This window comes from Streptomyces sp. NPDC048644, assembly GCF_043199105.1.
GTDB lineage: Bacteria > Actinomycetota > Actinomycetes > Streptomycetales > Streptomycetaceae > Streptomyces.
Window position 1 is genome coordinate 281,613 of sequence record NZ_JBICVO010000001.1, and the last position, 188,521, is coordinate 470,133.

The following is a 188,521-nucleotide window of genomic DNA, read 5'->3' on the forward strand; positions in this document are numbered from 1 at the left end:
GGCCGCCTCGGCGTTCGCCTTCTACCGCGGGGCGGCGTGCCTGTTCTACAAGGACCTGGAGGCGGTGCCGGACGGCGGCCCGTACCTGGACGACCGCACCGGCCGGGTGTGGATCCACGGCGATCTGCACGCCGAGAACTTCGGCACGTACATGGACTCCACGGGCCGGCTGATCTTCAACGTCAACGACTTCGACGAGGCGTACGTCGGCCCGTTCACCTGGGACCTCAAGCGGTTCGCCGCGTCCGTGGCGCTGATCGGCTACGCCAAGGCGCTCTCGGACGGGCAGATCACGGAGCTGGTGCGCACCTACGCCGCGGCCTACCGCGAGCGGATCCACGCGCTGGCGTCCGCGCCCGGGGGCTCCGCCGGCGAGGAGCTGCCGCCCTTCACTCTGGACACCGCCCAGGGCCCGCTGCTGGGCGCGCTGCGCGACGCGCGCTCGCTGACCCGGTTCGGGCTGCTGGACTCGATGACCGAGATCCGCGACTTCGAGCGGCGCTTCGCCGCGGGCGACGGGTCCGTGGAGCTGGACGCGGCGACCCGCTACAAGGTCCTGGCGGCCTTCGACGGCTATCTGGAGACGCTGCCGGAGTCCAGCCTGGCCCGCCCCGACTCCTACCGCGTCAAGGACGTGGTGGGCCGGCGCGGCATCGGCATCGGCTCGGCGGGGCTGCCGTCGTACAACATCCTCCTGGAGGGCAACAGCGACGCCCTGGAGAACGACGTGGTGATCTACCTGAAGCAGGCGCAGACCCCCGCGGTCTCCCGGCACGTCACCGACGCCGGGGCCCGCGCGTACTTCCTGCACGAGGGGCACCGCACGGTCATCTCGCAGCGCGCCCTCCAGGCGCACGCCGACCCGTGGCTCGGCTGGACGGAGCTGGACGGCGCGGGCCAGCTGGTCGCCGAGATCTCGCCGTACGCGGTGGACCTGGACTGGTCGGATCTGGACGACCCGGAGGAGATCGCCGCGGTGGTGGCCGACCTGGGCCGGGCCACGGCGACGATGCACGCGGCGGCGGACGACGAGAGCGGCCACTCGCTGGTGCCGTTCTCGACCGAGCGGGCCATCGACGCGGCCATCGCCGCCGACGAGGAGGGTTTCGGACCGCTGCTGGTGGATTTCGCGCACACCTACGGCGCCCGCGCCCGCGCCGACCACCAGATCTTCGTGGACCTCTTCCGCAACGGCCGGATCCCGGGGCTGTGACCCGCGGCGGCCGGGCAGTCCGGGGCGGTCCTGGCGGCGGGAGCCGGCTCCACGGGCCGCCCGCCTCCCGCGCGGTTTCCGCCGCACCCCCCTTCACCACCCCTTTCGTGGCTCCCGCCCCGGCCCATGGCACACTCGCTGCCATGGACATCTCGGCGGCGCACCTGCGGGCGGTGCGCGCGGCGCTCTTCACGGCGCTGTGCGTGACGCTGTCCGCGGCGTCCCACGTCCTGCTGTCCCGGATGCCGCTGCCGCTGACCACCGTCGCCGTGCTGTCAGCCGCCGTGTTCGCGCTTGCCTACGCGCTGGCAGGACGGGAGCGGAGCTACGGCCGGATCGCGGCCCTGCTGGTGCCCCTGGAACTGGCCGCCGACGCGTCCTTCAGCATCGGCCAGCACACCTGTTACGGCAGCGGCCCGGTGACCGGTCCGCTGCGCACCCTCGGCGTGAACCTGCTGTGCGGCGGCGGCGACGTCGGCACGCCGCTGGCGCAGCTGCCCGAGCACGGCCCGCGCGACGCGTCCGCCGCGGCCTGGCTGCTGCTGCTCGGCGCGCATCTGCTCATCGGCCTGCTGGCCGCCGCCTGGCTGCGCCGCGGCGAGGCGGCACTGGCCCAACTGCTCGGCGCCGTCGCAGGCTTCGCCTTCCGGCCGCTGCTGATCGCCGCGGCGATGGTCGCCCGGGTGTCCGCCACGGACCGCCCGGCCGCCCCGCGGGCCGCCGACGGGCCGCCCGCCCGCGCCGTCCCGCTGCTCGTGCACTGCGTCGTACGCCGTGGACCGCCCTGTGTGCTCGCTGCCTGAGGCCACGGCCCGGCACCACGCGCAGCGCCCGTAGCGGTCGCCGCGCCGGTACGTCAGTACGCACATCCCTTCCACGGAGCAGGATCAGTCATGAGCAATCGCAACAACCAGGCCAACAAGCAGGCGGCGCGCGAGCGGCTGCGCGCCGAGCGCGAGCGGCAGGCGAAGAAGGACAAGGTCCGCAGGCAGCTGACGGTCGGCGGCGCGATCGTCGCGGTTCTGGCCGTGGCCGGCGGCATCGGTGTCATGGTCGCCAACTCCGGCGGCGATGACGGCGGGGGCGCCACCGCGGCGGCGGGCAACAGCAAGGTGTGGGCGAAGGCCGCCAAGGCCAAGCTGGTCAAGCCGGCCAACACCTCGGGCGGCAAGGGCACCACCCTCGTCGTCGGCAAGCCGGACGCCAAGAACACCCTCGAACTCTTCGAGGACCCGCGCTGCCCCGGCTGCGCCAACTTCGAGCAGAACGTGGGCGAGACGGTCCGCAAGGACATCAAGGCCGGCAAGTACAAGGCGCACTTCCACCTCGCCACCTTCCTGGACGCCAACCTCAAGGGCACCGGCTCCAAGAACGCCCTCAGCGCGCTGGGCGCCTCGCTGAACGTCAGCACCGACGCCTTCCTTTCGTACAAGGAGGCGCTGTACTCGAAGGAGTTCCACCCGGACGAGATGGGCCCGGACAAGTTCGCCGACGACAGCTACCTGATCAAGGTCGCGGACACCGTCCCCGCGCTGAAGGGCAACGCGGCCTTCCAGAAGGCGGTCAAGAAGGGCACCTACGACCGGTGGGCGCTGGAGATGTCCGACGAGTTCAACTCGCACAAGGACGTCCAGAACACCCCGACGGTCAAGGTCAACGGCACGGTCATCGGCGCCGACGGCTCGACGGGCAGCAAGGTCGCGCCGACCACCCCCGAGCAGTTCACCAGCATGGTCGACGAGGCCGAGAAGTCCTGATCCCGGCCGGATCCGGCCACCGGATCCGGTTCTCGGGGGCACCGCCGCCCGCCGCCCCCCGTCCGCGGGCCGATGCCAAATCTTGACCCGGGAGTCTGCCGTGCTCATGGCAGACTCCCGGCATGCAGGGGACCGGAGTTGACCACCGGGCCCGTTCGGGGGCCGGGCCGAGAGCGGTGCGCGCCGCGGTGTTCACCGCGCTGTGCGTCACCCTGTCCGCCGCCTCGCACGTCCTGCTCTCCCGCGCCCCGCTGCCGTACGCGATCCTCGCGGCCCTGTGCGCCGCCGTGTTCGCCGCGGCGTACGCGCTGACCGGCAGGGAGCGCGGGTACGCCGCGATCGCCGCGCTGCTGGTGCCGCTGGAGTTGGCCGCCGACACGGTCCTCACCACGGGCCAGTACGCCTGCTACGGCCCGGCCGGCGGGCCCGTCACCGGGCCGCTGCACTCCGTCGGCGTCGATCTGCTGTGCCGGGGCGGCGCGTGGGGCACCCCGCTGGCCGGGGTGGCCGCCCACCCCGGCGGCCCGCTGCCGGGTGCGCCCGGTGCCGTGCCCTGGCTGCTGCTCGCCGGCCATCTGGCGGCCGGGCTGCTCGCCGCCGCCTGGCTGCGCCGCGGCGACGCCGCGCTCGACCGGCTGCTGCGGGCCGCCGCCACCGAGGCGTTCCGGCCGCTGCGCACCCTGCGCGCGACGGCCGCCGCGCCACCGCCGCCCCGCCATCGCACCGGCCCGCCCGACCCACGGCCGCGGGTGTGCGGCCTCCTCTTCCTGGTCCGCTGTCTGCCGCGCCGCGGCCCGCCGGCCGCCGTCGCTCCCTGAGCACGCCGTACACGCGCCCTTCAGTCACGACGAGGATCGGACACCCCCCATGAGCAATCGCAACAGCCAGGCAGGCAAGTCGGCGGCCCGCGAACGGATCCGCGCCGAGCGGGAGAGGCAGAAGAAGAAGGAGAGGACGCGCCGCCAACTCACGGTGGCGGGCGCCGTGGTGGGCGTCCTGGTCGTCGCGGGCGCCATCGGTTTCGCGGTGGTCAAGGCGACCGAGCCCACCGGCTGGGAAGCCGCCAAGGAGGCGAAGCTGGTCAAGCCCGCGCACACCCAGGGCAAGAACGGCACCGAGATCCTGATAGGCGACAAGAACGCCAAGGAGACCCTGGAGGTCTTCGAGGACCTGCGCTGCCCCATGTGCGCTTCCTTCGAGCAGAGTTCGGGCAAGTCCCTGCTCAAGGACATCAAGGACGGTCGCTACAAGGCCCGTTTCACCCTCTACACCTTCCTGGACGGCAACCAGGGCGAGGGCTCGAAGAACGCGCTGAGCGCGCTCGGCGCCGCGCTCAACGTCAGCCCGGACGCCTTCCTGGCGTACAAGTCCGCGCTGTACTCGGCGAAGAACCACCCCGACGAGCGGGACGACGCGTACGCCAAGGACGCCAGGCTGATCGAGGTCGCGGCCGAGGTGCCGGCGCTCCAGCACAACAAGGCGTTCGAGACGGCGGTCAAGAAGGGCACCTACGACCGCTGGGCGATGGACATGACGGCGCTGTTCGGCCGCAAGGGCATCAAGGCCACGCCGTCCTTCATGCACGGCGACAAGAAGCTGGTGCTGCCCGAGGTGCCGCGGCAGCGGATGACGCAGGAGGAGTACAACGAGTACGCCGACGCCAACTTCCGGAAGATGATCGACAAGGAGTTCGGCCCGGCGAAGGGCACCGGCAAGGACGGCGGCAAGGAAGGCGGCGGAAAGGGCATCGCCGCGGGCGAGAAGGACCCGACGGCCGGGCACTGAGCCCCGCCGGCCGCGCCGCCGCGGCGCAACTGCCGTACGGGCGACGGGTGGATGAATTCCAGGAGCGCGCTCTCCCCGTCGCCCGTACCGGCCAGTAAGGTGATCCGCCGTGACCGATCACGACCAGATCTCCCGCCGCACCGCCGTCACGGCCGTAGCCGCCACCGCCGCCCTGCTGCCGCTCGCCGGCGCCCCCGCAGCACTCGCCGCGACCGCCCACGAGGCGCCGGACCCGGGGCAGTTGTTCCGGCACGGCGTCGCGTCGGGCGACCCGCTGCCGGACGGCATCCTGCTGTGGACCCGCGTCACCCCGGCGCCATCGGCGGTGCCGGGGTCGGGCCGCGGCCCGGCCACCGAGGTCGGCTGGGAGGTGGCCGCCGACCGGGACTTCACCGAGGTCGTCGCCCGCGGCCACGCGACCGCGAGCGCGAGCGCCGACCACACCGTCAAGGCCGACGTGCGCGGACTGCGGCCCGCCACCCGCTACTTCTACCGCTTCACCGCGCACGGCACGCACTCCCCCGTCGGCCGCACCCGCACCGCGCCCGCGCACGACGCGGCGGCCGGCAATGTCCGCTTCGGCGTGGTCTCCTGCGCCAACTGGGAGTCCGGCTACTTCTCGCCCTACCGCCATCTCGCGGCCCGCGCCGACCTGGACGCGGTGCTGCACCTCGGCGACTACCTCTACGAGTACAAGTCCGGCGAGTACCCGGACTTCGCGCACGTCGTACGCCCGCACGCGCCCGCCCACGAACTCCTCACGCTCGCCGACTACCGCACCCGGCACGGCGTCCACAAGACCGACCCGGACGCGCTGGCGCTGCACGCCGCGCACCCGGTCATCGCGATGTGGGACGACCACGAGTTCGCCGACAACGCCTGGTCGGGCGGCGCGGTGAACCACACCCCGGACACCGAGGGTTCCTGGAGCGCCCGGATGGCGGCGGCGAAGCAGGCGTACTTCGAGTGGATGCCCGTCCGCCCGTCCACCGCCGGAACCACCTATCGCAGGCTGCGCTTCGGCACCCTCGCCGATCTGCACCTGCTGGACCTGCGGTCGTTCCGCGACGAGCAGGCGAAGCCGGGCAGCGGCGCGGTCGACGACCCGGGCCGCACGCTCACCGGACGGGCCCAACTGGACTGGCTCAAGGCCGGACTCGAACGCTCGGACACCGCATGGCGGCTGGTCGGCACGTCGGTGATGGTCTCTCAGGTGGCCTTCGGCGCCGTCCCCGCGCACCTGCTCGGGCCGCTCGCCGAAGTACTCGGCCTCCCCAAGGAGGGCATCGCCGTCAACACCGACCAGTGGGACGGCTACACCGACGACCGCCGCGAACTGCTCGGCCACCTCAGCGACCGCTCCATCGGCAACACCGTCTTCCTGACCGGCGACATCCACATGTCCTGGGCCAACGACGTGCCGATGCGGGCGGCGACCTACCCGGCGACCGCTCCGGTGGCGACCGAGTTCGTGGTCACGTCCGTCACCTCGGACAACGTCGACGACATCCTGCGCGTCGCCCCGCAGACCGTCTCGCTCGCCGGGGTCGCCGCGATACGGGCCGCCAACCGGCATGTGAAGTGGCTGGACATGGACTCGCACGGCTACGGCGTCCTGAACGTCACCGCCGAGCGGACGCAGATGGACTACTTCGCGGTGTCCGACAAGACCGACCCGCAGGCCACCAGCCGCCTGCTGCGCTCGTACCTGACGCGCTCGGGCACCCAGCGGGTGGAGCGGAGCCAGGTACCGGTGCGCTGAGACGGCGCGGGCGGCGCGGAACCCGGCACCACCGGGAGACGCGCCGCCCGCCCCCGGTCCGCTACAGACCGGCCAGGAATCCCAGCGCCACCTTCCAGGCGCTCTCCGCCGCCTCCGCGTCGTAGTCCGGGAGGTCGGGGTCGGTGAAAAGGTGGCCGGCGCCCGCGTAGCGGAAGACCTCGACGTCCGCGCCCGCCCGGCGCATCTGGAGGTACCACGCGGTCAGCCAGTCGTGCGGCTCGTACGGGTCCGGGTCGGCGACGTGCAGCTGCACGGGCAGCTCGTCGGCCTCGGTGTCCTCCGCGATGTCCGACGTGCCGTGCAGCAGCAGGAGGCCGCGGGCCTTCTCGTCGGCCAGCGCGAGGTTCTGGGCCACCGAACCGCCGAAGGAGAAACCGGCGTAGACCAGACCGCGGTCCGAGTACGGTGCCGCCGCCGTCACCGCGCGCCGCAGCAGCTCGTCCTTGCCGATCTCGTCCTTGATCACGATGCCGTCGGCGACCGAATCGGCGGTCCTGCCGTCGAACAGATCGGGCACGATCACCTCGTGCCCCGCGGCCCGCAGCCGGTCGGCTCCCGCGCGGACCGCAGGACGCAGCCCGCACACCGAATGAAACAGCACAATCGTCGGAGAACCGCTGGTCACGGGCTCGGTGGAGGCCGGCACTGAGATCACACCCTTGTTGTTGAATCGCTCTGCGCCCATCCTGCCAGTTACCGTCGGTGGAACCGCCACGCGCGCCTCGCGCCGGGCGCCGCACACCCTCGCACAGGGAACTGACCGCTCCGGCACGGCCGGGAAACCGCACTGTCAAGGAGGATTCCGACGTGTCCATGGAGGACGTGCTGCGTCCACTGACCGTCATCGGCGGCTCGCTCGTCATCACGCTCGTCCTGGGCTGGCTCGCCGACCGGGCCCTGCGCCGCATCGACGCCGCCCACCCGGAGACCCCCCTGTGGGGGCTGCTCCGCCGCTGCCGGATACCGCTGCGGCTCCTGTTGTGCGCGGCCCTGTTGCGCGGTTCGTACGACGCGACCGGCCTCGGTCTCGTCGACGACCACACGGTGGGGATCGGCCGGACGCTGACCCTGGTACTGATCGCGGCGTCCGCCTGGCTCGCGGTGCGTGCGTCGGCGGCGATCGTCGAGGCGTCGTACTCGCGCTACGCGGCGAACGCGCACGACCGGGCGCGGGTGCGGCGGGTACGCACCCAGATCACGCTGATCCAGCGGGTGGTGACCGCGGTGGTGATCATCGTCGCCGCGTCGGCGATGCTGCTGACGTTCCCCGCGATGCGCACGGTCGGCACCTCCGTGCTGGCCTCGGCAGGACTGCTGGGCATCGTCGCCGGTGTCGCCGCCCAGTCCACCCTCGGCAACCTCTTCGCCGGGCTGCAGATCGCCTTCGGCGACATGGTGCGGATCGGCGACACGGTCGTGGTGGACGGCGAGTGGGGCACGATCGAGGAGATCACCCTGACGTTCCTGACCGTGCGGACCTGGGACGAGCGGCGGATCACCATGCCGGTGTCGTACTTCACCGGCAAGCCCTTCGAGAACTGGTCGCGCGGCGGCGCCCAGATGACCGGCACGGTCTTCTTCCACCTCGACCACTCCGCGCCGCTGGAGAAGATGCGGCAGCGGCTGCACGAGATCCTCCAGGAGTGCCCGGAGTGGGACGGCCGCGCCTGGAGCCTGGTGGTGACCGACACCACGCCGTCCACGATGGTGGTCCGCGCACTGGTCACCGCCCGGGACGCGGACACCATCTTCACGGTGCGCTGCCAGGTCCGCGAGCGGATGATCGAGTGGCTGCGCACCGACCATCCCTACGCGCTGCCGCGGATCAGCACCGCGCCGGCCCCTGGCCACACCCCGGCCGCCCTCATCGAGCAGCGGGCCGCCCCGCCGCTGTCCAAGGACGGCCGCTGAGCGGCCGGTCCGCTCCCCCGGCCGCGCCGTCCGCTACGGCGTACCGCGCAGGCTGCGCATGTCGAGCTGGCGCAGCACCCGGTCGACGATCTCCGGGTCGACACCGGGCTCGCTGCGGGCGGCGAGCACCTCGTGGCGGGCCGCCGACAGCATCTCGCCCTGGATGCGCTGCACCTTCTTCATCCGCGTGATGCGCTTTTCGAAGTGCTCGCGCCGGTCGTCGTCCACGATGTCGGGCGCGATCCTGGCCCCGATGTCGTAGGCACGGCGGGCCAGCTGGTCGTTGATCTCCTCGGGCAGCTCCTCGACCTCCAGGATCTCCCGCAGCCGGTGCTTGCACGCCTTGATGACGCGCAGCGCCAGCGCCCGCTCCAGCTCGTCCTCGGCCTCCGTGTCGGCCCGCACCCGCAGCTTGCGCACCAGCCAGGGCAGCGTCAGGCCCTGCACGACCAGGGTGGTGAGCACCACGGCGAAGGCGATGAAAAGGATCTCCTCGCGGGCGGGGAAGTCGCCGCCGCCGTCCACCGTGTACGGGATGGCCAGCGCCAGCGCGACGGACGCCACCCCGCGCATCCCCGACCACCACATGATGAGTGTCTCCCGCCAGCTCATCGGGATGTCCTCGTCGAAGTCACGCCGCTTGTGCATCCGCTTGGCGAGCCAGGCGGCGGGCAGCAGCCACAGCAGGCGTACCGCGACGACCACGCCGACGACGGCCGCTCCGGCGCCGAGCATCTCGCCCCAACGGCCCGACGCGGCGCCGAAGATGTTGTGCAGCTCCAGGCCGATCAGGCCGAAGGCGACGCCGGTGACGAGGGTGTCGACGACTTCCCAGAAGGTGTATCCGGCGAGCCTGCCCATCACGTCGTCGGCGTCGACCGCGTACTCGGCGAGGAAGAGCGCGGTGGTCAGCACCGCCAGCACGCCGGAGCCGTGGAACTCCTCGGCGATGACGTAGGCGATGAACGGCACCAGCAGGGTCAGGCCGATCTGCAGCGTCGGGTCGCCGAGCAGTCCCATCAGCTTGTTGGCGACCCAGCCGAGTACCAGCCCGACCGCTATGGCGACGACGGCGGAGAGCACCAGCGAGCCGACCGCGGCGGGCGCGGAGAAGGTGCCGCTGACCGCCGCTGCCAGGGCCACGTGGTAGAGCACGATCGCGGTGACGTCGTTGAACAGCCCCTCGCCCTCCAGGATGGAGACCATCCGCCGGGGCAGTCCGAGCTTGCCCGCCACCGCGGTGGCCGCGACCGGGTCGGGCGGCGCGACCATCGCGCCGAGCACCACGGCCCCGGCGAGCGGCATGCCGGGCACCACGGCCTGCGCGACCGCGGCGACGGCCGCGGTGGTCGCGAAGACCAGCGCGACGGCGAGCAGGAAGATCGGCCGGATGTTCGCGGTGAACTGCCGCCAGGAGGTGCGCTGCACCGCCGCGTAGAGCAGCGGCGGCAGGACCAGCGGAAGGATGTACTCCGGCGGAATGTCGACGTTCGGGACGAACGGCAGCAGCGCGAGCACGGCGCCGGCCAGGGTCATCAGCACCGGTGAAGGCAGCCCCAGCCGGTCACCGACAGGGACCGTGACCACAGCCCCGAGAAGAAGCAAGAACAGCAGGGCGAGCTGGTCCACGGGGTTACACTCCGGGGTCGATTTCGATCACATTCCGCCCCAAGCCTGCCATGTCCGCACAGCAACCGGTCTCGGCCGGTCCGCCCGATGTGCGGACGCCGCCCTGTTACGGCGTCAGGAACTCTCGTCCCGCACGGTGTCCAGCGCCCGCTGGAGGTCCTCGGGATAGGCGCTCTCGAACTCGACCCAGCGGCCGTCCGACGGGTGCTCGAAGCCCAGCCGCATGGCGTGCAGCCACTGCCGGGTCAGCCCGAGCCGCTTGGCGAGCGTCGGGTCGGCGCCGTACGTGAGGTCGCCGACGCACGGGTGGCGGTGCGCGGACATGTGCACCCGGATCTGGTGGGTGCGGCCGGTCTCCAGCTTGATGTCGAGCAGGCTGGCCGCGCGGTACGCCTCGATCAGGTCGTAGTGCGTGACCGACGGCTTGCCCTCGGCGGTGACCGCCCACTTGTAGTCGTGCTGCGGGTGCCGCCCGATGGGAGCGTCGATGGTGCCGCTCATCGGGTCCGGGTGGCCCTGGACCAGCGCGTGGTAGCGCTTGTCGACCGTGCGCTCGCGGAACTGCTGCTTGAGCAGCGTGTAGGCGCGCTCGGACTTGGCGACGACCATCAGCCCCGAGGTGCCGACGTCGAGACGGTGCACGATGCCCTGCCGCTCGGCGGCACCGGAGGTGGAGATGCGGTAGCCGGCCGCGGCGAGGCCGCCGATGACGGTGGTGCCGCTCCAGCCGGGGCTGGGGTGCGCGGCGACACCGACGGGCTTGACGATCACCACGATGTCCTCGTCGTCGTGCACGATCTCCATGCCGTCGACCGGCTCGGCGATGATCTCGACCGGCGCCGCGGCCTGCGGCATCTCGACCTCAAGCCAGGCACCGCCGTGCACCCGCTCGGACTTCATCACCTCGGCGCCGTCGACCCGGACCTTGCCGCCCGCCGCCAGCTCGGCGGCCTTCGTACGGGAAAAGCCGAACATGCGGGCCAGCGCGGCGTCGACGCGCTCGCCCTCCAGGCCGTCCGGTACGGGCAGGGTGCGGATCTCGGGAAGGGTGCTCACCCCACGAGTATGGCAGTCCGGCGGGGGTGACCTGCCCGGCGGTGGATCCGCGGCCCGTGACCCCTGCGGGCGGTCAGTCCTTGTGGACCGTGCCGTCGGGATCCAGGCCACGGAAGGACAGGATCACGACCAGGACGCCACCGCAGACGATCGCCGAGTCGGCGAGATTGAACACCGCGAAGTTCGCCGGGGCGATGAAGTCGACCACCGCGCCCTCGAAGACACCGGGCGACCGGAAGATGCGGTCGGTCAGATTGCCGAAGGCGCCGCCCAGCAGCAGCCCCAGAGCGATAGCCCAGGGAAGGCTGTAGAGCTTGCGGGCGATCCTGGCGATCACCACAATCACCGCGGCGGCGATCAGCGAGAGGAAGACCGTCAGCGCCTCGCCGATGCTGAACGCCGCGCCGGGGTTACGGATCACGTCGAACTGCAGCAGCGTCCCGATCACCTCGACGGGCGCGTGGTGCTCCAGCTTCGCGACCACCAGGAGCTTGCTGCCCAGGTCCAGCAGGTACACGACGAGTGCGACGAGGAGCAGCGCGAGGATCCGCCGCTTGCCGCGGCCCGCGCCCTGTCCCGGCTCCGCCGGCCGTCCGCCGTCGGACCCGGCAACGGGTTCCCCGCCGGAACCCGTACCGGGGTCCGGCGTACCGGTGGTGCGTCCCGCCTCTGCCACGTGTGCGTCCCTCAGCCCGTCGGTCCGTGACCAGGCCACGCCTGGCACAGCACGAGGGTACGGCACCGGCATACGGGCGCGACCGGGCCGGGAGACGCCAGGACCTGCCCTCAGCCGCGCCGCTCCTGCTTCTGTTTGCACTCCACGCAGAGCGTCGCGCGCGGGAACGCCTGCATCCGCGCCTTGCCGATCGGTTTGCCGCAGTTCTCGCACAGCCCGTACGTGCCCGCGTCCAGCCTGACCAGCGCCCGCTCGGTCTGCAGCAGCATCTCGCGGGCGTTGGACGCCAGGGACAGCTCGTGCTCGCGGGTGATGTTCTTGGTGCCGGTGTCCGCCTCGTCGTCGCCCGCGCCGTCCCCGGAGTCGCGCATCAGCCCGGCGATGGCGTCCTCGGAGGCGGCGATCTCCGCACGCAGCCGCTCCGCCTCGCTCATCAGGCCGGCCCGCGCGTCGGCGACCTCGTCCGGCGTCCAGGGCTCCTCACCCGGCCGCACGGCCAGCTCGTCAGGGGCCGCCGCCGCGCGGGCCTTGGGCACCGCCGATTCCTCACCGTGTGCCGCCCGTGCCGCCGCGGTCTTCTTCGCCACCACCGTCTTGGCTCCCGTCTTCTTCGCGGGCACCGCGGCCTTCCCGGCCACGGCCTTCTTCGCCGGCGTCTTCTTCGCCGGGCTCTTCGCGGTCTTCTTGGCCGCCGCCTTCTTGGCCGGGGACTTCGCGGCTTTCTTGGCCGGGGTCTTCTTCGCCGCGGCCTTCTTCGGGGCCGGCGTCCCGGCGTCCGGCGCGTCGGCGTGCGCTCCCTCCGGAGCCGGCCGCGTCGCGTCGGCCTCTTCGGCAGGCGTCGTGCTCTTCTTCGCGGCGGTCTTCTTCGCCACCATGGCCGCGACCCCTTCACATATGTGATCTTGTTCGTGAATCGTGACGGGAACGATAAATCGCCGCACCGACCGCGGCAACGGGACGCACCGCCCATACCCCCGCTCTGCCCTCCGTTGTGCCCCGCCCCCGCCCCGGTAATCCGCCGCGCCCCCGGGACGCACCGCAGGCCCGCCCCGCTCCGGGCACCCCGCGGCCGGCCCCGCGCATTCGGGTCACGCCGGTGCCGGGACGCCCCGGGGCGCGGCGCCGGAAAACCGGTCGGCCGCTGTCGCCGCGGGCCCGTACACTGGGCCCAGCGAAAGGCATCGACGGGACGAGTAGCGTCGTACGCAGCCAGCAGCGATCCGGGGACGGTGCGAGCCCGGAGGCGTGCGCGACGTGAAGATCACCCCGGAGCCGCCGGAAGAAAGCCCGCGGGATCGCCCCCGGGGTGAGTAGAACCGGCAGCGCGACCCCAATGAGGGGGCGGTGGAGCGTCACCGCCAAGGAGGGTGGTACCGCGGGAGCACGGCTCTCGTCCCTCCGGACGGAAAACACAGCAGGTGTCCGCCGGAGGAAGCCCCCGATGAGTCCGCAGCCCCAGTACCGCCAGGTACCCGCCCAGGTAGACCTCCCCGCCCTTGAGCACGCCGTGCTCGATTTCTGGCAGGAGCAGAAGGTCTTCGCCCGTACCCTCCAGCAGTCCGATGGCCGGCCCGAGTGGGTCTTCTACGAAGGCCCCCCGACCGCCAACGGCATGCCCGGCGCCCACCACATCGAGGCGCGCGTCTTCAAGGACGTCTTCCCCCGGTTCCGCACGATGCAGGGCTACCACGTCGACCGCAAGGCCGGCTGGGACTGCCACGGCCTCCCGGTCGAGCTGGCCGTGGAGAAGGAGCTGGGCTTCACCGGCAAGAAGGACATCGAGGCGTACGGCATCGCCGAGTTCAACGCCAAGTGCCGCGAGTCGGTGACCCGCCACACCGACGCCTTCGCCGAGCTGACCACCCGCATGGGGTACTGGACCGACCTCGACGACCCGTACCGCACCATGGACCCCGACTACATCCAGTCGGTGTGGTGGTCCCTCAAGGAGATCTTCGCCAAGGGCCTGCTCGTCCAGGACCACCGCGTCGCCCCCTGGTGCCCCCGCTGCGGCACCGGCCTCTCGGACCACGAGCTGGCGCAGGGCTACGAAACGGTCGTCGACCCGTCCGTCTTCGTCCGCCTCCCACTGACCTCGGGCCCGCTGGCCGGCGAGGCCGCCCTGCTGATCTGGACGACCACCCCCTGGACCCTGGTCTCCAACACCGCCGTCGCCGCGCACCCGGACGTCACCTACGTCGAGGCCACCGACGGCACGGAGAAGCTGGTCGTCGCCGAGCCGCTGCTGGAGAAGGCGCTCGGCGATGACTGGCAGCCCACCGGCCGGTCCTTCACCGGCCGCGAGATGGAGCGCTGGTCCTACGAGCGCCCCTTCGGCCTCGTCGATCTTGAGGGCGCCAACTTCGTCGTCAACGCCGAGTACGTCACCACCGAGGACGGCACCGGACTCGTCCACCAGGCCCCGGCCTTCGGTGAGGACGACCTCAAGACCTGCAAGGCGTACGGCCTGCCGGTGGTCAACCCGGTCCGCCCGGACGGCACCTTCGGCGAGGAACTCCCGCTCATCGGCGGCCAGTTCTTCAAGAAGGCCGACGAGGCGCTGGTCGCCGACCTGGACACCCGCGGCCTGCTCTTCCGTCACGTCCCGTACGAGCACAGCTACCCGCACTGCTGGCGCTGCCACACCGCGCTGCTCTACTACGCCCAGCCGTCCTGGTACATCCGCACCACCGCGGTCAAGGACGCCCTGCTCCGCGAGAACGAGAACACCAACTGGTTCCCGGATTCGGTCAAGCACGGCCGCTTCGGCGACTGGCTCCAGAACAACATCGACTGGGCGCTGTCCCGCAACCGCTACTGGGGCACCCCGCTGCCCATCTGGCGCTGCGATGACGACCACCTCACCTGCGTCGGCTCGCTCGCCGAGCTGACCGAGCTGACCGGCACCGACCAGTCCTCGCTCGACCCGCACCGCCCGTTCATCGACGCGGTCACCTTCCCCTGCCCGACCTGCGAGGCCACCGCCACCCGCGTCCCCGAGGTCATCGACGCCTGGTACGACTCGGGTTCGATGCCGTTCGCGCAGTGGGGCTACCCGTACCGCAACAAGGAACTGTTCGAGAAGCGCTACCCGGCGCAGTTCATCTCGGAGGCCATCGACCAGACCCGCGGCTGGTTCTACACGCTGATGGCCGTCGGCACCCTGGTCTTCGACAAGTCGAGCTACGAGAACGTCGTCTGCCTGGGCCACATCCTGGCCGAGGACGGCCGCAAGATGTCCAAGCACCTGGGCAACACCCTGGAGCCGATCCCGCTGATGGACCAGCACGGCGCCGACGCGGTCCGCTGGTTCATGGCGGCCGGCGGCTCCCCGTGGGCGGCCCGCCGCGTCGGTCACGGCACCATCCAGGAGGTCGTCCGCAAGACCCTCCTCACCTACTGGAACACCGTCGCCTTCCAGGCCCTGTACGCCCGCACCTCCCAGTGGGCGCCGTCCGCCGCCGACCCGGCGCCCGCCGACCGTCCGCTGCTCGACCGCTGGCTGCTCGGCGAGCTGAACACGCTGGTCGAAGGGGCCACGGAGGCCCTGGACGCGTTCGACACCCAGCGTGCGGGCAAGCTGCTCTCTTCCTTCGTCGACGACCTCTCCAACTGGTACGTCCGCCGCTCCCGCCGCCGCTTCTGGCAGGGCGACCCGGCCGCGCTGCGCACCCTGCACGAGGTCATCGAGACCGTCACCCGCCTGATGGCGCCGCTCACCCCGTTCATCACCGAACGGGTCTGGCAGGACCTGGTCGTCCCGGTCACCCCGGACGCACCGGACTCCGTGCACCTGTCCTCCTGGCCGGTCGCCGACCGGGCCAGGATCGACCCGACGCTGTCCGCCCAGATGCTGCTGGTGCGCCGGCTGGTCGAACTGGGCCGGGCGACCCGCGCCGAGTCCGGCGTGAAGACCCGTCAGCCGCTGTCCCGTGCCCTGGTCGCGGCGCACGGCTTCGCGGACCTCTCCGACGACCTGCGCGCACAGATCGCCGAGGAGCTGAACGTCTCGTCCCTGGCATCGCTCTCCGAGGTGGGCGGCTCCCTCGTCGACACCACCGCCAAGGCCAACTTCCGTGCCCTGGGCAAGCGGTTCGGCAAGGGCGTCCAGGCGGTCGCCAAGGCCATCGCCGGCGCCGACGCCGCGGCCCTCTCCCTCGCCCTGCGGAGCGGCGAGGCCGCGGTCGAGGTCGACGGTGAACGCGTCACGCTGGCTCCCGACGAGGTCATCATCACCGAAACCCCGCGCGAGGGCTGGTCGGTGGCGTCCGACTCCGGCGCGACCGTCGCCCTGGACCTGGAGATCACCCCGGAACTGCGCCGCGCAGGGCTGGCCCGTGACGCCATCCGCCTCATCCAGGAGGCCCGCAAGAACAGCGGCCTCGACGTCGCCGACCGGATCGCGCTGCGCTGGGAGTCATCCGACGAGGAGGTCCGCCGGGCACTCGCCGACCACGCCGGCCTGATCGCCGACGAGGTGCTGGCCACCGGCTTCGCCGCGGAAGGGGACGCCACCGACGCCGCGGACGGCTACGGCGAGCAGTTCTCCGACGAGGCCCTGGCCCTGGCCTTCCGGCTGCGCAAGGCGTAACCCCCGGGCGGCTCCGGCCGCCATACGCCACCGGGCCCCCGGCGCACACCGCGCCGGGGGCCCCTCTTGTGCTCCCACACGCCGTCACCGTGCGGACTCTGCGCCCCCGAGACGCACACCGCGGACGGTAAGCCGGGGCACATTCGGCCACACAAAAGGCCGGGCCCCGAGGGAAGTTTCCCTCGGGGCCCGGCCCTGATTGCCGACCGTGTCCGACGCCTGGGCGTCAGTACGTCAGTTGTCGTCCTCGTCGATGAGGAAGCCGCGCATCGGCGACGGCGCCTGCCCCATCGGCTGCGGGCTCTGCGGCCTGACCGGAGCCATCGGCTGCGTCATCGCGGGCGACATCTGCTGCTGACCGCCGTACGAAGGGCCGCCGCTGGAACCGCCGTTGTGGCTGCCCATCGACTGACCGCCACCCATGGTGTGGCTGCCGCCCATGCTGCCCGCACCGGCCGACGCCATCGAAGGCGACGGCGGCAGCGAAGCGGTCGCCGGGGTCCGCGGCGGGGCCAGCGAGTCGTCCGCCTGGTTCTCCAGCTGACGCAACTGGCTCTCCAGGTACGACTTCAGACGCGTGCGGTACTCGCGCTCGAAGCCGCGCAGGTCCTCGACCTTGCGCTCCAGCGTGGCGCGTGCGGACTCCAGCGAGCCCATCGCCACGCGGTGCTTCTCCTGCGCGTCCCGCTCCAGCGCGTCGGCCTTGGCGCGGGCGTCCCGCTCCAGGCCCTCGGCGCGGCTGCGCGCCTCGCCGACGATCTTGTTGGCCTCGGAACGGGCCTCCGCGATCGCCTGGTCGGCGGTCTGCTGAGCCAGCGACAGCACACGAGCCGCGCTGTCACCACCGGGGCCACCCTGCTGCTGCGCCTGCGGCAGCTGCTGCGGTCCGCCGGGGCCGCCCAGGGGGCCGCCACCCATCGGACCGCCGGGGCCCATCGGGCCGGGACCGTGCGGTCCGCCCTGCGGGCCGTGCCCACCAGGGCCTGCCGGCAGCTGGGGTGCTCCACCGGGCAGTTGGGGAGGTCCACCCATCCCCTGCTGCTGCGGCGGCACCGGCTGCGGACCGGATATGGCGGCGGGCACCGGTGCACCCGGTCGCTGCTGCTGCTCCTGCTGCTGGTCCTGCTGTTTCCGCAGGCCCTGTTGCTGCTGGTTCTGCGCGGCGGCACGCGTGGCGGCGGCCAGCTTCGCGCGCAGATCCTCGTTCTCCCGCAGCAGGCGGGTCAGTTCGGCTTCGACCTCATCGAGGAAGGCATCGACCTCGTCCTCGTCATAGCCTTCTCGGAGGCGGACGGTCGTGAACTGCTTGTTCCGCACGTCCTCGGGGGTCAACGGCATCTCTACTTCACCTCAACGTAGTCGTCGGCAATCGGCAAGACCGTATCGTTCACACCAACAACACCGACCTCACGACGGTGATCAGGATGTACACGATGATCATCAATACGAAGAAGGACAGGTCGAGCGCCACGCCCCCGAGACGCAGCGGCGGGATGACCCGCCGCAGAAGCTTGAGTGGCGGATCAGTGACAGTGTAAGTGGCCTCAAGAATGACGACCATTGCCTTGCCGGGTTGCCATGAACGGGCGAACTGGAAGACATAGTCCATCACCAGCCGGAAGATCAACACGATCAGGAAGCAATACAGCGCGATGTAGATCACCTGCCCAAAGACACTCATCTCGCGCGTCCCTCCCCTTGATCCCTGTGTTGGCCTCGCGGCCTTGGTGTGCCCGGTGTTGCGTCTCAGCTCTGGTTGAAGAACCCGCCCTCAGCGATACGGGCCTTGTCCTCCGCCGTGACATCGACGTTAGCAGGCGACAACAGGAACACCTTCTGCGTCACCCGCTCGATGCTGCCGTGCAGACCGAAGACAAGACCGGCCGCAAAGTCGACAAGTCGCTTCGCATCCGTGTCGTCCATCTCCGTGAGATTCATGATCACCGGAGTGCCCTCACGGAAGTGTTCCCCGATGGTACGGGCTTCGTTGTAGGTCCGGGGGTGAAGTGTGGTGATGCGGTAGGGCTCCCGCTCGGACACAACTTTGGGCATGATCACCGGTGCGTTCTTCTCCAGATTCGGACGGTCGGGTGTGATGGATGCCACGGGGGCGATTCGGGCGGGTCGTCCGCTTTCAACGGGGAGCGAAACGGGCTCGCGCTGCGCGGGAGGCTGCACGGATCTGACCGGTTCCTCCCGTTCCGGGCGTGTCTCGGGCTGCACTTGGTGCTGTTGCCGCCGTCCTCGATCCGGTTCCGGGTCAAGCTCGGGCTCGAACTCGTCGTCGGGGTCGAAGCCCCGGCCGTCGTACCCATCGTCCTCCACGAGGCCGAGGTAGACCGCCATCTTGCGCATCGCGCCGGCCATTCTCTGCGTCCTCCGCTCTGTGGTGGATCGGCTCCGTCACCGGGCGCCTTGGATCCACTCGGCCTGTCCCGCTTCTTGCGGTAATGACCATATTTTGTGCTGTGGTCCGACTCTTGGCGACGTTACCCGAGGCGTGGTCGGACTCCGAGTACCGCAGTGCCGACGCGTACATGTGTCGCTCCGGCCGCTACGGCGTCTTCCAGGTCCGTACTCATGCCTGCTGACACCATGTTGGCAGCAGGATAAGCGGCGCGCAGGTCGGATGAGATTTCCATCAGCCGCTCGAAAGCGGCGCGTTGGCGACCGGCGTAGGTGCCGGACAGCGGTGCGACCGTCATCACACCGTCCAGGCGCAGCCCTTGGGCCCCGGCGACCTCCTCTGCGAGCGCCGGAACTCCGTCCGGTGCCACCCCGCCACGGCTGCCCCGCTCCCCCGACCCGGCGTCCAGCGCGACCTGGATCAGACACCCGATCTCCCGCTCCGCGCGCACCGCTTCCCTGGAGAGCGCGGTGACGAGCCTGGCGCGGTCCACCGACTGCACGAACCCGGCGTAACCGGCCACCGAGCGCACCTTGTTGGTCTGCAATTGACCAACAAAATGCCAAGTAAGGGGGAGATCGGCACATTCGGCAGCTTTGGGTGCCGCATCCTGATCGCGGTTCTCCGCAACCTGCCGCACCCCCAGCTCGGCGAGCAGCCGGACATCGCTCGCGGGATAGGTCTTGGTGACCACGATCAGGGTCACCTCGTCGCGCCTGCGGCCCGCGGCGGCGCACGCGGTGGCGATACGTTCCTCCACCCGCGCCAGATTGCCGGCCAGTTCAGTCCTGCGGTCCGTCACAGCGTCAGCCGTCCAGCCATACGTAGCTCGCGAGCCGCCCGGTCGTGCGGTCGCGCCGATAAGAGAAGTGGTCAGCCGATTCCAGGGTGCAGATGTGGGAATGCTCACGGATCTGCACACCGGCTGCGGCGAGTTGGGCCGTCAGACCCGCGGCGATGTCCACGGCGGGAGTGCCCCAACCGGTCGTCGACCACGCCTGTGGCACCACCGCGGTGACGTCGTCCCGCAGTTCCGCGGGGACTTCGTAGCACCGTCCGCACACGGCGGGCCCGGTGTACGCGACGATCCGGTCGGCTCGCGCGCCGAGCCCGACCATCGCCTCGACGGCCGCCGGTGCCACGCCGGCCACCAGACCGGGGCGCCCGGCGTGCGCGGCGCCCGCGATCCCGGCGACCGGGTCGGCGAGCAGAACGGGGGTGCAGTCGGCGGTCAGTACCGCGAGCGCGAGTCCACGGCGCGCGGTCACCACCGCGTCCACGGAAGGGATGTCGTCCGTGCGCCACGGTCCCTCGACCACCGCGACGTCTTTGCCGTGCACCTGGTTCATCCAGACGACGGCGCCCGGGTCGAGGCCGAGCCCGCGCGCGGCGAGCGCGCGGTTGTCCCGTACGGACCGCGGGTCGTCTCCGACCGCACCGCCGAGATTGAGCTGATCGTACGGAGCGGCGCTCACCCCGCCCCACCTGTCGGTGAAGGCGAAGTGCGCGCCGCTCTCGTGGTGCTGTTGCCCTATCACGTGGGTTCTTCGGCTACTTCAGGAAGTCGGGGACGTCCAGCTCCTCGGCCGCCGTGTCCGAGTACGGACGGGCCGGGGGAACCTGCGGGGTGATGGTCGGCTGTGCCGGCACCTCACCCAGCGAGGGAGTCTCGGCCGAGACCGGCTCCTCGTCCCGTACGGGCACCGCGCCGAGTCCACCGAAGGACGAGGACCGCGGTTCGGCAGGGGCCGCCGGACGGCTCGGCGCGGGCGCCGGCTCGTCGCGCTTGGCGGAGGACGAACCGATCACCGTGTCCCGACGGGCCGGCGGCTGACCGCCGTCGAAGCCCGCGGCGATGACGGTCACCCGGACCTCGTCGCCCAGCGCGTCGTCGATGACCGCGCCGAAGATGATGTTCGCCTCGGGGTGCGCCGCCTCGCTGACCAGTTGCGCGGCCTCGTTGATCTCGAAGAGACCGAGGTCCGAACCACCGGAGATGGAGAGCAGCACGCCGCGCGCGCCGTCGATGGAGGCTTCCAGGAGCGGCGAGGAGATCGCCATCTCCGCCGCTGCCACCGCGCGGTCGTCGCCGCGCGCCGAGCCGATGCCCATCAGCGCCGAACCGGCCTCCGACATCACGGACTTGACGTCGGCGAAGTCGAGGTTGATCAGGCCGGGCGTGGTGATCAGATCGGTGATGCCCTGGACACCCGACAGCAGCACCTGGTCCGCCGACTTGAACGCGTCGAGCACGCTCACCTGGCGGTCCGAGATGGACAGCAGCCGGTCGTTGGGGATGACGATGAGGGTGTCGACCTCTTCACGGAGGCTCGCGATGCCGTCCTCGGCCTGGTTGGCGCGACGGCGGCCCTCGAAGGTGAACGGGCGGGTGACCACACCGATCGTCAGGGCGCCCAGCGAGCGGGCGATGTTGGCGACGACCGGGGCGCCGCCGGTGCCGGTGCCGCCGCCCTCGCCCGCGGTCACGAAGACCATGTCGGCCCCCTTGAGGACCTCCTCGATCTCCTCGCGGTGGTCCTCGGCCGCCTTGCGGCCCACGTCCGGGTTGGCGCCGGCGCCGAGTCCGCGGGTCATTTCGCGGCCGACGTCGAGCTTGACGTCGGCGTCGCTCATCAGCAACGCCTGCGCATCGGTGTTGATCGCGATGAACTCGACGCCCTTGAGCCCGACCTCGATCATCCGGTTGATGGCGTTCACGCCACCGCCGCCGATGCCGACGACCTTGATGACTGCGAGGTAGTTCTGCGGTGCTGCCACGTCGAAGGCCTCTCGCCTCGAGTTACGTGTCGTCGCCTCACATTCCGTGTGGACGCCGACTGATGCCGATGGGACGGTCCGTAATGCCGACCCGAACCCTAACGTTGAAGTTTAGGGTTACCTGTGCCTGTGTTCCTTGGAAGCAAAGTCCCTTTGGAACGAGACACTAAGTCGACAAGTGGCGCACGTTCAACGAACACGCCGAACCTCCCGTTTTTCTTTTCACCCTATGTGATCACCCATAGTGGTAGCCATCCAGGGTGCTGGCCTGCGACGACGTACGTCAACTCCCCGATACCGCAGGGGCACTGGGAACCGAGACATCGAAGTGGCGTGCGTCACGCGCGGCTTTCAGCAAGGAGGTGAGCACCTTGGCCTTCTCCGGGCCGCGTTCACCACTTCCCCACACCACGGTGCGGTTCCCGGCCAGTTCCAGAGTGATCGAGTCATAGGACCGAACGCGAACGATGCGGACCTGTTTGTGTACGTCTTCAGGCAGATCGGCTGCGGCTTCGACCGCGGCACGACGCAACCGGTCGTTTCCGAAACGGTGCAGACTCGGAGCGTCCTGCGCCGCCATTTCCAGTTGCGGAACGCCCTTCGGCGCGGTGTCGACGGTGGCGAAACGGACGCCCTCGACGTCCACTTCGATGAACTTCCGGTCCGATCGCATGATCAGTTCGGGTGTCCTTTCGGTCACCTTCAGACCGATGCGGTGCGGCCAGGAACGCACCACGTCCACGGTCCTGATGCGCGGCAGCCGCTTGCGCAGCCTGTGGGCCACGGCATCGGTATCGACCGATGCCAATGGCGCGTTCATCGGCACATCGGCCGCGTCAACGACCTCACGCGGGGTCAACACCTCGGTGCCGCTCGCCTTGACGCTCTCCACCCGCAGCCATGTCGAGCCGTAGAGCGCCCAGATGGCGAAGGCGGCGAGGAGAACGGCGAGGATCAGAATGATGATCGGACCACGGCGGCGCGGCCCGGGGAGCGGCAGCCGCAGCCGGCGGAACCACCGGGTGCGGGACGGTTCGGCGGCGGGCGGGCCGGACGACTTCTTCGCTCCACCGCTCCGGGCGGTCGTCGGTCCGGCCACGCTCCCCCTGCCTTTCGTCGCTAGTTGTGCTGCTGGGCGATCGCCTCGTACACCATGCCGACCAGCAGTTCATCCGCGTCCCTGCGGCCGAACTCGGAGGCCGCGCGGGACATCTCGTACAGCCGGTGCGGGTCTGCGAGGACCGGGAGCACGGTGTTCTGCACCCATTCCGGGGTCAGTTGTGCGTCGTCGACCAGCAGGCCACCGCCGGCGTTGACCACCGGCTGGGCGTTCAGCCGCTGTTCGCCGTTGCCGATCGGCAACGGGACGTAGGCGGCGGGCAGCCCGACGGCGGACAGTTCGGCGACGGTCATCGCGCCCGCGCGGCAGAGCATCATGTCGGCCGCGGCGTAGGCGAGATCCATCCGGTCCACGTACGGTACCGGCACATACGGCGGCATTCCTGGCATGTTGTCCACATGCGGCATTTCATTCTTCGGGCCGACCGCGTGCAGCACCTGGATGCCCGAGCGCTGGAGCGCGGGGACGGCTGCCTGGATGACTTCGTTGAGCCGGCGGGCGCCCTGGGAACCGCCGGACACCAGCAGCGTCGGGAGGTTGGGGTCGAGCCCGAAGGCCGCCCGCGCCTCGGGGCGGACCGCCGCGCGGTCGAGGGTGGCGATGGTGCGACGCAGCGGAATGCCGACGTAACGGGCCCCGCGCAGCTTGCTCTCGGGGGTGCTGACGGCGACGAACTTGGCGTACCGCGAACCGATCTTGTTGGCCAGGCCGGGGCGCGCGTTCGCCTCGTGGACGACGATCGGCACACCGAGCCGCTTGGCTGCGAGGTAGCCGGGCAGCGCCACATAGCCGCCGAAGCCGACGACGCAGTCCGCCTTGGTGCGCTCCAGGATCTGCTCGGCGGCCTTGATGGTGCCGCGCAGCCGCCCGGGGACGGTGATCAGTTCGGGGGTGGGCTTACGGGGCAGCGGGACGGCCGGAATCAGACCCAGTTCGTAGCCGCGCTCCGGGACGAGCCGGGTCTCCAGGCCCCGTTCCGTGCCGAGTGCCGTGATCCCCACGGTCGGGTCCTGCCTCCGCAGTGCGTCCGCGAGGGCGAGCGCGGGCTCGATGTGGCCGGCGGTCCCCCCACCGGCGAGTACGACATGCACCGAAATTCACCGCTCTCCGGACGGTCGCTTCTTGACGCGCCGTCTCATCGTCTTCCATCTCACCCCAGCCGGTTTCCTTGCGAAAACCGGCTTCCGCGTCGCCAGTGCGGCCAATGCCGCCCGAGCCGCGGGCTCGTCACGCGCGAAGGCGATCAGCAGCCCGATGGCGAACATCGTCGGCAGCAGGGCGGAACCCCCGTAGGAGAACAGCGGGAGCGGGACGCCGGCGATCGGCAACAGGCCGAGCACCGCACCGATGTTGATCACGGCCTGGGCCGTGATCCAGGTGGTCACGCCTCCCGCGGCATACCTCACGAAGGGGTCCTCCGTGCGTCCGGCCACGCGGATACCCGCATAGCCTAGAGCCGCGAAGAGGGCGAGCACCGACAGCGTCCCCGCCAGACCCAGTTCCTCGCCGGTGATGGCGAAGATGAAGTCGGTGTGCGGTTCCGGGAGTTCACCCCATTTTTCCATACTCGCACCGAGCCCGGAACCGAAAAATCCGCCTGAAGCCAGTGCGTAGATGCCGTGGACGGCCTGCCAGCACTGGTCGCCGGGGCCGGGATCGGTGGCCCCGATGCAGGCCAGGCGGGACATGCGGTTGGCGCTTGTCTTGATCAGCAGGGCCCCGATGGCCGCCGCGGCGCCCAGGACGCCGACGAACAGCCGCGTGGGGGCGCCCGCCAGCCACAGCAGGCCGAAGAGGATCGCCGTGAGAATGATCGCGGTTCCCATGTCCCCGCCGAGCATGATCAGCCCGAGCAGCAGGAAGGCGACCGGGATCAGCGGCACCAGCAGGTGCTTCCACTGCGCCAGCAGCTTCTTGTCGTGCTTGCGGGCCAGCAGATCGGCGCCCCACAGGACGAGCGCGAGTTTACCGAACTCGCTGGGTTGCATCTGGAAAGGGCCGCCGAGGTTGATCCAGTTCTGGTTGCCGTTGACCGCGACCCCTATCCCCGGCACCTGCACCAGGCACATCAGGAAGACCGAGACGGCCAGCAGCGGGTAGGCCAGGGCGCGGTGCAGCCGTACCGGCAGCCGCGCGGCACACAGCAGCAGAACGCCGCCGATGACCGCGGCCAGCAACTGCTTGCGGAAGAAGAAGCTCGGCGCGAGCCCGGACTGGAGCGCCTTGATCTGCGAGGCCGAGTAGACCATCACCAGGCCGAGCACGGTGATCAGCAGGCTGCCGCCGAGGATCAGGTAGTACGCCGTCAGCGGCCGGTCCCAGGCCCGCTTCGCCCGCGTGTACAGGCGCCGGAGGCCGCCCGGCTGACGGCTGCCGCGAGGCGGGCGGGGTGCGGTGACGAGCCGCCGCCGCGGACGCGGCGGAGCCGCCTTCGCCGATCGGGCCGTCATCCTCGTCCCCTCCACAGGTGCTCGCCGCAGGTCGTCGACGCGAGCGGGACGAGCGGACTACTGGGCTCGCGCGCGCAGCTCGCGCACCGCTTGGGCGAAGGCGTCGCCCCGCTTGTTGTAATTCACGAACATGTCCATCGAGGCGCAGGCCGGGGCCAGCAGGACCGTGTCACCGGGCTGGGCGAGACCGGTCGCTTCGCGTACCGCCTCGGGCATCGCCCCAGTGTCGGTCCGGTCGAGGTCGACCACCGGGACATCCGGGGCGTGTCGCGCCAGGGCTTCGCGGATCAGCGCGCGGTCGGCGCCGATCAGCACCACCCCGCGCAGCCGCTGCGCCGACTTCGCCACCAGCTCGTCGAAGGTGGCGCCCTTGGCGAGCCCGCCGGCGATCCACACGATGTGCTCGTACGCGGCCAACGACGCCTCGGCGGCATGGGTGTTGGTCGCCTTGGAGTCGTCGATGTACGTGACGTCCGCGATGTCTGCGATGTGCTGGATGCGGTGTGCGTCCGGGTGGAAGGCCCGCAGCCCCTCGCGTACGGAAGCGGGGCGCACGCCGAAGGCACGGGCCAGCGCCGCCGCCGCAAGGGCGTTGGCGATGTTGTGCGGGGCGGGGCTGCCGGAGCCGGGCGCGATGTCGGTGATCTCGGCGAGTTCCTGGGCCTGTTGCTGCCGGTTCTCGACGAAGGCGCGGTCGACGAGGAGCCCCTCGACCACACCGAGCTGGGAGGGTCCTGGGGTGCCGAGGGTGAAGCCGACGGCGCGGCAGCCCTCTTCGACGTCGGCCCCGCGCACCAGGTCCTCGGTCGCCTTGTCGGCGACGTTGTAGACGCAGGCGACGGTGTTGCCCTCGTAGATCCGGCCCTTGTCGGCGGCGTACGCCTCCATGGAGCCGTGCCAGTCGAGGTGGTCGGGGGCGAGGTTGAGTACGGCCGCGGAGTGCGCCCGCAGCGAGGGCGCCCAGTGCAGCTGGTAGCTGGAGAGCTCCACCGCGAGGACGTCGTAGGGCCGTTCGCCGTGCTGCCCCTGACCGAGGACGAGGTCGATGATCGGGGTGCCGATGTTGCCGACGGCCGCGGTGTGCAGGCCCTCGGCCTCCAGGATGGCGGCCAGCATCCGGACGGTGGTGGTCTTGCCGTTGGTGCCGGTGACCGCGAGCCAGGCCGCGGCGTCCTGGCCGCGGAGCCGCCAGGCGATCTCGACGTCGCCGACGACGTCCACGCCGGCCTCGGCCGCCGCCGCGAACAGCGGGCTGTCCGGCTTCCAGCCGGGCGAGGTGACGACGAGGTCGGTGCCACCGGGCAGGGTCTCGCCGTCGCCGAGGCGCACCGTGATGCCGGGCGCCGTCAACTCGTCGGCGGCGGCGCGCTGCTTGTCGCCCTCGCCGCCGTCCACGACCGTGACGCGGGCGCCGAGGCCGGCCAGTGCGCGGGCGGCGCTGATGCCGCTCACGCCCAGGCCGGCAACGGTGATGTGCTGCCCTGCGAAGTCCTGCGTGGTCACTTGGCCGCCTGCCAACCGCCGTAGAAGACACCGAGTCCGACGATCACGCACATGCCCTGGATGATCCAGAATCTGACCACCACAAGGACTTCCGACCACCCCTTCAATTCGAAGTGATGTTGAAGTGGCGCCATGCGGAAGACCCGCTTGCCGGTCAGGCGGAACGATCCGACCTGGATCACCACGGACATGGTGATGAGGACGAACAGGCCGCCGAGTACCGCCATCAGCAGCTCGGTGCGGGAGCAGATCGCCAGGCCGGCCAGCGCGCCGCCCAGGGCCAGCGAACCGGTGTCCCCCATGAAGATCTTGGCGGGTGAGGTGTTCCACCACAGGAAGCCGAAGCACGCGCCCATCAGGGCGGAGGCGACGACCGCGAGGTCGAGTGGATCACGTACCTCGTAACAACCGGGGCCCGCGGTGATCTGGTTGGCGCACGACTCCTGGTGCTGCCAGATGCCGATGAAGGTGTACGCGCCGAAGACCATCACCGAGGCGCCGGTGGCCAGGCCGTCGAGACCGTCGGTGAGATTCACGCCGTTGGACATCGCCAGGATCATGAACAGCGCCCAGATCACGAAGATCACCGGGCCGATCTGCCAGCCGAAGTCCTGGGTGAAGGACAGCCGGTCGGATGCCGGTGTCTGTCCGCGCAGGTCGGCGAATTGCAGCGAGAGCACCGCGAAGGCGATGCCGACAATCAGCTGCCCGGCCATCTTCGCCTTGGCCCGCAGGCCCAGCGAACGCTGCTTGACGATCTTGATGTAGTCGTCGAGGAAGCCGACCAGGCCCATCCCCGCCATCAGGAACAGCACCAGCACACCGGAGAAGGTGGGGTCGCTGCTCGTGATGACCTTGGTCAGCGCGTACGCGATGATCGTGGCCAGGATGAAGGCGATGCCACCCATGGTGGGCGTGCCGCGCTTGCTGTGGTGGTCCCGCGGTCCGTCGTCGCGGATGAACTGCCCGTAGCCCTTCCGGGCCAGCAGTTTGATCAGCACCGGAGTACCGATCAGGGTCAGGAAGAGCCCGATCATTCCGGAGAAGAGGATCTGCTTCATCGAGTTCATCGGGCCGCGGACCCGCTCTCGGCGCCCTGCACGCCCTCGCCGTCCAGCAATGCCGCTGCGACCCGCTCAAGGCCCACCGACCTGGAGGCCTTCATCAGTACGACGTCCCCCGGCCGCAGCTCGCTGCGCAACAGGTCGACCGCCGCCCGCGTGTCGGACACGTGCACCGACTCCTCACCCCACGAACCCTCGTTATAGGCGCCCATTTGCAGCCAGGCCGCTTCCCTGCCGCCGACTGCCACGAGCTTGCTGACGTTGAGCCGGACGACCAGGCGTCCGACCGCGTCGTGTTCGGCAAGTGCGTCCTCGCCCAGCTCGGCCATCTCACCGAGCACCGCCCACGTGCGCCCGCCCGTCGCCTTGGCGGCTGCGCCCATCGCGACCAGCGCTCGCAGCGCCGCTCGCATGGACTCGGGGTTCGCGTTGTAGGCGTCGTTGACGACCGTCACGCCGTCCGCGCGCTCGGTGACCTCCATCCGCCACCGGGAGAGCGTGCCGGCTTCGGAGAGCGCGGTGGCGATCTCGTCCACGGACATGCCCGACTCATGGGCGACGGCGGCCGCGGCGAGCGCGTTCGACACGTGGTGCTCACCGTACAGCCGCATGGTCACATCGCTGCACCCGGAGGGTGTGTGAAGCGTGAAGGCGGGCTGACCGAGGCCGGTGAGCCGGACATTCTCGGCACGTACGTCGGCTTCCGGTGCCTCGCCGAACAGGACCGTGCGGGCCTTCGTGCGGGCCGCCATGGCACGGACGTACGGGTCGTCGGCGTTGAGCACGGCGATGCCGCCGTCGGCCGCAGCGGGGAGCGCCTCGACGAGTTCGCCCTTTGCCAGGGCAATCTGCTCACGACCGCCGAACTCGCCGATGTGCGCGGTGCCGACGTTCAGCACCACACCGATCTTCGGCGGGGTGAGCGCCGCGAGGTAGCGGATGTGGCCGACGCCGCGGGCACCCATCTCCAGGACGAGGTGCCGGGTGCCGTCGTCGGCGCGCAGCGCGGTGAGCGGCAGGCCGATCTCGTTGTTGAGGTTGCCGTCCGGCCAGACGGTCGGCCCGTGCCGCTGCAGGAGCTGGGCGATCAGGTCCTTGGTGCTGGTCTTGCCGGCCGAGCCGGTGAGGGCGACGACGTTGGTGCCGAGGCGTTCGACGACGGCGCGGGCCAGCGCGCCGAGCGCGGCGATCACGTCGTCGACGACGATCGCGGGGACGCCGACCGGACGGGAGGCCAGCACGGCTGCCGCTCCGTCGCCGACGGCGCGCTGCGCGAAGTCGTGGCCGTCGGCCCGTTCGCCGGCGAAGGCCACGAACAGGCTGCCGGGGCGGATCTCGCGGGAGTCCTTCACGACCGGCCCGGTGACCTGGAGTTCAGGATCCGGTATGTCGTGCTGCTGCCCGCCGACGATGCTCGCGATCTCGGCGAGGGACAGGGAGATCACAGGTCACCCCCGGTGAGCGGCGGAAAATGCCAACAGAAGGGTTGTGCGCGCATGGCGGTGTGTCATCCCTGGTGGTTCGGCTGCTGCACGGTCAACGAGGCTTCGATGGCCTCGCGCAACACCTGGCGGTCGTCGAAGGGGCGGACCACTCCGGCGATGTCCTGGCCCTGCTCGTGGCCCTTGCCCGCGACGATCACGGTGTCGCCCGGCTCGGCACGGGCGACGGCCGCGGCGATGGCCGCCGCACGCTCCTCCTCGACGAGGACGGTGCCGCGCTCGTGGATCGGCACCTCGGCGGCGCCGGAGAGCATGGTGGCGAGGATCGCCAGCGGGTCTTCGGAGCGCGGGTTGTCGGAGGTCAGCACGGCCGTGTCGGCGAGGCGCGCGACGGCGGCGCCCATCGGGACACGCTTGTGCGGGTCACGGTCGCCACCGCAGCCCAGTACGGCGTGCAGCTTGCCGTCGGTCACCTTGCGCAGCGCCCGCAGAACCGATTCGACGGCGTCCGTCTTGTGCGCGTAGTCGACGACGGCGAGGTAGGGCTGGCCCGCGTCGACGCGCTCCAGGCGGCCGGGGACGCCGGGGACCGCGGCGACGCCGTCGGCCGCGGTCTGCGGGTCGACACCGGCGACGACCAGCGAGGTGATGGCGGCGAGCGCGTTGGCGACGTTGAACGGTCCGGCGATCGGCGAGGCGGCCTTCAGGTGCTCGCCGTTGGGGCCGATGACGGTGAACGTCGAGCCGAGGGTGCCGACCTCGACGTCCGCGGCCCGCCAGTCAGCGTCGGGGTGGCCCTCGGCGGAGAAGGTGGTGACCGGGACCTCGGACTCGCCGTCGGCCAGCCGCTTGCCGTACGCGTCGTCGAGGTTGACGACGCCGGCGCGGCTGCGGGCCTTGGTGAACAGCCGGGCCTTGGCCTGGAAGTAGTCCTCCATGCCGGAGTGGAACTCCATGTGCTCCGGGCTGAGGTTGTTGAAGATCGCGACGTCGAAGACGCAGCCGTCGACCCGGCCGAGCACCAGGGCGTGGCTGGAGACCTCCATGGCGACCGCGCGGACGTCGCGCTCGCGCATGACGGCGAACAGCGCCTGCAGTTCGGTGGCCTCGGGAGTGGTGCGCTCGGACTTGATCCGCTCGTCGCCGATACGGGTCTCGACGGTGCCGATCAGGCCGGTCAGCCCGCCGTCGCCCTTGGCCGCGGTCGGCAGGCCGCCGCCGTCCGCACGGGACAGCGCCGCGCGCAGGCCCCCCTCGATGAGGTAGGCGGTGGTGGTCTTCCCCGAGGTGCCGGTGATGCCGATCTGGAGGAGGTCATCGCCCGGCGCTCCGTAGATGGAGACGGCCAGGGCGCCCATCCGGGAGCGCGGGTCGTCGACGACGAGCACCGGGAGGCCGGTCGCCGCGGCGCGTTCCTCGCCCGACGGGTCGGTCAGGACCGCGGCGGCTCCGAGATCGGCGGCCTGCGCGACGAAGTCGGCACCGTGCAGACGGGCACCGGGCAGTGCGGCATAGACGTCACCGGGGCGGACCGCACGGGAGTCATGGGTGATGCCGGTGACCACAACGGGCCGCGCGGCGTCAGCCGCTCCGGTGGAGCCGGTGCCTGCACCGGGATGCGCGCCGGAGGCCGGAGCCGGGGTGCCCAGCTGCTCGGCGAGTACCGCCAGGGGGGTGGGGCGGACCTGCTCGGGGCGGGGCGCTCCCGGGTATTTACCGGGTGCGTCCTTCTGGGCGTTGGGGGACTGATCAGCATGTGACACGGCGGTGAGCGTACCGGGCTCGGCGGCTTTGAGGCGAAGTGAGGGGTGCGCGCAGGGGCGGTTGCCGGGGTGCGGAGACCCGTGGGGGGTGATGGTCGTCACGGCGATGTTGCCTCGATTTCATTCGCCTGGCGTGAAGGTGACGGGCAGCCGCGGCGCCTTCGCGCCGCTCGGCGGTACCTGCAGGGTTTTCAGCGCGAACTGCATGACCTGCTGGTAGATCGGGCCGCAGACCGAGCCGCCGAAATAGCTCCCCTTGGTGGGGTTCTGCACGGCGCAGTAGACGGTGATACGGGGCTTGTCGGCGGGCGCGAAACCGGCGAAGGACGCGGTGTAGCCGTGGTATCTGCCGGTCTTCGGATCCACCCGGTTGGACGTGCCGGTCTTACCGCCGACGCGGTACCCGTCGATCTTCGCCTTGGCTCCGGTGCCCGCCTCGTCGTCGACCACCGATTCGAGCATGGTGGCGAGCTGCGCCGCGGTCTTCGGGCTCACCACGCGGTTCTTCTGCGGCGTGGGCGCAGGTACGTACTGCCCGTCGGGGCCCGTGGTGCCGCTGACCAGGGTGGGGGCGATGCGCTCGCCGCCGTTCGCGATCGTGGAGTAGACGGACGCGGCCTGGACGGCGTTGAGCGACAGGCCCTGGCCGAACGGGATCGTGTACTGCTGCGAGGTGTTCCAGTCCTGGGGCTTGGCCAGGATGCCGTCGGTCTCCCCGGGGAAGCCGAGTCCGGTGGGCCGGCCGATGCCGAACTTGTGGAGGTAGGAGTAGAGCACCCGGTTGGCCTCGGGCTGGGTCTTGCCGAGCTGTCCCGTGGCGAGGATGGTCCCGATGTTGCTGGACTTGGCGAGCACGCCGTTGAGCGTGAGGTGCCAGGTGGGGTGGTCGATGTCGTCGGCGAAGAGCCGGTCGCCGCGGTGCAGCCGGTTGGGCACGGTGACCCGGGTCGCCGGGGTCGCGGCGCCCTCCTCCAGGACGGCGGCCATCGACATCAGCTTGCTGGTGGATCCCGGTTCGAAGGCGTCGGTGAGCGCCGCGTTGCCCAGCGCCGCCGGGTCGGCCCCTGCGATGCGGTTGGGGTCGAATCCGGGCGCGTTGGCGAGCGCGAGGATCTTGCCCGTCCTGGTGTCCTGGACGACGACGTAGCCGCGGTCGGCCCTGGACTTCGTGACCTGTTCGGAGATGGCCTTCTGGGCGGCCCACTGGATGTCGCGGTCGAGGGTGAGCTGGACGTCGGTGCCGGGGACGGCGGGGTGTTCCTGGGCGTCGGCCGTCGGCACCCGGCGGCCCCCGGACTGGGCGTAGACGAGCTTGCCGTCCTTGCCTGCGAGCTTCGTGTCGAGCCGGGCCTCCAGACCGCCCGCGCCCTTGCCCTCGCTGTTGACGAAGCCGAGGACGCCGGCCGCCAGTTCGTTGTTCGGGTAGATCCGCTTGCTGTGCCGGTCGGCGAAGATGCCGACCAGGACGTTCGGGCGCGGCGCGGACCTGGGCGCGGCGGCGGCCTTCGCGTTGAGGCCCGCCCGCAGGTCCTTGATCCGCTTCCACACCTGCGGGGTCTGCTGGCGCGCGAGCAGGACGTACCGGGACGAGGACTTGCCGAGCTTCTCGGCGAGGGCGGCCCGGTCCTCGCCGAGGATCGGCGCGAGCAGCGCGGCGGCCTGCTGCGGCGCGTCGTCGATCTTGGTCTTGTCGGGCGCCAGCAGGCTCGGGTCCGCGGTGATGTCGTACGCGTCGACGGTGGTGGCGAGGTCCACGCCGCTCCGGTCGGTGATGGCGCCGCGCTCGGCGGCCAGCTTGACCGGGACGTAGCGGTTCACGTTGGCCCTGGCCGCGTACGCGGCGGCGTCGACGGCCTGTACCTGGAACAGCCGCACCGCGAAGACCAGCATGACCAGCGTCAGCGCGACGGCGACCAGCCGGAGCCGGGGCCTGGGGCTGCCGAGCCGGATCGGGCCGGCGGGCCGGGGGCGGGCGGGGCGCGGCGCCGACGTGGGGCGGCGGGCCGCCGGTGGCTTGCCCGACGCGCCGGACCTGCCGCCCTTCGGCGCCGCTTTCCCGGCCGCGGGCCTGCCGGACGGGCGGGCGGCGGGCCGCCGCTGCCCTTCGCTCCGGCCGCGCTGCGCGGGCCGCGGCACCCGGCGGCGTGGTTCCTTCGGCCCCGTCATGCCGCCCCTTCCGGACGCGGTGCGGACGCGGTCGCGGGGGCCTGCGGGGCGCCGGGCGGCCGGGGGACGCCTGCGTCGTAGGGCGCAGCGGCCTCGTACGTCACGGGTTTCACCTGCCGGAGGTCGTCGGGGAAGGAACGGTCGCGGGGACGGCGGGGGCGCCCGGGGATGTGGTGCCGGACGGGACGGGCGGGGCCGCCGGGCGGGGCGCGCCCGGGGAGGCGGACGGGACGGGTACGGACGGTGCGGCCGATGGGGACGGCGTGGCCGACGGCGAGCCGGAGACGGCCGCCGACACGGGGACACCTGACGCGGCCTGCGTCCCCGGGAGCGACGGCGTGGCGGGTGCGCTCATCGGCTCCGGCTCGGCCGTCGCCTCGCTCGGCTTGCCCCGGACCGTACCGTCCGGGTTGAGGAACGCCGGGTTGCCGCCCGGCACCATGCCCAGCTCCCGGGCGCGCCTCTCCAGCGCGCCCGGCGCGGATTTGGCGTCCACTTCCTGCTGGAGCGCCTGCTGGTCGTCCGTCAGCCCGTCGGTCTTCTTCTCCAGCCTGCTCAGTTCGAACGACCCTTGGTTGAGCGCCGAATTGAGCATCAGCAGGGTGATCAGGCCGGAGCCGAGCAGGACGACGACCAGGAGGACGAAGGGCGTGCGCGCGGCGGCGGAGCCGCCCGAGGGGAACAGCGCCGAGAGGCGTGAGCGCCCCCCGCGCGAACGCCCCCGGGCGGTCACGCGATGTCCTCGCGGATGCGTTCGGCGCCGCGCAGCCGGGCCGGCGCCGCCCGGCGGTTCTCGGCGACCTCTTCCTCCGTGGGCAGTTCGGCGCCCCGGGTCAGGAGCTTCAGGCGCGGCTGGTACTGCTCGGGCACGACCGGCAGGCCGGGCGGAGCGGTGTTGGCCGCGCCGGCCGCGAAGACCTGCTTGACGATCCGGTCCTCCAGCGACTGGTAGGAGAGGACGGCGATCCGCCCGCCGACCGCCAGTGCCTTCACCGCGGCGGGCACCGCCCGCTCCACGCTGGCCAGTTCGCCGTTGACCTCGATGCGCAGGGCCTGGAACGTGCGCTTGGCGGGGTTGCCGCCGTGCCGCTTGGCGGCCTGCGGCAGCGCGTCACGGATCAGTTCGACCAGCCGCGCGCTGTTGTGGAACGGCTCCTTGGCGCGCTCGCGTACGACCGCCTCGACGATCCGCTTGGCCTGCTTCTCCTCTCCGTAGGAGCGCAGGATCCGGACCAGTTCACCGGGTGCGTAGGTGTTGAGGACGTCGGCGGCGCTGATGCCGGTCGTCTGGTCCATCCGCATGTCCAGCGGTGCGTCCTGGGCGTAGGCGAAGCCGCGGTCGGCCTCGTCGAGCTGCATGGAGGAGACGCCGAGATCGAAGAGGACACCCTGGACGCGCGGCAGCCCGAGGCGTTCCAGGACGTCGGGAAGTTCGTCGTAGACCGCGTGCACCAAGGTGGCGCGCTCGCCGTAGGGGGCCAGCCGCTCCCCCGCGAGCCGCAGCGCCGACGTGTCGCGGTCGAGCGCGACGAGCCGGGCCGACGGAAAGGTCGACAGCAGTGCCTCGCTGTGTCCTCCGAGGCCGAGCGTGCAGTCGACGACGACCGCTCCGGGTTCGGCGAGCGCGGGGGCGAGCATGTCCAGGCAGCGCCTGAGCATGACGGGCACGTGGCGAGTGTTGCTGCTCATGCGCCGACCTCGCTTCGCTCGGTGGCCCCGCTTCCGCAGAGGGCGCACCTCATTCTGATTCGCTCGCTGCGCTCGCTCATATGCCTTCCGATGGGTGAGCGGCAGGAGGGGTTCCCCGGCCGCTGGCGGGGGATGTGCCACACGTACCGCTTGGTCCCCGCCCGCTCTGAAGGGGAAGTGGCTCTCCGGCGACGGGGAAGTGGCGTCGGAAGGCCGGTGGAGCGGGAGGAGGCCGAGCCGTACGTGTGAGGTGCACGCGAGGGATTCGGGATCCAAGGAGAGCGTCACGCCTCCCACTTCGCGCCACTTTAGTCCACCGCCTGCCCCGGTCAATCAACCGGTTCCGCGCGTCCCGCGGCGGCTTTTCCGCCCGCCTCTCACCCGGACGGCGGCACGGCAACGGTTCCTGTCGATTACGTCACAAGGACCAATGACGTCCCCTATGCCCGCCCTTACATGCAGCCGGATCGGGCGCCGCCTATTACGGTGACTTCATGTCCATATCTGCGTCGCAGCCGCTGCCGCCGTCCGCCGACGGCTCCTCCGTTCCTGACGGTGGCACCGTCACCGACCGTCTCGTCGAAGCAAACGCCCACTACGCCGCTGCCTTCACCGATCCCGGCATGGACGCCCGGCCGGTACTCAAGGTCGCCGTGGTGGCCTGCATGGATGCCCGGCTCGACCTCCACGACGCGCTGGGGCTCGAACTCGGCGACTGCCACACCATCCGCAACGCGGGCGGCGTGGTCACCGACGACATCATCCGGTCCCTGACCATCAGCCAGCGCGCCCTGGGCACCCGTTCGGTGGTGCTCATCCACCACACCGGCTGCGGCCTGCTGGGCCTCACCGAGGACTTCCGCCACGAGCTGGCGGCCGAGGTCGGGCAGCGGCCCACCTGGGCCGTCGAGGCGTTCAAGGACCTCGACGAGGACGTGCGGCAGTCCATGGAACGGGTGCGCACCTCGCCGTTCCTGCTGCACAAGGACGACGTCCGCGGCTTTGTCTTCGACGTCACCACCGGTCTGCTGCGGGAGATCGACCCGCAGCGCTGACCTCCGCAGGAGTGCCGGGTGCGGGGCGGTGCCCCGCACCCGGCTGCGTCCTGTCCCGGGCCGTGCCGGTGTGCCGCCGTTCCGGACGACTCGCACGGCGCGGGTGGCCGGAACGGCGGGGAGAGCCGGGAGGGTCGGGACATATCGCCGTCAGTTATCCACAGCCCATGACGTGAGGCGCGATCGGCGGCGAGAATGCCTGAGTGACGTCGTCGCGGCCGTGGCCGGCACGACGCCTCATACGGGGTGGGGCCGGGTCCGTACGGAGGGCGCCGGCCCTGACAGGGGTATCCCCCGCTTCACCGGAGCGCGGGGAAGGGCCGAGGAGGGCCGGTGACGACGTATGACGAGCGAGCGAGCCTCGTTGATCTGACCACCACAGCTGAGCGGGTCCACCGTTCGGTCGAGGAAGTCATCGAGGGCAAGCCTGAGGTCGTACGGCTCGCGCTGACCGTGCTGCTCGCCGAGGGGCATCTGCTCATCGAGGACGTGCCGGGTGTGGGCAAGACGATGCTGGCCAAGGCACTGGCCCGGTCCATCGACTGCTCGGTGCGGCGGATCCAGTTCACCCCGGACCTGCTGCCGTCGGACATCACCGGCGTCAGCATCTTCGACCAGCAGCGCCGCGACTTCGAGTTCAAGCCCGGCGCGATCTTCGCCCAGATCGTGATCGGCGACGAGATCAACCGCGCCTCGCCCAAGACCCAGTCCGCGCTGCTGGAGTCGATGGAGGAACGGCAGGTCACGATGGACGGGCAGACCTACGAACTGCCCAGTCCCTTCATGGTGGTGGCCACCCAGAACCCGATGGAAATGGAGGGCACTTACCCCCTCCCGGAGGCGCAGCGGGACCGCTTCATGGCGCGGGTGTCCATCGGCTATCCGAGCCCGGCCGCCGAACTGCAGATGCTGGACGTGCACGGCGGCGCCTCCCCGCTGGACACGCTCCGGCCGGTGGCGGACGCCCAGGACGTCGTGGACCTGATCGACGCGGTGCGGACGGTACATGTCGCCGAGGCCGTGCGGAGATACGCCGTTGACCTGGTGGCGGCCACCCGCGGCCACACGGAGCTGCGGCTCGGCGCCTCACCACGGGCGACGCTGCATCTGCTGCGCGCGGCGAAGGCGGCGGCGGCGCTGGCCGGGCGGGAGTACGCACTGCCTGACGACGTGCAGTCGCTGGCCGTGCCGGTCCTCGCGCACCGCCTGCTGCCCAGCTCCCAGGCGCAGCTGAACCGCAGGACGGCCGAACAGATCGTGCTGGAGATCCTGCACCGCACGCCGGTCCCCACCCCGTCGGCCACGCCACGGCCACACGGCGGCGACCGGCAGCCGCCCGGCGTCCGGGGGCTGTGATGTCCGGCGGGGGCGGCGTGGGGACACCGGAGCCCGGCGGTCTGCGGGCCGCCTTCGGGGGCCTGACGACCCGTGGCCGGTCGTTCCTGGCCGCCGGTATCGCCGCCGCGGTGTGCTCCTACCTCCTGGGGCAGGCGGACCTGCTGCGCGTGGGACTGCTGCTGGCGGCGCTGCCGCTGGTGTGCGTCGTGGTCCTGCACCGCACCCGCTACCGCGTCGCGGACAGCCGTACGCTCGCCCCCGCCCGGGTGCCCACCGCCGTCGCCACCCGCGTGGGGCTGCGCGTCGAGAACATCTCGCGGCTGCCCACCGGCGTGCTGATGCTCCAGGACCGGGTGCCCTACGTCCTGGGGCCGCGGCCCCGGTTCGTGCTGGACCGGGTGGAGGCCGGCGGCCGGCGCGAGGTGTCCTACCGCGTCCGCTCCGACCTGCGCGGCCATTACCCCCTGGGCCCGTTGCAGCTGCGTCTTTCCGACCCGTTCGGGATGTGCGAGCTGACCAGTTCCTTCAGCACGTCGGACACCCTGACCGTGGTGCCGCGCGTCGAGCCGCTGCCACCGATCCGGCCGGCGGGCGAGACTCCCGGGTACGGCGACGGCAGGCAGCGCTCGCCTGCCCTGGCCGGCGACGACGACGTCATCCCGCGCGGCTACCGTCACGGCGACGACCTGCGCCGGGTCCACTGGCGTTCCACCGCGCGCCACGGCGAGCTGATGGTGCGCCGTGAGGAGCAGCCGCAGAAGGCCCGCTGCACGATCCTGCTCGACACCCGGCGGACGGCCCATCAGGGAAGCGGCCCCGATTCGGCGTTCGAATGGGCGGTCTCCGGCGTCGCCTCCACCGCTGTGCATCTGATGGAGCGCGGCTTCTCCGTCCGGCTGCTGACCGATACGGGCCCCGCGGTGCCGCGCACCGAGGGAACCGGCGGTTTCGCGGGCGGCGCGGAATCCGCCGGCACCGGTCCGCTCCTGGACACCCTCGCCATGGTGGAGCACTCCGACGGGGAGGACCTGTCCCCTGCGTACGAGGCGCTGCGCGCCGGCCAGGAGGGGCTGCTCATCGGGTTCTTCGGCGATCTGGACGCACAGGGGGTGGCGGTGGCCGGCCGGATGCGGCGGCGCAGCGGCGCGGCGGTCGCCTTCGTGCTGGACGGCGACGCGTGGACGCGAGGACCGGCCGGGTCCGGGCACGCCGGCGTCCAGGCGCCGTTGGCCGACCGCCTGCGGCTGCTCCGCGAGGCGGGCTGGACGGCACTTCCGGTGACCCCCGGCGCCGCCCTGCCCGACCTGTGGCGCTCCGCCGACCGCACGGGCGGCATACCTCCGGACGACCCGGCAGCGGCGGCCCCGGCAGGCCCCGCCGACCACAGCACGGCAGGCACGGCAACGGGGGCGGGGAGCGGAGCATGAACAGGCGGCGAAGCAGCGGGCGCGCGGGCCTCAGGTACGGCCGACGGGCGTACGGCAGGGGGATCGGCTCCGCGTACGGCGGGCGGAGCCGTGCCCCGCGGCGGAGCGGAGCCAGGTCATGAGCGGCCGGGCGCGGCTTGCGGTGTGCGCGGCGGTGGCGACGCTCTGCGCGTCCTGTGCGCTGCTGCCGCTGGTCGATCCGTTCACGTGGATGATCCAGGCGGCGGCCTTGCTGGCGCTCGTGACGGGCGTGGGGGCGGCGGCCCGCCGGGTGCCACTGGCCCGCCCGCTGACCATCGTGGTGCAGGCCGCGGTGGGCGTGCTGCTGCTGACCCTGCTGTTCGCCCGCGACCAGGCGATCGCCTGGGTACTGCCGGGCCCCGACGCGGTGGCGGAGGTCGTACGGCTGGTGGAGTCCGGCGTCAGGGATGTGGGCCGGTACGCCATCCCGGCCCCGGTGACGCCGGGCATCCGGCTGCTCCTGGTCGGCGGCGTCCTGCTCATCGGCCTGGTGGTGGACGCGCTGGCGGTCACCTACCGCAGTGCGGCGCCCGCCGGGCTGCCGCTGCTGGCGCTGTATTCGGTGGCGGCCGGGCTGGCCCAGGACGGCGCCGGCTGGCTGTGGTTCCTCATCGCGGCGGGCGGCTATCTGTTGCTCCTCCTCGCCGAGGGCCGCGACCGGCTGTCCCAGTGGGGCCGGGTGTTCGGCGGCCCCGACCCGGCCCGTTCCCCCCTCGGTGTGCCCGGATTCGGCGCCGGGGGCCCCGCCCTGGCGCCGGTCCGTACCGGCCGCCGGATCGGGGCCCTGGTACTCGGCATCGCCCTGGTCGTGCCGGCCGCACTGCCCTCGCTCGGCGGCGGGCTGCTCGGCCCGTCCGGCGGCGACGGCTCCGGCGACAAGGGGGGCACGATCTCCGCGGTGAACCCGCTCGTCTCCCTGCAGAACAGCCTGAACCAGCCCGAGGACAAAGAAGTCCTCAACTACCGCACCACCGCGAGCGACACCCGCGACATGTATTTGCGGATCGTGGCCCTCGACCAGTTCGACGGCACGGCCTGGAAACCGTCCGAGCGCAAGGTCATGGACGTACCGGACGAGCTGCCCCGCCCCCCGGGACTGGCCGACGACGTGGACGCCACCCGCGTGAACACCTCGATATCGACCGCCGAGTGGTACGGCCAGAACTGGCTGCCGCTCCCCTACCCCGCCTCCCGCGTCGACATCTCCGGGCAGTGGCGCTTCGAGCCGGAGGGCCGCACCCTGGTCGGCGACCGCGGCCAGACCACCCGCGGCGTCCAGTACCAGGTGGAGAGCCTGCGGGTGCGGCCGACGGCACAGCAGCTGGCCACCGCCCCGCCGCCGCCCGCGAAGCTGCGGCAGGAGTTCACAAAGGTCCCGGCTTCGCTGCCCGACGTGGTACGGACGACGGCCCGGCAGGTGACCCGGGACGCGGTCTCCCCGTACGACAAGGCCGTCAAGCTGCAGGACTGGTTCGCGCTGGACGGCGGGTTCAGCTACAACACCGAGGTCCGGGCGGGCAGCGGCTCCGAAGCCATCGCCCGCTTCCTGAAGCAGAAGGAGGGGTTCTGCGTCCACTTCGCGTTCTCGATGGCCGCGATGGCGCGCACCCTGGGCATACCGTCCCGGGTGGCGGTCGGCTTCACCCCGGGCACCCGGCAGCCGGACGGCACGACGTCGGTCGGCCTCAAGGACGCGCACGCCTGGCCCGAGCTGTATTTCGAGGGCGCCGGGTGGACCCGTTTCGAGCCGACGCCGAGCCGTGGCAGCGTCCCCGACTACGCCCTTCCCGACAACCCGCGCGATAACGACCCGGCCGCCCCCGCCCCGGAGACGTCGCGTCCCGCCGCCCCGTCGGACCGTCCGTCGGCGGATCCGACCTGCGCCCCCGGCACCCAGCAGGGGGCCACCGACTGTGCGGCGCTGCCCGCGGAGTCGGGCGGCGGCCCGTCGGACGACGGCACCTCCCCCTGGACCGTCGCGATCCTCACGGTTGCCGGCCTGCTGGTCCTGCTGCTCCTCGCGACCCCGCTGCTGTGGCGGACCCGGATGCGTGCGCGGCGGCTGGGCGGGGGCACCGGGAACGACGTCCTCGCGGCCTGGAGCGAGCTGATCGACACCGGCTGGGACTTCGGGATCCCGCCGGACAGCGCCCTCACGCCCCGTGGCACGGCCGCCCGGCTGGCCCGCGTCGGCGCGCTGGAGCCGGAGGCCGCGGACGCCGCCCACCGGATGGCCGCCGCGGTCGAGGAGTCCCTGTACGCCCCGCGCCCTCGCCCCGTACCGGCACCGGCCGCGGACGTGCAGCTGGTCCGCGCCGGCCTGCACGCCCGCGCCTCCCGCGCCCAGCGGCTACGCGCCCGTTTCGTCCCCCGCTCAGCCGCCCGGCTGCTGTGGTCCCTCACCGCCCGCTGGACGGCCTTCCGCCTCCGCTGCACCACCAGCCGCCCGGCGACCGCCTCCCGACGCGCGGCGGCAGCGCTGCGGCCGGGGGGACGGGGGGCCTAGTCGGTGGTTCCGTTCGGATCGGCCGGCCGTTGGCCCGTGCCTGCCGGCCGATCCCGCGGCGGAGACCGACGGCACTGAGGCAGCCGCAGTGGCAGGCCGACCGCGCTCTGCTCGGCGCCGGCCGGTGTGTGCGGTCCGGCGGGCGGGGCGCTCACATCGACGCCTTCAAATGGCCTGAACGGAACCGCCCTCCGCGGACGGAACGACAAGTCCGTCCGCGGAGGGCGGTCCCGCGAACCGATCCGGTTCGTGCGGGCGCGAAAGTTCGGCGCGAAAGATCTGCGCAGCGAGGCGCAACGTAGAAGCGGCGTTACAGAAAGGACTCGGCGAGAGGGAAACGCAAGGTCAGATGAGGCGGGGGCCTCAGTGGCCCTGCTCGTCCCGTCGGCGCTGCCAGCGGTCCTCGATGCGGTTCATCATCGAGCGCCGTGCCCTGGCCTGCCGACGCGCGGCGGCCCCGCCCGCTTTGCCCGGAGCCGCGCCGGACTTCTGCTCACCCGGCTTCGGTGCCTTGCGCCATCCCGTGACGGCCAGCACCGCGCATCCGAGCATCACGAGGAAGCCCACCACGCTGATCCAGATCTGCTGCGCGACCATGCCGGCCATGAGCAGGCCGATACCCACCAGGAAGCCCACGACCGCTTGGTAGACCCGTCGCCGGGTGTACGTACGCAGCCCGCTTCCTTCAAGCGCTGTCGCGAACTTGGGATCTTCGGCGTACAGCGCTCGCTCCATTTGCTCGAGCATGCGCTGCTCGTGCTCCGAGAGCGGCACGGAGTCCTCCTACTCGTCGGTCGCGGGGGGCGACCGGGTGCGACCCTTTCAGGATAGGCAGGGAATCGCCCCCGTGAAACCCGCCCCTCTGCGCCAGTCCACTGTCCGGGCCGCCAGGGCGGCCGGTGGTGATGCTGCCTGCATTCCCCACCCGCCTATCCGTCATGCCGGAACGTCGTACCTCGATCATACGGGGCGAAGGGGCTGATCGGGTGGCCGGTGGCCGACTGCGCCCGGCAGTCGGCCAGACCGTGAAGAATCAGCCGCGCTCGGCGAGGACGTGCAGCTGGGTGGCGACGGAGTGGAACGCGGGCTGCTCCGCGGCGGCGGCTTCGAGCTTCAGCAGCGCCTCCATGGCGCCCGGCTCGGTGTCGACGAGTACGCCGGGAACCAGGTCGGCGAAGACCCGTACGCCGTGCACCGCGCCGACATGCAGGCCCGCGTCGGTGACCAGGCCGGAAAGCTGCTCCGCGGTGAACCTGCGGGGCACCGGGTCGCCTTCGCCCCAACGCCCCGAGGGGTCGGCAAGCGCCTGGCGGGCCTCGTTGAAGTGACCGGCCAGGGCACGCGCCAGGACGGCGCCGCCGAGGCCGGCGGCGAGCAGGCTGAGGGTACCGGCCGGGCGCAGCGCGGCGACGACGTTCTGCAGCCCCTCCGCCGGGTCGTCGACGTACTCCAGCACGCCGTGGCACAGCACGGCGTCGTAGCCGCCGCGGTCGACGACGTCGAAGAGGCCGCCCGCGTCGCCCTGGACCGCGCGCACCCGGTCGGCGACGTCGGCCTCCGCGGCCCGGCGTTCCAGGGCGAACAGGGCGTTGGGGCTCGGGTCGACGACGGTGACGCGGTGGCCGAGGCGGGCCACCGGCACGGCGAAGTTGCCGGTGCCGCCTCCGGTGTCGAGGACGTCCAGGTCCTCGCGCCCGGCGGCCACGGCCCGGCGCTCCAGGGCGTCCTTGAGAACCTCCCAGACCACGGCGGTACGAAGGGATGCGCGCGGGCGCAGCGGGTCAGACACGGCGGGTGGCTCCTCGGCGGGGGCATGAACATCTAGGCGCCCACCACCCTATTGCGTCCCACGCCCCGCGCAGCCTGCGGCGTCTCCCGACGTCACCCCGGGTTGCCGCCACCTCCGGACGGGCTGTGATCGCCCGGAGTAGGCAGCGGCCACTGAGGGATTCCCGAAGCCGCCGTCACCCCGCCCGCTGGGGTGGCAGGGACGGCTGGAGCAGCAGCATCCGTTCCACCAGGCGCAGGAACATTCCGGCGTCGCGGATGAGGTCGTCGGCGTCGCGGCGGCTGGCCGCGCCGGTTATGCCTGCCTCGGCCTTGGCGCGGCGGTCGGCGCCCGCGGCGAACAGGGCGCCCCACTCGGTGAGTTCGGGCGCGACCTCCGGAAGCACCTCCCACGCGCTGCGGATGCGCCGGCGGCGGCGGAGCGTGGCCTCCGGCCTGCCGCGGACGGCCAGCACGGCCGCCGCGGTGCGCAGTGCGGCGAGGTGCGCGGCGGCGAAGCACTCATTGGGGGTTTCCAGGGTTTCTGCCTCCGCGAGGCCCTGCTGGGCCTGGGTGAGCAGGTTCAGGGCGGCGGGTGGAGCTGCCGCGCGCCGCAGGACGGGGTGGACATCGCTCGGGGGACCGTACGCAGCGGAGCTGCCCGTGAGGGGACGAGCTGCCATGACGAACCTCCTGTCGTCGCAAACCGGTTCGGAACCGTCTGACCCCATCGTGATGGACACCACTGACAAACGGCCCTGACCTGCCTCTTTCCTCGACAGGGCAGGCAAAAAGGGGGCGGCCGGGCATTCTCCGGACGGCTGGGCGGACGGACCCCGGGTTCTTCGGCGTCATCCGCCCGTATCCGCCGATGAGTTGCCTCGTGGAAGGGCTGCGCGGGCCCCGGTGTCGGTGCGGCGGTGCGGCGGCGCTCACGCCCCTGCGTCCGGAGCTGAGCCTGTGCGCGCGGCACGTGCCAGGACCGGCACAATCACCCTCATGGACAGCTCCCACACGCGCCGCGACGCCACTCGGCGCAAGCTCTTCGAAGCCGCGGTCACGCTCATCGCCGAACAGGGCTTCTCCTCCACCACGGTGGACGAGATCGCCGAGCGTGCCGGGGTCGCGAAGGGCACGGTCTACTACAACTTCGCGAGCAAGAACGTGCTCTTCGAGGAACTGCTGCGGCACGGCATCGAGCTGCTGGCGACCTCGTTGCAGGCGGCGGCCGACGAGGTGGCGGACCGGGGCGGTACCAGGATCGACGCCCTGGACGCGATGATCAGGGCCGGCCTGGACTTCATCTCCCGCTATCCGGCGCTCACCCAGCTCTATGTGGCCGAACTGTGGCGCACCAACCGTGCCTGGCAGTCGACCTTGATGGTGGTGCGGGAGCGGGCCGTCGCGGTGGTGGAGGGTGTGCTGCGGGAGGCGGTCGGCAGTGGGGAGCTGAGCGAGGAGATCGACGTACCGCTCACCGCGTCGGCGCTGTTCGGCATGGTGCTGGTGGCGGCGCTCGACTGGCAGTCGTACCAGCCGGACCGGTCGATCGACGAGGTGCACGCCGCGCTGTCACGGCTGCTCCAGGGGCGGGTCAGCGGGCGCCCGGCCTGAATCCTGCCGCCTCGTGACGGCCCGGCAGTCCCGCCGGGCCTGGAGGGGCCGACAAAAAAGCGCGCTGCCCTGGCGCGGATCGTTCCCCCATCGATCCGACCAGGACAGCGCTTCCCCCGTGCTCCCCCGTGCTTCCCCCGTACTTTCCCCCGTGCTTCCCCCGTCACGTCCGGGATGCCGCGCCGTACCGCCGCCCCGTGCCGGCGGTGCGGCGCCGCGTCCCTTCGGTGATCTCTACTTTGTCGTCCGGGCAGGTCGCGGCCCATCCGCGTAGCTACTCATCTCGGCGTCTGAGTACGTGTACTCACACGTGAGCACCTGGCCCCAGCACTGTCCTACGATCGTCGGCGTGTCCGTACTTCCGTTGGTATTCACCAGTGGCTGGGCCAGCGGGATCAACGCCTACGCCGTCGTTCTGCTCTTCGGCCTGCTCGGCGCGACCGGAGTCACCGATGAGGTGCCCGCGGCGCTGCAGCGGCCCGATGTGCTGATCGTCGCCGGGGTGCTGTTCCTCTGCGAGGCCGTCGCCGACAAGATCCCCTACGTGGACTCCGTCTGGGACGGGGTCCACACCGTCATCCGGCCGATCGCGGGCGCCGTCGTGGCGGCGCTGCTGGCCGGGCACGACGGCTCGCTGCCCGAGCTGGCAGCGGGCGCCGTGGGCGGCTCCACGGCGCTGCTGAGCCACCTGGTCAAGGCGGGGGCGCGGATCGCCGTCAACACCTCGCCCGAGCCCGCGAGCAACATCGTGCTGAGCCTCGTCGAGGACCTGGGGGTCGCCGGGCTCATCACGTTCGCCGTCTTCCATCCGGTGGCCGCGGCGGTCATCGCCGGTGTGCTGCTGGCCGGCGGTATCGCGTTGGTGGTGCTCCTCTGGTCGCGGATCCGCCGGTACCTGCGTCGCAGGCGCCTGCGGCGCGAGGAGAAACGGTCGGCGGCCACGGGCGGGGCGGCAGCCGCACCACGCTGAGGCGGCCGTGGGCGGCTGCGGTTCGGGCGTTGTCAGTGGGCCCGGATAAAGTCGCAGGCATGGCACGGATTGCGGTGATCGGCGCCGGGATGGGCGCGATGGCAGCCGCTGCCCGGCTGGCCGTCGCGGGCCACCGGGTGGCGGTGTTCGAGCGCGACGCGACGTACGGCGGCGCGGTGCGGCGTATCGAGCGGGACGGCTTCGGGTTCGACACCGGCCCCCACCTGCTGCATCTGCCCGCGGTCTACCGCGACCTGTTCGTCAAGACCGGGCGGCAGCCGCTGGAGAGCTGCGTCGGGCTGACGCAGGTCGATCCGGCGAGCCGCCATGTCTTCGCCGACGGCACGGCGGTGTCGCTGCCGAACGCCTCACGGGCCGGGGTGGTCGCGGCACTTGACGGCGCGCTGGGCGCCGGTGCGGGAGAGCGCTGGAGTGCGCTGGTCAACCGCGCCAGGGAAGCCTGGGACGCCACCCGCAGGCCGCTCCTGGAGGAGCCGCTGCGGGCGGATCGGCAGGCGCTCGGGCGCGACCCGTATCCGGCGGTGCGGCGGCGCGGGTGGTTCGGGCGGGGCAAGGGCCCGACGACCGCCACCCTGGCCGAGGCCGCCCGCAGGGAGCTGGCCGATCCGCGGCTGATCGCGCTCCTGGAGAGCCATGCCACGGCGTACGGCTACGACCCGCGCAGCGCACCGGCGAGCGCCACCGTGCTGCCCTACATGGAGCAGACGTTCGGGAGCTGGTATCCGTCCGGCGGGATGCGGGCGCTCGCGGACGCCCTGTACGCGCGCTGCGTGGAGCGCACGGTGGAGTTCGCCTTCGGCGCCGAGGTCACCCGGATCGTCGAGGAGGGCGGCCGGGCCGCGGGGGTCGAACTGGCCGAAGGCCGGGTGGCCGAAGCGGACTTCGTGGTCGCGGGGATCGCGCCCGCGCTGCTGGGGCCGATGCTGCGGGACGGGCTGCCGTGGGGCGCCGACGACGCCGCTACCGGATCGGGGGCCGGGCGCGCCCCGGCCCGGATGGCGGTGGCACTCGCGCTGCGCGGGCCCAGGACCGGGGACGCCGTGCACCGGACGGTGGTGCACACCGATGACCGGGCGGCGGAGCTGGCGGCGGTGTTCGACGGCGGGGCGGCGGGTGCCGCGCGGCCGACGGTGACGGTCCTGCGCCCCGATGATCCCGCGTCCCGGCCCGATGACGGCCATGAGGCGGTGACGCTGACCGCCGTGGTCGCCCCGCCGGGCCCGGACGGGGCGACGGCCGGTGCGGAGGCGGTGGCCGACCGGATGACGGAGCTGGCCGAGGCCGCCGTGCCGGGCCTGCGGGAGCGGGTGCTGTGGCGGGAGGTGCTGCCGCCGTCCGGGGACGCCCTGGTGCCGGGTCCGGCGCTGGCGGGCGCCGGAGGGCGCTTTCTGCGGCCCGCCAACCGGACGCGGATACCGGGCCTTTACGCGGTCGGCGGCTGGTCGCATCCGGGCGGCGGGCTCGCGCACGCCGGGATGTCGGGCGCCATCGTCGCCGGCCTGATCGTCAACGGCGACGACTGGCAGGGCTCGACGTGAGGCGCCCGGCGGTGAAGTGACCGGGCGCGGCCGTCAGTAGCGGTACTGCCCGTCGTAGCCCTGCTGTTGGTAGGGCGGGTACGGCGGCTGCTCGGCCGGGGGCTGGCCGTCGCGCTGCTGCGGCACCCACACGCCGCCGGGCGGGGTGTCGCCGTACGCCTGCGCCGAGGCGTCGTACGGCGGGGCGCCGTACGCCTGCGCGCCGTAGGGGTCGAGCTGCTCGTAGGGCTCGTACGACGCCGGGTACTGCTGGGCTCCGGTGTACGGGTCGGCGTAGGGCGCCTGCCCCTGGTGGTCGCCGTAGGGGGCGTAGGGATCGGCGTAGCCGTCCGGAGTGCCGTAACCGCCGCCGTGGCCATAGGAGTTGGGGTCCGCGGCTCCCTGGCCTTCGGCCGCGGCGTAGGCGCCGTAGCCGGGCGGTGCGGTGCGCGCGTCGGGGCTGTAGACGCCGTACTGGCCGGTCTCGTCGGGCAGCGGCTGCGGGGCGTAGACGGCGGTCGCGTCCTGGGCGAAGGTGCCCTGCCCGGCGAACGTCTGCTCCGGGTAGCCGCCTTGGGACGGGTAGCCCTGTCCGGCGTCGTAGCCGCCTTGCCCGTCGTAGCCGCCGTAGCCGCTCTGCGGGGCGTACGCGTCCTGGTGACCGTCGTGGTTGTCGTAGGTGTTCTGAGTGCCGTACGGAGCCTGGGAGTCGCCGTACGGGCCCTGCGGGTAGGGCTGGTGGGATGCGGGGTCGCCCGGGTCGCCGTCGTCGGGAGCGTCGGGCAGGGGGACCGCTTCGAGGCCGGAGACCTCCAGGGTCGGCTCGGCGGCCGGTGGCGTGGTGCCGCCCGGCCTGGCCTTGCGCCGGCGGTTCTCCCGCGGCTTGCGCAGCGACCAGCCGGTGGTGAAGCCGCGGCGGAAGGAGAGCGTCACATACGTCTGCCCGACGGCGAAGGCGATGGCGCCCAGCGCGATCACGATCACCGCCGGGATGATGACGCCGATCGCCACGCCGAGGAAGCCGGTGAAGGCGAGCAGCCGCCAGCGCAGCCGGGCTTTGTGCTGGAACAGCACCTCTCCGAGCAACCACAGGGCAACGAAGCCGAATGCGATGTAGAGGACCGCCCAGCCCATGTACGCCCCTCTTCCGCCGCGCCGCGGCCACCATGATCAAGGCCGCTGGTGCAGCCCCAGATTTTCGTAGATTTCCAGGGTCGCCGTGGAGTGGTTGAGGGTGATGAAGTGCAACCCGGGCACGTCCTCGGCACTCAAGCGCGCGCACAGTTCCGTGGCGTACTCGATGCCAATGGAGCGTACAGCCGCCGGGTCGTCCTTGACCGCCATGATGCGGTTCGCGAGCTCGGGCGGGAAGGCGGCGTTGCTGAGCTGCGCGAATCGCTCGATCTGGCGCACGTTCGTGACCGGCATGATCTCCGGAATGATCGGCGTCGAGCAGCCGGCCGCGGCGACCCGGTCGCGCAGCCGCAGGTAGTCCTCCGGGTAGAAGAACATCTGGGTGATGGCGAAGTCCGCGCCCGCCCGGCACTTGTCGACGAAGTGCGCGACGTCCTGGTCCCAGTCCGCGGACCGCGGGTGCATCTCGGGGAAGGCGGCGACGCCGACGCAGAAGTCGCCGGATTCCTTGATCAGGCGGACCAGTTCGGCGGCGTAGGTGACGCCCTCGGGGTGGCGCACCCACTCGCCCATCGGGTCGCCCGGCGGGTCGCCGCGCAGCGCGAGCATGTTGCGGATGCCGGCGTCGGCGTACTGGCCGATGATGTTGCGCAGATCGGCCAGGGAGTGGTTGACCGCGGTCAGGTGGGCGACCGGGGTGAGAGTGGTGTCGGTGGCGATCCGTTCGGTGGCGCGGACCGTGCCTTCACGGGAGGTGCCGCCCGCGCCGTACGTCACGGAGACGAAGGTCGGGGCGACGGCCTCGATGCGGCGAATGGCGTTCCACAGGGTCCGCTCGCCCTTCTCCGTCTTCGGGGCGGCGAACTCGAAGGAATACGACCGCTTGCCGGAAGCCAGCAGGTCGCGGACGGTCCGTGCACGATCAGTCCTGGTGGAAGCTGTACCTAGGGCCATACGGGCAGGTTAACCACCGGGGGGTCGCGCACCAACCGATGCGGACGTTATGCCTGATTAGAGCCCTTCCTGTCCACAGGTTGGACAGGAAGCCGCTGCCGCGTCCGCTCAGGCGTCCCAGGTGCGGACGCGCTTGGCGAGGGATGCGGCGGCTGCGCCGGGATCCTCCGCCTCGGTGATCGCGCGGACGACCACGACCCGGCGGGCGCCCGCCGTCAGGACCTCGTCCAGATTGCCGGCGTCGATCCCGCCGATCGCGAACCAGGGGCGCCCGGGTGCCTGCGCCGCCGCGTAACGGACCAGGTCGAGGCCCGGTGCGTGGCGGCCCGGCTTGGTGGGGGTCGGCCAGCACGGGCCGGTGCAGAAGTAGTCGACGCCGGGCTCGGCGACGGCGGCGTCCACCTCGGCCTCGGCATGCGTGGAGCGGCCGATCAGGACGTCCGTGCCGAGGATCGCGCGGGCGGCGGGGACGGGCAGGTCGCCCTGTCCGAGGTGCAGCACGTCGGAGCCCGCGGCGTGGGCGACGTCGGCCCGGTCGTTGACCGCGAGCAGCTTGCCGTGCCGGCGGCAGGCGTCGGCGAAGACCTCCAGGTGGCGCAGCTCGTCGGCCGCCTCCATGCCCTTGTCGCGGAGCTGGACGATGTCCACGCCGGAGGCGAGCACCGCGTCCAGGAACTGCGGGAGGTCGCCCTGGCGGGTGCGGGCGTCCGTGCAGAGGTAGAGCCTGGCGTCGGACAGGGCCGCGCGGGCGGTGGTCGTCGCGGTGGTCATCGGGCGGTTCCCCCCGGGGCGGTGGCGTACGGGCCGGGCTCTCCGGCTCGTACGCCACCTCGGTTGCGGTTACGGATTCGGCTGCGGTTGCTCAGGCGCGGGCGGGCCTGCCGTCGGCCCCGCCCGCCGCGTCACACGGCGAGCGCCTGCGCCCGGCGCTTCACCTCCGTGCCGCGGTTCTCGCGCAGCGCCTGCGCCGGCGTACCGGGCAGGGTCTCATCCGGGGTGAAGAGCCATTCCAGCATCTCCTCGTCGGCGAAGCCGTCGTCCCGCAGGAGGGTCAGGGTGCCGGCCAGGCCCTTGACGACCTTGCCGTCCTTGATGAAATCGGCCGGCACGTGCAGTGCCCTGTTCTCACCGCGGCGCACCGCGATCAGCTGGCCCTCCTTGACCAGCTGCCGGACACGTGTCACCTCGACGCCGAACGCTTCGGCGATGTCGGGGAGGGTGAGCCAGGCGGGGACGAGTCCATCGATGTTTGCGTCAATCTCGGTCACAGGACAAGCCTGCCACCTCGCACTGACAGCCGGTAGCCGGGCATCGCCAACGGGACGAGACCCACACCGGCGGGTGACGCCGGGCCCGGCACGCGGACCGCGCCCGTCCGCTTCCACTGCGCCCCGTCGGGCACGCCTCAGAGAGCCGCCGCCTTCAGGGGCACGGACGCGTCGGCCGCCCGCCCCCGGTCCAGGACGGCGCCGCGCTCGATGAGCTTGCGGCCCTGCGCCAGGTCGCGCGGGCGGCCGACCGCGAGCAGCGCGACCAGCCTGCCCCGGTCCGGCCGCCCCTCCGCCGGGCCCGTCTCCTTCCGCAGCCAGACCACCGACCAGGCGGCGCTCTCCGGATCGCCGCGCCAGACGAGTTCGTCGGCCCGGTCGTGGTGGCCCGCGTACTGCACGAACCGGCCGAACTGCTCCGACCAGAAGTACGGCACCGGGTCGTAGACCACGCCTTCGGCCGGGCCGCCGGTGATGTTCCCCGCGACCGTGCGGGGGCCCTGGAGCGCGTTGTCCCAGTGGTGGATCAGGAGCCTGCGGCCGTAACGGGCCGACGGGAAGGAGGCGCAGTCGCCGACCGCGTGGACGTCCGGGGCCGAGGTCCGCAGCCGGTCGTCGGCGAGCACCGAACCGTCATCGGGTGAGAGCGCGACGCCGGAGCCGGCCAGCCAGCCGGTCGCGGGGCGGGCGCCGATGCCGACGACCACGGCGTCGGCGGGCAGCGCGGTGCCGTCGGCGAGGAGCACGGTGCCCGCTTCGACGGCGGCGACCCGCGCGCCGGTGCGCAGCCGGGCGCCGGATCCGGCGTACCAGCCCGCCATGTGGGCGGCGACCTCGGCGGGCAGCGCGCCGGCCAGCGGCCGGTCGGCGGCCTCGACGACGGTGACCGCGCAGCCCGCCTCGCGCGCCGCGGTCGCGAACTCGGCGCCGATCCAGCCCGCGCCGACGACCACGATCTCGTGCCGGGCGGCGAGGACGGGCCGCAGCCGCTCGGCGTCGTCGAGGGTGCGCAGCAGGTGGACGTGGGGCAGCCCCGCGCTGCCGGGCAGTGCGAGGGGCTCGGCGCCGGTGGCGAGGACGGCGTGGTCGTAGCGGACCTGGCCTTCGGCGGTCTCGACGAGATGCTCTTCGGGCCGCAGCGCGGTGACCGGACGGCCGAGGTGCAGCTCGATGCCCAGGGAGGCGAAGTCCACGTCGAACGCGGCGCCTTCGGCCTTGCCGAGCAGGACCGCCTTGGACAGCGGCGGGCGGTCGTAGGGCTGGTGCGGTTCGTCGCCGAACAGCGTGATCGCGCCGCGCCAGCCTTGTTCGCGCAGCGCGACAGCGGTCTGCACACCCGCGATACCCGCGCCGACGATCACGACGCGCGGCGTGTGGTCAGGGTCCTGGGAGGACTTGCTCTGCTCGCTCACCCGATCACTCTAGGACGGCGCGCGACGGCGCCCGCAGCAGCGCGCAAGGAGATCTCTGACACAGCGTCACGCCCGGTGGGGCCCGGGAAGCGCCGCCCGCCGTGCCGGGGCGCTCCCTTACGGGGCGTCGGCGGCTGGTATTAGGGTGAGGGTCCTACGCACTCGCGGGAGCCCGGACGCACCGGGCTGAGAGGGAGGCTGGCGGCCTCCGACCGTACGAACCTGATCCGGGTCATGCCGGCGAAGGGAGGGGCTGGACGCCCATGCATGCATCTTCCGCACCGTCCGCCGCACCACACGGACCGCCGCCGCACGCCGGGCGGCACCCCGATGTGCTCGTCATCGGCGGCGGCATCATCGGCCTGGTCACCGCCTGGCGGGCCGCCGCTCGGGGGCTGCGCACGGCCGTCGTCGACCCGGAGCCGGGCGGCGGCGCCGCCCGGGTCGCGGCCGGCATGCTGGCCGCCGTCACCGAGCTGCACTACGGGGAGCAGACCCTGCTGGGCCTCAACCTCGCGTCCGCCCGGCGCTATCCGGGGTTCGTCGCGGAGCTGGAGGAGGCGAGCGGACAGGCCGTCGGCTACCGCGCCTGCGGCACCCTCGTGGTGGCGCTGGACGCCGACGACCGGGCCCATCTGCGGGAGTTGCACGCGCTCCAGCGCCGTTCGGGTCTGGAGTCGGAGTGGCTGTCCGGGCGCGAGTGCCGCCGTCTGGAGCCGATGCTGGCGCCCGGCGTGCGCGGGGGCCTGCGGGTGGACGGCGATCATCAGGTCGATCCGCGCCGCCTGGCGGGCGCGCTGCTGACGGCCTGCGCGCGGGCCGGGGTGGTCTTCCACCGCACCTGGGCCGAGCGGCTGACGGTCAGCGCGGGCCGGGCCGTCGGCGCGGAGCTGGCGGACGGCGGCCGGCCGGCCGCGGACCGGGTCGTGCTGGCCGGTGGCAGCCACAGCGGCCGGCTGGCCGGGGTGCCGGGTGAGGTGCTGCCGCCGGTGCGCCCGGTCAAGGGGCAGGTGCTGCGGCTCCGGATGCCGGACGTCCCCCGGGGGAGCCCCGCCTTCCTCTCCCGCACGGTGCGGGCCGTCGTCCGCGGCGGCCCCCTCTACCTGGTGCCGCGGGAGAACGGCGAGCTGGTCGTCGGCGCCACCAGCGAGGAGCTGGGCTGGGACACCACCGTCACCGCGGGCGGCGTGTACGAACTGCTGCGGGACGCGCACGAGTTGGTGCCGGGCATCACCGAACTGCCGCTGGCCGAGACCTGCGCGGGGCTGCGTCCCACCTCCCCTGACAACGCGCCGCTGCTCGGCCCGACCCCGCTGCCAGGACTCCTCCTGGCCACCGGGCACTTCCGCAACGGCGTCCTGCTGACCCCCGTCACCGGGGACGCCATGGCCGAGGTGCTGGCCACCGGGCAACTGCCCGATGAGGCCCGCCCGTTCTCCCCTCTGCGGTTCACCGACGCCGCCCCCGTAGCGGCCCCCGCGGCCCGCGTCCCCCAGGAGCAGCCCGTATGAACGCCTCCCCCGTTTCCGTCACCGTCAACGGAGAAGTCCGCGAGATCCCTGGCGGGCTGACGCTCGACCTGCTGGTGGCGACGCTGTCCCGGGCGCCGGGCGGCTTGGCCGCCGCCGTCAACGAGACCGTGGTGCCGCGCGCCCGGTGGGCCCGCACCCCGCTCGGCGAAGGCGACCGCGTCGAGGTCCTCACCGCAGTCCAGGGAGGCTGAACCGACCATGGCCGACGATCTCCTCACCATCGCAGGCACCACCTTCACCTCCCGCCTGATCATGGGCACCGGCGGCGCGCCCAGTCTGGACGCCCTGGAGCGGGCGCTGCTCGCCTCCGGGACGGAGCTGACGACGGTCGCCATGCGGCGGCTCGATCCGACCGTGCAGGGCTCGGTGCTGTCCGTGCTGGAACGGCACGCGATCCGGGTGCTGCCGAACACCGCGGGCTGTTTCACCGCGGGCGAGGCGGTGCTCACCGCGCGGCTCGCCCGTGAGGCGCTCGGCACGGACTGGGTCAAGCTCGAAGTCGTCGCCGACGAGCGCACCCTGCTGCCCGACCCGATCGAGCTGCTGGACGCCGCCGAGACGCTGGTGGACGACGGGTTCACGGTGCTGCCCTACACGAACGACGACCCGGTGCTGGCCCGGAAGCTGGAGGACGTCGGCTGCGCCGCGATCATGCCGCTGGGCTCGCCGATCGGCTCCGGGCTCGGCATCCGCAACCCGCACAACTTCCAGCTGATCACCGAGCGGGCCGGGGTGCCCGTGGTGCTGGACGCGGGCGCGGGCACCGCGTCCGACGCGGCCCTCGCCATGGAGCTGGGCTGCGCCGCGGTGATGCTGGCGTCCGCGGTGACCCGGGCCCAGGAGCCGGAGCTGATGGCCGGGGCCATGCGGTACGCGGTCGACGCCGGGCGGCTCGCGTACCGGGCGGGCCGTATCCCGCGCCGGCACTTCGCGCTGGCGTCGTCGCCCGCGGACGGGGTGGCGGAGCTGGATCCGGAGCGGCCGGCGTTCCGGTAGCGCCGGGCGGGGCGCGGGCGCCGCCGCCCGCGTTCCTGTCACCGTTCGGCCTCAGTACGCCGGGGAAGGCCGCCGCACGTGTGACGTGTCGGTGGGTCCTCGTAGACTCGTCTGCCGTGGATACGACCCTTCAGGACCCCCTGGTCGGGCAGTTGCTCGACGGCCGCTACCGCGTCGACGCGCGTATCGCCGCCGGCGGTATGGCCACGGTCTACCGGGCCATGGACACCCGGCTCGACCGCGTGCTCGCCCTGAAGGTGATGCACCCGTCGCTCGCGGTGGACGACGCGTTCGTCGACCGGTTCATCCGCGAGGCCAAGTCGGTCGCCCGGCTCTCGCACCCGAACGTGGTGGGCGTCTTCGACCAGGGGACGGACGGCACGTACGTCTATCTGGCCATGGAGTACGTCGCCGGGTGCACGCTGCGCGACGTGCTGCGCGAGCGGGGCGCGCTCCAGCCGCGGGCCGCGCTGGACATCCTGGAGCCGATCCTCGCCGCCCTGGGCGCCGCGCACCGCGCCGCTCTCGTGCACCGCGACATGAAGCCGGAGAACGTCCTGATCGGCGACGACGGCCGGGTGAAGGTCGCCGACTTCGGCCTGGTGCGGACGGTCGATACGAACACCACCGACGCCACGGGCGCGGTCCTCGGCACCGTCTCCTACCTCGCCCCCGAGCAGATCGAGCACGGTACGTCCGACGCGTGCGTGGACGTCTACGCCTGCGGCGTGGTGCTCTACGAAATGCTCACCGGCGGCAAGCCGCACACCGGAGGCACCGCGGCGCAGGTCCTCTACCAGCATCTGCACGAGGACGTCCGCCCGCCGTCCGAGGCCGTCCCGGGGCTCGCCGCGCAGTTGGACGCCCTGGTGGCGCAGGCCACCGCCCGCGATCCGCGGCTGCGGCCACAGGACGCGGTGGCGCTGCTCTCCTCGGCCCGCACGGCGCGCGGCGAGCTGTCCGACGCGCAGCTGGACGTGGTGCCGCCGCAGGCCAGGGAGGCACCGGCCGGTGACGGCGCCGAGCGGACGAGCGTGCTGCCGCGGGCTGGGGGCCGGCCGCCGCTGCCCGGTACCGCCGATGACGCGGAGCTGAACCGCACCAGCGTCCTGGAGGTGCCGCCGTCCGACGCCGCCGCGCCGGACGGGCGGACCACCCGGCTGCGTCCCGCGCCGCCGGTGCGCCGCGGGCCCTTCGCCGACCCGCGGCGCAGGATCGCCGCCCTCGTCGCGGCCGTCCTGATCGTGCTCGGGGTCGGCGCGGGCGTCTGGTACATCAATTCCGGCCAGTTCACGACTGTGCCCGCGGTGCTGGACATGCCGCAGGCCAAGGCCGCCGGGACGCTGCGGGACGAGGGCCTGGGGGTGAAGGTGCGGCGTGACTACAGCTCCACGGTGCGGCGCGGCCACATCATCGCCACCGAGCCCGGCATCGGAGCGCGCATCCGCGGGACGGGCACGGTCACCCTCACCGTCTCGCGCGGCCCTGACATCGTCGCCGTCCCCGATCTGGCGGGCACGCCGGTCGCGGACGCCCGGCGCAAGCTGCGGGACCGGGGCCTGGTGCCTGGCACCGAACGCAAGGAGTTCAGCGACGAGGTCGCCAAGGGCTCGGTGATCCGCACGGACCCGGAGTCGGGCGGCAAGCGGCGGCCCGACACGGCGGTGGCGCTGATCGTCAGCCGCGGCACGGCACTCGACGTCCCCGACGTGACCGGTGACGAGCGGCAGGCGGCCGTCACGGAGCTGCGCAAGGCGGGCTTCGATGTGAAGGTCGCGGACACCCCGGTGCACTCCCCCGAGGACAAGGGCACCATCGCGCGGCAGTCGCCAGGACCCGGCAGCGCCAAGCTGGGCAAGGGCGAGACGATCACGCTGACCCTGTCGCAGGGCCCGGAGATGATCACGGTTCCGGACGTCACGGGTCAGAACGTCGACGACGCGAAGCAGCAGCTGACGGATCTCGGCTTCGCCGTCGAGGTCAAGAAGCCGTTCCTGTTCCCGCAGGACACCGTCGACACGCAGTCGGTCGACGGCGGGAAGAAGGCACCGAAGGGCAGCACGGTCACCATCCGTCTGAAGGGCGCGCTGTAGCCGGGCGGTGGTGACCCCGGGGCAGCGGGCGGCCGGCGCCTGGCACTCTTGTGGGGTGAGTACTTCCCCGTCCCCGCAGGGCGCCGCGTCGCCCGCCCGTACCCGTAATCCGGTCGGCGGCCATGTGCCGGTGGCCGGCGGCCTGGCCAAGGTCGGCCTGCCGTACGCCCGTGCGCTGGGCGGCGAGAGCGTGCAGGTCTTCGTGGCCAATCCGCGCGGCTGGGCGACGCCGCCCGGCAACCCGGGGCAGGACGAGGAGTTCCGGGCCGGCTGCGCGCGGGACGGCATCCCGGCGTATGTGCACGCGCCCTATCTGATCAACTTCGGCTCGCACACCGAGGCGACCGTCGACAAGTCCGTGGAATCGCTGCGGCATTCCCTGCGGCGCGGCCGGGAGATCGGCGCGCTCGGCGTGGTGGTGCACACCGGATCGGCGACCGGCGGGCGTCCGCGCAGCACGGCGCTCGCGCAGGTCAGGGAGCGGATGCGGCCCCTGCTCGACGAGCTGACGCACGACGACGACCCGTGGCTGCTGCTGGAGCCGACGGCGGGCCAAGGCGCGTCGCTGTGCGCGCGGGCGGAGGATCTCGGCCCGTACTTCGACGCGCTGGACCGGCATCCGAAGCTCGGTGTGTGCCTGGACACCTGCCATGCGTTCGCCGCCGGGCACGACATGGCGGCGCCCGGCGGGATGAAGGCGCTGCTGGACGAGTTGACGGAGGTCACCGGCGAGGGGCGGCTGCGGCTGATCCACGCCAACGACTCCAAGGACGTGGTCGGCGCGCACAAGGACCGGCACGCGAACATCGGTGCCGGGCACATCGGCGCCGAGCCGTTCGCCGAGCTGTTCCGGCATCCGGCGACGGACGGGGTGCCGCTGGTGATCGAGACGCCCGGCGGCAAGGAGGGGCATGCGGCGGATGTGGCGCGGCTGAAGGAGCTGCGCGGCTGAGGGCCGTGGGTCCGCGCCGTGCCGGGGCGGACCCTGATCAGAGTTCGGGGCCGTCGCCCGGTTCCTCCTGGTAGGAGTAGCGCATCTCCCGCCAGGGGTCGCCGAGGTTGTGATAGCCGCGCTCCTCCCAGAATCCGCGGCGGTCCGCCGTCATGTACTCGATGCCGCGGACCCACTTGGGGCCCTTCCAGGCGTACAGATGCGGGACCATCAGCCGGACCGGGAATCCGTGTTCCGCGGTGAGGAGTTCGCCCGAGCGGTGGGTGGCGAAGAGGCAATTCTCCGCGGCGAAGTCTTCCAGGCGCAGGTTCGAACTGAATCCGTATTCGGCCCACACCATGACGTGAGTGGCCTCCGGCGCGGGCGGCGCGAGATCAAGGATCGTCTGTGTCCGTACACCGCCCCATTCGGCGCCGAGCATGCTGAATTTGGTGACGCAATGCATATCGGAGACGACCGTCGTATAGGGCAGCGCGGCGAATTCCTCATGCGTCCAGCAGTGTTTGTCACCGTCCGCCGTGGCACCGAAGGCGCGGAACTCCCAGCGCTCGGGGCGGAACTTCGGCACCGGGCCGTAGTGCGTCACCGGCCAGCCCCGCTGCAGTCGCTGCCCCGGGGGCAGCTGAGGATGCTCCGCTTCGCGGCTTTCCGGCTGACCCATGCCTCCATGGTGTCAGACGGGGAGGGGTGCCGATGACCAGGGAGGCGGTTGAATCGGGCATAGCGGAGTAAGTGTGTACTTACTGGACGTTACGCTCCGAGCGGTGCAAAGATGCGCGGCACTTGCCCAGTTCTCGCGCGGAAGGAGCCCGCTGCCATGCAGGGCGACCCCGAGGTCATCGAATTCCTCAACGAGCAGCTGACTGCCGAGCTGACCGCGATCAACCAGTACTTCCTGCACGCGAAGATGCAGGAGAACTTCGGCTGGCCGAAGCTCGCGAAGTACACCAGGTCCGAGTCGTTCGACGAGATGAAGCATGCCGAGATCCTGACGGACCGCATTCTCTTCCTGGAAGGACTGCCGAACTATCAGCGGCTGTTCCATGTACGCGTCGGCCAGACCGTCACCGAGATGTTCCAGGCGGACCGGCAGGTCGAGGTGGAAGCCATCGACCGCCTCAAGCGCGGAATCGAGATGATGCGCACCAAGGGCGACATCACATCGGCCAATATCTTCGAGGACATCCTCGCGGACGAGGAGCATCACATCGACTATCTGGACACCCAGCTGGAGCTGGTCGAGAAACTCGGCGAGGCGCTGTACATCGCGCAGTTGGTGGAGCAGCCGAGCTGAGACGCGAGGGCCGGAGCCTAGGCCGCCTCGGGGAGGGCCGGGGGCGCGAGCGGCACCGGCCCCGGTTCGGCGACCAGCGGTTCGGCCGCGCCGTTGTCGATCAGCTCACGGCGGGGGCAGGCACCGCGACCCAGCAGGGCCTGGATGCGGCGCACGCAGCCGCCGCAGTCGGTGCCGGCCTTGCAGGCGGAGGCGATCTGGCGGGGCGTGCAGGCACCGGTGTCCGCGTGCTCACGGACCTGCTGCTCGGTGATGCCGAAGCAGGAGCATACGTACACGCGGTTCACCTCCGTGGCGCCGTACTCGTCGATCCCGTTGATCTTGAGTGAGGTTACCCTTACCTTACCTGCCGCCGCGGGTGCTGCACAACGACGTGGGGCGCGGATCGTGTGATCCGCGCCCCACCTGCGTTTTTCGCCGTCAGCGACGGCCGGTCTCACTGATCGCGGTACATCTCCGCCACCAGGAAGGCCAGGTCCAGCGACTGGCTGCGGTTGAGCCGCGGGTCGCAGGCGGTCTCGTAGCGCTGGTGCAGATCGTCGACGAAGATCTCGTCGCCGCCGCCCACGCACTCCGTGACGTCGTCACCGGTCAGCTCGACGTGGATGCCGCCCGGGTGCGTGCCGAGGGACTTGTGGACCTCGAAGAAGCCCTTGACCTCGTCCAGCACGTCGTCGAAGCGGCGGGTCTTGTGGCCCGATGCCGCCTCGAAGGTGTTGCCGTGCATCGGGTCGCAGATCCAGGCGACCTTGGCGCCGGACGCGGTGACCTTCTCGACCAGCTCGGGGAGCTTGTCGCGGACCTTGTCCGCTCCCATGCGGGCGATGAAGGTCAGCCGGCCGGGCTCGCGGTCCGGGTCGAGGCGCTCGATGAGCGTGAGCGCGTCGTCCACCGTGGTCGTCGGGCCGAGCTTGACGCCGAGCGGGTTGCGGATGCGCGAGGCGAACTCCAGGTGCGCGCCGTCGAGTTGACGGGTGCGCTCGCCGATCCAGACCATGTGGCCCGAGACGTCGTAGAGGTCGCCGGTGCGCGAGTCGACGCGGGTCAGCGCCGACTCGTAGTCGAGGACGAGCGCCTCGTGGGAGGCGTAGAACTCGACGGTGCGGAACTCCTCCGGGTCCACCCCGCAGGCGTTCATGAAGTTCATCGCGCGGTCGATCTCGCGGGCCAGCGCCTCGTAACGCTGCCCGGATGGCGAGGACTTCACGAAGTCCTGGTTCCAGGCGTGCACCTGGCGCAGGTCGGCGTAGCCGCCGGTGGTGAAGGCGCGCACGAGGTTCAGCGTCGCGGCGGACGCGTGGTACATCCGCTTGAGGCGCTCGGGGTCCGGGATGCGGGCCGCCTCGGTGAACTCGAAGCCGTTGACGGAGTCGCCGCGGTAGGTCGGCAGCGTCACGCCGTCGCGGGTCTCGGTCGGCTTGGAGCGCGGCTTGCTGTACTGGCCCGCGATCCGGCCGACCTTGACCACCGGGACGGACCCGGCGTAGGTCAGCACGGCGCCCATCTGGAGCAGCGTCTTGAGCTTGTTGCGGATGTGCTCGGCGGATACGGCGTCGAAAGCCTCCGCGCAGTCGCCGCCCTGGAGCAGGAACGCCTCACCACGGGCGACCGCGCCGAGGCGTTCACGCAGCTGGTCGCACTCGCCCGCGAAGACGAGCGGCGGATAGGACTCCAGCTCCGCGATCACATCGCGCAGAGCCTTTTGGTCCGGCCAGTCAGGCTGCTGCGCCGCGGGCAGGTCTCGCCAGGTGTTGCCACCGGCATCGGTTTCAGCGTTCACGGTCACAGTGCCCACATTACGGGGTTCCGGGAGGGGCTCCGGGCGCCGCCCGGACTGTGAGACACAGCCCACTCGGTATACGGGCACCGTCCGGGGGTGTTCAGGTCACTCCGGCAGGGTGTCGTCCGGCGCGCCCCGGGCGATCGATGCGAGGGCGGGCAGCGCGTGGGAGAGCTGGTCGAAGGTGGCGCCCGCCAGGGCGATCCGTACCGCGTTCGGCGCGGGTCCTGCGCCCTGCGTGCCCTCGGCCGCGACCGCGAAGGCGGCGGCCGGGGTGAGGGCGATGGACCGCCGGGCCGCGGCTGCCAGGAACGTCTCGGCCCGCCACCGGGACGGCAGCTGCCACCACAGGAAGTAGGCGCGCGGATCGGCCCGCACGTCCTGGCCGTCCAGCAGCTCGGCGGCCAGGGCCTGGCGGGCCGCCGCGTCACGGCGCTTGGCCGCGACGATGCGCTCCAGGCTGCCGTCCGTCATCCAGCGGGTGACGGCCTCCAGGGCGAAGCCGGTGGCGGTCCAGCCGCCGGAGCGCAGCGCGGCGGCGAGCCGGTCGGTGTGGGACGGGGGCGCCAGCGCGAGGCCGACGGTCAGGCCGGGGGCGAGCCGCTTGGAGAGGCTGTCGACCAGGATGGTGCGGTCGGGCGCGTGGGCGGCGAGCGGCCGGAGCGCGGCGCTCCCGGGTGCGGCCCGGCCTGCGCCCGGTGGCCCGCCGTGCAGGAAGGCCCACACCGCGTCCTCGACGGCCCAGATGTCCAGGTCCTCCAGGGTGCCGGCCAGCTCCGCCCGGCGGGCGGGCGGCATCGTCGTGCCGAGCGGGTTGTGCAGGGTCGGCTGGACGTAGAGGGCCTTCAGCGGGGCGGTGCGGTGGGCGGCCCGTACGGCGTCGGGGCACAGGCCCTGCCCGTCGGTGGCGAGCGGGACGAGGGTGATGCCGAGCCGGGCCGCGATGCCCTTGATCATCGGGTAGGTGAACGCTTCGACGCCGAGGCGGGCGCCGGGCGGCACCAGGGTGGCGAGCGCGCCGGCCAGCGCCTGCCTGCCGTTGCCGGGGAACAGCAGGTGGTCGGGGTCGGGGCGCAGGCCGAGCCCGGTGAGCAGGCCGGCCGCCGCGGTGCGGGCCGCCGCGGTGCCCGAAGGGGCCGAGGGGCGCAGCGCGGCGGCGAGGGTGTCGGGGCGCAGCAGCGGGGCGAGCCCGTCGGCCAGCAGTGCGGACTGCTCGGGGACCGCGGGGTAGTTGAGTTCGAGGTTGACGTGGCCGGCGCCGGCGGCCTGCGGTTCGGCGAGCGCGGGGCCCGGCGGGTGCTGGGCGGCGCGTACGTAGGTGCCGCGGCCGACCTCGCCGACGGTCAGGCCGCGGCGGGCCAGTTCGCGGTAGACGCGGGTGGCGGTGGAGGGGGCGATGCGGTGGGTGCGGGCGAAGGCGCGCTGGGTGGGCAGCCGCTCGCCGGGGCGCAGCCGGCCGGCGGCGATGGCGCCCGCGACGGTGTCGGCGATGCGCTGGTATTCATCGGCGGTCATGGCGGCACGCTCCTCGGCCCGTGATCCTCGCGAAGCAATCCACCACTTTGCACTGAGTGCAATGCAGCTATTGCACCGAGAGTGTGGCTTTCCTAGCATCGTGATGTCAACGGGAACGGCACCAACCAGCAGAAAAACGAGGCGAGTTGTGTGGAGCGCACCGGGCACGGCCATCGTCGGCGACATCGGCATGGGATACGCGGAAGCGGGCAGCGGCGCCCCGCTGGTGCTGGTGCACGGCCACCCCTTCGACCGCACCATGTGGGCGCCGCAGCTCGCGTCGCTCGGCGCGCCGGACAGCGGCAGGTGGGTGATCGCGCCCGACCTGCGCGGCTACGGCACCTCGCACGCGGCGCCCGGCGGGGAGCACGACGGCGCCCCCGAGGCGCGCCGCACCACGCTGGAGACCTTCGCCCGTGACATCGCCGCGCTGCTCGACGCGCTGGGTCTCGGCCGGGAGCGGATCGTGCTCGGCGGCCTGTCGATGGGCGGCCAGATCGCCATGGAGTTCGCCCGGCTGTTCCCCGGCCGGCTGCGCGGGCTCGTGCTGGCCGCCACCTCCCCGTACGCCGAGACGGCGGCCGGCAAACGCGGCCGTCACGCGCTCGCCGACCGGCTGCTGCGGGAGGGCATGGCCGGCTACGCGGACGAGGTGCTGGATGCGATGGTCGCGCCGTACAACGTCACCGCGCTGCCCGAGGTGGCGGGGCACGTCCTGCGGATGATGCGCGGCGCGCCGCCCGAGGGTGCGGCAGCCGCGCTCCGCGGCCGGGCCGAACGCCGGGACCACACCGCGTCGTTGGCGCAGCTCGGCGTCCCCGCCCTGGTCGTGGCCGGCCGCGACGACCCCTTCACACCGGTCGACGCGACGCGGGGCTGGTACCGGCACATCCCGGACGCCACGCTCACCGTCATCGAGGGGGCGGCGCACCTGCCGAACCTGGAGCGCCCTGAGGAGTTCAACGCGGCGCTCGCGGGGTTCGTCGACCGGCTGCCGTAGGGCCGCTCGTCCGGAGCGTGGGACGCCGTCCCGCGCCCGTCCCGGCGTCGGGTAGGGTGCCCGGCATGTACGCGCCCCGCACGACGACCAGGAACTGGTGGTGGACCGCTCATCCGGCGGCCCGCTAGACGCGCGTACATCTCCCGATTTCCGCGAAGGCCGCCCGAGGGGCGGCCTTCGGTGTTTCCACCGGCCGTTCCTCCCACCCGGAAGGAACCCCGACATGCACCGTGACACGCCCCGCGAGGAACGCGGCGACCGCACCGAGAGCGGCGCCCCTGACGACGCCGCGGCCCTCGTCAGGCGGCTGCTGGCGCCCGGCTGCCCGCCGTTCGCCCTGCTGCGCCGCCGGGCACCTGGGCGGTCGGGGACCACGGTCGAGGTGCTGGTCGGCGAGGTGGTCGAGGTCGAGCGGCTGGCCGACATCCCGCTCGGCGCGGACGGCGCGGCCCCGGCGGCGGGCGCACCGGTCACCGACGCGCTGGCGATGATCCCGTTCCGGCAGATCCGCGAGCGCGGCTTCCAGGTGCACGACGACGGCACCCCGCTGGCGGTGCTGCGCCCCGGCGAGAGCCACGAGATCGGCCTGGACGACCTGCTGGCCGCGCTGCCCGCGCACGACGTGCGGGTCGAAGGCGGCGGCTTCGACGTGGACGACGCGGCGTACGCGGAGATCGTCAGGCGGGTGATCAGGGACGAGATCGGCAACGGCGAGGGCGCCAACTTCGTCATCCGCAGGACGTTCGACGGCGAGATCGCGGGCTTCTCGGCCGCCGACGCGCTGGCCCTGTTCCGGCGGCTGCTGGCGGGCGAGCGGGGCGCGTACTGGACGTATGTCGTGCACAGGCCCGGGGTGCGCACGCTGGTCGGGGCCAGCCCCGAGGTGCACGTCAGGATGACCGGCGAGCGGGGCGAGCGCGCGGCGGACGGGGCGCGGGTGGGCGGCACCGTCGTGATGAATCCGATCAGCGGGACGTACCGCTACCCGGCCGGTGGCCCCACGGCCGACGGCGTCCTGGACTTCCTCGGCGACCGCAAGGAGGCGGAGGAGCTGTCGATGGTCGTCGACGAGGAGCTGAAGATGATGTGCACCGTCGGCGACAAGGGCGGCGTGGTGGTCGGCCCGCGGCTCAAGGAGATGGCGCACCTCGCGCACACCGAGTACGAACTGCGCGGTCGCACCACCCTGGACGTGCGCGAGGTGCTCAGGGAGACGATGTTCGCTGCCACCGTCACCGGGTCGCCGGTGCAGAACGCCTGCCGGGTCATCGCACGCCACGAACCGGTCGCCCCCGACGGCCGGGGCCGCGGCTACTACGCGGGCGCCCTGGCGCTGATCGGGCGGGACGCCACCGGCGCGCAGACGCTGGACTCGCCGATCCTGATCAGGACCGCGGACATCGCGGCCGACGGGCGGCTGCGGGTGCCGGTCGGGGCGACGCTGGTGCGCGCGTCCGATCCGTACGGCGAGGTCGCCGAGACGCACGCCAAGGCCGCCGGGGTGCTCACCGCGCTCGGCGTCCGGCAGGCACCGGACCGGCCCGCCGCGGGGCGGGCGCCGCAGCTGGCCGACGACCCGCGGGTGCAGGCCGCGCTGGAGCGCCGCAGGGCCGGCCTCGCGCCGTTCTGGCTGCGGATGCAGACCACCGCGCCGACCGCGGCACTGCACGGCCACGCGCTGGTCATCGACGCCGAGGACACCTTCACCTCGATGCTGGCGCACCTGCTGCGCACCTCGGGCCTCACGGTGACGGTGCGCCGCTTCGACGAGCCGGGGCTGCGCGCTGCTGCCCTGGCGCACCGGGGCCCGGTCGTGCTGGGCCCCGGGCCCGGCGACCCGTCCGACGCCGCCGACCCGAAGATGCGCTTCCTGCGGAAGCTGACCGCGGACCTGGTGTCCGGGCACCGGGGCGCTCCGGACCGCCCCGTACTCGGCGTCTGCCTCGGCCACGAGCTGCTGGCGGCGGAGCTGGGCCTGGAGATCGTGCGCAAGGACGTGCCGTTCCAGGGCGCCCAGGAGCGCATCGACTTCTTCGGGCGCCCGGAGACGGTCGGCTTCTACAACACCTTCTCGGCCCGCTGCGACGAGGCCGCGGCGGCCGAACTGGCCATGCACCGCATCGAGGTGAGCCGGGACGCGGCGAACGGCGAGGTGCACGCGCTGCGGGGGCCCGGGTTCGCCGGGGTGCAGTTCCACCCCGAGTCGGTGCTCACGCTGGACGGGGCCTCGCTCACCGCGCAGTTGCTGGCCGCTGTCCTGGTGTGACCAGCAGGTTCTCGCCGGTGCGGCCGGCCAGGTAGTCCTCGACGTTGGCGACGGTGGCGTCGACGATCTGGCCGACCGCGTCCGCGGTGAAGTACGCCTGGTGCGAGGTGACCAGGACGTTGCCGAAGGTCATCAGGCGGGCCAGGGTGTCGTCGCGGACCACTTCGAGCGACCGGTCGAAGAAGAACAGCCCGGCCTCCTCCTCGTAGACGTCCAGGCCGACGCCGGAGAGCCGGCCGTCCTTGAGGGTCTCCACCAGCGCGGCGGTGTCGACCAAGCCGCCGCGGCTGGAGTTGATCAGGACCGCGTCGTCCTTCATCGCGGCCAGGGCGTCCGCGTCGACGAGGTGGCGGGTGTCCGCCACGAGCGGGACGTGCAGCGAGATCAGGTCGGCCTCGGCGAACAGGCGCCGCCGGTCGACGTAGCGCATGCCAAGGTCGCGGCAGGCCGGGTTCTCCACGAGGTCCCAGCCCAGCAGGTTCATGCCGAAGCCGTGGGCGATGCGGGTGAACGCCTCGCCGATCCGGCCGGTGCCGATCACGCCGGCGGTACGGCCGTGCAGGTCGCGGCCCATCAGGCCGTCCAGCCTGAAGTCGAAGGTGCGGGTGCGGCCCACGGCGCGGACGATCCCGCGGTCGACGGCCAGCGCGAGCGCCCAGGCGAATTCGGCGACCGCGTAGGGCGAGTAGGAGGAGACCCGGCCGATCGTCAGGCCGAGGTCGGCCGCGGCCTCCAGGTCGATGTTGTTGTGGCCGGTGGAGCGCTGGCTGATCATCTTCGTGCCGCCGGCCGCGAGGGTCTGCAGCACATCGGCGTTCAGCGCGGCGTTCACACTGGACGTGACGATCTCGTAGCCGCGGGCGATGGGGGCGGTGTCACGGTTGAGGAAGACGTCCAGGCTGCGGAGCTGGTGCCGGCCGGCGAACGCCCGCTCCAGCAGGGGCCGCTCGTCGGCCTGCACCCCGAATGCGAGGATCTCCACGTCCGCCTCCCACCGGTTTCGCCGCATGCGCCCGTTCCGTGCGCAGAAGTTCCGGAACATCCCGGTTACGCCGAATATACGGCCGTGGGCGTGCCGGTGCCGTCCGGGCGGCGGACGGCACCGGGCGCCCGCGGGTCAGCCGAAGAAGACCCCGGCCTCGGCGTAGAGCGCCGGATCGACGGTCTTGAGCCGCGCCGTCGCCTCCGCGATCGGCACCCGCACGATGTCCGTGCCGCGCAGCGCGACCATCTTCCCGAAGTCACGCTCGCGCACCGCGTCGATGGCGTGCAGCCCGAAGCGGGTCGCCAGCCAGCGGTCGAAGGCGCTGGGCGTGCCGCCGCGCTGGGTGTGCCCGAGCACGGTGGTGCGCGCCTCCTTGCCGGTCCGCCGTTCGATCTCCTTGGCCAGCCACTCCCCCACACCCGACAGCCGGACGTGCCCGAACGAGTCGGTGCTCCCGTCCTTGAGCACCATCTGGCCGTCCTGGGGCATCGCCCCTTCGGCGACGACGACGATCGGGGCGTAGCGGACCGTGAAGCGGGACTCGATCCAGCCGCAGACCTGCTCGATGTCGAAGCGCTGCTCGGGGATGAGGATGACGTTGGCGCCGCCGGCCAGCCCGGAGTGCAGCGCGATCCAGCCGGCGTGCCGGCCCATCACCTCGACGACCAGCACCCGCATGTGGGACTCGGCGGTGGTGTGCAGCCGGTCGATGGCCTCGGTGGCGACCCCCACGGCGGTGTCGAAGCCGAAGGTGTAGTCGGTGGCCGAGAGGTCGTTGTCGATCGTCTTGGGGACGCCGACGCACGGGATGCCGTGCTCGTCCGAGAGCCGGGCGGCGACGCCGAGGGTGTCCTCGCCGCCGATCGTGATCAGCGCGTCCACCTCCTCCTTGGCGAGCGTCTCCTTGATCCGGCGGATGCCGTCGTCCCGCTGGAAGGGGTTGGTCCGCGAGGAGCCCAGGATCGTGCCGCCGCGCGGGAGGATGCCGCGGACCGCGGGGATGTCCAGCGGCACGGTGTCGCCCTCCAGCGGTCCGCGCCAGCCGTCCCGGAAGCCGACGAAGTCATATCCGTACTCCTGGGTGCCCTTGCGGACGGCACCCCTGATCACCGCGTTCAGACCGGGGCAGTCGCCACCGCCGGTCAGTACTCCGACCCGCATCGCTGCTTCACCTACATCCCGTCAGTGGCCGCGCACGGCCGTGAATGAGCCGACCCGGTCACGCTAATGGTGATCTGGGTCACTCCGGGATGGGGTGGATGCCGATTCCGTTGTGCCGTCGGGGAGTTGACGCGGAGCGTTCACCCGTACGAGCGGAACGGGCCGCCCGGTGGACGCGAAGGCCGTCCGCGCCCCGGGACGGTCACGCCTCGTCGAGACCGCGCTCTATCGCGTATCTGACCAGCTCGACACGGTTGTGCAACTGGAGCTTGCCCAGGGTGTTCTGGACGTGGTTCTGCACCGTGCGGTGCGAGATGACGAGCCGTTCGGCGATCTGCTTGTACGAGAGGCCCTTGGCGACCAGCCGCAGCACCTCGGTCTCCCGCTCCGTCAGCCGCGGTGCGCCCGGCTCGTCATCCGTCGCGGGCGCCGGCTCCGTCGCCAGCCTGCGGTACTCGCCGAGGACCAGGCCCGCGAGTCCCGGCGTGAAGACCGGCTCGCCCGCGGCCGTGCGCCGTACCGCGTCCAACAGCTCTTCCGTGCTGGCCGACTTGAGGAGGTAGCCGGTCGCGCCGGACTTCACCGCCTCCAGCACATCGGCGTGCTCGCCGCTCGCGGAGAGCACCAGCACCCGCAGCGCGGGATTGCCGCCGACCAGTTGCCGGCACACCTGCACGCCGGGCAGACCCGGCAGATTGAGGTCCAGGACCAGCACGTCGGGCGCCGCCGCCTGCGCCCTGCGGACCGCCTGGGGCCCGTCCCCCGCCGTGGCCACCACGTCGAGCCCGGCCGCCGCCAGGTCACGCGCCACCGCGTCCCGCCACATCGGGTGGTCGTCGACCACCATCACCTTCAGGCCGGTCTGTTCACTCACGTGTCCGCCTTCCCCCGTCGTCGCCCTCGGACGCAGCGCCCTTGGGAACCGTCAACTCCACTTCCGTGCCCTGGCCGGGGACCGAGACCCAGGCGGCGCTGCCGCCCAGCTCCGCGAGCCGCCCGCGGATCGAGAGGGCGACCCCGAGCCTGCCCTCGCGTTCGGCGTCCGCGAGCCGGCCTTCGGGGATGCCGGGGCCGTCGTCGCGCACCGTCACGATCACCGCGTCCGGCTCGTCCTCCACCAGGATCCACGCCTGGGCCCCGTCCCCCGCGTGCACCTTGACGTTGTCCAACGCGGCACCGACAGCAGCCGCGAGACCGGCGGCGGCACCGGCCGGCAGCTCCACCGGGGCGCCCGGTTCGGAGAAGGTGACGCCACGGCCCGCGTACGGCGCGAGCAGCGCGCGGACGTCGCACGGCGCCCCCGACCGCGCATCCGCGCCGTCCTGCGCCGGCACCACCACGGGAGCGCCCGCCGCTTCCGTACGGGGCGCGGGCACCAGGCCGCTGGAGACCAACGTCCGCAGCGCGACCTCCTGTTCGCCCGCCATCCGGCCCAGCTCCGCGGCCTCACCGCCGATCGCGGCGCCGCGCCGCTGCACCATCGCCAGGACCTGGAGGACGCTGTCGTGGATGTCGCGGGCCAGCCGCTCCCGCTCGCGGGTCGCCGCCTCGATCTGGAGGGCGCGGGCGAGGGTGCGCTCACTGGCGCGGGCCACCTCGACGACATAGCCGATCGCCACGCTGGCCACCCAGACCAGGACGACGTTGTGGATGGTGTTGCCCGCAAATTCCTCGCGTTCGACGAGGTTGGCGACGGCCACCGCGCTGGACGCCGCCATCGCCCAGCGCCAGCCGCCCTTGATCGCGAAGCCCAGGACGGCGCCCGCGGTCCAGATGGACGGCAGCGTCGCCGCGCCGCCCATGATGCGCTCGTGCGACTCGACCAGCATGGTGAGCAGGATGCCGCCCACCGCGAAGGTCAGGTCGGCGAGGAGGAAGGACCGCGTGCAGCGCTCGGCCGAGGTCGTCCGGTGCCAGGTCAGCGCCATCCAGACGGTGAGCGCCCCCATGTAGCCTGCCGCGCCGAGCGGGTGCTCGTACTCGCGGTACTGGGAGGCGACCAGGCACAGGGTGTAGATCAGCGTCAGGACGCGGTAGCCGGTCAGCGCCCGCCACAGCGGGAGTTCGACCGACATCCGCAGCTTCTGCGGCGGCTTGCCGCGGCTCCGGCCCGGCGCGCCGCCGCGCCCCGCCGTCCGCATGTCGGTGTCGGTCATGCCCCCACCCCTTCGCCGGGCACGGCTACGCCCCGGCCCCGGCCTTGCCTTCGCCGTCCGTTCCGTCGCGCCCGGCCCTGCCCGGCTCGGCCTCGGCCTTCTTCTTCGCCTCGGCCGCCTTGGCCGCCTCGGCCATCTGCCGCTTGGCCGCCGTCGCGTAGATGTCGACGTACTCCTGGCCGGACAACTTCATGATCTCGTACATCACTTCGTCGGTGACCGACCGCAGGATGAAGCGGTCGCCCTCCATGCCCTGGTAGCGCGTGAAGTCCAGCGGCTTGCCGATCCGGATGCCAGGACGGATCATCTTCGGCACGACCTTGCCCGGAGGCTGCACCTTCTCGGTGTCGATCATCGCGACGGGGATGACCGGCGCACCGGTCGCCAGCGCGACCCGCGCCAGGCCGCCCGGTTTGCCGCGGTAGAGCCGGCCGTCGGGCGAGCGGGTGCCCTCCGGGTAGATGCCGAACAGCTCACCGCGCTCCAGCACGTCGATCCCGCTCTTGATGGCGGCCTCGCCCGCGCCCCGGCCGCCCGAACGGTCCACCGGCAGCTGCCCCACACCCTTGAAGAACGCGGCCGTCAGCTTGCCCTTCACACCCGGGGACGTGAAGTACTCGGCCTTGGCGATGAAGGTGACCTTGCGGTCGAGCACCGCGGGCAGGAAGAAGGAGTCCGAGAAGGACAGGTGGTTGCTCGCGAGGATCGCCGGACCCTCGGCGGGAATGTTCTCGATGCCTTCCACCCAGGGCCGGAACGCGAGCTTGAGCGAGCCGCCGATGGAAAACTTCATTGCGCCGTAGATCAACCGACTGCCTCCTGTGTGTGACGCAAAGACCTTAACCTGCCCCCGGCGACCGGCTCGCCGCAACGGGGCTGCCGCCGCCCCGCCACGGACGGCCCCGGCCCCCCGCGGTGCCCGTCGACGCCCTCCGGCCTACCCGCACGGCGTCACTCCGCGTACGCTGCAAGTGACCTGCCAGGCCCCTTTACCGATCGGAGTCCCCCGGTGCCGCTCCTTCCCGGAGCCGAGCCGTTCCGCCGTGACGGCGGAGAGGTCGGCGTCCTCGTGTGCCACGGCTTCACCGGCTCCCCTCAGTCCGTCCGTCCCTGGGCCGGGTATCTGGCCGACCGGGGGCTGACCGTCGCGCTGCCGCTGCTGCCAGGTCACGGCACCCACTGGCAGGACATGCAGGTCACGACGTGGCAGGACTGGTACGCGGAGGTGGACCGCGAGCTACGGGCGCTGCGGGAGCGCTGCGCGAAGGTCTTCGTCTGCGGCCTGTCGATGGGCGGCGCGCTGGCGCTGCGGCTCGCCGCCCGGCACGGCGACGCGATCAGCGGGGTGGTCGTGGTGAACCCGGCCAACAAGATGCACGACGCGGCGGCGCCGCTGCTGCCGGTGCTGCGGCACCTCGTCCGCACCACCAAGGGCCTGGCGAGCGACATCGCAAGGCCCGGCGGCGCCGAGGTCGGCTACGACCGGGTGCCGCTGCACGCCGCGCATTCGCTGCGCCGGTTCTTCCAGGTGGTGGACGCCGAACTCCCGCAGGTCACCCAGCCGTTGCTGGTGATGACCAGCCCGCAGGACCACGTCGTGCCGCCCGTCGACTCGGAACGCATCCTGGGCCGGGTCTCCTCCACCGACGTGCGCCAGACGCTGCTGGAGCGCAGCTACCACGTCGCCACGCTCGACCACGACGCCGAGCAGATCTTCCGCGACACCGCGGCCTTCATCTCCCGGCTGGCCCCGGAGGCGCTGACGGACGCGGCGGACGAGAGGACGGCGGGCCGTGGCGGAGCCTAGCCCTCGCGATCCGCGGGATCCGCTGGACGAAGAGGCCGCCTGGGCCGAGATCGTGGCGGGGTACGGCGAGGAGCCGCGTATCCCGGGGTGGGAGGACCTGCCGCGCGATCCGGACCACGAAGGGCGTGCGGGCGAGGACGGCGGCGCCCCGGCCGGCCGGACCGGAGCGCCGGACCTGACCAAGCCCGACCTGACCAAGCCCGACCCGGCGAAGCCCGCAGCGGACGGTGAACGGCCCGCCGCGGACACCCGTCCCGACGGCATCGGCGAGATCCAGGAGCGTCCGCGCAGCGGCCCTGGTGCGCCCGGCGGCGGCTCGCCCGGCAGCTTCGTCGTCTACGCGCCGGGGGTCGGCCCCCGCGACTGGGAAGCCGGGCAGCCGTCCGACGACGACTTCGACGACAGCGACGAAGGCCACTTCACGCCGCCCGAGCCGCCGCCGCTGCCGCAGGCCGACGTGACCGCGAAGTTCGCCTGGCTCGCGGTGCTCGGCGGTCCGCTGCTGCTGCTCGTGATGGTGCTCTTCCAGCAGCCCATGACGTGGTGGATCACGGTGCTGGGCGTCGGCGGTTTCCTCGGCGGCTTCGGCACCCTCGTGGCCCGGATGAAGAGCGACGACGAGGACGACGACGGCCCGGCGCCGGGCAGCGGCGCGGTGGTCTGACGCGGCTCAGGGCGCGTCGGCCGGCACCCGCAGCGCCGCGAGTACCGGCAGGTGGTCGGTGGCGGCCGTGAGGTCGGCGGCGCGCACACCGGGCAGGCCGTGCGGCACCCCGCAGCCCAGCACCTCGATGCCGTCGGTGGTGAAGACCGCGTCGATCCGCTGGTGCGGGTCGCGGGGCGTGGACGTGAACTCCCCGCCCCACGGCTGCGCCGCCCACGCGTCGGTGAGCGCGCCCGCAAGACGCCGGAAACTCCGGCCCTGTGGCCGGTCGTTGAGGTCGCCGGCCACCACCGCGTACGGCACGTCGAGCCGCTTCAGCCGCTCCAGCAGCAGCCCCGCCTGCGTGTGGCGTTCCCCGGCCGCCAGGCTGAGATGGCAGCTGAGCACGCCGAGCCTGGCCCCGCCGATCCGTACCACCGCGGTCGCCAGACCCCGCTGGTGCAGGCCGGGGGTGCGGGGCAGCAGGACGTCGTCGGTGCGCTCCACCCGGGCGCGCAGCGAGGAGAGGATCATCGGCCCCGCGGTGGTGGCGCCGCCGGTGACGTACACCAGGCCGCTCGCCCTGGCCAGCCGCTCGGCGGCCTTGCGCCAGCGGAAGAACCGCGGCGCCTCCTGGACCAGCACCAGGTCGGGGGCGCAGGCGCGGATGACCCGGGCCAGTGCCGCCCGGTCGTCGCGCAGCGAGCGGATGTTGTAGCTGAGTACCCGGACGACGGCCGAACCGTCGGGCTCGGTACGGGAATCGGGCAGCGCGATCACGGATTCGGGTCCTCTCACCGGCGGCGTCACCGCCACGATAGGACAGCGCCCGCCGCATCCCCACAGGGCGCGGCGGGCGGCACAGCTCAGCCCTGGCGCGCCAGGTCGGCGGCGCCCACCAGACCTGCCTTGCCGCCGAGTTGGGCGGCGAGCACCTGGGCGTGCGGACGCCACTGGTTGCCGACCAGCCAGCGGCGGAACGACTTGCGGATCGGGTCGAGCACCAGCTCGCCCTCGTCCGATACGCCGCCGCCGACGATGAAGGCCGACGGGTCGAAGAGCGAGGCGAGGTCGGCCAGGCCCGCGCCGGCCCAGCGGGCCAGCTCGCGGAACGAGTCGATGGCGACCGGGTCGCCCTGCCGGGCCGCCTCGCTGATGTGCCGGCCCTCGATGCCGGCGGACGTGCCGTCGCCCAGCGCGAGCAGCACCTCGGCGTTCTCGGGGGTGGCGAAGGCGCGCTGGCGTGCGTAGCGCAGCAGGGCGCGGCCCGATGCGTACTGCTCCCAGCAGCCCTGGCTGCCGCAGCCGCACAGCAGGCCGTCCGGTACGACCCGGATGTGGCCGAACTCCGCGGCGACGCCGAAGCGTCCGCGGCGCAGCTTGTTGCCGATGATGATGCCGCCGCCGAGGCCGGTGCCGAGCGTGATGCAGATGACGTCGCTGTGGCCCTGGCCCGCGCCGAAGCGGTACTCGCCCCAGGCCGCGGCGTTGGCGTCGTTCTCCACGACGACGGGGAGGCCGACGCGCTGTTCGACCTTGTCCTTGAGCGGTTCGTGGCGCCAGTCGATGTTCGGCGCGAAGAGGACCGTGGCCCGCTTCTCGTCGACGTAGCCCGCCGCGCCGATGCCGACCGCCTCGATCCGGTGGGCGGCGCCGACCGTGCGTACCGCGTCGGCGATGGCCTCGGTCAGCTCGTCGGTGGCCTGCGGAGTCGGTACCGTGCACGTCTCCAGGATCGAGCCCTCTTCGTCGACCACGCCGGCCGCGATCTTCGTGCCGCCGATGTCGACGCCGATGGTGAGTCCCATGTGTCCCTCAGTTTTTCGCTCGAACCCCGCCGGGTCCAACCGTACCGGAGCACCTGGGGCCCGGATGTCAGTCGAGATCGATCCGCTCGGTGCCCGACGGGCCGTCGTCGTCCCGGGGGTCGCCGGTGCGTCCGGTGCCTTCGCTGCCGGGCGGGCGGCCGGTGCCAGCGGGGCGGTCGGCGGTGTCCTCGCGGGTCCACCGGGTCTCGCTGCCCTCGACGGCCGAGCGGTAGGCGGCGAGGAGCTCGGAGCCGGCCGCCGCGAGGTGGTCGAAGACGTCGGGATGGCGCTCGACGACCGGTTCGACCGCGGCCTTCGCCTGCTTGAACAGCTGGTTGACCGCGCCCTGTGCGGCCATCCCGCCCAGGGCGCCGGGCAGCTGGATCCCGGCGAGCTTGTCGGTCACGGCCTCGGCGAGCTTGCGCAGCTCATCGGCCGCGCTGCCGGGCTGCGGGCCGTGCTCGGCGCGGTGCCTGGCCTGCTCGGCGGCGAGGTCCTCGGCGCAGGCCGTCTCCCAGGCATCGGCTTCGGGGCCGGCCGTACGGTCGGCCGGTCGCTCGGTGGCATCACTCATGGTGAACTCCGTGGACTCCTGCGGCGGGCGGCTGCGGCGGCGCGGGGCGCAGCGGCAGCCGGGACTCACATCCGACGGTACCCGAACGGGGGTACCCGGTTCAGTCGCTCACGGGCCAGAGCGCGGGATCGGGGGTGAAGCGGATCTCCAGGGCACCCTCCCGCAGTCCGGCGCCTGAGACGGTGCAGCGGCGCAGCGCGGACGGCAGGGTACGGATGCGGCGGTGGCGGCCGACGGTGACGACGATCTCGTCGCCACGGCGCACCAGGCCGAGCCCTTCGCGCGCCGCACCGGGCAGCGGCACCCGCCAGACCAGCAGTCCTTCGGTGGCCAGCCGGTCGTCGACGACCCACGGGTCGGCTGCGCCCCCGGCGTCCTGCGGTGCCGCCCCGGCTATCTGCCAGGTCTCGTCGCCGCACCCGTCGGCCAGCGCGTCCAGGGCGTCGATGCCCTGCGGGTCGCGCCCCAGGTGCCCGACCTCGTGCACGGGGACGTCGGGGAACTCCTCGCGGAGCACCTTGAGCGCGTCCTGCTGGCTGCCGGAGAGTCCGGCGAGGAACGGGTCGGCCGAGCCGGTGGGCAGCAGCCGGTTGACGAGGACGGCGTCGGTGCGGCGGCCGTGCAGGGCGAGTCCCGCGCGCACCGCGCGCAGGGTGCCTGCGGCGACCGGTCCGGCGTCGGTGACCAGCCGCACGGTCGTGCCGGGTGCGTCGATCACCCGCTGGACGGCGGCGAGTTCGGCCTCCCAGCGTTCGGCGGCCTCGTAGAGCTTCTGGGCCGGCATGGGGACGCCGGCGAGCTGGGCGAGCACCGGGCGCAGGGCGCGGGCCGCCTGGCGTTCGGCGGGCAGCAGGCGGCGCAGGTAGCGGCGTACCTGGGCGGGCAGCGCGAGCAGCCGGATCGTTTCGTCGGCGGGCGGCATGTCGACGACGACGGCGTCCCAGGCGTCCGACGCGGCCTCGGTGCGCAGCGCGTGCAGCAGCGCGAAGGCTTCGGAGCCGGGGAGTTCGGTGAGTTCGTCCTCGTCGAGCGGGGCGGCGCCCAGCAGGTCGAGGGCGGCGCCCGCGCGGTCCTGGAAGGAGAGGAACTCCTGCCGGAAGCGGTCGCCCGGGTCGATGCGGCGGGCCGTGAGGCCGGGGGCGATCCCGGTGGGTGCGTCGGCGGCGATCCGCGCGCCGAGCACCGTCTGCGGGGCGCTGCTCTCGGTGGTGAGCAGCAGGGTCCGCGCTCCCCGCCGGGCGGCGGCCAGGGCGGTGGCTGCCGCGAGGGTGCTGCGACCGCTGCCGCCCGGGCCCGTGACGAGGAGGGTGCGCACGGTCAGCGCTTCTCGGCCTCGTCGGCGGGCGCGGGGCCGTCGGGGCCGCTCTCGACGCGCTTCTTCAGTCCGGCCAGCGCGCGGTCGATGATGACCTTCTCCGCCTTGCGCTTGATCATGCCGAGCATCGGGATCTTGACGTCGACGGTGAGCTGGTACGTCACTTCGGTGCCCGCGCCGCCGTCCACCGCGGCGAGGCGGTAGGAGCCGTCGAGCGCCCGCAGCATCTGCGACTTGACCAGGGACCAGCTGACCTCGTGGTCGCCGGTCCAGGTGTAGGCGAGGGTGTGGTCGTCCTTGATGGCACCGGCGTCGAGCAGCAGCCGCACCTGCGCGGCGCGGCCGTGGTCGTCCTTGGCCAGCACTTCCGCTTCCTTGACCTCACCCGTCCACTGCGGGTAACGGTCGAAGTCGGCGATCACTCCCATCACCTCGGCGGGTGCCGCCGCGATCGTGATGCTAGAGCTGGTGTGTTCGGCCATCGCCGTGACTCCTCCATGCCGATCCCTGCCGGTCCCGCCGGCCCGCCGACCCGCGTCGAACCCGGTGTCTGTGCTGCTGAAGGCTACCGCGCGGCGGAAGGCCGCCGGACACCAGCGGGCCTACGGGCACCGGGCCGCGGGACGGTGCCCTGCGCGCTCACCACTCCAGCACGTACGGCGTGCCGGTCGCGTTGAAGTGCCCGACGTTGACGCATTCCGTGCCGCCGATCCTGACCCGGCGGGCCAGCGGCTGGTGGACGTGGCCGAAGAGGGCGTAGCGCGGCCGGGTGGCGCGGATGGCGTGCAGCAGGGCGGAGCTGCCGCGTTCGAAGCGGCGGGCGACGGTGTCGTAGCAGAGTTCCGGGACGTCAGGCGGGATGTGGGTGCACAGCACGTCCACCTCGCCGACCGCTTCGATCTTCGCCGCGTACTCCTCGTCGGAGATCTCGTAGGGGGTGCGCATGGGGGTGCTCAGGCCGCCGCCGACGAAGCCGAAGACCCGGCCGCCGATCTCGATCCGCCGGCCGTCCAGGACGGTGGTGCCCTCGCGGGCGAACTCGGGCCACAGCCGCGGGATGTCGACGTTCCCGTAGGTGGCGTAGGTGGGGGTGGGGAAGGCGCCGAAGAGTTCGGCGTACTGCTTGCGGACCGCGCTTTCGATGACCGTCTCGCGGTCGTGTCCGGCGGCGTCCAGTTCGCCCCACAGGCGGCGCCCCAACGCGTGGGCCTCGTCGAAGCGGCGGGCGGTGCGCAGGGCGACCAGCCGGCCGGCGTTCTCGGCGCCGAAGAGGTCGGGGAAGATCCCGCGGCCGTGGTCGGCGTAGTCGAGGAAGAGGACGAGGTCCCCGAGACAGATCAGCGCGTCGGCGCCGTCGCCCGCCCTGGCGAGGTCCTGGCTGTTCCCGTGTACGTCACTGACCACATGCAGTCGCATGGGCGCAGCCTAAGTCGTCGTCACGGGCTCCGGGCAGGGCCCCGTGGACCTGCGGTTACTTTCGGGTCACCGGAGCGCTGGTCTAGTCTGCGCGCAGCAGTCCCATGGCGTGTCGCAGGCATGTGACGCATCGAACATCTGGCCGTAACCCTCTATGCCAACAGCAATACCGGTGGGTAACGTCCGGGCAGTCCAGGCCCCCTGCCTGATCATGGACCGCAACCGGTGCAGCACACAGCGTCGTGGCACCGGCGCCAATGAGGAGCAGCAGTCTTGCGCGAGTTCAGCCTTCCGGCCCTGTACGAGGTCCCAGCAGACGGCAATCTGACGGATCTCATCCGCCGAAATGCCGCGCAGCACCCGGATGTTGCGGTCATGGGGCGCAAGGTGAACGGCGGGTGGCAGGACGTCACGGCCACCGTCTTCCTCGACGAGGTCAGGGCCGCGGCCAAGGGGCTGATGGCGTCCGGCATCCGGCCAGGCGACCGGATCGGCCTGATGTCGCGCACCCGCTACGAGTGGACGCTGCTGGACTTCGCCATCTGGAGCGCCGGAGCGATCACCGTCCCGGTGTACGAGACCAGTTCCGCCGAGCAGATCCAGTGGATACTCGGCGACTCCGGCGCGGTGGCCTGCCTGGTGGAGACGCCGGCGCACGAGGCCGCCGTCGAGTCGGTGCGCGACCGGCTGCCGGGACTGGAGAACATCTGGCAGATCGAGCGGGACGCCATCGCCAGGCTGCACGCCGCGGGGGACGGCATCTCCGACGAAGAGGTCGACGAACGCAGCGCGCTCGCCGACGCGGACACCCCCGCCACCATCGTCTACACGTCCGGCACCACCGGCCGTCCCAAGGGCTGTGTGCTCAGCCACCGCAGCTTCTTCGCCGAGTGCGGCAACGTCGTCGAGCGGCTGCGCCCGCTCTTCTCCACCGGCGAATCCTCGGTGCTGCTCTTCCTGCCCGTCGCGCACGTCTTCGGGCGGCTGGTGCAGGTGGCGTCCGTGATGGCCCCCATCAAGCTGGGCCACGCCCCCGACATCAAGCACCTCACCGACGATCTGGCGTCCTTCCGGCCGACGCTGATCCTGGGCGTCCCCCGGGTCTTCGAGAAGGTCTACAACGGGGCGCGCGCCAAGGCGCAGGCCGACGGCAAGGGCAAGATCTTCGACAAGGCCGCGGACACCGCCATCGCCTACAGCCAGGCCCTGGACACCGCGGCGGGCCCGAAGTTCGGCCTGAAGCTGAAGTACAAGCTCTTCGACCGCCTCGTCTACGGCAAGCTGCGCGCGGTGCTCGGCGGCCGGGCCACCCACGCCATCTCCGGCGGCGCCCCGCTCGGCGAGCGCCTGGGCCACTTCTACCGCGGCATCGGCTTCACCGCCCTGGAGGGCTACGGCCTGACGGAGTCCTGTGCGGCCACCGCGTTCAACCCGTGGGACCGCCAGAAGATCGGCACCGTCGGCCAGCCGCTGCCCGGCTCCGTGGTGCGGATCGCCGACGACGGCGAGGTGCTGCTGCACGGCGAGCACCTGTTCACGGAGTACTGGAACAACGAGACGGCGACCGCCGACGCGCTGTCCGACGGCTGGTTCCACACCGGCGACATCGGCACCCTCGACGAGGACGGCTACCTCGCCATCACCGGGCGCAAGAAGGAAATACTGGTCACCGCTGGCGGCAAGAACGTCGCCCCTGCGGTGATCGAGGACCGCATCAGGTCGCACGCGCTGATCGCCGAATGCATGGTCGTCGGCGACGGCCGCCCGTTCATCGGCGCGCTGATCACCCTCGACGAGGAGTTCCTGCCCCGCTGGGCCGAGGAGCACGGCAGGCAGGGCACCACCGCCGCCGCGCTCGCCGGCGACCCCGAGCTGCTCGCCGCCGTGCAGCGCGCGGTGGACGACGGCAACGCCGCGGTCTCGAAGGCCGAATCGGTGCGCAAGTTCCGTATCCTGCCGACCCAGTTCACCGAGGAGTCGGGACACGTCACGCCGTCGCTGAAGCTCAAGCGCAACGTCGTGGCGAAGGAGTTCGCCGAGGAGATCGAGGCCATCTACCGCGGCTGACAAGGCTGTTGGGCACGGGCGGGACGCCGCGGGCGCCCCGCCCGCGGCCTACAGCAGTTCCTTGAGGCGCTCGGCAAGCAGGTCCCAGCGCCACTTCTCCTCCACCCAGGCGCGGCCCCGCTCGCCCATCCTGCGGCGCAGCGCCGGATCTTCGAGCAGCGCCACGATCCGTTCGGCGGCGGCAGCCGGGGAACCGCCTGGCACCACCCAGCCGGTCTCGCCGTCCCGCACCGCGTCCGGCGCACCGCCCGAGTCGCCCGCGACGACGGGCAGGCCGGTGGCGGACGCCTCCAGGTAGACGATGCCCAGGCCCTCCACGTCGAGGCCGCCGCGCCGGGTGCGGCAGGGCATCGCGAAGACGTCACCGGCGCCGTAGTGGGCCGGCAGCTCGTCCCAGGGCACCGCGCCGGTGCAGCGCACCGCGTCCGCCACCCCCTTGGCCGCCGCCAGCGCCCGCAGCTCCTTCTCGTACGGGCCGCCGCCGACGATCAGCAGCACCGCGTCCGGCACCGCCGCCAGGATCGCGGGCATCGCCTCGATGAGGGTGTCCTGCCCCTTGCGCGGGACGAGCCGTGAGACGCACACCACGACCGGCCGGTCCGTGAGCCCGAGCCTGGCCCGTACCTCGTGGCCGCCGGAGCCGGGGTGGAAGGTCTTCTCGTCGACGCCGGGCGGGAGTTGGGCCATCCGCCCGGCCGCTTCGGGGGTGAGCGCGGCGGCGATCCGCGACCGGGTGTAATCGCCGAGGTAGGTGAGGGTGTCGCAGCCCTCGCCGATCCGGCGCAGCAACTGCCGGGCGGCCGGCAGCTGCGCCCAGCCCGCCTCGTGGCCGTGCGTGGTCGCGACGATCCGGCGGGCGCCCGCCGACCGCAGCGCCGGCGCCATCAGACCGAGCGGCGCGGCGGCACCGAACCACACCGACCCGCAGCCGTGCTCCCGCAGCAGGCCCGCGGCCCGCCGGGTGACCCGGGGCGTCGGCAGCAGCATCGTCGTACGGTCGCGGATCACCGGGAACGGCTGCTCGGCGTCGAACGCCGCGGTGGCCTCGACGCCTTCCCTGCTGCGCTTCCAGGTCGAGGCGTAGACGACGACCTGGGTGGGGTCGAGCCGCAGCGCCATGCTGTGCAGGAACGCCTGGATGCCGCCGGGGCGGGGCGGGAAGTCGTTGGTGACGATGAGGGTCTTGTGCACGCTGGTCTCTCGGCGTCGGTCTCGGCGGCGGGCCCGCCAGGTCGTGAGGGCCCGCCGCCGACAGTACCGGCTCGGCTCGCGCGGCGGCCCGGTGGCGGCCCGCGCCCGGACCCGTCCGGCATCATGCAGGGACGCCCCGTGGCGGCGGGCGGCAAGGGCAGGACCGGCCGGCAAGGACGCGTTGACGATGACATCCCGCGGCACCCGCGGCACCCCGCGGGCGGTGCTGCTCCCCGTGACAGCGTGGGCGGCGACCCGCGCCGTGCTGCTGCTGTGCGTCCTGAAGGTGCTGGTGGTGCCGGGGCCCGACGTGACCGGTGATGTGTCGGTGATCTACCAGGGCTGGTCCGACGTCCTGCGGACCGGCACCTTCCCGGTGGACGACGTCACCTGGCAGTACCCGCCGGGCGCCGCCCTCGCCGTCCTCTCCCCCACCCTGCTGCCGTTCCTCGGCTACGCGCACGCCTTCTTCGTCCTGCTGCTCGCCGTCGACGCCGCCGTCCTCGCGCTGTTCCTGCGGGCGGCCCGGCGTCCCGGCAACCGGCAGGCCGGCGCCTGGGCCTGGGTCGCCGGGGTCGCGCTGCTGGGCCCGACCGCGTACGCCCGCTACGACCTGATGGTCACCGCCGTCGCGGTCGCCGCCCTGTTCGCCGCCGCGCGCAGGCCGCGGGTGGCCGGTGCCCTCATCGCGTGCGGCACGCTGCTGAAGGTGTGGCCAGCGCTGCTGCTGTGCGGGGCCGCGGTGCGCGGCGGGCGGGCGCGGGCGCTGTGGCGCACCGCGGCACTCTGCACGGCGGCGCCGACCGTGTGCTGTGTGGCCGCCGCGCCGGGCGCCCTGTCCTTCATCGGCGCCCAGCGTGGCCGCGGCACCGAGGTCGAGTCGCTCGGCGCCCTGGTCCTCCATGTCGCCCGGCACTTCGGCTGGAGCGGCCGGGTGCTGCTGAACTACGGCTCGATGGAGTTCGTCGGCCCGCTGGTCCCGCAGGTCAGCGCGGTGGCTCTCGCGCTGTCCTGCGCCGCGTTCGGCTGGCTGCTGCTGTGGCGGATGCGGGCGCGGGCGCTGACCGCCACCCTGTGCGCCGACGCCGCGTTCACCGCCGTGCTGCTGTTCACCACCACCAGCCGTGTGATCAGCCCGCAGTACCTGCTCTGGCTGGTGGGGCTCGCCGCGGTGTGCCTGACGGCGCGGGCGGGGCGGCAGGGCCTGCCCGCCGTCCTCGTCCTGCTCGCCACCGGTGTCACGTTCCTGGAGTTCCCGCTCGGCTTCGCCCACGTCGTGGCGAGCGACGGCACGGGCCTGACGGTGCTGCTGCTCCGCAACGGCCTGCTGGTCGCGGCCTGCCTGCTCGCCTGCCGCCGGCTGTGGCGGGCGACGGCGGCGCCCCCTGCCGCCCACCGCGCGGACGGCGGGCCCGCCGGGGAGGTCACCGCCGACCGCGCCCAGGTCAGCTCAGCTCGCCCTTGACGTAGGCCCGCCATCGCCGGGTGAACTCCGTGATGCCGATGCCGAGTTGGGCGCGCATCGTTTCGTCGATGCGCGTGCTGCGGCCGGCCGGCTGCCGGTGGTCGTCGGTGCCGTCCCGGGCGGACGGCGGGGCGGCCGTGCGCGCCACCGGGCGGGCCGCCGGGCCGTTGCCGCCCGGGGTGGCCGCGCTGTGTCCGGCCGCCCGGTAGAACGCCCGCAGCTTCGCCTCGCCCCACTTGTCGGCGATCATCCGGCAGGCCAGCCAGCCGCCCTCGTACGCGGTGGCCAGCCGGTCGGCGCCACCGGTGAAGCCGAAGTCCGCGTCGGTGGGGAGCTGCTGCGGCGGACGGCCCGTCGCCACCGCGCGGGAGAGTTCCGGCGCCGCGATGCCGGCCCTGCGGTCCTTGCCGCGGTAGGCGACCCAGTCGGCGAACCCTTCGGAGAGCCACAGCGGCGTCGATCCTGTGGTGTCCGTGCGCGTGGCGACATGGGTGATCTCGTGGGTGAGCACCACCGCGCGCCCCAGGTCGTTCAACTCCTCGTAGGCGTCCGGGTTGACGATCACCCGGTCCGCGGGCGCCTTGGCCGCCGCGCCCGCCTCGCCGGTGGTCACCGCCGCGATGCCGGTGTAACCGGACGCGTCGCCGCTGCCCAGCAGCTGCGCCATCTGCGCCACGGAATCCGGGGCCTCCACCACGACCTGCCCCGCCCAGGCCCCCTTCCAGGCCGAAGAGACGGCCGGCACCGCGGCGTCCGCCCGCTTCGCCAGATCGCGCAGCCGGCCCGGGTCCGCCGCGCCGCCCAGCACCAGGCTGTGCCGGCCGCGGACCACCCGCACCGGGCCCTGGTCCCACAGCTGACGGGTGCCGGTGTGCCCGGCGGCCGTCGCGTCGGTGTCCGACGAGATCCGCCAGCCGCCGCCGCGCCGGGTCAGCGTGAGGTACTGCACGGAGGTGACCGGCTCCGCGTCGTAGCCCTTGAGGCGGTAGCTGAGCTTGACCTTCGCCGCCAGCCGCTCGCCGTCGCCGGGCGGCAGCGGGAAGGCGTCGGTGGCGACCAGGTCGTAGCGCCAGCCGGTCAGCGGCAGCCCCGCGAGGTTGCCGAACATCCGGCGCTGGCGGTCACGGTAGCCACTGGGCCGCGGGTCGACGGAGGCGAGGAAGGCGGCCTCGTCGTGCTGCGCGACGGCCCGCGCGCGGGCCGCGAGCATCCGCTGGACGTCCGGGTGGCGGGACTGCGGCGGCGCGCCGCCCGCACAGCCGGCCAGGGAGGCGAGCAGCGCGATGACCAGCACGGCGCAGCCCGCCGTCCGGGCCCGTGACGGGTGTCGCGCACCTCGCTGACCTGCCATGCGGCCGATCGTATGCGCGGGCGCTCGGGGGCAAAACCGCTGGGGCTCCGGTCAGGGCCGCACCACGGACGTGACCGGCATCATGCCCACCGACTCGTAGCGCACCGGCGCACCGGGGTGCGGGGCGTGCACGACCTGCCCGCCCCCGACGTACAGCGCGACGTGGCTCGCGTCCGACCGGTAGATGACGAGGTCTCCGGGGCGCGCCTGACTGAGCGGCACCCGCCGTCCGGCGCCCCGCTGGGCCTGCGAGGTGCGCGGGATGGAGACACCCGCCCGGCCGTAGGCCCATTGGGTGAGGCCGGAGCAGTCGAACGAGGAAGGCCCGGTGCCGCCCCAGACGTACGGGGCGCCGAGTGCGCCGACCGCCGCCCGGACGGCCGCCGCGGCCCGCCCCGACGGCGCCACGGCCCCGCCGGTGTCGGGAACCACCCCGGCCCGCCCGTCGTCCCGCGACGACCGGTAGGCGGTCCTGGCGTCCGTGGGCATGTCCTGCAACATCCGGCGGGCGGCGGCCAGTTTGCGCTGGACCTCCCGCTTGTGGCGGGCCATCGCCTCGCGGCCCGCGGCCAGCTCGGCGAGGGTGTGCGCGGTCTCGCTGCGGTGCTGGTCCAGCACCCGGCGGGCGGCCAGCAGGGCGCGCAGTTCGCCGGCCCTGCTGCGGTGCAGCCGGTCGAGGGTGGCGGCCTTCTCCAGGTAGGCGCCGGGGCGTTCGGAGAGCAGCAGCCGGAGGGTGGGGTCGATGCCGCCGGCCCGGTAGTCGGCGGCGGCCAGCGCGCCGACCTTGCCGCGCAGCCGGTTGACCCGCTCCTGCGCGCGGGCGGTGCGGTCCTGGAGGTTCGCCGCCCGCACCCGCAGCTCATCGGTCCGCTCGTCGGCGCCGTTGTACTTCTCGGTGGCCCGCTCCGCCTGGGCGTAGAGCGCGTCGACGCGGGCGGCTGCGGCACGGTGATCAGCGGTCGGGTCGGCGGTGGCGGGGGCCGCGGAGAGGGTGGCCGCCGCGGTCGCCAGTACGGCCGACAGCGCGGCGGCCCGTGCGCGGGTGAGCGGTCCTGGCTGCGAGGTACGGCGATGGGACACGCGGGCCGCACTCCCTTCCGTGCAGCCCCTGCCGTCCGGGAGGACGGTCGTGACCGGCGGCTGCGAGGGCAGACAGTAACCGGGCCACTACGCGGCGGCCAATAACCCCTGCCGGTACGCAAAATGCCGCCCCGCCGGTGACTGTGCAGGTCACCGGCGGGGCGGGAAGTCAGCGGAGCGAGCCGCAATTCGCCCGTTCGGGCGGCAGGTTGGGCCGTGTCAGGGCCGCACGCCGTACTGGAACGGCATGTTGTTGATCGATTCGTAGCGCACCGATGCGCCCGGCTTGGGGGCGTGCAGCACCGTGCCGTTGCCCGCGTACAGGCCGATGTGGTGCAGGTCGCCGTAGAAGAGCACCAGGTCGCCCGGCTTGAGCGCGCTCTGCGATGCGATCCGGGTGCCCGCGCCGGCCTGCGCCTGCGAGGTGCGCGGCAGCGACTGGCCGGCCTGCTGGTAGGCCCAGGAGGTCAGGCCCGAGCAGTCGAAGGACGACGGTCCGGTGTCGCCCCAGACGTACGGCGCGCCTATCTTCGACTGGGCGGCGGCCAGGGCGGCTGCGCCGCGCTGCGAAGCGGGCACGTCGTCACCGAGGTTGACCCGGTCGTTGCTGCGGTCGGCCCGGTTCTCCTTGGCCTGGAGGGCGGCCTTCTCCTTGGCCGTCAGGGTGTTCAGCAGCTCCTGGGCCTTGCCGAGCTTGCCCTTGATCTCGTCCTTCTTCTCGCCGAGCGCCTTACGGGTGTCGGCGAGGTCCTGGATCTTGCTCGCGGCCTCCGCGCGCTCCTGCGCGAGGCGGCGCTGCTTGTCCGCGATGACCTTGAGCTGGTCGGCCTGCTTGCCGCTCAACTGGTCGAGCGTGGACGCCTTCTCCAGGTAGGTGTCCGGGTCTCCGGAGAGGAAGAGCTGGACCGAGGGGTCGATGCTGCCGCTGCGGTACTGGCCGGATGCGACCGCTCCCAGGCCCTTGCGCAGCTGGTTCAGCTCGTCCTGGCCGCGGGCGACCTTGTCCTGGAGGTCCGCGACCTCCTTCTGGAGCTTCTCCTGGTCTTCCTTGGCCCCGTTGTACTTCTCGGTGGCCTGCTCGGCCTGCTCGTAGAGCTTGTCGACCTCGGACTTCACGTCCTTCTTCGACTGCTCGGGGGCGGCCTGGGCGGCCTGGGACGAGAGGGCAACGGCAGCGGCGGCGGTCGCGGTGAGCACGGTCACACGAATACGGCTCGGCTGCTTGGGTCGACGGTGGGACGCCACGAAGGCGAGCTCCTTCTTCCTCCAGCCGCCTACCGGGAAGTGGGGGGGTGAGACCCCGGCTCCGCGTGAACGCCGCGGACTCGGCGGTTCCTTCACTGTTCATCCCGGTTGGATGATCAACTGCATGAAGGTTCGAGGCCCGACCTTAGTGACCGAGTTGTGATCGCTTCAAATCCTCACGGGAAAAAAACGGTCCGTCAGCCCGAGGTTTTACCAACATCACACAGGCAGTAGCGGGGATTTGACAGCCAGAGACGAAGCAACGGACATATCGCCGCCGCGTCAGGTCCTGGCAAGTCGCTTGAGGAGCAGGGCCGATGCGACCGGACGCGCGCCGGCTTTCGCGACCCCGTCGGCCACTTCCCGGTCCGTGGAGACCACGACGACCGGACGGCCCGGCGGTTCGGCCCTCACCAGCTGACGGATCAACTCGTCGGCCGTCACACCCGGTTTGCTGAACAGCACCCGCACCCCGCGCGGCGGCGCCAGCAGCACCGGCGCCGCCAGCTCCGCACCGTCGAAGACGCAGGTCATCTCCGCGCCGGTCTGGGCGGCGAGCACCGCGAGGCCGCCCAGCAGCCGCAGCCGCTGCTTCTCCAGCGGCATGGTCGGATAGCCGGTCTTGGTGACGTTGTAGCCGTCGACCACCAAGTGGGCCTGCGGCAGCGCCAGAAGCTGGTCGAGCAGCGCCGGATCGGTCTCCGACAGCGCGCGGGTGGCGATGTCCTTGGGCGTCATCCGGCCGGGGGCGACCGCGTCGACGGTGTCCGCCGGATGCACGTCGGCGGGCGGCAGCGCCAGCTCCCTGCGCAGCCCCTGGGCGGCGTCCAGGACGGTGTCGAGCAGCAGCCGCACCCGCATGTCCTCGGTGCTGCGCCCCTCGCGGGCGGCCCGCCTGCTGGTCTCCAGCGCCGTCTCGGCCTCGGCGATGCGCGCCTTGAGCCGGCGCACCTCACTGTCCGCCGCGGTCTTCTCCGCAGCCGCCCTGGAGCGTTCGGCCTCCAGCGCCGACTCGGCCTTGCGCACCGTCGCGGCGCCGCGCTTGACGTCGCTCTGGGCGCTGCGCAGCTTGCGCTGGAGCGATTCGTTCTCCTTGCGGAGCCCGTCCAGGTCGGCCCGCACCCGTTCGGCGTCGGCGCGGGCATCCGTACGGGCCTGCGCCAGCTCGTCGCGCAGCCTGACCAGTTCCCTGTCGGCCTCTTCGCCGGCCCGCTCGGCGCGCGCCCGCTGGGCCTCCTCGCCGGCCGCAGCGACGAGCTTGACCCAGCCGTCGGGGCGGAGCACGTACGCCGCAGCGGCGACGTCCAGCGGGTCGGCGGCGGCGGGCGGGGTGCCGTTCTCCAGGGCGCCGGCCAGCTCCGGCTGGGCCGCGCGGACCTTGCCGGCGATCCGCTGCCGGAACACCGCGTCGCTCTCCAGCGCGGCAGCCATCGCGTTACCGGCGAACTTGGCCCGGCGGGTGGGGGTGAAACGGGCGTACTGCCGCAGCGGCGGCGGGAGTTCGGCCACCGTCAGGGCGCCGAACGCGTCCGCGGCGAGCGCCACGACACGGCGCCGTACGCCCTCGGGCAGCGGGCTGTCGAGGGCCTCTTCGGCCACCCGGCCAGGCGCGTCGTCGTGCTCCGCCCCCGGCTCCCCTGCTGGACGCTCCACCACGGCTGTCTCGCTCCGATCTCAGGTGCTCGCGCCCGGCCGGTCCACCAGCTCGATCTGGTCGACCGCGTTGCACCAGCGGCAGCGCACGGACTCGATGCTCTCACTGAGCACCTCGCGCTCCTCCACCTTCGGCTCCCCGGCGAGGTCGAGGTGGAGGTACTCCACGACCTTCGACCGGCGGGTCACATCGAATCGCGTGAGGTTGCCGCACAGGGTGCAGCGCCACCGGGTTCCGTCCGTCGGCACGGGAACAGCCATCGTGATCGTCCTCTTTCCTGTTCGAGCGTGGTGACCGAAGCTGCGGGCTCACGCGGTGCGCCGTCGGACTGCGGAAGAACGCAAAGTACTGCCCGTAACCCTACGGCCTGACGAAGGGCCGGTGCGGGCACCGTCCAGGAGGTGCCGTGCGGCGAGGCAGTCTGTCCCGATTGCCCGCATTACGTCATGATCGCTTCATGATGGCGCCGCCTCTGCCTCCCCCGCCACCCCACTCCCCCCGGTCCCCGAGGCCCCGGTCGGACCCGCCCGCGACCGCCGGCGCGCTCCGCTCCGCACGCTCCCTGACCGCGGTGTTCTCCCGCATGACGAACGTCCTGATCGGCCTGTGCTGCGCGCTCTTCGCCCTCAGCCCCGCCTCGGGCCTCAACCACCTCTACGGCACCGGCGACACCCTGCTCCAGGCACAGACCGCCTACTTCGCGCACTGGGGCGTGATCCCCCGCGACCTGTGGAGCGGCTCACCGCACGCCCTGCTCACCCCGCTCACCGCCCTGTTCGTGCACGGCAGCTGGCTGCACCTGCTCGGCAACGTCCTGTTCCTCTACGTCTTCGGCGGGATGGCCGAGTCCCGGATGGGGCGGCTGCCGTTCACCGTCTTCTACCTCGGCACCGGCTACCTGGCCCTGCTCGGCTACGCAGCCGCGCACGCCACGTCGGGACAGACCCTGGTCGGCGCGTCCGGCTCGATCTCCGGCGTGCTGGGCGCCTTCCTCTACCTCTTCCCCAAGGCCCGGGTGACCAGCATCTTCCCGTTCCTCTTCTTCCTGCCGCTGCGCTTCCCCGCCTGGATCGTGCTGCTGTTCTGGTTCGTGCTCCAGTGGCTGGCGGCCCAGCGCGACCCCAGCGGCCCCGGCGTCGCCTACCTCGCCCATGTGGTGGGCTTCGCCCTCGGCTTCCTCTACGCGTGGGGCCGCTACCGGGGCGCTAGTGTGGTGGCCACCAGGGGGAACACACCGGCGACCGAGGGAGAGAGCCAGCAGTGATCACGTCGATCGTGCTCATCAAGACCAGCGTGGACCAGATCCCGGAGATCGCCGAGAAGATCGCCGCACTGGAAGGCGTCAGCGAGGTCTACTCCGTCACGGGCGCCCACGACCTCATCGCCATGGTCCGCGTCGCCGCCCACGACGATCTCGCCGACGTCATTCCCGGCCGGATCAGCAAGGTGCCGGGTGTCGCCTCCACGGAGACCCACATCGCCTTCCGCACGTACTCCCAGCACGACCTGGAGGCGGCGTTCGCGATCGGGCTCGACGCGTAGGCGCTGCGCTGGGCCGTTTCCCACGTTGCCGGCTTTCCCGCCGTGGGGGTTTTCCGCCGTTGTGCCTGCGGCGGGCCGTTGTCGCTGCGCGGGGCTGTTCGGGTGAGGGGCCGGACCTCCGGACTTCGTCCTGCGGTCCGGCCCCTCCCGTGTGTGTGGGGGGAAGAGGGTGGGGTGCGCGTCGTCGGTCGGGCGCGCCTCTGTCTCCTCAGCGGGTTGCGTCGGGGACGCAACGGCCTTCCTCTGTGCGGTAGTTCCAGCGGGCGCCGTCCGTCACCAGTTCCTTCACGGCCCGTACGAAGCGGTCGATGTGCTCGTCGGGGGTGCCGGCGCCGAAGCTGACCCGGATGGCGTTGAGCGAGCGCTCGCCGGGGGCCGCCTCGGGGGCGCCGCACTCGCCGGGCTCGTCCGGTTCGCCGCCCAGCAGGGTGCGCACCAGCGGGTGCGCGCAGAACAGGCCGTCGCGCACGCCGATGCCGTACTCGGCCGACAGCGCAGCCGCGAAGTGCGAGCTGTTCCAGCCATCGACGACGAACGAGAGGACGCCGACCCGCGGGGCGTCGTCGCCGAACAGCGACAGCACCCTGACCTCGGGCACCTCGGCCAGGCCCGCCGTGACCCGGGCGATCAGCTCCCGCTCGCGGGCGACCAGGGTGTCGAATCCGGCCTCGGTCAGCGCCTGGCAGGCAGAGGCGATCGCGTAGGCACCGATGACGTTCGGCGAACCGGCCTCGTGCCGGGCCGCGCTGGTGTGCCACTCGACGTCCACGCCGCCGTCCGTACGCCGCGCGACCTTGCGGCTGGCGCCGCCGCCCGCCAGGTACGGCTGGGCCTCCCGCAGCCAGTCGGCGCGGCCGGCCAGCACACCCGAGCCGAACGGCGCGTAGAGCTTGTGTCCGGAGAAGGCGATCCAGTCCACGTCGAGTTCGGCGATGTCGACGGGGTGGTGCGGGGCCAACTGCGCGGCGTCCAGGACGATCCGGGCGCCGTGCGCGTGCGCGGCGGCGGCCAACTCGCGCACCGGCCACAGCTCACCGGTCACGTTCGAGGCACCGGTCACGCAGACCAGGGCGGGTCCGTAGGGCTCGCGCGCGGCGAGGGCCGTCTCCAGCGCGTCGACGGCCTGCTGCGGGGTGCGCGGCGCGTTGAGGTACGTCACCTCGACGCCGGGGCACTGCTCCCAGGGCAGCAGCGACGCGTGGTGCTCGGTCTCGAAGACGAACACCCGGGTGTGCGGGGGCAGTACGGCGGCCAGCAGGTTCAGTGAGTCGGTGGTGGACCGGGTGAAGACCACCTGGTCGTCGGGGCGGCATCCCAGGAAGTCCGCGATCGTGGTGCGGGCGTTCTCGAACAGGTCGGTGGAGAGCTGCGAGAGGTACCCGGCGCCGCGGTGCACGCTGCCGTAGTACGGCGCGTAGCCCGCCACGTCGTCCCAGACCCGCTGGAGCGCCGGGGCGCTCGCCGCGTAGTCCAGCGCGGCGTAGTCGACCTCGCCGCCGGTGACCAGCGGCACCAGGACATCTCGCCCCAGAACGGCCAGCGGGGCACAAACGGAACTGTCGGCGGCAACGGCGGAAACAGGCATGGCGAACTCCCGTGAGAGAAAGGCGAATTCACTGCGTGCGGGCGTACGGCAGCGCGGCGACGCAGTGTGAAAGGAAAAAGCAGAAAGCGGAAAAGGGGCCTTCGGGCCCTATCGCATTCGCTGGTTCACGGAAGATCTCCCTCGAAGACCAGGATCCCTGGCGAGGGATCCGCGCTTGCCGCAGACCTCGCTGACTGCGGCCTGGTCATCACCCGGGGCACCCCGCCACGGACGGAGGGTTGCCGGACAGCGGGCCGGGGCCATATCGCTGTCACTCGTGACCTGGGCAGAATCATGCCACACGCTCCGTACGGCGCAAGCCCGGTCCAGTTTTTGAGATCAAACCGGGCCGGGCTCACGTCCGCACGCCGCAACTGCGGCGCCACACTCAGGCGTTGCTGGCCGCCACCCAGCGCTCCAGGGCCCGCTTGGCCGCACCGGAGTCGATCGACTCGGCGGCCCTGCCGATCGCCGCCCCGATCTGCTCGGTCAGCGGCGCGTCGGTCAGCTCCAGCGCCACCAGCGCGGCGGCGGCGTTGAGCAGCACCGCCTCCCGCACCGGACCGCGCTCCCCGTCCAGCAGCCGCCGCGCCACGTCGGCGTTGTACGAGGCGTCGGCGCCGCGCAGCGCCGCCACGGGCACCAGCGGGATACCGACGTCCCGCGGGTCGAAGGCCACCTCCCGCACCGCGCCGTCGCGGACGATCCACACCCGGGACGTCGCCGTCGTCGTCAGCTCGTCGAGCCCGTCGTCGCCGCGGAACACCAGGGCGGACGAGCCGCGCTCGGCCAGTACACCGGCCAGGATCGGCGCCATCCGGGCGTCCGCGACACCGGTCGCCTGCGCCCGCACCTTGGCGGGGTTGGTCAGCGGGCCCAGCACGTTGAACGTGGTCCTGATGCCCAACTCCCGCCGGGCGGGTGCCACATGCCGCAGCGACGGGTGGAACTTCACCGCGAAGCAGAACGTGATGCCCGCTTCGTTCGCCACCTCGGCGACCCGCCGCGGCGACAGGTCGAGCGCGACACCCAGCTTCTCCAGCACGTCGGACGCGCCGCTCGCCGACGACGCCGCACGGTTGCCGTGCTTGACGACCTTCACGCCGGTGCCTGCCACCACGATCGACGACATCGTGGAGATGTTGACGGTCTTGGCGCCGTCACCGCCGGTGCCGACGATGTCCACGCTCGGCCCCGGCACCTCGATCAGCCGCGCGTGGTCGTACATCGCGCGCACCAGCCCGGAGATCTCCGCGACGGTCTCCCCCTTGGCCCGCAGCGCCACCGCGAAACCGGCGATCTGCGCGTCACTGGCCTCGCCGCGCATGATCCGGTCCATCGCCCAGGCCGTGTCGTCGGCGGCGAGGTCACGGCCCTCCAGCAGGGCGTTCAGTACGTCCGGCCAGGTGCGGGCCGCCACGCTGTCGCCGCCGACCGGGGTCACAACGTTCATGGTCCACACTCCTGGTTCGTGTCCTGCTTGTGGTCAAACCCTACCGAGCCGCCGGAATGCCGGAGGGCCCCGTCCGATCTCAGGACGGGGCCCTCTGGGTGGCGTCACTTACCGCCGTGCGTCACACGGCGTGGTGGTGATCAGTGGTGGCCGTGGCCACTGGTGATCTCCTTGTACTCCTCTGCCGTCGGCTTCGGGATGACGTTGTCCTCGCTGTAGTAGGACTTCGAGAGCTTGGCGCGCAGCTTCTTCGACCGCGACACCTTGCGCTCGACGCCGTTCTCGTCGACCTCCGGGCCCAGCTCCAGCGGCGTCGGCTGCTCGTGCTGGGTGAGCACGTGCAGCTGCTCCTGGTCCAGCGGCTCGTGGATCTCGACGAACTCACCGTGCGGCAGGCGCTTGATGATGCCCGACTCGCGGCCGTGCAGCACCTTGTCCCGGTCACGCCGCTGCAGACCCATGCAGATCCGCTTGGTGGCGATGAAGCCGAGCACCGGACCGGCGAAGAACGCGATCCGGACGAACCAGGTGATCGAGTTGATCGACAGGTGGAAGTGGGTGGCCCACAGGTCGTTGCCACCGCCGATGAGCATCACGAAGTACGCGATCAGCCAGGCGACACCGAAGCCGGTACGGGTCGGGACGTTGCGCGGGCGGTCCAGGATGTGGTGCTCACGCTTGTCACCCCGCACCCAGGACTCGACGAACGGGTAGACCGCGATGGCGACCAGGACCAGCGGGAAGATCAGGATCGGGATCAGCACACCGAAGTTGATGGTGTGGCCCCAGAAGTTCCACTCCCAGCCCGGCATGACACGCACCAGACCCTCGGCGAAGCCCATGTACCAGTCGGGCTGGGCGCCGGTGGACACCTGGTCCGGACGGTACGGACCGATCGCCCACACCGGGTTGATGCTCGCGATGGCGGCGATCACCGAGATGACACCGAAGACCAGGAAGAAGAAGCCTCCGGCCTTGGCCATGTAGACCGGCAGCAGCGGCATGCCGACGACGTTCTTGTTGGTCTTCCCCGCACCCGGGAACTGCGTGTGCTTGTGGTAGAAGACCAGGATCAGGTGCGCCACCAGCAGACCGAGCATGATGCCCGGCAGCAGCAGCACGTGCACCGTGAAGAACCTCGGGATGATGTCGTGCCCCGGGAACTCCCCGCCGAAGATGAACATCTGCAGGTACGAGCCGATCAGCGGCATCGCCAGGATGACACCCTCGATGAACCGCACACCGGTACCGGAGAGCAGGTCGTCGGGGAGCGAGTAGCCGGTGAAGCCGGTGAACATGCCCAGCACCAGCAGCAGGAAGCCGAACAGCCAGTTGACCTCGCGCGGCTTGCGGAAGGCGCCGGTGAAGAACACCCGCATCATGTGGACCATCATGCCGGCCAGGAAGATCAGGGCCGCCCAGTGGTGGATCTGCCGGATCAGCAGACCACCGCGGACATCGAAGCTGATGTCCAGGGTCGACTCGAACGCCTGGGTCATCCGGATCCCGTGCATCGGCACGTAGGAACCGTGGTAGGTGACCTCGGCCATGCTCGGGTGGAAGAACAGCGTCAGGTAGACGCCGGTCAGGATGATGATGATGAAGCTGTAGAGGCAGATCTCACCGAGCATGAAGGACCAGTGGTCCGGGAAGATCTTGCGCATGTTGGACTTGGCGAGGCTGTAGATACCCAGCCGGCCGTCGGCCCAGTCGGCGATCCGCTCGCCCCGCGGCGCCTGGCCGCGACGCGCGGTGGTCGCGCTCGTCTCGTTACTCATCCGCGCTCCCAGAAGCTCGGGCCGACGGGCTCCGCGAAGTCGCGCGCGGCCTCGAGGAAGCCGTCCTTCACCGTGATGTGCAGCTGCGGCAGGGCGTGACCGGCAGGACCGAAGATCACGCGACCACCGTCAGAGAGGTCGAAGGTGGACTGGTGGCACGGGCACAGCACGTGGTGCGTCTGCTGCTCGTACAGGCTGATCGGGCAACCCACGTGGGTGCAGATCTTCGAGTACGCCACGATGCCTTCGTGCGACCAGGCGAGTTCCTGCTTGTCCTTGATGTTCTGCGGCTGGATCCGCACGAGCATCAGGGCGTCCTTGGCAATGTTCTCGTTGAAGTCCTCGCTGTCCTCCTCCAAGCCCTCGGGCTTGGCGAAGGTGAGCGAACCGACCGCGATGTCCTCAGGACGCAGCGGGAGGTTGGTCGACTGGTTGACGAGGCGGATGCCCTTCTTCCAGCCGGTGGTCCGCAGCTTCTTCTCGGGCAGCGGACCGAGGTCGCGCAGCAGCACGACGCCGGAGAGCGGCACCAGGGCCAGCGCACCGAACATGGTGTTGCGGATCAGCTTGCGGCGGCCGAAGCCCGACTCCTTCGCACCCTGTGCGAAGTCCGCCAGGACCTTGGCCTTGACCTCGGGCTCGGCCTCGATCGGGTGCCGGTCGTCGGCGATCTCCTCGTCCGACATCAGCGTGCGGGCCCAGTGGACCGCGCCGGCGCCGATGCAGAACAGCGCCACGCCCAGGGTCAGACCGAGAGAGAAGTTCAGGGCGCTGATGTGACCGATCGGCCAGATGTAGACGATCTTGTCGATCGGGAAGATCACGTACGACGCGATGAACGCGACCGTCGCGAGCATGGACAGCAGGAAGAGATAGGCGACCACGCGCTCGGAGCGCCGGGCGGCCTTCTCGTCGATGTCCTGGACGCGGTGCTCGTGGGCCGGCAGCCCCGGGTCGGCGAAGGGGTTCTCCCCCTTGGCCACCGCGTCGCCGTGAGCGTCGTGGCGCTCACTCGGAAGGGTTTCTTCTGGCACGTCTGCGTGTCGTCCAGTCTCACTCATGACTTCTTGGCCTTCGTAGTCCGGGCTGCGACCCAGATGGCGACCGCTACCAGCGCGCCCAGGCCGAAGATGTAACCGAAGAGGCCCTCGCTGACCGGCCCCAGACCGCCGAGGTCCAGGCCGCCGGGGCTCTCGGAGCTGTCGCTGTTGACGGCGCCGAGGTACGCGACGATGTTCTTCTTGTTCTCCTGCGACAGCGAGCCGTCGCCGAATGAAGGCATGTTCTGCGGGCCGGTTTCCATGGCCTCGTAGATGTGCTTCGGGTCCACACCCTCGAGCGTCGGGGCGAACTTACCGTTGGTCAGGGCGCCGCCCTTACCGGTGAAGTTGTGGCACTGCGCGCAGTTCGTGCGGAACAGCTCACCGCCCTTGCCGACGTCGGCACCGTCCGGGCTGTACTGGTCCTTGCTCGGCACGGTGGGACCGGCGCCCAGCGACGCGACGTAGGCCGCGAGCTGGTCGATCTCGGCGTTGTTGTAGATGTTCTTCTTCCGCGGCACCTGAGCGCCGGGCTGCTGGGCCGGCATACGGCCGGTGCCCACCTGGAAGTCGACGGCTGCGGCGCCCACGCCGACCAGGCTCGGGCCGTCGGAGGTGCCCTGACCGCCGGTGCCGTGGCAGCTTGCACAGCCCACGGCGAAGAGCTTCTTGCCCTCCTTGATGGCAAGAGACTGGGCGGTGTCATCGGCCTGAGCCTTGTCCGCCGGCGCGAACGCGGCGTACAGCCCCCCAGTGACCGCCAGCGCGAAGAGTAGGACGACGAGCGCCGCCAGCGGATGGCGCCGTCGTGCGGAGAGCTTTTTCACGGATTACCCCGGTGTCAGGATCTTCTGCGTCGATGCTTGGCTATGTCTGTCTGAACTGCGGTTCCGGTCGGGACCGGTTACCGGATCAGGTAGATCGTGGCGAAGAGGCCGATCCAGACGACATCGACGAAGTGCCAGTAGTAGGACACGACGATGGCCGCGGTGGCCTGTTCGTGGGTGAACCTCTTGGCCGCGTACGTCCTGCCCAGGACCAGCAGGAAGGCGATCAGACCGCCCGTCACGTGCAGTCCGTGGAAGCCGGTGGTCAGGTAGAACACCGAGCCGTACGGGCCGGAGGAGAGCGAGAGGCCCTCTTCCTTGACCAGTTCGGTGTACTCGAAGACCTGACCGCCGATGAAGATCGCACCCATGATGAAGGTGATCACGAACCACGTACGGAGCTTCTTGACATCGCCGCGCTCGGCCGCGAATACGCCGAGCTGGCAGGTCAGCGAGCTGAGCACCAGGATCGTCGTGTTCGTCGCTGAGAACGGAAGGTTCAGCGCATCGGAGGTTTCCTTCCAATACTCGGCACCGGTCACCGATCGAAGGGTGAAGTACATCGCGAAGAGGGCCGCGAAGAACATCAGCTCGGAACTCAGCCAGATGATGGTTCCGACGCTGGTGAGATTCGGTCGATTGACCGACGGGTGCGCGTGCCCGGTTTCTACTGTCGTTGCTGTCGCCACGACCGACATTATGTCGGTCGCTTATCCCGCCCTCACTCCGGGGGGTGCCGTTCGGTGTGTCAAGGGCGTATGCCCTGCTCGTACGGACCGTCCCCGCGGTCGCCCGAAGGAGGGAAGCGCGGGCCCTTCCGGCATCCCCGGGACGCGCCGCGACCAGTCCTGACGGGGCGTCGGGCAGATCTTGGTCCGGTTCGGACCCTCCTGCGGACGCCCCTTCCGGGAGTAGCATCCGAGCCCTACCTACGGTGGGGACGCCCCATGCACAGGTGCCGCCCCGATCCGTGCCGCTTCGAAGCGTGGAGGAACGATGCAGGCGACTGCCACGGTGCTGGTCTACAGCGACAACGCCACCACCCGCGAGCAGGTCAGGCTGGCCACAGGCCGGCGGCCCGCAGCCGATGTTCCGCAGGTCGAGATCCTGGAGTGCGCCACCCAGCCGGCCGTTCTCGCGGCCCTGGACGCGGGCGGCATCGACGTGTGCGTGCTGGACGGCGAGACCGCGCCCGCCGGCGGCATGGGCGTCTGCCGGCAGATCAAGGACGAGATCTTCCGCTGCCCCCCGGTGCTGCTGCTCATCGGGCGCCCGCAGGACGCCTGGCTGGCCACCTGGAGCCGCGCGGATGCCGCCGTGACCCATCCGGTGGACCCGGTGGCGTTCGCCGACTCCCTGGCCGCGCTGCTGCGTGAGAGGCTCCTCACGCGGGCCTGAGCGGCCTTCTGAGGCGCCCTCAGACCTGTGGGCGCAGCCGGGCCGCATCGGCGGATTCCGGCTGTTGCTCGGCGGCTCCTGTGGTGCCGGTGGCCTTGTTCTTCAGCGCGCTGCCGTCCCGCCATTCCTGCCAGGGCATGTTCCAGTCGCCGAAGCCGTTGCCGAAGGGCGCCATGTCCTCGCCGCCGCTGTTGACGACCTTGACGATGTCGCCGACGCGTACGGCGTTGAAGAACCATTCGGCGTCGCCCGTGGACATGCCCGTGCAGCCGTGGCTGACGTTGGCCGCGCCCTGTGATCCGACGGACCAGGGCGCGGCGTGCACGTACTCGCCGCTGTTGGTGACCCGGGTCGCCCAGTAGACCGGCAGGTCGTACGACTCCGAACTCCCGTCCGGGATACCGATGCTGCCGCTCGTCATCCGGACGAAGCTCTCCTTGCCGAGCACCACCTTGATGCCGTTGCGGGTGTCGAACCCGGGCTTTCCGGTGGTGACCGGAATCGTGTTGATCTCCTTGTCGTTGCGCGCCACCGTCAGTTGGTGCGTCGCCACGTCGGTGACCGCCACGATCTTGTCCCCGGTGGTGAGCTTCACGGGCTTGGCGGGCCCTCCGTAGAGGCCCTTGGAGATCTTCAGGCCCTCCAGGTTGCTGTGCACGGCGATGCTCGCGTGCGCGGGCCAGTACTCCTGGGGGCGGAAGTGGAGGGTCTTGCCGTCCACCCAGTGCCAGGAGCCCTGCACGCGGGGGGTGGAGTCGACCTTCAGGGCGCTCTCGACGACCGCGCGCGCCTTGGGGTCCTTGACCTCTTTGCTCAACTCGGCGGTGACCGGCTGGCCGACGCCGTACTCGCCGCTGTTCGGGCCGAAGGTGACCTGGAGCCGGTTGCCGCCGCCCTTGGTCTCGACATCGAGGGTCTTCAGACCGGGGTTGCCGTCCTCGTCCTCGGTGCTGACCCGCACCGAGTATCGGGTGCCGGCCGCCAGCGGCACCGTGGTGCGCCAGTGCTTGCCGTCCGCGGTGAGTTCGCCGCGGATGGAGCGGCCGGAGGCGTCGGTGGCGGTCACGTCCGTGATGCGCGCCTCGTCGCCCTTGACGGACACCTCAAGCGGCTTGTTGGGATCCGCTTTCTGCGTACCGTCCGGGGTGTTGGACGAGATCTGGTCGGCCGCGTCGTAGGGCTTGGTGGAGAGCGGTTCCGACGACGAGCCCCCGCACGCGGTGGTGCTCACCGCGAGGGGCACGAGCAGGAGGCCGCAGCTCAGCACCGTCCGGGTTCGAGGTCTGTGACTCATGCACCAAAAATATGAAGAATCCCCTGGTGCAGCGCGCTGGAGTACTGCAAACGGGGCGGGCCCGGACACCAGTTGAGGTGTCCGGGCCCGCCCCGTACGGCGCGTGGACCGCGGTTACTGCGTGCGGTTCTCGCCGCGGTAGTACTCGAAGACCCAGCCGAAGAGGCCGATGAAGATCACCGGGGCCGAGAAGTAGAGCAGCCACCAGCCGAAGACGACTCCCATGAAGGCGAGCGCACCGCCGACGGCCAGCGAGAGCGGCTGCCAGCTGTGCGGGCTGAAGAAGCCCAGTTCGCCCGCGTCGTCGGAGACCTCGGCGTTCTCGTTGTCCTGCGCTCCGGCGTCCACCCGTCGGGCCGTGAAGGCCAGGTAGTAGCCGATCATGATGCACAGGCCGAACGCGAGGAACAGCGCGGTGGTGCCCGCCGGCTCCTTCGACCAGACGCCGTAGACGATCGCCATGGCCAGGACGAAGACGGAGAGCCAGATGAACATCTTGCCCTGGATCTTCACTTGCCAGCCTCCTTGCCGCCGGCGAGAGCCTTGTCATCCGCCGAGCCGTGGCCGTTCTGGAGAGCGTCGAGCGCGGCGATCTCCGGGTGGTGCAGGTCGAACGCCGGGGATTCGGACCGGATGCGCGGCAGCGTGAGGAAGTTGTGCCGCGGGGGCGGGCAGGACGTCGCCCACTCCAGCGAACGGCCGTAGCCCCAGGGGTCGTCGACCTCGATCTTCTTGCCGTACTTCGCCGTCTTCCAGACGTTGTACATGAACGGCAGCATCGACAGGCCCAGCAGGAACGAGCTGATCGTCGAGATGGTGTTCAGCGTCGTGAAGCCGTCCGCCGCGAGGTAGTCCGCGTAACGCCGCGGCATGCCCTCGACACCCAGCCAGTGCTGGACGAGGAAGGTGCCGTGGAAGCCCACGAACAGCGTCCAGAACGTGATCTTGCCGAGCCGCTCGTCCAGCATCTTGCCGGTGAACTTCGGCCACCAGAAGTGGAATCCGGAGAACATCGCGAAGACGACGGTGCCGAAGATGACGTAGTGGAAGTGCGCCACGACGAAGTACGAGTCCGAGACGTGGAAGTCCATCGGGGGCGACGCGAGGATGACGCCGGTCAGACCGCCGAAGGTGAAGGTGATCAGGAAGCCGATCGCCCACAGCATCGGTGTCTCGAAGGACAGCGAGCCCTTCCACATCGTGCCGATCCAGTTGAAGAACTTCACACCGGTCGGTACCGCGATGAGGAATGTCATGAAGGAGAAGAACGGTAGGAGTACACCGCCCGTCACATACATGTGGTGCGCCCAGACCGTGACCGAAAGGCCGGCAATCGAAATCGTCGCCGCGATCAGACCGATGTAACCGAACATCGGCTTCCGGGAGAAGACCGGAATGACCTCGGAAATGATGCCGAAGAACGGCAGCGCGATGATGTACACCTCTGGATGGCCGAAGAACCAGAAGAGGTGCTGCCAGAGCAATGCGCCGCCGTTCGACGCATCGAATACATGCGCCCCGAATTTACGATCCGCCTCCAGGGCGAACAGCGCAGCCGCGAGCACCGGGAAGGCCAGCAGGACCAGCACGGCGGTCAGCAGCACATTCCAGCAGAAGATCGGCATGCGGAACATCGTCATGCCGGGTGCGCGCATGCAGATGATCGTGGTGATGAAGTTGACCGAGCCGAGGATCGTGCCGAAGCCGGAGAAGGCCAGACCCATGATCCACATGTCGGCACCGACACCGGGCGAACGCACCGCGTCCGAGAGCGGCGAGTAAGCGAACCAGCCGAAGTCCGCCGCACCCTGCGGGGTGAGGAAGCCGGCCACCGCGATCAGCGAGCCGAAGAGGTAGAGCCAGTACGCGAACATGTTCAGCCGCGGGAACGCCACGTCGGGCGCGCCGATCTGCAGCGGCATGATCCAGTTCGTGAATCCGGCGAACAGCGGCGTCGCGAACATCAGCAGCATGATCGTGCCGTGCATCGTGAACGCCTGGTTGAACTGCTCGTTCGACATGATCTGCGTGCCGGGACGGGCCAGCTCGGCGCGCATGAGGAGCGCCATCAGGCCGCCGATGCAGAAGAACGCGAACGACGTGACCAGGTAGAGCGTCCCGATCGTCTTGTGGTCGGTGGTGGTGAGCCACTTGACCGCGGCGATGCCGGGCTGCTTCTGGCGTACGGGCGGTGCTGCCGGGGCCGTATCGGCGGCGGCACCCTGGGGTTCGTTGAGGATGCTCACTGGTTCTTGGTCTCCGCGTTCCTGGCGTGATCCGTCTGCTTGATGCCCGACGGCAGGTAACCGGTCTGGCCCTTCTTCGCCAGGTCCTTCAAGTGCTCCCGGTACTTCTCGGGGGAGACGACCTTGACGTTGAAGAGCATCCGGGAGTGGTCGACGCCGCAGAGTTCGGCGCACTTGCCCATGAAGGTGCCCTCCTTGTTCGGAGTCACCTCGAAGACATTGGTGTGGCCCGGAATAACGTCCTGCTTCATCAAGAACGGCACCACCCAGAAGGAGTGGATGACGTCACGCGAGGTCAGGATGAACTGGACCGTCTCGCCCTTGGGCAGCCACAGGGTCGGACCCGGGTTGCCGGTCTGCGGGTTCCGCTCGCCCGGAGTACCGGTGTCGTAGACACCATCGGCACCGGCCGGGACGCTCTTCTTCCACTTGTCCGGGATCCCGGAGACTGCCTTGGAGTCGAGGTTCGAGGTCGACTTGTCGCCGTCCACGTCCTCCATGTAGTTGAACGCCCAGCTCCACTGGAAGCCCACGACGTTGACGACGTGGTCCGGCTTCTTGGAGGTCTTGAGGATTGCGCTCTCATCACGTGCGGTGAAGTAGAACAGCACCGCGATGATGATGAACGGAACGATCGTGTACAACGCCTCGATCGGCATGTTGTACCGCGTCTGTGCGGGGACCTCCACCTTGGTCCTGCTGCGGCGGTGGAAGATCACGCTCCAAATGATGAGGCCCCACACCAGCACGCCCGTTGCGAGGGCGGCGGCCCAGGAGCCCTGCCAAAGAGAGAGGATCCGCGGTGCCTCGTCCGTGACGGGCGTTGGCATGCCGAGGCGGGGGAAGTCCTTTGATGTGCAACCAGTTGCGGTCGCCAGGACCAGGCCCGCAGCAAGCACCTGCGGCAGCTTCCGCCGCATCGGGCGCCGCGACGAGCGGTCGGAGCCGTTGGGACTCACGTAGCGCCTTCCCGAGAGTCTCGCCCGCGAGACCGGCTGCGGCCGTCTCGCTGGTCGGTCGCCGGCCCTGGCACGGGCAGGGGTTTGGATGTTTATGCGGACCAAACCCTACTGGACGCTATTTGGGGCCGCGCGGGGAGGGTGCCCAACGCGGCGCGTCACTCCCCGAAGGGGTGGCCGCAGGCCCTTCGAGGAGCCCGCCGAGCCGCCGAATGCCCGTTGCCACCCGGCATCTGACGCCGTGCCCGGCACCTGCAGGACGGCCGGGGTTCCGGCGCGCGGCGCGGCGCGACGGCCCGTCCTCTACCGTCTCGTACGTGCCCTACTTCGACGCCGCGTCCTCCGCCCCGCTGCACCCCGTCGCCCGTGAGGCGCTGCTCGCCTCACTGGACGAGGGCTGGGCCGACCCCGTCCGGCTCTACCGCGAGGGGCGCCGGGCGCGGCTGCTCCTGGACGCGGCGCGGGAGGCCGCTGCGGAGGCGGTGGGCTGCCGGCCCGACGAACTGGTTTTCACCCCTTCGGGGACGCAAGCGGTGCATTCGGGCATCTCCGGCGCGTTGGCGGGCCGCCGGCGGGCCGGCCGGCGGCTGCTGCACTCCGCCGTCGAGCATTCCTCCGTGCTGCACGCGGCCGAGGCCCACGAGGCGGCGGGCGGCAGCCGCTCCGAGATCGCCGTGGACCGTACCGGGCGGGTGGCCGCCGCGGACGTCGCCGCCGCGCTGGGTCCTGACGCGGCGCTGGTCTGCCTCCAGTCGGCCAACCACGAGGTCGGTACGGAGCAGCCGGTCGATGAGGTGGCACAGCGGTGCCGGGAGTCCGGGGTGCCGCTTCTGGTGGACGCGGCGCAGTCGCTGCCCTGGGGTCCGGTGGCCGGCGCGTGGTCGGTGCTGACGGCGAGCGCCCACAAGTGGGGCGGCCCGCCCGGGGTCGGCCTGCTGGTGGTCCGCAAGGGCACCCGTTTCTCGCCTCAGGGCCCTCTGGACGAGCGGGAGTCGGGCCGGGCGCCCGGCTTCGGGAACATCCCCGCGCAGGTCGCCGCCGCAGCCTCCCTGCGGGCGTTGCGGGCCGCGGGGGAAGCCGGTGAGGCGGCGCGGCTGCGCGGTCTGGTGGACCGGATCCGCGGGCGGGTGCCCGCGCTGGTCCCTGACACCGAGGTGGTCGGCGATCCGGTCCGCCGGCTGCCGCACCTCGTCACGTTCTCCTGCCTCTACGCCGACGGGGAGGCCCTGCTGCACGAGCTGGACCGTGCGGGCTTCTCGGTGTCGTCCGGGTCGTCCTGCACGTCCAGCACGCTGACGCCGAGCCATGTGCTGCGGGCGATGGGGGTGCTGTCGGAGGGCAATGTGCGCGTCTCGCTGCCGCGCGGCACGCGGGACGCGGACGTGGACCGGTTCCTGGAAGTGCTGCCGCGGGCGGTGCGGGCGGTGCGCGAGCGGCTGGGGGTGCCGGCGGGCGCGGGGGCCGCGGGGGCGAAGGAGGCGGCCGGGGCGGGTGAGGCGGCCGATGCGGGCGGCCGGACCCTCGACGCGCTGGGCAAGCGCTGCCCGCTGCCGGTCATCGAGCTGGCGAAGGTGATCGGCGAGGTGCCGGTCGGCGCGACGGTCACCGTGCTGTCCGACGACGAGGCGGCGCGGCTCGACATCCCCGCGTGGTGCGCGATGCGCGAGCAGGAGTTCGTGGGCGAGCGGGAAGCGGAACGCGGCGCCGCGTATGTGGTGCGGCGCCGCGTCTGACCTCGCGCTCCCGGGGCGGGTGCGGCCCGTCAGGCCAGGTGGGCCTGGATCTCGCCCGCGGCCTCGTGGCCGTACGCCTTGGTGAAGCGGTCCATGAAGTTGCTGCGGTGCAGCTCGTACTCCTGGGTGCCGACGGTCTCGATGACCAGGGTCGCCAGCATGCAGCCGACCTGCGCGGCGCGCTCGGGGCCGACGCCCCAGGCGAGGCCGGACAGGAAGCCGGCGCGGAAGGCGTCGCCGACGCCGGTCGGGTCGGCCTTGGCGTGCTCCTCGGGCGTGCCGATCTCGATGACGGGCTCGCCGGCCCGCTCGATGCGGACGCCGTTGGCGCCGAGGGTGGTGACGCGGGTGCCGACCTTGGCGAGGATCTCCTCGTCGCTCCAGCCGGTCTTGGACTCGATCAGGCCCTTCTCGTACTCGTTCGAGAAGAGGTAGGCGGCGCCCTCCATGAGGGTGCGGATGGCGGGGCCGTCCATGCGCGCGATCTGCTGGGAGAAGTCGGCGCCGAAGGGGATGCCGCGGCTGCGGCACTCCTCGGTGTGCCGGATCATCGCCTCGGGGTCGTCCGCGCCGATGACGACGAGGTCGAGGCCGCCGACCCGCTCGGCCACGGTCTGCAGCTCGATGAGCCTGGCCTCGCTCATCGCGCCGGTGTAGAAGGAGCCGATCTGGTTGTGGTCGGCGTCGGTGGTGCACACGAAGCGGGCGGTGTGCAGCACCTCGGAGATGCGGACCGAGCGGGTGTCGACGCCGTGGCGGTCGAGCCAGGCGCGGTACTCGTCGAAGTCGTTGCCCGCGGCGCCGACCAGGATCGGCTCGGCGCCGAGCTGGCCCATGCCGAAGCAGATGTTGGCGGCGACGCCGCCGCGGCGGACGTCGAGCTGGTCGACGAGGAAGGAGAGGGAAACCGTGTGCAGCTGATCGGCGACCAGCTGGTCGGCGAAGCGGCCGGGGAAGGTCATCAGGTGGTCGGTGGCGATGGAGCCGGTGACTGCGATACGCACGACGGGTCTGCTCCTGCGGATGCGGGATGGACGTGACGGACGTGAAGCAACGCTACCCGGTCGGCACGCCCCGCTCCCACCTGCCGAAACTACCCAATAGTAGGGCTTTCTTCGCAGGCCGCGTGATGCGTACCGTTCCCCCATGACCAAGACTGTGAAAGCCGTCACATCCCCTGTGCGCCCGTCCGTCGCCGACCCCGAGTCGCTGGACCAGCTGCGCGGCGACTGCGCGCGGATGGCGCCGCACTGGAAGGCCGTGCACCGTACCCCGCCGGCCGCAGGCCGTGCGTCGGATCTGCGCGGGATCACGGTGTCCGCCGCCTCCGCCGCGCTGGTCGACGGCATGTCCGAGTACGGCGACTGACCCGGCCCGCCGGCCCCGGGTGCGGCCCGCCGGGCGGCACCCGGGGGAACCGCCCGCACCCCCGCTCCGTCCCATCGGTGCCCCCTTCACGGAGGATGGCACGTCAGATGTCCAGCGGAGCCGAAGGAGCGATGCGGTGAACACCGAGGACACCCCCGATCCGGCACACCCCAAGGAGCGCAGGCGGCGCACCCCGTTGGTGGCCGCCTCGATGGCCGCCGCGGTGCTGCTGGCCGGCGGCGGGGCGGCGTACTGGGCGTCGTCCGCTTCCGGCGACGGTTCCGGCGCGCCTGCCGGGGCCCCGGGCGAGCCCCCGCCGCTCGCCCTCGACGGCTACACCGGCGGCGGGATCGCCGCAGGTGAGCCCAACCCGCAGGGCGCGAACTACCGCGCCGTGCACCAGCTGCCCGACGGGCCGGATTCGGCGCCGGTCTACCGCCCGAAGGGGCAGATCGGGCAGGACGCGGTGAAGCGGCTGGCGAAGGCCCTGGATGTGGCCGGAAAGGTCCGTTCGGAAGGCACCTCCTGGAAGGTCGGCGGGCTGACCCGGGACGCGCGCAGCCCGGTCCTCCAGGTGAACAAGACCGGCGCGGGGTCGTGGACGTACTCGCAGTACGGCACCCCGGGCGGTACGAACTGTGCGCTGCCCGCCTCCCCCGAAGGGACGTCCGGTCAGGACGGCGGCTCGGGTACGCCGTCGAGCCGGCCCGGCTGTCCGTCGTACCGGGGCGGCCCGGACGCGACGACGGAGGACGACGGCAGCGGCAAGGGCGCGGTGTCGCAGGAGAAGGCGAAGCAGGCGGTGCGGCCGGTGCTGAAGGCGCTGGGCCAGGAGAACGCCGCGCTCGACGCGCACGGGCTGTCCGGGGCGGTGCGGATGGTCACCGCCGACCCGGTGCTCGCCAAGCTGCCGACGTACGGGTGGCAGAGCGATCTGCAGGTCGGCTCGGACGGTCAAGTGGTGGGCGGCAGCGGGCAGTTGGCGCATCCGGTCAAGGGCGCGGACTATCCGGTGCTGAGTGCGGACAAGACGCTGGAGCGGCTCAACTCCCGTGACGGGCGCGGCAGGCCGGGCGGCTGTGTGACGCCGCAGACGGAGAAGGGCACGCCGGGCGACGGGATCGCGCCGTGCGAGCCGGCGCCGACGAAGGCGCAGAAGCCGTCCGAGGTGACCGGCGCGGTCTTCGGGCTCGCCGTGCAGTACGTGGACGGCGGGCAGGCGCTGGTGCCGTCGTGGCTGTTCAGGGTCGAGCAGCCGGGCGCGAGCCGGGGCCCCGACGCGTCGACGACGGTCGCGCACCCCGCGGTGCAGCCGCGCTACCTCGCACAGCGGGACGGCGGCCCTTCGGCGTCTCCCCAGCAGCCGCACCGGCCCTCGGGGAAGCCCGGCGCGATGGCGCTGGAGGCGTACGGCGTCTCGGACGGCGGCCGGAAGCTGACGCTGCATTTCTGGGGCGGGGTGTGCAGCGATTACTCGGTGTCGGCCGAGGAGTCGGCGACGGCGGTGAAGACCAAGGTGGTCGGCGAGGACAAGAAGCCGGGACAGGTCTGCGTCAAGATCGCCAAGGAGTTCACGAAGACGGTGACGCTGGAGAAGCCGCTGGGCGGACGCAAGGTGATCGACGTGTCGACCGGCACGTCCGTGCCCAGCCAGTAGCCCCGGGGCCACGGCGACCCGGCATGACGAAGGCGGCGCTCCCTCTCTCCGAGGGGCGCCGCCTTCGTACGTCCGGCAGCCTCAGCTGAAGGAGTCGCCGCAGGCGCAGGAGCCGCTGGCGTTGGGGTTGTCGATCGTGAAGCCCTGCTTCTCGATGGTGTCGACGAAGTCGATGGAGGCACCGCCGAGGTAGGGGGCGCTCATCCGGTCGGTGACGACCTTGACGCCGTCGAAGTCCTTGACGACGTCGCCGTCGAGCGAGCGCTCGTCGAAGAAGAGCTGGTATCGCAGGCCGGAGCAGCCGCCGGGCTGAACGGCCACGCGCAGCGCGAGGTCGTCACGGCCCTCCTGCTCCAGCAGGCCCTTCACCTTCGACGCGGCCGCGTCGGACAGGATGATGCCGTCACTGACGGCGGCCTTCTCGTCCTGAACGCTCATCTACATCTCTCCCGGGTTGTACGGACCGCTTGTCAACGGATGCAACCAACTGCAACCGGCGACGTCCCGGATTAATTCCGGCTGGGCGCGTGGTGTCGAGGGACCTCCCGGGCACAGCCGGCAGGGCTCTCATGACATTGCCTCTTCATGCTCGCACACCTGCGCGCGGAGCCCGGCCGGCGTCCGGAATTCGGCCCGGCACGGATGCGTCACATCGACACGATGCCCATCGTCAAAGTGACGTGAAGCGGCTATGATAGATAGCGTCAAATAGACGAAAAGGTTCCCGGTGCGAGGCACCGGCTCCCCTGGTGCGGCCACCTCGCCGTGCTCACCGAAGAAAAGAGAGGGTGCGTGTCGTGACCACCGCCCAGCCCCTGGACGTCCAGCCGACCCCGCTGGCCCTGCTGCTCCTCGGCCGCGAGGCCGACCCCAAGAGCGAGCGCGGCGTGGAGTGCCCCGGCGACCTGCCGGCCCCGTCCGACCCCGGCCTCGTCGAGCGTGCCCGCGCCGCCAAGGCGAAGCTCGGGGACAAGGTCTTCATCCTCGGTCACCACTACCAGCGCGACGAGGTCATCGAGTTCGCCGACGTGACCGGCGACTCCTTCAAGCTCGCACGGGACGCCGCCGCACGGCCGGACGCCGAGTACATCGTCTTCTGCGGCGTGCACTTCATGGCCGAGTCCGCCGACATCCTCACCGGCGACGGCCAGCAGGTGATCCTCCCCGACCTGGCCGCCGGCTGCTCGATGGCCGACATGGCGAGCGCCGAGCAGGTCGCCGAGTGCTGGGACGTGCTGACCGAGGCAGGCATAGCCGAGCGGGTCGTGCCCGTCTCGTACATGAACTCGTCGGCCGACATCAAGGCGTTCACCGGCAGGCACGGCGGCACGATCTGCACCTCGTCCAACGCGAAGCGGGCCCTGGACTGGGCCTTCGAGCAGGGGGAACGCCGGGACAACAAGGTGCTGTTCCTGCCCGACCAGCACCTCGGCCGCAACACCGCCGTCCGTGACCTCGGGATGTCCCTGGAGGACTGCGTCGTCTACAACCCGCACAAGCCGAACGGCGGGCTCACCGCCGAGCAGCTGCGGGACGCCCGGATGATCCTGTGGCGCGGCCACTGCTCGGTGCACGGCCGGTTCTCCCTGGAATCGGTCGAGGACGTAAGGGCCCGCATCCCCGGGGTCAACGTCCTCGTCCACCCCGAGTGCAAGCACGAGGTCGTGGCGGCGGCCGACCACGTCGGGTCGACCGAGCACATCATCCAGGCCCTGGAGGCCGCTCCGGCCGGTTCGAAGTGGGCCATCGGCACCGAGCTGAACCTCGTCCGCCGCCTGGCGAACCGGTTCGCCGCCGACGACAAGGAGATCGTCTTCCTCGACAAGACGGTCTGCTTCTGCTCGACGATGAACCGCATCGACCTGCCGCACCTGGTGTGGGCCCTGGAGTCGCTGGCGGACGGCAAGGTCGTCAACCGCATCGAGGTCGACAAGGAGACCGAGCACTTCGCGAAGCTGGCGCTGGAGCGGATGCTGGCGCTGCCGTAGGCGCCCGGCGGGCCGCCGATGCCCCCGCGAGAGACGGCTCGCGGGGGCATCGTTTTCGGCTGTGCTTCCTTCCGGCGGGACGCAGGTCAGACGCCGGCGGGCTCCGGTGTCCTGTCGCCGTCCTCAGCGGCGGCCGGTGTGCCGGTCTTCCCGGTGTGCCTGGCCGCCTTCTTCGCCGCCCGGCGTTCCTTGCGCAGTTCGATGACCGCGTAGAGCGTCGGGACGAGGAGGAGGGTGAGCAGGGTGGAGGTGATCAGGCCGCCGATCACGACCACCGCGAGCGGCTGGGAGATGAAGCCTCCGTCGCCGGTGATGGACAGGGCCATCGGCAGCAGCGCCATGATCGTGGCGAGCGCCGTCATCAGGATCGGCCGGAGCCGGTGCCTGCCGCCCTCGACGACCGCTTCGACGACGCCGTATCCCTGGGCCCGGTACTGGTTGATCAGGTCGATCAGCACGATGGCGTTGGTGACGACGATGCCGATCAGCATCAGCATGCCGATCATCGCCGGGACACCCAGCGGGGTGCCGGTGACCACCAGCAGGCCGATCGCGCCGGTCGCCGCGAAGGGGATCGAGACGAGCAGGATCAGCGGCTGGACGAGGGACCTGAAGGTGCCCACCAGCAGCATGAAGACGATGGCGATGGCGGCCAGCATGGCCAGGCCCAGCGAGGAGAACGCGTCGGACTGGTCCTGCGAGAGGCCGCCGATCTCCGCGGTCGCGCCCTGTGGCAGCTTCAGGTCGCCGATCGTCTTCTGCAGGTCGGCGGTGACCGCTCCGGTGTTGTCGCCGACCGGCTTGGCGGTGATCGTCGCCGCGCGGGCGCCGTCGATCCGGGTCATCTTGACAGGACCGGGGACCGTCTTGACGGTGGCGATGTCGCCCAGCTCGACGGGGCCGCCCGGCGTCGGGATGTCCAGCGCCTTCAGCTCGGCGAGTGTGGTGGCCGGACGGGCCGCCTTGATGACGACGTCCCGCTCGGTGTTGTCCAGGATCGCCTTGCCGCTGGTGGTGCCCTGCACGGCCTGGGCGACGGCGGCGCCGAGCGTGGTCTGGCTGTAACCGGCCGCCGCCGCCTTGGCGTTGGCGGTGACGGAGATCCGGGGCACGCTCTGCGAGAGGTCGCTCTGGACCTCGGTGACGTCGTCGATGCCCGCCACCGCGGTCCTGACCTGGTCGGCGGCCTTCTTGAGTACGTCCGCGTCACCGGCCTTGACGATCACGCTCAGGTCCTGGCTGCCGAAGCCGCCGCCCGCGGTGACGGTGGTCTCGCCGATGCCCTTGCCGAGCTTGTCCAGACCCATGCGCAGCTCGTCGGTGACCTGGTCGGAGTCCGCGTCGTCGGCCAGCTTCACCTGGTACGTCGCCTGGTTGCTGCCGCTGCCGCCGCCGAACGCCGCCATGATGCCGGCGGAGCCGACGGTGACCTGGTAGTCCTCGACCGCGTCCGTGCCTGCCAGCAGCTTCTCGACCTTCTTGGCCTGCGCGTCGGACGCGTCCAGGCTGGTGCCCGGCTTCAGCTCCTGCTTGATGCTGAGGGTGTCCTGGCTGCCCTGGTCGAGGAAGTTGGTCTTCAGCAGCGGGCCCATGCCGAGGGTGCCGAGCAGGATGACGACGGCGATGACCACGCTGGTGGCGCGGCGGCGGGTCGCGAAGCGCAGCACCGGCACGTACAGGCGCTGCAGCGCGCTGCGGGCCTCCTTCTCCTCGGCCTCGCGGCGGAGTTGCTCCGGGTCGCTGCCCTCGGGGATCTCCGGGGTGCGCAGGAACCAGTACGACAGGACCGGCACGACCGTCAGGGAGACCAGCAGCGAGGACAGCAGGGCGACCGCGACGGTCAGCGAGAAGGAGCCGAACAGGGCGCCCACCATGCCGCCGACCACACCGATCGGGAGGAACACCGCGACGGTGGTGAGGGTGGACGAGGTGATCGCGCCGGACACCTCGCGGACCGCGCCGAGGATGGCCTCGCGGCGCTCCTCGCCGTAGCCCAGGTGCCGTTTGATGTTCTCCAGGACGACGATGGAGTCGTCCACGACACGGCCGATCGCGATGGTCAGCGCGCCGAGGGTGAGCATGTTGAGGGAGAGGTCGCCGGTCCACAGCACGATCAGTGTGATGACGACCGAGAGCGGGATGGAGACCGCGGTCACCAGCGTCGAGCGCAGGCTGAGCAGGAAGAGCAGGATGACGACGACGGCCATGATCAGGCCGAGCAGGCCCTCGGTGGTCAGCGACTCGATCGACTTGGAGACCGCGGGGCCCTGATCGGAGACGATCGTGACCTGCGCCTTGCCGAGGTCCTGGCGGATCTTGGGGAGCTTGTCCTTGACCGCGTCGGAGATGTCGACGGCGCTGCCGTCCTGGTCCATCGTCACCGAAACGGCCAGGCTGCGCTCGCCGTTGGTGCGGGTCAGCGAGGTCGGGGTGGCCGACTCCTGCTTGACGGTGGCCACGTCGCCGAGCCGGACGGCGTGACCCGCGCCCGCGCCGCCGGCCGCGGGGACCGGGGCGACGCTCAGGTCCTTGATCTGCTGGACGGAGGTGAAGCCCGCGCCGACCTGGACCGTCTTGTTCCTGCCGTCCTCGGCGAACGAACCGGCGGGCACCGACGTGCCGCCCGCCTCCAGCGCCTGCCCGAGCGCGGACGCGGACAGTCCGGCCGCGGCGAGCTTCTTGTCGTCGGGGGTGACGGCGACGACGCGGTCCTGGACGCCGCTGACCGACACCTGGCCGACGCCTTCGATGTTCTTCAGGTCGGGCACGACGCTGCGGTCCAGCTTGTCGGCGAGCGTCTGCTGGTCCTGGTCGGCGGATGACACGGCGAGGACGACGCTGGGGAGGTCGTCCGACGAACCGGCCACGACCTGCGGGTCGACGTCCTTGGGCAGCTTGGCGCGAGCCCGGTTGACGGCCTGCTGGACGTCGGCGACCAGCGTCTTGGAGTCGTTGCCGTAGTCGAACTGCGCCATCACGACACCCGAGCCCTCGCTCGCCGTCGAGGTGACGCCCTTGATGCCGTCGACCGCCTGGATACCGTCCTCCAGCGGCTCGATCACCTGCTTCTCGACGACGTCGGGCGAGGCCCCCTGGTACGGCGCCATCACGGACACCATGGGGAGATCGATGGAGGGCAGGAGCTGCTGCTTGAGCTGCGGGATCGCGATGGCGCCGAAGGCGACCGCGACGACCGCCATCAGGGCTATCAGGCCCCGTTGTACGAGGCTGAGTCGGGACAGCCAGGCCATGGGTGGGGTCTCTCTTCTGTTCTGAAAAGGGCGGCGGGAGGGCACTGCGATGCCCACCTACACCTTCGGCCATGGCCCGGCCGGTTTTCCTCGCTCGCAGGTCGGTTTCCGCTCACCGGGTCGTACAGCGTTCGGAGTACGGGGTCTGCACCCTCACTGCACCCGTGGGCGTACGAGTCCGGTTTCGTACGCGATGACCACCAACTGGGCCCGGTCGCGGGCGCCGAGCTTGGCCATCGCGCGGTTCACATGGGTCTTCACCGTCAGCGGGCTGACCGCCAGCTGCTCGGCGATCTCGTCGTTGGACAGGCCACCCGCGACCAGCGCCAGCACCTCACGCTCCCGGCCGGTCAGGCTCGCCAGCCGCTCCGCGCCCGCGCCCGGCGGCCCGTCGTCGGCCGAACTCCCGCCCTGCGCGAGGAACTTGGCGATCAGCCCCTTGGTCGCCGCCGGTGACAGCAGCGCCTCGCCGGCCGCCGCGATCCGGATCGCGGCGATCAGCTCGTCGGGCTCGGCGCCCTTGCCGAGGAAGCCGCTGGCACCCGCCCGCAGCGACTGCACGACGTAGTCGTCCACCTCGAACGTCGTCAGGATCACCACCCGTACGCCGGTGAGCTGCGGGTCCTCGCTGATCATGCGGGTGGCGGCGAAACCGTCGACCCCGGGCATCCGGATGTCCATCAGGACCACGTCGGGCGCGCTCGCGCGGGCCATCTCGTACGCCTGGGCGCCGTCGGACGCCTCGCCCACCACCTCCATGTCAGGTTCGGAGTCGACCAGCACCTTGAACGCGCTGCGCAGCAGCGTCTGGTCGTCGGCGAGCAGCACCTTGATCGTCATGTCGTGGACTCTCCCGTACGGGCGGTGTGCAGGGGAAGCGTCGCCCGCACCTGGAAACCTCCGGTGGCCCGCGGCCCGGTCACGACCGTGCCGCGCAGCGCGTGGACCCGCTCGCGCATCCCGATCAGACCGTGGCCGCCGCCGCTCTCCTGCGGCGCGCCGTCGCCTTCCCTGGTACCGGGCTCCTGGCGCCGGTGGGGCACGGCGGGGCGCCCCGCGCCGTCGTCGAGCACGGTCACCGTCAGCGTGGACTCGGTGCGGATGATGCGGACTCTCGCCCGCGCGCCGTCGCCCGCGTGCTTGCGGACGTTGGTCAGCGCCTCCTGGACGATGCGGTAGGCGGTGAGATCGACGGACGCGGGCAGCCCCTGGGAGGTCTGCGGCGCCTCCAGTTCGACGGGGAGTCCTGCGCGGGTGAATCCGTCGATGAGCTGGTCCAGGACGCCGAGCCCAGGCGCGGGTTCGGTCGGGGCCGTGGGGTCGTCGGACTGGCGCAGCAGGCCGACGGTGGCGCGCAGTTCGTCGAGCGCCGACCTGGATGCCTCGCGGACGTGAGCCAGCGCCTGTTTGGCCTGGTCGGGGCGGCTGTCCATGACGTGGGACGCGACGCCTGCCTGGACGTTGACCAGCGCGATGTGGTGCGCGACGACATCGTGCAGTTCGCGGGCGATCCGCATCCGCTCCTCGGCGACCCGGCGCCCTGCCTCCTCCTCGCGGGTCCGCTCGGCGCGTTCGGCGCGCTCACGGATGGCGTCGATGTAGGCGCGGCGGCTGCGCACCGCGTCCCCCGCGGCTGCCGCCATGCCCGTCCAGGCGAAGATCGCGAGGTTCTCCTGCGCGTACCAGGGGCGCGGCCCGTAGAGCATCGCCGCCGCGGTCAGCACGACGGCGGTCAGGGCGCCGAGCCGCCAGGTGGTGGAGCGGTCGGTGTGCGCGGCAAGGGTGAACAGGGCGACGACGGCGGCTGCGACGACCGGCGCGCGCGGCGCGGATGTCTGGCCGACGAGCTGGACGATGGTTACCACGCCGACCGCGGCGAGCACCGTGCGGGGCCACCGGCGGCGGGCGACCAGCGGGAGGCAGGCGAGCGCGGCGAGGAGGACGGTGGTGGGGGACAGCTCGCGGTCGAAGCGCGGGCCGTTCGGGCGGTGCAGCTCGGCCACCGCGCCGACCAGGATGGCCGCGAAGACGCAGGCGGCCACGGCGGCGTCGAACGCCAGCGGGTGCGTCCGGTGCCGGCGCGGGCGGGCGGCGCGGCGCGCGTCCCGGCCGGGGTCGAGGGAGGTCACGAGAGCAAACGGTAGCGCCCCGGTCCCGTGAGGGAGCCGGGGCGCCGTCCGCCGTGCGCTGGAGTGGCGGCGGGGTCCTGCCTGCGTGGCGCGGTGCGGACGCGGGCCGGGCCGTTCAGCCGGGGATGAGGCCGTCGTCGCTGAGCATTTCCCTGACCTCGTCGAGCGTGGCATCGGAAGCCGGCAGGATCAGCTCGGACGGCTCCAGGGAGTCGTCGGGCAGCGGTGTGCCCAGCCGGCGCACCGCGTCGAGCAGTGCGGCCAAGGTGGTGCGGAAGCCGGCCTCGTCGCCGCTCTCCATCTCGTCGAGCAGCTCGTCGTCCAGCTTGTTCAGCTCGGTGAAGTGGGCGTCGTCCAGCTTCACCTGGCCCTCCCCCATGATCCGTACGATCACGACGGTCTCCCTCGGTCCGGTCCTGCGGTGCTGTGAGGCTAACCGCAGGTGCGGGTCACTGCTTGTCGAAACGCGGCTGGTCCTGCTGCGGCGCGGGCTGCCCCTGGGCACCCTGGCCGCCCTCGATGGCCTGCTTGCCCGCGGACGGGCCGCCGGCCAGCTCGGCCTTCATCCGCTGGAGTTCCAGCTCGACGTCGCTGCCGCCGGAGAGCCGGTCAAGTTCGGCGGTGATGTCGTCCTTGGCCATGCCGGTCGGGTCGTCCAGGGCGCCCGACGCCAGCAGTTCGTCGATCGCGCCGGCCCGCGCCTGCATCTGCGCGGTCTTGTCCTCGGCCCGCTCGATGGCCATGCCGACGTCGCCCATCTCCTCGGAGATGCCGGAGAACGCCTCGCCGATCCGGGTCTGCGCCTGGGCCGCGGTGTACGTGGCCTTGATGGTCTCCTTCTTCGTACGGAAGGCGTCGACCTTGGCCTGCAGCCGCTGCGCGGCGAGGGTGAGCTTCTCCTCCTCGCCCTGGAGGGTCTGGTGCTGCGACTCCAGGTCCGTGACCTGCTGCTGGAGCGCGCTGCGGCGGGACAGCGCCTCGCGGGCGAGGTCCTCCCGGCCCAGTGCGAGGGCCTTGCGCCCCTGGTCCTCCAGCTTGGACGACTGCCCCTGGAGCTGGTTGAGCTGCAGCTCCAGGCGTTTGCGGGAGGTCGCCACGTCGGCGACGCCCCGGCGTACCTTCTGAAGCAGCTCCAGCTGCTTCTGGTACGAGTAATCGAGGGTCTCGCGCGGATCCTCGGCCCGGTCCAGGGCCTTGTTGGCCTTCGCGCGGAAGATCATCCCCATCCGCTTCATGACACCGCTCATGGGCCTCGCGCGCCCCCTTCTGACCGAGTTACATCGGGCTTGGACTCCAGCACACCTACAGACCCCACACTACGGGCCCTGGTTCCATTACCGCACTGTTCGGACCCGGATGCGCTCCTCCTCCAGGACGATCGGCTCTCCGGCGCAGGGAGTAGAAGGTGCCCCGGCGGACGTCATCCGGTCCGCTCTGTCCCGGTACGGCACCCGGAACGGGCCGACTCCGTTGCCGGATCGTGCCCCTCGGACCGTCGGCTTCGCCCGCCGACCCCGTACCCTTGGGTGTTGTGTTCCGAAGCCGTTCGAAGGATGAGCAGGCCGCGACCGCCAAGGTGACCGCGGACCAGCCCCAGCAGCCCCGCGACCCGCAGGCCCCCAAAGGCCGCCCGACGCCGAAGCGCAGCGACGCCCAGTCGCAGCGCCGCTCGCGCGCCCAAACGCCGACCAACCGCAAGGAGGCGTCGAAGGCCCAGCGAGATGCCCGTCGTGCCGACATGGCCAAGCAGCGCGAGGCCATGGCCAGTGGGGACGAGCGCTATCTGCCCGTCCGCGACAAGGGCCCGGTGCGCAGGTTCGCCCGTGACTTCGTCGACTCGCGCTGGTGCGTCGCCGAGTTCTTCCTGCCGATGGCCGTGATCATCCTGGCGCTCACCATGGTGCGGGTGCCGCAGATCCAGAACATCGCCCTGCTGCTCTGGCTCGTGATCATCGTGCTGATCGTGCTGGACTCGATCACCATCTGGATCCGGCTCGGCAAGCGGCTGCAGGAGCGCTTCCCCCAGGAGAACCTCAAGGGCGTCAAGGCGTACGCGGTGATGCGCACCCTCCAGATGCGCCGGCTGCGGCTGCCCAAGCCGCAGGTCAAGCGCGGAGAGCGGCCCTGACCGCGACCGAGGCCCGGCCTGTCGGACAGGCCGGCGAACGGCCCGGCGCGCCCGCGGGTGTGCCGGGGAGCGTGGGCCAGGAGCTGGTCGCGCGGCAGGTCGATGAGCAGATCGCCGCGCGGTTCCCCGTGGGGCAGCGGCTGCGGGTGCTGGACGCCGGTGTCGGCGACGGCGTCCAGGCGCTGCGGCTGGCCCGCGCGGGCCATCACGTCACGGGTCTGGAGTCGGACCCCGCGGCGCTGGCGCGGGTCCGTGCGGTGCTTGCCGGTGAGCCGGACGGCATACGCGAACGCGTGCGTCTTGTCGAGGCCGACGGCCGCGAGACCGGCGTGCACTTCCTGCCAGGCTCGTTCGACGTCGTGCTCTGCCACGGCGTGCTGAGCGACGCCAAGGACCCGGACGCGCTGCTGGCGGGACTGGCCAGGGTGCTGGCCCCCGGCGGGCTGCTGTCCCTGGTCGTACGGAACGCCGACGCAGCCGCGATGCACCCCGGTCTCGCGGGCGACTGGAACGCCGCGCTCGCGGCCCTCGACTCCCCCGCGCGGGCCGGCCGGCTGGACGCGCTGACCACGACGCTCGCCGGAATCGGGGCGCCGTTGCAGAGCTGGTACGGCGTGCGGGTGTTCGGCGGCGCTCCGGACGGGGCCCAGGTTCCGGCGCAGGGCGGCCCGGACGCCGCCCGCAGGCGGGAGCTGCTGCTGGCCGCCGAGGACCGTGCCGGGCGCACCGATCCGTACCGCGCGGTCGCCGGGCAGCTGCACCTGTGCGGGGTGCGGGGCGGCTGACGCCCCACCCCGCACGCCACACCCCGCACGCCACACCACGCACGGTGCCCGCAGACCTTCCGGCCTGCGGGCACCGTCGTCTCTGCGGACCTGGGCTAGTCGGCGTGCAGGCTCATGGGGCCCGCGTAGACCTCCGTGCCGTCCTCGAAGAGCCTGACCTGGTCCACGCCGCCGTCGAGCAGCGCCTTCCATTCCTCACCGACCCAGGATTCGGCGTCCCCCTGCGTCGTGAATTCCTCCGGCTGCACCGCGGGCGCCGTCTGCGTACCGTCCGCCTTCTCGAACCGCCACGTCCACGCCATGTCCGCCTCCTGGATCCCACCGAGTACGTGCCTGGGCCACGGCGGGCCGTACGCTGCGCGCCCCGCCGTGCCGTGCTGTCGTGCTGATCAGCAGCCTAACGGCCGTGTCGAGAGGTCCCCCGGCGCGCTGCCCCGCGCGGGCCGGGGGAAAATCGGCGGGTGGAACTGACTTTGCTCGGCACCGGAGCCCCCCAGGGGCTGCCGCGCCCCGGCTGCCCGTGTGCGGCCTGCGCCACCGCCGTGGGCGATGCGGCGCGGGCGGCGACGGCGCTGCTCATCGACGGCGCGCTGCTCATCGACCTGACCCCGGGCCCGGCCTTCGCCGCCGCCCGCGCGGGCCGGTCGCTCACCGGTGTCAGGCAGGTGCTGCTCTCGCACCCGCACGACGGTCCCGTCCTGGAGGTGCCGGCCGGGCTGCCGCAGCCAGGCCGGGTCGCCGACGGGCGGGAGCTGGCGCTGCTGGACGGCCACCGGGTGCGGGCCGTCGCCGTGGACGTCCCCGGCACCGGGTACGAGATCACCGGCGGCGGCGGTGAACGGCTGCTGTACCTGCCGCCCGGCGCGGCGCCCGCGGGCCTCGGCAACGGCACGGCGGCGGGCGGCGGTTACGAGGCGATGGGCGGCTCCGGTCCTTACGACCTGGTGCTCCTGGACGTGCTGGGGCGCCCTGACGCGCTGGCCAGGCTGCGGGCGAGCGGGGCGGTGGACGCGGCGACGGACGTGGTCGCCGTGCATCTCGACCACGACGTGCCGCCGGGGCCCGAACTGCACCGCAGGCTGGCGGCTGCGGGCGCGCGTGCGGTGCCCGACGGCGGGACGCTGCTGGTCGGCGAGTACCACGCGGTGCCCGATCTGCCGCGCCGCACCCTGGTGCTCGGCGGGGCGCGCAGCGGCAAGTCGGCGGAGGCCGAGCGGCGCCTGGCGGCCTTTCCCGACGTGCTGTACGTGGCGACCGGCGGCACCCGTGACGGGGACGCGGAATGGGCGGAGCGGGTGTCGCTGCACCGCGAGCGGCGCCCCGGCAGCTGGCGGACCGCGGAGACCTGCGACCTGGTGCCGCTGCTGACCGACGGCGGCCTGCGCGACGCGTCCGGCGGGCCCGTCCACGGCCCCGTCCGGGAGCCGGGCACCGGACGGCGCGCCGGGTCGGGCGGCGACGACGGGGCGATGCGGGTCTTCGACTCGTCGCCGCTGCTCATCGACTGCCTGGCGCTGTGGCTGACGCACGTCATGGACGAGGTGGGGGCCTGGGACGACGCGACGTGGGAGGCGACCGGCAGGCGGGCGCTGCGGGAGCGCACGGACGCGCTGGTGGCGGCCGTCCGGGCGACCCACAGGCCGGTGGTGGCGGTCAGCAACGAAGTCGGTTCCGGTGTGGTGCCTGCGACCGCGGCGGGCCGCAGGTTCCGGGACGAACTGGGGCGGCTCAACGCGGCGTTCGGGGCCGAGTGCGAGCAGCTGCTGCTGGTCGTCGCGGGCCAGCCGCTTGCGCTGCGCGGATGACGGAGGGCCGCGGGGGCCCGTGTCCGCTTGCCCGGGGGCCCGGCTGCGGGTGCTCTTGAGCCGTGACCGAATCCGAGCTGACCGGAACCGCATCGCCCGACGGGCGCGCCGCCGCGCCCGGTGCCCCGTCCCGCGCCGTGCTGCGGGCCCGCCCGGACGCGGGCCGGTGGGCCCCCGACCCCGAGGACCCGTTCGGCCGGGCGGGGCGCGCCGACTCCGTCGATCCGCCGGGGGTCAGGCGGTCGGGCCCGCGCGCCCGCTGCTTCGACGCGGCCGTACGGGCCTATGTGGCGCGGCACCCCGAAGCGACCGTGGTGGCGCTGGGCGAGGGACTCGGCACCGGCTACTGGCGCCTGGACAACGGGCGGTTGCAGTGGCTTTCGGTGCTGTCGCCGCGGACCGCCGCGGTGCGCAGGATGCTGCTGCCCGACGGTGCCAGGCGGCGCACCGTGGTGCGTCCCGAGCACGGCAACGGCTGGCTGGACGCGGTGTGCGCACCGGAGCGCGGGGTGATCGTGACCGCTCCTGGGCTGCCGGTGCGGCTGGCCCCGCACGAGGTGCGGGAGCTGCTGGCGGCGTGCGCCGAACAACTGCCGGGCGGCGCGCTGGTCTTCGACGCGCTGCCGCACCCGGCGGCCACCCTCAGCAGCCGCTGCACCACGCTGTCCGGCGGCCGGTGGCCCGCGCCGGTGCGCTGGGGCCTGGACCGCGGTCAGCTGGCCGCGGTCGCCGCGCTGCACCCGGCGATCACCGCGGTGCGCGAGCTGCCGCTGCCGGGCGGGCGGGGCGCGCTGCCGGGCGCTGCCGGGGCGTACGGGCAGCGGTTCCCGGTGCTGCGCTCGTGGACACCCCTGGTGTGCGAGGTGCGGTTCGGCAGGGCGTAGGGCGTGCCCGGTGGCGTCCGTACGGTCCGCCCGGTGTGCGCGCGGCGGCCCGTGATCCGCTCCGGTGCGGCTGCGTCCTTGCCGGCCGGCTCGCCGTCGGACGGTTGCCGGTAATCTGCGCCCAATGAGCGCCCTGAACCTCGATGACTTCGCCCACCTGATCGAGCGCCCCGACGGCGGTGCGCGCCGCGACGCCGAGGAGCGGCGGGCGCGCCTGGCCGTGCCGCCCGGGGCGTTCGGCCGCCTCGACGAGCTGGGTGACTGGCTGGCCGCCACCCAGCAGCGGGTGCCGGTTCGGCCCCTCGGGCAGCCGCGGGTGCTGTTGTTCGCCGGCGATCACGGCGTGGCCGGTCTCGGGGTCTCCAGCCGTCCCGCGGGCGGCACCGCGGACCTGGTGCGGGCCACGCTGGACGGCGCGAGCGCGACCGCCGTGCTGGCCCGTGGCGCCGGGGTCCAGGTGCGGGTGATCGACATGGCGGTGGACTGCGACGCCGACGAGCTGCCGGGGGACGTCACCCGGCACCGGGTGCGCCGCGGCTCGGGCCGGATCGACACCGAGGACGCGCTGACGGCCGAGGAGGCCGAGGCCGCCTTCCGGGCCGGCATGGCGGTGGCCGACGAGGAGGCGGACGCCGGTACGGACATGGTGGTGCTGGGCGATCTCAGCGTCGGCGGCACCACCGCGGCGAGCACCCTGATCGCCGCGCTGTGCGGCACGGACGCCTCGGTGGTCACCGGGCGCGGCGGGGCCGGTCTCGACGACCTGGCCTGGATGCGCAAGTGCGCCGCGATCCGGGACGCGCTGCGCCGGGCCCGGCCTGCGCTCGGCGACCCGCTGGCGCTGCTGGCCACCATCGGCGGCGCCGACCTGACCGCGATCACCGGCTTCCTGCTCCAGAGCGCGGTGCGCCGTACGCCGGTGATCCTGGACGGGGTGGTCTCGGCCGCGTGTGCCCTGGTGGCGCAGCGGGTGGCGTTCCGTGCGCCGGACTGGTGGCTGGCCGGGCAGCGCAGCGGGGAGCCGGCCCAGGCCAAGGCGCTGGACCGGATCGCGCTCAACCCGCTGCTGGATCACGGCGTCACAGCGGGCGAGGGGACCGGCGCCCTGCTGGCGCTGCCGCTGGTGCGGGCGGCGGCGGACCTGGCGGCGGAGCTGCCGGTGCGTGACTGACACCGCGCCCCTCCTGACCACGACACGGAGGGGGCGGTCGGCTTGCGCCGGACGGGTACGGGGGACGGCGGGGCCGGCGAGGCGGAGGTCACGCGGCTGCGGGTGAACGCGGTGGCGCGCGGCGGCGTCTTGGTACGCGGTGCGCGGCCCGCGGGCCCGGTGGCGCATCCGGTGCGCGTGCCGCTTCGTTCCGTCTCCCGGTGGTGTCCCATCGATTCGCTCTTCCGCGCCCCGGCGAAATACCGGCCGTCCCCGGGGCCCCGGTCCATGCTCGGTGGTCAGCGCACCGTGCGGCGCGGCGACGGCGCCGGCGGCTTTCCCGGGCGGCCCGGCCTTCCGGAACGGTGCGGCCGTGAGCACCTGGAGAGCACCCGATGAGCGAGCCGGCCCTGCGTCGCGCCGTACGCGCCGAGTGGGGGCCGCTGCTGCGGTGCGTGCGGGCGGCGCTGGCGGAGCGGAAGCTGCGGGCGATCCCGCTGACGCTCGCCTCGGTGGCGCTGACGCTGGTCCTCCAGTTCGTGCAGAACCAGCCGTGGGGCTATCAGCCGGTGCAGGATCTGGGCGCGGTGTACGCCGAAGCGCCGCTGTGGCTGGCCCTGTTGCGCACCCCGCTGTCGCTGTTCGTCCCGGCGCTCGACCTGCCGGTGTGGGGCGCGCTCGCGCAGGTGCTCGTGGTGTTCGGCGTCGCCGAGATCGCGCTGGGCCGGCGCTGGACGCTGGCGCTGGCGTACACGGCGACGCTCGCCGGGACGCTGTACGCGCGGCTCGGCATCGCCCTCGGGCCAGGCCATCCGCTCGGGCTGCCGCCCGGGGAGGCGCTGGTGGTCGACACGGGTCCTTCGGCGGCTGTGGTGGGCCTCGCGGTGTTCGTGTGCTGGCGCTACCGCGCGCGGGTGACGTGTGCGGCGGTGGTGGCGGCGATGGTCGGCGAGGTGCTGTTCATCAAGAACAACCTGGCGGGCAAGGAGCACATCGCGGCGGTGGCGGCGATGCTGCTGGTGTGCGCGGGGTGGGAGCTGGTCCACCGGCGGCGTGCGGCGGCGCCCGCCCCGTGCGTCAGCGGCTCGGAGCACCCCCGATGAGGTGTTCGGCCTTGCGGCGCAGTCCCGACCAGCGTTGGTCGTGGCGCCGCGCGCGGAGCGCGGCGCGGGCCCGCGCCCGGGGACGGCGGCGGTAACAGCGCCTGGCCCAGGGCGAGTTGGGGCGGGCGAGCCGGACGGCACCGAAGAGCGCGACGAACGGTACGAGCACGCCGATGACCGCCATCCTGACCTTCCCCTTGGCGAGGGCGATGAGGGCGAGGAGGAAGTTGAGGCCGGCGGTGCGGACCACGTTCAGCCGGTCGCGGGCCTCGTCGGGCCCCAGTTCGTTGACGCCGAACGGCAGGAAGCTGCCGAGGATCAGGGCGACCAGCGCGGCGGTGACGATGACGATCTCGACGCTCTTGGTGCCTTCCTCGGTCCAGTAGACGTCGCCGAAGTGCAGGATCAGCGCGAACTCGTCCAGGACAAGCCCCGTGCCCGCGCCGAACAGCACGGCGGCGATCCCGGACCCGACGCCCTGCCGCCCGCCGGCGATGGTGGTGAAGCCGCCGACGACCATCAGGCAGACGCCGGGGACGACGTGGTGGACGTGCACGCCGCCCGGGGTGACGTTGCGGAACGGGCCCTTCCCCGCGCGGATGAGGCGGGTGACGGCCCGGGTGAAGGCGAAGGTCAGCACGAACGCGGCGAGGGCCAGCAGCAGGGGCAGCTTCCCGGGTTCGACGATGTTGCGGAACCACCAGTGACCCATGCCACATGCTCCACATATGTCGTGATTGATGGGTTTGGGCAATTTACCGCCGGGTGCGCCGGGATAGCCTGCCGCGATGACCGACGCGCCCGACCCCGCCGCCGACGCCGCGCCCCCCGCCGCTCCGGGGCCCGGTGACGCGCTGCGCTTCGCCTTCGGGACGCTGACGGTGCTGCCGGTGCGGGTGCGCCGCTGGGACCGGGCGACCGCGCGCGGCGGGATGCTCTGCGCGCCGCTCGCCGGGCTGGTGGCCGGACTGCTGTCGGCCGCGCTCGGCGGGGTGCTGCTGGCGCTGGGCGGCGGGCCGCTGCTGGCCGCGGTCGGCAGCGCGGCGGTGCCCGCCGCGCTCACCCGCGGACTGCACCTGGACGGTCTCGCCGACACCGCCGACGGGCTGGGCAGCGCGAAGCCCGCCGAGCAGGCGCTGCGCATCATGAAGCAGTCCGACATCGGCCCGTTCGGCGTCCTCACGCTGCTGTTCACGCTGCTTGCCCACGTGGCCGCGCTGGCCGAGCTGTACGCGACGGGCTGGGTGCCGGGCGCCGTGGCCGCCACCGTCGCCGGGGTCTGCGCCCGCTGCGCGCTGACCCTGGCATCCCGGCGGGGGGTGCCGGCCGCCCGCCCCGAGGGCCTGGGCGCCGTCGTGGCCGGGACCGTACCGGTGCGCGCCGGGCTGCTGTGCGCCGCGCTGGTGGTCGCCGCCTGCGCGGCGGCCGGCGCACTGTCCTCGCCGTACGGCGCGGTGCACGCGGGAGTGGCGGCGCTGCTCGCGCTGGCCGCGTCCGAGCTGCTGCTGCGGCACTGCCTGCGGCGGTTCGGCGGGGTGACGGGCGACGTGTTCGGCGCGCTCGCGGAGACCGCGGGGCTGACGGCGCTGGTCGTCCTGGCGCTGGGCTGAAGCGGGCAGGGAACGGGGCCGCTCCGGGGTGCGCCGGGCCGACCGGCCCGCCACAGGAGGCACGGTGACACCGCCTCACCCGGACGCCCCTTGTGGCACGGGTCTCATTCCGGGTGGATACCCGGTGAACCCTCCCCTTCCCACCCCCGTGGCAAATCCGTACGGATCACCGCAACTCCCCCGCCTCGGACGCCCTGTTGGGCCCCACGGGCACGGCCTCGACCCCCTCGGCACACCGCTCCCGCCCGGCCGCACCCGGCGCCTCGCGGGCCCGCCGAGCGTAGGCTCGGCCGCAGCAGCGCCCCGAGCGCGAACGGATCCCCGGACGGAACAGGACTTTCATCACCGTGACTGCACTGACCCTCAGTACTTCTTCCGCCGCAACGGCGCGCGCGGATGCTGTCGTCGTGGGAGTGGCCAAGGGCGCCAAAAGCGTCGTGCCCGCCCCCGGCGCCGAAGCCGTGGACGAGGCGTTCGGCGGCAAGCTCGCCGCCGTCCTGGAGACCCTCGGCGCGACGGGTGCCGAGGGCGAGGTGACCAAGCTGCCCGCAGCCGGTGGCCTCAAGGCTCCGGTCGTGGTCGCGGTCGGCCTCGGCGCGGCACCCGCCAAGGGCGACGCCTACGACAACGAAACGCTGCGCCGCGCAGCGGGCAGCGCGGCCCGCGCGCTGACCGGCACCAAGAAGGCCGGCTTCGCGCTGCCGCTGGAGGACGCCGAGGCAGCCGCCGCGGTCGCCGAGGGCGCACTGCTCGGCGCGTACGCCTTCACCGCGTACCGCAGCAACGGCGCGAAGAAGGGCACGAAGGACGCGAAGGGCACGAAGGGCGGCGACAGCGCGTCGGCGCCGCTCGCGGAGATCGCGCTCATCGGCGGCAAGCCGCGCGACAAGGAGTTCAAGGCCGCCGCCGAGCGCGCCCAGGCGCTGGCCGCGGAGATCAACCGCGCCCGCGACCTGATCAACATGGCGCCCAACGACCTCAACCCGAAGTCCTTCGCCGCCGAGGCGCAGGCCGCGGCCAAGGAATTCGGCCTCAAGGTCGAGGTGCTGGACGAGAAGGCGCTCAAGAAGGGCGGCTACGGCGGCCTGATCGGCGTCGGCCAGGGCGCGGACGCCCCGCCGCGCCTGGTGCGCCTCGCCTACACGCACCCCAAGGCGGCCAAGACCCTCGCACTGGTCGGCAAGGGCATCACCTACGACTCGGGCGGCATCTCGCTCAAGCCGGCCGGCCACAACGAGACCATGAAGTGCGACATGAGCGGCGCCGCCGCGGTCTTCGCCACGGTGACCTGCGCCGCCAGGCTCGGCCTGGAGGTGAACGTCACCGGCTGGCTGGCGCTCGCCGAGAACATGCCGTCGGGCAACGCCGTCCGCCCCGGTGACGTGCTGACCATGTACAGCGGCAAGACGGTCGAGGTGCTCAACACCGACGCCGAGGGCCGGCTGGTGCTGGCCGACGCGCTGACCCGCGCGTCGGAGGAGTCGCCTGACGCGATCGTGGACGTCGCGACGCTGACCGGTGCGATGGTGCTGGCGCTGGGCAACCGCACCTTCGGCATCATGGCCAACGACGAGGCGTTCCGTACCACGATCCACGAGATCTCGGAAGAGGTCGGCGAGCAGTCCTGGCCGATGCCGATGCCCGCCGAGCTGCGCAAGGGCATGGACTCCACCGTCGCCGACATCGCCAACATGGGCGAGCGGATGGGCGGCGGCCTGGTCGCCGGACTCTTCCTGAAGGAGTTCGTCGGCGAGGGCATCACCTGGGCCCACCTGGACATCGCGGGCCCTGCCTTCCACGAGGGCGCCCCGTTCGGCTACACCCACAAGGGCGGCACCGGCTCCGCCGTGCGCACCCTGGTGCGGCTGGCCGAGCGCACCGCGTCGGGCGACCTCGGCTGACGGGCACCCGTCCCGCTCGCCTGATTTGTCCGTACGGCCCCGGGCGCACCGCCCGGGGCCGTCGGTGTGCCACCGGTGTGCGCGGGGGCCGCGTTCGCCCTCAACGAAATCCGCACGCCATTACGCACGAGTAACCCCGGAAGGCGGCCCGTCGGGCGCCTCCTGGCCCGGCCCGCCGTCCCAGCTTCGTGGAACAAGTGCGAAGATGGGTTCTTGGCAGGACAGGGCCCCCCTTACCCAGGGCCGAAGTTAAAAGCGGCCGAACCACAGCCGCCGCCCGGTCATCGGAGACCGGCTCCGGCGTACCCATGCATGGAGGACGTGACGTGGCGAACGACGCCAGCACCGTTTTCGACCTAGTGATCCTCGGAGGCGGTAGCGGCGGTTACGCCGCTGCCCTGCGCGGGGCGCAGCTGGGCCTGGACGTCGCCCTGATCGAGAAGGGCAAGGTCGGCGGTACCTGCCTGCACAACGGCTGCATCCCCACGAAGGCGCTGCTGCACGCCGGCGAGATCGCCGACCAGGCGCGCGAGAGCGAGCAGTTCGGTGTCAAGGCCACCTTCGAAGGCATCGACATCGCGGCGGTCCACAAGTACAAGGACGAGGTCATCTCGGGCCTGTACAAGGGCCTCCAGGGTCTGATCGCCTCGCGCAAGGTGACCTACATCGAGGGTGAGGGCAAGCTCTCCTCCCCGACCTCCGTCGACGTCAACGGCCAGCGTGTGCAGGGCCGCCACGTCCTGCTGGCGACCGGCTCCGTGCCGAAGTCGCTGCCGGGCCTGGAGATCGACGGCGACCGGATCATCTCATCGGACCACGCGCTGACGCTGGACCGCGTGCCGAAGTCCGCGATCGTCCTGGGCGGCGGCGTCATCGGCGTCGAGTTCGCCTCGGCGTGGAAGTCCTTCGGCACCGACGTGACCATCATCGAGGGCCTCAAGCACCTCGTCCCGGTCGAGGACGAGAACAGCTCCAAGCTGCTGGAGCGGGCCTTCCGCAAGCGCGGCATCAAGTTCAACCTCGGCACCTTCTTCGACAAGGCCGAGTACACCACCGACGGCGTGAAGGTCACCCTCGCCGACGGCAAGACCTTCGAGGCCGAGGTGCTGCTGGTCGCGATCGGCCGCGGGCCGGTCTCCGCGGGCCTCGGCTACGAGGAGCAGGGCGTCGCGATGGACCGCGGCTACGTCCTGGTCGACGAGTACATGCAGACCAACGTGCCGACCATCTCGGCCGTCGGTGACCTCGTTCCCACCCTCCAGCTCGCGCACGTCGGCTTCGCCGAGGGCATGCTGGTGGCGGAGCGGCTGGCCGGTCACAAGACCGTGCCGATCGACTACGACGGCGTGCCGCGCGTGACGTACTGCCACCCCGAGGTCGCCTCGGTGGGCATCTCCGAGGCGAAGGCCAAGGAGCTGTACGGCGCCGACAAGGTCGTCGCACTCAAGTACAACCTCGCGGGCAACGGCAAGAGCAAGATCCTCAAGACCACGGGCGAGATCAAGCTCGTCCAGGTCAAGGACGGTGCCGTGGTCGGCGTCCACATGGTCGGTGACCGTATGGGCGAGCAGGTCGGTGAGGCCCAGCTGGTCTACAACTGGGAGGCTCTGCCGGCCGAGGTGGCGCAGCTCGTGCACGCCCACCCGACGCAGAACGAGGCTCTCGGGGAGGCCCACCTGGCCCTGGCCGGCAAGCCCCTCCACTCCCACGACTGACCCCAGTCCCGGGCGCGACCACATCCGCACTTCCCCGCCGTCTCGACACCGTTCGGGCAGGGGAAACCCCATCCGTTAGGAGCAACAGAAACCATGGCGGTTTCCGTAACCCTTCCGGCGCTCGGCGAGAGCGTCACCGAGGGCACCGTCACCCGCTGGCTCAAGGCCGAGGGTGAACGCGTCGAGGCCGACGAGCCGCTGCTCGAGGTGTCGACCGACAAGGTCGACACCGAGATCCCCGCGCCGGCCGCCGGCATCCTCTCCTCCATCAAGGTGGCCGAGGACGAGACCGTGGAGGTCGGCGCCGAGCTGGCCCTCATCGACGACGGCAGCGGCGCGCCCGCCGAGGCACCGGCTCCGGCCGCCGCCGAGGCCCCGGCCGCCCAGCCCGAGCCCGCCCCGGCCCCCGCCGCCGAGGCACCGGCCCCTGCCGCCGCCCCCGCAGGCAGCGCCCAGGGCACCGACGTCGTGCTCCCCGCGCTCGGCGAGAGCGTCACCGAGGGCACCGTCACCCGCTGGCTGAAGGAGGTCGGCGAGGAGGTCTCGGCCGACGAGCCCCTCCTCGAGGTCTCCACCGACAAGGTCGACACCGAGATCCCGGCGCCGGTCTCCGGCACCCTGCTGGAGATCGTGGTCGGCGAGGACGAGACCGCCGAGGTCGGCGCCAAGCTCGCCGTCATCGGTTCGGCGGACCAGGCCGCGGCCCCCGCCGCCGCCCCGGCCGCCCCGGCACCGGCCGCCCAGCCCGAGCCCGCCCCGGCTCCGGCACCGGCCGCTCCGGCGCCCGCGCCCGCCGCCCCGGCTGCTCCGGCCGCCCCGGCACCGGCTCCGGCCCCCGCGCCGGCCCCGGCCGCCCCGGCCCCGGTCACCCCGGCCCCGGCCGCGGGTGAGGGCGACGGCGCGTACGTCACCCCGCTGGTGCGCAAGCTCGCCGCGGAGAACGGCGTCAACCTCGCCACGGTCAAGGGCACCGGCGTCGGTGGCCGCGTCCGCAAGCAGGACGTCATCGAGGCCGCAGCCGCCGCCAAGGCCGCCGCACCGGCACCGGCCGCACCGGCCGCCGCCGTCTCGAAGGCCCCCGCCCTTGAGGTCTCCCCGCTGCGCGGTCAGACCGTCAAGATGCCGCGGATGCGCAAGGTCATCGGCGACAACATGATGAAGGCCCTGCACAGCCAGGCGCAGCTCACCTCGGTCGTCGAGGTGGACATCACCGCGATCATGCGGATGCGCAACAAGGCCAAGGACGCCTTCGCCGCCCGCGAGGGTGTCAAGCTCTCGCCGATGCCGTTCTTCGTCAAGGCCGCCGTCCAGGCGCTGAAGGCCCACCCGGTCGTCAACGCCCGGATCAACGAGGACGAGGGCACGATCACCTACTTCGACACCGAGAACATCGGTATCGCGGTGGACGCGGAGAAGGGCCTGATGACCCCGGTCATCAAGGACGCGGGCGACCTCAACATCGCCGGTATCGCCAAGAAGACCGCGGATCTGGCGGGCAAGGTCCGCTCCAACAAGATCACCCCGGACGACCTGGCCGGCGCGACCTTCACCATCTCCAACACCGGTTCGCGCGGCGCCCTGTTCGACACGGTCATCGTGCCGCCGAACCAGGTCGGCATCCTGGGCATCGGTGCCACCGTCAAGCGCCCCGTGGTCATCAACCACCCCGACCTCGGCGAGACCATCGCCATCCGGGACATGACCTACCTGGCGCTCTCCTACGACCACCGTCTGGTGGACGGCGCGGACGCCGCCCGTTACCTGACCACGGTCAAGCAGATCCTGGAAGCCGCCGAGTTCGAGACCGAGATCGGTCTCTGAACGACGCGCTGACAGCGCACCGCACGCGTGGCCCCGCCCGGATCCGTCCGGGCGGGGCCACGCGCGTACCGGGACCGCGCAGGGCGGCACCCGCGGCGGCCTTTACGGGTCAAATGCCCGGAAATAGGCGGCAGTCCGGGGCGCCGGACGCACCGGCAGTGAGCAGAACCACGTGTGAATCGGGCCCGCGGACCCGGTCGGGCGGTGGCCACGCCCCGTATCGTCTCCGTCACCACCCCACCCGCGAGGAGCACGTCATGACCCCGCCCGTCGTCCATTCGCTGCGCGAGCAGATCCGCGAGCACATCCTCGAGGGGATCGTCAGCGGCCGGTGGCAGCCCGGCGAACGGATCGTGGAGCGGCGGATCGCGGTGGAGCTGGAGGTCAGCCAGACCCCGGTGCGCGAGGCGCTGCGCGAGCTGGAGTCGCTCCAGCTGATCGAGTCGGCGCCCAACAAGGGCGTACGGGTGCGGAATCTGACCGCCGACGACCTGAAGGAGAGCTACCCGGTGCGGGCCGGCCTGGAGCAGGTGGCGGCGGAGCTGGCGGCCGGGCGGCTGGCGGCGGACACCACGCGTCTGGAGCGCGAGGTGGCGGCCCTGCGCGAGGCGGACCTGACGGCCGACGGGGAGGAGCAGGTCAGACACACCGTGGCCTTCCACCGGGAGATCGTGCGGGCGGCCGGGAACGCCGTGTTGCTGCACACCTGGGAGTCGCTGGGCATCGAGGTGTGGACGACGCTGTCGATCCGCTGGTTCAGCCCCGAGCCGCGGTCGCACGCGCAGGACCACCAGGAGCTCGTGGACGCGTTCCGGCGCCGCGACCCGAAGATCGGCACACTGCTCAAGGCCCACGTACTGAGCTGCGCCCCGCGGGTCTGAGCGGGAGCCCCGAGGGCGTTCCGCGGCGGGTCCGACACCCCCTTTACGTGGCACGCGGTGCCCGTCACGCGGGCACGCTGTGCCGACTTTGGGCGATACCTCCGGAGTGCGTTGATCGATCATCGATCAGAGGCGTATCGTCGCTCGGTGGGGCGCGACACCCCTGCCTGCCGAATGCCTGCCGAACCCGCATTCCCTCTCTGTCCGGAAAGGGGCCACCCATGCCCGATCCCGTGCGCCTGCCGTACAGCCAGCTCGACCAGCTCCCGGACCGCGACCCGGAGGAGACGGCCGAGTGGCGCGAGTCGCTCGATGCCGTCACCCAGGCAGCGGGCCCGCAGCGTGCCGCGTACCTGATGCGAAGGGCCCTGGAGCACACCGCGGCTCCGGACCTCGCACCGCTGGAGACGGACTACACCAACACCATCCCGACCTCCGCCGAGCCCGAATTCCCGGGCGACGAGGCGATGGAGGCCAGGATCACCGCCTGGAACCGCTGGAACGCCGCCGCCATGGTCACCCGCGGCTCCAAGCTCGGACTCGGCGGCCACATCGCCACCTTCGCGTCGGCCGCCTGGCTCTACGAGACCGGGTTCCAGCACTTCTTCCGCGGCAAGGAGGGCGACGGCAGCGGCGACCAGCTCTACATCCAGGGCCACGCCTCCCCCGGCATCTACGCCCGCGCCTTCCTCGAAGGCCGTCTGACCGAGGAGCAGCTGGACCACTTCCGCCAGGAGGCCGGCGGCGAGGGCCTGCCCTCGTACCCGCACCCGCGCCGTCTGCCCTGGCTGTGGGAGTTCCCCACCGTCTCCATGGGCCTGGGCCCGCTCTCCGCCATCTACCAGGCGCGCTTCAACCACTACCTGAAGCACCGCGGCATCAAGGACACCGCGAACTCCCACGTATGGGCGTTCCTGGGTGACGGCGAGATGGACGAGCCCGAGTCGACCGCCGCACTGGCACTGGCCGGCCGCGAGGGCCTGGACAACCTCACCTTCGTCATCAACTGCAACCTCCAGCGCCTGGACGGCCCGGTCCGCCCGAACTACAAGATCGTGCAGGAGCTGGAGTCCCAGTTCCGCGCCGCGGGCTGGAACGTCGTCAAGGCCCTGTGGGGCCAGGCGTGGGACGAGATCTTCGCCCGCGACACGGACGGCGCGCTGCTGCGCCGGCTGCGTCAGACGCCCGACGCGCAGTTCCAGACCTACGCGACCCGCGACGCCGCCTACCTCCGCGAGCACTTCTTCGGTGCCGAGCCCTCGCTGCGCGCGCTGGGCGACTCGCTCTCCGACGCGAAGCTGCTGGAGCTGTTCCAGACCTCACGCGCCGGCCACGAGCCGCGCAAGGTGTACGCCGCCTACCGTGCCGCCGTCGAGCACAAGGGTGCGCCGACCGTCATCCTGGCGCAGACCGTCAAGGGCCACACCCTCGGCACGGGCTTCGAGTCGCGTAACGCCAACCACCAGATGAAGAAGCTGACCATGCAGGAGTTCCGCACCATGCGCGACCTCCTGGAGCTGCCGATCCCGGACAGCGCCCTGGAAGGCGACCTCGTCCCGTACTGGCGTCCCGCCGACGACTCCCCCGAGATGGTCTACCTGCGCGAGCGCCGGGCGGCCCTGGACGGTCCCGCGCCGGCCCGCAAGGTGGCGGCCAAGCCGCTGCCGATGCCCGCCGACAAGACCTTCGACGCGCTGAAGAAGGGCTCGGGCAGCCAGGAGATCGCCACCACCATGGCGTTCGTCCGGCTGGTCAAGGACCTGATGCGGGACAAGGAGACCGGCAGGCGCTGGGTGCCGATCGTCCCCGACGAGGCCCGTACCTTCGGTATGGAGTCGCTCTTCCCGACGGCGGGGCTCTACTCCCCCAAGGGCGCGACGTACGACCCCGTCGACCGCGACCAGCTCCTCTGGTACAAGGAAGCCACGGACGGCCAGATCCTCAACGAGGGGATCACCGAGGCCGGTTCGCTGGCCGACTTCACCGCCGCCGCGACGTCGTACGCGACGCACGGCGAGCCGATGATCCCGTTCTACATCTTCTACTCGATGTTCGGCTGGCAGCGCACCGCCGACCAATTCTGGGCGCTCGCCGACCAGTTGGGCCGCGGTTTCGTCATCGGCGCCACCGCGGGCCGTACGACGATGACGGGCGAGGGCCTCCAGCACGCGGACGGCCACTCGCACCTGATCGCCTCGACGAACCCGGCGGCGCTCTCCTACGACCCGGCGTTCGCGTACGAGGTGGCGGTGATCGTCAAGGAGGGGCTGCGCCGGATGTACGGCGAGAACTCCGAGGACGTCTTCTACTACCTGACGGTCTACAACGAGACCAAGGTGCAGCCGGCCATGCCCGCGGGGGTGGACGAGGAGAGCATCCTGCGCGGCCTCTACCGCTACCAGGAGGCCGCGGACGCGTCCGCCGACAGCCCGAAGATGCAGCTGCTGGCGTCCGGCACCGCGATCCACTGGGCCCTGGAGGCGCAGCAGCTGCTGGCCGCCGACTGGGGCGTCGCCGCCGACGTCTGGTCGGCGCCGTCCTGGACGGAGCTCCGCCGCGACGCGCTGGCCTGCGATGAGGCCCGGCTGGACGGCGAGGACCGGGTGCCGTACGTGACCCGCGCGCTGGCCGGTGCGCCAGGACCGGTCGTGGCGGTCAGCGACTGGATGCGGGCGGTCCCCGACCAGATCGCGCCGTGGGTCGAGCAGGACTGGGTCTCCATCGGGACCGACGGTTTCGGCCTGTCCGACACCCGTGACGCGGCCCGCCGGCACTTCGGTGTCGACCCGCAGTCGGTGGTCGTCCAGGCGCTGGCCGCGCTGGCCCGCCGCGGCGAGGTCAAGCCGGAGACCGTCAAGGAGGCCAGGCAGCGCTACGGCCTGTGAGCTGTGGGCGGCCCCGGCCGACACCGGGAGCCGCCCGCCCGATCCGAGCGTGTCCGCGGCGCGCGCCCCACGGCGCCGCGGCGGGCCGCTCACCCGGCTCCCGTGCGGAGATCACCACCGCGCCCGGGATCTTCGCACGGGAACCCCCACCGGCCCTGCCGGGACGCCGCCTTCGAGGTGGCGCCCCGGCGGGGCCGTTCAACTTCCCGCCCCCTGCCCGGTGTTGGCTGCCGCCGGGCCGTTGTCAGTGGCGCCCGGCATGATGAGGACATGCGTGCTGCACGGCTGATCAAGATGGTGCTGCTGCTCCAGTCGCGGGTGTCGATGACGGCCGGCGAGCTGGCGCAGGAGCTGGAGGTGTCCGAGCGCACGGTCGCGCGGGACGTCCTGTCACTCTCCGAGGCCGGGGTGCCCGTCTACGCCGACCGCGGCCGTAGTGGCGGCTACCGCCTGATAGGCGGCTACCGCACCCGGCTGACGGGCCTCGGCCGCAGCGAGGCGGGGGCGCTCTTCCTGTCCGGAGTCCCCTCCGCGCTGCGCGAGATGGGCCTGTCGGACGCCGCGTCCGCCGCCCGGCTGAAGGTCTCCGCCGCCCTGCTGCCCGAGCTGCGCGACGCCGCGGCGGGCGCCGCGCAGCGCTTCCATCTGGACGCGCCCGCCTGGTATCAGGAGCCGGAGCCGCCGGCCCTGCTGCCGGCCGTCGCCGACGCGGTGTGGGACGACCGCCGGATCACCGCCCGCTACCTCCGCAAGGACAAGGAGGTGGCGCGGGAGCTGGAGCCGTACGGCCTCGTGCTGAAGGCGGGGGTCTGGTATCTGGCGGCGCGCGCCCTGCCGCCGTCCGGCGAAGGGCCCGCGGACCCTGGCGTCGCCCCGGCGTTCCGCGTCTACCGCGTGGACCGCTTCACGGCCGTGGCGGCGGACAGCACGCGCTTCGCCCGTGACACCGCCTTCGACCTGCCCGCCTTCTGGGAGGAGCGGGCCGAGCAGTTCAAGCGCTCGATCCTGCGGGCGGAGGTGGTGCTCCGCCTGTCGGAGCGCGGCATACGCCAACTCCCGTACGTCACCGAGCCCGCCGCCGCCCGGGAGGCGGTCGCCGCGGCCGGGGAGCCGGACGGGCAGGGGCTGCGGACCGTCACCCTGGCCGTGGAGGACGCCGAGGTCGCCTACGCGCAGCTGCTGGCGCTGGGCCCGGAGGCCGAGGTGCTGGCCCCCGCGGCGCTGCGCGACCGGTTCGCCGCGGCGGCCCGGCGGACAGCCGCGCTGTACTCCTAACTCCTGGCCGGCGTCACTACCACCGGTCACCGGTAGTCCTCCGCGGTCGCGTCCTTCCCGCCGAAGACGACGTCCTCGAAGTAGCCGTCGCAGTCGGGCCGGGAGCCGTCGGCGTCGGTGAAGTCGTAGGCGCGCGCCAACTGGCCGCTGGAGAGCGACTGACCGGTCCAGCGCCGCCTGTCGGGGTCGGCGGCCAGTGCCCGTACGGCGCGGGCGACAAGGGCCGGTGACTCGGCGATGGCGAAGTGCGGTTCCTCGGCCACCGCGTCGCGCCAGGTCTCCTCCGTCACCCCGAAGTGGTCCAGCATCTCCTCGGACCGCAGAAAACCGGGGGTGAGCGAGACCGCGGTGCCGCCGTACTCCTTCAGCTCGGCGGCGAGGCCGAAGGCGATGCGGTGCGGGGCGTTCTTGGTGAGGTCGAAGCAGAGGCTGTCGCGGTACCTGCGATTCGAGGCGGCGGTGCCGTCGGTCATCTCGACCACCAGGCCGCCGGGCCGCCGGATCAGCAGCGGCAGCGCGTAGTGGCTGGTGATGATGTGGGTGTCGATGCCCAGCCGGAACATCCGCAGACCGTTGTCCAGGTCCAGGTCCCAGAGTCTGGTGTCGAACTCGATCAGCCGGTCGCCGCCCCAGACGCTGTTGACGAGTACGTCCAGCCGCCCCTGCTCCCGGTCGATCCGCTCGATCAGCGCCCTGACCTGCGCCGGGTCCAGATGGTCGGTCGGTACGCCGATACCGATGCCGCCCGCCCGTCGCCCACCACCACCCTTGACCGAGGCCCTACGGGCCGCCTCGCCTGCTGCGGTGACCAGCTCCGCGGTCTCCTCGATGGTCTCCGTGGGCCGGCCGACCTCGCTGACCCGGCCCCGGGTCGTCCGCCCCGTTACGTACACCAACGCGCCCGCCCGGCCCAGCTCCACCGCCATCGCCCGCCCCGCGCCCCTGGTGGCCCCGGCCACCAGGGCCACCCGTCCCGCCAGTTCGCCCTGCGGGGACCGTTCCGTCACATCGGCCGCTGCCGTCATCGCTGCCACTCCTTCGCCGTCGGTGTGTGAGAGGTACACAGCGACGGTGGCAGCCCATCCCGACACCTCCTGTCGGGTTTCGACGGCGGATTCCTCCGCGGCGGCGCCCGGCGCAGGTCCGGGGCCCGGCGGCGCCACCGCCCCGGCCCCGCCCCGGCCCCGTCACGTCCCGTCACGGCCGGAACGCGTGCAGCATCCCGCCGTCCGGCAGCCGGGCCGCCACCCGGGCGGGCGCGTCCTGCGGGGCGCGTACGGCGAGGGTGGCGCCGGCCGCCCCGTGGCGTACCGCGCCGGTGACGTCGAGTCCCTGGATGCCGTGGCTGCCGGCGGCCAGGAGGTACCACGTGCCCGACTTCGCCCGCCAGCGGGTGTCGCCGACGACCTGCCGGCCGTACCGGCTGCAGGCGGCGGTGTCCTGGGCCCTGCCGACGATCCGTACGGGATCGGCGGGCCGGGCGGCCGGTGGCTGGAACTGCACGGTGACGCGGCCGGGGCCCTGCCAGGTGTCGGCGCGGCTGCACACCCAGGTGGCGCGACCGCCGTGCTCGGGAAGGGGCTGCTGCGCATACACCCAGTTGTCCACCGACCGTACGCCCGCGCCCCGCAACTCCCGCAGGGAGCAGGCGGAATGCGCCCAGTTCTGCAGGGCGGGGGCGCCGGTCGCCTCGACGGGAGCGTCCGCCGGGTGGCCGGCGGCGGGCGGCGGCAGGTAGGTGAGGTGCACCGGCGCGAGATCGCCGAGGTCGGTCATGAGGAAGTTATGGCGCTCAACCACCCGTTCCGATGAATGGAATTGCGCCACCGGCCACTGTCCGCAGGAGGCGCCCGTCGGCGGTGTCGGCACCCGGTCGGTGACCCCGTCAGGCGCCACGCGCAGCGGCTTCGCGGGTGCCTTCGGCGTCAGCAGGTCCCGTGTGGTGGCGTCGGTGACCCACGGGGCGATCAGAAAGCGCATCCAGCCGTCGCCGCGCCCGATGACCAGCGCGCCACCGGTCGTCAGATCGGCGTTGTCGACCCGCGCGAACTCCAGTGAGGCCGGGGCGTTCGCGGGCTCGGCGTAGCGCACCAGCCGCTCGCCGTCGTGGAGAACCACCACCATGACGCCGTCGATCATGCCCGCGTACAGCAGCCGCGGCGGCTGGTCAGGCGGCCGGGTCGAGGTGCCGGCCGACGCCGTGATGTGCACGTCGTGGCCAGGTTCCGCCCAGACCCGCAGCGCCCGCCGCAGCAGCTCCCGGTCACCGGTGTCGCTGCCGCGCGGCGACCAGGCGGTGAAGTCGACCCGGGAGGTGTCGGCCCAGGCGTCGTTGGGCGTGCGCAGCAGCCGGTCCGGGTCCAGCGCCTGCTGCGCCACCGTCGTGGCCCGGCCCCGCCGCCCGCCGTCCGATCCGCCGCCGACGACGACCCCGAGCGCCGCCCCGCTCACCGCGAGCACCACGGCGACGGCCATCGCCGACCGCGTCAGCTGCCTGCGGCGCAGCAGGTCGGTGGGCCTGGTCTGCAGCGTGCAGGGGTCGAACTCGCCGGAGTCCAGCAGCGTCGCGGTCGCCGGACCCGACTCGCGGTCAAGCGCCACCGCGGCCCGCTGGGCGGCGCCCGGGTCCTCGGCGCCTGCGGCGTCCAGCACCGCGACGACGTCGTCCTCGTCCATGTCTTCCAGATGCCACAGCCCGACGGCGGCACGCTCCGGCGCGGTCAGCTTGGACAGCGCCTGGTCCAGGGCGAGTTCGTCGGCGCCGCCGGCCCGGGGGAAGAGCCGCAGCCCCCAGACGAACGGCACCGCTGACCAGCGGCGCGGCTGCCGCTCCTGGGCGAGCGCGAGCTGCACGACGCGCAGCCGCACCAGCGGGTAGCCCCCTTCGGCCTGCGGCGCGCGCTGTCCCGGCAGCACGCGCTGCGGCCTGCCGCGGCCCGTGGGCAGCGCCCGCTGGACCAGTCCGTGTGCGGTCAGCACGCGGCGGTGGCGACCCATCGACGGCGGCAGCACGAGGTACGCCAGGCGCACCAGCCGCGGGTAGTGCTCGACGATGGCCGCCTCGGCCCGTTCGACATCGGCCCGGGTTCGTTCATCCATGGGCATGGCCTGGAAGCGTCCTTCAGGGGGTGGGGGGAGATCTACCGACGGGGACGGAGAAGGTGCCGATGATGCCAGCCTTCCAACGACTGATTCTTGCACCGGTCACACCCGCGGGTGATCATTCCCGGGCAGAAGAGGGCCGCATCCGGGGCATTCCGCGTGCAGGGCGGGCCGCCAGGGCCGATCATGGAGCGGTGATGGACGAGACGAAGTTCTGGGAGCTGATCGACACCTCCCGCGAGGCCGCCGATGCCGACCCCGAGGAACAGGCGGACGAGCTGACCGAACGGCTGCTGGGCCTCGACCCGGACGCCGTCGTGGACTTCGCCCGCCACTTCGAGGCCCGCTACAACCGCGCCTACACGTGGGACCTGTGGGCCGCCGCCGCCATGATGCTGGACGGCGCGAGCGACGACGCCTTCGACTACTTCCGCTGCTGGCTGATCGGCCAGGGCCGCGAGGTGTTCGAGGGCGCGCTGCACGATCCTGACCAGCTCGCCTCCCTGGTGGGCCCGTTCGACGAGGAGTCCGACGGCGACGCGGAGGAGCTGGGCTACGCAGCCGACGAGGCGTACGAGCAACTGACCGGCGCCGCACTGCCCGATCTCGGACTGACCCCGGCACCGCGCGAACCCCTGGGCGACTACCTCGACTTCGACGACGACGCGGCTCTGGCGGAGCGCTTCCCGCAGCTGTGGGAACGCTTCCGCGCGTAGGGCCCCCGTTCCGCCGCCGCGCCTCCCGGCCGCGCTGCGGGCAGTATGGCCCCATGCGGATCGCGATCACCGGCTCGACCGGTCTCATCGGCACAGCTCTCGTACGGTCGCTGCGCGCGGACGGGCACGGCGTCGTCCGCCTGGTGCGGCGCCCGCCCGCGGCCGACAACGAGGTGCGCTGGAATCCCCTGCGCCAGGAGGTGGACGCGGCGGGCCTGGCAGGCTGCGACGCGGTGGTGCACCTGGCGGGGGCGGGGGTGGGCGACCACCGCTGGACCGCCGCCTACAAGCGCGAGATCCGCGACAGCCGGGTGCTGGGCACCGCCGCCGTCGCCGAGGCCGTCGCCTCTCTGGACGTCCCGCCGCGGGTCTTCGTCTCCGGCAGCGCGATCGGCTACTACGGCGACACCGGCGACCGGCGCACCGATGAGTCGGCGCCGCCAGGCGAGGGCTTCCTGCCGTCGGTCTGCGTCGACTGGGAGGACGCGGCGACCGCGGCCCGCGACGCCGGCATCAGGACCGTCTTCGCCCGTACCGGCCTGGTCGTGGCCCGGTCAGGCGGTGCGTGGGGGCGGCTGTTCCCGCTGTTCAGGCTGGGGCTCGGCGGGCGGCTCGGGGACGGCAGCCAGTACTGGAGCTTCATCTCCCTCCGGGACCACATCGCCGCGCTGCGCCACCTCATCGACACCGAGGCGCTGACCGGTCCGGTCAACCTCACCGCGCCCGAGCCGGTCACCAACCGCGAGGTCACCGCCGTGATGGGGCGGGTGCTGCACCGTCCGACGCCGTTCCCGGTGCCCGCGCCCGCGCTGCGCCTCGCGCTCGGCGAATTCGCCGGGGACGTCCTGGGGAGCCAGCGGGTGATCCCGCGACGCCTCCTGGAGAGCGGCTTCCGCTTCACCGACCCGGGGATCGAGGCGGCCGTCAGGGCCGCTTGACGGGCCGTCAGCCAGGGCCGGGTGCCCGGACGGTGCGCGGGCCGCACCGACGCGCCCCCGCACGACCCTGTCCGCATGCCCGATGCCGTCCCTACCGTGCACGCACACATCATTCGGCATCCCCCGCGCCGGCACCGGGCATCACCACGGTGGCGCCGGGCACCGGCACGGTGCCGCCGGCGACGGGGCCGACTCCGGGAGGGCACGTGCTGCGCACCGCATCGACCGTGGACGTCGTCATCGTGGGGGCCGGTCCGTCCGGACTGGCCGCCGCCCGCCATCTGACCGCCGCCGGGCTCTCCGTCACAGTGCTGGAGGCCGCCTCGCGGATCGGCGGCAGGTCGGCGACCGACGACCTCGACGGGTTCCGTCTCGACCACGGCGGCCGGCCGCTGATCGCGACACCGGGACTGCTCAGGACACCCGGTCTCGAGGGCCTGGCGCTCAGCCGGTTCGCGCCGTGGCTCGGCCTGCACAACGGCCGCCGGGCGCAGCGGGTCAGCGCCCTCCGAAGCACAAGGGGCGCACTGGCGGCAGCGCGCGCCCTGTCGCGCGCCGACCGGCACCTGGACCGCTCCCCCGACCGCCGTACCGACCGGCACGGCGACCGGCCGGTGCCCGACCGGCCGGTCGCCGACGCCCTGGCGAGCCGCCCGGTCTTCCCGCCGCGCGCCCACGACGCGTTCCTCCGCCCGCTGTTGGGAGCGCTGCTGGGCGACCCGCGGCTGAGCGACTCCAGCCGCGGCGCGCTGCCTGCGCTGCGGGCGTTCGCCGAGGGGCGGCTGTGTCTGCCGGCCGGCGGCGCCGGCGCACTCCCCGACGCGCTCGCCGCCGGCCTGCCGCCCGGCACCGTCCGCACCTCCGTCCGCGTCACCTCCGTCTCCACCACCGCGGTCACCACGGCGGAGCACGGTCCGGTCCCCTGCCGTGCGGTGCTGGTGGCGACCGGGGCGCGGGAGGCCGCCGGGCTGCTTCCGGGACTGCGGGTGCCGCCGTTCCATCCGGCGGCCGTGCTGCACCACACCGCACCCGCGGGCCTGGGCCCGCGCCCCGCCGCCCCGCGCGAGACGCCGCTGATCCTGACCACGGAAGGCCCCGTCGCCTGGAGTTACGCGGCCGGCGCCGTCGACCCCTCGCGTGCGCCCGCCGGACGCACGCTGGTCACGACGGTGGTGCTGGGCGCCGCCGCCGCGCTCCCGGCGTCCGCGCTGGACAGGGCGGTCCGGCCGCAGCTGGCGCGGGTGCACAACGCCGGCACCGACGAGTGGCAGCTGCTGACCGCCCGTCATGACCCGTACGCGGTGCCCGCGATGCCCGCGCCGCACGACACGGAACGGCCGGTGCGGGTGCTGGCCGGGCTCTACGTCTGCGGCGACCACCGCGACATCAGCACGCTCCAGGGCGCGCTGCACTCGGGCCGCCGCGCCGCCCGCGCGCTGCTCCAGGACTTCGGCCTGCCCGCCTTCGTCGAACCCGCCACGCTGCGCACCGCGGCCTGAGGCCGGCCGGGGCCGCCCGCTCGCGGCGCGGCCCCGGGTGCGCCCTCACCCCAGGGCCGCCACCCGGTCGCGGTAGCCCCGGACCGCGGCGGCGTCGCGGTACGGCTCCAGCCGGCGTTCGAAGTCCCTGACGTATTCGTGGGCCCGCACGGACCGCATCTCGGATGCCTGGTGGGCGGCTTCGGCGCCGAGGACGCACGCCTGGTCCAGTTCGCCCAGGCCCAGCCGCGCGGTCGCCAGCACCACCCGGCAGAACAGCCGGCTGCGGGCGAAGCCGGCCGCCCGCAGCTGGAGGGAGCGCTCGGCGTGCTGGGACGCGGCGCGGTACTGCTGGAGATCGCGGTGGCAGTGCGCCAGCTCGTCGGCCAGCTGCGCCTCGTCGAAGAACCGGGCCCAGTACGGCGTCTCGTCGCCCGGCCGCGCGCTCTCCAGGGCCCGCTCCGCGCGGGCCAGCGCGGCCGTGCAGGCGCGTACCTCGCCCAGCACGCCGTGACCGCGCGCCTCCGCCGCGTGCAGCAGCGCCTGGACCACCGGCGGCGCGCTGCTGCCGACCCCCTGCTGGGCCACCCGCGCCAGCTGCACCGCCTCCCTGCCGTGCCCGAGATAGACGGCCTGCCGGCTCATCGTGACCAGCACGTAGGAGCCGTAGGCACGGTCACCGGCCGCCTGCGTCAGCCGCAGCGCCTGCACGAAGTACCGCTGCGCCAGGCCGTGCGCGGCGATGTCGTACGAGGTCCAGCCGGCCAGCCGGGTCAGGTCGGCAGCCGCGGCGAACAGCCTGCGCCCCGCCGCCTCGCTGTAGCTGCCGCGCAGCATCGGCTCCGCCTCGTGCTCCAGGTAACGCACCAGGGCCTGCCGGGCGTGGCCGCCGCCGTAGGCGTGGTCCAGGGCGCGGAAGAGGTCGCCGACCGAGCGCAGGGCGGCGATGTCGCCCGCCGTCACCTTGGCGCCGTTGACCCGGTCGAGCGGGTCGGTACGGCGCTGGCGCGGCACCGCGATCCGGCCCTGGAGCGGCACCCGCCCCGGCCCTTCCGCGCCGGGGTCGCCGCGGGCGACCCGTTCGTCGGCGCGGCCGATGAGCCAGTCGCGGCTGGGCACCACGAGGCCCGCGGGGGTGAAGGCGATCTTGCGCAGCTCGGCGTGGCTGCCGGAGTCCTTGCGCCACAGGCCGCTGACGATGTCCACGGCCTCCGCGGGGGTCGCCGCGAACTCCAGCCCGGCGTACACGGGCGCACAGGCGTCCAGGCCGAGGTCCTGGGTGGAGAGGCGGCGGCCGAGCCGCCGGGTGAACACCTCGGCGATCAGCGCGGGGGTGGTGCCCCGTGGCTGCTGGCCGCGCAGCCAGCGGGTGACCGAGGTCTTGTCGTAGCGCAGGTCGAGGCCGTGTTCGATGCCGAGTTGATCGATGCGTCTGGCGAGTCCGGCGTTGGAGAAGCCCGCCTCCGCGATGAGCGCGGCGAGCCGGCGGTTGGGCGTGCGGTGCGGGGGTCGTTCCGTCATCAGCTTTACCGGTCTCCTGCCTTTCGGGCCGGGCCGCCGGGCCCGGCTGACCCTGTCCGGCACACGCACTCGCCCTTGTGGAACGGCGCGAATGTAACGGCCTTCGGCCCCGTTCTCGCCGCTTGCGCCCCGTGTTCATCCGATCGTGTGAGCAGGGCGCCTGCGCTCCACACGGCGGCGCGCGCCGGCTGTGCCCCGGCCGGGGAAGCCCCGTTCACCGGTTGCGGAGCGCCGCTCCCCCGGGCCCCCGGCCGCCCGCCCCGGCCGCCTGTGGCCGCCGCGGAGGGCGGCCGTACAGTGGCATGGGCGCGAAGTGGCATCAAACGTTGCAGCGCACTGCAACAGAGGTTTCGAAGAGGAGCTGCCGTGACTGCGATCTCTCGGGGGGAGACCCCCGCACCCGAGGGGCTGCGCTTTGTGCATCTGGGCTTCGGCGATGACGCCGTCGAGTACACGTCGGCCTGGCAGGAACAGCGCCGGGTGCACGCCGCCCGGTTCGCCGACGAAGTGCCCGACACCTGCCTGTTGCTGGAGCACCCGCCCGTCTACACCGCGGGCCGCCGCACGTCCGACGACGAGCGTCCCCTGGACGGCACCCCGGTCATCGACGTGGACCGCGGCGGGAAGATCACCTGGCACGGCCCGGGACAGCTGGTGGGCTACCCGATCCAGAAGCTGCCGCGCCCGGTCGACGTCGTCGCGCACGTCCGCCGCCTGGAGGACGCCCTGATCCGGGTCTGCGCCGACTTCGGCGTCGAAGGCACCCGCGTCGAGGGCCGCAGCGGGGTGTGGGTGCTCGGCGACCCGGTCGGGGAACGCGCCGCCCTGGGCGGCCTGAACCTGGACTTCGACCCGCGGCTCGCGGACGAGCTGTTCGACCCGCGGCTCAACGGACCCGAGTACGCGCCGTCCAACGCCGGCCAGCGCCGCGAGGACCGCAAGCTCGCCGCGATCGGCATCCGCGTCGCCAAGGGCGTCACGATGCACGGCTTCGCGCTGAACGTGAACCCGGACAACACCTCGTTCGACAAGATCGTGCCGTGCGGCATCCGGGACGCCGGGGTGGCCTCGCTCTCCGGTGAGCTGGGCCGCGAGGTCACCATCGCCGAGGCGCTGCCCGTCGTCGAGAAGCACCTGCGGGACGTCCTGGAGGGCGCCGAGCTGCTCCCCCGCGCGGTCTGACCCCGGCCGTCAGGAATGCCGGCCTCGTATACGGGGTTGGCGCACGTAACGACGTGCGAATTACCGGGCGTACCCTGGTGTACGCCGCTGAATCGAATGCCGCGATAGCAGAAAGGGGCGCCGACGTGTCCGCTGTCGCACCCGACGGACGCAAGATGCTGCGCCTGGAGGTCCGGAACAGCCAGACCCCCATCGAGCGCAAGCCCGAGTGGATCAAGACCAGGGCGAAGATGGGCCCCGAATACAACCATCTCCAGGGCCTGGTCAAGAGCGAGGGCCTGCACACGGTCTGCCAGGAGGCGGGCTGCCCCAACATCTTCGAGTGCTGGGAGGACCGCGAGGCGACGTTCCTCATCGGCGGCGAGCAGTGCACCCGGCGCTGCGACTTCTGCCTGATCGACACGGGCAAGCCGCAGCCCCTGGACCGTGACGAACCGCGCCGCGTGGCCGAGTCCGTCCAGACCATGGGCCTGAAGTACTCCACGATCACCGGCGTCGCACGCGACGACCTGGAGGACGGCGGCGCGTGGCTGTACGCGGAGACCGTCCGCCAGATCCACGCCCTGATGCCGGACACCGGCGTCGAGCTGCTGATCCCCGACTTCAACGCGATGCCCGACGCGCTGGCCGAGGTCTTCTCCTCGCGCCCCGAGGTGCTCGCCCACAATGTCGAGACCGTCCCGCGGATCTTCAAGCGCATCCGTCCCGGCTTCCGTTACGAGCGCTCGCTGGAGGTCATCACCAAGTCCCGCGAGGCCGGACTCGTCACCAAGTCCAACCTCATCCTGGGCATGGGCGAGACCCGCGAGGAGATCAGCGAGGCGCTGCAGGACCTCTACGACGCGGGCTGCGAGCTGATCACGATCACGCAGTACCTGCGGCCGACGCCGCGCCACCACCCCGTCGACCGCTGGGTCAAGCCGGCCGAGTTCGTGGAGCTGAAGCAGGAGGCCGACGAGATCGGCTACGCCGGTGTGATGTCCGGGCCGCTGGTCCGCTCCTCCTACCGTGCGGGACGCCTATACCAGCAGGCGATCGAGCGGCGCGAGGTCGAGGCGTCCACTCAGGCGGTCTGAGCCGCCCGGCGCGCCAATGTGGGAAACCTGGCACATGCTGGGAGGACGCGGCCCGCACTCCCCCAGGCAGGGGGCGCGCGGGCCGCGTCAACGTTTCGTCGTGTTTGACCGGCAGGTCACCCGTTGGAAACACCCTTCGGTGACGATGGAGGCACGCCCCGCGTCCGGACCTACCGCTCCCGCACCCCAGCCGCACTCCCGAGGGAGATCCATCACCATGCAGGCCGCGCCGCTCCGCGCCACCGCACATTCCGTCCCCTCCGTCACCGGAGCGCTCCGTGCCGTCGAGGCGCTGCTGCTCGGCGGCGGACAGCGCACCGCCCGCCGGAACGCCTGGACATCCGTCCTGGAGGACCGCCGCCGGGCCAGCGACCGGCAGGAGGCCCAGCACGTACTGGAGGCCGCGGCGACCCGTCGCCCGCAGGCCACGTAAACTTCCTTGTATGGCGAGGAAGGCAAACTCAGACGGCGCTGCCGGCGCCGGCAACCCCGGGCGACTGAAGCAGATCGCTCAGACCTACAAGATGACCCGTCGGGTCGACTCCAAGGTCGGTCTTGTCGTCGCTGGCGTGGGCATCGTCGTATTCGGCGTACTCCTTGCCATCGGCTTCGCGATCGGCCACCCCGTGTACGCGGGCATCCTGGGCTTCGTACTGGCCTTCCTCGCGATGGCGATCGTCTTCGGACGCCGCGCCGAGCGGGCTGCCTTCGGGCAGATGGAGGGCCAGCCGGGCGCGGCTGCCGCGGTGCTGGAGAACGTCGGCCGCGGCTGGACGGTCACCCCCGCGGTGGCGATGAACCGCAGTCAGGACGTCGTCCACCGGGCGGTCGGCAAGGCCGGCATCGTGCTGGTCGGCGAGGGCAACCCGAACCGGTTGCGCGGGCTGCTGGCCGCGGAGAAGAAGCGGATGGCGCGCACTGTCGCGGACGCCCCCGTCCACGACATCGTGGTGGGCGACGGCGAGGGCCAGGTGCCGCTGAAGAAGGTCCGTACGACGCTCCTGAAGCTGCCGCGGGTACTGCCCGGCGCCCAGGTGACGGCCGTGAACGACCGGCTGCGCGCACTCGGCGACCTGATGAGCAACATGCCGGTGCCGAAGGGCCCGATGCCCAAGGGCATGCGGATGCCCAAGGGCGGCGGCAAGATGCGCTGACCGGCCGGGCCGCCCGACGCGCCCCGACCGACCACAACGCCCCGGAGCCACGGCTCCGGGGCGTTTCTTCTGTGCAGCGCCGAACCAGGGCTCAGATCCTGACCTGCACCGCCCGCGCGAGCCGGTCGTGCAGCCCGCGGCCGTCGCGGTCCCAGATGACGGCGGGGATGACGATCACGAGCAGGACGGTGCGCAGCACCACCCGGGGCAGCGAGAGCCGTCCGCCGCCCTCGGCCACCACCCGCAGGCCGAGCAGCCGCTTGCCGGGCGTGAAGCCGACGGTGCCGACGGTCAGCACGCTCAGCACGGCGAAGACCACCAGCGCCCAGTTGCTCGCCGACTGCGCCCGGCCGCCGCTGAGCAGGCCGTACGCGATGACCATGCACAGCGCCCAGTCGATGAAGAGGGCGACGAAGCGGCGTCCCGGCCGGGCGATCGAGCCGGGGCCTTCCGCCGGCAGCCCCAGCTGCGCTCCGCGGTGGCCGAACTCGACGCCCATTTCCTCTGCCGCCGCGCGGGGCCCGGAGATCCACGATCCGATTGCTTGCCTGTTGTCCACCCGACCACGGTACTGCGACCGCATACGTTCGATTCCCCGCGGGGCGCCGCAGCCACCGGAAAACGGCGCTCACCAGGGCACACCAGGAGGTGCGGAGGGCCGCGCGCCGGTTAACCTCAGCGAAACAAATGGGTCATGCTGGAGAAATCACGCCTGCCTATGGTCGGGCAAGCGCGCCACCGCACATGGTCGCGCTCCGCGTAGCAACCCCGCGTCCGCCGACCGGTGACCGGGCTAGGAGGAGTTGGGATGTTCGAGAACGCCGACGAGGTAAAGAAGTACATCGCGGATGAGGACGTCAAGTTCATCGATGTCAGGTTCTGCGACCTGCCCGGTGTGATGCAGCACGTCACGATCCCGGCGAAGGCGTTCGACCCGAACGAGGAGCTGGCCTTCGACGGCTCGTCGATCCGCGGCTTCCAGGCGATCCACGAGTCCGACATGTCGCTGCGCGCCGACCTGTCGACGGCCCGGCTCGACCCGTTCCGCCGTGACAAGACCGTGAACATCAACTTCTTCATCCACGACCCGATCACCGGTGAGCAGTACAGCCGCGACCCGCGCAACATCGCCAAGAAGGCCGAGGCGTACCTCGCCTCCACCGGCATCGCCGACACCGCCTACTTCGGCCCCGAGGCCGAGTTCTACGTCTTCGACTCCGTGCGCTTCGAGACGTCGGCGAACCAGTCCTTCTACCACATCGACGCCGAGTCCGGCGCCTGGAACACCGGTTCCGAGGACAACAACCGCGGCTACAAGGTCCGTTACAAGGGCGGCTACTTCCCCGTCCCGCCGGTCGACCACCACGCCGACCTGCGCGCCGAGATGTCCCTTGAGCTGGAGGCGGCCGGCCTCCAGATCGAGCGCCAGCACCACGAGGTCGGCACCGGCGGCCAGGCGGAGATCAACTACAAGTTCAACACGCTGCTCGCCGCGGCCGACGACCTGATGCTCTTCAAGTACATCGTGAAGAACGTCGCCTGGCGCAACGGCAAGTCCGCGACCTTCATGCCCAAGCCGATCTTCGGCGACAACGGCTCCGGCATGCACGTCCACCAGTCGCTGTGGCAGGGCGGCACCCCGCTCTTCTACGACGAGCAGGGCTACGCGGGCCTCTCGGACACCGCCCGCTACTACATCGGCGGCATCCTCAAGCACGCCCCGTCGCTGCTGGCCTTCACCAACCCGACGGTGAACTCCTACCACCGCCTGGTCCCCGGCTTCGAGGCCCCGGTCAACCTGGTCTACTCGCAGCGCAACCGCTCGGCGGCCATGCGCATCCCGATCACGGGCTCCAACCCGAAGGCCAAGCGCGTCGAGTTCCGCGCCCCCGACCCGTCCTCCAACCCCTACCTGGCGTTCTCCGCGCTCCTCCTGGCGGGCCTGGACGGCGTCAAGAACAAGATCGAGCCGGCCGAGCCGATCGACAAGGACCTCTACGAGCTGGCCCCCGAGGAGCACGCGGGCGTCGCCCAGGTCCCGACCTCCCTCCCGGCCGTCCTGGACGCCCTCGAGGCCGACAACGAGTACCTCCAGCAGGGCGGCGTCTTCACGTCCGACCTGATCGAAACCTGGATCGACTACAAGCGCACCAACGAAATCGCCCCGATCCAGCTGCGCCCGCACCCGCACGAGTTCGAGCTTTACTACGACCTCTAAAGAGCGCGCACCCCGGCCGGCCCCGGTCCCTCCGTCGTGGAGGGGCCGGGGCCGGCCCGTTGTACGACCGGAGGCGGACGCTTCCGGTATCCGGGCACGCCCTCCCGATGCACACTGACCCCATGCCCGAATTGCCAGAAGTTGAGGCTCTTGTTCGGTTTCTTGATGAGGAGGTGGGTGGGCGGACCGTGGAGCGGGTGTATCCGGTGGCGGTGAGTGCGCTCAAGACGTATGAGCCGGCGGTGGGGGCGTTGGAGGGGCGGGTGGTCGATGGGGTGGGGCGGCGGGGGAAGTTTTTGGTTTTTGGGGTGGGGGGATTGGCGTTGGTGGTGCATTTGGGGAGGGCGGGGTGGGTGCGGTGGAACGGGCGGATGCCCGAGGGGCCGCCGCGGCCGGGGAAGGGGCCGTTGGCGTTGCGGGTGCGGCTCGTGGAGCCTGCGGGGACGGGGTTCGACGTGACCGAGGCGGGGAGTCGGAAGCACGTCGCCGTGTATGTGGTGGCCGATCCGGTGGAGGTGCCCGGGGTGGCGCGGCTGGGGCCCGATCCGTTGGGTGAGGGCTTCACCCTGGGGGCGTTCGCGGGGATGGTGCGGGGCGAGCGTCGGCGGATCAAGGGGGTGCTGCGCGATCAGAGCGTGCTGGCCGGGATCGGGAACGCGTACGCGGACGAGATTCTGCACGTGGCCCGGATGTCGCCGTTCAAGGTGGCGGGGACGCTGTCCGACGGGGAGGTGGCGCGGGTGCACGCGGCGGTCGGGGCGACGCTGACGGACGCGGTGGAGCGCTCGCGCGGGGTGGGGCTGCGGGAGTTGAAGGCGGAGAAGCGGAGTGGGATGCGGGTGCACGGGCGGACGGGCGAGGCGTGTCCGGTGTGCGGGGACACGGTCCGTGAGGTGTCGTTCAGTGACGAGTCGATGCAGTACTGCCCTACGTGCCAGACGGGCGGGAAGATTCTCGCGGACCGGCGGATGTCGCGGTTGTTGAAGTAGCGGGCCGCCGCCATGTGCGGCGGCCCACCCGTGTGTCAGTCGGTGGTCAGGAGGGTGCGGAGTTCGGTGACGGCTTCGCGGAGGTGGCCGGCGAAGGCGTGCATCGGGTCGGCGACGGCGAGCGGGGTGCTCAGGTAGAGGTTGAAGCGGTCGGGCAGCAGGACGTAGGCGACGCCGATGCAGCGGCTGCTGGTCGAGCCGAAGCCGAAGTACTGGATGTGGGCGGACGGCGCCGAGCTGGTGCTGAGGTAGTCGTCGCGCAGGGTCAGCCAGCCCGGGGAGCGGTAGAGGGCGGGCCGCTCGGCCACACCGAGTTCGGCGCCGCGGCGGCGCTGGATCAACTCCAGTTCCCACAGGTGCTGCTCGGGTGCCTGGCCCGCCTGGCACTCCTTGGCGCGGGTGACGTGCTGCTCGGCGGCGGCCCTGAACGCGGCGCGACGGGTGTCCCGGTCCGCCGCCGGGTCCTCCATCGCCGTCACGAACGACTGGATCTCCGGGGTGATCACCCGCATCGCCTCGGTCCTGCCGCGCCGCCACTGGCGGGTGGCGATCGACTCGTAGGTGGCGCCGATGTGCCCCTTGGCGCGCTGGTGGGCGAGTTGGTAGGCGAGCTGAACGAAGGCGTCGGGGGAGACGCCGAGGGCCTTGGCCGCGTCGGCTCCGAAGTCGTCGAAGGAGACGGTGCGGGTCGCGGTGGACCGGCCGTAGGCGGCGAACGCCTCGGCGGCGGTGCGCACTTGAGCGCGCAGCGCGTCGTCCAGGGTGAAGGTGACGGGCGCCGGTTCGGGGGCGCCCTGGGTGCGGGCGCCGGAGCGCCGGGACTGCTCGTCGGGCGGGGTGCCGAGGAGCGCGTCGACGAAGCTGAGGACGGTGGTGCCGTCCAGTTCGCAGTGTTCGATGTTGATGCCCGCGCGGCCGTCGGCGAAGACGATCAGGGAGACCGCCTTGTCGAACCAGCGGTTGCCGCGGTCGCCGTACAGCAGCTCGTCGCACGCCTCCTGGGTGCCGGCCGGCGCGAAGTCCTCCAGGCAGACGCAGAACAGTGCGGTCTCGACGGTGTCGAGAGCGGCGGCGTTGCCGGGGTGGCAGGCGAGGAGTGCGGTGCGGGCGGCGGCCCATTCGGCGCGGGCCATGGTGGTGAGGTGGCCCACCGATGTGCCGTCGGGTGCCGGTTCGGATCCGGCCCGCTGGACGGCGCGCAGCCCGGCACGGAGGTCGTCCAGGCTGTGCGGCGTGCCGTCCGGGCCGATGACGTCCAGCCGGAAGAGGTGGCCGTGGTGGAGGACCACGATGTGCCGGGCGTCGGAAGGGCCAGGCCACGCCTCGGTGTAGGGGCTGCGGACGGTGTCCTGGTCGGTGCCGGGGATCCTGGTGGTGGAGAAGAGGAACTTGTTCTGCTCCATCGACTGCGGACGGCCGCGCTGCACCACCGGGGGGATGGCTTCCCGGTCGAGCCGGCACTTGTAGTCGACGGCGCCGGCGATGAGTCCCGCCGCCCGGTCCAGGGCCGCCGACGCGGGCGGTGGTGACTGCGGCTGCGGCTGCGGCGGGGCGGTGTCGCGGAAGAGGAAGAAGAAGTTGGCGTTGAGGGCGATGCGGTCGCGGCGGCCCAGGTAGCGGTAGGGCCAGAAGGTGTCGAGCCAGCTGTGCACGCCGTCCGTGGTGTCGTACGCGGCCAGCGCCGCCTGGAGGGTCTCGCCGGGGCCGCCGGGGCGGCGGAAGGCCGCGACCTCGGCCTCGGTCGCGGCCAGCTCGTCGGCGGTCAGCAGCGGCCGGCACCAGGTGAGGAACCGCTCGCAGCTCTCCTCCAGCGTGGGCAGCGGCACCCGCGGCAGGCTGTCCTCGCGGGCGAAGGTCGAATCGGCTGCGACGTCCTGACGGGTCTTCAATTCGGCTCTCGATTCTGTGCGTTGGGTCCTGGCAGGTCCTCTTGGGTTACCACGGCGGTCGCACCGCGCGGCGTCAGTCCAGCAGCCGGTCGCCCCGTACGGCCGGGCCGTCGGCCGCCAGGTGGGCGGGCAGTACCCGGCCGAAGAGCTGGCGGGTGCGGGCCGCGCTGCCGATGACGCCGGGGCGCTCGCTGTAGGCGAAGATCGCGGAGTGCCGCGCGCGGTCGCCGCGTACCGGGCTGACGCGGTGCAGGGAGTAGCGGCCGGTGAAGAGCTGGAGGTCGCCAGGGCGCAGCGGGAGGCGGTGGACCAGGTGTCCGCCGCGTCCTTCGATGACGTCCCGTACGTCGTCGAAGCGTTCGTCCCGGGCCGACCTGATGTGCGGGCAGTACGCGAAGTCGCCGCCGTCGTCGGCCTCTTGGGTGAGCATGCTGACGGTGAACTCGTTGGTGTCGAAGTGCCAGGGGTGTTCCATGCCCGGCTCGACGACGTTGAGCACGAGGCCGGAGAGCGGGTCGGCCAGTTCGTGCAGCCGGGGCAGTCCGAAGCAGTGGGCGAGGAAGCGCTGGAAGGCGGGGTGGGAGTAGAGGCGGGAGATGAGGGTGGTGGTGGGGATGCGGTCGCGGGCGACGAAGGCGTTGCCCCGGCGGAAGGTCCGCCGTCCGGGGTGGCCTGGCGGCAGTTCGCGGTCCACCGCGATGTTGTAGACGTTGACCGTCTCGACGTCGAAGTGGGCCCGGGGTGCGAGGGCCGCGCACTCCTCGCGCAGCAGGCCGGCGAGGGCGGGGCGGATGAAGTCGGTCAGCACGGTGCAGCCGAGGGTGCGCAGGTCGTGCCGGGCCCGGGAGATCACGGCCTGCCCGTCGGCGCCGAGCGGGTCCGCCAGGGGGTACCGGTCCGTGTCGACCATCCGGTCGAGCGTGAGGGCTTCCAGAGTGCTCATGCAGTCCTCTCCACGTCTTTTCACGCCGTGCCGCGCGCCCCGGGAGCGCCGGGATGTGCCGTCCCGCCGTGCACGCGTCGCACGTGTCCTGACGTGGCTTCGCGCATCGCCACGCGTCCGGGCAGGCGGGCGGGCCGTGCCGAGTCGTCCTCGGATCTTCGACAACTCTACTGAGAAGTAACCGAGTTGACGCCCCCGGGCGGCGAACCGCGGTTGTGACGCGGCACACGGTGGGCGGCGGGCAGGCCGGAGCCCCGGGGGCGGCTTCGGGGCCGTGACCGCAGGGGCACCCACCGGCCACGTCGCGTTAGTCACTCTTTTATGCAACTTGTTGCACAAGCGGTGTCCTGTGCCCTACAACTGCCCTGACCACCGCCGCGCGAGGAGAGACGATGAGCCCGTACCCGCACCTGATGAGCCCGCTCGACCTGGGCTCCGTGACGCTGCCCAACCGCGTGCTGATGGGATCGATGCACGTCGGTCTGGAAGAGGCGCCGGACGGATTCGCGCGGATGGCCGCGTTCTACGCGGCGCGCGTGCGGGGCGGCGTCGGGCTGATCGTCACCGGCGGCATCGCGCCCAACGACGCGGGGCGGCCCGGTCCGGGCGGCGCGGCGCTGACGACGGATGAGGAGGCGGAGCGGCACCGGGTCGTCACGGAAGCCGTGCACCGCGAGGGCGGCCGGATCGCCCTGCAGATCCTGCACTTCGGCCGGTACGCGCACCACGCCGGGCTGGTCGCGCCGAGCGCGCTCCAGGCGCCGATCAGCCCGTTCACGCCGCACGCCCTGACGGACGAGGAGGTCGAGCGGACCGTCGACGACTTCGTGCGGACGGCGGAGCTGGCGCGGTCCGCCGGGTACGACGGCGTCGAGATCATGGGCTCCGAGGGCTATCTGATCAACGAGTTCACCGCCGCCGCCACCAACCGGCGCACGGACCGGTGGGGCGGCTCGTACGAGAACCGGATGCGCTTCCCCGTCGAGATCGTCCGCCGGGTGCGGGAGCGGCTCGGACCGGATTTCCTCATCGTCTACCGGCTGTCCATGCTCGACCTGATGCCGGGCGGCTCGACGCTGCCCGAGGTGATCACCCTGGCGCAGCGGATCGAGGCGGCCGGCGCTTCGCTGATCAACACCGGCATCGGCTGGCACGAAGCGCGGATCCCGACCATCGCCGCCTCGGTGCCGCGCGGCGCGTACGCCTGGGTGACGCGGCGGGTGCGGGGCGCGGTGTCGGTGCCGCTGGTCGCCGTCAACCGCATCAACACCCCTGAGGTGGCCGAGCAGTTGCTCGCGGACGGCACCGCCGACCTGGTCGCGCTGGCCAGGCCGCTGCTCGCCGACCCCGACTTCGTCGCCAAGGCCGGGCGGGGCGCGGCGGACACCATCAACACCTGCATCGGCTGCAACCAGGCGTGCCTCGACCACACCTTCAGCGGCAAGATCACCTCCTGCCTGGTCAACCCGCGGGCCTGCCACGAGACGGAGCTGGTGCTCGCGCCGACCCGGCTGCGCAAGCGCGTCGCGGTGGTGGGCGCCGGGCCCGCCGGTCTCGCCTGCGCGGTGTCGGCGGCCGAACGCGGCCACCACGTCACGCTGTTCGACGCGGCGGAGCAGATCGGCGGGCAGCTCACCGTCGCCTGCCGGGTGCCGGGCAAGGAGGAGTTCCACGAGACACTGCGCTACTTCCGCCACCAGCTCGACCGGTGGCGGGTCGACGTCCGGCTGGGCACCGCGGTCACCGCCGCCGCCCTGACCGGCGGCGGCTTCGACGAGACCGTGCTGGCCACCGGCGTCACCCCGCGCCGCCCGCAGATCCCCGGCATCGACCACCCCAGCGTGCTGAGCTACCTCGACGTGCTGCGGGACGGCGCCCCGGTCGGCGCGCGGGTGGCCGTCATCGGGGCCGGCGGCATCGGCTTCGACGTCGCGGAGTTCCTCACCGACGACGGCGAGGCGGCGAGCCTGGACCCGGCGGCGTTCTTCCGCAAGTGGGGCGTCGACACCGGGTACAGCGCGCGCGGCGGGCTCACCGCGCCGCGGCGGACGGCGCCGCCGCGCACCGTCCACCTGCTCCAGCGCAGGACCACCAAGGTCGGCGCGGGCCTGGGCAGGACCACCGGCTGGATCCACCGCACCGAACTGCGGCACCGGGGGGTCGCCCTGCACGCGGGCGCCGACTACCACCTCATCGACGACGCCGGGCTGCACGTCACGGTCGGCGGCGAGCGGCAGGTGCTCGCGGTGGACACGGTCGTCCTGTGCGCCGGGCAGGAGCCGCGCCGCGAGCTGTACGACGCGCTCACCGCCGCCGGGCACCCGGCCCGTCTCATCGGCGGCGCGGACGTCGCGGCCGAGCTGGACGCGAAGCGCGCCATCGACCAGGGCACCCGGCTCGCCGCCGTGCTGTGAGCGGCGCCGCCGCGGCCGGGTGCGTGCCCGCGATGCCTCCGGCGGGCCGCCCTAGGATTTCCCCATGTCCCTGCCGCACGCGATCCTCACCGCCCTGCTGGAAAAGCCCTCGTCGGGGCTGGAGCTGACGCGCAGATTCGACCGGTCGATCGGCTACTTCTGGTCGGCGACGCATCAGCAGATCTACCGGGAGCTGGGGAAGCTGGAGCAGGCCGGACTGATCCGGGCGCTGCCCGCCGCGCAGCCGTCCCGCGGGCAGAAGAAGGAGTTCGATGTGCTGCCGGCGGGCCGCGCCGAGCTGACCGCCTGGGCGTCGGGTCGGCAGGATCCCAAGCCGGCCAGGGACGCGCTGCTGCTGCGGCTGCGGGCGGCGGCGGTGGTGGGGCGGGACGGGCTCGACGAGGAGCTGCGGCGCCATCTCGCGCTGCACCGGGAGCAGTTGGCGGAGTACACGGCGATCGAGCACCGTGACTTCGCCGCCGCCGAGTCGCCTGATGACCGGCTGCGGCGGCTGGTGCTCCAGGCCGGGATCGGCCTGGAGACCTTCTGGATCACCTGGCTGGAGACGGCACTGGCGGAGACGGCCGCGTTCCCCGATGCCGGGGACGGGACGGACGGGGCGTAGCGGACCTGCGGCGGGGAGGCCGGGCGCCCCCGCGGGCGGCCCGGCCGTTGCCCCTTCAGCTGTTGTGCCCCTTCAGCCGCTTCCGCATCAGCAGTTGTCGTAGAGCAGGGCGCGCACCAGACGGCAGGTCGTGTCGGACGGCGGGTGCACGCCGATGTCCAGGGCGATGGCGCGGATCTTGCGGTTGTGGGCGTGCTCGGGGCGGTAGACGCCGATGTCGAGCAGGGCTATGGCCAGACGCATCGCCTTCAGCCGGCGATTGTGGGATTCATAGCGTTCGCGCGGCCAGCCGGCCGGCAGCGGACGCTTGGGCAGCGGGTGGGTGGGGAGAGGTTTCGTCATGAGAGTGGCAGTGGCCATCGGCGACCTCCTGATGCTGTGGTGAACCCTCACTTACTGGTTCCCATTCTACGGCCGACCACTGACAAAAGCCCCTGGCCAGCAGGGATATGAGGGAACGTGGCCGAGCACCTCAGGCGGACGCGGGACGGGCCGCGGCGGCCTCCCGCAGCCGGACCTTGTCGGGTTTGCCGACGGGAGTCAGGGGCAAGGAGTCGTGGACATGGACGGCGGCCGGTGCGTACATCGCGCCTTTGTGGTGAACCACCAACTCGCGCAGCTCCTCGGGGTCGACGGTGCGCCCCGCGGCGGCGACCACCGCGACGTGCACCTCCTCGCCCTCGTCCGCGGTGCGCGCCCCGTAGACGGCGCAGTGCGCGACGTCCGGGTGCGCGTGCAGCAGGTCCTCGATCTCGCCCGGGTGCACATGGCCGCCGACGACGATGATCACGTCCTTGGCGCGGTCGACGAGGAAGAGCCATCCCTCGTCGTCGAGTATCCCGACGTCCCCGGTGCGCAACCAGCCGTCGCCCACGAGCACTTCGGCGGTGCGGTCCCGCTGCTTCCAGTAGCCGCTCATCACGCCCACCGAGCGCACGTGCACCTCGCCGCGCTCCCCCGGCCCCAGGGTGCGGCCCGCCGCGTCGCGGACGGCCAGCTCGACGCCGGGCAGCGCGCGGCCGACGGTGACCCGGCCGCCGGGCCCGGTGACGGTGTGGCCGGCCGGGCCCACTTCGGTGATGGCCATCGCCTCCGACTGCCCGTACCACCCGTACAGCACCGGGCCGAACACCTCGGCGGCCTGCCGGAGCCGGGACGGCGAGGCGGGGCAGCCGCCGTAGGTGAGGCGGGTGAGGGAGGTGAGGTCGGTGGTGGCGAGGTCGGGGTGGTCGAGCAGGCGGTGCAGGAGCGGGGGCAGCAGCCACAGGTGGGTGATGCGGTGGCGGGCGACGGCGGCCAGCACCTCGCCGGGGTCGAAGCCGCGCCGCAGTACGACGGTGCCGCCCGCCGTGAGCGTGGCGTCGGCCAGGATGCCGGCGAGGTGCGCGAGCGAGGTGCAGGCGAGGAAGCGGGGCGGGTCTCCGGCGGCCTCCATGGGACGGGCGAGCATCCGGGCGTACGGGGCGTGGGCCATCCGGACTCCCTTGGGAATGCCGGTCGTTCCCCCGGTGTGCCGGATGCACCAGTCGTCCCCGGGGCGGGCGGCGCCCGGCACCTCCGGGGTGCCGGCGCGGGCGGCGCAGGCGGCCAAGAGGTCATCGCCCAGGGGCGGTTCGGGATCGCCGTGCCGTTCCGTGGCGCCGGAGCCGGTGTCGTCCACCGGGCCGAGGGTGAGGACGGCGGGACGGTCACCGCCGAGCCGCGCGAGCACGGCGCGGGCGGTGTCGCGCAGGTCGGGGTCGGCGATCAGCAGTGCGGTGTCCACGCTTCGCGCGACGGCGGCCAGGGCATCGGGCGCCATCCCGTCGTAGAGGAACACCACGCGGGCGCCCAGGTGGTTGGCCGCGTAGCGGGCGGCGAGCACCTCCGGGCGGTTGCCGCTCAGCAGGGAGACGGTGCTGCCGCGGCCGATGCCCCGGGCGGCGAGTTCGGCCGCCATGCGGTGCACGGTGGCGTGCAGCGCGCCCGCGGTGACCTCCGTGCCGTCGGCGGTGATCAGCGCCGTACGGGAGGGGTCGCGCCGGAGGGCGGCAAGGAGGACGTCCCCGTAGGGGGCTTCGGGGCCCGGAGGGGCGGCGGTGGCGTTCATCAGGGCGGGACTCCTTCGCGCGGCGCGGCCCCTGACGGGCGGCGGCTCGGGTGGTGCCCCTGCACGCTAAAACGGCCCGGTTGATGCCATCCACGACCAATTCCGCCATGTAGTCATGCCTTTGACGCTATGAACCCGTCGTCCCGCAGGGCCGCGGAGGCATCGCCCGCGGCCTCAGCCCAGGGCCGCCTCCGCCCGCGCCAGGAGGTCCGTGACCCGACGGCCGAAGTGGACGTCGCAGGCGTGCGGCCGGCCGGTGCGGACGGCGGCGAGCAGCGCGTCGACGGCGCGGTGGTAGGCGGGCAGCGGGCCGTCCTGGCGGCGCGGCAGCACGCTGGTCCCGGCGGCGCCGCGCAGCGTGACGGCGACACCGGCCGCCGCCGCGGGCGCGGTCAGGCTCAGGGTCGCCGAACTCGCCGCGCCGCCCCGGTGCCGCAGGGTCAGCAGCACGGTGTCGGCGGGGCCGCGCACCGCGACGACCTCGTCCGCGTCGCCGAGCACCGGCAGCAGCACGGACAGCGCGTGCGGCCCGACGTCCCACAGGGCGCCCTTCTCGCGCCGCCAGGCGGAGGCGGCGTACGGGCTGTCGCTGCCCTCGGCGAAGACCGAGCCGAGCCAGTCGGCGTGCGCGGTGAACCATCCGCCTTCCGCCGCCCGGCTGTCGATCCACGTCGCCTCGGGCTCGCCGAAGCGCGCGGTGAAGAAGACGACGGAGGCGACGGACGCCAGCTCGGCGGCCTCGGCCACCGCGCGGGCGTCGTCCGGCGCGAGGGCGACCGGCTTGTCCAGCAGCAGATGGCAGCCGGCCTGCGCCGCGCGCACCGCCAGCGGGGCCTGGACGGCGGGCGGCAGGGCGATCGCGACGGCGTCGCACGCGGCGATCAGCTCGTCGGGGGTGGCGAAGGGGCGGGTGCCGCACGCCTCGGCGAGTTCCGCCGCCGCCTGCGGCCTGCGGCCCCAGACACCGGCGAGTTCGACGCCGGGATGGGCGGCGAGTGCGGGGGCGTGGACGCGCTGCGCCCAGAAGCCGGTGCCGAGGAGTCCGATGCGCGGGGTCGTCATGGCACCAGTGTGCCGCGCCGCGGCGTACGGCACGGGTGACGGCGCCGACGGGGGCGGCGCGTGCCCCGGGGCGGCGATCCACCTCACACCGGCAACCATGTGAAGGACATATCAACGGCCGTCTGGTTGAATGGAGTCATGGCCAGCCTTACAGACACCGCGACGGGTCGCAGCGACCTGGAGCCCTTCTGGCCGTCCCGGCAGGCGCACGCCTTCGACCGTCTGTGTTGCCGCGCGCACTGAGCGCGGGCCCGCACACTCCTCCGCGACGCCGCTGACCGGCGTCCCGCACCGGCCCGCGCGCACGACGTCCCCCGACGCCCCACTGCGCGAAAGAGCTGACCCTCATGACGAACATCCGTACTCTGCCTGCCACTTCAGCGACGGCCACCCTGCCCCCCGCCCATCCCGCTCCGGCCCGCCAGAGACTGCGCGCCGTGGCACTCGACGAGGTCCCGCCCGTGGCCGAGCTGCTGAACGCGGGCGCCACCTGGCTTCCGGCGCCGCAGCACAGCCTGCCGGCGCTGCCGGGACACCCCCCGATGGTCGGCTACCTCGTGCTGGTACCCGCCGAACAGGCCGCCGCGGCCCAGCAGTCGGCGCAGCAGCAGGACCGGCCCGCGGCGGGCCCGGCCACCACCGCCGCGCCCGCCGAGCGGTTCGGTGACGCGGTCGTCCGGATCGACGCCGAGCAGCGGACGGCGCGGGTCCACGACCGGCCGCTGGACCTGACCTACCTCGAATTCGAGCTGCTGGCCCACCTGGTGGCCCATCCGCACCGGGTGCACACCCGCGATCAGCTGGTGACCACGGTGTGGGGGTACGGGCACGTCGGCGACGGGCGTACGGTCGATGTCCATATCGCCCGGTTGCGCCGCAAGTTGGGGACGGATCACCGGGCGTCGATCGTGACCGTGCGGCGCGTCGGGTACAAGTACGTGCCGAGCAGCTGACGTTCCGGGCGGGCGGGCCGTCACGGCCCGCCGGTCACGGTGCGCGGCCCGGCGGGTCCGCTCCCCCGCCGGGCCGGAGCACCCGGCCGTGCCGCGGTCGCCCTCGGCACGGCCGGGTGCTCCGGCCGGGGGCCGGCGGCCTCCCGCGGCCCCGGCAGCCCGCGTCCGGGCAGCGCTGTCCCCTGCACCAGCGCCTGGGCGCGGGCCGCCAGCGCCCTGCGGTCCCCGGTCCCCGGGGGCCCCGGCAGCAGCGGCGGGTGCGCGGTGACCCGCACGCCCAGGCCGCGGGCGGTGATCACCCGGCGCAGCGAGGCGGCGAAGGTGTCGGCGCCGCAGAACGCGGCCACCGTGCTGGCGACGCCGTGCTGGGTGTAATCGACGGTGACCGGGCGCACCGGGGCGCCGGCGTCGGCCGCCGCCTGGAACGTGGCGCTCCGGAAGGCTCCACGGGACGCGGTGCACCAGGTGGTGGCCTGCGGGAAGACGGCGACCGAGCGGCCCGACGCCAGCAGCTCGGCCAGTTCGTCCACGACGTGGGGGAGTTGGCGCGGGCTGCCGCGGTCGATGAAGTGGGTGCCGGCGGCGCGGGCCAGGCCGCCGACCACCGGCCAGCCGCCGACCTCGCGCTTGGCGAGCAGGGTCACCGGTTCGACGGCGAGCAGTGCGGGGATGTCGAGCCAGGAGATGTGGTTGGCGACGATGAGCGAGCCGGGCCCGCCGGACGGCACCCGCAGCGGGCCGCCCGCGCCGTCCTGGCGGGCCGGCGCCGCGTCGGCCTGGTGCGCGTCCGGGCGGAAGTCCAGGCGGATGTCCAGGGCCGCCAGCAGCGCACGGGCGTGGCCGCGCCGCCCGTCCTGCGCATCCGGCCGTCCGCCGTCCGCCAGCGCGCGGCGCACCGTACGGGCGAACGCGGCGCAGCGCCAGGCCACTTCGGCGGCGGGCACGCGCGGCAGGGCGTGCCGCGCGCAGGGTGCCGCGCAGTCGGACACCACGTCCCAGGGGCCCCTCACGCCCGCCCCAGGAAGTAGCGGCGGTAGCGGTCGCCGAGCTGTTCCATGTCCAGGACGACGAAGAAGTCGGCGACGCCGAACTCCGGGTCGTGGGCGGGCGCGCCATGGATCCGGGCGCCGATCCGCAGATAGCCGCGCAGCAGCGGCGGCAGCTGCGTAAGGCTCGGCCGCCCGGGGAGCGCCACGGTGGGCTGCCACGGCCGGTGCGGGGTGACCCGCATGGCGGGCGGCGCCGCGTAGCGGGTGGCGGCCAGTGCCCAGGCGTGGGCGGCTGCGGTGCCGCCGTCGGCGAGCGGCACCGAGGCGCAGCCCGCGAGGTAGCGGTGGCCGGAGAGCAGCGTGTAGCGGGCCAGCGCGGCCCACATCTGCTGGATCACCGCGCCGTCCCGGTGTCCCGGGTGGACGCAGGAGCGGCCGGCTTCGATGAGGGCGGGGCGCAGCGGGTCCAGGGCGGTCAGGTCGAACTCGCCGTCGGAGTAGAGCCGCGGGCTGCGGCCAGGCGGCAGCAGCCGGTAGGTGCCGACGACCTCGCCGGTGGCGGTGTGGGTGACCACGAGGTGGTCGGCCAGTGCGTCGAGGGTGTCGACGTCGTGGCCGGCGAGCGGGGAGTGCAGGGTGGCGCCCAGTTCCTCGCCGAAGACCTGGTGGCGCAGCCGTTGCGCGGCACGGATCTGCTCGTCCGTGGCGGCGATGGCGGTGGTGTACGCGGGTGCCTGGCCGGGTTCGGGTGCGGCGGTGCGGGCCGCCTGCCCGGTGGCGGCGGTCCTGGCGGCGGAAGCGGTCGATGCTGTGCTCATGAGGGCCCTCCATGGGGAGTCGGGAGGCTGCGGGGCCGACGGGCGGGAGCCGGCGGCGGAGCGAACGCAGCGGGCGGAGCGGGCGGAACGGACGCACGTGCGGCGGAGCGGCGCGGGACGGGGCCGGGTGGGATGGGGACCGGTACGGGAACGGGGAGGTGGAACGGTCCCGGAACGGGTGCGGAACGGGGGACGAACGGGCCCGGGACGAAGGGGACATGGCCCGGTAGCGGTGTCGGGAGGGGTGCGGAACGGTCGGGGAACGGCCGCGGAACACTCCTGGGACGCTCCCGGGACACCGTGGAACGCCCTGGAACGGCCGGGGGACGCGCCCCGGGACGGCATGACGCGACGACGAGCGACGGGGCGGGCCGTGTGCTCCCGGGGTGCGCACGCGGTCCGACGGCCTGTGGTGCCCTACGCGGCAGACTGTCCCCGCGCCCGCCGTCCGGGCGCGTGAAGCCCAGGGAGCGAACGGGTGAGGGTCGGCGGAACTCTGGTCTGCCGCACCCCGGATGGCCACGCTCCGGGCCCCGGGACCGCTCCCCCGGTCCCCCGCCGGCCGCGTCCCGCCCCCTTGGAGCGGCGCCGGCCGGCCGCTACCGTGCCCCCGCACGGATCCGTTGTTCCTGCCGACACATCCGCCGGGCTGTCACCGGCCGAGCAGTGGGGGGCCGCATGAGCCATCCGTCCAGACGCGTACTGCTGGGTTCCGCCGGAGCGGCCGGTGTCCGGGCCGCGCTGGGCGGGGCCGCCGGCCACCCCGAACCGACCGCGCCCGGCACCGGACGGCCCGCCCGCTCCGCCCCGTACGACACCGTCACCGTCCCCGGGGCGGCCGGGAAACAGGACACCGGGCTGCACCTGTCCGCCGCCAACTCCGGTACGGGGGAGCGCGCGTCGGCCGGGTTTCGCCGCTGGAGGGTGACCTGACCTCCGGCGTAGGCTGGCCCGGACGGAACACCAGTGAGGGGACGGACCGATGAGTACCGCAGCCGAGAAGGAGTGGCTCTACGCCCTCGACATCTCCGATGCCACCTGGCAGCGCGCGCCGGGTGACGCCGTGGAAGCGGTGGAGGTCGCGTTCCTGGAGCGCGGGGCGGTCGCCATGCGCAATTCCACGGAGCCCGATGTGGTGCTGCGGTACACGAAGGCGGAGTGGGACGCGTTCGTCCTGGGCGCCCGTGACGGCGAGTTCGACCTGGAGATGTGAGCCGCGTCACCCGCCGTGCCCGGTGCGCCCCGCGGGTGACCCGCGGGTGACCCGCGGGTGACCCGCGGGTGACCCGCACAGGATTCACTCGTTTCACCGAACGTGGAACAGCAGGCGACATTCCCCCGTCAGGACCGCACCTTCCCCGATCGGGCCGGCGGCTCCCCCGGCGCCGACGGCACCGGCGAGGCCATGGACGTCGACCAGGCCGAAGCCGCCCTGGTCGAGCACTATCCGCGGCTGGTGCGGCTGGCCTATCTCGTGCTGCCGTCGGGGCCGGGCCGCGGCCGGCGGGTGCCGGCCGCCCACGCGGTCGTGCAGCGGGCCCTGCCGCGCCGCCGCACCGCCACCCTCGGTCGCACCCCCGGGCTGCGCGGCGGCGCGGACGCCGGGTCCGATCCCGGCTACGCCTTCCTCCGGCAGCGGGTGCTGCGCGGCGCCCTGGCCGCCGGGCGCACCCGCCGCCGGCTCCCCGCGCCACCGCCGCTGCTGCCCCAGGTGTGGGGGCTGCGGCTGTTCCCGCGCTCCGGCGGCTGCGGTGAACTCGCCCTGGAACAGGCCCTGTCGGAGCTTTCCGGGCCGGGGCGCGCGGCGTTCGTGCTGCGCGGTCTCGACCGGCTGACGGACCCGGAGATCCACGCGGTCCTGGAGGCCGCGGGGGTGTCCGACCCGGACGCGGCGCTGGACGAGGCGGAGCGGGTCGGCCTCCCGGCGGCCGGCCGGGACGGCGCGCTGCTGGCGTCGGCGGCGTTCGACGCGTGTGCGGTGCAGGCCAGGCCCACGGACCTGATCAGGCGGCGGCAGCACGTCCGCGCGCTGCTGGCGGCGGGCGCCGCCGTGGTGGTGTGCGGGGCGCTGCTGGGGCTGCCGGGCGAGGGCTGGGGTCCGGACGGCGCGGCGGCCCCGCCGTACGCGCAGAACGCCGCGGCGCAGGCGGCGCTGGATCCCGGCCGGTTGACGGCGGTGGACGCGACGGCCTGGAAGACCGCGGCGCGGCAGGACTTCGGCGCCTGGCCGGCCCGCGGTGACCGCACCGGGGACCGGGAGCTGCTGCGCCGGGCACTGGCGGTGTGGGCCAGGCCGGGCGCCGGGGTGGCGGTGTCCGCGACGCCGGGCACGCCGGCCGGGCCCGCGGCGGGGCCGCCGCAGCTGCTGTTCGCGGGGACCGTCGACCATGCCGCCGTGGTGCTCTTCCTCGAAGGGCAGCGGGTGGTGCGGTACGCCGAGTCGGCGGACGGCGATGGCCGTACCGAAGGGGCGGGCGCCGCGCTGGACTTCGCCAGGACGGACGGCGCGCAGGCGGCGTCGGCGGGGGCTCTGGTGGTGGGCCGCACGGACCGCAACGTCCGCTATCTGACGGCCCCTTGGGCGGGTCCTGTGCGGCTGGTGGATCTACTGAAGCCGGGCGCCGCCGGTGAGCGGCTGCCCGTCGACGCGCAGGGCGTGACCGGTCCCGCGCCGGCGCCGGGCGGGGACGCCACGTGCGACCGGTGGCCCGCGCTGCGGACGGGCGGCCGGCTGCTGACCGATCTCGGCGAGCTGACCCCGGCCCGGCTGACGTACGGCGCTCCGCGCACGCCGGGCGAGGTCGACGGCCCCCAGGGGCGCACGGCGTGGGCGCGGACCGCGTGCCGGCTGCCCGCGCTGCGCGGGCAGGGTGTGCAGAGCGTGAACGCCTGGCCGTTCGCCCGGCAGGTGCTGCCGGGCGGCGCGGGCAGCGCGGCGTGGCTGTGCGCCCGCGCCGAGACCTGGCGCGGTACCGGCAGCCGGGCCCTCGCGGTGTTCCAGCCGCCCGCGACGGGCGGGCAGCCGTATACGGCGGGCGCGGTGACGGCGGCGGCCGACGGCGGTACGGCGTGCGGGCCGCGCGGTCCTCGGGTGCTGGCCGGGGTGTTGTGGAAGGGCGGCGGCGGCACGTGGTGGCTGCTGGCGGCCGGCAGTGACCAGGTCGGCTCGATCGCCGCGAGCGGCGGGGTGCGGGGCCGGGTGGCGGGGCGGCTGATGGCGCTGCCCGCGCGGCCGGGCGCCCGCGCGGAGTTGTCGGGCCGGCTGGTCGGCGGCGGCAGCATCTCGGGGCTGGGCTGACGGCCTCGGCGGCGGCTTTCCGGTGCTTGCCGACGGCGCGGGGGCGGCCCCGCGCCGTCGTCGTGTGTCCGGCGGAATTTTCCGTGTGCACGGGGCTGTTGCCTCCGACTTACCTCCCAGTACATTGACGCCATGTCTAATAAGACGTCGCCGCGGCCGGGGCCGGTCGCGTCCGAGCGCATCCCGTTGAAGGCCCGCAACGTCACGTTCGACTGGGCGGACACCCCCCTGCACTGGATACCGGGCGACCCGGCCAGCGCCCACACGATCAACGTGCTGCATCTGCTGCTGCCCGCCGGGGAGCGCTGGTTCGTGCACGTCTACAAGCAGGCGCTGCCCCTCGTCCGGGATCCGCGGCTGCGCGAGGACGTGATCGGCTTCATCGGGCAGGAGGCGATGCACTCCCAGGCGCACGACGACGTCCTGCCCCACCTGCGGGCGCAGGGCCTGGATCCGGAGCCGTACACCGCGCAGGTCGACTGGCTCTTCGAGAAGCTGCTCGGCGACCGGACGCTGCCGCCTGGCCGGGCGCGCGTGTGGTGGCTGAAGGAACGCATCGCGATGATCGCCGCGATCGAGCACTACACGGCGTTCCTCGGCGACTGGGTGCTCAACGCCGACGCGCTGGACGCCAGGGGCGCCGACCCGGTGATGCTGGACCTGCTGCGCTGGCACGGCGCCGAGGAGGTCGAGCACCGCTCGGTGGCCTTCGACCTCTTCCAGCACCTCGACGGCGACTACCGGCGGCGGCTGCGCACCTGGGCCACCGCCTTCGCCGCGCTGGTGTTCCTGTGGCAGCGCGGCACCCGCTTCTTCGTCGCCAACGACCCTTCGCTGCCCGGCCGCAGGGCCTCGGCAGGGGACTTCCTGCGCGGCGGCCGGCAGGGCGTACTGCCGACGCCTGGCGGCATGCTGCGGTCCATCCCGCAGTACCTGAGCCGGACGTACCACCCGTCGAAGTACGGCAGCACCGAGCAGGCCGCCGCCTACCTCGACCGGTCCCCCGCCGCGACCGCGGCCGACGCCACTGCCCCCGGAGGCTTCTGACATGCCCGCACTGCCGCGTATGCGCACCGTGCTGATGGTGGCCGGCGCCGCCCTGCTCACCCGCCGGGCGCTGCGCAGCCGGATCGGCCGGTCGCCGCTGTGGCCGATGCCCGCGCTGGAGCAGCCGGTTTCGGGCCGGGGGCAGGCCCGTGGGCCCGCCGCGCCGCTGCGGCTGCGGGTCGCCGAGCGGAGCGAGGCGGCCGACGGGGTGGTGGTGCTGCGGCTGGCCGGGGAGCGGCTGCCGGGCTGGGAGCCGGGCGCGCACATCGATCTGGTGCTGCCGTCCGGCACCGTGCGGCAGTACTCGCTGTGCGGGGAGCCGGCCGAAGCGGGGCGTCAGGACGGCGGTGCGTACACCATCGCGGCGCGGCTGATCGAGGACGGCAGGGGCGGCTCGCGCGAGGTGCACGAGCAGTTGCACGAGGGGAGGGAGGTGGAGGTGCGCGGCCCGCGCAACCGCTTCCCGCTGGAGGACTGCCACGCCTATCTCTTCCTCGCGGGCGGCATCGGCATCACCCCGGTGCTGCCGATGGTGCGGCAGGCGGAGGCGGAGGGGGTGCCGTGGCGGCTGGTGTACGCGGGGCGTTCGCGTGCCTCGATGCCGTTCATCGCCGAGCTGGAGAAGCTGGCGGGGGCGGGCGACGGGCGGCTGACGGTGGTGGCCGAGGACGAGGCGGGGCGGCCTGATCTGGCGGCGGCACTCGCGGACGCGCCGCCGCACGCCGCCGTGTACTGCTGCGGGCCCGATCCGCTGATGGACGCGGTGGCCGCGCTGCTTCCCCAAGGGTCGCCGGGACTGACCCTGCACACCGAGCGGTTCGCGCCCGCTCCCCTCGCCCCGGCCGGGGTGAACGCGCCGTTCTCCGTGGAGCTGCGGCGCACCGGCCGTACGGTCGACGTGCCCGCGGACACCAGTGCGCTGCGGGCGATCCGCGAGCAGGCGCTGCCCGATCTGCCGTACTCCTGCGAGCAGGGTTTCTGCGGGACCTGCCAGCAGCGGGTGCTGGCGGGCGAGGTGGACCACCGCGACGAGCTGCTGACCGACGCCGAGCGCGACGATTCGCTGCTGATCTGCGTGTCCCGGGCGCGGGGTGCGTCTCTCGTGCTGGACCTGTGATCCCCCGGTGTGCCCCGGGTCGTTAGGGTGTGCGGCATGACGACCGGGGCGCGCCGCAGGATGGGTGTCGAGGAACGGCGCGAGCAGCTGATCGCCGTCGCCCTCGACCAGTTCGGCCACCGTTCGCCCGAGGACGTGTCGATCGACGAGATCGCCGAGGCGGCCGGGATATCGCGACCGCTGGTGTACCACTACTTCCCGGGCAAACAGCAGCTCTACGAGGCCGCGTTGCGGCGGGCGGCCGACGAGTTGACGGCGCGGTTCGTGGAGCCGCACGAAGGTCCGCTCGGCGCCCGGCTGCTGCGGGTGATGGAGCGGTTCTTCGACTTCGTCGACGAGCACGGACCCGGTTTCTCGGCGCTGATGCGGGGCGGCCCGGCGATCGGTTCGGGCCGCACCGGCGCGATGATCGAGGGCGTACGGCAGGCCGCCTACGAGCAGGTGCTCGCCCACCTGCGTGTCGCGTCGCCCGCGCCGCGGCTGGCGTTGGTGGTGCGTTCCTGGATCTCGCTGGCCGAGACGACGGCGCTGTTGTGGCTGGACGGGCGGCGGATCCCGCGTCCCGAGCTGGAGCGCCAGCTGGTGCACGACTTCGCGGCGCTCGCGTCGGTGAGCGCCGCGTACGACCCGGAGACCGCTGCGGTGGTCCGCCGCTTCCTGGCGGACGAGCCGCCGGACGGGATGTTCGCGGACCTGATCAGCCGCTTGATGGCGCTGCCCGAAGCGGTCTGAGGGCGGGGGACGGCCGCCCTTTCGCTCAGTCCCCCGCCGGCGCAGGTCCCGTCGAGCCCCGCACCACCAGCTCCGGCGGGAAGACGAACTCGGTGTGCGCGACGGGGTTGCCGCGGATCGCCTCGACGAGGGCGCCGACCGCGGCCGTCGCCATCGCCTGGACGGGCTGGCGGACGGTGGTCAGCGGCGGGTCGGTGAAGGCGATCAGCTGGGAGTCGTCGAAGCCGACGACGGACACGTCGCGCGGCACCGCCAGACCGCGCCCGCGGGCCGCGCGGACCGCGCCGAGCGCCATCAGGTCGCTGCCGCAGACCAGGCCCGTGCACCCGTCGTCCAGCAGGGCGTCGGCCGCCGCGTGACCGCCCTCGACACTGAACAGGGTGTGCCGCACCCGCTGTTGGGCCGCGGCGGCCGGCAGGCCGAACACCTGGGCCGTCGCCGCCGCGAACCCCTCGGCCTTGCGGCGCGAGGGGACATAGCGGGCCGGGCCGACGGCGAGACCGATCCGTTCGTGGCCCAGTTCGGCCAGGTGCCGTACGGCGATGTGGGCGGCGGCGCGGTCGTCGGGTGAGACGAACGGCGCATCGATGTCCGGGCGGTAGCCGTTGATCAGGACGAACGGCACGCCGCGGTGGGCCAGGCGGGTGTAGCGGTCCGGGTCGGCGCCGGTGTCGGCGTGCAGCCCGGAGAGGAACACGATGCCGGTGACGCCGCGCTCCTCCAGCTGCTCGACGAGTTCGTCCTCGGTCGTCCCGCCCGGCAGCTGGGTGCAGAGCACCGGTGTGTAGCCGTGGCCCGCCAGGGACTGCTCGATGAGCTGCGCGAAGGCGGGGAAGATCGGGTTGGTCAGCTCCGGGACGACCAGGCCGACGAGGCCCGCGCTGCGCCGCCGCAGCCGGGTGGGGCGTTCGTAGCCGAGGACGTCGAGGGCGGCGAGCACCCGCTGCCTGGTGCCCGCCGCGACCCCCGCCCTGCCGTTCAGCACCCGGCTCGCGGTGGCCTCGCTGACGTGGGCCTGCCCGGCGATGTCGGACAGCCGCGGGGTGCCGCGGGCCGCGGGTACGCTCACGCCTCCCACCAGACGGTGGTGTCGGGCGGCAGGATGAACTCGCCGTCGTGGGAGGGTATTTCACCCGATGACAGGAGGGCGCGGCCGGGTGCCGGGAGGCGGGCCGGTGCGTTGGTGGTGTTGACGGTGCAGACCAGGCCCCCGGGGCGGCGGAAGGCGAGGACGCCTTCGGGCGCGGCCAGCCAGTCGACGGCGTCGCCCGCGCCGAGCCCGGGGTGACTGCGGCGCAGGGCGAGCGCCGCGCGGTACAGCTCCAGGGTGGAGTCCGGGTCGCCGGTCTGCGCCTCGACGCCGAGGGCGGCCCACTCGGGTGGCTGCGGGAGCCAGCTGCCGCCGGCGCCGAAGCCGTACGAGGGGCCTGCGGCGGTCCAGGGCAGCGGGACGCGGCAGCCGTCGCGCAGGCCGTCCTGCCCTGACTCCCGGAAGAACGACGGGTCCTGGCGCGCCTCGTCGGGCAGGTCGGTGACCTCGGGCAGGCCCAGCTCCTCGCCCTGGTAGAGGTAGGCGGAGCCGGGCAGGGCGAGCATCAGGAGGGTCGCCGCGCGGGCCCGCGCCAGGCCGCCGCCGAGGCGGGTGCGGTGGCGGACGACGTCGTGGTTGGACAGCACCCAGGTGGCGGGGGCGCCGACCGGGCGCATCGCGTCGAGGGAGGAGTCGATGACCTCGCGGAGCGCGTCGGCGTCCCAACCTGTGGTCAGGTAAAGGAAGTTGAACGCCTGGTGGAGTTCGCCGGGGCGGACGTAGCGGGCGGTGCGTCCGGGGGTGTGGGTCCAGGCTTCGGCGACCGCGATCCGGTCGCCCGAGTACTCGTCGAGCACGGTGCGCCAGGAGCGGTAGATCTCGTGGACGCCGTCCTGGTCGAAGAACGGCAGCAGGTGGTTGCCGAGGAGCCTGAGCTGGCCCGTGCTGCCCATGTCCGGCAGTCCTGGCGCCTTGACGAGGCCGTGCGCGACGTCCACCCGGAAGCCGTCGGCCCCGAGGTCGAGCCAGAAGCGCAGGATGGAGCGGAACTCGTCCTGGACGGCGGGGTGGTCCCAGTTGAAGTCGGGCTGTTCGGGCGCGAAGAGGTGCAGGTACCACTCCTCGCCTGGGCCGGGGAGCCGGGTCCAGGCGGGCCCTCCGAAGATCGACTCCCAGTCGTTGGGCGGCAGTTCACCGTGGGCACCGCGCCCGGCACGGAAGTGGAACCGCCGGCGCAGCGGCGATCCCGGGCCTTCCCGCAGGGCCTGCTGAAACCACGCGTGCTGGTCGGAGCAGTGGTTGGGGACGACGTCGACGATGACGCGCAGGCCCAGCTCGTGGGCGCCGCGGAGCAGGGCGCCGGCGTCGTGCAGGGTGCCGAACATCGGGTCGATGGCGCGGTAGTCGGCCACGTCGTACCCGGCGTCGGCCTGCGGCGACGCGTAGAAGGGGCTGAGCCAGACGGCGTCCACACCCAGGTCGCTGAGGTACGGCAGCCGGCTTCTGACGCCTTGCAGGTCGCCCATGCCGTCGCCGTCGCCGTCGGCGAAGCTGCGCGGGTAGACCTGGTAGATGACCGCGTCGCGCCACCAGTCGGTGCGGGCGGCGGCGCGCTGGGGGCCGTGGGTGTCCTGGGTCATGTCATCCCTTGGTCGTGCCGGCGGTCAGGCCGGATACGAGGTGGCGTTGGGCGAGGGCGAAGACGAGGGCGGCGGGCACCGCGATGATCACGGCGGCGGCGGTCATCGAGCCCCAGTCGTTGGTGTACTGGTTGACGAAGGTCTGGAGGCCGCCGGCGAGGGTGAGGTGCTGCTCGCCGGTCATGAAGGCGGAGGCGTAGGCGACTTCGGCCCAGGCGGTGACGAAGGTGTAGAAGCCGGTGACGGCGAGGCCGGGGCGGGCGAGCGGGAGGACCAGGCGCCAGAAGGTGCCGAAGGGGTTGAGTCCGTCGACCCGGCCCGATTCGTCGATCTCCACGGGGATGGTGTCGAAGTAGCCCTTCATCATCCAGGCGCAGAACGGGACGGCGATGGTGAGGTACGTGACGATCAGGCCGACGGGCTGGTTGAGCAGGCCGAGGGTGGCCATCAGGTTGTAGAGCGGCACGATCAGCACCGCGACCGGGAACATCTGGGTGATCAGCAGCAGCCACATCAGCGGGCGCATGCCGGGGAAGCGGAAGCGGCTGACGGCGTAGCCGGTGGTGGCGGAGAGCAGGACGCCGATGACGGTGGTCGCGCCGACGACGACCACCGAGTTCCCGAACCAGGTGAGGAACTCCGTGTCGGCCAGTACGTGGGTGTAGTTGCCGAGGGTGAAGCGGGTGATCAGGCCCGTGGAGAAGGCGTCGTTGCGGGGTTTGAAGGACGTCACCAGGAGCCAGAACGGCGGGAAGACCGCGATGACCGCCGCGGTCAGCAGGGTGAGGTGGAGCGCCACGGAGGCCAGTGGGCCGCGGTGGCCCCGGCGGCGGGCGGCGCGGCGCGGCCCGCGGGGGCCCGGGGCGTCCGCGGTGCCCTGGGTGCCCGTCCGGGGTGTGCGGGTCGTGGTCGACGTCATGGTCACCACTCCTCTCCTTGCTTGCGCAGCGCCCTGCGGTGGACGACGGCGGCCAGCGAGAGCAGCAGCAGGATCAGGACGCCCCAGGTCGCGGAGGCGGAGAAGTCGCGGGGGCTGTCGACGAAGGAGAGCCGGTAGGCGTAGGTCACCAGGATCTCGGTGGCGTCTCCGGGGCCGCCCCGGGTGAGCAGGAAGATCACCGGGAACATGTTGAAGGTCCAGATGGTGGAGAGCAGGATCACGGTGCTGCTGACGGCGCGCAGTCCGGGGACGGTGATGTGCACGAAGCGCTGCCAGGGGCTCGCGCCGTCCGTCTCGGCGGCTTCGTGGAGTTCGCCGGGGATGGACTGGAGGCCGCCGAGCAGGGCGACGAGCATGAAGGGGACGCCGAGCCAGACGTTGACGGCGATGACCGAAAGCTTCGCCCAGGAAGGGTCGTTGAGCCACGGGACAGTGTCGATGCCGCCGCCGGCGAGGACCTTGTTGAGCAGGCCGTTCTTCTCGTTGTAGAGCATCCGCCAGGTGAAGACGGAGATGAAGGCGGGGATGGCCCAGGGCAGGATCAGGGCCAGGCGGTAGAAGGTGCGGCCCCGCAGGGTGCGGTTCAGCAGGCTCGCGAGGGCCAGGCCGATGGTGAAGGTCAGGGTGACGCAGGCGACGGTCCAGGTGGCGGTCCAGCCCAGGCGGCCCCAGAAGACGCCGTCGGTGAGCACCGCTCGGTAGTTGTCCAGGCCGGTGAAGTGGTACGTCGCGGGGATGTGGTTGACGCCGATGTCCCGTGCGACGTTGGCCTCGTCGGCGTCGGTGAGGGAGAGGAAGGCGCCGCGCACCAGCGGGTAGCCGATGATCACCCCGATGACGAGGACGACCGGGGCGGTCATCGTCCAGGCGTACCAGTGGGTGCCCAGGGCCCGGCGCAGCCGTGCGGCGGAGGTCACTTGTAGTCCTTGAGCAGCTTCCGGTAGGCGTCGCCGGTCGCCCTGGCGGCCTGCTCGGGCGAGGCGGCGCCGCTGAGCACCTTGTTCATCTGCACCTTGACCGGCTCGAAGAGCGAGTTGCCCTCGGCGATCCAGGGGCGCTGGACGGCGCCGTCGACGGCGGGCTTGAAGAACCTGACCATCTCGTTCTTCCTGACGTCCGGCAGGGCGTAGACGGATTTGCGGGTCGGGAGCAGGCTGAGCTTGGCGGTGGTCCGCTGCTGGACGTCGGCCGAGCTCATGTACGTGGCGAAGGCGTAGGAGGCGGCGAGGTTCTTCGATCCGGCGTAGACGGAGAGGTTCCAGCCGCCCTGCGGGGAGCCCCGGTCCGCGGAGCCGCCGGGTACCGGGGCGACGCCGAGGTTCTCCTTGTCCTGGAACGCCCCTCCCGCGCGGGCGCCTTCGATGTCCCAGGGGCCGTCGACGGCCATCGCGACGTCGCCGTCCTTGAGTGCCTTGAGCTGGTTCTCCTGGCCGTCGGTGGCGTCGGTGACGGCGGCCTTGGAGTCGACCAGTTTCTTGATGGTGCGAAAGGCCCGGACGCCGGCGGCGTCGTCGATCCGCACGGCCCTGTCCTTGGCGCTGACCAGGTCGCCGCCCTCGCCGTAGAGGTAGGGCAGGAACCAGTAGGGGTCGTCGCCGCGGAGGTAGAGGGCGGTGGCGCCGGTCTTCTTCTTGATCTTCCCGGCGGTGTCGGCGAGTTCCGCGAAGGTCTTGGGGACCTCGACACCGGCCTTCTTGAGGAGCTTCTTGTTGTAGAAGAGGCCGAGGGTGTCGATGACTTGGGGCACGGCGTAGGTCTTGCCCCGGTACTTGGTGGAGCCGAGTGCCTGCGGGAGGTAGTCGGAGGTCTTGTCGAGGGCGGGGGTGCCGTCGAGCGGGGCGAGGTAGCCGAGGTGGGCGAAGTCGGCGACCCAGGCGACCTCTGTGCGCATCACGTCGGGGGCGCCGGCGTTGCCGCCCGCGGCGTTCTTGAACTTGGCGTTGGCGTCCCCGAAGGGCACGTTGACGTAGGTGACGTGGACCTTGGGGTGCTGCTTCTCGAAGCTCTCGGCGAGCTTCTCGTACGTCGCCTTCTCCGCGTCGTTGGAGGTGTCCCAGAAGGTGACGGTGCCCGCGATCTCGCCGCCCGCGCCGTTCGTGCCACCGTCCCCGCCGCCGCATGCCGTCGCCGTCAGGGCCAGGCCCGCTATCAGCGCGGCGGCGGTGCCGCCACGTATGCCACGCCGCATGTGAACTCCTTTGGGAATTGCCTGAGATGGCGGTCAGGAACGTAACAGCGCCGCAAGGAAACAGAAAGAGCTTGCGGTAAATTTCTGCAAGCTCACCGGAAGGTGGTGCGGGGAGATGACCGGAAGGTGACCCTGCGCCCGGCCGCCCGCCCCGTCACCGCACGGCCGCCCGAGCGTTGATTCCGGTGGAGACCGACCGACTCCTCACTCGACAGGGACGGCAGATGACCCAGGAGCTCACTTCCCCCAGCCCCGCCCGCCAGGCACCAGGACCGGGCCGCGGTCCCGGCTGGTGGCGCGACGCCGTCATCTACCAGGTCTACGTGCGCTCGTTCGCGGACAGCGACGGCGACGGCATCGGCGACCTGCAAGGCGTGCGCAGCCGCCTGCCGTACCTCAAGGAGCTGGGCGTGGACGCCGTCTGGCTCACGCCGTTCTACGCGTCCCCGCAGGCCGACGGGGGGTACGACGTCGCCGACTACCGCGCCGTCGACCCGCTCTTCGGCCGTCTCCAGGACGCCGACGAACTGATCCGCGCCGCCCACGAGACGGGCCTGCGGGTCATCGTCGACATCGTGCCCAACCACACATCCGACCAGCACCCGTGGTTCCAGGACCCGGAGCTGGCCCGGCAGCGCTACATCTTCCGCCCCGGCAAGGGCGAAAGTGGCCAACTGCCGCCGAACGACTGGGAGTCGATCTTCGGAGGCCCCGCCTGGACCCGCACCGGGCGCGGCGACTGGTACCTCCATCTCTTCGCCCCCGAGCAGCCCGACCTCGACTGGGAGAACCCGGACGTGCACGCCGAGTTCGCGGCCATCCTGCGGTTCTGGCTCGACCTCGGCGTGGACGGCTTCCGGATCGACGTCGCGCACGGCATGGTCAAGGCGGCGGGCCTGCCGGACATCGGCCACGGCCGGCAGGCCACCCTGATCGGCAGCCAGCACCTGCCGTTCTTCGACCAGGACGGGGTGCACGCCATCCACCGCGCCTGGCGCTCCCTGCTGGACGGCTACGACGGCGCCCGCATCGGCGTCGCGGAGGCATGGGCCCCCACCCCGGAGCGGCTGGCGCTCTACGTACGGCCCGACGAGCTGCACCAGGCGTTCAACTTCCAGTTCCTTGGCACCGGTTGGCAGGCCGACGGGCTCCGCGAGGTCATCGACGCCTCCCTCGCCGCCACCGCGTCCGTCGGCGCCCCCACCACCTGGGTGCTCTCCAACCACGACGTCGTCCGCCACACCACCCGCCTCGGCGGCGGCCTCGCGCGGGCCCGCGCGGCGACCCTCCTGATGCTCGCCCTGCCCGGCTCCGCCTACCTCTACCAGGGCGAGGAGCTGGGCCTGCCCGAGGTCACCGACCTGCCCGACGAGGCACGCCAGGACCCGTCGTTCTTCCGGGAGTCAGGGCAGGACGGCCTGCGCGACGGCTGCCGCGTCCCGCTGCCCTGGACCGCCGCAGGCCCCTCGTACGGCTTCGGCGCCGGCGGCAGCTGGCTCCCGCAGCCACCCGAGTGGGCCGCCCTCGGCGTCGAGGCGCAGACCGGCGACCCGGACTCCACCCTGGAGCTGTACCGCGCGGCGCTCGCCCTGCGCCGCACGCTGCCTGGCCTGGGCGACGGCCCGATGAACTGGCGGCCGGCCCCCGACGGGGTGCTCGCCTTCGCCAGGCCCGGCCTGCTCTGCACCGTGAACACCCTGCCGGACGCGGCCGAACTCCCGCTGCCGGGACGGCCGTTGCTGTCCAGCGCGCCGGTCACCACCGAGGGCGGCAGCGCACTGCTGCCGGGCGACAGCTGCACTTGGTGGGCAATCTGAGGGGCGAAAGGTAAGGTCCACTCCATGACCGCCCGGCTCGCCGATATCGCAGCTCAGGCAGGTGTCAGCGAGGCCACCGTCAGCAGGGTGCTCAACGGAAAACCCGGCGTCTCCGCGACCACCCGCCAGTCCGTTCTGGCCGCCCTCGACGTGCTGGGCTACGAACGTCCGGTGCGGCTGCGGCAGCGCAGCGCGGGTCTGGTCGGGCTGATCACCCCGGAGCTGGACAACCCGATCTTCCCGGCGTTCGCGCAGGTCATCGGGCAGGCGCTGACCCGCCAGGGATATACGCCGGTGCTCGCGACGCAGACCCCCGGCGGTTCCACCGAGGACGAGCTGACGGAGATGCTGGTCGACCGCGGGGTGGCCGGCATCATCTTCGTCTCCGGGCTGCACGCCGACACCTCCGCCGACATGCAGCGCTACGCCAGGCTGCGCGGCCAGGGCGTGCCGTTCGTCCTGATCAACGGTTTCTCCGAGCGGGTGCAGGCGCCGTTCGTCTCGCCCGACGACCGCGCCGCCGTGCGGCTCGCGGTCACCCATCTCGTGGCGCTCGGGCACCGGCGGATCGGTCTTGCGGTGGGGCCACGGCGGTTCGTGCCGGTCCAGCGCAAGATCGAGGGCTTTCTGCACAGCATGCGGGAGCAGTTGGGCCTGACCCCCGACCAGGCCGACCGCTTCGTGCAGCATTCGCTGTACACGCTGGAGGGCGGCCAGGCCGCAGCCGCCGCCCTGATCGAGCGGGGCGCGACGGCGGTGGTCTGCGCCAGCGACATGATGGCGCTCGGCGCGGTACGGGCGGCCAGGCAGCGGGGGCTCGACGTACCGCGCGAGGTGTCCGTGGTCGGCTTCGACGACTCCCCGCTGATCGCCTTCACCGATCCGCCGCTGACCACGATCCGGCAGCCGGTGCCCGCGATGGGGCAGGCGGCGGTGCGCGCGCTCCTTGAGGAGATGGGCGGCACCCCCGCGCCGCACAGCGAGTTCGTCTTCCACCCCGAACTGGTGGTCCGCGGGTCCACCGCCTCGGCGCCAAAAGGGGCAAAGCTCCCCAAACCGGCCTGCACCCCCGAGAAGTAGGGGGTCCGCAGTCCCTCTTGAGTCCTACACACAGGCGTCGGAGACCCGACCGGGGAATGATCGCCGGGTTACCGCTTTCTGGCAGACTGTCTGCCTATGGGTGAAGCGCATGTGAGGACTTTGGATGACCGGCCGGCTCCCCCGCCGCCCCACGGCGCGACCGCGGAACGTCCTTCGGCAAAGGGCCGGATCGCCCGTCTGCGCTCCCCTCGCGCACCCCGCCTGTGGTTCGAGATCCTGCTGATCGCGATCAGCTACTGGGTCTACTCCCTCATCCGCAACGCGGTCCCCGAGCAGGAGGCCAAGGCGCTGCGGAACGCCGACTGGGTCTGGCAGGCCGAGCACTCCCTGGGCATCGCGGTCGAGCAGGCCGTCAACCACGCGATGAACGCCGTGACGTGGCTGATCGTCCCGATGAACTACTACTACGCCACCCTGCACTTCATCGTGACCATCGGCGTCCTGGTCTGGCTCTACCGCTGGCACCCCGGCCGCTACACCGCGGCCAGGCTCGCCCTGTTCGCCACCACCGGCGTGGCGCTGGTCGGCTACTACTTCTACCCGCTGGCGCCGCCGCGGCTGATGGCGGGCGGCGGCTTCGTCGACACCCTGCCCGCGCACCACACCTGGGGCTCGATGGCGTCCGGCGATCTCGCCTCGATGTCGAACCAGTACGCAGCGATGCCGTCGATGCACATCGGCTGGTCGCTGTGGTGCGGCCTGACCATAGCGCTGCTGGCCCGCCCGGTGTGGGCGAAGGTCATCGGGCTGCTCTACCCGTTCTTCACCCTGCTCGTCATCGTCTCCACCGCCAACCACTTCTGGCTGGACGCGCTCGGCGGCGTCCTCTGCCTGCTCTTCGGCTTCGCCCTCGCCTGTCTCTGGTACGGCACGCTGCCGCACCATCTGGCGCGGCACGTCGGCAGGCCGGCCCGGAGCGCGGCCATCGCGGGCTGAGGACCGCTGCGGGCGGGCGGCCGTACCGCCCGCCCGCGCGACCCGTTACGCCACGCCCCGGTGGGTGACCCGGCCGCCGCTCATCGTCAGCCGTACGGGGGCGGCGGCGACATCGTCGGCCGGCGCGGATACCGGGTCGACGGCCAGGGCGGTGAGGTCGGCGCGGAAGCCGGGTGCGATCCGTCCTGCCTGTGCCTCTTCGCCCGCGGCCAGCGCGGCGTGCGAGGTGAGGCCCTCCAGGGCCATCAGCCCGGTCAGTGCCTGTTCCGGGGTGACCGGTGCGGTGCCGGGCTCGCCCGCGGGGCGCCGCAGCCGGGCGGCGGCCAGGGTGGCGCGCGGGTCGTGGTGGGCGATGGGCCAGTCGGAGCCGAGCACCAGCACGGCGCCGGCGTCACGCAGGTCACGGCAGCGCCAGGCCCGCCCGGCGCGCTCCGTACCGACCCGCTGCGACCAGGCGTCGGTGTGGTCGGCGCGGGTGTATCCGGTGTGCAGGGGCTGCATGGAGGCGACGACGCCGAGCGCGGCGAAGCGGGCGAGCTGGTCGGTGGGCACCGTCTCGATGTGCTCGATGCGGTGCCGGTGGCGGCCCTGGGCGCCGGCGCTGCCGAGGAGTTCGACGGTGTCCAGGACGTGCCGGACGGCGGCGTCGCCGATGGCGTGGGTGGCGGTGCGCACCCCGGCGCGGGCGAGGTGGTGCACGGCGTGGGTGTAGGCGGCCGGGTCGGGCCAGAACGCCTCGGTGCCCTCGCCGTGGCAGTCCGGGCGCTCCAGCCAGGCGGTGCCGCCCTCGATGGTGCCGTCCATGAAGAACTTCACGCCGTCCACCCGCCATTGACAGCCGCCCCGTCGCTGGAGCGCGACGAGGTGGTCGAGCCCTTCGGTGTCGATGCCCGGCATGCACCAGGGCGCGAGGCGCAGCCGCAGCGGGAGGTGCCCTTCGGCCTCGATGCCGTCCAGGAGCTGCACGGCGTCCGGGCTCTGGAGGTCCATGACGTGGGCGCCGGTGAGCCCGGCGGCTGCCATCTCGTCGAGGGAGGCCAGCAGCCGGGTGCGGCGTTCGGCGGCCGAGGGGCGGGGGACGACGGGCAGCAGCAGGTCCATCGCCGCGTGTTCGACGAGGTGTCCGGTGGGCCGGCCGCGGTCGTCGCAGACGACGCTGGCGCGCTGGGTGAAGGTGCGCGGCCCTTCGATGCCGGCGGCGGCCAGGGCGGCGCCGCCGGCCAGGGCGGAGTGCCCGTCGTAGAGGCGCAGGAAGGCGGGGACGCCGCCGAGCGCGTCCTCGATGAGGTCGCGGTGGACGGGGCGGTCGCCGAAGACGTTGTGGTCGAGGCCCCAGCCGGTGACCCACTGGCCGGGGCGCAGCTCGCGGGCGGCGGCGGCGAGTGCGGTGCGCAGGTCGTCGAGGCCGCGGCAGCCGGAGAGGTCGGTGCCGGTCGCCATGTCGACGCCCCAGACGGGGTGGCTGTGCCCGTCGACGAAGCCCGGGGTGAGGGTGGCGCCGCCCAGATCGATGACCTCGGTGGCGGGGCCACGCCAGTCGCGTACGTCCGGTGCGTCGCCGACCGCGGTGATCCGGCCGTCCTTGACGGCGACGGCGGTGGCCCAGGGGCGGGCCGGGTCGAGGGTGCGGACGCGGGCGCCGGTCAGGACGGTGTCGGCTGCGGTCGGGGCGGGGGTGGCGGGTGCGGACAGCACGGGGGCTCCTTCGGGATGCGGGTGGTGCGGTTGGTGCGGGTGCGGTGGGGCGGGCGGGTGGTTCAGTCGGCGTTCTCCGGTTCCGCGGCGAACCCCGCGTAGACGGCGGGGGCGGACCTGCGGGTCCTGCGGGCGAGGAGCAGGCCGAGGGCGAAGACGGCGGGGACGGAGAGGACCAGGACGGTGTTGGTGGGTGTCCGCGCGCCGGTCATCAGTCCGATCTTGGCGACGACCAGCCAGATCGCGCCGGCCATCAGCACCACGGTGGCCACCGGGGCGACGCGGGTGCGCAGGGTGCCTTCCCGGTGGCGGATGCGGCGGAAGTAGCAGGGGACGGCGGCGGCGGTGAGCGCCTGGAGCACCAGCAGGCCCAGCATTCCCGGGGTGTTCATCCACAGCAGCAGCTGCCGGTAGGGGTCGGCTCCGGCGAGCGCGAAGCCGAGGACGACGAGCACCGCGATGGCGCTCTGCACGGCGCCCGCGACGTACGGGGAGCGGTTGCGCGGGTGGATGCGGCCGAGCGCCGCCGGCAGCACGCCTTCCTGGGCGAGGGAGAGTCCGTAGCGGGTGATGGCGTTGTGGAAGGCGAGTTGGGAGGCGAGGACGCTGGTGATGATGAAGAGGTGCATCAGGCCGGCGGCCCAGGTGCCGACGTAGCGCTCGGTGGCGGTGAAGAACAGCCCGGCCGGGTCGTGGAGCGCGGCCTTGACGATCGCGTCGCCGCCGTACGCCTGGATGATGATCCAGATGATGAAGGCGTAGAAGAGGCCGAGGAAGGCGACCGCGGCGTAGGTGGCGCGCGGGATGGTGCGGGCCGCGTCGCGGGCCTCGTGGCGGTAGATGGCGGTGGACTCGAACCCGGTGAAGGCGGCGAACGCGAAGGCGAGGACCGCGCCGGTGCCGGGGACCAGGACGTGCTGCGGGGTGAAGGATTCCGCCGCCAGGCCGTGCGCGCCGCCGTGCAGCAGCACCCCGCCGGCCAGCAGGACGAGGATGCCGGTCTCGGCGACCAGCAGGACGCCCAGCACCTTGGCGCCGAAGTCGATGCTGCGGTGGCCGAGGTACCAGATGACGGCGACGCCGGCCAGGGCGATCGGCAGCCAGGGGACGTGGACGCCCCAGAAGGCTTCCAGGGCGTCCTGGGTGGTGGTGGCGAGCAGTCCGTAGACGCCGATCTGCATGCCGTTGTAGGCGAGCAGGGCGAGGGTGGCGGCGCCGAAGCCGGCCGGGCGGCCCAGACCAAGGGTGATGAACGCGTAGAAGCCGCCGCCGTGCCGCACGTGCCGGGCCATCGTGGTGAAGCCGACGGCGAACAGGGCGAGGGTGGCGCCGGCCGCGAGGTAGCCGACGGGTGCGCCGGTGCCGCCCGCTCCGATGGCGACGGGCGAGGTGCCGGCCATGACGGTGAGCGGCGCGGCGGCGGAGATGACGAAGAAGGCGATGTCCGCGACGCCGAGGGTGCCGCGGCGCAGGCCGGCGGCGGGCTGCTGCGGGGCGTCGGACGGTGCGGCGGTGCGGGTCGGCGACCCGTCTCGGGTCTCGGGGGCTGCGGCCATGGCGGTGCTGTCCTTCTGCGGCGGGAAGCGGACGCGGTACCGGCTCCGTTCCGGCGCTGTGGAGGGGTGGCACGGCGCGGGGCGGTCGGTGGTCCACGGGGGCGGGAACCAGGAAACCTGTGCAGAAACCTAAAGCCTTTCGGTTTTTGCAATGTAACCCCCGCCCGTACCATTCGGGAAGACTCACGAGCGGGAGAGATGACATGGCGAGGCCGCGCACACCGCTGCTGGACCGGGCGCGGATCGGCGAGACCGCACTGCGCCTCGTCGACGAGCAGGGCGACTTCAGCGTCCCGCAGATCGCCCGTGCGCTCGGCGTGCAGACCGCGTCCGTGTATCACCATGTGGACGGCAGGACCGGGATCATCGAACTGCTGCGGGAGCGCATCAACGACTCCATCGACGCCTCGGCGCTCGACGTCACCCCCTGGGACGCGGCCCTGGAAGCCTGGGCCCGCTCCTACCTCGCCGCGTTCGCCGCCCACCCGCGCGCCATCCCGCTGCTGACCGTCTCACCGGTACGCGCCCCGAAGGTGCTGGCCCTCTACGAGCGGGCGTCCGCGCTGCTGCTGGACGCCGGGTTCGCGCCGTCCGACGTCATCCCGGTGATCGTGGCGCTGGAGAACGTCGTGCTGGGCTCGGCCCTCGACCTGGCCGCGCCGGAGGCCATGTGGGACGTCGCCGACGCGGACCGGACGCCGCACCTCGCGCGGGCGCTCGCCGCCACCGGGCCCGGACGGGCGGGAACCGCCTTCGAACTGGCGCTGGCCGGCGTGCTGGCCCGGGTCCGCGAGGTGCCGACGGGCGGCCCGGCCGGTACCTGAACGGCCGGGCGGCGGCCGGGCTCACCCGCCGTAGAAGAGGTCCTCCACCACCGCGCGGGCCCGCCGGGTGATCCGCCGGTAGTCGTCCAGCATCTCGCCGACGTGCCCCTCCTCGTAGCCCAAGTAGCGGCCCACCGCGGCCAGTTCGCGGCCGTCGGCGGGGAAGGTGTCGCCCGGCCTGCCGCGCACCAGCATCACGGCGTTGCGCACCCGCGCCGCCAGCACCCACGCCTCGTCGAGGATCTGCGCGTCCTCCGTGCCGATCAGGCCCGCGGCGTGCGCGGCGGCCAGCGCCTGACGGGTCCGCGTCGTCCGCAGCCCCGGGATCTCCCAGCCGTGCTGCATCTGGAGCAGCTGCACCGTCCACTCGACGTCGCTCAGACCGCCGCGCCCCAGCTTGGCGTGGGTGGTCGGATCGGCGCCGCGCGGCAGCCGCTCGGTCTCCATCCGCGCCTTGAGTCGGCGGATCTCGCGCACCGCGTCCTCGCCCAGGCCCTCGACGGGATAGCGCAGCGGGTCGATCAGCTCGATGAACCGCTGCCCCAGGCCGGCGTCCCCGGCGACCGGTTCGGCGCGCAGCAGGGCCTGCGCCTCCCACACCAGCGACCAGCGCCGGTAGTAGGCCGCGTACGAGGCGAGGGTGCGCACCAGCGGACCCGACCTGCCCTCCGGACGCAGGTCCGCGTCGATCGGCAACGGCGGGTCGGCGGACGGGAGTTGGAGCAGCCTGCGCATTTCGTCGGCGACCGCCTTGGCGGCCCTGGCGGCCTCCTGCTCGTCGGTGCCCGGCCACGGCTCGTGCACGAACAGCACGTCGGCGTCCGAGCCGTAGCTCAGCTCGTGGCCGCCGAACCTGCCCACGCCGATGACGGCGAAGCGGGTGGGCAGGGTGTCGCCCCAGCTCTCGCGGACCGCGGCCCGCAGCGCCCCGGCGAGGGTCGCCGCGTTCAGGTCGGAGACCGCCGCGCCGACCCCGTCCACCGCCCGGCCCCGGTCCTCCTCCGCCGGGCTGACCTCCGTGCCGTACGCGCCGATCACATCGGCCGCCGCGGTACGGAACAGCTCCCTGCGGCGCACCCCGCGGGCCGCCGCGACCGCCGCCTCCGCACCGCTCGCCCGCCCGACCGCGGCCAGCACCTCCTGCTCAAGGGCCGCCCGTCCGCGTGGCCGCAGCCCGTCGGCCGCGCCCAGCAGCGCCACCGCTTCGGGGGCGCGCAGCAGCAGGTCGGGGGCGAGCCGCCCGGCGGACAGCACCCGGGCGAGGTTCTCCGCCGCCGCGCCCTCGTCCCGCAGCAGCCGCAGGTACCAGGGCGTCTTGCCGAGCGCGTCGGAGACCTTGCGGAAGTTGAGCAGCCCGGCGTCCGGGTCGGCGGAGTCCGCGAACCAGCCCAGCAGCACCGGCAGCAGCGTCCGCTGGATCGCCGCCTTACGGGTCACCCCGGACGCCAGCGCCTCCAGGTGACGCAGCGCCGCCACCGGGTCGGCGTACCCGAGCGCTTCGAGACGGTGCCCCGCCGCCTTCGCGGAGAGCCGCGTCTCGACGGGCTCCAGGTGCGCGACGGCGTCGAGCAGCGGCCGGTAGAACAGCTTCTCGTGCAGCCTGCGCACCTCGCGGGCGTGCCACCTCCACTGCTTGCGCAGGGCGTCGACCGGTTCGGTGCGCAGCCCCATCGAGCGGGCCAGCCGGCGCAGGTCGGCGTCGTCCTCGGGCATCAGGTGGGTACGGCGCATCCGGTAGAGCTGGATGCGGTGCTCCATCGTGCGCAGGAAGCGGTAGGCGGCGTCCAGCGCGGCGGCGTCCTGGCGTCCGACGTAGCCGCCTGCGGCGAGCGCGGCCAGCGCGTCCAGGGTGGTGGCGCTGCGCAGCGTCGCGTCGCTGCGGCCGTGCACCAACTGGAGGAGCTGGACGGCGAATTCGACGTCGCGCAGCCCGCCGGGGCCCAGCTTCAGCTCCCGGTCGACCCGGTCGGCGGGGATGTTCTCGACGACCCGGCGCCGCATCTGCCGCACATCGGCGACGAAGTTGTCGCGCTCGGCGACCTGCCACACCAGCGGCGCGAGCGCGTCCACGTACGCCCTGCCGAGGTCGGGGTCGCCGGCCATCGGGCGGGCCTTGAGCAGCGCCTGGAACTCCCAGGTCTTGGCCCAGCGCTGGTAGTAGGCGAGGTGGCTGCTGAGGGTGCGGACGAGCGGGCCGTTGCGGCCCTCGGGGCGGAGGTTGGCGTCGACCGGCCAGATGGTGCCCTCGACGGTGATGTCCGAGCAGACCCGCATCAGCCGGGCGGCGAGCCGGGTGGCGGCCTGCAGTGCCTTGTCCTCGTCGGTGCCGTCCTTGGCCTCGGCGACGAAGATGACGTCGACGTCCGAGACGTAATTCAGCTCGCGGCCACCGCACTTGCCCATGCCGATGACGGCCAGCTTGCAGACGACCGCGTCGCCCGGTGCCTCCTCCGAGGCGATCTGGAGGGCGGCGCGGACCGTGGCGGTGGCCAGGTCGGCCAGTTCCGCCGCGGCCTGGCTGACGTCCGTCGTCCCGCACACGTCGCGGGCCGCGATGCCGAGCAGCGACCTGCGGTAGGCGATCCGCAGCGCGTCGGCGCGCGACAGGTCACGGCCCCGCTCGCCCCAGACGCCCTCAGCGAGCGCCTCTTCGAACTCGGGGGTGGCGGGGTGCAGATCGGCCGCCTCGTAGGTGGCCAGCGACCGCCAGTCGTGCGGGTGCCTGGCGAGGTGGTCGGCGAGCGCCTCGGACGCGCCCATCACCCCCAGCAGCCGGTCGCGCAGCGGTTTCGCGGTGACCAGCGTGCTCAGCAGCAGCTGCTGCTCGTCCGGGTCCTGCGCCTCGACCAGCCGGACCAGGCCGAGCAGCGCCAGGTCGGGGTCGGCGGTGCCGGCGAGCGCTTCCAGGAGCTGCGAGTCGTCGCGTACGGAAGCGAGTTCGGGCGCGTCGAGCAGCCGCCCGGCCGCCGACGCATCGGTGAAACCGTGCCTCAGCAGCCGGGTGAAGGTGCTGCTCCGCCGGCCCTGCGGGGCGGGTTGTGCCATGGCGTGCGCCTCTCGGAACTCACCCGGCCGACGGCCCGCACGCGGTGGCGCGGGCCGCCCCGGGCAGGACGGAACGGAGACGGTGCGGACACCGCGAAGGGCCCTAGAGCACGGGCAGCATCTTGCGCAGCTCGAAGGCGGTGACCTCGGAGCGGTACTCCTCCCACTCCTGCTTCTTGTTGCGCAGGAAGAAGTCGAAGACGTGCTCGCCGAGGGTCTCGGCGACCAGTTCGCTGCGTTCCATCAGCTCGATGGCCTCGCCGAGGTTCTGCGGCAGCGGCTCGATGCCCATCGCGCGGCGCTCGGAGTCGGACAGCGCCCAGACGTCGTCGTCGGCGCCGGCCGGCAGGTCGTAGCCCTCTTCGATGCCCTTGAGGCCGGCCGCGAGCAGCACCGCGTACGTCAGGTACGGGTTCGCGCCGGAGTCGATGGAGCGGACCTCGACCCGCGTCGACCCCATCTTGCCCGGCTTGTACATCGGCACCCGGATCAGCGCGGAGCGGTTGTTGTGGCCCCAGCAGATGTAGGAGGGTGCCTCGCCGCCCGCACCCGCGGTGCGGTTGGTGCCGCCCCAGATGCGCTTGTAGGAGTTCACCCACTGGTTGGTGACGGCGGAGATCTCGCCCGCGTGCCGCAGCAGTCCGGCGATGAACGACCGTCCCACCTTGGAGAGTTGGTACTCGGCGCCGGACTCGTGGAAGGCGTTGCGGTCGCCCTCGAACAGCGAGAGGTGGGTGTGCATGCCGGAGCCCGGGTACTCGGAGAACGGCTTGGGCATGAACGTCGCCTGCACGCCCTGCTCCAGCGCCACCTGCTTCATGACCAGCCGGAACGTCATGATGTTGTCGGCGGTCGACAGCGCGTCGGCGTACCGCAGGTCGATCTCCTGCTGGCCGGGGGCGCCCTCGTGGTGGCTGAACTCCACCGAGATGCCCATCGATTCCAGCATCGTGATGGCCTGCCGGCGGAAGTCCATGCCGACGTTCTGCGGGGTGTGGTCGAAGTAGCCCGACGAGTCGCCGGGCGTGGGCCGGGTGCCGTCGACGGGCTTGTCCTTGAGCAGGAAGAACTCGATCTCGGGGTGCGTGTAGAAGGTGAACCCGAGGTCGGATGTCTTGGCCAGGATCCGCTTGAGTACGTAGCGCGGGTCGGCGTACGACGGGGAGCCGTCGGGCATCAGGATGTCGCAGAACATCCGGGCGGTGCCGGGTGCCTCCGCGCGCCAGGGCAGGATCTGGAACGTCCCCGGATCCGGCTTGGCGATCATGTCCGACTCGTAGACCCGGGCGAAGCCCTCGATGGCCGAGCCGTCGAAGCCGATGCCCTCGTCGAACGCCTGCTCCAGCTCGGCGGGGGCGACGGCCACGGACTTGAGGAACCCGAGCACATCGGTGAACCACAGCCGTACGAAGCGGATGTCGCGCTCCTCCAGCGTGCGGAGCACAAACTCCTGCTGCTTGTCCATGGCTCACCAATCCTTGCAGGTCAATCGGCCTGTCCACGCACGCGGGAAAAACGGCGTGGCACACCAGTATCACGCGCGGGGGTTACCGTCACATTACGCACCCTTGGCCTGAATCAGAACCGTCGGGCCGTAACCTCCCGCGGGTCGTCCGCGCACTCCTTTCCACCGCGCATTCCTGCCCCCACCTCCCACGATCCCGGCCGCCCCGCTGCCACGGAACGGCGGAACGGGCGGCTTGGCCCACTCTTGGAACGCAACTGAGTAACCGTTGACCGCGTGTTGACGGACCGCAGCCGCGAGCCACGGCCGCTCTACAGGCCGAGTACCGCCTGCGCGACCGACTCCGGTGCGTCGGCCATCACCAGGTGGCCGGAGGGTGCGGCCACCACGAACCGGCCGCGCAGCTCGGCCGCCAGGGCCCGCTGGCGGCCCAGCCACCGCAGCCCGCGGGCCGTCTCGCCGCCGTCGTAGGCTGCCAGGACCGTCACCGGGACGTCGGGCATCGGGCGTTCCGGACGCAGCTGTGCGAGGTCGGCGGCCTGGTAGGGGTAGCTGGCGTTCTCCAGCACGCAGGCGCGCAGCACCCGGCTGGTGCGGTAGGCGGCGCGCTCCCAGTGGTGCGGCGCGTGGTGGCCGATGGCCTGGGCCCGGCCCGCCAGCCTGCGGCCCGCGGGGCCCAGGGCGCGCGGCAGCCCGGCGGCGGCCAGCGCGCCGGCCAGGCCGCTCGCCCAGGCGCTGCGCACCGCGCGTGGCAGCCGCGGATCGGCCTTCTCCTCGACGCTGCCGTCGACCAGCACGAGTCCCGCGCAGCGGTGCGGGTGCAGCCGGGCGAACGCCTCGGCGTGGAAGGCGGCCAGGGAGTGGCCGACGACGGTGCAGCGGCCCCGGTGGCCGAGCGCGTCCAGCACCTCGGCGATCCGGTCCGCCTCGGCGGCCAGGGCGGGCGGTCCGGACGCCGGGGCGGACAGGCCGAGTCCCGGGCGGTCGAAGCGGACGACGGTGCGGTACGGGGCGAGCAGCGCGGCGACCTTCTCCCAGTCGAACCAGGCCATGCCGAGCCCGCCGCTGAGCACGCAGACCGGGCCGCTGCCCTCGCTCAGCACGTGCAGCGGTACGCCGCCGACCCGCAGCATGCGGCCCGGCGCGGGCCGCCCGCGACGCCCCGTACCGCCCTGGCCCTCGTCACCGCGGCTGCTCCCCGCGCTCCGGATCATCCGTGGCCTCCCGTCATCCGTGACCTCCCGTTTCCCGCTCCGATTCTCCCGCCGGGCGGCGCTGCGGGCGCCCGCCGGTGCCCGGTGACCGTCCGGCGCGTGCCAGGCAGCGGGCGACGAGCGCGACGTAGAGGGCGACGAGCAGGACCTGGAGGCGCTGTCCCAGGCCCAGCGCCCAGGTGCCGGCGCCGGTGGTGAAGGCGGCGACGGCGGCCAGCGTCCAGAAGGTGGCGGCGAGTTCGGCCAACAACAGGGGCGGCCCCCAGCGGCCGAGCGGCGGCCACCAGGCGTAGCGGCGGGCGGCGAAGGTCAGCAGGACCAGGGCGGCCAGCGCGCCGAGCATCGCCAGCGAGCTGCTGACCGCGTGCGCGGTGTGCGTGGCGGGCACCAGTCCTGCGGTCTCGCGGGCCGCGCACTCCGGGTCGTCGGTCGGCGCGCAGCTCAGCGGGAGCCGGGAGTCCAGGGCGGTGGCGGCGCCGAAGAGGGCCAGCGCGCCCCAGCCGGCCGTGGCCCACGGCCGCCGTCCCGGCAGGCTCAGCGCCAGGACCGCGCCGGCCAGCACCAGCAGCCCGGCCGCCAGGTCGGTGGCGCGGAAGAGACCGCCGAGCGGCTGGTCGGCGGCGGCCAGTTCGCTGACGTACGCGTCGACGGGGTCGAGGCCGGTGGCGACGACCAGTTCCAGGACCCACGCGGTGTACGCGACGGCGCCGAGCAGCAGCAGCGCGGCGGCCGTCCGCCGGCGGGCACGCACCGCCGGGCTGCGGTCCGCAGCGGGGAGGGGCGGGGGTGCGGTCGCGGTCACGGACATCCTGGTGGTCGGGGCTCCCGCAGGGCCCGGCCGCGACGGGCGGCCCCGGCGCGGTCGGACACGGCCGTCCGCGTACCGGCGCGCCGGGCGGGAACGGGCACGGTCAGGTCAGGTCAGGTCAGGTCAGGATAGGCGGCGGTCCTGCGGTGCGGCGGGGCGAGGACGCGGGGCGCAACGGGCGCGCGGCGGGCGGGGGCGGCGCCGGTGTCACGGGAGAGGGGCGGCGCCCGGAAGCGGGCGGTTCCCGGGCCGCGCCGGGGCTCCCGTCGGCCCCGGGTGCCCCGCATGGCGTCTTGGCTCCGGTGTCCTGCGGGCCATTACAAGGGCGTCATACCCCACAGGGGTAGGGTGCGGGATCCAGGTGCCCGGCCGTACCGCCGTGCCGCTCCGTCAGCACCCGCCCGCCGTCCCCGACGAGAGGCCAGTGATGCGTGCACAGCCCCCGGCCGCCGCCCCGTGCGGCCGGCTGCTGCTGCGCGACGGGCCGACCGGTACCGGCGTCGCCGCCGGGCACACGCCCCGGCACCCGGCCCCCGGTCACGAACCTCTCGCCGCGGCCACGGCCACGGCCCGGCCGGCCGCTCCGTCGCCCGGCCACCGCGCCCCGGGCGCCCCGGCGGTCCGCGCCGCGCGGCTGCCGGGCGTGCGACGGGAGATATCCCCGCCGCTCCGCGCCCCTCTCCTCACCCGCCTGTCGCTCCTGCCCGGGTAGGGGGCGCCCGGCCCCGGCGCCTGCGCGCGTCCGCGGCCCCGCGCCCGCCGCCCGGCACACGCCGACACCCTCACGAGGTGCTCCCCATGCGTCGTATCCGCACGTCTTCCCACCCCTCCGCATCCGAGCCGTCCGAAGTGTCAGCGCCCGCGCGGCGCGCCGTGCTCGGCGCCGGTGTCGCCGCCGCGGGCAGCGGCCTGCTCGCCGCCTGTTCCACCGGCCGGGCCGTCGACCGCAAGAGCGCGTCAGCCCCCGGCGACGACGCGCCAGACCGCTACGTCTCCCCGGACGGCCCCGAGGTCGCCGGCGCCGAGAAGGGGCGCGGTTCGGGCCCCGTACGGAACATCCGGCTCATCGCCGCCCGCACCCAGCTCGACCTCGGCGGACGCACCGTCGACTCCTGGGCGTACGGCGACGAACTGCCGGGCCGGGAGGTCCGGGTCACCTCGGGCGACATCCTCGCGGTGGACTTCGCCAACCATCTGCCGGAGCCCACGACCGTGCACTGGCACGGCCTGACGCTGCGCAACGACATGGACGGCGCCCCCGGCCTCACCCAGCGCGCCGTCCAGCCGGGCGCGTCCTTCCCGTACCGGTTCATGGTCACCCGCCCCGGCACGTGCTGGCTGCACTCCCACTTCGGCATGCAGCTGGACCGCGGCCTGTACGCACCGCTGATCATCGAGGACCCCAAAGAGCCGCTCTCCTACGACAAGGAGTGGGTGGTGCTCCTGGACGACTGGGTCGACGGGGTGGAAGGCAGCACTCCGGACGGGGTCCTGGCCGAGCTGACCAAGGGCGGTGGCGGCTACGGCAACCACAACCCCGGCGGGATGAGCCACGGGATGGGCCACGGCGGGGCGGACCCGCAGGACGACGGGAAGCGCCGGGAGCCCGAGGGTCCTTCGCGGATGCTGTGGGGCGCCAGAAGCACACTGCTCGGCGGCGAGGCGGGCGACGTCGACTACCCGTACCACCTGGTCAACGGCCGTACCGAGGACGATCCGCAGACCTTCACCGCGCGCCCAGGCGACCGGATCAGGATCCGGTTCATCAACGCGGGCGCCGACACCGCCTACCGCGTGGCGCTCGGCGGCCACTCCATGACCATCACGCACACCGACGGCAACCCCGTCAACCACATCACGACCGACGCCCTGCTGATCGGCATGGGTGAGCGCTACGACGTCCTGGTCAGGGCGGAGGACGGCGTCTTTCCGCTCACCGCGCTCGCCGAGGGCAAGGACCGCACCGGCATGGCGATCCTGCGCACCGGCGGCGGCGCGGCGCCCGCGGCCGGCACCCGGCCCGACGAGCTGTACCGGAAGGTGCTCATCGCGCCCGACCTGGAGGCCGCGGATTCGGTGCGCGTCCCGTCCGGGGAGGTCGACCGCACCCTGCACTTCAAGCTGACGGGGTCGATGGAGAAGTTCAACTGGTCGATCAACGGGGAGACGTACGAGGAGTCGCGGCACTACCCGATCAGGGAGGGCGAGCGGATCCGGATGGTGTTCCGCAACCACAGCCCCATGTGGCACCCGATGCACCTGCACGGGCACCTGTTCGCCATGCTGGACGGCGGGGCGGTCAAGGACACCGTGATCGTGCGGCCGGGACACCGGGTCTCGGTCGAGTTCGAGGCGCGCAACCCGGGCCTGTGGATGATGCACTGCCACAACCTGTACCACTCGGAGTCCGGGATGATGACGGTCCTGGGATACCTGAAGTAACCGGCTGCCTCCGGGCCCCCGGAGGCGGCGGGCGGACGCCGGGGGGGGGGGGGGCGGGCGGGGGGGGGGGGGGGCGCCGCCGGGGGGGGGGGGGGGCGGGCGGGGGGGGGCGCCCCCCCCACGGGGCAGTCATGAAGGACAGAGGC

At 72.6% G+C, this 188,521-nt stretch carries 163 protein-coding genes and 2 riboswitches (1 of these 165 running past the window's edge); of the genes, 72 read left to right on the forward strand and 91 right to left on the reverse strand.

The genetic code is table 11. From position 1 onward, the window contains the following. The 6 genes from ACGFNI_RS01280 to ACGFNI_RS01305 form a co-directional block, all read left to right on the forward strand. Positions 1 to 1,213, forward strand: partial view of a DUF2252 domain-containing protein gene (locus ACGFNI_RS01280; protein ID WP_393679464.1) — the 3' portion only. 131 nt of this gene lie to the left of the window's left edge; only the last 1,213 of its 1,344 coding nucleotides appear in the window; its start codon lies off the left edge, out of view; its stop codon occupies positions 1,211 to 1,213. 143 nt (positions 1,214 to 1,356) lie between these two features. Then, a complete protein-coding gene (locus tag ACGFNI_RS01285) occupies positions 1,357 to 2,016 on the forward strand; it encodes a hypothetical protein (RefSeq protein WP_393679466.1) in 660 nt (219 codons plus the stop codon). 90 nt (positions 2,017 to 2,106) lie between these two features. Next, positions 2,107 to 2,970, forward strand: a complete 864-nt coding sequence (locus ACGFNI_RS01290) for a thioredoxin domain-containing protein (protein WP_393679468.1) — start codon at positions 2,107 to 2,109, stop codon at positions 2,968 to 2,970. A gap of 122 nt (positions 2,971 to 3,092) precedes the next feature. Beyond that, entirely contained in the window at positions 3,093 to 3,788 is a 696-nt protein-coding gene (locus ACGFNI_RS01295; RefSeq protein WP_393679470.1) for a hypothetical protein, read from the forward strand. A 49-nt stretch (positions 3,789 to 3,837) separates the two neighbouring features. After that, positions 3,838 to 4,755, forward strand: coding sequence for a thioredoxin domain-containing protein (locus tag ACGFNI_RS01300; RefSeq protein ID WP_393679471.1), 918 nt, complete (start codon positions 3,838 to 3,840; stop codon positions 4,753 to 4,755). Between the two features lie 109 nt (positions 4,756 to 4,864). Further along, positions 4,865 to 6,517 (forward strand): alkaline phosphatase D family protein, encoded by a 1,653-nt coding sequence (locus ACGFNI_RS01305; RefSeq protein ID WP_393679473.1) that lies wholly within the window; start codon positions 4,865 to 4,867, stop codon positions 6,515 to 6,517. A gap of 61 nt (positions 6,518 to 6,578) precedes the next feature. On the opposite strand, the gene ACGFNI_RS01310 is transcribed toward ACGFNI_RS01305, so the two are convergent. Continuing rightward, entirely contained in the window at positions 6,579 to 7,184 is a 606-nt protein-coding gene (locus ACGFNI_RS01310; protein ID WP_393680306.1) for a dienelactone hydrolase family protein, read from the reverse strand. 167 nt (positions 7,185 to 7,351) lie between these two features. On the opposite strand from ACGFNI_RS01310, the gene ACGFNI_RS01315 reads away from it, so the two are divergent. Then, positions 7,352 to 8,449 carry a mechanosensitive ion channel family protein gene (locus ACGFNI_RS01315; protein WP_393680308.1) on the forward strand — a complete coding sequence of 366 codons (1,098 nt, stop codon included), beginning with the start codon at positions 7,352 to 7,354 and terminating at the stop codon, positions 8,447 to 8,449. Between the two features lie 33 nt (positions 8,450 to 8,482). Here ACGFNI_RS01315 and ACGFNI_RS01320 read toward each other — a convergent pair whose 3' ends face one another. The 4 genes from ACGFNI_RS01320 to ACGFNI_RS01335 form a co-directional block, all read right to left on the reverse strand. Further along, on the reverse strand, positions 8,483 to 10,078 hold the full coding sequence (locus tag ACGFNI_RS01320; RefSeq protein ID WP_393679475.1) for a Na+/H+ antiporter: 1,596 nt from the start codon (positions 10,076 to 10,078) through the stop codon (positions 8,483 to 8,485). 114 nt (positions 10,079 to 10,192) lie between these two features. Next, the gene (locus ACGFNI_RS01325) at positions 10,193 to 11,134 is read right to left on the reverse strand and encodes an RluA family pseudouridine synthase (RefSeq protein WP_393679477.1); all 942 of its coding nucleotides are present in this window, start codon (positions 11,132 to 11,134) and stop codon (positions 10,193 to 10,195) included. A gap of 73 nt (positions 11,135 to 11,207) precedes the next feature. Beyond that, positions 11,208 to 11,810 (reverse strand): signal peptidase II, encoded by a 603-nt coding sequence (gene lspA / locus ACGFNI_RS01330; protein ID WP_393679479.1) that lies wholly within the window; start codon positions 11,808 to 11,810, stop codon positions 11,208 to 11,210. Positions 11,811 to 11,920: 110 nt separating this feature from the next. Next, complete coding sequence (locus ACGFNI_RS01335; RefSeq protein ID WP_393679481.1) at positions 11,921 to 12,685, reverse strand: TraR/DksA family transcriptional regulator; 765 nt, start codon at positions 12,683 to 12,685, stop codon at positions 11,921 to 11,923. A gap of 566 nt (positions 12,686 to 13,251) precedes the next feature. On the opposite strand from ACGFNI_RS01335, the gene ileS reads away from it, so the two are divergent. Next, complete coding sequence (gene ileS / locus ACGFNI_RS01340; protein ID WP_393679483.1) at positions 13,252 to 16,401, forward strand: isoleucine--tRNA ligase; 3,150 nt, start codon at positions 13,252 to 13,254, stop codon at positions 16,399 to 16,401. 234 nt (positions 16,402 to 16,635) lie between these two features. Here the strand turns inward: ileS and ACGFNI_RS01345 are convergent, their stop codons facing one another. From ACGFNI_RS01345 to rsmH, 16 genes are all read right to left on the reverse strand, one after another. Continuing rightward, positions 16,636 to 17,739 (reverse strand): DivIVA domain-containing protein, encoded by a 1,104-nt coding sequence (locus ACGFNI_RS01345; RefSeq protein WP_393679485.1) that lies wholly within the window; start codon positions 17,737 to 17,739, stop codon positions 16,636 to 16,638. A 49-nt stretch (positions 17,740 to 17,788) separates the two neighbouring features. Further along, positions 17,789 to 18,082 (reverse strand): YggT family protein, encoded by a 294-nt coding sequence (locus ACGFNI_RS01350; RefSeq protein WP_227049009.1) that lies wholly within the window; start codon positions 18,080 to 18,082, stop codon positions 17,789 to 17,791. A gap of 65 nt (positions 18,083 to 18,147) precedes the next feature. Next, entirely contained in the window at positions 18,148 to 18,768 is a 621-nt protein-coding gene (locus ACGFNI_RS01355; RefSeq protein WP_393679487.1) for a cell division protein SepF, read from the reverse strand. 122 nt (positions 18,769 to 18,890) lie between these two features. Further along, positions 18,891 to 19,610, reverse strand: coding sequence for a YggS family pyridoxal phosphate-dependent enzyme (locus ACGFNI_RS01360; protein ID WP_393679489.1), 720 nt, complete (start codon positions 19,608 to 19,610; stop codon positions 18,891 to 18,893). 4 nt (positions 19,611 to 19,614) lie between these two features. Then, the gene (gene pgeF / locus ACGFNI_RS01365; protein WP_393679491.1) at positions 19,615 to 20,346 is read right to left on the reverse strand and encodes a peptidoglycan editing factor PgeF; all 732 of its coding nucleotides are present in this window, start codon (positions 20,344 to 20,346) and stop codon (positions 19,615 to 19,617) included. A gap of 13 nt (positions 20,347 to 20,359) precedes the next feature. Beyond that, positions 20,360 to 21,586 carry a cell division protein FtsZ gene (ftsZ, locus tag ACGFNI_RS01370; protein ID WP_393679493.1) on the reverse strand — a complete coding sequence of 409 codons (1,227 nt, stop codon included), beginning with the start codon at positions 21,584 to 21,586 and terminating at the stop codon, positions 20,360 to 20,362. A gap of 283 nt (positions 21,587 to 21,869) precedes the next feature. Beyond that, positions 21,870 to 22,685, reverse strand: a complete 816-nt coding sequence (locus tag ACGFNI_RS01375) for a cell division protein FtsQ/DivIB (RefSeq protein ID WP_393679495.1) — start codon at positions 22,683 to 22,685, stop codon at positions 21,870 to 21,872. Positions 22,686 to 22,705: 20 nt separating this feature from the next. Continuing rightward, on the reverse strand, positions 22,706 to 23,797 hold the full coding sequence (gene murG / locus ACGFNI_RS01380) for an undecaprenyldiphospho-muramoylpentapeptide beta-N-acetylglucosaminyltransferase (protein ID WP_227049004.1): 1,092 nt from the start codon (positions 23,795 to 23,797) through the stop codon (positions 22,706 to 22,708). Positions 23,798 to 23,803: 6 nt separating this feature from the next. After that, the gene (gene ftsW, locus ACGFNI_RS01385; protein WP_393679497.1) at positions 23,804 to 25,156 is read right to left on the reverse strand and encodes a putative lipid II flippase FtsW; all 1,353 of its coding nucleotides are present in this window, start codon (positions 25,154 to 25,156) and stop codon (positions 23,804 to 23,806) included. Between the two features lie 57 nt (positions 25,157 to 25,213). Further along, complete coding sequence (gene murD, locus ACGFNI_RS01390) at positions 25,214 to 26,659, reverse strand: UDP-N-acetylmuramoyl-L-alanine--D-glutamate ligase (protein WP_393679499.1); 1,446 nt, start codon at positions 26,657 to 26,659, stop codon at positions 25,214 to 25,216. After that, entirely contained in the window at positions 26,656 to 27,720 is a 1,065-nt protein-coding gene (gene mraY / locus ACGFNI_RS01395; protein WP_393679501.1) for a phospho-N-acetylmuramoyl-pentapeptide-transferase, read from the reverse strand. Before mraY ends, murD begins: the two co-directional genes overlap by 4 nt. A 5-nt stretch (positions 27,721 to 27,725) precedes the next feature. Next, positions 27,726 to 29,168 carry a UDP-N-acetylmuramoyl-tripeptide--D-alanyl-D-alanine ligase gene (murF, locus tag ACGFNI_RS01400; protein ID WP_393679503.1) on the reverse strand — a complete coding sequence of 481 codons (1,443 nt, stop codon included), beginning with the start codon at positions 29,166 to 29,168 and terminating at the stop codon, positions 27,726 to 27,728. Between the two features lie 62 nt (positions 29,169 to 29,230). Further along, positions 29,231 to 31,030, reverse strand: a complete 1,800-nt coding sequence (locus ACGFNI_RS01405) for a UDP-N-acetylmuramoyl-L-alanyl-D-glutamate--2,6-diaminopimelate ligase (RefSeq protein ID WP_393679505.1) — start codon at positions 31,028 to 31,030, stop codon at positions 29,231 to 29,233. Positions 31,031 to 31,048: 18 nt separating this feature from the next. After that, positions 31,049 to 33,094 carry a peptidoglycan D,D-transpeptidase FtsI family protein gene (locus ACGFNI_RS01410; RefSeq protein ID WP_393679507.1) on the reverse strand — a complete coding sequence of 682 codons (2,046 nt, stop codon included), beginning with the start codon at positions 33,092 to 33,094 and terminating at the stop codon, positions 31,049 to 31,051. A gap of 109 nt (positions 33,095 to 33,203) precedes the next feature. Next, positions 33,204 to 33,827, reverse strand: a complete 624-nt coding sequence (locus tag ACGFNI_RS01415) for a septum formation initiator family protein (RefSeq protein ID WP_393679509.1) — start codon at positions 33,825 to 33,827, stop codon at positions 33,204 to 33,206. Then, entirely contained in the window at positions 33,824 to 34,783 is a 960-nt protein-coding gene (gene rsmH, locus ACGFNI_RS01420; protein WP_393679511.1) for a 16S rRNA (cytosine(1402)-N(4))-methyltransferase RsmH, read from the reverse strand. Before rsmH ends, ACGFNI_RS01415 begins: the two co-directional genes overlap by 4 nt. 494 nt (positions 34,784 to 35,277) lie before the next feature. On the opposite strand from rsmH, the gene ACGFNI_RS01425 reads away from it, so the two are divergent. From ACGFNI_RS01425 to ACGFNI_RS01440, 4 genes are all read left to right on the forward strand, one after another. Further along, positions 35,278 to 35,838, forward strand: a complete 561-nt coding sequence (locus ACGFNI_RS01425) for a beta-class carbonic anhydrase (protein ID WP_393679513.1) — start codon at positions 35,278 to 35,280, stop codon at positions 35,836 to 35,838. 333 nt (positions 35,839 to 36,171) lie between these two features. Continuing rightward, the gene (locus ACGFNI_RS01430; RefSeq protein WP_393679515.1) at positions 36,172 to 37,194 is read left to right on the forward strand and encodes an AAA family ATPase; all 1,023 of its coding nucleotides are present in this window, start codon (positions 36,172 to 36,174) and stop codon (positions 37,192 to 37,194) included. Beyond that, entirely contained in the window at positions 37,194 to 38,603 is a 1,410-nt protein-coding gene (locus tag ACGFNI_RS01435; protein WP_393679517.1) for a DUF58 domain-containing protein, read from the forward strand. Before ACGFNI_RS01430 ends, ACGFNI_RS01435 begins: the two co-directional genes overlap by 1 nt. 118 nt (positions 38,604 to 38,721) lie before the next feature. Further along, entirely contained in the window at positions 38,722 to 41,130 is a 2,409-nt protein-coding gene (locus ACGFNI_RS01440; RefSeq protein WP_393679519.1) for a transglutaminaseTgpA domain-containing protein, read from the forward strand. A 363-nt stretch (positions 41,131 to 41,493) separates the two neighbouring features. Here ACGFNI_RS01440 and ACGFNI_RS01445 read toward each other — a convergent pair whose 3' ends face one another. The 3 genes from ACGFNI_RS01445 to ACGFNI_RS01455 all read right to left on the reverse strand — a co-directional run bounded on the left by ACGFNI_RS01445 (position 41,494) and on the right by ACGFNI_RS01455 (position 43,580). After that, the gene (locus ACGFNI_RS01445) at positions 41,494 to 41,904 is read right to left on the reverse strand and encodes a DUF3040 domain-containing protein (RefSeq protein ID WP_393679521.1); all 411 of its coding nucleotides are present in this window, start codon (positions 41,902 to 41,904) and stop codon (positions 41,494 to 41,496) included. Positions 41,905 to 42,163: 259 nt separating this feature from the next. Next, positions 42,164 to 42,919, reverse strand: coding sequence for a methyltransferase (locus ACGFNI_RS01450; RefSeq protein ID WP_393679523.1), 756 nt, complete (start codon positions 42,917 to 42,919; stop codon positions 42,164 to 42,166). 175 nt (positions 42,920 to 43,094) lie between these two features. After that, positions 43,095 to 43,580 (reverse strand): SAV_6107 family HEPN domain-containing protein, encoded by a 486-nt coding sequence (locus ACGFNI_RS01455; protein ID WP_393679525.1) that lies wholly within the window; start codon positions 43,578 to 43,580, stop codon positions 43,095 to 43,097. Between the two features lie 316 nt (positions 43,581 to 43,896). Between ACGFNI_RS01455 and ACGFNI_RS01460 the strand changes: the two genes are divergently transcribed. The 3 genes from ACGFNI_RS01460 to ACGFNI_RS01470 all read left to right on the forward strand — a co-directional run bounded on the left by ACGFNI_RS01460 (position 43,897) and on the right by ACGFNI_RS01470 (position 47,040). Continuing rightward, on the forward strand, positions 43,897 to 44,511 hold the full coding sequence (locus ACGFNI_RS01460; protein WP_393679527.1) for a TetR/AcrR family transcriptional regulator: 615 nt from the start codon (positions 43,897 to 43,899) through the stop codon (positions 44,509 to 44,511). 349 nt (positions 44,512 to 44,860) lie between these two features. After that, a complete protein-coding gene (locus ACGFNI_RS01465; protein WP_393679529.1) occupies positions 44,861 to 45,481 on the forward strand; it encodes a DUF4126 domain-containing protein in 621 nt (206 codons plus the stop codon). A 59-nt stretch (positions 45,482 to 45,540) separates the two neighbouring features. Further along, positions 45,541 to 47,040 (forward strand): phytoene desaturase family protein, encoded by a 1,500-nt coding sequence (locus ACGFNI_RS01470; protein WP_393679531.1) that lies wholly within the window; start codon positions 45,541 to 45,543, stop codon positions 47,038 to 47,040. Between the two features lie 33 nt (positions 47,041 to 47,073). Here the strand turns inward: ACGFNI_RS01470 and ACGFNI_RS01475 are convergent, their stop codons facing one another. The 5 genes from ACGFNI_RS01475 to ACGFNI_RS01495 all read right to left on the reverse strand — a co-directional run bounded on the left by ACGFNI_RS01475 (position 47,074) and on the right by ACGFNI_RS01495 (position 51,787). After that, the gene (locus ACGFNI_RS01475) at positions 47,074 to 48,153 is read right to left on the reverse strand and encodes a hypothetical protein (RefSeq protein WP_393679533.1); all 1,080 of its coding nucleotides are present in this window, start codon (positions 48,151 to 48,153) and stop codon (positions 47,074 to 47,076) included. Positions 48,154 to 48,189: 36 nt separating this feature from the next. After that, positions 48,190 to 49,107: a methylenetetrahydrofolate reductase [NAD(P)H] gene (gene metF, locus ACGFNI_RS01480; protein WP_393679535.1), complete on the reverse strand. Its 918-nt coding sequence runs from the start codon at positions 49,105 to 49,107 to the stop codon at positions 48,190 to 48,192. Between the two features lie 108 nt (positions 49,108 to 49,215). Continuing rightward, positions 49,216 to 49,878: a thiamine phosphate synthase gene (gene thiE / locus ACGFNI_RS01485; RefSeq protein WP_393679537.1), complete on the reverse strand. Its 663-nt coding sequence runs from the start codon at positions 49,876 to 49,878 to the stop codon at positions 49,216 to 49,218. Between the two features lie 131 nt (positions 49,879 to 50,009). After that, on the reverse strand, positions 50,010 to 50,375 hold the full coding sequence (locus ACGFNI_RS01490) for an Rv2175c family DNA-binding protein (protein WP_393679539.1): 366 nt from the start codon (positions 50,373 to 50,375) through the stop codon (positions 50,010 to 50,012). 137 nt (positions 50,376 to 50,512) lie between these two features. Further along, the gene (locus ACGFNI_RS01495; protein WP_393679541.1) at positions 50,513 to 51,787 is read right to left on the reverse strand and encodes an NAD(P)/FAD-dependent oxidoreductase; all 1,275 of its coding nucleotides are present in this window, start codon (positions 51,785 to 51,787) and stop codon (positions 50,513 to 50,515) included. A 154-nt stretch (positions 51,788 to 51,941) separates the two neighbouring features. Then, positions 51,942 to 52,053: riboswitch (TPP riboswitch) on the forward strand. A 66-nt stretch (positions 52,054 to 52,119) separates the two neighbouring features. Here ACGFNI_RS01495 and thiO point away from each other — a divergent pair. The 5 genes from thiO (at position 52,120) to ACGFNI_RS01520 (ending at position 57,360) form a co-directional block, all read left to right on the forward strand. Beyond that, entirely contained in the window at positions 52,120 to 53,298 is a 1,179-nt protein-coding gene (thiO, locus tag ACGFNI_RS01500) for a glycine oxidase ThiO (RefSeq protein WP_393680310.1), read from the forward strand. Next, entirely contained in the window at positions 53,295 to 53,510 is a 216-nt protein-coding gene (thiS, locus tag ACGFNI_RS01505) for a sulfur carrier protein ThiS (RefSeq protein ID WP_393679543.1), read from the forward strand. The genes thiO and thiS overlap by 4 nt, the downstream gene beginning before the upstream one ends. A 7-nt stretch (positions 53,511 to 53,517) precedes the next feature. Next, positions 53,518 to 54,315 carry a thiazole synthase gene (locus tag ACGFNI_RS01510; RefSeq protein ID WP_393679545.1) on the forward strand — a complete coding sequence of 266 codons (798 nt, stop codon included), beginning with the start codon at positions 53,518 to 53,520 and terminating at the stop codon, positions 54,313 to 54,315. A 116-nt stretch (positions 54,316 to 54,431) separates the two neighbouring features. Continuing rightward, positions 54,432 to 56,408, forward strand: a complete 1,977-nt coding sequence (pknB, locus tag ACGFNI_RS01515) for a Stk1 family PASTA domain-containing Ser/Thr kinase (RefSeq protein ID WP_393679547.1) — start codon at positions 54,432 to 54,434, stop codon at positions 56,406 to 56,408. 55 nt (positions 56,409 to 56,463) lie between these two features. Then, the gene (locus ACGFNI_RS01520) at positions 56,464 to 57,360 is read left to right on the forward strand and encodes a deoxyribonuclease IV (RefSeq protein WP_393679549.1); all 897 of its coding nucleotides are present in this window, start codon (positions 56,464 to 56,466) and stop codon (positions 57,358 to 57,360) included. Between the two features lie 37 nt (positions 57,361 to 57,397). Here ACGFNI_RS01520 and ACGFNI_RS01525 read toward each other — a convergent pair whose 3' ends face one another. Next, positions 57,398 to 58,021, reverse strand: a complete 624-nt coding sequence (locus ACGFNI_RS01525; protein WP_393679551.1) for a sulfite oxidase-like oxidoreductase — start codon at positions 58,019 to 58,021, stop codon at positions 57,398 to 57,400. Positions 58,022 to 58,177: 156 nt separating this feature from the next. Between ACGFNI_RS01525 and bfr the strand changes: the two genes are divergently transcribed. After that, a complete protein-coding gene (bfr, locus tag ACGFNI_RS01530) occupies positions 58,178 to 58,654 on the forward strand; it encodes a bacterioferritin (protein ID WP_393679553.1) in 477 nt (158 codons plus the stop codon). 17 nt (positions 58,655 to 58,671) lie between these two features. On the opposite strand, the gene ACGFNI_RS01535 is transcribed toward bfr, so the two are convergent. The 3 genes from ACGFNI_RS01535 to ACGFNI_RS01545 form a co-directional block, all read right to left on the reverse strand. Continuing rightward, positions 58,672 to 58,932, reverse strand: coding sequence for a bacterioferritin-associated ferredoxin (locus ACGFNI_RS01535; protein WP_393679555.1), 261 nt, complete (start codon positions 58,930 to 58,932; stop codon positions 58,672 to 58,674). Between the two features lie 158 nt (positions 58,933 to 59,090). Next, on the reverse strand, positions 59,091 to 60,434 hold the full coding sequence (locus ACGFNI_RS01540) for a class II 3-deoxy-7-phosphoheptulonate synthase (RefSeq protein WP_393680311.1): 1,344 nt from the start codon (positions 60,432 to 60,434) through the stop codon (positions 59,091 to 59,093). 105 nt (positions 60,435 to 60,539) lie between these two features. Beyond that, positions 60,540 to 61,949, reverse strand: coding sequence for a PLP-dependent aminotransferase family protein (locus ACGFNI_RS01545; protein ID WP_393679557.1), 1,410 nt, complete (start codon positions 61,947 to 61,949; stop codon positions 60,540 to 60,542). A gap of 190 nt (positions 61,950 to 62,139) precedes the next feature. Between ACGFNI_RS01545 and ACGFNI_RS01550 the strand changes: the two genes are divergently transcribed. The 3 genes from ACGFNI_RS01550 to ACGFNI_RS01560 all read left to right on the forward strand — a co-directional run bounded on the left by ACGFNI_RS01550 (position 62,140) and on the right by ACGFNI_RS01560 (position 65,215). Then, the gene (locus ACGFNI_RS01550; protein ID WP_393680313.1) at positions 62,140 to 62,949 is read left to right on the forward strand and encodes an alpha/beta fold hydrolase; all 810 of its coding nucleotides are present in this window, start codon (positions 62,140 to 62,142) and stop codon (positions 62,947 to 62,949) included. 65 nt (positions 62,950 to 63,014) lie between these two features. After that, positions 63,015 to 63,077: a trp operon leader peptide gene (locus ACGFNI_RS01555; RefSeq protein WP_393680315.1), complete on the forward strand. Its 63-nt coding sequence runs from the start codon at positions 63,015 to 63,017 to the stop codon at positions 63,075 to 63,077. 95 nt (positions 63,078 to 63,172) lie between these two features. Further along, complete coding sequence (locus ACGFNI_RS01560; RefSeq protein ID WP_393679559.1) at positions 63,173 to 65,215, forward strand: anthranilate synthase family protein; 2,043 nt, start codon at positions 63,173 to 63,175, stop codon at positions 65,213 to 65,215. Here the strand turns inward: ACGFNI_RS01560 and ACGFNI_RS01565 are convergent. The 5 genes from ACGFNI_RS01565 to ACGFNI_RS01585 form a co-directional block, all read right to left on the reverse strand. Continuing rightward, a complete protein-coding gene (locus tag ACGFNI_RS01565; RefSeq protein WP_393679561.1) occupies positions 65,181 to 66,197 on the reverse strand; it encodes a 2-hydroxyacid dehydrogenase in 1,017 nt (338 codons plus the stop codon). The genes ACGFNI_RS01560 and ACGFNI_RS01565 overlap by 35 nt on opposite strands. Positions 66,198 to 66,332: 135 nt before the next feature. Beyond that, positions 66,333 to 67,361 (reverse strand): 6-phosphofructokinase, encoded by a 1,029-nt coding sequence (locus ACGFNI_RS01570; RefSeq protein WP_393679562.1) that lies wholly within the window; start codon positions 67,359 to 67,361, stop codon positions 66,333 to 66,335. Between the two features lie 202 nt (positions 67,362 to 67,563). Beyond that, positions 67,564 to 68,235 carry a response regulator gene (locus ACGFNI_RS01575; protein WP_393679564.1) on the reverse strand — a complete coding sequence of 224 codons (672 nt, stop codon included), beginning with the start codon at positions 68,233 to 68,235 and terminating at the stop codon, positions 67,564 to 67,566. Continuing rightward, positions 68,228 to 69,517, reverse strand: coding sequence for a MacS family sensor histidine kinase (macS, locus tag ACGFNI_RS01580; protein WP_393679566.1), 1,290 nt, complete (start codon positions 69,515 to 69,517; stop codon positions 68,228 to 68,230). The genes ACGFNI_RS01575 and macS overlap by 8 nt, the downstream gene beginning before the upstream one ends. Positions 69,518 to 69,542: 25 nt before the next feature. Next, positions 69,543 to 70,310: a lysophospholipid acyltransferase family protein gene (locus tag ACGFNI_RS01585; RefSeq protein ID WP_393679568.1), complete on the reverse strand. Its 768-nt coding sequence runs from the start codon at positions 70,308 to 70,310 to the stop codon at positions 69,543 to 69,545. A gap of 216 nt (positions 70,311 to 70,526) precedes the next feature. Here ACGFNI_RS01585 and ACGFNI_RS01590 point away from each other — a divergent pair, with 216 nt between their 5' ends. Both ACGFNI_RS01590 and ACGFNI_RS01595 read left to right on the forward strand, forming a co-directional pair. Then, on the forward strand, positions 70,527 to 71,324 hold the full coding sequence (locus tag ACGFNI_RS01590) for an alpha/beta hydrolase (RefSeq protein WP_393679570.1): 798 nt from the start codon (positions 70,527 to 70,529) through the stop codon (positions 71,322 to 71,324). Further along, on the forward strand, positions 71,311 to 71,988 hold the full coding sequence (locus tag ACGFNI_RS01595; protein WP_393679572.1) for a hypothetical protein: 678 nt from the start codon (positions 71,311 to 71,313) through the stop codon (positions 71,986 to 71,988). The genes ACGFNI_RS01590 and ACGFNI_RS01595 overlap by 14 nt, the downstream gene beginning before the upstream one ends. Positions 71,989 to 71,994: 6 nt before the next feature. Here ACGFNI_RS01595 and ACGFNI_RS01600 read toward each other — a convergent pair whose 3' ends face one another. The 6 genes from ACGFNI_RS01600 to ACGFNI_RS01625 all read right to left on the reverse strand — a co-directional run bounded on the left by ACGFNI_RS01600 (position 71,995) and on the right by ACGFNI_RS01625 (position 77,080). Next, entirely contained in the window at positions 71,995 to 72,747 is a 753-nt protein-coding gene (locus tag ACGFNI_RS01600) for an endonuclease/exonuclease/phosphatase family protein (protein ID WP_393679574.1), read from the reverse strand. Positions 72,748 to 72,833: 86 nt separating this feature from the next. Continuing rightward, positions 72,834 to 73,775, reverse strand: a complete 942-nt coding sequence (locus tag ACGFNI_RS01605; protein WP_393679576.1) for an ROK family glucokinase — start codon at positions 73,773 to 73,775, stop codon at positions 72,834 to 72,836. A gap of 67 nt (positions 73,776 to 73,842) precedes the next feature. Then, positions 73,843 to 74,349: a DUF5304 domain-containing protein gene (locus ACGFNI_RS01610; RefSeq protein WP_393679578.1), complete on the reverse strand. Its 507-nt coding sequence runs from the start codon at positions 74,347 to 74,349 to the stop codon at positions 73,843 to 73,845. Positions 74,350 to 74,449: 100 nt separating this feature from the next. After that, positions 74,450 to 75,664, reverse strand: a complete 1,215-nt coding sequence (locus tag ACGFNI_RS01615; RefSeq protein WP_393679580.1) for an ArsA family ATPase — start codon at positions 75,662 to 75,664, stop codon at positions 74,450 to 74,452. A gap of 2 nt (positions 75,665 to 75,666) precedes the next feature. Beyond that, complete coding sequence (locus ACGFNI_RS01620) at positions 75,667 to 76,146, reverse strand: SRPBCC family protein (protein WP_393679582.1); 480 nt, start codon at positions 76,144 to 76,146, stop codon at positions 75,667 to 75,669. A gap of 157 nt (positions 76,147 to 76,303) precedes the next feature. Beyond that, positions 76,304 to 77,080, reverse strand: a complete 777-nt coding sequence (locus ACGFNI_RS01625) for a metallophosphoesterase (protein ID WP_393679584.1) — start codon at positions 77,078 to 77,080, stop codon at positions 76,304 to 76,306. A 273-nt stretch (positions 77,081 to 77,353) separates the two neighbouring features. Here ACGFNI_RS01625 and ACGFNI_RS01630 point away from each other — a divergent pair, with 273 nt between their 5' ends. Next, positions 77,354 to 79,147, forward strand: coding sequence for an AMP-dependent synthetase/ligase (locus tag ACGFNI_RS01630; RefSeq protein ID WP_393679586.1), 1,794 nt, complete (start codon positions 77,354 to 77,356; stop codon positions 79,145 to 79,147). A 48-nt stretch (positions 79,148 to 79,195) separates the two neighbouring features. On the opposite strand, the gene ACGFNI_RS01635 is transcribed toward ACGFNI_RS01630, so the two are convergent. Next, positions 79,196 to 80,338 (reverse strand): glycosyltransferase family 4 protein, encoded by a 1,143-nt coding sequence (locus ACGFNI_RS01635; protein ID WP_393679588.1) that lies wholly within the window; start codon positions 80,336 to 80,338, stop codon positions 79,196 to 79,198. A 187-nt stretch (positions 80,339 to 80,525) separates the two neighbouring features. On the opposite strand from ACGFNI_RS01635, the gene ACGFNI_RS01640 reads away from it, so the two are divergent. Further along, a complete protein-coding gene (locus tag ACGFNI_RS01640) occupies positions 80,526 to 81,803 on the forward strand; it encodes a glycosyltransferase 87 family protein (RefSeq protein WP_393679590.1) in 1,278 nt (425 codons plus the stop codon). Here ACGFNI_RS01640 and ACGFNI_RS01645 read toward each other — a convergent pair. From ACGFNI_RS01645 to ACGFNI_RS01665, 5 genes are all read right to left on the reverse strand, one after another. Continuing rightward, positions 81,784 to 83,154: a hypothetical protein gene (locus ACGFNI_RS01645; protein ID WP_393679592.1), complete on the reverse strand. Its 1,371-nt coding sequence runs from the start codon at positions 83,152 to 83,154 to the stop codon at positions 81,784 to 81,786. The genes ACGFNI_RS01640 and ACGFNI_RS01645 overlap by 20 nt on opposite strands. Before the next feature lie 51 nt (positions 83,155 to 83,205). Continuing rightward, positions 83,206 to 84,234 carry an NlpC/P60 family protein gene (locus ACGFNI_RS01650; protein WP_393679594.1) on the reverse strand — a complete coding sequence of 343 codons (1,029 nt, stop codon included), beginning with the start codon at positions 84,232 to 84,234 and terminating at the stop codon, positions 83,206 to 83,208. 219 nt (positions 84,235 to 84,453) lie between these two features. Then, a complete protein-coding gene (locus tag ACGFNI_RS01655; RefSeq protein WP_393679596.1) occupies positions 84,454 to 85,479 on the reverse strand; it encodes an NlpC/P60 family protein in 1,026 nt (341 codons plus the stop codon). A 282-nt stretch (positions 85,480 to 85,761) separates the two neighbouring features. Next, positions 85,762 to 87,135: an NYN domain-containing protein gene (locus ACGFNI_RS01660; RefSeq protein WP_393679598.1), complete on the reverse strand. Its 1,374-nt coding sequence runs from the start codon at positions 87,133 to 87,135 to the stop codon at positions 85,762 to 85,764. A gap of 18 nt (positions 87,136 to 87,153) precedes the next feature. Then, the gene (locus ACGFNI_RS01665; RefSeq protein ID WP_393679600.1) at positions 87,154 to 87,393 is read right to left on the reverse strand and encodes a hypothetical protein; all 240 of its coding nucleotides are present in this window, start codon (positions 87,391 to 87,393) and stop codon (positions 87,154 to 87,156) included. Positions 87,394 to 87,716: 323 nt separating this feature from the next. Between ACGFNI_RS01665 and ACGFNI_RS01670 the strand changes: the two genes are divergently transcribed. Next, positions 87,717 to 88,397 carry a rhomboid family intramembrane serine protease gene (locus ACGFNI_RS01670; protein WP_393679602.1) on the forward strand — a complete coding sequence of 227 codons (681 nt, stop codon included), beginning with the start codon at positions 87,717 to 87,719 and terminating at the stop codon, positions 88,395 to 88,397. Next, positions 88,394 to 88,675: an Lrp/AsnC family transcriptional regulator gene (locus ACGFNI_RS01675; protein ID WP_136741556.1), complete on the forward strand. Its 282-nt coding sequence runs from the start codon at positions 88,394 to 88,396 to the stop codon at positions 88,673 to 88,675. Before ACGFNI_RS01670 ends, ACGFNI_RS01675 begins: the two co-directional genes overlap by 4 nt. 208 nt (positions 88,676 to 88,883) lie before the next feature. On the opposite strand, the gene ACGFNI_RS01680 is transcribed toward ACGFNI_RS01675, so the two are convergent. The 6 genes from ACGFNI_RS01680 to ACGFNI_RS01705 form a co-directional block, all read right to left on the reverse strand. After that, entirely contained in the window at positions 88,884 to 90,260 is a 1,377-nt protein-coding gene (locus tag ACGFNI_RS01680) for an aminotransferase class V-fold PLP-dependent enzyme (protein WP_393679604.1), read from the reverse strand. 166 nt (positions 90,261 to 90,426) lie between these two features. After that, positions 90,427 to 90,543, reverse strand: a riboswitch (SAM riboswitch). Positions 90,544 to 90,648: 105 nt separating this feature from the next. Beyond that, complete coding sequence (gene trpD, locus ACGFNI_RS01685) at positions 90,649 to 91,713, reverse strand: anthranilate phosphoribosyltransferase (RefSeq protein ID WP_393679605.1); 1,065 nt, start codon at positions 91,711 to 91,713, stop codon at positions 90,649 to 90,651. 140 nt (positions 91,714 to 91,853) lie between these two features. Then, on the reverse strand, positions 91,854 to 93,491 hold the full coding sequence (locus ACGFNI_RS01690) for a cytochrome bc complex cytochrome b subunit (RefSeq protein WP_393679607.1): 1,638 nt from the start codon (positions 93,489 to 93,491) through the stop codon (positions 91,854 to 91,856). After that, entirely contained in the window at positions 93,488 to 94,474 is a 987-nt protein-coding gene (locus ACGFNI_RS01695) for a Rieske 2Fe-2S domain-containing protein (protein WP_393680317.1), read from the reverse strand. The genes ACGFNI_RS01690 and ACGFNI_RS01695 overlap by 4 nt, the downstream gene beginning before the upstream one ends. 74 nt (positions 94,475 to 94,548) lie before the next feature. After that, on the reverse strand, positions 94,549 to 95,358 hold the full coding sequence (locus tag ACGFNI_RS01700; protein WP_393679608.1) for a c-type cytochrome: 810 nt from the start codon (positions 95,356 to 95,358) through the stop codon (positions 94,549 to 94,551). A 77-nt stretch (positions 95,359 to 95,435) separates the two neighbouring features. Next, entirely contained in the window at positions 95,436 to 96,056 is a 621-nt protein-coding gene (locus ACGFNI_RS01705; RefSeq protein ID WP_030281841.1) for a heme-copper oxidase subunit III, read from the reverse strand. Between the two features lie 298 nt (positions 96,057 to 96,354). Between ACGFNI_RS01705 and ACGFNI_RS01710 the strand changes: the two genes are divergently transcribed. Next, on the forward strand, positions 96,355 to 96,756 hold the full coding sequence (locus tag ACGFNI_RS01710; RefSeq protein WP_393679610.1) for a hypothetical protein: 402 nt from the start codon (positions 96,355 to 96,357) through the stop codon (positions 96,754 to 96,756). A 19-nt stretch (positions 96,757 to 96,775) separates the two neighbouring features. Here ACGFNI_RS01710 and ACGFNI_RS01715 read toward each other — a convergent pair whose 3' ends face one another. The 4 genes from ACGFNI_RS01715 to coxB form a co-directional block, all read right to left on the reverse strand. After that, positions 96,776 to 98,050 (reverse strand): Ig-like domain-containing protein, encoded by a 1,275-nt coding sequence (locus ACGFNI_RS01715; RefSeq protein WP_393679612.1) that lies wholly within the window; start codon positions 98,048 to 98,050, stop codon positions 96,776 to 96,778. A gap of 114 nt (positions 98,051 to 98,164) precedes the next feature. Further along, on the reverse strand, positions 98,165 to 98,563 hold the full coding sequence (locus ACGFNI_RS01720; RefSeq protein ID WP_393679613.1) for a cytochrome c oxidase subunit 4: 399 nt from the start codon (positions 98,561 to 98,563) through the stop codon (positions 98,165 to 98,167). After that, positions 98,560 to 100,296: a cytochrome c oxidase subunit I gene (gene ctaD, locus ACGFNI_RS01725; protein WP_393679615.1), complete on the reverse strand. Its 1,737-nt coding sequence runs from the start codon at positions 100,294 to 100,296 to the stop codon at positions 98,560 to 98,562. Before ctaD ends, ACGFNI_RS01720 begins: the two co-directional genes overlap by 4 nt. Further along, positions 100,293 to 101,255, reverse strand: a complete 963-nt coding sequence (coxB, locus tag ACGFNI_RS01730; protein ID WP_393679617.1) for a cytochrome c oxidase subunit II — start codon at positions 101,253 to 101,255, stop codon at positions 100,293 to 100,295. Before coxB ends, ctaD begins: the two co-directional genes overlap by 4 nt. A 317-nt stretch (positions 101,256 to 101,572) precedes the next feature. Here coxB and ACGFNI_RS01735 point away from each other — a divergent pair, with 317 nt between their 5' ends. Continuing rightward, positions 101,573 to 102,988, forward strand: coding sequence for a cysteine desulfurase/sulfurtransferase TusA family protein (locus tag ACGFNI_RS01735; RefSeq protein WP_393679618.1), 1,416 nt, complete (start codon positions 101,573 to 101,575; stop codon positions 102,986 to 102,988). A 29-nt stretch (positions 102,989 to 103,017) separates the two neighbouring features. On the opposite strand, the gene ACGFNI_RS01740 is transcribed toward ACGFNI_RS01735, so the two are convergent. Next, positions 103,018 to 103,992, reverse strand: a complete 975-nt coding sequence (locus tag ACGFNI_RS01740) for a carbohydrate kinase family protein (protein WP_393679620.1) — start codon at positions 103,990 to 103,992, stop codon at positions 103,018 to 103,020. A gap of 142 nt (positions 103,993 to 104,134) precedes the next feature. Between ACGFNI_RS01740 and ACGFNI_RS01745 the strand changes: the two genes are divergently transcribed. Together ACGFNI_RS01745 and ACGFNI_RS01750 are read left to right on the forward strand one after the other, a co-directional pair. Next, the gene (locus tag ACGFNI_RS01745; protein ID WP_393679621.1) at positions 104,135 to 104,356 is read left to right on the forward strand and encodes a hypothetical protein; all 222 of its coding nucleotides are present in this window, start codon (positions 104,135 to 104,137) and stop codon (positions 104,354 to 104,356) included. Positions 104,357 to 104,492: 136 nt separating this feature from the next. Next, positions 104,493 to 106,013, forward strand: a complete 1,521-nt coding sequence (locus ACGFNI_RS01750) for a hypothetical protein (protein ID WP_393679623.1) — start codon at positions 104,493 to 104,495, stop codon at positions 106,011 to 106,013. Between the two features lie 81 nt (positions 106,014 to 106,094). On the opposite strand, the gene ACGFNI_RS01755 is transcribed toward ACGFNI_RS01750, so the two are convergent. Further along, positions 106,095 to 106,451 carry an iron-sulfur cluster assembly accessory protein gene (locus ACGFNI_RS01755; protein ID WP_227048131.1) on the reverse strand — a complete coding sequence of 119 codons (357 nt, stop codon included), beginning with the start codon at positions 106,449 to 106,451 and terminating at the stop codon, positions 106,095 to 106,097. A 350-nt stretch (positions 106,452 to 106,801) separates the two neighbouring features. On the opposite strand from ACGFNI_RS01755, the gene nadA reads away from it, so the two are divergent. Then, positions 106,802 to 108,001, forward strand: coding sequence for a quinolinate synthase NadA (nadA, locus tag ACGFNI_RS01760; RefSeq protein WP_393679625.1), 1,200 nt, complete (start codon positions 106,802 to 106,804; stop codon positions 107,999 to 108,001). A gap of 86 nt (positions 108,002 to 108,087) precedes the next feature. Here the strand turns inward: nadA and ACGFNI_RS01765 are convergent, their stop codons facing one another. The 5 genes from ACGFNI_RS01765 to ACGFNI_RS01785 all read right to left on the reverse strand — a co-directional run bounded on the left by ACGFNI_RS01765 (position 108,088) and on the right by ACGFNI_RS01785 (position 114,628). Further along, a complete protein-coding gene (locus tag ACGFNI_RS01765; RefSeq protein ID WP_393679627.1) occupies positions 108,088 to 111,252 on the reverse strand; it encodes an efflux RND transporter permease subunit in 3,165 nt (1,054 codons plus the stop codon). 153 nt (positions 111,253 to 111,405) lie between these two features. Further along, positions 111,406 to 112,092: a response regulator gene (locus ACGFNI_RS01770; protein WP_393679629.1), complete on the reverse strand. Its 687-nt coding sequence runs from the start codon at positions 112,090 to 112,092 to the stop codon at positions 111,406 to 111,408. Next, positions 112,089 to 113,381, reverse strand: a complete 1,293-nt coding sequence (locus ACGFNI_RS01775; RefSeq protein WP_393679631.1) for a sensor histidine kinase — start codon at positions 113,379 to 113,381, stop codon at positions 112,089 to 112,091. The genes ACGFNI_RS01770 and ACGFNI_RS01775 overlap by 4 nt, the downstream gene beginning before the upstream one ends. Before the next feature lie 115 nt (positions 113,382 to 113,496). After that, a complete protein-coding gene (locus tag ACGFNI_RS01780; protein ID WP_393679632.1) occupies positions 113,497 to 113,775 on the reverse strand; it encodes a hypothetical protein in 279 nt (92 codons plus the stop codon). Positions 113,776 to 113,830: 55 nt separating this feature from the next. Further along, positions 113,831 to 114,628: a PspA/IM30 family protein gene (locus ACGFNI_RS01785; protein WP_393679634.1), complete on the reverse strand. Its 798-nt coding sequence runs from the start codon at positions 114,626 to 114,628 to the stop codon at positions 113,831 to 113,833. Between the two features lie 284 nt (positions 114,629 to 114,912). Here ACGFNI_RS01785 and ACGFNI_RS01790 point away from each other — a divergent pair, with 284 nt between their 5' ends. Both ACGFNI_RS01790 and ACGFNI_RS01795 read left to right on the forward strand, forming a co-directional pair. After that, positions 114,913 to 115,509: a DUF3043 domain-containing protein gene (locus tag ACGFNI_RS01790; RefSeq protein ID WP_393679635.1), complete on the forward strand. Its 597-nt coding sequence runs from the start codon at positions 114,913 to 114,915 to the stop codon at positions 115,507 to 115,509. Between the two features lie 71 nt (positions 115,510 to 115,580). Continuing rightward, positions 115,581 to 116,294, forward strand: a complete 714-nt coding sequence (locus ACGFNI_RS01795) for a class I SAM-dependent methyltransferase (protein ID WP_393679636.1) — start codon at positions 115,581 to 115,583, stop codon at positions 116,292 to 116,294. Between the two features lie 95 nt (positions 116,295 to 116,389). Here ACGFNI_RS01795 and ACGFNI_RS01800 read toward each other — a convergent pair whose 3' ends face one another. After that, positions 116,390 to 116,596: a hypothetical protein gene (locus ACGFNI_RS01800; protein ID WP_393679638.1), complete on the reverse strand. Its 207-nt coding sequence runs from the start codon at positions 116,594 to 116,596 to the stop codon at positions 116,390 to 116,392. Between the two features lie 159 nt (positions 116,597 to 116,755). Here ACGFNI_RS01800 and ACGFNI_RS01805 point away from each other — a divergent pair, with 159 nt between their 5' ends. The 4 genes from ACGFNI_RS01805 (at position 116,756) to ACGFNI_RS01820 (ending at position 121,236) form a co-directional block, all read left to right on the forward strand. After that, on the forward strand, positions 116,756 to 118,099 hold the full coding sequence (locus ACGFNI_RS01805) for a bifunctional adenosylcobinamide kinase/adenosylcobinamide-phosphate guanylyltransferase (protein ID WP_393679639.1): 1,344 nt from the start codon (positions 116,756 to 116,758) through the stop codon (positions 118,097 to 118,099). Positions 118,100 to 118,161: 62 nt separating this feature from the next. After that, positions 118,162 to 118,983, forward strand: a complete 822-nt coding sequence (locus ACGFNI_RS01810) for a class I SAM-dependent methyltransferase (RefSeq protein ID WP_393679641.1) — start codon at positions 118,162 to 118,164, stop codon at positions 118,981 to 118,983. A gap of 124 nt (positions 118,984 to 119,107) precedes the next feature. After that, a complete protein-coding gene (gene cobT / locus ACGFNI_RS01815; RefSeq protein ID WP_393679643.1) occupies positions 119,108 to 120,154 on the forward strand; it encodes a nicotinate-nucleotide--dimethylbenzimidazole phosphoribosyltransferase in 1,047 nt (348 codons plus the stop codon). A 374-nt stretch (positions 120,155 to 120,528) separates the two neighbouring features. Continuing rightward, positions 120,529 to 121,236, forward strand: a complete 708-nt coding sequence (locus tag ACGFNI_RS01820; RefSeq protein WP_393679645.1) for a hypothetical protein — start codon at positions 120,529 to 120,531, stop codon at positions 121,234 to 121,236. Here the strand turns inward: ACGFNI_RS01820 and ACGFNI_RS01825 are convergent. Next, positions 121,211 to 121,948 carry a hypothetical protein gene (locus tag ACGFNI_RS01825; protein WP_393679646.1) on the reverse strand — a complete coding sequence of 246 codons (738 nt, stop codon included), beginning with the start codon at positions 121,946 to 121,948 and terminating at the stop codon, positions 121,211 to 121,213. The two genes, ACGFNI_RS01820 and ACGFNI_RS01825, sit on opposite strands and share 26 nt — an antisense overlap. Before the next feature lie 76 nt (positions 121,949 to 122,024). Between ACGFNI_RS01825 and ACGFNI_RS01830 the strand changes: the two genes are divergently transcribed. The 7 genes from ACGFNI_RS01830 to ACGFNI_RS01860 all read left to right on the forward strand — a co-directional run bounded on the left by ACGFNI_RS01830 (position 122,025) and on the right by ACGFNI_RS01860 (position 133,324). Continuing rightward, positions 122,025 to 122,846: an adenosylcobinamide-GDP ribazoletransferase gene (locus ACGFNI_RS01830; RefSeq protein ID WP_393679647.1), complete on the forward strand. Its 822-nt coding sequence runs from the start codon at positions 122,025 to 122,027 to the stop codon at positions 122,844 to 122,846. 347 nt (positions 122,847 to 123,193) lie between these two features. Then, positions 123,194 to 124,747 carry a leucyl aminopeptidase gene (locus tag ACGFNI_RS01835; protein ID WP_393679648.1) on the forward strand — a complete coding sequence of 518 codons (1,554 nt, stop codon included), beginning with the start codon at positions 123,194 to 123,196 and terminating at the stop codon, positions 124,745 to 124,747. A gap of 326 nt (positions 124,748 to 125,073) precedes the next feature. Continuing rightward, the gene (gene lpdA / locus ACGFNI_RS01840) at positions 125,074 to 126,462 is read left to right on the forward strand and encodes a dihydrolipoyl dehydrogenase (RefSeq protein WP_393679650.1); all 1,389 of its coding nucleotides are present in this window, start codon (positions 125,074 to 125,076) and stop codon (positions 126,460 to 126,462) included. A gap of 93 nt (positions 126,463 to 126,555) precedes the next feature. Beyond that, entirely contained in the window at positions 126,556 to 128,283 is a 1,728-nt protein-coding gene (sucB, locus tag ACGFNI_RS01845) for a 2-oxoglutarate dehydrogenase, E2 component, dihydrolipoamide succinyltransferase (RefSeq protein WP_393679652.1), read from the forward strand. A gap of 257 nt (positions 128,284 to 128,540) precedes the next feature. Continuing rightward, the gene (locus ACGFNI_RS01850) at positions 128,541 to 129,164 is read left to right on the forward strand and encodes a GntR family transcriptional regulator (RefSeq protein WP_393679654.1); all 624 of its coding nucleotides are present in this window, start codon (positions 128,541 to 128,543) and stop codon (positions 129,162 to 129,164) included. Positions 129,165 to 129,385: 221 nt separating this feature from the next. Beyond that, complete coding sequence (gene aceE / locus ACGFNI_RS01855) at positions 129,386 to 132,049, forward strand: pyruvate dehydrogenase (acetyl-transferring), homodimeric type (RefSeq protein WP_393679656.1); 2,664 nt, start codon at positions 129,386 to 129,388, stop codon at positions 132,047 to 132,049. A gap of 270 nt (positions 132,050 to 132,319) precedes the next feature. Continuing rightward, entirely contained in the window at positions 132,320 to 133,324 is a 1,005-nt protein-coding gene (locus ACGFNI_RS01860) for a helix-turn-helix transcriptional regulator (RefSeq protein WP_393679658.1), read from the forward strand. 26 nt (positions 133,325 to 133,350) lie between these two features. On the opposite strand, the gene ACGFNI_RS01865 is transcribed toward ACGFNI_RS01860, so the two are convergent. Both ACGFNI_RS01865 and ACGFNI_RS01870 read right to left on the reverse strand, forming a co-directional pair. After that, positions 133,351 to 134,349, reverse strand: a complete 999-nt coding sequence (locus ACGFNI_RS01865; RefSeq protein WP_393679659.1) for an SDR family oxidoreductase — start codon at positions 134,347 to 134,349, stop codon at positions 133,351 to 133,353. 172 nt (positions 134,350 to 134,521) lie between these two features. Continuing rightward, positions 134,522 to 136,423 (reverse strand): hypothetical protein, encoded by a 1,902-nt coding sequence (locus ACGFNI_RS01870; protein ID WP_393679660.1) that lies wholly within the window; start codon positions 136,421 to 136,423, stop codon positions 134,522 to 134,524. Positions 136,424 to 136,623: 200 nt separating this feature from the next. Here ACGFNI_RS01870 and ACGFNI_RS01875 point away from each other — a divergent pair, with 200 nt between their 5' ends. From ACGFNI_RS01875 to ACGFNI_RS01885, 3 genes are all read left to right on the forward strand, one after another. Beyond that, the gene (locus ACGFNI_RS01875; protein ID WP_393679662.1) at positions 136,624 to 137,142 is read left to right on the forward strand and encodes a DUF4240 domain-containing protein; all 519 of its coding nucleotides are present in this window, start codon (positions 136,624 to 136,626) and stop codon (positions 137,140 to 137,142) included. A 53-nt stretch (positions 137,143 to 137,195) separates the two neighbouring features. Then, positions 137,196 to 138,080 carry a TIGR01777 family oxidoreductase gene (locus ACGFNI_RS01880; RefSeq protein WP_393679664.1) on the forward strand — a complete coding sequence of 295 codons (885 nt, stop codon included), beginning with the start codon at positions 137,196 to 137,198 and terminating at the stop codon, positions 138,078 to 138,080. Positions 138,081 to 138,286: 206 nt separating this feature from the next. Further along, positions 138,287 to 139,579 (forward strand): FAD-dependent oxidoreductase, encoded by a 1,293-nt coding sequence (locus ACGFNI_RS01885; RefSeq protein ID WP_393679665.1) that lies wholly within the window; start codon positions 138,287 to 138,289, stop codon positions 139,577 to 139,579. Between the two features lie 45 nt (positions 139,580 to 139,624). Here the strand turns inward: ACGFNI_RS01885 and ACGFNI_RS01890 are convergent, their stop codons facing one another. Beyond that, entirely contained in the window at positions 139,625 to 141,079 is a 1,455-nt protein-coding gene (locus ACGFNI_RS01890; protein WP_393679667.1) for a regulator, read from the reverse strand. A gap of 366 nt (positions 141,080 to 141,445) precedes the next feature. Between ACGFNI_RS01890 and lipB the strand changes: the two genes are divergently transcribed. The 4 genes from lipB (at position 141,446) to ACGFNI_RS01910 (ending at position 144,491) form a co-directional block, all read left to right on the forward strand. Beyond that, the gene (lipB, locus tag ACGFNI_RS01895; protein ID WP_393679669.1) at positions 141,446 to 142,261 is read left to right on the forward strand and encodes a lipoyl(octanoyl) transferase LipB; all 816 of its coding nucleotides are present in this window, start codon (positions 141,446 to 141,448) and stop codon (positions 142,259 to 142,261) included. Positions 142,262 to 142,386: 125 nt separating this feature from the next. Beyond that, complete coding sequence (gene lipA, locus ACGFNI_RS01900; RefSeq protein WP_393679670.1) at positions 142,387 to 143,337, forward strand: lipoyl synthase; 951 nt, start codon at positions 142,387 to 142,389, stop codon at positions 143,335 to 143,337. Positions 143,338 to 143,554: 217 nt separating this feature from the next. After that, complete coding sequence (locus ACGFNI_RS01905; RefSeq protein WP_393679672.1) at positions 143,555 to 143,770, forward strand: hypothetical protein; 216 nt, start codon at positions 143,555 to 143,557, stop codon at positions 143,768 to 143,770. A gap of 10 nt (positions 143,771 to 143,780) precedes the next feature. Then, entirely contained in the window at positions 143,781 to 144,491 is a 711-nt protein-coding gene (locus tag ACGFNI_RS01910; RefSeq protein WP_393679674.1) for a DUF4191 domain-containing protein, read from the forward strand. Positions 144,492 to 144,582: 91 nt separating this feature from the next. Here ACGFNI_RS01910 and ACGFNI_RS01915 read toward each other — a convergent pair whose 3' ends face one another. Then, positions 144,583 to 145,050: an RDD family protein gene (locus tag ACGFNI_RS01915; RefSeq protein WP_393679675.1), complete on the reverse strand. Its 468-nt coding sequence runs from the start codon at positions 145,048 to 145,050 to the stop codon at positions 144,583 to 144,585. A 249-nt stretch (positions 145,051 to 145,299) separates the two neighbouring features. Between ACGFNI_RS01915 and glnA (ACGFNI_RS01920) the strand changes: the two genes are divergently transcribed. Together glnA (ACGFNI_RS01920) and ACGFNI_RS01925 are read left to right on the forward strand one after the other, a co-directional pair. Further along, positions 145,300 to 146,709: a type I glutamate--ammonia ligase gene (glnA, locus tag ACGFNI_RS01920; RefSeq protein ID WP_393679677.1), complete on the forward strand. Its 1,410-nt coding sequence runs from the start codon at positions 145,300 to 145,302 to the stop codon at positions 146,707 to 146,709. A 122-nt stretch (positions 146,710 to 146,831) separates the two neighbouring features. After that, on the forward strand, positions 146,832 to 147,698 hold the full coding sequence (locus ACGFNI_RS01925) for an Fpg/Nei family DNA glycosylase (protein ID WP_393679679.1): 867 nt from the start codon (positions 146,832 to 146,834) through the stop codon (positions 147,696 to 147,698). Between the two features lie 35 nt (positions 147,699 to 147,733). Here the strand turns inward: ACGFNI_RS01925 and ACGFNI_RS01930 are convergent, their stop codons facing one another. Continuing rightward, on the reverse strand, positions 147,734 to 149,587 hold the full coding sequence (locus tag ACGFNI_RS01930; protein WP_393679681.1) for a choline/carnitine O-acyltransferase: 1,854 nt from the start codon (positions 149,585 to 149,587) through the stop codon (positions 147,734 to 147,736). A gap of 73 nt (positions 149,588 to 149,660) precedes the next feature. Beyond that, positions 149,661 to 150,530 carry an arpA protein gene (locus ACGFNI_RS01935; protein WP_393679683.1) on the reverse strand — a complete coding sequence of 290 codons (870 nt, stop codon included), beginning with the start codon at positions 150,528 to 150,530 and terminating at the stop codon, positions 149,661 to 149,663. 392 nt (positions 150,531 to 150,922) lie between these two features. Here ACGFNI_RS01935 and ACGFNI_RS01940 point away from each other — a divergent pair, with 392 nt between their 5' ends. Next, entirely contained in the window at positions 150,923 to 152,944 is a 2,022-nt protein-coding gene (locus tag ACGFNI_RS01940) for an FAD-dependent oxidoreductase (protein WP_393679685.1), read from the forward strand. A gap of 64 nt (positions 152,945 to 153,008) precedes the next feature. Next, entirely contained in the window at positions 153,009 to 153,569 is a 561-nt protein-coding gene (locus ACGFNI_RS01945; RefSeq protein ID WP_393679686.1) for a PadR family transcriptional regulator, read from the forward strand. 87 nt (positions 153,570 to 153,656) lie between these two features. Here the strand turns inward: ACGFNI_RS01945 and ACGFNI_RS01950 are convergent, their stop codons facing one another. The 3 genes from ACGFNI_RS01950 to ACGFNI_RS01960 all read right to left on the reverse strand — a co-directional run bounded on the left by ACGFNI_RS01950 (position 153,657) and on the right by ACGFNI_RS01960 (position 156,720). Next, positions 153,657 to 153,929, reverse strand: a complete 273-nt coding sequence (locus tag ACGFNI_RS01950; RefSeq protein WP_393679688.1) for a hypothetical protein — start codon at positions 153,927 to 153,929, stop codon at positions 153,657 to 153,659. 112 nt (positions 153,930 to 154,041) lie between these two features. Beyond that, entirely contained in the window at positions 154,042 to 155,658 is a 1,617-nt protein-coding gene (locus ACGFNI_RS01955; protein WP_393679689.1) for an AMP-binding protein, read from the reverse strand. A 174-nt stretch (positions 155,659 to 155,832) separates the two neighbouring features. After that, on the reverse strand, positions 155,833 to 156,720 hold the full coding sequence (locus ACGFNI_RS01960) for a Gfo/Idh/MocA family protein (protein ID WP_393679691.1): 888 nt from the start codon (positions 156,718 to 156,720) through the stop codon (positions 155,833 to 155,835). 347 nt (positions 156,721 to 157,067) lie between these two features. On the opposite strand from ACGFNI_RS01960, the gene ACGFNI_RS01965 reads away from it, so the two are divergent. Next, positions 157,068 to 157,673, forward strand: coding sequence for a winged helix-turn-helix domain-containing protein (locus ACGFNI_RS01965; RefSeq protein ID WP_393679692.1), 606 nt, complete (start codon positions 157,068 to 157,070; stop codon positions 157,671 to 157,673). A gap of 20 nt (positions 157,674 to 157,693) precedes the next feature. Here the strand turns inward: ACGFNI_RS01965 and ACGFNI_RS01970 are convergent, their stop codons facing one another. Together ACGFNI_RS01970 and ACGFNI_RS01975 are read right to left on the reverse strand one after the other, a co-directional pair. Next, positions 157,694 to 158,683 carry a lysophospholipid acyltransferase family protein gene (locus ACGFNI_RS01970; RefSeq protein WP_393679694.1) on the reverse strand — a complete coding sequence of 330 codons (990 nt, stop codon included), beginning with the start codon at positions 158,681 to 158,683 and terminating at the stop codon, positions 157,694 to 157,696. After that, positions 158,680 to 159,480: a GNAT family N-acetyltransferase gene (locus ACGFNI_RS01975; protein WP_393679695.1), complete on the reverse strand. Its 801-nt coding sequence runs from the start codon at positions 159,478 to 159,480 to the stop codon at positions 158,680 to 158,682. Before ACGFNI_RS01975 ends, ACGFNI_RS01970 begins: the two co-directional genes overlap by 4 nt. A 678-nt stretch (positions 159,481 to 160,158) precedes the next feature. On the opposite strand from ACGFNI_RS01975, the gene ACGFNI_RS01980 reads away from it, so the two are divergent. The 6 genes from ACGFNI_RS01980 to ACGFNI_RS02005 all read left to right on the forward strand — a co-directional run bounded on the left by ACGFNI_RS01980 (position 160,159) and on the right by ACGFNI_RS02005 (position 165,674). Continuing rightward, on the forward strand, positions 160,159 to 160,413 hold the full coding sequence (locus ACGFNI_RS01980) for a hypothetical protein (protein WP_393679697.1): 255 nt from the start codon (positions 160,159 to 160,161) through the stop codon (positions 160,411 to 160,413). A 49-nt stretch (positions 160,414 to 160,462) separates the two neighbouring features. Then, a complete protein-coding gene (locus ACGFNI_RS01985) occupies positions 160,463 to 160,693 on the forward strand; it encodes a DUF397 domain-containing protein (protein WP_227048186.1) in 231 nt (76 codons plus the stop codon). Positions 160,694 to 160,885: 192 nt separating this feature from the next. Then, the gene (locus ACGFNI_RS01990; protein WP_393680318.1) at positions 160,886 to 162,778 is read left to right on the forward strand and encodes a hypothetical protein; all 1,893 of its coding nucleotides are present in this window, start codon (positions 160,886 to 160,888) and stop codon (positions 162,776 to 162,778) included. A 132-nt stretch (positions 162,779 to 162,910) separates the two neighbouring features. Further along, complete coding sequence (locus tag ACGFNI_RS01995) at positions 162,911 to 163,825, forward strand: metal-dependent hydrolase (RefSeq protein ID WP_393679699.1); 915 nt, start codon at positions 162,911 to 162,913, stop codon at positions 163,823 to 163,825. 1 nt (position 163,826) lies between these two features. Continuing rightward, positions 163,827 to 164,942: a PDR/VanB family oxidoreductase gene (locus ACGFNI_RS02000; RefSeq protein WP_393679701.1), complete on the forward strand. Its 1,116-nt coding sequence runs from the start codon at positions 163,827 to 163,829 to the stop codon at positions 164,940 to 164,942. A 36-nt stretch (positions 164,943 to 164,978) separates the two neighbouring features. Further along, entirely contained in the window at positions 164,979 to 165,674 is a 696-nt protein-coding gene (locus tag ACGFNI_RS02005; protein WP_393679703.1) for a TetR/AcrR family transcriptional regulator, read from the forward strand. A 25-nt stretch (positions 165,675 to 165,699) separates the two neighbouring features. Here ACGFNI_RS02005 and ACGFNI_RS02010 read toward each other — a convergent pair whose 3' ends face one another. Genes ACGFNI_RS02010 through ACGFNI_RS02030 form a run of 5 tightly spaced genes read right to left on the reverse strand, consistent with a single transcriptional unit; the run spans position 165,700 to position 171,472 of the window. Further along, positions 165,700 to 166,743 (reverse strand): LacI family DNA-binding transcriptional regulator, encoded by a 1,044-nt coding sequence (locus ACGFNI_RS02010; RefSeq protein ID WP_393679704.1) that lies wholly within the window; start codon positions 166,741 to 166,743, stop codon positions 165,700 to 165,702. Further along, on the reverse strand, positions 166,740 to 168,344 hold the full coding sequence (locus tag ACGFNI_RS02015; protein ID WP_393679706.1) for a glycoside hydrolase family 13 protein: 1,605 nt from the start codon (positions 168,342 to 168,344) through the stop codon (positions 166,740 to 166,742). The genes ACGFNI_RS02010 and ACGFNI_RS02015 overlap by 4 nt, the downstream gene beginning before the upstream one ends. A gap of 1 nt (position 168,345) precedes the next feature. Continuing rightward, on the reverse strand, positions 168,346 to 169,263 hold the full coding sequence (locus ACGFNI_RS02020; protein ID WP_393679708.1) for a sugar ABC transporter permease: 918 nt from the start codon (positions 169,261 to 169,263) through the stop codon (positions 168,346 to 168,348). Positions 169,264 to 169,265: 2 nt separating this feature from the next. After that, positions 169,266 to 170,201, reverse strand: a complete 936-nt coding sequence (locus ACGFNI_RS02025; protein WP_393679710.1) for a carbohydrate ABC transporter permease — start codon at positions 170,199 to 170,201, stop codon at positions 169,266 to 169,268. Continuing rightward, a complete protein-coding gene (locus tag ACGFNI_RS02030; RefSeq protein ID WP_393679712.1) occupies positions 170,198 to 171,472 on the reverse strand; it encodes an extracellular solute-binding protein in 1,275 nt (424 codons plus the stop codon). The genes ACGFNI_RS02025 and ACGFNI_RS02030 overlap by 4 nt, the downstream gene beginning before the upstream one ends. Before the next feature lie 224 nt (positions 171,473 to 171,696). On the opposite strand from ACGFNI_RS02030, the gene ACGFNI_RS02035 reads away from it, so the two are divergent. The 3 genes from ACGFNI_RS02035 (at position 171,697) to ACGFNI_RS02045 (ending at position 175,326) form a co-directional block, all read left to right on the forward strand. Next, the gene (locus ACGFNI_RS02035; RefSeq protein WP_393679714.1) at positions 171,697 to 173,289 is read left to right on the forward strand and encodes a glycoside hydrolase family 13 protein; all 1,593 of its coding nucleotides are present in this window, start codon (positions 171,697 to 171,699) and stop codon (positions 173,287 to 173,289) included. Between the two features lie 24 nt (positions 173,290 to 173,313). Beyond that, positions 173,314 to 174,369: a LacI family DNA-binding transcriptional regulator gene (locus ACGFNI_RS02040; protein ID WP_393679716.1), complete on the forward strand. Its 1,056-nt coding sequence runs from the start codon at positions 173,314 to 173,316 to the stop codon at positions 174,367 to 174,369. A 96-nt stretch (positions 174,370 to 174,465) separates the two neighbouring features. Further along, the gene (locus ACGFNI_RS02045) at positions 174,466 to 175,326 is read left to right on the forward strand and encodes a phosphatase PAP2 family protein (RefSeq protein WP_393679718.1); all 861 of its coding nucleotides are present in this window, start codon (positions 174,466 to 174,468) and stop codon (positions 175,324 to 175,326) included. A gap of 45 nt (positions 175,327 to 175,371) precedes the next feature. On the opposite strand, the gene ACGFNI_RS02050 is transcribed toward ACGFNI_RS02045, so the two are convergent. Next, positions 175,372 to 177,021, reverse strand: a complete 1,650-nt coding sequence (locus ACGFNI_RS02050; RefSeq protein ID WP_393679719.1) for an amidohydrolase — start codon at positions 177,019 to 177,021, stop codon at positions 175,372 to 175,374. Between the two features lie 62 nt (positions 177,022 to 177,083). After that, positions 177,084 to 178,577, reverse strand: coding sequence for an APC family permease (locus ACGFNI_RS02055; protein ID WP_393679720.1), 1,494 nt, complete (start codon positions 178,575 to 178,577; stop codon positions 177,084 to 177,086). A gap of 203 nt (positions 178,578 to 178,780) precedes the next feature. Here ACGFNI_RS02055 and ACGFNI_RS02060 point away from each other — a divergent pair, with 203 nt between their 5' ends. Next, on the forward strand, positions 178,781 to 179,401 hold the full coding sequence (locus ACGFNI_RS02060; protein WP_393679721.1) for a TetR/AcrR family transcriptional regulator: 621 nt from the start codon (positions 178,781 to 178,783) through the stop codon (positions 179,399 to 179,401). Between the two features lie 21 nt (positions 179,402 to 179,422). Here the strand turns inward: ACGFNI_RS02060 and ACGFNI_RS02065 are convergent, their stop codons facing one another. From ACGFNI_RS02065 to ACGFNI_RS02080, 4 genes are all read right to left on the reverse strand, one after another. Further along, entirely contained in the window at positions 179,423 to 182,446 is a 3,024-nt protein-coding gene (locus ACGFNI_RS02065; RefSeq protein ID WP_393679722.1) for a bifunctional [glutamine synthetase] adenylyltransferase/[glutamine synthetase]-adenylyl-L-tyrosine phosphorylase, read from the reverse strand. A 103-nt stretch (positions 182,447 to 182,549) separates the two neighbouring features. Continuing rightward, on the reverse strand, positions 182,550 to 183,911 hold the full coding sequence (gene glnA / locus ACGFNI_RS02070; RefSeq protein WP_393679723.1) for a type I glutamate--ammonia ligase: 1,362 nt from the start codon (positions 183,909 to 183,911) through the stop codon (positions 182,550 to 182,552). A 311-nt stretch (positions 183,912 to 184,222) separates the two neighbouring features. Further along, positions 184,223 to 185,044 (reverse strand): alpha/beta fold hydrolase, encoded by an 822-nt coding sequence (locus ACGFNI_RS02075; protein WP_393680320.1) that lies wholly within the window; start codon positions 185,042 to 185,044, stop codon positions 184,223 to 184,225. Between the two features lie 94 nt (positions 185,045 to 185,138). After that, the gene (locus ACGFNI_RS02080; RefSeq protein ID WP_393680322.1) at positions 185,139 to 185,876 is read right to left on the reverse strand and encodes a DUF998 domain-containing protein; all 738 of its coding nucleotides are present in this window, start codon (positions 185,874 to 185,876) and stop codon (positions 185,139 to 185,141) included. 484 nt (positions 185,877 to 186,360) lie between these two features. Here ACGFNI_RS02080 and ACGFNI_RS02085 point away from each other — a divergent pair, with 484 nt between their 5' ends. Together ACGFNI_RS02085 and ACGFNI_RS02090 are read left to right on the forward strand one after the other, a co-directional pair. Then, positions 186,361 to 186,645: a hypothetical protein gene (locus ACGFNI_RS02085; protein WP_393679724.1), complete on the forward strand. Its 285-nt coding sequence runs from the start codon at positions 186,361 to 186,363 to the stop codon at positions 186,643 to 186,645. A 137-nt stretch (positions 186,646 to 186,782) separates the two neighbouring features. Then, positions 186,783 to 188,375: a multicopper oxidase family protein gene (locus ACGFNI_RS02090; protein ID WP_393680323.1), complete on the forward strand. Its 1,593-nt coding sequence runs from the start codon at positions 186,783 to 186,785 to the stop codon at positions 188,373 to 188,375. Positions 188,376 to 188,521: the final 146 nt, after the last annotated feature.

Excerpts from the sequence above, each read along its gene's own strand:
- ACGFNI_RS01830 (WP_393679647.1), top strand. The coding sequence starts at position 122,025 with ATGACCGACGCGCCCGACCCCGCCGCCGACGCCGCGCCCCCCGCCGCT.
- ACGFNI_RS01955 (WP_393679689.1), bottom strand. The coding sequence starts at position 155,658 with ATGAACGCCACCGCCGCCCCTCCGGGCCCCGAAGCCCCCTACGGGGAC.
- ACGFNI_RS01910 (WP_393679674.1), top strand. The coding sequence starts at position 143,781 with ATGGCGAGGAAGGCAAACTCAGACGGCGCTGCCGGCGCCGGCAACCCC.
- glnA (WP_393679677.1), top strand. The coding sequence starts at position 145,300 with ATGTTCGAGAACGCCGACGAGGTAAAGAAGTACATCGCGGATGAGGAC.
- ACGFNI_RS01425 (WP_393679513.1), top strand. The coding sequence starts at position 35,278 with ATGTCCATATCTGCGTCGCAGCCGCTGCCGCCGTCCGCCGACGGCTCC.
- ACGFNI_RS01820 (WP_393679645.1), top strand. The coding sequence starts at position 120,529 with ATGAGCGAGCCGGCCCTGCGTCGCGCCGTACGCGCCGAGTGGGGGCCG.
- ACGFNI_RS01870 (WP_393679660.1), bottom strand. The coding sequence starts at position 136,423 with ATGGATGAACGAACCCGGGCCGATGTCGAACGGGCCGAGGCGGCCATC.
- ACGFNI_RS02005 (WP_393679703.1), top strand. The coding sequence starts at position 164,979 with ATGACGACCGGGGCGCGCCGCAGGATGGGTGTCGAGGAACGGCGCGAG.
- ACGFNI_RS01945 (WP_393679686.1), top strand. The coding sequence starts at position 153,009 with ATGTCCCTGCCGCACGCGATCCTCACCGCCCTGCTGGAAAAGCCCTCG.
- trpD (WP_393679605.1), bottom strand. The coding sequence starts at position 91,713 with ATGAACGTTGTGACCCCGGTCGGCGGCGACAGCGTGGCGGCCCGCACC.
- ACGFNI_RS02030 (WP_393679712.1), bottom strand. The coding sequence starts at position 171,472 with ATGCGGCGTGGCATACGTGGCGGCACCGCCGCCGCGCTGATAGCGGGC.
- ACGFNI_RS01825 (WP_393679646.1), bottom strand. The coding sequence starts at position 121,948 with ATGGGTCACTGGTGGTTCCGCAACATCGTCGAACCCGGGAAGCTGCCC.
- ACGFNI_RS01985 (WP_227048186.1), top strand. The coding sequence starts at position 160,463 with ATGAGTACCGCAGCCGAGAAGGAGTGGCTCTACGCCCTCGACATCTCC.
- metF (WP_393679535.1), bottom strand. The coding sequence starts at position 49,107 with ATGGCCCTAGGTACAGCTTCCACCAGGACTGATCGTGCACGGACCGTC.
- ACGFNI_RS01975 (WP_393679695.1), bottom strand. The coding sequence starts at position 159,480 with ATGAGCACAGCATCGACCGCTTCCGCCGCCAGGACCGCCGCCACCGGG.
- ACGFNI_RS01295 (WP_393679470.1), top strand. The coding sequence starts at position 3,093 with ATGCAGGGGACCGGAGTTGACCACCGGGCCCGTTCGGGGGCCGGGCCG.
- mraY (WP_393679501.1), bottom strand. The coding sequence starts at position 27,720 with ATGAAGCAGATCCTCTTCTCCGGAATGATCGGGCTCTTCCTGACCCTG.
- ACGFNI_RS02055 (WP_393679720.1), bottom strand. The coding sequence starts at position 178,577 with ATGGCCGCAGCCCCCGAGACCCGAGACGGGTCGCCGACCCGCACCGCC.
- ACGFNI_RS01980 (WP_393679697.1), top strand. The coding sequence starts at position 160,159 with ATGAGCCATCCGTCCAGACGCGTACTGCTGGGTTCCGCCGGAGCGGCC.
- ACGFNI_RS01990 (WP_393680318.1), top strand. The coding sequence starts at position 160,886 with ATGGACGTCGACCAGGCCGAAGCCGCCCTGGTCGAGCACTATCCGCGG.
- ACGFNI_RS01440 (WP_393679519.1), top strand. The coding sequence starts at position 38,722 with ATGAGCGGCCGGGCGCGGCTTGCGGTGTGCGCGGCGGTGGCGACGCTC.
- ACGFNI_RS01585 (WP_393679568.1), bottom strand. The coding sequence starts at position 70,310 with ATGAAGTTTTCCATCGGCGGCTCGCTCAAGCTCGCGTTCCGGCCCTGG.
- ACGFNI_RS01510 (WP_393679545.1), top strand. The coding sequence starts at position 53,518 with ATGGCCGACGATCTCCTCACCATCGCAGGCACCACCTTCACCTCCCGC.
- cobT (WP_393679643.1), top strand. The coding sequence starts at position 119,108 with ATGAGCGCCCTGAACCTCGATGACTTCGCCCACCTGATCGAGCGCCCC.
- ACGFNI_RS01355 (WP_393679487.1), bottom strand. The coding sequence starts at position 18,768 with ATGGCCGGCGCGATGCGCAAGATGGCGGTCTACCTCGGCCTCGTGGAG.
- ACGFNI_RS01625 (WP_393679584.1), bottom strand. The coding sequence starts at position 77,080 with ATGCGACTGCATGTGGTCAGTGACGTACACGGGAACAGCCAGGACCTC.
- macS (WP_393679566.1), bottom strand. The coding sequence starts at position 69,517 with ATGACCGACACCGACATGCGGACGGCGGGGCGCGGCGGCGCGCCGGGC.
- ACGFNI_RS01475 (WP_393679533.1), bottom strand. The coding sequence starts at position 48,153 with ATGGGCTGGGCGGTCCTCTACATCGCATTCGGCTTCGTTGCCCTGTGG.
- ACGFNI_RS01800 (WP_393679638.1), bottom strand. The coding sequence starts at position 116,596 with ATGGCGTGGACGTGGCGGTTCGAGAAGGCGGACGGTACGCAGACGGCG.
- ACGFNI_RS01905 (WP_393679672.1), top strand. The coding sequence starts at position 143,555 with ATGCAGGCCGCGCCGCTCCGCGCCACCGCACATTCCGTCCCCTCCGTC.
- ACGFNI_RS01290 (WP_393679468.1), top strand. The coding sequence starts at position 2,107 with ATGAGCAATCGCAACAACCAGGCCAACAAGCAGGCGGCGCGCGAGCGG.
- ACGFNI_RS01890 (WP_393679667.1), bottom strand. The coding sequence starts at position 141,079 with ATGACGGAACGACCCCCGCACCGCACGCCCAACCGCCGGCTCGCCGCG.
- ACGFNI_RS01645 (WP_393679592.1), bottom strand. The coding sequence starts at position 83,154 with ATGGCAGGTCAGCGAGGTGCGCGACACCCGTCACGGGCCCGGACGGCG.
- thiS (WP_393679543.1), top strand. The coding sequence starts at position 53,295 with ATGAACGCCTCCCCCGTTTCCGTCACCGTCAACGGAGAAGTCCGCGAG.
- ACGFNI_RS01745 (WP_393679621.1), top strand. The coding sequence starts at position 104,135 with ATGACCAAGACTGTGAAAGCCGTCACATCCCCTGTGCGCCCGTCCGTC.
- ACGFNI_RS02020 (WP_393679708.1), bottom strand. The coding sequence starts at position 169,263 with ATGACGTCGACCACGACCCGCACACCCCGGACGGGCACCCAGGGCACC.
- ACGFNI_RS01610 (WP_393679578.1), bottom strand. The coding sequence starts at position 74,349 with ATGAGTGATGCCACCGAGCGACCGGCCGACCGTACGGCCGGCCCCGAA.
- ACGFNI_RS01785 (WP_393679634.1), bottom strand. The coding sequence starts at position 114,628 with ATGAGCGGTGTCATGAAGCGGATGGGGATGATCTTCCGCGCGAAGGCC.
- bfr (WP_393679553.1), top strand. The coding sequence starts at position 58,178 with ATGCAGGGCGACCCCGAGGTCATCGAATTCCTCAACGAGCAGCTGACT.
- ACGFNI_RS01710 (WP_393679610.1), top strand. The coding sequence starts at position 96,355 with ATGCAGGCGACTGCCACGGTGCTGGTCTACAGCGACAACGCCACCACC.
- glnA (WP_393679723.1), bottom strand. The coding sequence starts at position 183,911 with ATGGACAAGCAGCAGGAGTTTGTGCTCCGCACGCTGGAGGAGCGCGAC.
- ACGFNI_RS01285 (WP_393679466.1), top strand. The coding sequence starts at position 1,357 with ATGGACATCTCGGCGGCGCACCTGCGGGCGGTGCGCGCGGCGCTCTTC.
- ACGFNI_RS01865 (WP_393679659.1), bottom strand. The coding sequence starts at position 134,349 with ATGACGGCAGCGGCCGATGTGACGGAACGGTCCCCGCAGGGCGAACTG.
- ACGFNI_RS01965 (WP_393679692.1), top strand. The coding sequence starts at position 157,068 with ATGACGAACATCCGTACTCTGCCTGCCACTTCAGCGACGGCCACCCTG.
- ACGFNI_RS01470 (WP_393679531.1), top strand. The coding sequence starts at position 45,541 with ATGGCACGGATTGCGGTGATCGGCGCCGGGATGGGCGCGATGGCAGCC.
- ftsW (WP_393679497.1), bottom strand. The coding sequence starts at position 25,156 with ATGACGGCCCGATCGGCGAAGGCGGCTCCGCCGCGTCCGCGGCGGCGG.
- ACGFNI_RS01940 (WP_393679685.1), top strand. The coding sequence starts at position 150,923 with ATGAGCCCGTACCCGCACCTGATGAGCCCGCTCGACCTGGGCTCCGTG.
- ACGFNI_RS01640 (WP_393679590.1), top strand. The coding sequence starts at position 80,526 with ATGACATCCCGCGGCACCCGCGGCACCCCGCGGGCGGTGCTGCTCCCC.
- ACGFNI_RS01875 (WP_393679662.1), top strand. The coding sequence starts at position 136,624 with ATGGACGAGACGAAGTTCTGGGAGCTGATCGACACCTCCCGCGAGGCC.
- ACGFNI_RS02065 (WP_393679722.1), bottom strand. The coding sequence starts at position 182,446 with ATGGCACAACCCGCCCCGCAGGGCCGGCGGAGCAGCACCTTCACCCGG.
- ACGFNI_RS01570 (WP_393679562.1), bottom strand. The coding sequence starts at position 67,361 with ATGCGGGTCGGAGTACTGACCGGCGGTGGCGACTGCCCCGGTCTGAAC.
- ACGFNI_RS02035 (WP_393679714.1), top strand. The coding sequence starts at position 171,697 with ATGACCCAGGAGCTCACTTCCCCCAGCCCCGCCCGCCAGGCACCAGGA.
- ACGFNI_RS01880 (WP_393679664.1), top strand. The coding sequence starts at position 137,196 with ATGCGGATCGCGATCACCGGCTCGACCGGTCTCATCGGCACAGCTCTC.
- aceE (WP_393679656.1), top strand. The coding sequence starts at position 129,386 with ATGCCCGATCCCGTGCGCCTGCCGTACAGCCAGCTCGACCAGCTCCCG.
- ACGFNI_RS01925 (WP_393679679.1), top strand. The coding sequence starts at position 146,832 with ATGCCCGAATTGCCAGAAGTTGAGGCTCTTGTTCGGTTTCTTGATGAG.
- ACGFNI_RS01860 (WP_393679658.1), top strand. The coding sequence starts at position 132,320 with ATGCGTGCTGCACGGCTGATCAAGATGGTGCTGCTGCTCCAGTCGCGG.
- ACGFNI_RS02060 (WP_393679721.1), top strand. The coding sequence starts at position 178,781 with ATGGCGAGGCCGCGCACACCGCTGCTGGACCGGGCGCGGATCGGCGAG.
- ACGFNI_RS01770 (WP_393679629.1), bottom strand. The coding sequence starts at position 112,092 with ATGACGATCAAGGTGCTGCTCGCCGACGACCAGACGCTGCTGCGCAGC.
- ACGFNI_RS02040 (WP_393679716.1), top strand. The coding sequence starts at position 173,314 with ATGACCGCCCGGCTCGCCGATATCGCAGCTCAGGCAGGTGTCAGCGAG.
- ACGFNI_RS01850 (WP_393679654.1), top strand. The coding sequence starts at position 128,541 with ATGACCCCGCCCGTCGTCCATTCGCTGCGCGAGCAGATCCGCGAGCAC.
- ACGFNI_RS02015 (WP_393679706.1), bottom strand. The coding sequence starts at position 168,344 with ATGACCCAGGACACCCACGGCCCCCAGCGCGCCGCCGCCCGCACCGAC.
- ACGFNI_RS01680 (WP_393679604.1), bottom strand. The coding sequence starts at position 90,260 with ATGCCTGTTTCCGCCGTTGCCGCCGACAGTTCCGTTTGTGCCCCGCTG.
- ACGFNI_RS01705 (WP_030281841.1), bottom strand. The coding sequence starts at position 96,056 with ATGTCGGTCGTGGCGACAGCAACGACAGTAGAAACCGGGCACGCGCAC.
- ACGFNI_RS01335 (WP_393679481.1), bottom strand. The coding sequence starts at position 12,685 with ATGGTGGCGAAGAAGACCGCCGCGAAGAAGAGCACGACGCCTGCCGAA.
- rsmH (WP_393679511.1), bottom strand. The coding sequence starts at position 34,783 with ATGAGCAGCAACACTCGCCACGTGCCCGTCATGCTCAGGCGCTGCCTG.
- ACGFNI_RS01550 (WP_393680313.1), top strand. The coding sequence starts at position 62,140 with ATGGGATACGCGGAAGCGGGCAGCGGCGCCCCGCTGGTGCTGGTGCAC.
- ACGFNI_RS01545 (WP_393679557.1), bottom strand. The coding sequence starts at position 61,949 with ATGACCGCCGATGAATACCAGCGCATCGCCGACACCGTCGCGGGCGCC.
- ACGFNI_RS01525 (WP_393679551.1), bottom strand. The coding sequence starts at position 58,021 with ATGGGTCAGCCGGAAAGCCGCGAAGCGGAGCATCCTCAGCTGCCCCCG.
- ACGFNI_RS01765 (WP_393679627.1), bottom strand. The coding sequence starts at position 111,252 with ATGGCCTGGCTGTCCCGACTCAGCCTCGTACAACGGGGCCTGATAGCC.
- ACGFNI_RS01460 (WP_393679527.1), top strand. The coding sequence starts at position 43,897 with ATGGACAGCTCCCACACGCGCCGCGACGCCACTCGGCGCAAGCTCTTC.
- ACGFNI_RS01950 (WP_393679688.1), bottom strand. The coding sequence starts at position 153,929 with ATGGCCACTGCCACTCTCATGACGAAACCTCTCCCCACCCACCCGCTG.
- ACGFNI_RS01755 (WP_227048131.1), bottom strand. The coding sequence starts at position 106,451 with ATGAGCGTTCAGGACGAGAAGGCCGCCGTCAGTGACGGCATCATCCTG.
- ACGFNI_RS01995 (WP_393679699.1), top strand. The coding sequence starts at position 162,911 with ATGTCTAATAAGACGTCGCCGCGGCCGGGGCCGGTCGCGTCCGAGCGC.
- ACGFNI_RS02045 (WP_393679718.1), top strand. The coding sequence starts at position 174,466 with ATGGGTGAAGCGCATGTGAGGACTTTGGATGACCGGCCGGCTCCCCCG.
- ileS (WP_393679483.1), top strand. The coding sequence starts at position 13,252 with ATGAGTCCGCAGCCCCAGTACCGCCAGGTACCCGCCCAGGTAGACCTC.
- ACGFNI_RS01435 (WP_393679517.1), top strand. The coding sequence starts at position 37,194 with ATGTCCGGCGGGGGCGGCGTGGGGACACCGGAGCCCGGCGGTCTGCGG.
- ACGFNI_RS01560 (WP_393679559.1), top strand. The coding sequence starts at position 63,173 with ATGCACCGTGACACGCCCCGCGAGGAACGCGGCGACCGCACCGAGAGC.
- ACGFNI_RS02085 (WP_393679724.1), top strand. The coding sequence starts at position 186,361 with ATGCGTGCACAGCCCCCGGCCGCCGCCCCGTGCGGCCGGCTGCTGCTG.
- ACGFNI_RS01315 (WP_393680308.1), top strand. The coding sequence starts at position 7,352 with ATGGAGGACGTGCTGCGTCCACTGACCGTCATCGGCGGCTCGCTCGTC.
- ACGFNI_RS01935 (WP_393679683.1), bottom strand. The coding sequence starts at position 150,530 with ATGAGCACTCTGGAAGCCCTCACGCTCGACCGGATGGTCGACACGGAC.
- ACGFNI_RS01670 (WP_393679602.1), top strand. The coding sequence starts at position 87,717 with ATGACGAACGTCCTGATCGGCCTGTGCTGCGCGCTCTTCGCCCTCAGC.
- ACGFNI_RS01960 (WP_393679691.1), bottom strand. The coding sequence starts at position 156,720 with ATGACGACCCCGCGCATCGGACTCCTCGGCACCGGCTTCTGGGCGCAG.
- ACGFNI_RS01345 (WP_393679485.1), bottom strand. The coding sequence starts at position 17,739 with ATGCCGTTGACCCCCGAGGACGTGCGGAACAAGCAGTTCACGACCGTC.
- ACGFNI_RS01665 (WP_393679600.1), bottom strand. The coding sequence starts at position 87,393 with ATGGCTGTTCCCGTGCCGACGGACGGAACCCGGTGGCGCTGCACCCTG.
- ACGFNI_RS01715 (WP_393679612.1), bottom strand. The coding sequence starts at position 98,050 with ATGAGTCACAGACCTCGAACCCGGACGGTGCTGAGCTGCGGCCTCCTG.
- ACGFNI_RS02075 (WP_393680320.1), bottom strand. The coding sequence starts at position 185,044 with ATGCTGCGGGTCGGCGGCGTACCGCTGCACGTGCTGAGCGAGGGCAGC.
- sucB (WP_393679652.1), top strand. The coding sequence starts at position 126,556 with ATGGCGGTTTCCGTAACCCTTCCGGCGCTCGGCGAGAGCGTCACCGAG.
- ACGFNI_RS02000 (WP_393679701.1), top strand. The coding sequence starts at position 163,827 with ATGCCCGCACTGCCGCGTATGCGCACCGTGCTGATGGTGGCCGGCGCC.
- ACGFNI_RS01690 (WP_393679607.1), bottom strand. The coding sequence starts at position 93,491 with ATGAGTAACGAGACGAGCGCGACCACCGCGCGTCGCGGCCAGGCGCCG.
- ACGFNI_RS01410 (WP_393679507.1), bottom strand. The coding sequence starts at position 33,094 with ATGACGGGGCCGAAGGAACCACGCCGCCGGGTGCCGCGGCCCGCGCAG.
- ACGFNI_RS01300 (WP_393679471.1), top strand. The coding sequence starts at position 3,838 with ATGAGCAATCGCAACAGCCAGGCAGGCAAGTCGGCGGCCCGCGAACGG.
- ACGFNI_RS01620 (WP_393679582.1), bottom strand. The coding sequence starts at position 76,146 with ATGGCCGAACACACCAGCTCTAGCATCACGATCGCGGCGGCACCCGCC.
- ACGFNI_RS01455 (WP_393679525.1), bottom strand. The coding sequence starts at position 43,580 with ATGGCAGCTCGTCCCCTCACGGGCAGCTCCGCTGCGTACGGTCCCCCG.
- ACGFNI_RS01605 (WP_393679576.1), bottom strand. The coding sequence starts at position 73,775 with ATGGGACTCACCATCGGCGTCGACATCGGCGGCACGAAGATCGCGGCC.
- thiE (WP_393679537.1), bottom strand. The coding sequence starts at position 49,878 with ATGACCACCGCGACGACCACCGCCCGCGCGGCCCTGTCCGACGCCAGG.
- ACGFNI_RS01350 (WP_227049009.1), bottom strand. The coding sequence starts at position 18,082 with ATGAGTGTCTTTGGGCAGGTGATCTACATCGCGCTGTATTGCTTCCTG.